Here is a 225,182-nt window from a genome sequence, read left to right as displayed (position 1 = left end):
ACCGCGCCCATGCCTCGGTCGCGCCGATCTCGTCCTTCATCGCCTGCACGATGTCGTCCGCGCGGGCCGACAGGTTCTCGGCGGCGGCCAACAGCTTTTTGCGGCGCTCACCCGGCGAGGTGACGGACCATGTGGCAAACGCCCCCGCCGCCGCATCGACCGCCTTGGCCACGTCGGACAGCGACGCGGCCGCGGCCTCTGTCACCACGTCGCCGGTGACCGGGTTGGCGCGGGTGAAACTGCGGCCCCCTTCGGCAGAGACATAGGCCCCGTTGATATAGAGGTTGAGCTTTTCCATGTGGGTCTCCTGTTCCCTTGCCTGCGTGGGTTAGCCGCCTAGAAAGGCGCGGATCACGGCAGGGTCGGATTTGATCTGGGCGGCGGGGCCAGAGCCGGACATCCGGCCGACCTCCATGAGATAGGCAAAATCCGCGAGTTCCAGCGTGGCGCGGGCGTTCTGTTCGACAATCAGGATCGTGAGCCCGGTCGCGCGGATGTGGGACAGGGCGGCAAACACCTCTTTGACGACAATCGGGGCAAGCCCGAGCGAGGGTTCGTCCAGCAGCAACAGGTCCGGGTTCGACATCAGGGCCCGACCCAGCGCGACCATCTGCTGTTCGCCCCCCGACATCGTTCCTGCAATCTGGGTGCGGCGCTGGGCGAGCTTGGGGAACAGGTCGAACACCTCTGTCATCCGGGCCTGCGCGCCGTCGCTGGCGCGGTCGGGGATCGCGCCAAGCCGGAGGTTTTCTTGCACCGTCATCGCGGGAAAGATGCCTTTGCCTTCGGGGACGACGGCGATGCCTGCCTCCACCAGCCGGTGCGCTGGTCGGTCCAGCAGCGATTGACCACGAAACAGGATGTCGCCGGATGCCGGTTTCACCCGCCCGCTGATCGCCCCAAGCAAAGAGGATTTGCCAGCCCCGTTCGCACCAAGGATCGCGACCATCCGGCCCTTTTCGACCGTCAGAGAGGCACGGTCCAGCGCGACGTGTTTGCCGTAGGTGACGGTGACATCCTTGACTTCAAGCATCGACCTCGCCCCCCAGATAGGCAGAGATCACCTTGGGATCGGACAGCGCGCTGTCGGTCGCTTCGTCGGCGATCAATTGGCCAGAGTTCATCACCACGACGCGCGGGCAAAGCGCGCGAACCGCGTCGATGATGTGTTCGACCATGAGGATCGTCAGCCCGCTTTCGTGCAGTTTGCGGATCAATGCGACACCTTCGGCCAGTTCGGTCGGGTTCAGGCCGGACAGCCATTCGTCCAGCAGGAGGATCTCTGGTTCCGCCGCAAGGGCACGGGCCAGTTCCAGCCGCTTTTGGTCGATATAGGTCAGGTCGCCCGCGATTGCGTTTGCGCGGTCGGACAGGCCGACAAGGGCCAGCGCCTCGCTGGCGACCCTTTCCGCCTCCGGTCCCCAATGGGCGTTGCGGCCAAAGACGGCGGTGATCATCACGTTTTCGGTCAGGCTGAGAGAGGGCAGGGTGCGGACCAGTTGAAAGGTGCGGGCCACCCCGGCCCGCGCGATGCGGTCGACCCGCATCCCAGTCAGGGTCTGACCGTTCAGCCGGATACATCCGGATGTCGCCGGCAAGGCCCCGGAGATGAGGTTGATCAGGGTGGTCTTGCCCGATCCATTCGGGCCGAGCAGGCCAACGATCTCTTTGCGTTGCAGGCTGAAAGAGACGCCGTTGACTGCCCGCAGGCCGCCGAACTGCTTTACGGCCTTGTCGATCTCAAGAAAGCTCATGCCTTGGCCTCGTTCCGGTCGGATTTCCGTGCCGGGCCCAGCTTTTCCGCAGCAGAGATCAGACCGTTCGGCACAAGGAACACGACCCCGATAAAGAGCAGGCCAAGAAAGATCGGGTAGGTGTCGGGAAAGTTGGCGGACAGAAACTCAAAGACAAGGAACAGCGGCACCGCCCCAAGGGCCGGACCCCACAGCCGGTTCGCCCCTCCAAGCAGGGCCATGATCACGGTCAGAAAGCTGACCGTCGGGTTAAAGACGATCGAGGGTTCGACATAGACATACCGCGGCGAGGTGATCGCCCCGGCCAGCGTCAGGATCACCGCCGACAGGACAAAGGCAAGCAGTTTGACACGGGCCAGATTGATGCCGGAATGTGCCGCGACCATCTCGTCATCGCCGATGACACGCAGCGCCATGCCCAGACGGCTCCGGTTGACCCATGCGGTCAATGCGATGGTCACCGCGCCAAGCGCGAGCATCTGCCAGTAGATCTGCCGTGTCGTGATATCGAGAAAGATATAGCGGCCCAGCGTGCCGGTCACATTGACCTCATACCAGGTGATCAGCTGGCGGACGAGTTCCGCAAGACCAAAGCTGAAGATCACGAAATAGACGCCGCGCAACCGCAGGGTGGACAGCCCGACGGCAAGGGACATGCCCGCGCCGATCAGCGCCGCCACGGCAAGGACGGCGGGGTAGGGCAGCACCTCGTTCAGCACCGCGACGGTGTAGGCCCCCGTGCCGTAAAACGCGACCGTGGCGAGCGAGATGTAATGCGTCTGGCCGGAAAACAGCGCCCATGCCGACGCCAGCGTCACATAGGTCGCCGCCCCGATCAGCAGGCCAAGACCGTAGTCAGAGACCAGCATCGGCACATAGGCCAGCAGGGCAAGGCCGATCAACGGCAGAACGATCCGGATCATGACCGTGCTCCGAACAGGCCCTGCGGGCGCCACAGCAGGACAAGCAGGAAGATCGCAAAGGTCGCGGCAAGGGTCAGGCCGGGGTCGATTGCCGTCGCCACAAAGGTCTCCAGCAGCCCCAGCGCAAAGCCAGCCGCCAGCGCGCCGGGCACGTTGCCGACGCCGCCCATGATCACGATGACCAGCGCCTTCATGGTAAAGACGACACCGCCCGTTGCGGAAAAGGTCTGATACATCGAGATAGAGGCCCCCGCCGTGGCCGCGAGCGCGGACCCAAGCGCGAACCCCTGCCGCGCGACCCGGTTCACGTCGATCCCCACCAGCGGGGCAGAGCCCGGCGTCAGGGCGACGGCACGCATCTTGAGACCCCATTTCGTTGTCCGCAGGGCAAACACCAGCGCCGCGCCTGCCAGCACACAGATACCAAAGGCGATCAGACGGTTGAGCGCGACGGATACGCCGAACACGTTCACGCCTTGGTCAAGGTAAGAGATCGAGGTGAAGTTAGCGCCAAAGGTCACAAGCAGCCCCCCCTGTATCAGGAAAAGCAGACCGAAGGTGACAAGGATGCTGTCGACCTCCAGCCGCCCGCTGCTGCCCGACCGCGCCACCAGCGGGCGCATCATCACCTGATACAACAGCCAGCCAAAGCCGTAGCCCGCAACGGCAATCACCGGAAGCGACAGCAGCGGAGAGAGACCGATCCCCTGAAACAGGGCGACGACGAAGAACGCCGACATCAGCGTGAACTCGCCATAGGCAAGGTTCATGATCCGGGCGATCCCGTATTGCAGCGTCAGACCCAGCGCGAGGAGCGCATAGGTGCCGCCCAGCACAAGGCCGAGGATAAGGGTGGTGGTGAGCATTGGGATACCTAAGTCGTGCTGACCCGCGCGGCCTGCGCCTCGCGGGTCGTTGGGGCAGATTACCAGTCCGGCTTGGGGATCACGGGCGCGGAGGCCCCGAGTTTGTCCGCCGGGTTGACCGCGCGAAATGATCCGCCCTGCCACTGGCCGACCCACCACAGGTCGCGCAGCTGGTTGTCCTCCAGCTTTACCTCGCCGATCACGGTGTCGAAGGTGCCGTCGGACAGTTCCTTGGCAAGGGCGGCGTGATCCAGCCCGACCCGTTCGACCGCCTGCGCCAGCATCTCCAGCGACACGTAGGTGATGGCCGAGGCCCAGCTGTCCGGGGCCTTGCCTACGAACTCTGTGTGGCGGGCGAAATAGTCCTGCACGGCGGGGCTGTCGGCATCCACACCGCCGATGGCCATGACGCCCTCGGCCTTGCCGTCCGCGACGCCCGGATAGATCGGGAATGCGCCGCCGACAGAGATGTAGAACACCTTGGGGTTATAGCCCATGGACTGCGCCGTCTTGGTCATCCCGAACGATCCCGGCGGATAGGAGAAGGCGACAAAGCTGTCCGCGCCAGACCCCTGCGCCTCGCTCATGATGGCGGCAAAGTCAGAGGTGCCAAGCGGATAGGACTTGTCGTAGACCAATTCGAACCCGGCCTCTTCAAAGGCGGGACGGGCCCCTTTGATCAGGTCGATGCCGAAACCGTCGGCGACGGACACGACGGCGACCTTGTTGTTGATCGTCCCTGCGTCGCGGGCTTTGGACAGCACATCGACCAGTCCGGTGGCATAATCATGCCCGCCGCCAAGCATCCAAAAGCTGCGGTCCCACCGGGCGGCGAAATCGGGCGCTTTGTCGGTGACGGCGGTCACCGCCAGTTGCGGATAACCGAACTTGGCCATCAGCGGGGCAATGGCGAGGTTTCCGCCGGTGCCCCAGGGCGGCAGGATCAGATCGACCTTGTCCTGCGAGGCAAGGCGTTCAATCGCCCGGACGAGGTCTTCGTTGGCGGACCGGTTGTCGTATTCGACCACCTCGATCATCTTTTGCGTTCCATCGGGCATCTTCAGCCCGCCAGCCTTGTTCACCGTGTCGACCCAAAGCTCGTAGTTCGGGATTGTGGTGATGCCTGCGCCGGTGGCGTTTGGACCGGTCCGGGCCACGGCATAGCCGATCTTGACTGTGTCACCCTGGGCCAGGGCGACCCCCGCGTTGAGTGCCAGTGATGAGGTCACGGCAACGGAAAGCGCGCGCAGAGCTGCGCGCCGCGAAATACCAATCATGAGTTCCTCCCTTTCGGCCGATCGGATGCCGACCTCTTTTCGCTTTGACCAACGCGACTGCACCGGCGGCAAAGCTGAAACGCAGGGTAAACGCTGAAGGCACCCGTCATAAATGCACTCTTGGGGCCATTATTTGTACTCTTGATTGATTTCCGGTCCATTTGACGAAACGATTGACCGACCATGCCGAACACCCACCGCCCCTCTCGACCAAGCCGCCCGACGCCGGGCCTGTACCTGATCAAAAGCCCGCTCTCACGGGTGGCCTACACGCTGCCAGCGGGCGCGGCGCATCTGTTGTGGCTAGAATACGGGGCGGTCCATCTGCGCAGGAACGTCGCCGAGGCGACGTCGGAACACGCTGGCCCGCGCATCGTCTGGTGCGCGGACGGAGGCGGCCGTGAACTGGTCGCCGAAGTCGGAACGCGGGGCACGCTGTTGTCCATTCCCGCAAGCGCGCTTTTTCAGGCCATGCCGACGACGCCGATCGGCGAACAGATGCAACGGACGCTGTCGCAAGATCTTGACCTTGCGGCGGACCTGTCCGGGGCAATGGCGCGCCCGCTGCAAGGGTTTACACGTGAACGCCAGATCGGGGAGCCGGGCGCGGACATCGCGACCTCGACTTACCTGACGCTGCTGCTGTTGCACCTTTGGCGGCTGGCCAGAAAGGATATCGTCAACCTTGGCGGCGCGCCGCAGGGCCTGTCAGAGCGTTTTATCGTGCTCGCCGCCCAGCGGGCACGGGATCATCGCCCGGTTGAGGATTACGCGCGGGATCTGAATGTCAGCCGCGACAGGCTGGGGTCGGCAGTCAAACGGGCGACCGGTCTGTCGCCACGGGGTTACCTGCATCGCCTGCTGTTGCGCGACGCGATAGAGTTGCTGACAAATACCGGGATGCCGATCTCGCAGATTGCCTTTCGTCTGGGCTTTGCCGATCCGGCCTACTTCACGCGGTTTTTCAAACGCGAAGTCGGCCAGAACCCCGGAGCGTTTCGCAAATCCTACGACCGCAAGGAAACCAGCAAACCGTCGTCCTTTGCCGCATGGCCGTAACAGCGGTTCAACAGAGGTGGTCGCCGCTAGCGGATTTCCGGCCGGTCACCCACTTGCATTTTGCAGCACAAGGAAGGTCATCATTCCCATCGGCGGCAGGGGCTTTTTCTCGACAACGCTCAAGTTCGGCTGTTGCAGCACCGTGTTGATCGCGAAATCCGAATGCCAGCCCAACACGTTCTCAAAAGGCGCAAAAAAGCGTTCGACCCGCGCCAAGAACCCGGTTTCCCGGGCAAAGTGGTTGGTGATCACGATCTTGCCGCCGGGTTTGCAGACCCGCGCCATCTCGGCCATCACGCGTTCCGGTTCCGGCACAACAGAGACCAGATGCATCGCAGCGACAGTGTCGAAATGGTCATCCGGAAAATCCAGATACCGCGCATCCATCTGCCTGAGGTCCTTGACGTGATGCAACCCGAGGCGCGCGACCTTGTCCTGCGCCTCGCCCAACATTTCTTCGCTGAAATCGACGCCCGTCACGCACAGGTCCGAACGATAGTACCGAAGCGCAAGCCCGGTTCCGACACCGACCTCCAGAACGGTCGTCCCGCTCTGCCCGTTGATATATTCGACCGTCGCGCGCCGTCCCACATTGGTGACCGCCCCGAACGTGTAGTCATACACAGGCGCCCACCTTGAATATGAAGATTTGATTTCATTGGGTTCCATGGCGTTGTCCCCTGGATTTCTTGGATTTGTGTGCGGCGCGCAGTGCCCAGATCAGGCTGCCGATATATGCAAATGTCACTAGGGCAAGGGTCGCCCAAAGATAGGTGAACAAGGCCGCAGCCATCAGCCCCGCGCCCAGCAGAAAGAATTTGGCATTGCTGCGGTCTATCGAAATTTTCTTGAACGCATAGGTCGGGATACGGCTGATCATCAACAGGCCGACAAGGCAGATATAGGCTGCAATGATCGCCGGCGGGGCCAAGGGCAGATCGGAAAAGACAAACGAGACGACCATCGGCAACATCACAAGGACCGCGCCAGCGGGCGAAGGCACGCCGACGAAAAAGTCGCCCCCAAGGCCTTTGGTGTCCGACCGGCTGTCGACGTTGAACCGGGCCAGTCGCAGGACGCAGCAGATCGTATAGCTGAGAACCGCGATCCACCCCGCGCTTGTGAAATCCTGAAGCGCCCAACTGTACATGATCAGCACCGGGGCCACGCCGAAATTCAGAAAATCCGCAAGAGAATCGAGTTCCGCCCCAATCGGAGACGCGCTTTTCATCAAACGTGCCAGCCGCCCGTCCAGTCCGTCCAAAACACAGGCCGCCAGAACCAGACGCACGGCCAGTTCGAAATTTCCCTCGTACCCAAAACGAATGGCCGAGAGACCCGCACAAATGGCCGAGATGGTCAGAAGGTTGGGCAGCAACTGGAAAACATTGATCTTTTTTCGTTTTTCCGGCAGCGGTTCAGACATCGTTCAATCTGTCCGTCCTGAACGCGCGGCCTCATCAGAGGTCAGATCGGCCACGACCGTCTCACCTGCGACCATGGTTTGTCCCAGACTGACCAACGGCTGCACACCCTCCGGCAAATAGACGTCCAGCCGCGACCCGAACCGTATCAGGCCAAACCGCTCACCGGTTTTCAGATCGTCACCCACTGCGGCAAAACAGACGATCCGCCGCGCAACCAATCCGGCAATCTGGACAACGGCAATCTGACGTCCGTCTGCCATATCGATGCACAGGCTGTTGCGTTCGTTGTCGGCGCTTGCCTTGTCCAGCGAAGCATTGAAAAACTTGCCCGGTCGGTAGGCAATCGCGGAAATCTTGCCCCCGGCAGGCGCGCGGTTCACATGGCAATTGAAGACGCTCATGAAAACGCTGACGCGAGTCAACGCCTGATCCGTCATGCCGAGCTCTGGCGGCGGGACGGCTTTTTCGATCAGTGACACGATCCCGTCGGCGGGGCTGACGATCAGGCCATCGCGGATTGGCGTCACCCGTTTGGGATCGCGGAAGAAGTAGTAACACCATACGGTTAGTCCGACCCCTACCCATCCAAGGATCGAAGAGACAAGAAACAAGGCCGCCGCAATGACAGCGAAGATGGCGACAAACCTGCGCCCCTCTGGGTGCATCGGCTTGATGAATGTATCGCGCATTTTCATTGGAGGTGTCGCTATTCTTTGATGAATGGTCGCTTCGTAGCCCAAACTTGGCAGGGTCTACAACACGATATGGCTGACAGATGCGCCGGACCCGCAGAAATGAGGACCGCCGATTTGGTCCCGTCGCGACCGAGTAAGAGGTGCGCCGGGGGCGAAGTCACTTGCCGGAAAGAGACGCCAAGCGGACAGTGACGGACGCTCCGGGATGATCCAGCCGACGTGGCGGCGTCACAAATGCGGCACGTCCTACTTGCAGCCCTTGGCTGCGAAATCCTTCAGGTTGCTTCGAAAGGCCCCGCCAAGGGGATGAATCTGGCCCGACCCGATGACCACGTCCTTATACCGCATGCCTTGATCGCAAAGATCCTGCTTCGTCCAATTGTGGCAGGTGCCGCAGACCTCATTTTGCCACAGCTCTGTGGGCAACCCCTCGATGGGGGCATACAAGGGAGATTGAAGCAAAAGCTCATCAAGGCTCATTCCAAAGTAGATTGAATCCTTTTTCTGATCGGTCCGGACGCTGGTGGACTGGTTGCTTCCGGCGGTCAAAGTGTCGGTCTTTCGGACGGTCGGCTTTGCCGCGGGTTCGATTGTGGACAGGGCCGTGATGTCCGCACCGGGGGTTGCATCGTCCTGTACCAACAACTCTGACAGCAGCACCCCGGCGGCGGTTATATGCGCGCTGGTCGGGTGTTTGCGGATAAAGGCCACCACCTCCTGCGGGTCTTTGGACTGCTGAACCCTAAGCCACAGTGCGTCGTCCGTCAGGTCAGCGGAGGCCGGGGCCACCGGTGCGTTGAACAGGAACGCGCTGGACAGACCATTGGAAAACCAAGGCGTTTGTTGACCCTCGGACAACTCCACGACCTCTGCGCGGATCGCCTCGAACAACTGGTCCAGCGGAACGGTCGGGTTCGCAAACTGTCCGTTCAGGCTGGACGAGAACAGGCTGTCCCCGCGTCCGCCCCTGAGCGCCAGACGCCCGGGTTCGGCGGCATAGGACAGGAAAACCCCGGACGGTGGCTGAATTTCCGTTAGACCATCGTCCGCCGCTGCCCCCGACAGAAAGGCAAAGGGATGGGCGCGGCTTGCATCCAGAATGACAATATTGGCCGTGTTGCCGACCGCCGCAATCCGGTTCAGCACCGTGTCGACCGATAGGGACGCCGCACGGATGTCGTCAAGGTCCCGAAGGTCCACATCTGCGGGCATCAGGTAATTTGTGCCGGAATGCTGCACGCCGTAGCCGGCGTAGTAGAACAGCCCGGTGGCGTCGCGACCCGCCTGACCCAGTCGTTGCACAAAGGCGTCGGCTGCACGGGTGACGGCATCGGTGTCGGCGTCGGTCAGCAGGTGCACCTCAAAGCCGACGTTCCGCAGGTGCTCGGCCAGTTCCCCGGCATCGCGCGCGGCGCTGGGCAGGGTCAGCAGGTTCGCGTACCGGCTGTTGCCGATCACAAGCGCAATGCGCTCTTCCGCATGCAGCGGTCCCGAGGACAGGACAGCCAGCAGGAATGCCAAGAAGGCTCTGCCCCACAGTGCCGGTCGGTTCCAGCGCATAGCTTACCTTTCAACCACCGCAAATTCGATCCGGCGGTTCTTGGCCTTGTTGCGCGTCGTATCGTTGGGTGCGACGGGGGACGCTTCGCCATATCCGACGCTCCGGATACGGCGGGCATCAACGCCAGCCGAAATGAGGTGTTCGGTGACGGACCGGGCGCGCGCCTCGGACAGCGTCAGGTTGGCGGCGGCGCCGCCGTCGGCATCCGTGTGGCCACCGACCTCGATTGTCATGCCGGGGCAGCGCGCCACGATATCGACCACTTGGCTCAACAAAGGCAGGCTGTCTGATTCCAGGCTTGCGCTGCCTGAGCCGAAGTAGATGTTGCCGGTACGCGACAGGATTTCGAACCGACCCTTGCAGGCGTCGTAGTCCAGATTGCCCTCCAGTTCGACCGCACTGTTGCGCAGCGACACTTGCTGGCGGATCACGGCGGCATCGGGCAGCCCGGCAGTCCCGTCCCGCGAAAACACGAAGTCAAAAGAGACAAACGCAGAGGGCAGGATCTCGAACCCAGAGGCTTCGGTCAGCTTTTCCATGCCATCGGTCAGTCCGAAATCCTCGACGGCGACAGAAATCGGAACGCTTGTCGAAACCGCGACCGAGTTTTCGCTCAGCAGGGTCACGATGGCCTGCGTTTCAAGCTGTCGGCGCACCCCGTGCAGGTCCAGAACAACCGGAATATCCATCAGCTTGCGCCGCACCTTCGGCAGATCCGCCAGCATCGCCTGATCCAGTTTTGCGGTCACTGTTGCCGTTGGGTACTTGAAGCTTTCGAAGAACATGAAGCGCATCCGCACGTTGCGCAGATCGACCTTTGTGTCGACGGACTCGAGCGGGATTTCGATCGTCACGTCACCGGTAGAGGTGATCTTGCCACGCAGCGAGGCGAAACTGCCGGTTTCGACGATCACGCGGTTCTTGACGGATTGGAAATTCAGGACGGACTGGCCGGGCTGCATGGTCCATCCCGGATCGAACATATTGGCCTGAGCGCGCGCCGGTCCCGAAAGCAACAGGGCACCAAAGACCGTTGAGATTATAAATGAAATCAACGAGGTTCTGGAAAGCCTAGCGGTTCTTCGCATTCTTTTCACAACCCGTTTTCCGATGACGCCAGAGGTTATAACACCCGTGCGCAAGCTTTAGTGGTTATTGTTGATGTGTAAACAGCATTCGGTTTTCCGCGACGGTGGCTGGTCTGTCCGCCCCTGCGGGTCGCGTTGGCAAAACGGAACGCCGCCGACCACCCGTCGCGACTATGACTGGCCTGTGCCATCAGGGTCGGCAAGGCCGTGCATACGCGATTGCCGCTATGGAAGGCGCAAGCCTGCCGATAGAACCGGGACCACAGCGGATCAGGCAACGGTCGAACCGGGGCGGTTGGGGGGAACGCATGGGGCGCTCAGGTCTTGCGCTTTGACAGCACGTCTTTGATTGCCGTCAACAGGTCCTTGCGGCTGACAGGTTTCATCAATCGCATGTCGTCCGGTCGCTGGCCTTGGCCCTGCAGCGCCGAGGCGTTTGCGTACCCCGTCATGAAAATCGCCCCAAGATCGGGATCGATCTCGCGCAGACGGGCTGCCAGTTCGGGCCCCTGCAATTGGCCGGGCATCACGATATCGGTGAGCAAGAGATCCACATCCCGGGACGACAGGAATGTCTGCAGCGCGTCGTCCCCCGAACAGGCCGTGACAACCTGATAGCCCGCGTGTTCCAGCAAGGACTTGAAGATCCGTTTGACCTCTGGTTCGTCCTCAACCAGCAAGACACGTGCATGTCCCGACGCAGCAACGGCTTTTTCGGGTGTCACCGGCTTTGCCGTTTCTTTTTGATTTTGGGCAGAAGGAAAGTAGAGCTTGAAGGTGCTGCCTTTGTCCGGCTCGGAATACACGCGCACCGCCCCGCCGGACTGGCTGATAAAGCCCTGCACCATGGACAAGCCAAGGCCCGATCCCTGTGACGGCCCCTTGGTTGTGTAGAAGGGCGCGAAAATCTCTTTGGTGACTTCTGGCGACATGCCGACCCCGGTGTCTTTGACAGTCAGAACCACATAAGAGCCGGGTTTCAGATCCTGGTCGGGAAGCGGGTGCTGGCAGGTGTCGATCACCACATTTGAGGTCTCAAGGGACAGAACCCCGCCGTTTTCCATCGCATCGCGGGCGTTGATGATCAGGTTCAGCAAGGCGTTTTGCGTTGCACTGGCGTCTGCTTCGACCGGCCAGAGATCGGGGGCCAGAGACATCTCTACGGAAATCGTCTCGGGCACGACGCGGGTGCTCCATTTCTTGGTGTCCCGGACGATCTCGTTCAAATCGATGCGCGCGGGTGTCAAAGGCGCTTTGCGCGCAAAACTCAGCAGGCTGCGGGTCAGGTCCGCACCGCGCTGCGTCGCCTTCAGCGCGGTTTCAACATAGTCCATCGTTGTCTGGGTCAGCGGTTCTTCCTGAGCCAGTTCAAGGTTGCCCATGATGACCGCAAGCAGATTGTTGAAGTCGTGGGCAACGCCGCCGGTCAGGTTGCCCACGGCCTCTATCTTGGCGCTCTGGCGCAGCTGTTCTTCGATCCTTTTCTGATTGGTCACATCGGCGAAAATAAAAACTGATCGCATGACTTTGCCGTCATCGTCCGCGATGTTGTCCAGCGCGCCGACAGCCTGCATTTCGGTTCCGTCGGCGCGACGCAGCGTGGTCTCTCCCTGCCAACTCTTGCCCTCGGCAAGCCGCTGCACCCATTCCGGCGGCTGCCCGTCCGGCGACAGCAGGAACCGAAAATCGCGACCGGACACCGGCTCTGTCCAGCCTGTGATGGTGTGAAATGCCGGATTGACCATGGCGATCTGTCCGGCGCTGTCGAGCACGGCGATGGCCTCGGATGTGACCTCCAAGACCGTGGTCGCGATCTGTTTCTCGCGATCCGCGTGAATGGCCCGGGCACACCGCTTCAGGGTGGTTTGCAGTGCCGCAAGGTTCAGTGGCTTGACGACGTAATGATCCACGCCGATCTCTATCGCGCGCAACAGGCGTTCCGCTTCGCTGTGGGCCGTCGTCACCACAATCGGCGTGTCAGGGTTCCACTGCTTTATTTTCTCGGCCATCGACAGCCCGTCCATGACCGGCATGAGGATGTCCGTGATCACCAGATCCGGTTTGTACCGTTCGAACACTTCCAGTCCCAGCGCGCCATTTTCGACCGCGTGGACCTTGCCGACACGACGACGGAGGAACTGGGAAAACTGGTCGCGCACGACCGGATCATCCTCTGCAAACAGCACAACCAGATCCTGAAGGTCTTCGGCCGACCCTGCGAGGCTCTTGCCTGTCCAACTTGCGTCACGCGACGTATCGATCATGGCCCGCGCCTCCTCTGGTTAAGTGGCAAGGGGAGTGTCGACTGTGAATTCCGCGCCGTCTTTGACATTCCGCACCTCGATCCGTCCATCCATGTTCCGTTCGATGATTGTCTTCGACAAGTAGAGACCAATCCCGGTCCCGCTTTCGCGCGTGGTGAAATACGGGTCAAAAACCTTGTTCAGAATATGGGCGGGGACGCCCCCACCAGTGTCGGTGACAGTCAGCCGCGCCGCGTCACCCGCACGGCCCAGCACAATGCGCAGACTACCGGTCGTCTGCTGTGCGGCGCTTTTGTCCGTGGCCATCTCGCGATGAGACCTGATCGCATCGCGGGCATTGACGAGCAGGTTCAGCACCACTTGCGCGTATTCGTTGGGAAACCCCAAGACCTCGACATCCTCGTGGACCGTAAAGGCGACGTCGATCTTGTCGTTGTTAAAGGCCGCTTCGACCAGCTTCAGGGCGTTCCTGACCGCGTCGCTGGGGCAAAAGCGCTGCTTCTCCCGCTCGGGCCGGAAAAAGTTGCGGAAATCCTCGATCGTGGTCGACATGCCGCTGGCAATAGCCTGACCCTGTTCGACCTGATCGTGGAGGTATGTCTCATCCAGTTCGCCGTGCTCCTGCGCGTCCTTGAGATTGCCAAGGATCAGCGACAGCGCGTTCAACGGCTGTCGCCACTGGTGGGCGATGTTCCCGATCATCTCTCCCAGCGCCGCCAGCCGCGATTGCTGAAGAACCACGGCGTCTTTCTCGCGGTTTTTCCGCAGCGCCTCATCGACACGCAGTTCCAATGTCCGCGTGTAGTCCTCGATTTTCTGGTCCTTGGCCTTCAGACTATCGGCCATCTCGCTGAACCCTTGCGCCAGTTGGGCGAACTCATCGTTGCCGCGGATCGGGATGCTGACGTCAAGGTTGCCATCCCGGATCGCGCGGGTCGCCGACAGCAAAGTGCCCATCGGGCGGGCGATCCAGTTAGACAGAAACAGCGCCAGTACGGCGGCTGCAACGGTCGCCGCCACGCCGCCCGCCAGCGTCGTCCAGCCGAATATGATGGACGGGCGAAAGGCCTCTTCCCGGTCCAGTTTGGCAAGGATGCATAGCCGCAGGTCGGGCAGCCACTGGTAGGCGGTGATCGTGTAGATGTTTCTGTAGTCCGGCGCGATGTTCCAGCCGCTCTTGCCGACAAGACACTGGTCGACGGCGGTTGTGAATGCGCCCCGAACCAGAACGGCAGGGTCTGGCAGTTGCCTTGGCTGCGACACAAACAGACGGGCGGTGTTGACCAGATAGGAATCGAACGTGTCGCTCAGGCCGCTGCGGCGCTGCATGATCCAGTCGATTTCACTCATGTTGAGACGCCCGACCAATACGCCGGCCAACGCGCCGTCCGGTTTTCGGATGGGGGCGGCGGCGGCAAACAGCGCGCTTCCTGTGGTGATCGAATGAAACGGCCCGACAACGACAGGTTCGGTCTGGGCACGACGAAAGTATTCGCGGTTTTCCTTGAAGGTCAGTACCTCCCCGGCAAAGGTGCTGTACAGGACGCGCCCTTCCTCTGGCTCAATCACAAGCAAGGACTGGAACGGCTTTTCCGGCCCGACCCAACTTTCCAGTTCCCTTGCCAAATGCACCCTGAGGGCATCGGCGGCGGCTGAGTCCGCCTGTTCTGCGGTCAGACTGATCAGGTCGCCGGACACGTTTGGCGAATGGGAAATCGCGACAAGGGTTACGCGGGCCTGCCGCAGCCACGACGCGACAGCCTGCTCTTTCTCGCTTGCGGCTGAAACCAGATCAGAGGCCGTCGCCGTGATCAACGCCGTCCGGCCCGATTGGTAGGCAAAGATCCCCAGACCGCTGATAACGATGACGCTGAAGCCAATCATAGCGACGGCCAGTTTCCAACGCAGGGATTGATGCCCAAGCGTCAGCATGGGGGCGTCAACCGCGCGCGCGCAGCTTTGAGGATGGCGCAGGCCCCAAGGTCAGGCGCGTTTCTACAGGCGCGGGCACCAAAGGCGAGGCGTGGACCGGAGACTATGGCGCCACTCCTTCCGCTCCAAAGACCGCTTCGATGAATTGCCCGTCATAAATCTCGCGCCCGGTGACAGGTGTCTCAAGCAGCCCCTGACGCTTGAGTTCCGATGCCATCGCGCCCCAGACGTCTGCGTCCGTCCAACCGATATCGCCTGTACCCGTATCGACCAGCGGCAACATGATCGAAATCGCCTTTGCCTGATCGCCGATGTTGACCTCAGGGCCATAGTTGTTCACCAGCGCGGCGGCCGCTTCGGGATTCCGAAAGGCGCGTGGCCAGCCTTTTTGCAGGCTGGCGCGCAAGAACCCCAGAATGACCTCCGGTTCGTCATTGATAAACTGATCCGTCGAGAACACGCAGGAGTAGTAGAAATGCGCTCCGAAATTGTCGGGATGCATGATGTTCAGGTCCAGACCATGATCCACCAGCCGTTCCAGCGACACAGCACTGTATCCGCTCCAGATGTCGATCTCGCCATTCAGCATCCGGTCGATATCGTTGGTGAAGACCACAGTCATAGAGTCGAAATCAATATCGTAGTCCGAGATCATGGCCTTCAGGACGATAGTGTTTTGCCGGGACGCCCGGACAGTCTTGCCCGCGAATTTGCCGGGGTGATCAATGCCGGAACTCTTCAGGGTGATATAAACCAGCGGGCTGAGGCGATAGATACAGGCAACGGCTTTGACGGGTTGGCCGCTGCCACGGGCGCGCAGCAAATCCGCCCCATTGGCAAGCCCCATCTGCGCCTCCCCCGACACGACAAGCCCGATGGGATCGACATGCGGGCCACCGATCAGGAACTCGACCTGCAATCCTTCACCGGCAAAATCGCCGTTGTTGTCGGCGGAGTAAAACCCGGCATAGCTGGCGGAATGGGTCCAAGGCAGCTGGAACTTCACGTCCTTCACGGGGGGCTTGCTTGCAGGGACAAGCATCCATGCCGCGACCGCCGCAGCGGCAAGGACGGCAGCGGCCCCCGCTGCTATGGATATCTTGCTGACAGTCATCGTGAACACATTCCTTTCCGTCCGGTGCGGTGGCGGTCACAACCGGCATCGCCAGCGTGGACTGTCTCTAGAGGGCAGGCTGGCCTGATTTGGTCTGGCGATCAAGACTGGCAGGTATCAGACAGTGTGCGGCATTCAGGTGCAGGCCCGGCCTTGGGTGGTCGCAACGGTGCAGCCAGAGGTGGCTCAATCAGGCCGCCACCGCGTTTGGCATCGGCTGGGCAAAGGCGGCCCGATCGGCCGTTCTGCCCCCGGACGGCGACCACCACAGAGGCGCCCGATCTCGTCCGCATCGCCGCGACCCTGAAAACGTCAGACCCTCTGATCCCGCGTGCCGCTTCCGGTGCCCTGGGCCCGGTACGCCGCAGGCGTGATGCCCATGCGCCGCTTGAACTGGGTGTAGAAGTTGGATTTCGATCCAAATCCGGCGGCGTACATGATGTCCAGCAAGGGGCGCTCCGGGTCCTCGTCCATGAGGCGGACGGTCAGCGCGATCCGGCGATCGTTGAGCAGATCGGAAAAGCTTCGCCCGGTCACCCGGTTCACGGCAACGCTGACCGCGCGCGCCGGCAGCCTCAGCCGTTTGCTCACACGGCTGAGGGTCAGGGCATAGTCTGCAAGGATGTCCGGGTCGCCAAGGTACGTGTCCAGCCGCTGGACAAGCGCATGATCGGCGGGTCCGGGGGCGGGCCTTGCGGCTGCGTCATCCGGGTGCGCGGCCCGGTCGACAACCAAGTCGTACATATGCTCGAACAGCGAAGGACGGCCCATTGCCCCAAGCAGGGCATAGGACACAAGGCCAAGGAACAGCGCCGTGGACAGCAACAGCGGCATGGACGTCTCGATTGCGCCGCCCCGAACCAGTTCGGTGAAAATTGCCACTTCCAGCGTCAGGCTGGCGCAGAACACGCCGATCACGATGCGCAACCAGATAAGCGTTGTCGCCACGTCGGGACCGAGACCGCGAAAGTGGCGCGCCCCGGCACGGTGCAGGTGCCACAAGGCCCAGAGGTATCCGCCATAGGTCACCAGCAATATCGGGTCGATGGCCCAGAACGCGCCCGCCAGAAGGGATGCCGCAACTGCCAGCGTCGGGACGATGTGCCAGCCGTCTTTGCCGACCGGGCGACGACCGGGGTCAGACCCATAGGCGAAATGCAGGTAGATCGCGGACAATGCCGCCGCCCCCAGAACAGCCCGCCAAGGCCGCATGGCGGTGCCCGGCCACAACAGCGTGGCAACAAGCAAACCGGCAGAGACGGTGGTGAGACCGAAAAAAACACCCAGCGCCGCCGAAGAGGCACCATAGCGCCCCACCACGGCGATGCGGGCCATGAACAGGGTCATCACGGCACTCAGGGTCATCGTGGCTGCGAGGATGGCGATGTGCAGCACTGGTGACTTCCTTTCGATCTGGCCTGTCTCGATCTGGCCCATCTCGGTCTGGCCCATCTCGGTCTGGCCTGTCCCGCGGGGTTCCGGATCGCGAATCCGAACCCCGGATCGCGGTTCTGGATCGCGCTTCAGGACGCCGGGCGGTCGGTGCCTCCGATAGATCAAAGGGGTCACAAATGAAAGGATTCCTGTCATGAACCCCCTGTTTTCCATGGCCGTTCTGGCCCTTGGTCTGGTCTGTGCCGCCGCTCAGGCGCAACAGTCCAGTCCCGTCGCAGCCACAGCGTACAAAGCGGGACTGAGCACGCTCACCGTTCTGGACGACCGAAACGACCGTCCGCTTGACGGGCTGATCTGGTATCCGACCAAGGCCACCGGGCCGACGCGCATCGACTTTGAGAGCGCGGTTTGGGACGGCTCCGACGTCATCCGGGATGCGGATGCGGCCCCCGGGCCTTTCCCGTTCATCGTTGTGTCCCACGGCATGTTCGGAAACGCCCGAAATCAGGCATGGTTCGGGGCCGCGATGGCCCGCAGGGGGTTCGTCGTGGCCGCCGTCGATCATCCGGGCACATCGACATGGTTGCGCGACCCGGACCAGCGGCGCGCGCTGTGGGAACGCCCGCGCGACATTGCCCGTGTCATCGATTTCGCGGTCTCGCCGGACACATTGCCGGTGCGGATTGACCCCGATCAGATCTTCATGGCGGGGCATTCGCTGGGCGGCTTTACGGCGATGGCCTTGGCGGGCGCACGCTATGATGCCGACCGTATCGGGCGGTTCTGCGATGCAACCCCCTTAGAGTTGGTGTGCGGGATCTTTGCGGACTGGGACATCGCGCAGACGCCCGAAGACCGGGACCGGATGCAGGACGATCTGGCCGACAAAAGAATCCGCGCCTTTGCTGTCTTCGATCTGGGCGGAACCCAGAGCTTTTCGGACGAAAGCCTGAACAGGATTGACCGGCCTCTGCTGGTCTTCGGAGCTCCGATCATGAATTCAGGCTTGACGCTCGACATCGAAGCCCGTGCACTTGTCGCCGCGCTGCCGCCCAAAACCGTGCGATATATCGAGCCTGCCACCCTGACCCATTTCGACTTCTTCAATCTCTGCACGCCCGAAGGCTACGGAATTCTGGCCAAAGAACTCCCGGGTGATGAGGTCGTTTGCCAAGATGGCGGTGCCCACCGCGCCGCCATGCATGACTTGATCCTCAATGAAGTGACCGCATTCTTTACGCAGCACCTGCTTTGAGATCCTTGCACGCCGACAGAAACCTCCCGGGCAAGCTGCTGGTGCGGCTCGCTCGGGACTTTCGATGCGCGCACTTTGACCCGGTCGGCGGCACAGAAATCAGCGGTCATGTGCCTCATCAAACCTTTCGCTACCGCGTGACCACAGGTCCGCGCTTATCCAATTTGACCGGGTTCTTGCGACGCGGCGAACGGCTTTCCTAATGGCAAAGGAAAGAGCGCTGATGTCTGCGTTGCTTCTGACAACGGGTTGTTGGGGGCGGCTCAACAGGCCGTGTCGGCAGGCCCCGCAAAGGTTCTTTGGTGCGTGGTCCTTGGAGGCTGTCATGCGAAACCCTCGTGTGGGTCGCGTTACCCCTCTCGTCCCGGTTCCGCCGGATTACTTGAAAACAGCGCGATCTTGTTGCCTTGGGGGTCGCGCAGGTAACCAACATAAAAATGAGGTCCATACGACGCGCGAAAACCCGGCTGGCCCTCGTCAAATCCGCCCGCGGCAAGCGCGGCGGCGTGCAGGTCACGGACCTGCTTTTGAGTGCGCGCCTCGAATGCGATCATTACACCGTTCCCGGCCAAGGCCGGTTGCCCGTCGAAGGGCGGTTTCACATAGAAATCCGGCAAAACGGGGGACTGGCCCGGATCTACGGGCAGCGCATAGCTCAGACCCTCGGGGCCTTCTTTCAGCCCGTAGCCAAGGGCCGGCAGGAACGCCGCGTAAAACCGCTTCGCACGCGCGATGTCATCGGCGCCGACGGTGACATAGGCAATCATGCTGCGTGTTCCTTTCCGCAAGTTGAGTCAGTGCAGTGCGTTCGCTGCATCATGGCAGAGCAAAACAATTCGGCTCAAGGACCCTTACACGAAACGCCGGATGAACGGGATTTGAGGCACAGTGCGGGCTGGCACTTGAACCCGTCGTCTGTGCGCAGCACTGGTCACACCCAAAACGGCCCATTTTTGCAGGCTCCGGAACCGACAGTGCGTACATAACCCTCCCCGCCAAAGGCCCCGAACGCGCGGTGTCCGATCAGCTTTGACATCGGGGGGGCGTCGTGGCCCCGGCAGCCAGGCTAAAATGCGAAAAACGGGCCACTCACAAGGCCCGTTTTCCTAAGCGTTCGTTAAAACGCCTCTGTAACCCATTGAAATTACGTAGCCCCCGGGCTGTCCACATGTGGACAGCCCGGGGGAGGGCACCTTACTCAGCGGCCCAGCCGGACACTGATTTGACCTCGACAAAGTCATGGATGCCCCAGCTGCCACCCTCGCGGCCATTGCCAGACATCTTCATGCCCCCAAAGGGCGCGCCCGCACCGCGGCTCTCACCGTTCAACTCGACCATGCCAGACCGAAGCTGCCGCGCCAGCCGCTTGGTCCGCGCAGGGTCTGAACTCTGAACGTAATTGGTCAGCCCATAGGGGGTATCGTTGGCGATCTGGACCGCCTCTTCTTCGTTCTCGAACTTCAGGATCGACAGGACCGGGCCAAAGATTTCCTCCTGCGCGATGGTCATGTCATTGGTCACGTCCGCAAAGATCGTGGGCCGCACATAGAACCCCTTGTTAAAGCCCTCGGGCCGGCCCGGACCGCCCGCCACCAGACGCGCCCCTTCGGCGATGCCCTTTTCGATCAGTGCCTGAATCTTTTCCCACTGGCTGCCATTCACCACGGGGCCGATGTGGCGGCCTGCCTCGGACGCGGGGCCGACGGTGACCTTGCCCGCAACCGCTGCGGCCTCTTCGACGGCGGCCTCATAGCGCGACGCCTCGACCACCATACGGCTGGGCGCGTTACAGCTTTGCCCGGTGTTGTTCATCATGTGCAGGACGCCGCGCTTGACCGCCTTTTCGTCCGCGTCCGCAAACACAAGGTTCGCGCCCTTGCCGCCCAGCTCCAGATGCACGCGCTTGAGCGTGTCTGCGGCGGCAATCGAGATCAGACGCCCGGCGCGGGTCGAGCCGGTGAAGCTGACCATATCGACGTCCGGATGCGACGACATCTGGCTGCCCACGCCCGCACCGTCCCCGTTCACAAGGTTGAAGACACCCGGCGGCAGGTCGGCGGCGTGCATGATCTCTGCAAAGATCATCGCGTCCAGCGGGCTTTCCTCGGACGGTTTCAGAACCATCGTATTGCCCGCCACCAGCGCCGCGCCGACCTTGAGCGTGATCTGGTTCATCGGCCAGTTCCACGGCGTGATCAGCGCGCAGACGCCCACCGCCTCATGGATGATCCGGTCGTTTGGGGCATGATCGCCCAGCGGTGCCTCCCACGGAAAGGCCTTGGCGGCGGTGATGAAGTTCTTGAGGTGCCACAGACCGGCACCCACCTGCTGGGAATTCGCCATGTCGATGGGGGCGCCCATCTCCATGCTGATCGCCGGGCCGAGGTCCTCGGCGCGCGCCTTGTAGGCGGCATAGACCCGTTCCAGCGCGGCGATGCGGTCCTCGACCGGGGTGGCCATCCAGCCGGGCAGGGCGGCCTTGGCGGCGGCCACGGCGGCGTTGGTGTCGGCCTCGCCGCCCAGTGAAATCACCGCGCAAGCCTCTTCGGTCGACGGGTCGATGACTTCATGCGCCGTGCCGGCCAGCGGCTCTACCCAGGCGCCATTGATATAGAATTGGCGTTTCTCGATCATCGCTATACTCCTGCGTTGATAACCTATCGACACGCTGCCCCAGGGAACTTACCTACAGGGCGGCGGCCGATTTTGCGGCACTCTGTCACCCCGCTGGTTGGGGTGCAAGGCGGGGCTTTACATCGCAAAATTAGAATGTATTTAAGTCCCGTAAGCCAAACCCGAGTTTTTCGGACAGGAAAGGATATCTGACCATGGCACTGCGTATCAACGACGTGATCCCCAACCTCACCGTGACCACCGATCTGGGCGAGATTGTACTGCACGACTGGATCGGCGACAGCTGGGCGATCCTGTTTTCGCACCCCAAGGATTTCACCCCGGTCTGCACCACCGAATTCGGCGCTGTCGCGCAGCTTGCCACTGAATGGGACAAGCGCGGCACCAAGGTGATGGGCATTTCCGTCGACGGTGTCGAAGAGCACAAACAGTGGAAAAGCGACATCGAAAAGACTTCTGGCAGCCCGGCTGGATTCCCGATCATCGCGGATGAGGACATGGCCGTGTCCAAGGCGCTGGATATGCTGCCCGCCGACGCCTACTTGCCCGATGGCCGCACCGCTGCGGACAGTGCCTCGGTGCGCTCGGTCTTTATCATCGCGCCGAACAAGAAGGTGCAGCTGATGATGACCTATCCGATGTCCGTGGGCCGCAACTTTGCCGAGGTGCTGCGTGCACTTGACGCCTTGCAGGCCACCTATGAAACGCCGATCGCAACCCCGGCGAACTGGGAATACGGTCAGGACGTGATCGTGGCCATGTCGCTGAACGACGAGCAGGCCAAGGAAAAGTTCGGCGATGTCAAAGCCGTACTGCCTTATCTGCGCACCACCAAAATGCCGGGCTGATCCTGCCCAGATGATCCAGAGGGCGCCCATGGGGGCGCCCTTTTTCATGTGAGGCGGCTTTTGTCTGTCCCGGTGCTTGCCTAAGGCGCGCGCCGCGCCTAATCCCGAACGGCAGGAGGTACGGTCATGAGAGAACCCTTCATCCTTGGCGACGAGGCCATCGCGGCGGGCAGTCGGCGCACGGTCGATCTGCCGGTTTCCGTGCTGTCGGATCACTCGCCGGTTACGCTGTCGGCGCATGTGATACACGCCAAGCGGCCCGGCACGGTGATGTTCGTTTCCGCCGGTGTCCACGGCGATGAGGTCATCGGGGCCGAGATCGTGCGTCGCCTGCTGCGCGCCGCGCCGTTGGCGCGGATGTCGGGTACGCTGGTGGCGGTGCCGATCGTCAACTCCTTCGGGTTCATCAACAGATCGCGGTATCTGCCCGACCGGCGCGACCTGAACCGCTGTTTTCCGGGCTCGCCCGCAGGCTCTCTGGCGGCGCGTCTGGCACATCTTTTCCTGACAGAGATCGTTACGCGCTGCGACGTTGGCATTGACCTGCATTCGGCAGCGGTGGGCCGCACGAACCTGCCGCAGATCCGCCTGACCCCCGGCAATCCGCGCCTGCGCGAACTGGGCGAGGTTTTTGCCGCGCCGGTAACGATGACCTCCAAGACGCGTGAGGGTTCGCTGCGACTGGCCGCGTCTGAGGCGGGGGTGGACCTGCTGCTGTTCGAAGCTGGCGAAGGACTGCGCTTTGACGAACACGCGGCGCGGACAGGGGTTGCGGGCATCCTGCGGGTCATGGCGAAACTGGGGATGATCACCGGACGTGGTGTGCCCCGGGCGCGCGGTGCTTCGGTCTATTGCGAACGGTCGTCGTGGATGCGCGCGCCGTCGGGCGGTCTGCTCCGCACGTTGAAGCGGCGTGGCGATTTTGTTGAAAAAGGTCAGGTGCTTGGCGTCGTGTCCGACCCGTTTGGCGAGCGCGAGGCCGAAGTTGTGGCAGAGGTCACGGGCATTGTGATCGGCCGGTCCGACCTGCCCGTGGTCAATGAGGGCGATGCGCTGTTTCACATCGCCGAACCCCGCGAGATGGCCCGGGCAGAGGCTGCGGCGGAGCGGTTCGAAGACGACCTTGAAGCGCCGCCGCTATACGATGAGGACGAGATCATCTAGGGACGGTTTTTCGCCGAAAAATCGCCTCAGCCAAACCCGGTTGCGCGTGGGGGTTGGGCTTGGCAGTCTCGCGCCAAATAATCCGGAGATCCCATATGCCCTTCACTCTTGCCACCTGGAATATCAACTCTGTCCGTTTGCGGGCGGGCCTGGTCGAGAAGCTGTTGACCGAAGAGGCACCCGACGTCTTGTGCCTGCAGGAGTGCAAATCGCCGGTGGCGAAGATCCCGCATGAGGTCTTTGCGGCGCTGGGGTACACCCACATGGTCGCGCGGGGCGAGAAGGGCTATAACGGTGTGGCGATCCTGTCCAAGCTTCCACTGGAGGATGTGGGGGACAAGGATTTCGCCAACCTCGGCCACGCGCGTCACGTCGCGGCGCGTCTGGATAACGGTCTGACAATCCATAACTTTTACGTCCCGGCGGGCGGCGATGTGCCGGACCGCGACAAGAACGTGAAGTTTGGGCAAAAGCTGGATTACGTGGCCGAGATGCGTGACTGGTTCGCGGCGGAGCGCCCCGAAAAGGCGATCCTTGTGGGGGATCTGAACATCGCACCGCTGGAGGACGATGTCTGGGATCACAAGAAAATGCTCAAGGTAATCTCACACACCCCGGTCGAGGTGGACGCGCTGGCGCAGGCGCAAGAAGCCGGGGCTTGGGTGGATGTCACCCGCAAGGACCTGCCCGTGGGCAAGCTGTACAGCTGGTGGTCCTATCGCGCGCGGGACTGGGACGAGGCGGACAAGGGGCGGCGGCTGGACCATGTCTGGGCCACGCCCGACATCGTGAACGCCGCCCATTCCAGCCGTGTTTTGCGTGACGCGCGGGGCTGGGAAAAGCCATCCGACCACGCGCCGGTTTTTGCCACGTTCGACCTGTAAAACCCCCATGCACATTCCATGCACAGGGCATGCACACCCCGTGCGCACGCTGCGCACCGGGTCTGTTAACCGTTTGGGGACAGGTTAGGGCAAATCGAAACCCGCGAGAGGGCACGGATATGCGCCAAGCTGCCACCGACATGACCAAGCGAGAACGGCTGAACTGGATGTATGGCATCGACGCCATGGAGATGGTGGAGCGCGACCTGCTGGACTTCATGTGGGACCGCAAGGGGTGTCCGCGCGACTGGCACGAAATCTGGGAAGACAAGGACCGGCGGGACACCAAGCGCACGCGCTGCACCGTGGCGTTCGACGCGGACGTGGTAAAGTTCTTCAAGGCGATGGGACCGGGGTATCAGCACCGGATGAACCGGGTGCTGCGCGGCTTCATGCATATGCGGCTGGCCAAGATCATCAACGGGCCGGACACCACCGATTATGTCCTGCGGCCAGAGGTGGTCGACGAAGAAGCCCTGCGGCGGCGCACCGAGTGGGGCGACACCGAAGACTTCTTTGACCGCAAGGGACCGGAGTGGCAGGGGCGCGACAGATGAGGGGGGTGGGGCTGCCGGGCGCGCCCGCCGGTGGCGTTACTTCCCCTTGCCTTTGCCCTTGCCTTTTACGGAATCCTCGACGTCATCAACAACCTTGGCTCCGGACTTGGCCGCCGCTCCGACGACGGCTCCGCCCGCCGCAGACCCGCCGCCCGTGGCCCATGCCCCAAGCGCGCCCGCCCCTGCACCAACGACGGCGCCCTTGGCGTCCTCCCACGCGGTGTCGAGCACATAGTCGGCTGCCGAAGACAAGGCGTCTCCGATTGATCCGAAGATGCCCTTGGCCTGCACGTCGGGAACATCTTCGGGGTCCGTGGGTGTCTTGGCCGGACCGACGCGGTCCAACATGCCGAGAGTCCGGTAATAGGGGTGACGCGGGTCGTAGATCGTGCTCGCGCCATCCTCAAGCATCGCAAGGGCCACATCGACGCCGGTGACGCTGTCCGGTTTTCCGCGCAGCTTGCGGCGCAGCACACGCAGGCTGTCCGCGATATCCGACAGGTTTGTTACCTCTGACCGTTGGGCATCGAATTCTTCAAGATAGGCGGCGATCTCTTCTTCGAGGCGCGGCAGGTCGTCACGCAACGAAACAAGTCCGCCGATAACCTCGGCCATATCGGACCGGACCGAACGTGGCAGAACAGGATCGGCCAGCGCAAGGCGCAGGGCGGTTTCACCGCGCTGCCAGACCGAGGTCTTGGCAGCGACCATAGCCTTGTCCGCTAGTGGCTGCGGTTGCGGCCGGCATAGAAAATCGCACAGAGGGTTCGGGTGGGGCCAACGCATCAGGATGGGCAGGCTTTGCGTCATGACGGCATCGACAATGCGGGTATGGCGCGCCGCGGCACGGCTGTGTTCGGCGAAATCTGTCACCTTAAATCTCCTTTGAAGCCAAAATGGACTGAAAAAAACCAACCGCGCAAAGCGGCATACTCAAAAACTGGAATGACCTGAGGCTACACGCGAAATCGAAAAAAATCAATTTTAAGTTGCATTCTAGGTTCGGAGCGCCCCTGCCGCTTCCGGTGGACTGCTGCCCACCTCCCCTTGCATCCTTGCCCCCCCTGCGCCATTTACGGCGTGACGCGGACACTGAACCTCATGGGGGGCGAGATGCTGGAACTGGGTGGCGGCCAACAGGCTGCGGACAATTTGGTCAAGGATGTCTCGGAAGCGGAGTTCATGGCCGAGGTCGTGGACGGCTCGATGGAGACGCCGGTCATCGTCGATTTCTGGGCCCCGTGGTGTGGCCCCTGCAAGACGCTGGGCCCGATGCTGGAGGACGCCGTAAAGGCGGCCAAAGGTGCCGTGCGCATGGTCAAGGTGGACGTCGATCAGGCGCAGAACATCGCCGGTCAGTTGCAGATCCAGTCGATCCCGACGGTCTATGCCTTTTACAAAGGCCAGCCGGTTGACGGGTTCCAAGGCGCGCAGCCGCAGTCCGAGATCAAGGCCTTTGTCGAGCGTGTCGTGCAGGCCTCTGGCGGCGATGCCTCTGGCGGATTGGACGACGCTGTGGCAGCGGCCGAGGACATGCTGGAGCAGGGCGCGGCGGTGGACGCGGCGCAGACCTTTGCGGCAATTCTGGGCGAAGAACCGGCCCATGCCGGTGCTTACGGTGGTCTGGTGCGCGCGCACATTGCAATGGACGATCTGGATCAGGCCGAGGCGATCCTGAACGGCGCTCCGGCAGAGATTTCCACCGCACCGGAACTGGAAGCGGCCCATGCCCAGCTACAGCTTGCGCGGCAGGCGGCGGATGCCGGTCCGCTGGCGGAACTGACCGCCAAGGTCGAGGTTGACCCGGAAGACATGCAGGCGCGGTTCGATCTGGCGCAGGCCCTGTATGCGGCAGGTGACGCCGAGGGCGCTGTGGGTCAGTTGCTGGACATGTTCCGGCGCGATCGCGAGTGGAACGACGGGGCCGCCAAGGCGCAGTTGTTCACCATCTTCGAGGCGCTCAAGCCCAACGATCCGGTGGTCCTGAACGGACGGCGGAAACTGAGCTCTATGATATTTGCCTGACAGGCGGGGCAGTCTACCTTGTCCGGTATGAAACGGCTCAAAGATCTGCCGGGCACGGTCCCGGTCTTCCCCCTGCCTGGCGCGCTGTTGTTGCCGCGGGCGCACCTTCCTTTGCACATCTTCGAGCCGCGTTACCTCGCGATGCTGGATGATTGCCTGAAGACAGAGGCGCGCCTGATCGGGATGGTGCAGCCGCACGTTGTTCCGGGGCGCGAACAAAACGGCCTGCACCGGATCGGATGCGCGGGCCGGGTGACGCAGTTCTCAGAGACCGAAGACGGCCGCTATATGGTGACGTTGACCGGGGTGTCACGGTTTCGGATCTTGAACGAGGTCGACGGCTTTACGCCTTATCGCCGCTGCGAGGTCAGCTGGGATGGGTTCGAGCGTGACCAGCAAGGGGCAGAGAGCGACGTTAGCTTTGACCGAGAGCGGTTCATGGACTTGTTGAACCGCTATTTTACCTCCAAGGAATTGTCCGCCGATTGGGATACCTTGCAAGAGGCGGATGACGAGCTGTTGCTGAACTCTTTGTCGATGCTGCTGGAGTTCAACCCCGAGGACAAGCAAGCGCTGCTGGAAGCACCCTCGCTCAGCACCCGTCGTGAGACGCTGGTGACATTGATCGAATACACCCTGCGGGGCGGAGAAGAGGATCTGATCCAATGACACCCGAGTTCGACCGCCGGATGCTGGAGGCGCTGATTTGCCCGGTGACGCAAACCGGCCTGCGCTATGACGCGGAACGTCAGGAACTGATCAGCAAGGCGGCGGGGCTGGCCTATCCGATCCGCGATGGCATCCCGGTCATGTTGCAGGATGAGGCGCGGGTGCTGGACTAGGCCGGGTTGGTCAATTGTCGCCGTTGAGGATCGTGAGACCCTGCGGCAGTTCCACAAATTTGCTGCTGTCGCCGAAGACCGTGTACCAGTCGCCCATGACATGTCTGCCGATCTTTACGCGATGAAACACGGTGGACACCGGCGGCTCGTAGGAGATCGGCTTGTTGCGGACCGGACGGCTGCCGATCTGGACGACGGTGCCTGCCGGGTAGACCTTGACCGTGGCGGTCCGGGTTTTGGATGGCGGCTCGCTTGTCGCGGAAACAAGGATTTTCAGCCCCGACCTGACCCGCACGTATTCGCGCGCCCGGTCCTGTACCTTGTACCAGTTCTCAAAGACATGTTCCCCAAGAACAATCGAGCCGGAGATTCTGGTCACGACGCGTGCCTTGGTAGAGGGGGTGGCGTAGACAGAGTGGCGGGACACCTTGAGCACGGAGCCCGGCGCGTAGACTCTGGCAGCGTTTGTCGTCTGTTCGACCATCGATGTTGGCGCGGTGGACGTCTTGGCCGTGACGGTTTTGGTGGTGGTCAGCGCTTGGCCTGTCGAGGAGACGAGGATCTTCAGCCCCGACCTGACTTGCACGTATTCGCGCGGGCGGTCCTGAACCTTGTACCAGTTCTCAAAGACATGTTCCCCAAGAACAATCGAGCCGGAGATTCTGGTCACGACGCGTGCCTTGGTCGATGGCGTTTCATAAACCGGATGGCGGGAAATCTTGAGCACTGAGCCCTGCGCATAGACCCTGGATGCGATCGTTGTTGTTTCGATGGTCGGCGCGGTGGTGGTTTTTGACGGCGGCGGCAGGGAGCCGGATGCCTTGGCCGTCAAGGCAGGCGTTGGCGCGGTCTTGGGGATAGGCTTGGCATCCTCGGGCACCAGAACAAACCGCCCCGACGACCCCGCGACCTTGTACCAGCCATCGCCGACAAAGGCGCCCAAGGTGACTTGACCAAAAACAGTGGAGATTTTGGTGGCAGAGGCTCTGGGGCCGTTTCGGATGGCAAGCGATGAGATTTCCAGAACCGTTCCCTCGGGAAAGCGGGCGGTGTGGCTGGTTGTGGCAACGGGCTTGGGCTGAGCCACGGGCTGGGTCTGGACGACGGGCGCCGCCGTTTGGGGCCGTTGCAGCGCCGCCAGCGTGGCGCGGGCGGCGGCGGCGGCGGGGGTGTCGCCATAGGTGCGCAACATTTCCTCCAGCGCACGGCGCTGGGCGTTGGTGTCGGTCAGGATCAGCGCCGCCAACAGCGCCTCATTGGCCTTGGCCAGTTGCGCGCGGTCGCTTGCCGCCCGTTGGCTGCGTTGCAGCCCGTCCAGACGGGCTTGCGCGCTGCGCGCCGCCGGGGTGCCGGGGAACTCGGCGATCAGCTTGCCCAGTCCGGCCTTCAACGCGGTGTCGTCCTGCAATCCGAACAGCCGCGCCAGCGCGCGGTCGGCCTGCGTGTCACGGTCCGGTTTGGCGGTGGCGGTGGCGACGATGGGGGTGGCGGATTTCAACACGGTGCTGTTGCGCAGGATGGCGGTCATCGGCACGGCGTAGTTGATGCTGTTGCGGGCGGACCCGGCGTGGTGCAGCGCGATCACTTGCTGGGTGCCCGCGTCGATGACCGGAGAGCCGGAGTTGCCCGGCAGCGTGTCGCAGGTGTGCAGCACGCGGTCCTTGGACAGGGCAGGGGCGTTGGCGCGGCATTTCTCACGGCTGATGCGCTGGGCCTCGCCCATCGGGTGGCCGATGATCCAGAACGGTGCATTGTCGTCGGGGTCTATCCCTGCCAGCGCCAAAGTGCCGTATTGCTTGCCGGGCTTGGACCCCAGAATGCGCAACAGGGTGTAATCGAGCGTCTTGCTGGTCTCGACCGGGACCGGGTTGACCAGAAACCGCTCGCTGCCTTCCTCGATGCCTTCTTGCAGGTAGCCCGCGACGAACTGCACGCCGACGATGGCGGTGGCCCCGGCGCGTTCGTGGTCAAGGATACCCGGCACGCAGTGGTGGTTGGTCATCAACAGGTCGTCGTCGACAAGGAACGCGGTGCAGGGAAAGACCCCTGCGTCTGTTGCCACGTCCAGCCGCCCCACGGCGCGGCCCATCTTGGCAAAGACCGATTTCGGGGAATAGGTCGCGATGAACTCATTGTTGTAGGCGCCGAAGGCGGCCTCAAGCATGACATCGCCCCCTGCCGCCTGTTTGTTCGACAGGATGGTCTTGCCAAAGGACGACAGGTCAAAGCCGATCAGATCCTGTGACAGGGCGGGCGAAGCGATCAGCAAGGCCGCGATAAGGGATTTTTTGAATGACATGAGGCTAACGCGACCTTTGAAAGACTGTCCCGCAGCCTAGCACAAAAAACCGGACTGCGGGTTTGGGAATATGTGACAGGTCATTGCGGGAGCAGACGGCGCATCGCGTCCTGTGTCAGCTTGCCGATGCGGCCATCGGTTGCGCCGGAATAGACGCCTTCGGCGGCCAGCGCCTGTTGCAGGGCACGGGCGGTGTCGGGCACCCAGTCTGTGCTCTCGCGGTTGAGGGACCAGTCGCTGCCCGCCTTCAAAGAGGCGATGTACAGGCGCGCGGCCTCTGCCGGGTCAGCCGCAACGCCACGGCCCTGTTCGGTGAGCCAGCCAAGGGCGAACATCGCACCGGCGTTGTTGTTGTCCATTGCGGTCTTGTACCAGCGGGCGGCTTCGGTTTCGGATTGGGTCACGCCACGCCCCCACAGGTACATATTGCCCAAGGCCAACTGGGCGTCTGAAAAATCCTGCTCGGCGGCGTCGCGGTACAGCCGGACGGCGCGGGCATCGGATTTCTCGACGCCGTTGCCCAACATGTAAAGCTGGCCAAGGTTGAATTGCGCACTCGCGTTGCCCTGTGCGGCGGATTTCTCGAACCACTCGGCGGCTGTCTTGTCGGACTGCGGGACGATGTCGCCCGCAAGGTAGAGATCACCCAACTGGTCCTGCGCACCGTGATAGCCTGCGTCGGCCCCCTGCTGATAGAATTTCAGCGCGCGGTCCGGGTCGGCGGTGACACCCTGTCCGTATTGGTAGATCACCCCGAGGGCGGTCTTGGCGATGGGGTGGCCTTGGGCGGCGGACTTTTCCAGCCAATCGCGGGCCTGCGCCGGGTCGGGGTCGGTGCCCAGCCCCCAGAGATAGGAAATACCCAACCCGGCCTGACCAATCGCGTCCCCGGCGAGGGCGGCGGTGCGGTAGGCGGCAAAGGAGTCGTCCAGACGCTCTGCCGCGCTAAGGGCCTCACCCAGAAAGGCGGCCATGCGCGGGTGGTCGGGAAAGGTCTCCAGCGCGCTGAGGCAGGCGGCGATGGCGGGTTCGGGGTCGATGGCTTCGAACACGATGCCCTTGGCCAGCATCAGGCCGCTGTCGCGGTCGGGGTGAAAGCGGTCGCCCGCAAGGCGGTCACACGCCTGCACGTCGGCGTCGGCGGCCATCCGGTCGGCCAGGCTGGGCGCGGGCGGCGGTGGCGGTTGCATCGCGGCAATCAGGCGGCTGGCGGTGCGGGCGGCGGCGGTGTCCGGGGACTCGGTCACGAGGCTTTCAAGCGCGGCGCGGCGGGCGTCGTCGTCGGCAAGGTCCAGCGCGTCGGACAGGCGGGAAAAGGCGCGGCTCTCGGGGCTTTCGGGCGCTGGCGCGGGGCCAGCGGCGGCGGTCAGCACGGTGCTGTTGGCAAGGATCTGCGCCATCGGGATGGCGTAGTTGATGCTGTTGCGCGCCGACCCTGCGTGGTGCAACCCGATGACCTGACGGGTGGTTGCATCAATCACCGGAGAGCCGGAGTTGCCCGGAAGGGTGTCGCAGGTGTGCAAAAGCTGTCCGTCCGACAGGGCGGGCGCGTTGGCGCGGCATTTCTCACGGCTGATGCGCTGCGCCTCACCCATCGGGTGTCCGATGATCCAGTAGGGGTCATTGTCGACGGGCGTTGCCGAGGCCAGTTGCAGGGTGCCGAACTCTCGGCCCGGGCTGTCGCCCAGAATGCGCAACACGGTGTAGTCCAGCGGTTTCGAGGTTTCGACCGGGGCGGGATCGACAAGGAAAGAGGTGGTCCCCTCGGTCACGCCTTCCTGCGTGTAGCCCATGACAAACCGCACCCCGACGATCGTGCTTGCCTTGGCCCGGTCGTCGTCAAGGATGCCCGGAACGCAATGGTTGTTGGTCATGATCAGGTCGTCGGCGACAAGAAAGGCGGTGCAGGGAAAGACGCCGTTGTCGGTGGCCACGTCCAGCCGCCCGACCGATCGGCCGATGCTGGCAAAGATGGATTTCGCCGAATAGGTCGAGATGAATTCGTTGTTGTAGGCTCCGGCGGCGACTTCGGGGATCATGTCGCCGCCGAACTGCTTGCGCGACAGGACGGTGCGCCCGAACGAGTCGAGGTCAAAGCCGACCAAATCCTGCGCCGTGGCGGGTACAGCGCAAAACAGGGCGACAGCGGTGAGCGTGGCGAGGCGTTCCATGTGGGTTTCCCATAACGGCATGTGGCGCCAGTGTAGCAGCTTTGCCGTGTCTTGGGGGCGGAGGTATACCGGACCCGTTCAGGCCGACAGCGCGCGGACCAGCATGGCCGGATCAAGGTTGCCGCCAGAGATCGTGCAGACCACCGCGTCACCGGCGATTTCCGCGCCGTGGAACAGCGCGGCGGCAAGGGCGGCGGCGCCGCCCGGTTCGGCGATCACCTTGAGGTGGCGCGCGGCGAGGGCCATGGCCTTTAGCACCTCTTCATCCGTGACCACGATGCCCGGCCCGCAGAGCCGCGCGTTGATGGGAAAGGTGATCTCTCCGGGGCTGGGCGTCAGGATCGCATCGCACAACCCGCCGGCCTCTGCGGCATTGGTCTCTCGCTGGCCAGAGCGCAGGGACCGCGCGGTGTCGTCAAAGCCTGCCGGTTCGGCGGGACGCGGGCGCAGGCCGGGGGCGCGCGCCTCCAGCGCGAGGGCGATGCCGGCGGTTAATCCGCCCCCACCGCAGCAGATCAGAACATCGGCCTCTGTCACGCCTTCGTCGGCGGCCTGTTCAGCGATCTCCAGCCCGCAGGTGCCTTGCCCTGCGATGACCTGCGGGTCGTCGTAGGGCCTGACCAGCGTCAGATCGCGGTCGGCGGCGATTTTCGCGCCGATCTCTTCGCGGCTCTGGCTGCCCCTCTCATAGAGCACGACCTCTGCGCCGTAAGACCGGGTGCCGTCGATCTTGGCGGAGGGAGCGTCCGAGGGCATCAGAATGACGGCAGGCACGCCAAGCTTTTGTGCAGCCAGTGCCACCCCCTGCGCATGGTTGCCCGAGGAAAACGCGATCACGCCTTTGGCGCGCTGCGCCTCTGGCAGGGCGGTCAGCGCCGACCACGCGCCTCGAAACTTGAAGCTGCCGGTGTGTTGCAGGCATTCGGGTTTCACCAGAACGCGCCGTCCGGCGATGGCGTCCAGCGCCTGCGCGGACAGCAGCGGCGTGCGGCGGGTGACGCCCTGCGCGCGGGTGGCGGCGGCCTCGATCATCTGGATGTTCATGAAATGCTCCGTCTGGATGCGGGCAGGGGGCCGCAGGGGGCGCGGATTGTCAATCGCCCTTGTACGTCCCGCCCGGGCGGGGCAGCTTGGCGGCATGATTGAACGGCATGCAGAACAGGACGGTGAGTGCAGTACCGCGTGGTATTCGCCTTGCGAAACCTATCGTTACGGGCTGCGTCGGGTCTGGGACGCGGCGGCGGGCGAAGTGTTGTTCGTGATGTTGAACCCCTCGACCGCGAGCGAGCTGCAAAACGATCCGACCATCGAGCGCTGTCAGCGGCGGACGCGGGCGCTGGGCTATGGGGCGATGCGGATCGCCAACCTGTTTGCCTTTCGCGCCACCCGGCCCGAAGACCTGCGGCGGGCGGCCGATCCCGAAGGGCCGGAGAACGCAGCCCTGCTGGCGGACTGGTCGGGGGCGGCGGACCTGACGCTGGCGGCCTGGGGCGTGCATGGCGCGTTGCAGGGGGTCGGGGCGCGCACCGCTCCGTTGCTGACCGGCGATGTCCGCCACCTTGGCCTGACCAAGGCGGGACATCCGCGCCATCCGCTTTATGTCTCTTACGCGGTCTCGCCCGAACCCTGGCCCAAGGAGATGCGCTATGTCGCCTGAACCCAACGACGACGATCTGCGCCAAGAGGTCGCCCGGCTGGCCGATGAGGTCGCGCGGCTGAACGGCCATCGCTATGTGCGGATTCACAACAATGTGGCGCGGCTGATGATGTTTCAGTTCCTGCGCGGCCTGATGCTGGGCCTTGGCACGGCGGTCGGGGCCACGGCGCTGGTGTCCGTGGCGGTGCTGGTGCTCAGTCAGATCGAATTCATCCCGATCCTCGGGGATCTGGCCACCGCCTTGATCAAAGAGATCAAGGTCGAGGTCACCGAGTAAGCACTGTTTAACCGAGTGATGCGACACTCCGCGGCGACCTACTGGGCGGCACGGACCTTCTGTGCCTGGCCATCGGTGGGCGGGAAACGGGGCTGCACCGATGTATTTACTGGCCGGGTTCATGGGGCTCATGGCGCTGGGGTCTATTGCTATTGTCAGCATGGGCGACGATGCGGACGATACGCCCCCGGACGATGCCGAAGACTTTGACGCTGTCTCAGGTTTTCCGGATGAGGACCCTGACCCGCAGGGCGTTTGGCAGGCGCGAGAGGACGGTGTTCTGGCGTGCGGGCAGTCGCTGTTCGATCGCATGGGGTTGATCAACATGCTGGAGCCAGCGCCTTCGGAGGCCGCCGAGGCCCTGCCGCCGCAGGCAGATGATGCGCAGACAACAGTCGAGGTGCTCAAGCTGCATGGGTTCCTTGTGTCCGGGCCGGACGACAGTCCGACGCCTGTTTTGCCCGGCGATGGCGATGCCGATGCCGATCCTGATTCCGATCCTGATTCCGGGCCAGAACCGGTCGAGCAGTTGACCTATGACGCCGCACAGGACCAGTTGTTGATTGTATTCGATGACAGTACGCCGGGGCCGGAGCCGGAGCTGGAACTGCGGGTCAGCGACGATAACCCGGAGACAACCGAGATTCGGCTGGGCGACACCGTTCTGGCAAGCCTGCCCACCGATGAGGCGCCGCCGCTGTCCGCCATCGTTCTGGTCGGAGAAAGCGACGCCGCCGCCCTTGGTCTGGCGGGCTGAGGCGCTGCGGCCTTGCCAAGGGGCGGGGAATCACGTACCTGCGCGCATCCGCATCTGCGGACCTCTCCACGGGCCCTGCTGGACGACATCCCGGCTTGTGCCATAACCCTTTGATCCGAAAAGGAGACCCCGATGTCGATTACGGCTGAAGAAAAGACCCGCCTGATGAAGGAATACGCCACCAAGGAAGGCGACACCGGTTCGCCCGAAGTGCAGGTGGCCATCCTGACCTCGCGTATCACCACGCTGACCGAACACTTCAAGACCCACAAGAAGGACAACCACTCGCGTCGTGGCCTTCTGATGATGGTCGCACAGCGCCGCAAGCTGCTGGATTACCTCAAGGCCAAGGACGAAGCGCGCTACAAGACGCTGATCGCCAGCCTGGGCATCCGCCGCTAAGCGCGATTTTCCTCGACCGAGGGACAGGCGCCCGTCTCCGCAAGGAGGCGGGCGTTTCTCGTTTTCGGGGAGGGGGAGAGCGAGGGGCGAATTTTCGACGAAAATTCGTTTCACCGTCCGGTTGTAGACCAGCTTTCGCACAGGGCCTTGGCAGCAGATCACGATGAACTTCCCCCCCCGCCTTCGAGCAGGTGGAAGCCGCGCAGGCGGACCGCTGCGATAAATCGCTGGCGCGCGATCTCGTGGTTCACCCACACTACAGAGCGGCGGATCACGCCGCCTTTTGCCAGCGCCTGCGCGGAAAACACCCGATCCAGCCTGCGGTCGGGATGTTTTGGCAGCACTTCGGTCATGGCCGGAGTCTGCGGCACCGTGGTTAATGGTGGATTAAACCAGATCAGGCTCGCGTCCGACCCGGTTGGCCAGCCGCCCGACCGTCAGTCCCTGCACAATGATCGAGAAGACGACGATCACATAAGTCACGGTCAGGATCAGCGGTTTCCACTCTCCTTCCGGCAGCGACAGGGCCAGCGCGACCGAAATGCCGCCTTTCAGTCCGCCCCATGTCATGATCGGCATCACACCCGGCGCGAAACTGCGAAAGGGTGTCAACATCAGGATCGGCACCACCACAGCCACCAGCCGTCCGACCAGCGCCAGCGCAATACACAGCACGCCGGTGACCAGCATGTCGGCCTCAAGCTCGACGGCGAATATCTCGACCCCGATCAGCATAAAGAGGACCGCGTTCAGGATCTCGTCGATCAGCACCCAGAACTTTTCGACGTATTCGCGGGTTTCTTCGGACATGCCGTGTTTTGCGCCGATGTCGCCGATCAGCAACCCGGCGCAGACGGCCGCGATGGGGGCCGAGACATGCAGAAAGATCGCCAGTTCATAACCGCCGAAGGCCAGCGCGAGGGTCAGCAACACCTCCAGCGCGTAGTCGTTGATGTGGCGCATGACGCGGAATGTCAGCCAGCCCAGCACGATCCCGAGGACCGCTCCGCCAAGCGCCTCTTGGGCAAACAGCTTGGCCGCGTCCATCGCTGGGCTGCCATGCCCGTCGCCATGCGACAGCGCCGGAAAGGCAAGTCCCACAAGGACGAGAAACACGACATAGCCCACGCCGTCATTGAACAGGCTTTCGCCCGCGACTTGCGTTTCCAGTGACTTGCGCAGGTTGGCCTGTTTCAGAACGCCCATGACCGCCACCGGATCGGTGGGAGAGATCAGCGCGCCGAAGACCAGTGCAATCAGGATTGGTGCGCCGGTGAGCCAGTGAAAGCCCATGCCGATGACGATGGTCGACAGCGCGACGCCGATTGTCGCCATCAGCAGCACCGTAGGCCAGACCGCCCGCAGGTCCGACAGTTTGACGTGCAAGGCCCCGGCAAACAGCAACAGGCCCAGCATTCCTTCCAGCAGTGCATCGGAGAAGTCGATGCCCGTCACCACGCCGCGCAGGGTCTCGGCGATCCCCAGCGTGGGCATCGCCAGATCCAGCCCCAGCGCCGCCATCGAGGCCAGCAGCGCCACCACAAGGATGCCGATGGCCGAGGGCAGGCGGAAGAAGAAGTAGTTGATGGTGCCGAAAACCCCGGCAAGGACAATGAGAAGCGAGGCGATCTGGAGCAGGGTCATGGATACAACTTTGGCTAAAACAACTGGGCGGCGTTTAGCACGCTGCGGGATGTCGGCAAACGAAGAACGGCGGCGCAGGTCGGCAAAAGCGCCATGCGGCAAAAGCTGTTGACGTCAAAGGGCGAATGCCGGGCGATGGAGGCATGGGTTTATTGAACGGCTTCACAAAGGCCGCCGTCTGTTGTATGGGCCACGCATCTGAGACGTGACGCTTTGACCCTGGCGCATGGGATGATGAAGGGGTCGGCGGCAATGGGGCCGCCAGTCAATCGGAGGACCCAGGCCAAGGGGCCCGGGAGTGCCTCCCAGAGGATTTTTGATGTTCAAAGAAGTGAAGAAGACGCTGCAGTGGGGCGAAGAAACGCTCACACTGGAAACGGGCAAGGTTGCCCGTCAGGCTGATGGCACGGTGATCGCCACGCTGGGTGAGACATCCGTCATGGCCAACGTGACGTTTGCCAAGCACCAGAAAGAAGGGCAGGACTTCTTTCCCCTGACCGTTCACTATCAGGAAAAATACTACGCGGCGGGCAAGGTGCCGGGTGGTTTCTTTAAGCGTGAGGCACGGCCCACCGAAAAGGAAACGCTGACCGCGCGCCTGATCGACCGTCCGATCCGCCCGCTGTTTGTGCCCGGCTTCAAAAACGAAGTGCTGGTCATGTGCACCGTGCTGAGCCACGACCTTGTCAACGATCCCGACATCGTCGCGATGATCGCCGCCTCCGCCGCGCTGACCATTTCCGGCGCGCCGTTCCGTGGCCCGATCGCCTGCGCCCGCGTTGGCTTTGAAGAGGGTGAATACGTCCTGAACCCGACCGTCGACGACATGGACCGCCTGCGCAACAACCCCGAGCAGCGCCTCGATCTGGTTGTCGCAGGCACCAAAGACGCGGTCATGATGGTCGAATCCGAGGCCTATGAGCTGACCGAGGATGAGATGCTGGGCGCGGTTCTGTTCGCGCACGAAAGCATCCAGCCGGTGATCGACCTGATCATCGAACTGGCCGAAGAAACCGCCAAGGAACCCTTCGATTTCCAGGCACCTGACTATTCGGCGCTGTACGAAGTCGTGAAGGCCGCTGGCGAAGAGAAGATGCGCGCCGCCTATGCCATCTCTGACAAGCAAGAGCGCGTGGCTGCGGTTTCCGCTCTGAAAGAAGAGATCAAGTCGGGCCTGAACGAAGAGCAGCTTGCCGATCCGAACCTTGGCTCGGCGATGAAAAAGCTGGAGTCGGTGGTTCTGCGCGGCGACGTGGTCAAGAACGGTCGCCGCATCGACGGCCGTGCGCTGGACGAAATCCGCCCGATCGTGTCGGAAACCGGCCTGCTGCCGCGGACCCACGGGTCGTCGCTGTTCACCCGTGGTGAAACACAGGCGCTGGTCGTGACCACGCTGGGCACCGGCGACGATGAGCAGATCATCGACGCACTGCACGGCAACTACCGGTCCAACTTCCTGCTGCACTACAACTTTCCGCCCTATTCGGTTGGCGAAGTTGGCCGTGTGAGCGGCCCGGGCCGTCGTGAAATCGGTCACGGCAAGCTGGCATGGCGTGCGCTTCAGGCGGTGCTGCCGGCGGCGACGGATTTCCCCTACACGATCCGCGTTGTCTCCGAGATCACCGAGTCCAACGGCTCCAGCTCGATGGCGTCGGTCTGCGGCGGTTCGCTGTCGATGATGGACGCGGGCGTTCCGCTCAAGGCGCCGGTGGCCGGTGTGGCCATGGGTCTGGTGCTGGAAGAGGATGGCTCTTACGGCATCCTGTCCGACATCCTTGGTGACGAAGATCACCTTGGCGACATGGACTTCAAGGTGGCCGGGACCGAAAACGGCATCACCTCGTTGCAGATGGACATCAAGGTTGCGGGCATCACGCCCGAGATCATGAAAGCCGCGCTGGCTCAGGCCAAGGCGGGCCGTCTGCACATCCTCGAAGAGATGTCCAAGGCGATCACCACGGCGGGTGAGTTCAGCGTTCACGCGCCGCGCATCGAGACCATGCAGATCCCGACCGACAAGATCCGTGAAGTGATCGGTTCGGGCGGCAAGGTGATCCGCGAGATCGTCGAAATGTCGGGCGCAAAGGTCGACATCAACGACGAAGGCATCATCAAAATCGCATCGCCAGACGGCGAGTCCATCAAGAAGGCCTATGACATGATCTATTCGATCGTGGCAGAGCCGGAAGAGGGCAAGGTTTACAAAGGCACGGTCGTCAAGATCGTCGACTTTGGTGCCTTTGTGAACTTCTTTGGCAAGCGCGATGGTCTGGTGCACGTCAGCCAGATCGAGAACCGCCGCCTGAACCATCCTTCGGACGTGTTGAAGGAAGGCCAAGAGGTTTACGTCAAGCTGCTGGGCTTTGACGACCGTGGCAAGGTGCGTCTGGCGATGAAGATGGTCGACCAAGAGACCGGCGAAGAAGTCGCCAAAGAAGCGAAAGAAGACGCAGAGGGCTGATCGCGCCCCACGTCCTTTGATCCAAGACAGAAAGCCCCGGACCAGTGGTCCGGGGCTTTTTTCGTCTAATCTGGGGCTGGTTACATTTCGTCGCTTGTGCCGCGCACAACCGAGCGGGTGCCCTTGACCGCCAGTTTTGTCGCCCCGGCCGTGGCTTTGACGGCCGTTTTGCCGACGAAGAGCGAGGCATCGACGGTGTTGTCAAAAGCGCGTTCGGCGGAGCAGCCACCCATCAAGGTCAGGGCGAGCGCGGCGGCGGTTGCGGTCAGACCGCGGGTTATCATCTGTGTCATGGTGGCTCCTTTTCGCGGGCGGCTACAGCAAGTTGGTCGGGCCTCTTGTCGGGGGGGATGATCCCGTCAAGGCAGTCTGGCCCGACCTCCTCCCTGTGAGATTTGAAATACGCCCTTTCGAGACACAAGGAAAACGAATAAGAATTAGGTTTAAAACGAGAATTCCTTAAGGATAAGAAATGGACATCGCTCTGATCCGCACCTTTCTTGAGGTGGCCGCCAATGGGTCTTTTGCCGGGGCGTCGGATCGCTTGTTCGTTACGCAATCGGCGGTCAGTCTGCGCATCGCGCGGCTGGAGGCGTCCTTGGGGCGGCCATTGTTCACGCGCTCCAAGGCGGGGGCGGAATTGACCGACGCGGGGCGGCATTTTGAGAGTTACGCACTGTCGCTGCTGCGCACCTGGGAGGAAGCGCGCCAGCAGATTGCCGTGCCCGAGGGCTTTACCACCAGCCTTTCGGTGGGAGCGCAGTATTCGCTCTGGGCGCGGCTGGGGTTTGGCTGGCTCGACCGGTTTCGCGCGATGCGGCCGGATGTGAACCTGCGCGCGGAATTGGGGATGGCCGACCGGCTGACGCGATTTCTGGTCGAAGGAGTGATCCAGATGGGGCTGCTGTACACGCCACATCTACGCCCGGGGCTGGCGGTCGAAAAGCTGATGGATGAGCAATTGGTGCTGGTCGCGTCATGGCCGGACCCGGATATGGACTTGGCCGGGCGCTATGCCTTTGTCGATTGGGGGCCAGAGTTTGTGCAGGCGCATGCGCTGCACCTGCCGGACCTGACCAACCCGGGCCTGACCCTGTCATTGGGTGCGATGAGCGCCGAATACATCCGCCAGCGTGGCTTGGCGGGGTATCTGCCGGCCCGCTATGTCGCGCGGCATCTGGACAGGGGAGAGCTGTTTCTGGTGCCCGACGCGCCAAGCTTTCCCTATCCGGTCTGGACGGTCTGGCGCGAGGATCTGCCCGAAGACCTGCGATCTGCCGCCGAGACCGCCCTGCGTAAAGTCGCGGCGGGGCTGGCTGTGGAGCAGGATCAGGTCATGAGCCGGCTGGAGTCGATCAGCGAAGAGACCCCGACCGCCTTGGGCAGCGACTGGTCCGGGGGCAGCCACGCCGATGAGCAGGAATAGGAGCGCGATCTTGCGTTCGGTGTCGTACGGACCTAGGGCGAAACTATGTTGATATTGGACGGGATCATCAGCGACCGAGGATCGCGCTATGCGGTGTCAGGCGGACCTTGCCGCTCATCGGATGAGGCTGCGACGTTTCTCAAAGAGTTGAAGCGGCGCAAGAAGTTCGCAAAGGCCACGCATAACACTTGGGCCTGCCTGACGGCGGACGGTCCGCTGAAACATGACGATGGCGAGAGTGGCGCAGGTATGGTGATCCTGCGGATGCTGGAGCGCGAGGATTTGCGTGACACGATTGTCGTGGTCACACGCTGGTACGGCGGCAAACATCTGGGAGGAGATCGGTTTCGCCACGTGCAGGACGCGGTGCGCCAGTTTATCGAGGCGCGGGAGGCCTGAGCCCCCCGCGGCCTGAAAAATCAGAGAAGTTCGGTTTCGACCGAGATATTGCCCTGCGTCGCGTTCGAGTAGGGGCAGATGAAATGCCCGCGCTCGACAATTTTTTCTGCCACGTCGCGGTCCACACCCGGCAGCGAAACCGACAGTTTGACCTTGAGGCCAAAGCCACCGTCGTCGCGCGGTCCAATGCCGACATGCGCGGTGACTTTTGCGTCCTCGGGGACATCGCCCAGTTTCTCGCTCTGCGCGGCAAAGCGCATCGCGCCAAGATAACAGGCAGCATAGCCGGTGGCGAACAGCTCTTCGGGGTTGTGACCCTTGCCCGATCCGCCCAGCTCTGTCGGGCTGGTCATGGTCGCGGTCAGCATCCCCGAGGCCAGACCTGCGGTGCCGTTGCGGCCGCCACCGGTGGCCCATGCTTCAGTCCAGTATTTGGTGTCCACGCTCATGAGGGAGTCCTTTCGTGTTCGATTATTTCCAGCACGAGATAAGTTGTCGTGGCGGGTGTTGTCAACGCTTGCGATTATTTCGTGCGCGACTTATTCAGGGCGTATGACAAAGACACTTTCACCTTCCGAAATGCTTTGCTTTGCGCTGTATTCCGCAGGGCACGCCATGCAGCAGGCATATAAGCCGCTGCTTGACCCGCTGGGATTGACCTATCCGCAATACCTTGTGCTGTCGGCGCTCTGGTCTGAGGATGACAGGACGCTGGGATCACTTGCGATTCAGATGCAATTGGCATCGAACACTTTGACGCCACTGGTCAAACGGTTGGAGGCGAAGGGCATGTTGACCCGCCGCCGCGATCCGACTGACGAGCGTCAGGTTCGCATTCGGCTGACGGATGAAGGGCGCGCTTTGCAGGCGCAAAGCGCTGACGTGTCGCGCTGCTTTCTGGACCAGACGGGACTGAGCGTGGACGAGGCGGTGCGCCTGCGCGACGACGTGATGATCCTGCGCGACAACCTGCGCGAAGAGGCCGATCTGGACACCGCATCGGGCGGGACCCCGGTCTAAGGCCGTCGGCCTGAAAAACGGGAATAGGGGGAGTTTGCACGACCGGCAAACGGGGAACGTTGACCGATCATTTACCCTTATACCGCAGGGTGAGTTCGGGGATAGACAGATCTGCCGGAACGCGGCCCTTCGACACTCACGGAACGTTCCGGGGCCCTGGCGGGGATGCCAGGGCCCACTCTAATTTTGGGGTATTCTCGGGCAATTCTTCGGATGCTGGATAGGTGTCCCCAAACGGACAAAAAAAGGCCGGGCGCAAAGCCCGGCCAGGTCCAACAGGGAGGTGCATGCGATAACCCGCACATGCCACGGGAACTGTTCATGTCGGTCTATAAGATGACCGGGCAATGCTACTTTGATCTGGGTCAATGCAGCGTGCGACCAACCGTACCGCAGCAAAAATGCGCTGCCCAGTCCGACCTAAGGATGAGACCGATTCAGCTGACCAATCTGTAGCCACCGGATTCGGTGACCAGAAGGCGGGCGTTTGACGGGTCAGGCTCTATCTTTTGGCGCAGGCGGTAGATGTGGGTTTCCAGCGTATGGGTGGTCACACCGGCGTTGTAGCCCCAGACCTCATGCAACAGCGTGTCGCGCGGCACCACGCCCTCTGTCGAGCGATAAAGGAACTTGAGGATATTGGTTTCCTTCTCGGTCAGGCGGATCTTGCGGTCCTCTTCGGTCACCAGCATCTTCATCGCAGGCTTGAAGGTGTAGGGACCGACGGTGAAAACCGCATCCTCGGACTGTTCGTGTTGCCGCAACTGGGCGCGGATACGTGCCAGAAGGACCGGAAACTTGAACGGCTTGGTGACGTAGTCGTTGGCACCTGCATCAAGACCAAGGATCGTGTCGGCGTCGCTGTCATGCCCGGTCAACATGAGGATCGGCGATTTGACGCCCTGTTTGCGCATCAGGCGGCACAGTTCGCGCCCGTCCGTATCGGGCAGGCCGACATCCAGAATGATCAGATCGTAGATCTGTTCCTTGACCCGGGACATGGCTGTTGTGCCGCTGTCTGCCTCGAAAACCTCGAAGTCCTCGGTCATGATCAACTGCTCGGCCAGCGCCTCGCGCAGGTCTTCTTCGTCATCGACCAGCAGGATGTTTCGCAGTTGCGCCATGGGTTCGGGCCTCCGTGTTGCGTTTTCAGGCATTTGTGATCAGAGTGCGCCTCCGGCAACCTTTGCTGCAAGCGTCTCACGTCCTCGTGTGCGTGGGGGCGAAATGTTACAGAAAGCCGGGGAGTTGGCCAGCCGAAGGAGGCACAGGTGGGACTGAGGCCGGACCTGAATGAAACACTTGCGCGGGCGCGCGCGGACCTGCGGATGGGGGTGCCTGTCGGGTTGACGGGCGGTGGCCAGACGGTGCTGGTGGCCTCTGCGGAAACGCTGTCCGAGGCGCGGTTGTGCGCGCTGCGGGGGCTGGGACCGCTGGACCTTGCCCTGACCGACCGGCGCGCGGCGACGCTGAAGGCGCGCGCCTATGACGAGGGTGTGGCGCGGGTTGTCGTCCCCGAGGAGGCGCGACTGTCGTGGGTGCAGGATCTGGCTGACCCGGCGGATGATCTGGCGAACCCGATGAAAGGGCCGTTGCAGACGCGGCGCGGCGGTTCGGCGGCGCTGCACCGGCTGGCGCTGCAATTGTGCAAAGGCGCGCGCCTGTTGCCCGCCGCGCTGGTGGTCGCGGTGTCGGCAGAGACGGCGACGGCAGAGGGCCTGTTGCTGATCGACGCGGCAGAGGCCGCACCGTTGTTGGATGCCTTGCCTGAACTGGATCACGTTGTCTCGGCCCGTGTGCCTCTGCGCGCGGCAGAGAATGCGCGGCTGCACATCTACCGGCCCAAGGACGGGTCCGAGGAACATTATGCCATCGAGATCGGCCGCCCCGACAGAGCCAAGCCGGTTCTGGCGCGGCTGCATTCGGCCTGTTTCACTGGCGATCTGCTGGGCTCGCTCAAATGCGATTGTGGACCTCAGTTGAACGCGGCGCTGATGCAGATGGGGCAAGAGGGGGCAGGCGTGCTGCTGTACCTGCAGCAGGAGGGCCGCGGTATTGGCCTCGCCAACAAGATGCGCGCCTATGCCTTGCAGGATCAGGGGTTCGACACGGTCGAGGCCAATCACCGGCTGGGGTTCGAAGATGACGAACGGGATTTCCGGCTGGGCGCACAGATCCTTGGCAAGCTGGGGTTTTCCGCTGTCCGCTTGATGACCAACAATCCGGCCAAGATGCGGATGATGGAAAGCTGCGGTATCGCCGTGTCAGAGCGGGTGCCTCTGAAAGTGGGCGAGACGCCGTTCAACAGCCGCTACCTTGCGGTAAAGGCCGCGAAGTCCGGGCACCTGCTATGACGGGCGCGGGGTCTTGTTCGCGCGGCGTCCGTGCATAGCTTTGCGGTCAAAGGAGCCTTTTCCATGCATTATTCTCTGCTTGACCTGTCGCCCGTTCCCGAAGGGGCCGCCATCGCAGACGCGCTGCGCAACACCGGCGATCTTGCCCGCCATGCCGAAAGCTGGGGCTATCACCGGTACTGGATGGCGGAACATCACAACATGCCGGGCATTGCCTCGGCGGCGACGGCGGTGCTGATCGGCCATGTGGCGGGGCTGACCTCGCGGATGCGGGTGGGGGCGGGCGGCATCATGCTGCCAAACCACGCGCCGCTGGCGGTGGCAGAGGCCTTTGGCACGCTGGCGACGCTTTACCCGGATCGGATCGATCTGGGGCTGGGCCGCGCGCCGGGCGGCGATCATGCGGTGATGCGCGCGCTTGGGGTGCAGCCCGGACGGGCCGAACGGTTTCACGAAGAGGTGGCCGAACTGCGCGCATTGCTGGGCCCGCGTGAGGAGGGCCGCCCGGTAAGGGCACTGCCGGGGGAAGGGACGCAGGTGCCTTTGTGGATTCTCGGGTCGTCGCTGCACGGGGCGCAAGTGGCAGCGTTGCTGGGTTTGCCGTATGCTTTTGCCTCCCATTTTGCGCCCACCATGCTGGCGCAGGCGCTGGAGGTTTACCGGAGGTACTTCAAACCCTCCGAGACGCTGGACCAGCCTCATGCGATGATGGCGGTGAACGTTTTTGCAGCGGACAATGCGCCCGAGGCGCGGCGGTTGCGCACCACCATGCAGCAGGCGTTTTACCGATTGCGGACGGGACAGCCGGGCAAGCTGCCCGCGCCGGTTGACGATCTGTCGACGGTGGTTCCTGCCAGCGCGATGCCAGCCCTGGACGAGGCGCTGCGGATCAGCGCGGTGGGTGATCCGTCGCAGGTCGAGGCGCAGATGCGCGACCTGATCGCGCAATACCAGCCGGATGAGGTGATCCTGACGGGCCAGATCCATGACCACACCGCGCGGCTGCGGTCCTTCGAGATCGCCGCCGACGTGATGGGCCGCATCTCACAAGCCGAAGCGGCCTGAGTGCGGGTCCCTTCTGTCAATGATATGGTGCTGACGCCTGTGGGATTGCGGTTCGCGGGCCGCAAGTGGCCTTGCGTGATCGGCAAAGGGGCTGTGACCACAGACAAACGCGAAGGCGACGGGGCGACTCCTGTCGGTATTCACCGGATTGTCGGTGTGCTTTATCGTCCCGACCGGATCGCGCGGCCCACCGATTGGGCGGTGCCTATCGGGCCGTCGGATCTATGGTCGGACGATCCGGCCCATGAGGACTATAACCTCATGGTGCGCGCGCCCTATGGCTGGAGCCATGAGCGGTTGCGGCGCGGCGACCGGCTGTATGATCTGGTGATCCTGACCGACTGGAACTGGCCGAGGGCCGAACGGGGGCGGGGCTCGGCGATTTTCCTGCATCGCTGGCGGCGTCCGGGATTCCCGACCGAGGGCTGTGTCGCGTTCCGGCCAGACCATCTGCAACGGATCGCAGCGCGGATCACCTGTGGCACCCGGCTGATCGTGCCCGAGGCGCTGGCAAACTCGGAAAACGACCCGCCGCCAGTCTTCCCGAATCGGTGCAAATCAGTGTCCACGCGACCCGTATGGCGCTGATTTTCTGACCGGAACGACCGGATTTGCGCATCGGATACGCAGAATCCAGCGATTTACTTGCAACCCATCCCGTCACACGCTTTAGTCTGGCGTTAAGACAGCGGAAAAAATCCGCGACATAACAGACAGGGAGTCTGACGTGGCCGATGGAGCAAGTGGCGACGCATTCGTTGCCTTTGAGCGCGTGCAGAAAAGCTATGACGGCGAAACGCTGGTCGTAAAAGATCTTAATCTCAGTATGCCCAAGGGTGAGTTCCTGACCATGCTTGGACCGTCCGGGTCGGGCAAGACGACCTGCCTGATGATGCTGGCGGGGTTTGAGACCGCAACCTATGGCGAAATCAAGCTGGACGGCGTGTCGATCAACAACATTCCCCCGCACAAGCGTGGCATCGGGATGGTGTTTCAGAACTACGCTCTGTTTCCGCACATGACCGTGGCCGAGAACCTGTCGTTCCCGCTGGAAGTCCGCAAGCTGGGCAAGTCGGAGCGGGAGAAAAAGGTCAAGCACGCGCTGGACATGGTGCAGATGGGGGCCTTTGGCGGTCGCCGTCCGGCGCAGTTGTCCGGCGGTCAGCAGCAGCGGATCGCATTGGCCCGCGCGCTGGTCTTTGAGCCTGAACTGGTTCTGATGGATGAGCCGCTGGGCGCGCTGGACAAGCAGTTGCGCGAGCATATGCAATTCGAGATCACCAATCTGGCGCACCAGCTGGGCATCACCGTGGTTTACGTGACCCACGACCAGACCGAAGCGCTGACCATGTCGGACCGCGTTGCCGTCTTCAACGATGGCCGGATCCAGCAACTGGCCCCGCCGGATGAACTGTATGAAAAGCCGCAGAACAGTTTTGTCGCGCAGTTCATCGGTGAGAACAACACGCTCGAAGGTGTGGTCAAGGAAATCAGCGGCAACACCTGCGTTGTGCAGCTGGACGACGGCGAGGTGCTTGACGCGACGCCGGTGAACGTCAGCAAAGTGGGTGAACGGACGCGGGTGTCGATCCGCCCCGAGCGGGTCGAGTTCAACAAGGACCGCCTGAAGGAAGGCGTTCACACGTTGAAGGCCGAAGTGCTGGAATTCATCTACATGGGCGATATCTTTCGCACCAGGCTGCGCGTTGCGGGCAATGATGACTTTGTCATCAAGACCCGCAATGCACCGGACCAGGTGCGGTTGCAGCCCGGCAGCCAGATCGAGATCGGCTGGCTGCCCGAAGATTGCCGGGCGCTGGACGCCAGGTAACTTGAACATCGCATCCCGCGCCGAAATGACCGCGCGGGGCGTGATCTTGGGGCGGTGTACAAGCCCGTAACCCGCCCTCCAGACAAAACGGGTAACCAAAGGGAGTATAACATGAAACTCACCAAGACTCTGCTGGCGACCTCGGCCCTGACCGTTGCTGCGACCGGTGTCTTCGCCGAAAGCCATGGCAACATGGCAATGGACATGACACTGGTCAGCTGGGGTGGTGCCTATCAGGCATCGCAGCAGAAAGCCTATGTCGAGCCCTATCTGGCGATGAACGCCGGTGTATCCGCAACTTGGGACGAAAGCTCGTCCGAGGCGGTGGCCAAGCTGCGCGCCATGAACGAAGCCGGCAACATCACATGGGACCTTGTCGACGTGGAGGCCGCCGATGCCATCCGCCTGTGCGACGAAGGTCTGGCAATGGAACTCGACCATGACGAAGTGCTGGCGTCCGCGCCTGACGGCACCTCGGCCTCGGATGATTTTGGCGACATGATCGTCTCGGACTGCTTTATTCCGCAGATCGTGTTCTCGACCACTTTTGGCTATCGCACCGACATGGTGCCCGAAGGTGCCGAAGCGCCGACCGGTGCCTGTGACGTGTTCGACCTGGAGACCTATCCGGGCAAGCGCGCGCTGAACAAGCAGCCGATCGCCAACATGGAATGGGCGCTGCTCTGTGACGGCGTGGACTACGCGGACGTCTACGACCTGCTTGAGACCGAAGAAGGTCAAGAGCGCGCTCTGGCCAAGCTGGGCACCATCAAGGACCAGACCATCTGGTGGTCTTCTTCCGCAGAGCCGATCCAGCTGCTGGCCGATGGCGAAGTCTTCATGGCGTCGGCCTACAACGGTCGCCTGTTCTCGGCCATCGTCGAGCAGGACCAGCCGATCGGCATGGCTTGGGAATGGCAGATGTTCGACCTCGACGGCTGGGTGATCCCCGAGGATCTGCCCGAGGACCGTCTGGCCCGGGTGCTGGACTTTGTGAAGTACGCCACCGACACCCAGCGTCTTGCTGATCAGGCCAAGTACATCTCTTACGGTCCGGCCCGCGAAAGCTCGGCTCCGCTGGTGTCGACCCATGCTGAACTGGGCATCGAGATGGCGCCGCATATGCCGACCGATCCCAACAATGCGCAGAATACCTTTGTGAACAACTACAACTGGTGGGCTGACTACCGCGACGATCTGGACGCCAAGTTCCAGGCGTGGCTGGCGCAATAAGGCATTGGGTGTGGCGGGGGGATCCCCGCCACACCGCCTGAAACCGTTCGTGGCGGGCGTGACTCCCGCCACGAACCAACAAGCCGAACAGGGGACAGGGGCGCGACATGCCAAAAGGCTATATCATCGGCCACATCACCGTGAACGATCCCGAGGCGTACAAAGAGTACGTCGCGAAAGACACCCCGATCCTGTTGGGCTTTGGCGGGCGTTTTCTGGTTCGCGGCGGGCAGGCCGAGGTTGTTGAAGGTGCCGCAGAGGACCGCCATGTCGTCTTTGAATTCGACAGTTACGAGGCGGCAAAGGCCGCTTATCACGACCCCGAGTATCAGGAGGTCGCCAAGATCCGCCATGCCTCTGCCAGCAGCACCATAATGGTCGCCGAAGGCAACGATGAGGATCTGCCGGACCCCGCAGGCGATGCACCGCTGGGCTATCTGATTGCCCATGTCACGGTACACGATCCGGAGGCCTATCGCCCCTATGTGACTGGCAATACGCCGATCATGCGCGGCTACGGCGCGCGTTATATCGTGCGTGGTGGCGAGGCGGAGGTGCTAGAGGGCGATCTGGGCGGGCGCCATGTGGTGATCGCCTATCCAAGTTTCGAGGCCGCCCGCGCGGCCTATCATGATCCGGCCTATCAGGACGTTGCCGCAATCCGGCGCGACTATTCCGAAGGCACAATTATTCTTGTGGAGGGCGCCGCGTGACCGACACCACCCAGACCACTTCGGGCCCGATGCTGGCCGCCGATGGCACACCGCTCAAGCGCAGCCTTGCACGGGCGCTGCGGGCGCAAAAGCTGCGGGCACTGGCGCTGATCGCGCCGCTGCTGCTGTTTGTGCTGATCACCTTTATCGCGCCGATTGCCGACATGCTGTTCCGGTCGGTCGATGACAGCCAGCAAGGCACGGTCCACGGGACCATGCCGCTGACCGCTGAAGCGATCAAGGACTGGGATGCCTCCACGGGCGACCTGCCCGGTGACGCCGTTTTCGATGCCGCCTACACCGATCTTTTCATTGCCGCCGAGAACAAGCTGCATTCGCGGGTCGGCTCGCGTCTGAACTATGAAAAGACCGGCAGTTCGTCGCTGTTCCGCAAAACCGGCCGTGGCCTGGACGACATTGGCGAGGTCTATCAGGACCAATTCAAGGACCTTGACCGCGATTGGGACGAGGCAGAGCCATGGGCCGAACTGATGGGCTCGCCCGACTGGCTGAAGGCGATGGAAGGCTGGGAAAAGGGCGATCCGCTGCCCGCCTTCGAAATGCGCGACGGGGTGGCCGACCTGCTGCCGCGCACCGCCGAGATTTACCGCGCCTTTGCCGATTTCACGATTGACGAGGACGAGAAGAGCCTGCTCAAGGAAGAACCGTGGAGCATCGTGCACACCCGTCTGTACGAAGACCTGCGTGACGGCGATTCCTCTGGCTATTCCGGGCCGCGCGCCGAGATGCTCAAAGCCGCCGATGCGCTTGTCGATAGCCCCGATTTTGAGACCATCGCGCTCAAGGACGGGTTCGAGCAGATCGACGAGGACTGGCTGGACATCGACCTCTGGCAAACGATCAAGGCCTATAGCCCCGCCTATACCTCGGGCTATTTCCTGAACGCGGTCGACATGCAAAAGACGCCCGACGGCGTGGCCCTGCGCGACGAAAAAGAGCGCATCTACGGCCTGCTGTTCAAGCGCACGATGTTCATGTCGCTGATGATCACCTTCAGCTGTATCATGCTGGCCTATCCGGTGGCCTACCTGCTGTCCAACCTGCCGATGCGCACGGCCAACCTGTTGATGATCCTTGTGCTGCTGCCGTTCTGGACCTCGCTTCTGGTGCGCACAAGCGCGTGGAAAGTCATGTTGCAACAGCAGGGCGTGATCAACGATGTGCTGGTCTGGATCGGGCTGGTGGGCGACGACGCGCGGTTGGTGATGATCAATAACCAGTTGGGCACGATCATCGCGATGACCCATATCCTGCTGCCCTTCATGATCCTGCCGATGTATTCGGTGATGTCGACGATCCCGCCCTATTACGTCCGCGCGGCCAAGAGCCTCGGCGCCACCAACTGGACGGCCTTCTGGCGGGTCTATTTCCCGCAATCGGTGCCGGGCATCGGTGCGGGGTCGATCCTCGTCTTCATCCTTGCCATCGGCTATTACATCACCCCCGAAATTGTCGGCGGCACCACCGGCACGTTCATCTCGAACCGGATCGCCTATCACATTTCGTCCAGTCTCAACTGGGGGCTCGCGGCGGCACTGGGGACAATCCTGCTGGCGGCGGTTCTGATCCTCTACTGGGCGTATGACCGGATCGTGGGCATCGACAACGTCAAGCTGGGGGGCTGAGGATGCTGTTTGCAACGATGTTTCCTTTTCGAACCAACGACCGGGTGTGCGCACTGCGCATGGCCAGCAACACGGCGCGCACGTTCGTCGCGCACCAGATGCAGGGGAGCTGAACCATGGCTGTCGAGACACAAGCCGTAAAACGGCCGATCCAGTTCGCGGCCCCGGTGGCCGGAGCCTCCGGTGCCTTTGCAGGGGTCTTTGTCGGCGCGGCCAACGGATCGGTTCTGCTTGGACTGCTCATCGGCTTCGTGCTCCTTGCCGCGATTGCCTTTGTTCTGCTCGAGGTGTTGGACCCCGGACTTGAGAAAATCGCCAAATGGTCGCTGATCGCGGCGATGGCGGTGGCCGGATTCCTGCTGGGTGGATTGCCGGGGCTGGTGGTCGGTGGGCTGTTCGGCTGGTTTTTCGGCTGGTTTATCTATTGGGTGGGCATGGGGCGTTACCGCGTGCCGCTACCGCCCTATCTGACGTCCGGGCAGGTGCTGTGGCACTACGGGTTCCGGGTGATCTGCGGGGCGATCTTTGTGTTCCTGATCACGCCAATCCTTGTCGTGATGCCGCTCTCCTTCAATGCGCAGGACTTCTTTACCTTCACGCCAGAGATGCTGCGGTTCGACCCGGCGGGCTATAGCCTCAAGCATTACCGCGATTTCTTTACCTCGACGGAATGGCAGCAGGCTCTGCGCAACTCGCTGATCATTGCGCCGCTGGCGACCATCCTTTCGGTCAGTTTCGGGACGCTGGCGGCCATTGGCCTGTCTGGAGAGCACGTCCCCTTCCGCCGCGCGATCATGGCGATCCTGATCTCGCCGATGATCGTGCCGCTGATCATCTCGGCGGCGGGGATGTACTTCTTTTATTCGCGCATCGGTCTGCAAGGGACGCTGCTGGGGGTCGTCCTGGCCCACGCCGCCCTTGGTATCCCGTTTGTCATCATCACCGTGACGGCGACGCTGGTCGGCTTTGACCGGTCGCTGACGCGGGCAGCGGCGAACATGGGCGCTGACCCGGTCACCACCTTCTTTCGGGTGCAGATGCCGTTGATCCTGCCGGGGGTGATTTCCGGAGGGCTTTTCGCCTTTATCACCTCGTTCGATGAGGTCGTTGTGGTGATCTTTGTCGGCTCGGCCCGGCAACAAACGCTGCCTTGGCAGATGTTCACAGGCCTGCGCGAGCAGATCAGCCCGACGATTCTAGCGGTGGCGACGATTCTGGTGATCATCTCTATCGCGCTCTTGACCACGGTCGAACTGTTGCGGCGGCGTTCCGAAAAGATGCGCGGGCTGAGCCCGGGATAATCTTAGGATTATTTGGAGATTCAGGCGCGGCACCCCGGTGTCGCGCCTTTTGCGTTTAGATTTCGCAAAGGGAATTAGGTCTAGTATCGCCCCCAAACAGGAGGCGCTGCATGTCTGAACTCGATCCCGCATTCCCGTCCGGGGTGTCTAATTCTGAGGCCAAGTTCCAACTTGCAGAGGCGTTTTATTCGCGCACTGACAAGCGCGGCGTGATCCAGTCCGGGAATAGCGTATTCCAACGGGTGGCCGGACACGATTGGGAGCAGCTCATCGGTGCGCCGCACAAACTGATCCGCCACCCCGACATGCCACGCGGCATGTTTCATCTGCTTTGGGAACGGTTGAAGGCAGGACAGCCGACCGCCGCCTATGTCAAGAACCGCCGCTCTTGCGGTAGGTTCTATTGGGTCTTCGCTCTGTTCGCACCAACCGAGGATGGCTATATTTCGACCCGGATCAAACCGACCTCGCCGCTGCGCGCAGAGGTCGAAGGAATTTATACCGAAATGTCAAAGCGCGAAGCGGGAGGGGCCAGTCCCGCCGAGACCGCCGAGGATTTGCGCGCCTGGATCGACGCCAAGGGGTTTGCCGGTTACGACGCCTTCCAGAGCCACGCCCTTGCGACCGAGTTCGAAGCGCGTGCGCGCCAGATGGGTCGCACGCTTGAACCCAAGCTGAAACGTTTCGTCGACATGGCCCGCGCTATTTCTGACGTCTGGGAAGAGGCAGGCAGAATGACCGAAGCGTTCAAGGCGATCCGCACTGTCCCCATGAACATGCGTATCATTGCCTCGCGACTGGAGAATGCGGGTGGGCCGATCAGCGCGATTTCGGTCAACTACAGCCAGATGCTTGAGGAGATGTCGACCTGGGTCAAAACCTTTGTCGAAGGGGACGACTGTGTCTTTGCCCATATTCGACGAGCAGTTCTGATGGGGCAATTTCTGGCCTTCGCCTCTGCCACCGAACGCGAGATGATCTCGACTTTTGAGGTTCCCGACGATGCCTATCCCGATGACGTGGACGTCGGGAATGAAATTGCGCAACTGACCGAACATGAACAGCGCTTTGCGCAGCAAACGGTCGATAACCTGTCGGCCGTTGAACGTGAGGCACGACGATTTGCGCATAGCGTGCTGGATATGAAACGCTTTGTCACCGGGCTCAGCTCGACCCGGATGATGTGCAAGATCGAAAGCGCAAGCCTGTCGGAATCCGGAACCGCCCTGACCGGCATTGTCGAGCAACTGGACAGTTGTCAGGAAGAAATTGAGGAACGTCTGGCGCGGGTGATGGATCTGAACGCTGTGATCCAGAACAACACGTCGATGTTGAGGTCGATGTCATGAGCAACGCGGCGCAACAGCTGACAGACCTGTTTTCAAAGGGTTTCATCCAGACCGATCAGGCTGTCCCGCCCTGTGGCGGAATTTGCGTATGACGGAGCACATGCCTGCTTTCACGGCTGACTCGGCCTATGCCACCTCCGAGGCGCAGTTTCAGCTTTCGGAATTGTTCTATTCGCGCACCGATACACGTGGCGTGATCAAGGCTGCGAACAGCGTTTTCCAGCGCGTGGCCGATTATGGCTGGGACGAGTTGATCGGCGCTCCGCACAAGGTCGTCCGGCATCCGGACATGCCTCGGGGCCTCTTTGAACTGCTCTGGGATCGGATCAAGGTGGGAAAGCCGACCGGCGCTTATGTCAAAAATCGCTGCAAGTCCGGGCGCTATTACTGGGTTTTTGCGCTCGTTTCGCCAGCGGACGGGGGATACATTTCAACCCGGCTGAAACCGACGTCCAGCGTCTTTGACCAAATGACACGTGTCTACGCCGATGTTCTGGGTCGCGAAAAGAAGGACGGGCTAAGCCCGATTGCAAGTGCCCGGCTCATCGAGGAAGCAGTGCAGGCTCTTGGCTACGCCAGTTATGATGCCTTTCAAAGCCACGCTCTGGCAACTGAGTTTGAGGCGCGGGCGCAGGGCATTGGTCATGTGATAGACCCTTTGCAACGTCGGTTTCTGGACATGTCCCGCGCTATTACCCAAGTTGCCGTCGAAACAGCCGAAATGACGGAATCCTTCACCGCGATCCGCACGGTGCCGATGAACATGCGCATCATTGCCTCAAGGTTGGAAAATGCCGGCGGACCGATCAGCGCGATCTCGGTCAACTACAGCCAGATGCTGGAGGACATGTCGTCTTGGGTACGCACTTTCGCCGATGGCGATACCTGTGTTCTTGCCCGGATACGGGACGCCATCCTGCGTGGCCAGTTCTTGAGTTTCGCAACCGTAGTCGAAAAGGAGATGATAGAGGGATTTGGACGAAACAGCGCCGACTACCTCGACCAGATCGACGTCGCGGCCGAAATCGCCGAAGTGGAAAGACACCGCAAAAAGTTTCTGAACGAAACGACGACAGCGCTCGAAAAGGTCGAGGCAGAGGCCAAGCGTTTTGCTCGCAGCGTGTTGGACATGAAACGCTATGTGACAGGGCTCAGCTCGACCCGCATGATGTGTAAAATCGAGAACGCCAGCTTGTCTAGGTCTGGTACCGCGTTGACGGGAATCGTCGAACATCTCGACGAGTGCCAAAAGGAAATCGAACAACGCCTTGCCCGCATGATCGACTTGAATTCCGTGATCCAGACAAACACGGCCATGTTGCGGTCGATGCTGTAGAGACTTTGATCAAAGCGCCTGGAAAAACCGGTTGCGGCGGTCGCGACGTGCAATTTGACTATGAGGAATTGAACAAGACCGGGCGGCCGGTTCCGGTTCATCAGGTTACGGAAACACCTTTCCGGACGCGGCAGCCAGCTGCCCAAACGGCATTGACGAAAGGCGGCAAGGCACAAGACCCTGCCGCCTGAGCGCAAGACTTCGGTCAGCTGCGAACCAGCTTTTCGTAGTCTTCAGAGATTGTACGCGTCAAGGCTCCGACCTCAAAGTTGAAGTCGCCAATCTGGCCCACCGGTGTGACTTCGGCGGCGGTGCCGGTCAGCCAGCACTGTTCAAAACCTTCCATCTCTTCGGGCATGATGTGGCGCTCATGCACCTTGATCTGCTTGTCTTCCAGCATTCCAATCACCGTCTGACGGGTCAGCCCGTTGAGGAAGCAGTCCGGCTTGGGCGTGTGCACCTCACCGTCCTTGACGAAAAAGATGTTGGCGCCGGTCGCTTCGGCCACGTAGCCGCGATAGTCCATGAACAGCGCGTCGGAACAGCCCTTGGCCTCGGCCGCATGTTTCGACGTGGTGCAGATCATGTACAGACCGGCGGCCTTGGCATGCACCGGGATCGTCTCGGGCGACGGGCGCTTCCACTTGGAGATGTCGAGCTTGGCCCCCTTCATCTTGGCATCGCCGTAGTAGTTGCCCCATGACCATGCCGCGATGGCCACACGCACCGGGTTGCGCGCCGAGGCGACACCCATGTCCGGCCCCGCGCCGCGCCACGCCACGGCGCGGACATAAGCATCCGTCAGCCCGTTGGCGGCAAGAACGGCTACCTTGGCGGCCTCGATCTCATCGACGGTATAAGGGATTTCAAAGTCCAACTGGCGGGCCGAGAAATGCAGCCGCTCCGAGTGCTTGCGGGACAGGAAAATCTTGCCGTTGTAGCAGCGCTCACCTTCGAAAACGGAACTGGCGTAGTGCAGACCATGGGTCAGTACGTGCACATTCGCCGCCCGCCAATCTACCATCTGACCATCCAGCCAGATCTTGCCGTCGCGATCGTCATATGCTCCATCTGCCATCTTGTCTCTCCTACCGTGCAGCGGGTCAAAATTTTCGATTATTGCGTATCTTGGGTCCGTTACGGACATAAAGTTGCGCCAAATCTGCGACTCGCTACCAGTTCACTCTTGGAATGTCAACAAGGCTGACTTAAACTGCCTCCGGGCGAGACGAAGGTGAATGCTACATGTCAGAGGGACGTACCGCGCAGGGCGAAACCCTGCTTTACCTCACGGATGAACAATTGCGGCAGGGGGCTGAGGCGATGTTCTTTGCCTACCGGGGGTTTACTGCCGATCCTGACCGCATTCTGGACGGGCTGTGTTATGGTCGGGCGCATCACCGCGCGCTGCATTTCATCCACACCGCGCCGGGCACCACCGTGAACAACCTGCTGAATATCCTTGGGGTCACAAAGCAGTCGCTCAACCGCGTTTTGCGGACCATGATCGAGGATGGCTTGGTTGAAAGCCGCGTGGGCCGCGTCGACAAGCGTGAGCGGCACCTGTACCTGACCGATGCGGGCGATACGCTGGAGCGGCAGCTGTCGGATGCGCAACGGATGCGGATGCGGGCCGCCTATCGCGATGCGGGACCAGAGGCCGTGGCGGGCTTTCGCCGCGTTCTGGAAGCGATGATGGACCCGGAGATGCGCAAGCAGTACCACAGGCTGAGGGAGGGCCGGGGATGAGCGAAAACGACGCCCATCTGTTGATCGTTGATGACGATGAGCGGATCCGTGGGCTGCTGCAAAAGTTTCTGATCCGGAACGGATTCCTTGTCAGCGCGGCGCGGGATGCCGCCCACGCGCGTCGGCTGTTGTCGGGCCTGGATTTCGACATGATCGTTCTGGACGTGATGATGCCGGGAGAGGACGGGATCAGCCTGACCAAGGGTATCCGCGAAACCTCGCAGACGCCGGTGCTCTTGCTGACCGCCCGGTCCGAAACCGAAGACCGCATCAAGGGGCTGGAGGCGGGGGCGGATGACTACCTTGCCAAACCCTTTGAGCCCAAAGAGTTGTTGCTGCGGATCAACGCCATCCTGCGTCGGATGCCAGAAGTCACGGCAGAGTCCGGTGTGCCCAAGCTGCTGACATTGGGTGAGATCCGCTATGACATCGAACGCGGAGAGATGTGGCGCGGCGAAGATCTGGTACGGCTGACCGCGACCGAAAGCCAACTGATGCGGATCTTTTCCGCGCGACCCGGAGAGCCGCTGAGCCGGTCGAACCTGGTCGAGGAACTGGGCCGCGACAAGGGGCAGGCACAGGAGCGCGCGGTGGACGTGCAGATCACCCGGCTGCGGCGCAAGATGGAGGCTGACCCGAAACAGCCCCGCTACCTGCAAACGGTGCGCGGCGCGGGATACATGCTGGCGCCCGACTGACGCCCGGATAGACAGGTTGCGGCGGCGCGCGTTTCGCGTTTTGGTCGGGCCGAGGCGCTATAGGACCGGGCGCTGTTCGGGTATTTTTACAGAGAAGAAACTGGGGGCACGATGGCAACGGCACTCTTTACCCATGCGGATGCGCTGGAACATGTAACGCCCGAGGGGCACCCGGAACGGGTGGCACGGATCGAACATCTGTTGCACGCTCTGGCCGGGCTAGACCTTGTACGGGAAGCCGCGCCAGAGGCGACAGAAGCGCACCTGCGGCTATGTCACCCGCAGCGCTATATTGATCGGATCAGATCGGCCATTCCGGACAGCGGCCAGTTTCAGCTGGATGCGGATACATGGCTGTCGTCCGGTTCCTTTCGTGCCGGTTTGCGCGGGGCAGGGGCCGCCGTCGCGGCGGTGGATGCAGTGATGGAAGGGCGAGTGGCCAACGCCTTTTGCGCCATGCGCCCGCCGGGCCACCACGCGGAGACGGAAACGCCGATGGGGTTTTGCCTGTTCGGCAACGTCGCCATTGCCGCGAAACATGCGCTGGAGGCGCATGGTCTGAGCCGTGTGGCGGTGGTCGATTTCGACGTGCATCACGGCAATGGCACGCAGGACCTGCTGTGGGACGAGGCGCGCACGCTGTTCATCGGTTCGCACCAGATGCCGCTTTGGCCCGGCACCGGGGGTGCGGAGGATCGTGGCGCGCATGACAATGTGCTCAACCTGCCGCTGCCGCCCGGATCGGGCACCGCCGAGATGCGCAGCGTCTGGACGCCCGCGCTGTCGCGCATCCGCGCCTTTCAGCCTGAACTGCTGATCATCTCTGCCGGGTTCGACGCGCATCAGGATGATCCACTGGCGCAACTGGCATGGAGTGTTGACGATTTCCGCTGGATCACACGCGCCTTGTGCGATGTGGCGGCAGAGACTTGCGGCGGGCGCGTGGTGTCCTGCCTCGAAGGAGGGTATGACCTTGGCGCGCTTAGCGAGAGCGGCAAGGCGCATGTGGAAATCCTGATGGAGGCGGGCCAATGAGCGAGACCCCGGTCGAAGAGATGAGTTTTGAGCAGGCCATGACCGAACTGGAAAAGGTCGTGGGCATGCTGGAACGCGGCGATGTGGCCCTCGAAGAGTCGATTGGCCTGTATGAGCGCGGCGCGCAGTTGAAAAAGCGGTGTGAGCAAAAGCTGAAAGAGGCTGAGGAAAAGGTTGCCGCGATCACGCTGGACGGCGACGGCAACCCAGTTGGGACGAAGCCGGTCGAGGGACTCTGATGGCTTTCGACAACGGGCTGGTGGCGGCGGCCTCTGCGATTTCCGCGCATCTGGAAACGGTGCTGGCCGACTATCCTGATCTGCCGGTGACGCAGGCGATGGGCTATGCGGTTGCCGGTGGCAAACGCCTGCGTGGCTATCTGGTGTTGGAAGGCGCGCGCCTGCATGGAGTGGAGCCTGACCGCGCGATCTGGCCGGCCTGCGCCATCGAGGCGATCCACGCCTACAGCCTTGTGCACGACGACCTGCCTTGCATGGATGATGACGACCTGCGCCGGGGCCTGCCCACGGTGCATCGCAAGTGGGACGAGGCGACCGCCGTACTGGCCGGGGATGCACTGCAAACCCTTGGGTTTGAACTGGTGGCGCGGGCCGAGTGCCATGACGATCCGGCAGTGCGGGCGGATCTGGTGCTCAGCCTTGCGCGGGCCTCTGGCGCGCGGGGCATGGTGCTGGGGCAGGCGCTGGACATGGCGGCAGAACAGGCCGACGCACCGCTGACGCTGGACCAGATCACCGCCCTTCAGGCAGGTAAAACCGGTGCGCTGATCTGCTGGTCGGCAGAGGCGGGCGCACGGATGGCGCAGGCCGATCTGACACCGCTCACGGGTTACGCGCAGCGTCTTGGCCTTGCCTTTCAGATCGCCGATGACATTCTGGACGTCGAAGGCGACGCCGCGCAGATGGGCAAGGCGGTGGGCAAGGACGCGGGGCGCGGCAAGGCGACCTTTGTCAGCCTGCTGGGGCTGGACGGGGCGAAACGCCGCGCCGAAACCCTTGTGACCGAGGCGTGTGATTGCCTATCTGTGTATGGCGCAGAGGCGACAGGCTTGCAGCAAGCGGCGCGCTTCGTTATTGCGCGGCGGACCTGATCAGACGGAGGGTGCCCTATGACCGATCGGCCCCAGACCCCCTTGCTCGACCGGGTGACATCCCCGGCGGACCTCAAACAGTTCTCCGATACCGAGCTGGAGCAGCTTGCCGAAGAACTGCGGGCAGAGACAATTTCTGCCGTATCCGAAACCGGCGGCCACCTTGGCGCGGGCCTCGGGGTGATCGAACTGACGGTGGCGCTGCACGCGATCTTTGACAGCCCGCGCGACAAGATCATCTGGGACGTTTCGCATCAGTGCTATCCGCACAAGATCCTGACCGGGCGGCGCGACCGCATCCGCACCTTGCGGCAAAAGGACGGGTTGTCGGGGTTCACCAAACGCTCGGAATCGCCATACGATCCCTTTGGGGCGGCACATTCCAGCACCTCGATCAGCGCCGCCCTTGGCTTTGCCGTGGCGCGCGATCTGGGGGGGCTGTGCGACACCGGGCACGGCGACGCCATCGCAGTCATTGGCGACGGCGCGATGAGCGCGGGCATGGCCTTTGAGGCGATGAACAACGCGGGCCATCTGGGCAAGCGGTTGATCGTGATCCTGAACGACAATGAGATGAGCATCGCGCCCCCGACCGGCGCGCTGTCCTCCTACCTCAGCCGTCTGTACGCCGAAGCCCCGTTTCAGGATCTCAAGGCCGCTGCCAAGGGCGCGGTGTCGTTCCTGCCAGAGCCGTTCCGCGAAGGCGCGCGGCGCGCCAAGGAAATGCTGAAAGGCATGACCGTGGGCGGGACCCTGTTCGAGGAACTGGGATTTTCTTATCTGGGGCCGCTGGACGGGCACGATCTGGACCAGCTGTTGCCAGTCCTGCGCACCGTGCGCCAGCGCGCCACCGGGCCGATCCTGATCCATGTCCTGACCAAAAAGGGTAAGGGCTATAGCCACGCCGAACATGCGCCGGACAAGGGCCACGCGCGCGCGAAATTCGACGTCGTGACCGGCAAGCAGAAAAAGGCACCCTCCAACGCGCCCAGCTATACCAAGGTCTTTGCGCAGGCGCTGTTGCAGCACGCCGCCGATGATCCGCGCATCTGCGCGGTGACGGCGGCAATGCCGGACGGCACCGGGCTGGACCTGTTCGCCGAACGCTATCCCAGCCGCTGTTTTGACGTGGGGATTGCTGAACAGCATGGCGTGACCTTTGCCGCTGGTCTGGCGGCGGGCGGGATGCGGCCCTTTTGTGCGATGTACTCGACGTTTCTACAGCGCGGCTATGATCAGGTGGTGCATGACGTGGCGATCCAGCGCCTGCCGGTGCGCTTTGCCATCGACCGCGCGGGGTTGGTCGGGGCCGATGGCGCGACCCATGCGGGCAGCTTTGACGTCGCCTATCTGTCAAACCTGCCGGGCTTTGTCGTCATGGCGGCGGCGGACGAGGCCGAACTGAAACACATGGTCGCCACCGCTGCGGCGCATGACGAGGGGCCGATTGCCTTTCGCTATCCGCGCGGTGAGGGTGTCGGCGTTGAGATGCCCGAACGCGGTGAGGTGCTGGAGATCGGCAAGGGCCGCATGGTGCGTGAGGGCAAAGGCATTGCCATCCTGTCCTTTGGCACACGGCTCTCCGAGGTGCTGAAAGCCTGCGAGGCGCTAGAGGCGCGCGGCGTGTCGCCGACGGTGGCGGATGCGCGCTTTGCCAAGCCGCTGGACCGCGATCTGATCCTGCAACTGGCGCGTGACCATGAGGCGCTGATCACCATCGAAGAAGGTGCGATAGGCGGCTTTGGCAGCCATGTTGCGCAATTGCTGGCCGACGAAGGTGTCTTTGACAGCGGTCTGAAATACCGCTCGATGGTGCTGCCTGACACCTTTATCGACCATGCCAGCCCAAGCGATATGTATGCTGCGGCCAAGATGAACGCAGCAGATATCGAGGCAAAGGTGCTGGAGGTTCTGGGCGCGACGGTGCTGGATAAGCGGGCCTGATAAGCCCGCTCAGACCAGCCCGACCCAGATCGAGACCAAGGCCAGCGTGATCAGACCCGCCTGAATGTATCCGGCCAGCAGATAGATGCCGTCGCGCGTCATCACGCCGAACATCATCATCGCCACCGCCCCGGCAAAGAACGAGGTCACGAAAGGCAGGATCTCAAGGAACGGCCACGACAGCGCGATTACCGTGACCGCCGCAAAGGCAAGCGGCCTCACCGGACGAGAGGTCAGCAGCTTGAGCCGCCCGCTGCTGTGCCGGTCCATCCAGCCTGCGGGTTTGCGCAGCCAGTTGATTGCCTTGGTCATCTTTTTCGCACTGATGCTGCGGCGGCGCAGAAACCCGGGCAGCCAGAGGTGCCGCCGTCCCAACAGGGCCTGAATCGACACCAGCATGGTGATCAGCGCGCCGATAGTCGGACTGCCGGGAATGCCGGAAATCGGTGACACCAGCACAATTGCGGGCACAAGGATCACGGCGGCAAAGGACTGGTCGCCCACGCGGTTCAGCACGTCGCCGACAGAGACCCGCGTGTCGTCCTCGCAAGGGCGCATGGCCTCCAGCAACTCCCCAAGAGACTGTGGGCTGCGTTTGGGCGTGGGCCCTGTCGTTTCGGGGTCGGCGGTCATCATTCGGATGCCTGTTCAGCGGCGAGGATTGCCGCCAGCGCGCTTTGATAATCGGGATAGCGCAGGGTCACGCCCAGTTCCTTTTTGATACGCTCGTTAGAGACACGTTTGCTTTCACCATAGAAACTGCGCGCCATCGGGGACATGTCCGCCTCGTCAAAGGGCACCTCGGGCGGGACGGGCATACCCAGCATCTCGGCGGCGCAGGCGATCACGTCCTGCGGCGGGGCGGGCGCGTCATCACACAGGTTGTAGACAGCGCCCGGACTGGGCTGCGTGATAGAGGCGCGCAGAACCTGCGCGATGTCCTCGACATGGATGCGCGAAAACACCTGATTGGGCTTGATGATCCGCCGCGCGGTGCCTTTGCGCAGCTTGGCAAAGGGTCCGCGTCCGGGGCCGTAGATGCCCGCCAGACGGAAGATATGCAGCGGCAGATCGGGGATGTCGGCCCACGCCTGTTCGGCGGCGACCCGCATCTGGCCGCGTCGGCTGGACGGGGTCAGGGGGGTCTGTTCATCGACCCAGCCGCCTGCGTGGTCGCCGTAAACCCCGGTGGTCGAGAGATAGCCAGCCCACTCCAACGCGGGCGCGCGACGCGCGATGTCAGGGCCGATCATGCGCAGAGCCGGGTCCCCTTCGGCATCCGGAGCGGCGGAGATCAGTAGATGGGTCGCGCTTTGCAGCGCCTCTGCCACGGCCTCCGCCTGCCACAGGATCGGGGTGATCCCGGTGGCGGCAAGCTGTGCCAGCTTGTCAGCGCTGCGCGTGGTTCCGATCACCTGCCAGCCCTCGGGCAGCAGCGCTTTGGCAAGGGCGCGTGCGGAAAATCCGTGGCCAAGAGAGAGCAGGGTCTTTGTCATCCGACCTAGGTGGCGCTGCAGGCGTCAAGATGCAAGCCTTGACGCAATGTCGCAGGAGGCGTCGAGGTGCGGTCCTGCGCCGGTCACATGCCCTCTCTGGCGACCTTTCGCCGACGCGACCGCCGCGGACTCGCGTGGTTGAAAAACGCGGGCTAGGACGAGTGCAGTTTGTCCGGAGATTCCGTCATGTTGGCCCGTCGCGCCTTTCTGATCACTGCCCTCGCCGCCGTTGCGGGCTGTTCCACCGCCCCGCGTGAAACCCTTGCCGGGGACAAGCCGGTGCCGATGGCGCTGCCATTGCACCCCAATGAAACGCCGGAACTACGCGCCAAGATCAACAAATGGGCCGACCATTACGGTTTGCCGCGTGGGCTGGTGCATCGTCTGGCGATCCGCGAAAGCACGCACAACCCCAAGGCGCGCAGCGGACCCTATTGGGGGCTGTTGCAGATCCTGCCGCAAACCGCGCGGACCATGGGCTTTCAGGGCCAAAACAAGGACCTGCTGGATGCGGATACCAACCTGAAATACGGGCTGAAGTATTTCAAAGGCGCCTACGTCGTCGCGGACGGAAACTGGGACAATTCCATCAAGTGGTACGCGCGCGGGTATTACTACGAGGCCAAGCGTAAGGGGTTGCTGGTCGAGACGGGATTGCGCCCGGGCTGAGTAAGAGCCGATTTTTCGACGAAAAATCGTTTCACCCGTGGCGGTGTTTCCGTCTAGTCTGCACAACCATGCAGGATGATCCCGATCTGGAAACCGCCTATGGGCTGGAAACCCCCGACGACAACCGCAGGCTCTACGCCCAGTGGGCCGCGACCTATGATGTCGAATTTGCCGTGGACATGGATTACATGCTGCCGCTGCACGTGGCCGAGGCCTATGCCGCGGCAGGCGGGCAGGGGCCAGTGATCGACCTTGGCGCAGGCACTGGCCTGCTGGGGGCCGCGCTGAACAGCTGCCGGGTCGGCCCGGTAGAGGCGACGGACCTATCGCAAGAGATGCTGGATGTGGCCGCAAAGAAGGGCCTGTATGGCCGGCTGTTCACCGGCGACCTGCTGGACCGCTTGCCGGTTGACGATGGCGCCTACGCCGGGGCGGTAAGTTCCGGCACCTTCACCCACGGTCACGTCGGCCCCGAGGCGCTGGACGAAGTGCTACGCGTGGTGCGCCCCGGTGGCATTGTGGCGCTGTCGATCAACGCCGAACACTGGGCGGCCAAGGGCTTTGCCGCGCGGTTCGACGCACTGGGGCCCCGAGTTTCTGATCTGTCCCTGCGCGAGGTGCGTATTTACGGGCCGGAATCAACCGGCCCGCATGCTAAGGATCTCAGTCAGGTGGTCACCTTCACCCGCGTCTGACCTTCAGGTCGCGTAGTCCGACCCCTCTTCGTCGAGGATTTTCTTGAGTTCGTTCAGGTGGTGCTCGTCGCCGCCCGGATACTCCTCGATCTCACGCGCGGTCTTTTCGGCCACGTCGTCGGACAGGATGTCCAGCGGCAGCCCGGTTTGCAGCGCGGTGATATAGACCTGTGCCGCGCGCTCAAACAGGTAGAGCCGGTTAAAGGTCTCGGCCACCGTGTCGCCGATCACCATCACGCCGTGGTTGCCCATCACCAGCGTCTTGACCTTGGGATCGGCCATCAGTTGCGCGCAGCGGATGCCCTCTTCCTCGAACGCCAACCCGCCATAGCTGTCGTCCACGGCCTGCCGGTTAAAGAACATCGCCGCGTTCTGGTCCAGCGGCGGCAGGCGCTTGTCTTTGAGACAGGCCAGCACGGTGGCATGGATCGAATGCACATGCATCGCGCAACGCGCATGAGCACAGTGGCGGTGCAAACCGCCGTGCAGGCCCCATGCGGTCGGGTCGGGCGCGCCGGGCCGGTTCAGCGTCTCGGGGTCGTTGGCATCGACCACCAGCATGTCCGAGGCTTTGATCCGCGAGAAATGTACCCGGTCCGGGTTCATCAGGAACTTGGTCCCGTCCTCATTGATCGACAGGCTGAAATGGTTGGCCACCGCCTCGTGCATGTCCAGACGCACGGTCCAGCGGAATGCAGCGGCAAGATCGACCCGCTCTTGCCAATAATCGATGTTGGCGATGTTCTGTGGTGCGTTCATGGGGGCCTCCGGGGTTTGGCGTGTTTGCGCAAACCCTATCAGCGGCCACAGCTCTCGCGCAATGTGTCGTAGGCCTGCTGGGCCTCCTCGGTGTCCCACTGGCCGCGCAGGGTGCGCTGGCGGTCGTCGGCAAGAACAAAGACCTCATAGCCGATCTGGTCACTGGTCAGCAGCGTTTCAAGCAATCGTTCGGGCGAGTCGCGCAGTGTCCACGCCCACTCGCCACGTGACCGGAACAGGATCTCGCGCAAGCCAAGGGTGATCAGGTGGTCCGCAGTGTCGTCGAACAAATCGCCGCCTTCGAAATCAACGAACAGCGCGACACTGCCCTCCATATCGACGGTCAGCAACAGGCGGTCGCGCCCCGGCAGGCGCGCATTGGTGGCCATCCAGCAATAGCCGTCATCCTCGAACAGCGCCCAGTTGGTCAGCCGGTCGTTGCGGCGGATTTCCGTCTGTGCCGACATGGGCAGGGCCGTGCAGAGCGTTGTGACAAAGGCAATGAAAGCTGGGGTGAAGCGCAGGGCCATAAGAGGTGTCCAAATGGTTTTCAAGGAAAGGTCACGTCCAGTCTAGCGCTCTTGTCGTGCCGGGAAAACAGTCACAGCACCCGTGACGGCACCCAGGCATACCCGTCGGGGCAGATCAGATAGCATTCGCGCAGCCCGTGCGGCTTGTCCGTGGGAGGCTGAAGGATGTGCATGCCCTGCGCCTCGGCCAAGGCCGCCGCAGCGTCCGGGTCGCTGTCATACAGCCGCAACTCTGCACCTGCGCCGCGCGGACCGGCCTCTGTCAGGTAAGACAGATAGGGATTCGCGGAATAGGTGCCGTCTGCGTGTAGCTGGAACACCGCCGTGCCGTAGCGGACAATCGCGAAATCCGCGCTGACGCGATGTGCTGTCATGCCAAAGACGCTTTGCAGCATGGTACAGGAGGCGCGAACGTCCCGCACCAACAAGTTCAGGCCCAGCCCACGCAACGACGCGCCGAAATCGCCCGGCGATACTGTCTCGTAATCCATGTCAGCACCTATGACCTTATCGCCAGCTTGAACCCGCGTCCCGGACCTGTCAACCTCCGCGCAAATTCAGGGGGCAGGCATGCAGGACACGGCAGAAAATCTTGAGATCGTCACACCGGAGGTCCCCGGCGAAGAGAGTTTTGACGACGCAGGCGCGGCGGTGGCCCGCCTGATCGAGCTATACGACACGGCGGCAACCTTCCTGCGGGACGCGTTTCTGAGCGCGATGTCCAAAGGCCATCCCGGCGTGCGCCTGCGGGCCTTCTACCCTGAGATTCGCCTGACCACGACGCGGTTCGACAAGATCGACAGCCGCCTCAGCTTTGGCCATGTGACCCAGCCCGGCACCTATGCCACCACGGTCACGCGCCCGCATCTGTTCCGCAACTACCTGACGCAGCAGATCGACCTTCTTTTGGGCAACCACGGGGTCAAGGTGCGCATCGGCCTGTCGGACACACCGATGCCAGTGCATTTTGCGGTGGCGAATTTCCCGAACGTGACTGTCCCGCAGGAAGGCGCGGCCGACTTTGCCCTGCGCGACGTCTTTGACGTGCCGGACCTGTCGACCACAAACGACGACATCGTCAATGGTGAGGCACAGCCCGCGCCCGATGGCACCCTGCCGCTGGCACCGTTTACCGCGCAGCGGGTGGATTACTCTCTGGCGCGTCTGTCGCACTATACGGCCACCGACCCGGAGCATTTCCAGAACCACGTCCTGTTCACCAACTACCAGTTCTACGTCGATGAGTTCGAAGCCTATGCCCGCGCCATGCTGGCCGATCCGGACAGCGGCTACACCAGCTTTGTCAGCACCGGCAACGCCGAGATCACCGACCCCTCGGCGGTGTTGAAGACGCCGGAACGGATGCCGCAGATGCCCACCTATCACCTCAAGCGCCCCAAACAGGCGGGGATCACGCTGGTCAACATCGGCGTGGGGCCATCGAACGCCAAGACGGCGACAGACCATATCGCCGTCATGCGGTCACATGCGTGGTTGATGGTCGGGCACTGTGCGGGCCTGCGCAATTCGCAGAGCCTTGGCGACTATGTGCTGGCCCATGCCTACCTGCGCGAGGACAAGGTGCTGGACGACGATCTGCCGGTCTGGGTGCCGATCCCGGCGCTGGCCGAAATCCAGATCGCGCTGGAAAAATCGGTTGCCGAAGAGACGCAACTGGATGGATTCGACCTCAAGCGTGTGATGCGCACGGGGACGGTGGCCTCGTTGGACAACCGCAACTGGGAACTGCGAGAGCAGAGCGGCCCGGTCAAGCGGCTCAGCCAGTCGCGCGCCATTGCTCTGGACATGGAAAGCGCCACGATCGCCGCCAATGGTTTTCGGTTCCGGGTGCCCTACGGGACGCTGTTGTGCGTGTCCGACAGGCCGCTGCATGGTGAGTTGAAATTGCCCGGCATGGCCTCTGATTTCTACCGATCACAGGTCAGTCGCCATTTGCGCATCGGGATTCGCGCCATGGAAACGTTGCGTGGAATGCCGTTGGAGCGCATTCACAGCCGGAAACTCCGCAGTTTCGAGGAAACCGCGTTCCTTTGACGCGGCGGAAACCAGCACAAAACGCACAAATGGCATGTGTGATGAGCCCCTAATCGTTGTGTTTTGCCCCCATATCCGGTTTTATTGCGAGCCAGAGGCCCTAAGTGTGACGGGCAGTGAAGGAGACCATGAAATGGCGAAACCCATGACCAAGACCCAGCTGGTGGCGGCACTGGCGGAAAAGATGGATGCGGACAAAAAAGTGGCCGGTGCGGCGCTTGATGCGATCACCGACATCATCACCTCCGAAGTGGCCGCCGGTGGCGCAGTGACCCTACCCGGCGTCGGCAAAGTCTACTGCCGCGAGCGGCCTGAGCGTATGGTGCGTAACCCCGCGACCGGCGCTCAGTTCAAGAAAGAAGCCGACAAGCAGGTCAAGGTGACCATTGCCAAGGCGCTCAAGGACAGCGTGAACGCCTGATCTCTGCCATCGGTGGAGACACGTGAACGAAGGGTCGCTTTGGCGGCCCTTTTTCTTTGGCGATTGCCAGCAGGCAAAAGCGTCAATAGCCGCCAGAAGAGACCTGCGCGCGGGATTTCCATTCGAACTTGTTGCCCTGCCCATCGTCGGTCGGGATATCCAGCATGGCGGCGCGTTCGTAGACCACCTGCGTGGGGACGTTCAGCGTGTCGGCCACAAGATTGGCGCGGCCCTCGTACCAGAGGCTGCAAAACTCTTCGCGTGGCATCAGCAGGATCCGGGCAAAGCGCACGGCCTCTGCCTGCGCAGCGCGGTCGGTCGGTCTGAGCAGCGCCTGAATCCCGCACCCGGGAAAGGCCTCACGGGTCACCGGCACATGCAAAATCCAGTGTCCGACCCCCATCGCCGCCATAAAGCGATCCTGCCGCGGCTTTCCCTTTTTGGGCAGCCAGATACAGGCTTTGCGCTCTACAGGCACGTCCAGCAAAATTTCGTGCGGCGGGCTTGAGTACTCAAGATCGACGTTCATGGCGCGACAGATCGGGTCCATCGGATCGCCGTGCGGCAACTTCATTCCGGGGGATTGCGCCACCAGATCGTCGATGATTTCCTCGATCTCGGCGTCGCTGGCACCTGTCGCCTGTGGTTCCACATAGGCATAACTTGGGTATTTGGGCGGCATGGGACTCTCCGCTTAGGCAAATGGCGCATGGTGTTGACCAGCCCGGTTGCCAATTTTTGTCACGGAAAGGGTTTCCAAACCCTGAACAGAGCGCAGAACTGCTAAGATTGCAGGCGTTTTGCCCCGCGTCAGCCTTTTGCGGCACCGATCAGCGTGCCAAGTGACTGCCTCTGGCGGGTGTTCTTGTCAAAGTTCGCTTCGGCCAGCCACGTCTCATAGGCGCCGCGCAGCGCGGGCCATTCACTGTCCAGAATCGAATACCACGCGGTATCGCGATTGCGCCCCTTATAGACCAGCGCCTGACGAAACACGCCCTCAAAGGTGAATCCCAACCGCAGCGCCGCGCGGCGTGAGGGCGCGTTCAGCGCGTCACATTTCCATTCGTAGCGGCGATAGTCGAGGTCTTCAAAGACATGGCGCATCAGCAGATACTGCACCTCGGTCGCCGCGCGGGTGCCCTGCAACGCGGGCGAGAAGTGGATAAAGCCCACCTCGATGGACGCGGCCTGCGGGTTGATCCGCAACAGCGAAAGGAACCCGACAGCACGGCCATCGACCAGCACGGCAAAGAACAGCGGATCACGGCTTGCGGCCTTGGCCGCCACCCAGTCATGCGCCTGCTGGCGGTCCTCAAAGGGGGTTTCCTCGCCCAGATAGGTCCAGCCAGCGGGATCAGTGAAGGCGTCAAAGATGCCATCGGCATGGTCCACCGACAGCGGTTCCAGCACCGCGTACCGGCCCTGCAACGCCTGATGCGGCGGCAGCGGACGGGGCAGGGGCAGGTCGACGGGCAACCCGATGGGTTGCCCGTATTCGTTCAAACGGTGGTCCATACCTCAGCCAAACACGCGGCCAAGCGCCCCGTCGACAGCTGTCAGGATTTCGTCGATATCGTCCTTGGTGGCGATCAGCGCGGGCGAGAAACACAGCGTGTTGTTGCGACCGGGGACAGAGCGGTTGGTGGCACCGATGATGACACCCTGCGCCATGCAGTCGCCCACCACCGCCTGCACCTTTGCCTCTGCCACCGGGTCCTTGGTGGCGCGGTCCGAAACCAGTTCCGCCCCCAGAAACAGACCCTTGCCGCGCACATCGCCGATCACGACGTGGCGGTCGGCCAGCGCGTTCAACTGGTCCAGCATGTAGTCGCCCATCGCTACGGTGTTGCCTAGCAGGTCCTCATCCTCGATGATCGCCATGTTCTCGATCGCCGCCGCCGGACCGGCGGTGCAGCCGCCAAAGGTAGAGATGTCGCGGAAGTAGTTCATCGGATCGCTGGCATCGTCCTTGAACAGCTCAAACACCCGTTCCGAGGTCACGCAGCAGGCAATCGCGGCATAGCCCGACGCCACACCCTTGGCCATGGTCACGAAATCCGGCTCGATCCCGTAGTGCTGATAGCCAAACCAGGTGCCGGTGCGCCCCACGCCGCAGACCACCTCATCGATGTGCAGCAGGATGTCGTACTTGCGGCAAATCTCCTGCACCTTCTGCCAATAGCCATCGGGCGCGGGGATCACGCCGCCGCCTGCCGTCACCGGCTCTAGGCAGAGCGCGCCCACGGTGTCCGGCCCTTCGGCAAGGATCACCTGTTCGATCTGCTCCGCCGCCCAGAGGCCATAGTTGTCTTCCGGTGCGCCGTCCTGCTCGTGGCGGCGATATTCCAGACAATGCGGCACCCGCACGAAACCGGGGGCAAAGGGGCCGTACTGCGCGTTACGCTCATCCTGACCGCCCGCCGACAGGCAGGCGATGGTGGTGCCGTGATAGTCGCGGTCGCGGTAGAGGATTTTATGCTTCTTGCCGCCGTACCGTTTGTGCGCGATCTGGCGCACCATCTTGAACGCCTTCTCATTCGCCTCGGAGCCCGAGTTGCAATAGTAGACCCGCGTCAGGCCCGGCATCTTGTCGATCAGCTTTTCGGAAAACAGCGCGCCCGGCACCGATCCAGCGGACCCCGCGAAATAGTTGATGCGCATCAGCTGGTCATAGACCGCCTTGGCGATCCGCTCACGCCCGTAGCCGACGTTGACCGTCCAGACGCCGCCGGACACCGCATCCAGATGCTCCTTGCCCGCCTGATTCCAGACGCGCATGCCCTTGCCCTCGATGATGATGTTCGGGTCCTTGCTCTCAAACCCTTTGTGCTGGATCAGGTGATGCCAGACGTGGGCCTTGTCGGCCTCGACAACATGGCTGAGGTCGTTCTGCGAATAGGTGCCGTCCATTCTGTTGCTCTCCTTGGGCCGTCGCGCGGTTTGCGTGGGGATGATATCACATGGGCCAGTTTTGTGGGCAGTCGTTAGGTCCAGATTTTCCGCGCGTATAGGTCCAAAGTTGCAGGGTTAGACCGATTCTGCGAGATCTGCGCCGCGCGTTTTCAAACATTTTCAGCACGATAGATAGATTTGGCTTTCTGGAAAAGAACAACTGTTGCGATGAAATCCGGCGCATCATCGGGAAAAACCGTTGATCCATTGCCCGTTTTCCGGTCCGAATTGGGCAGAGCGCCCGGCACGAGGCGCCGCCAAGCGCGCTACCCCGTGCGTAAGGACCGATCCGCCGGTGGGGCGGACAGATAACAGGGAGAACGACAATGACGATCAAGACCACCCTCACAGGGGCCGCCTCGGCCCTTGCCATGCTGGCCGGAACGCAGGCTGCCTTTGCCGCTGGCCACAGCGAAATCACCGTGGGCTATTTCCTCGAATGGCCAATGCCGTTCCAGTATGCCAAGGCGACGGGCATGTATGACGAAGAGATGGGCGTTACCATCAACTGGGTCAGCTTTGACACCGGCACCGCCATGTCGGCGGCGATGGCCTCTGGCGATGTGCAGCTCAGCGTGTCGCAGGGTGTTCCGCCTTTCGTGGTGGCGACCAGCGCCGGGCAGGACTTGCAGATCCTCGACGTGGCCGTCAGCTATTCGGACAACGACAACTGCGTCGTGCTGGAAGCGCTGGAAATCGACAAGGACTCGGCCAAGGAACTCGAAGGCAAGAAGGTCGCCGTGCCGCTCGGCACCGCCGCGCACTATGGCTTTCTCAAGCAGATGGGTCACTTTGGCGTCGACATCGGCACGATGGAAGTTGTCGATATGGCCCCGCCCGATGGTGCCGCCGCCCTTGCACAGGGTTCGGTGGACATGGCCTGCGGTTGGGGCGGCTCGTTGCGCCGCATGAAAGAGCACGGCAACATTCTGCTGACCGGGGCCGAAAAGGAAGAACTGGGCATTCTGGTCTTTGACGTCACCTCCGGCCCGGCGGGCTGGGTGGCCGAGAATTCGGACGTGGTGTCGGCGTTCCTCAAGGTGACAGCCGAGGCCAACGCCATGTGGGCGGATGAGGCGAACCACGCCAAGATGCTTCCGGTGATCGCCGAAGATGCGGGTATGGACGTGGACGCCACGATGGCCACCATCTCGACCTTCATCTTCCCGACCGTCGAAGAACAGCTGACCGCCAAATGGCTGGGCGGCGGCGCGCAGGAGTTCATGAAGGGCGTCGCTGATGTCTTTGTTGCGGCAGGCTCCATTGATGCCGCGCTCGACAGCTACGCCGACAATGTGAACGTCGGTCCGCTGAGCGACGCGAACGGCATGTAAGGCACAGCCCGGGCACCCACAGGGGTGACCCGGGCCAACAGGGTCCGTCGCGATCCTGACGAAAGGCGTCTCAGGACGCCTTTCCCCCTCCTGCAACATCCAGCGAAAGACCGGAGGCCATGAGCGGATTAACCATCGAAAAGATCTCCATGCGGTTCGACCTGCCCAACGGGTCTTCCGTTCAGGCGCTCAAGGACGTGTCTTTGCACCTCGCCGAAGGCGAATTGCTGAGCGTGCTGGGCCCCTCGGGCTGCGGTAAGACCACGCTTTTGAATATCGTCGCGGGCTTTCTGGCGCCCACCGACGGCACGATCACCCTCAACGGTCACCGCGTGAAAGGGCCCGATGCCGAACGCGGCATGGTGTTTCAGCAAGGCGCGCTGTTCGAATGGATGAGCGTGCGCGAAAACGTCAGCTTTGGCCCCCGTATGGCGGGCAAGCGTGAGCGCGACTGGGGCAGCCATGTCGATCACCTGCTGGACGTGGTCGGCCTGCGCGACTTCAAGGAAAAGGCGGTCTATGAATTGTCGGGCGGGATGCAACAGCGTGTGGCGCTGGCCCGCTGTCTGGCCAATGACCCCGACGTGATCCTGATGGACGAACCGCTGGGCGCGCTGGACGCCCTGACCCGTGAAAAAATGCAAGGTCTGGTGCTGAAGCTGTGGAAAGAGACCGGCAAGACCATCATCCTGATCACCCACTCTGTCGAAGAGGCGCTGCTGCTGGGCGAACGCCTGCTGGTCATGGCCCCGCGTCCGGGGCGCATTCACCGCGAATATCGTCTGCCGTTTGCCGACATGGGCGTGAACGCCGACCTGCGCGAGGTCAAGAAACACCCTGACTTCGGGGAGAAACGCGAAGAAATCCTTGGCATGATCTGGGACATGGAAGAAGAAATCATGGGTCGCGCGGAGGAAAGCGCATGATCGTCTTTGCCCTTTATATCGCCATCTTCATCGTCTCTTTCGTGGTGGTGAAATTTGTCGTCCACAAAACGGTAACCGACTACACCTCGCTCAAGACCGTGACCTTTGGCGACGAATCGGCGGTGACGCCGAACCGGATCGCCAGCGTGATCTCCGTCCTGTCGATCTTCCTGCTCTGGGGGGCCTTTACCGGGTCGTCCTATGTGCCGCGCTTCCTGCACGCGCCGGGGCCCTTTATCGGCGACGCGACATTCACCTACACCGCCGAAGCTGAGGGGCAATCGCCCGACGATGCCACGGTAACGGTCCGCGTCTTCGAGGTGGGGACAGAGGTCGAGGATCCGGTCGTCGACCCCGGCGACGGCTGGGCCAAAAATGACATCGACACGGTGGGTGCGTGGCGCTCTGGCCTGATCCGGGTGGACAACAACGACGAGTTTGGCCGCGACGAAGGGCACACCGTCGTCGCCATCAACGGCGAACCCATCGCGCCCGGACAATCGGTGCAGACCAAATTCGGCCGCGTGGGCATGTCGCCCAAAGGCACGCTGAACTTCGAGCCCGCAAAAGGCTGGCAGATGGAACCGATCTGGCTGCCCGCGCCAGAGGCCGTGCTGGCCCGACTTGGTGAGATCGCAAAGGAGGGCTATCGCGGCTCTACCCTGTGGGAGCATTTGGGATACTCGCTGTTCCGGGTGGTCGTGGGCTTTTTCTTTGGCGCGCTGGTGGGCATCCCGCTGGGCTACGCCATGGGCCTGTCGAACTGGTTCCGGGGATGGTTCGATCCGATCGTCGAATTCATGCGCCCGGTGCCGCCGCTGGCGCTGATCCCGCTGGTGATCATCTGGGCGGGCATCGGCGAAGTGGGCAAGATTATCCTGCTGTTCTTGGCCGCGCTCTGGATCATGGCCATCGCGGCCCGCGCGGGGGTGTCGGGCGTGTCGATCTCCAAGGTCCACGCGGCCTATTCGCTGGGCGCGTCAAAGTTTCAGATCATGCGCCACGTGATCATGCCGAACTCGCTGCCGGAAATCTTCACCGGGGCGCGGGTGGCAATGGGCGTTTGCTGGGGCACTGTTGTGGCCGCTGAACTGGTGGCGGCGGAAAAGGGCGCGGGCATGATGATCATGGTGGCGTCGAAATTCCAGCTGACCGACATCGTGATCATGGGGATCATCCTGATCGGGGTCATCGGCTTTGGCATCGATATCCTGATGCGGATCGCCGAAAAGGCGCTGGTGCCCTGGAAGGGGCGCACCTGAGGGCCAACGGGCGTCGAAATTGCGGGGGCGGGACGTCGTAGGGCGCTCGTCCCGGCCTTTGGCCGTGACATCGCCCCGCCCACCGTCCCGCGACGCGCGCCGGTGGCGCGTGGGTCAGTCGGCGGCGACGGGGGCTGCCGGATCAGGCGGGCCAGCCTCCGAGCTCATCTGGTCAAGCTGTGTCAACAGCGCCTTGACCTGCGCGTCCAGCCAGATACGGCCCTTGTCCACCGTGGCGACATAGGCGTCGAGGACGGGGGCCGCTTGCGGCACCTGTTGCGACAGTTTCGGCGCGCCGACGTAGAGGCCCACGCCGATCACCGCCAACAACACCATCAGCATAAAGCCACGCGCAAAGGGGTTGCCGGTCTGGCGCGGTTTGCCGCCAGAGCGTGTTCCGGCGTCACGGTCGATCACCCGCGGCTCGGATGAGGCGCGCAGGGTCTGATTGATTTCCTCTACGTCCGGCAGCAACTCGCGACGTGACGCGGCAGCCGCTGCCACGGCCGCAGCCTGCAATTCGGCATCCTCGGGCGAGGGCGGCGGGACGGGGCGACCAGACCCTTGGGCGATCTCCTCACCTTTGAGCCGCGCCATGCGTTCGCGGCTTTCGCGGGCGCGGCGGGTCTTTTCATCCTCACCCGGCGGTTCAAGCCCCAGATCAGGCTGCGTTTCCAGCCCTTCGGCGGCGCGCTGGCGTGCCTCGAATTCACGTTCCTCCCGAAACAACTCGGCCATCTCCGGGTCGATCTTTTTCTTGGGGGTGGGCAGGTCCGGATCTGGCAGGTCGGGTGCGGCGATAGGCTCAGGTGCCGCATTTGGTCCCGCATCGGGCGCAGGCGCGGATGCGGGCGCAGATTGGACCGCCGGGTCCTGTGACACCCGCTTTTGAAACCACGTATGGCCGCAGTTCGAACATTGCACGTCGCGGCCCGCCTCGGGGATCACTTCGAGGGGCACGTCATATTGCGCGCCGCAATTTGGGCAAATCAGCCGCATTCCGTCCCGAACCCCTGTTTCTTCCCGCGTGTGTCGTCTTGTGCGATGCCCCTTCGGGCCTGCGCGTGAACCTTAAGCTGCCCGTTTCGGCGGGAAAAGTCCAATTCTGCCGCCCGCGCGTTGCAACGGCCCGATACCTCGGGCAAAACTGCGGCCAGAACAACAATGCAGAGGCAGTGCCCCCGTGATCGAGCTGGACAATGTGGCCTATTCCTACAGCGGAGCGGCGCTGTTTTCCGGCCTGTCCCTGCAACTGGCGCCGGGGTCGTTCCATTTCCTGACCGGCCCGTCGGGATCGGGCAAGACGACGTTCCTGAAGCTCTGCTACGGCGCATTGAGGGCGACAGAAGGGCGTGTGTCGGTCTTTGACTCCGATGTCGCGGACATGGACCGCGACGCGGTGGCCTACGCGCGCCGCCGCATCGGCGTGGTGCATCAGGACTGCCAGTTCCTTGACCACCTGCCATTGGCGGAAAACGTGGCGCTGCCACTGACCGTCACCGGGCAGGCCACCGTCGATCAGGTCGACAACCTGCGCGAGCTGCTGACCTGGGTCGGGCTGACTGCCAAGGCCGAGGCGCTGCCGCCAGAACTGTCGGGCGGCGAACGCCAGCGCGCCGCGCTGGCCCGCGCGCTGATCCTCAGCCCGGATGTGATCCTTGCGGATGAGCCCACCGGCAACGTCGACTGGGAGATGTCGCAGCGCCTGCTGCGCCTGCTGGTCGAGTTGAACAAGATGGGCAAGACGGTGATGATCGCCACCCACGACCTGATGCTGATCCGCGCCGCCAAAAGCCTTGTGCCCGCGCGCATCCTGCGCATCGCGGGCGGCACACTGCAATCGGCGGGGGCGGACCTGTGATCGCGATGCTGGACCGGTTCAAAGGGCTGATCGCCCGTGACGCAGGCGCCGACCGCGTGGTGCCGCCCGCCGGGTTTACCGTGCGTCTGACGCTGTTCACTGCTGCTGCGATGGCCTTTCTGACGGTGTTTGCCCTTGCCCTCAGCCTTGCCGCCGGGCGGCTTGCGACCACATGGGGCGACGAACTGGCCCGCGCCTCGACCATCCGCATTTCCGCTCCCGAGGGGCAACTGGCGGCGCAAACCGCCACCGTCCTGCGGGTGCTGGACCAGACACCGGGGGTCGACTCGGCCCGCGCCCTGACGGCGGATGAACAACGCGCCTTGTTAGAGCCGTGGTTCGGCCCCGACCTGCCGCTGGAAAGCCTGCCGATGCCGCAGCTGATCGAGGTGCAGGAGGCATCGGGCGGCTACGATGCCGACGGGTTGCGCCTGCGCCTTCAGGCAGAGGCACCGGGGGCGGTGCTGGACGAGCACAACCGTTGGCGCAGGCCGCTGGTCACGGCGGCGGGGCGCTTGCGGCTGCTGGGATGGGCGGCGATCGTACTGATCGGCGCGGCCACCGGGGCCATGGTCACACTGGCTGCCCATGCCGCACTGGCCGCCAACGCGCAGGTCATCGCGGTGCTGCGGCTGGTGGGCGCGACGGATGGTTATATCGCGGGGGCGTTTGTGCGCCGCTTTACCCTGCGCACGCTGACAGGGGCGGCGGTGGGGACGCTTGTTGGCCTCATTGCGCTGCTGCTGATGCCGTCTGCCGGGGACACCGGCGGCATCCTGACCGGCCTGCGGTTTAGCGGGGTGCAATGGCTCTGGCCGCTGCTGGTGCCACTTCTGGCCGCCGCCGTGGCCTTTCTGGCAACTGAACTGGCCGCGCGCCGTGTTCTGGGGGAGCTGGCCTGATGCGCTGGGTGATGTCCTTTCTCTTTGTCGTGCAGATGTATGCCATGATGGCGATCATGGGCATCGTCTTTCTGCCTTGGGCGCTGTTGTCACATCACGGTGCTCGCGCCGCCTGCAAGACGTACTGCCGCTGGGTGCGCTTCACCGCCCGCTGGATGGTCGGCCTGCGCACAGAGGTGCGCGGCCCGATCCCGCAGGATGAGGTCCTGATCGCTGCCAAACACCAAAGCTTTCTCGACATCATCCTGATCTTTGGCGCGATCCCGGCGGGCAAGTTCATCATGAAACGTGAACTGATGTGGGCCCCGGTCATCGGCCAATACGCCCTGCGCATCGGCTGCGTCCCGGTGGCGCGCGGCAAACGCGGGCAGGCCATCGCCAAGATGCTGAAAGATGTGCATGACGGCGCGGCCCTTCCCGGCCAGCTGATCATCTACCCCCAAGGCACCCGCATCGCGCCGGGGGTCAAGGCCCCGTACAAGGTCGGTACCGCGCTGCTTTATGAACAGACCGGGCAGGCCTGCGTTCCGGCGGCAACCAACGTGGGGCTGTTCTGGCCGCGCAAGGGGATCTATCGCAAACCGGGTCTGGCTGTGGTGGAATTCCTGCCCCGAATAGAGCCGGGACTGGACCGGGATAGTTTTCTCCAGCAGTTGCAGGAAGAGGTGGAAACCGCCTCCAACGCCCTTATGAAAGAGGCCGGTTTCGATGCGCAGGCTTGACACACTCGACGATCTGCACGCGCTCTACGGCGCACCCGCCCCGGCCGCACTGGGCAAGGTCGCCACCCGCCTGACCCCGCTCTACCGCCAATGGATCGAGGGCGCACGCTTTGGCGTGCTGTCCACCGTGGGGCCGGAGGGCGTCCACGGCTCACCCCGTGGCGATGATGGCCCTGTTGTGCGGGTGGTGGATGAGAATACGCTGATGATGCCCGACTGGTGGGGCAACAACCGGCTCGATTGCCTGCGCGACATCGTGCAGGACGGGCGCGTGGCGCTGTTGTTTCTGGTGCCGGGCACCAACACCACCGTGCGCGTCAATGGCCACGCCTTTCTGACCGACGATGCGGACCTGCGCCACAGCTTCGCCAAAGGCGACAAGCAGCCCGCCACCGTCATCGTGATCGAACTGGCAGAGGTCTACACCCAATGCGCCAAGGCCCTGATGCGCTCCGCCCTCTGGACCTGCGGCAACATCTCCGGGGGCCTGCCGAAAAGCGGTGAGATCATGGCCGACATGACCAACGGCGCATATGGCGGCAAGGACTATGACCGAACCTACGCGGAATACGCCAAGCCCAAGATGTGGTAGCCGCTCAGCCCGGCGGGTCGGAATAGAAAAGCGTCAAAGAACTGCCCGCGCCGTCTTCCATCTCGGGATATGCGAAAAACACCACGCCTCGCCGCTCGGGTGTCATTGCCTCACCACGCATCCAGCCGCGTGAAGTCGTGCCTTCGCCTAGGGTCACAGCGGGATCAAACGCCAGATCAGGAAAACTGTCCAATACGATCGGCTCGATCCGCGCCGCCAGCGTTTCCGCGTCAGCAAGGCTCAGTGCGTTGGGAACATGGGTTGAGATTTCGCACCTTGCGTCGGACATCTCCAGAAAACTTGCTGCAACCGGGTCCACCCACATTCGCGTTCCCTCAAGGAATCGAACGGAAACCAGTTTCCGGTACGGTGGTTCGGGCAGGTCCTCGCCAATCGCCTGCCGCACGCAGACCTCTTCGAACAGCGTTGCGATCCGCTGATCTCTGGGTGGCGGTGCCCATATCAGGCCCCCGGCCATGTAGCCGACACATCCGCCAACAATGACGATGGCACTCATGATGGCCTTGTTCACAAAGCTTCCCGCCCATCAACCGATCAACCCAGAAAGCGGGCGGCAGTCCCGAACGTGACCGCCGCCCCCAACTTCTTCTTGGTAAAAATACCTCCACGGGGGTGCGGGGGTGTGAAACCCCCGCTCGGCTCTTGCCGCCCACGCAGGCTTACATGTGGATCGCGCCGTCACCACAGGCCAGTGCCGCCTCACGCACCGCCTCCGAGAACGTCGGGTGCGCGTGGCAGGTCAGGGCGATATCCTCGGCAGAGGCACCGAACTCCATGCCGACGCAGATCTCATGGATCAGATCGCCTGCCGCCGGACCGATGATGTGACAGCCAAGGATGCGGTCGGTTTCCTTATCCGCCAGCAGCTTGACGAAGCCGTCACCCTGAAACACCGCCTTGGCGCGGCCATTGCCCATGAAAGAGAACTTGCCAACCTTGTAGGAAACGCCCTCTTCCTTCAGCTGCGCTTCGGTCTTGCCGACAGAGGCAACCTCGGGCGTGGTGTAAATCACGCCGGGGATCACGCCATAGTTGACGTGGCCATGTTTGCCCGCGATCACCTCGGCGGCGGCCATGCCCTCATCCTCGGCCTTATGCGCCAGCATCGGGCCGTCGATGGCGTCGCCGATGGCATAGACGCCCGGCACATTGGTGCGCCACTTGGCGTCGGTCTTGATCTGCCCGCGCGGACTCAACTCGACCCCCAGCGCGTCCAGTCCCAGTCCGTCGGTGTAGGGTTTGCGGCCCGTTGCCACCAACACAACATCCGCGTCCACGGTGTGTTCGCTGTCATCCTTGCGCAGCTTGTAGGTCACCTTGGCCTTGGTCTTCAGCGTCTCGACCTTGGACACCGCCGCGCCAAGGGTGAATTCCAGCCCCTGCTTCTTGAGAATCTTCAGCAGACCCTTCTGCACGTCGCTGTCCATTCCCGGCGTGATCTGGTCAAGGTATTCGATCACATGCACCTCGGTCCCCAGACGCCTGTAAACCGATCCCAGCTCCAGCCCGATCACACCGGCCCCGATCACCACCATCTTTTTCGGCACCTTCGGCAGGTCCAGCGCCCCGGTCGAGGTCACGACGATCTTTTCGTCGATCGTCACCTCGGCCCCCGGCACCGACGACGGCTCCGACCCGGAGGCGACGATGATGTTCTTGGCCTCATGGACCTCATCGCCGACCTTGACCTTGCCCGCCTCAGGGATCGAGGCCCAGCCCTTGATCCAGTCGACCTTGTTCTTCTTGAACAGGAATTCGATACCCTTGGTGTTCTGATTCACAACATCCTGCTTGTAGCTCTTCATCTGCTCCCAATCGACCGAAGGCGATTTGCCCTTCAGGCCCATGGCGGCAAAGTTGTGCTCTGCCTCGTGCAGCGAATGGGTCGCGTGCAGCATCGCCTTGGACGGGATGCAGCCGATGTTCAGACAGGTGCCGCCAAGGGTCTCGCGCCCTTCGACGCAGGCGGTTTTCAGACCCAGCTGTGCCGCGCGGATTGCAGCCACGTAGCCGCCGGGGCCTGCGCCGATGACGATGAGGTCATATTGTGCCATGAAGTTTTCCTTTCAGTGTCAGCGGGGCAGGGGCGCATGGCCCCATGACTGCCTGCGGCAGCCGTCCCCCGGAATGGATACAGCCCAAAGAGGGCCGGGGTTGGTGCGGGCCGGAGAATTCATAGCAAAGCCACCAGCAGCATAAGTGCGGTGGCGCCGAAACCCACCATCCAGATGACCGACCGCCACGGCGTCCAGCCGAAGTAATAGGCCGGCACATACAGCGCGCGGGCGATCAGATAGACGAGTGACAGTCCCGCGGTCAGCCCGTTGCCCTGATCTGAAAAGGTAATCACGAAGACCGCGATAGAGAACAGGATCAGCCCTTCGAAATGGTTGTTCAACGCCCGCAGCAGTCGCGCGGTCTTGGGCGATAGCTGATCCTCCAGCGATCCGCCCAGCCGCGCGCGGTCGCGCGGGCCGAGCGTCTTGCCAGTACCAAGCTCAAGGTTGGCGGGCACCGACATCAGCACAAATTGCACAACCTGCAACAGCGCGGCGAGCGTGAGGGCAGTCAGTTCCGGGGTCATCGCGGCCCCCCGTCCCGGGTCTGACCCGGGACCTCAGGGCTGGCATTGTGCGGCGTCGGGGCGGTCATACAGATACCTTTCCACGGGTCCACGCCGCGCGATTTTGCGGCGTCAGCAGGCGCGCGCGGCTGTCGTTGAACCAGTCCTGACAGGCTTTCTCGGCCGTGGCGATAGCCGGGTCTGCGCGCCATTCGGCCAAGGTTTCGCGCAGCGCAGGCACGCGATCTGCCAGCCAAGGCTCCTCGACCTCGTTGCGATTGGCCTTGCGGTGCCAGGGGCTGTTGAGATGGTACTTCGTGTCGCCCTGACGGCCCTGACCGTCGCCACGGTCGTTCTTCATCAGAAAGCAATCCTCAGAGCGTATCGCATAGTGAAACAGGTGCGCGGTCTTGGGACGGGCGGCAATGTAATGCGGGCGAAAGCGGGCGCTTTTGGGGTTATACAGCGTGCGATTGTCCAAAAGCTCGCCATCGGGCGACATCACCACCGGATCATCGACCTGCGGGTCCAGCGGGTTGTGATCGGTGGCGCGGGCAAAACTGGCCACCCGGAACAGGCATTTGGTCTTGGTCTCACGCGGCACCGGGGCGGGTTCGGCGCGGGTATTGCGCTCTGTCACCAGATCGCCGGGGGTCCAGTGTGTCACGCCTGAAGCGCCAAACGCCCGCCACGGAAAGGCGACCACATCTGCCTGCTCGGTGCGTGCCATCAGGTCTGCCAAAGAGCCGTCCAGCAACGCCAGAAATTCATCGCTGTCGATGTGCAGGACATGGGTGATGCCAGCGTTGCGGGCATGGCGCAGAACAAGGTCCATGCCGCTGTCCTGCGGCGCGGCCCCTGCGGGCACCTCTTGCGCGATATGGGTGACAAGCCCCTTGGCCGCCAGCGCCTCCAGCAGCGCGTCTGACCCGTCGGTGATGTCGTTCGTCACCACGATCACCTCATCAAAGCCAAGCGCCCGGTGATGCGCCAGCCATTCCAGCAGGAATATGCCTTCGTTGCGCATGCAGGCGGCAAGGGCGATGCGCAACGAATGGGACGTTTTGTCTTGGGCATCGCTCATGAGGGACGGGCGCAATTCGGTGAGGTGGGCAAGGTGCGCAATGAATGCGCACCTGTTCAATGGGTAGGTGTAGGCCGGGCTTCAGCCCGGCCTTTGAGGCGAATTACAGATCCATCAGCAACCGGCGCGGATCTTCCAGCGCTTCCTTGACGCGGACAAGGAAAGTCACAGCACCTTTGCCATCGACGATGCGGTGATCGTAGGACAGGGCAAGGTACATCATCGGGCGGATCTTGATCTCACCGTTGATGACCATCGGGCGGTCCTGAATCTTGTGCATGCCAAGGATGCCGGACTGCGGCGGGTTCAGGATCGGCGAGGACATGAGCGAGCCATAGACGCCGCCGTTGGAGATGGTGAAGGTGCCGCCCTGCATTTCCGCCATCGACAGCTTGCCGTCACGGGCGCGCTTGCCCTTTTCCGCGATGGCCTTCTCGATCTCGGCAAAGGACATCTTGTCGGCGTCGCGGATGACCGGAACCACCAGACCCTGCGGCGTGCCCGCCGCGATGCCCATGTGGACAAAGTTTTTGTAGACGATGTCGGTGCCGTCGATTTCGGCGTTCACTTCCGGCACTTCTTTTAAAGCGTGGCAGCAGGCCTTGGTGAAGAAGGACATAAAGCCAAGGCGCGCGCCGTGCTTCTTCTCGAACAGATCCTTGTATTCCTTCCGCAGGGCCATCGTCTCGGTCATGTCCACCTCGTTGTAGGTGGTCAGGATCGCGGCGGCGTTCTGGGCGTCTTTCAGGCGGCGCGCGATGGTCTGGCGCAGGCGGGTCATCTTGACCCGTTCCTCACGCGCAGCATCGTCTGCCGGGACGGGGGCGCGCGGCGCGGCGGCGGCAGGGGCCGCAGCCTTGGGGGCGGCGCTGGCCGCAGCCACGGCAGCGGCGACATCGGGTTTGGTCACGCGGCCATCGCGGCCTGTGCCCTCAACCTGTTCCCGCTTGACGCCGGCCTCTGCCATCGCCTTTTCGGCGGCGGGGCCGTCCTTGATGTCCTTGCCGGGTCCACCGTCCCCGGCGGGCGGGGTGGTGTACTGCTCGCCGCCCGCAGCTTCAGCCTTGGCCGCCGGGGCTGCGGCACCCGCGCCCGAGGACAGAACCGCCAGCTTGGCGTCGGCCTGCACGGTGTCGCCTTCCTTGGCGACGATTTCGGTCAACGTGCCAGCGGCGGGGGCGGGCACCTCGACGGACACCTTGTCGGTTTCCAATTCGCACAGCATCTCATCCTGCGCGACCTGATCGCCGACCTTCTTGAACCATGTCGAGACGGTCGCCTCTGTCACCGACTCGCCCAGCGTGGGCACCATGACGTCAACACTGGCCGAGGCCTCACTGCCCGAGGCAGCGGGCGCATCGTCTGCGGCCGCCTTGGGCGCCGCGTCAGAGCCGCTGGCCCCTTCGGAGATATTGGCCAAGAGGGCGTCGACGCCCACGGTCTCTCCTTCACCGGCCACGATGTCGCTGAGGGTGCCAGCGACGGGCGAGGGCACCTCGACCGTGACCTTGTCGGTTTCAAGCTCGCAGAGCATCTCGTCCACCGCCACGGCATCGCCGGGCTTCTTGAACCAGGTTGCGACCGTTGCTTCGGTCACAGATTCCCCAAGCGTGGGAACACGCACTTCGGTCATGATCTCAGTTTCCTTCCATCGTCAGCGCTTCGTTCACGAGCGCCTCTTGCTGTGCTTTGTGCTGGCTGGCCAGACCCGTCGCAGGGCTGGCCGATGTGGCGCGACCCACGTAACGCGGGCGCGGGTGGTCGGCCTTGATACGGCCAAGGACCCATTCGATATTGGGCTCGATAAAGGTCCAGGCCCCCTGGTTCTTGGGCTCTTCCTGACACCAGAGCATCTCGGCCTGCTTGAAGCGTTCCAATTCCTTGACCAGACTGATCGCCGGGAACGGATAGAACTGTTCGACCCGCAGCAGATAGATGTCATCGATGCCGCGCGCGTCGCGTTCCTCCAGCAGGTCGTAGTAGACCTTGCCCGAACACATCACCACGCGCTTGATCTTGTCGTCGGCCACCAGCTTGGTGTCGCTCTCACCGGATTCCGCGCTGTCCCACAACACGCGGTGGAATGACGACCCGCCGGTGAAATCCTTGGCGGTCGACACGCACAGCTTGTGCCGCAACAGCGACTTGGGCGTCATCAGGATCAGCGGCTTGCGGAAGGTCCGGTGCAGCTGGCGGCGCATGATGTGGAAATAGTTGGCGGGTGTCGAACAGTTTGCCACGATCCAGTTGTCCTGACCGCAGGCCTGCAAAAACCGTTCCAGTCGTGCCGATGAGTGTTCCGGCCCTTGACCCTCAAACCCGTGCGGCAGCAGGCAGACAAGGCCCGACATCCGCAGCCATTTCGATTCACCGGAACTGATGAACTGGTCGAACATGATCTGCGCGCCATTGGCAAAGTCACCGAACTGCGCCTCCCACAGGGTCAGCGCGTTGGGTTCTGCCAGCGAATAGCCGTATTCGAACCCCAGCACCGCGTATTCCGACAGCGCACTGTCGATCACCTCATAGCGGGCCTGTCCCTCGCGGATGTTGTTGAGAGGATAGTAGCGCTCTTCGGTCTCTTGGTTGATAAAGGCCGAATGCCGCTGCGAGAACGTCCCCCGCGTGCTGTCCTGACCGGACAGACGCACCGGATACCCTTCGAGTTGCAGCGACCCAAAGGCCAGCGACTCTGCCGTGGCCCAGTCAAACCCTTCGCCGCTCTCGAACATCTTGGCCCGTGTTTCGATCAGGCGGCCCACCGTGCGGTGGATCGGGAACCCGTCGGGCACCCGCGTCAGCGCAGTGCCGATGTCCTTCATCGCCTCTTTGGACAGTGATGTCTTGCCGCGCTGGTATTTGCCCTCTTTCTGCTTGTCGAGGTGCGACCACCGGCCATCCAGCCAGTCCGCCTTGTTTGGGCGGTACACTTTGCCCGCCTCGAATTCCTCGTTCAGCTTTGCCTGAAAGGCGGCCTTCATGTCCTCGATCTCGCCTTCGGGGATCAGCCCGTCCTTGACCAGACGTTCGGTGTACAGGGTCAGCGTGGTCTTCTGCTTCTTGATCTTGTTGTACATGATCGGGTTGGTGAACATGGGCTCATCGCCCTCGTTGTGACCAAACCGGCGATAGCAGAAAATGTCGATCACCACGTCCTTGCCAAACTTTTGGCGGAACTCCGTGGCGACCTTGGCGGCATGCACCACGGCCTCTGGGTCATCGCCGTTGACGTGGAAAATCGGCGCCTCGACCACCAGCGCGTTGTCGGTGGGATAGGGCGAAGAGCGGGAAAAGTGCGGCGCGGTGGTAAAGCCGATCTGGTTGTTCACCACCACGTGCATGGTGCCGCCGGTGCGATGCCCGCGCAGGCCGGACAGGGCGAAACATTCCGCCACAACACCCTGACCGGCAAAGGCCGCGTCGCCGTGCAGCAGGATCGGCATGACCTGCGTGCGGTTCGCGTCGTTTAGCTGGTCCTGCTTGGCGCGGACCTTGCCCAGAACCACCGGGTTCACCGCCTCCAGGTGGCTGGGGTTGGCGGTCAGCGACAGGTGTACGCTGTTGCCGTCAAACTCACGGTCCGACGAGGCCCCAAGGTGGTACTTCACGTCGCCTGACCCATCGACATCCTCGGGCTTAAAGCTGCCGCCCTGAAATTCGTTGAAGATCGCCTTGTATGGCTTGTTCATGACGTTCGCCAGAACAGACAGGCGGCCCCGGTGGGGCATCCCGATGATGATTTCCTTGATCCCAAGGTTGCCGCCGCGCTTTATGATCTGTTCCATCGCGGGGATCAGGCTTTCGCCGCCATCAAGGCCGAACCGCTTGGTCCCCATGTATTTCACATGCAGGAACTTCTCAAAGCCTTCGGCCTCGACCATCTTGTTCAGGATCGCCTTGCGGCCTTCGCGGGTGAACTTGACCTCTTTGCCAAAGCCCTCGATCCGCTCTTTCAGCCAGCTTGCCTGCTCGGGGTCCGAAATGTGCATGTACTGCAGCGCAAAGGTGCCGCAATAGGTGCGGCGGATGATCGACAGGATCTCGCGCAGCGAGGCAATCTGCAGGCCCAGCACGTTGTCGATAAAGATCGGCCGGTCCATGTCCCCTTCGGTAAAGCCATAGCTTTTCGGGTCCAGTTCCGGGTGGTTCGAGGTGTCGCGCAGGCCCAGCGGATCCAGATCGGCGGCCAGATGGCCCCGGATGCGGAAGGCGCGGATGATCATCAACGCGCGGATGCTGTCCAGAACCGCGCGCTGGATCGCCTCGTCGCTGACGGTGACGCCCTTGGCCTCGGCCTTGTCCTTGATCTTTTTGGCGGCGCCTTTGGCCTCTGCCGGAACGGTGGGCATCGGCCACTCGCCGGTCAGCGCGCCAGTCAGATCATCGTCAGGCTGCGGCGGCCAGTCCTTGCGCGCCCAACTGGGGCCCTGCGCCTCTTTCTGCACGTCCATGTCGGCATCGCCAAGCTGGCTGAAAAACGCCGCCCATGCGTCATCGACCGCGTTCGGATCGGCGGCGTAACGGGCGTACATCTGTTCGAGGTACTCAGCGTTGTGCCCCTGCATAAAGCTGGAAGCGTGAAACAGGTCGTTGGGGCTTTGGTCGTTCATGAGGCTGGCCTTTCGAAGAAGGGCATGGGGGGATGGATTCGGATCAACGTATCAGCGGGCATCGGCACTGGGACGGCGGAGACAATCGAACGGAGGCGCAGGTCATAGCGACAACTCCCCGCGAAAGCCGCTGCGCGACAGTGTGCGGTACTTTGGCTCTGCCCCAAGCATGTCCGTCAGCTGCTGCCATTCCGCAGATGTTCCGCCATCTTTGCGGATCAGGGACAGGGTTGCGACCCACAGGCCGGGACGCGGTTGGCGCCCTTCGGTCGACACCGATGAGGCCCACGCATGTACATGTGTGACATAGGGAAAGGCATCTATCATCTTGTAGTACCAGTCACTCTGGCCTTCGTCGGCGATGAACAGGGCGCAGAACGCGGTCTTGGGCAGACCGTCGGCATCGCTGTTGTAAACGGCAAGCATCGCGCCATCGTCAAAACCGTAGGCCATGACACCGTCTTTTGCCAGATCCTCGCGCATGTCTGCGATCTGGGTGTCATAGACAGCGCGTTCCTGTTCGGCGTCGAACGGACCGCCCAAGGCCATGCGCGACGCAACGTGAAAGGTGCCGGTGGCGTCCAGCAGAGCGTCCTGTCCGGTAGCCTCCAATGGGGTCCAGCCGATCTGGCGGATCAACGGATCGGCCTCTGCCAATGGCTTGGCCGTGTTGCAGAGCGCCATGAAGGCGCCCTGCGGTGTATCAGGCGAGTCGGATCCCGATTGCGTCAGCCACCACGCCGCCGCCCCCGCGCCTGACAGCGCGAGGAAAGCAGCGGCAAGGAGGGGCACTAGGCGCGCCATTGCGTCAGCCGATCGCCTTCAGCACGGCCTCACCCAGCGTCGCGGGGCTGTCAGCGACCACGATACCAGCCTCTTTCATGGCCTCGATCTTGCTCTCTGCATCGCCTTTGCCGCCGGCGACAATCGCGCCCGCGTGGCCCATACGACGTCCCGGAGGGGCGGTGCGACCCGCGATGAAACCAGCGGTCGGCTTCCAACGGCCCTTCTTGCGCTCATCGGCAAGGAACTGTGCCGCCTCTTCTTCGGCAGAGCCACCGATCTCACCGATCATGATGATCGACTGGGTCTCATCGTCGGCCAGGAACATTTCCAGCACGTCGATATGCTCGGTCCCTTTGATCGGGTCGCCACCGATGCCCACGGCCGTCGATTGGCCAAGACCGATGTCCGCCGTCTGCTTGACCGCCTCATAGGTGAGCGTGCCCGAGCGCGACACCACACCAACGCTGCCACGCTTGTGGATGTGACCGGGCATGATGCCGATCTTGCAGGCGTCGGGAGTGATGACACCGGGGCAGTTCGGGCCGATCAGACGGCTTTTGCTGCCTTCCAGCGCGCGCTTGACCTTCATCATGTCCAGCACCGGGATGCCTTCGGTGATGCAGATGATCAGCTCCATCTCGGCGTCGATCGCCTCAAGGATCGAGTCGCCCGCGAAGGGCGGCGGCACATAGATCACAGAGGCGTTCGCCTCGGTCACGGCCTTGGCCTCATGCACCGAGTTGAAGACCGGCAGGTCCAGATGGGTGGTCCCGCCTTTGCCGGGGGTCACGCCGCCGACCATCTTGGTGCCATAGGCGATGGCCTGTTCAGAGTGGAAGGTTCCCTGCGAGCCGGTGAGGCCCTGACAGATAACCTTGGTATTTTCGTCTACGAGGATTGCCATTTTGGCGTTCTCCTGAGTAGGGCGGGGTTCACCCCGCCGCGTCTTTCGGGGAAGGCGGGGTAAACCCCGCCCTACTTCAGCCTTTAACCGCTTTAACGATCTTCTCGGCACCGTCTGACAGATTGTCAGCGGCAATGACGTTCAGGCCAGAGGTCGAGATGATCTCTTTGCCTTTTTCGACATTGGTGCCTTCCAGACGTACAACCAGCGGAACCTGCAGGCCGACCTCTTTGACCGCGGCGATCACGCCCTCGGCGATGACGTCGCAGCGCATGATGCCGCCGAAGATGTTCACGAGGATGCCTTTGACCTGCGGGTCAGAGGTGATGATCTTGAAAGCCTCTGTGACCTTTTCCTTGGTGGCACCACCGCCCACGTCGAGGAAGTTGGCAGGCTCTGCGCCGTACAGCTTGATGATGTCCATCGTCGCCATCGCCAGACCCGCGCCGTTCACCATACAGCCGATCTCGCCGTCGAGCGCGATGTAGTTCAGGTCGTACTTGGAGGCCTCCAGTTCCTTGGAGTCTTCCTCGGAGGTGTCGCGCAATTCGGCGATATCGGCGTGGCGGTAGATCGCGTTGCCGTCAAAGCTCATCTTGGCGTCGAGGCATTTCAGATCGCCCCCGTCAGTCACGATCAGCGGGTTGATCTCCAGCATCTCCATGTCTTTTTCGACAAAGAGCTTGTACAGGGTGCCCATCAGCGCGACGCACTGTTTGACCTGCTTGCCTTCCAGCCCAAGGTTAAAGGCGATGCGGCGGCCGTGGAAGGCCTGATAGCCGGTGGCCGGGTCGACGCTGAACGACAGGATCTTTTCCGGGGTCGACTCGGCGACTTCCTCAATGTCCATGCCGCCCTCGGTCGAGGCGACGAAGGACACGCGGCTGGTCTGGCGGTCGACCAGCAGGGCAAGGTAGAGTTCGGTCTCGATGCCAGAGCCGTCTTCGATGTAGATGCGGTTGACCTGCTTGCCGACGTCGCCGGTCTGCTTGGTCACAAGGGTGCGGCCCAGCATGCGCTTGGCCTCCATCTCGGCCTCTTCAACCGATTTTGCGAGGCGCACACCGCCCTTTTCGCCTGCATCGGCCTCTTTGAAAGAGCCCTTGCCGCGGCCACCGGCGTGGATCTGCGCCTTGACCACCCAAAGCGGGCCGTCAAGCGCGCCAGCTGCGGTTTTTGCCTCTTCGGCTTTCAGAACGACGCGGCCGTCCGAGACAGGCGCCCCGTAGCTGCGAAGTAGGGCCTTGGCCTGGTATTCGTGGATGTTCATGGGTCGACTGTCCCCGTTTTGCTGCGGATTTGCCCTACCTAGGCAGGGTAGGGCGCAGGTTTGAACCGCTATTTTGCCGCATGGGCGGTTTCAGGGGGTGGTTTCCGACATTTGTGATCACACCTCTAAAAGCTGTGATCACAAATTCAGAAACTCTTATGGACAAAGTGATTCGGGGTGAGCGCTATCAGTTTAGCCAGACCATGAAGAGCAACGCATCGCCTCGGAACATTTCCTGAAACAGGCGCAGGTTTCCGTCGTCCACCAATGGCCCGTTTTCCATGTAGTCGATCAGCCCGTGCCCCTGCACCCAAGTCACGATGTCGACCGGCACGGGGTCTTGCAGAAGTTTCGCCAGGTTCACCCCGCCTTTGCCGCCCATACGCCAATGGCCGATCAATTGCTTGCCCAACAAGATATCCTCGGCATCAGTCAGAACCGCCAGCCATCGTTCCTTGGTATTTGCGGGCATCTCGATCCCCAGCGCCGATATCTGACCGGCACCGGGAATCCATTCGCGATCATTGTCAGGTTCTGCCGCGACCAGATCCCAGAACCGACGGTTCTGGGCAACCATCGCCAGCAGATTATCCCGCATCGCATGAATGTGGGTCACGTCCGGGGGCCGGTTCATGGCACCGTAGAGCACGGCAATATTGTCGACCGCGTCCTCTTCGCTGAGAAACAGATAGACTTGGTTGATGGCATCGGGGCCACGCAGTTCCGCCATCCTGTCAATCGTATCGTTCACCTCTGCGATCACGTCGGTCGGATCGAAGGCCAGCACCAGATGCCCGAAGGCCTCCAGAAGATGGGTATAGGCGGTGAGCCATGCTGCATCCGCGCTGTCGAAGCGGATGGTGAGGCTGTTCAGCTGTTCGGCGGGAAGGGCGCGACCCAGTGCGGCCCCGGCGGCGCTCATCAGAGTCTCACCCGCATCCGCGCGCCCGTTCTCGTTGATGTCGAACCAGACGCGTGTCAGATCCAATGTGACGCCAAAGTCGCCGGTGGCCCCGGTCAGCGCGGTTTGCGCCGCATCCATGTCGGCAACCACCCCTGTCATCAGGTCCGTTACCAGAGCGGGATAAAACGGCGCGGCATTGGGGTTGTCGGGCAGGGGGAGCCGCAAAACCGGAAGCTCCAGATCGCCGAAATTGGCATTGTGCCGATAGCGCAGCTGCAAGGTCTTTTCGATCCCGTGCAAGAAACGCACGCCGCCAAGGGCGAAGTCGCGTCCGGGGGTGGGCGGGTCCTGTTCCAGCGCCAGAATGGTGTCAGACAATCCGACGCTTGAAACCAGCGGCGTCAGGTCAATGTCCTGTGCGGCAGCAACGCTTGCAGTCCAGAACACGGCAAATAAGCTTGTGCGAAACATAAGAAAAAAGAAAGCACGCCCGAAGGCGTGCATTCAAGTCTTGCAAAAGTGGCCCGGTATCAGACCAGCGAGCTGTCGATGGCCTTGCAGGCTTCGACAAGGCCCTGAACGGCCTTGATCGAGGTGTCGAACATCTCTTGCTCTTCTTTGTTGAGCTTGATGTTGACGATCTTCTCGATGCCGCCAGCGCCGATCACGGTCGGCACGCCGACATACATGCCGTCCAGACCGAACTCGCCGTCACAGTAGGCGGCGCAGGGCAGAACGCGCTTTTGGTCCTTGAGATAGGCTTCGGCCATTTCGATGGCCGAGGTAGCGGGCGCGTAAAAGGCCGAGCCAGTCTTCAGCAGGCCAACGATTTCCGCGCCGCCGTCACGGGTGCGCTGAACGATTGCGTCCATCTTGTCCTGCGTGGTCCAGCCCATGTCGATCAGGTCGGGCAGCGGGATGCCTGCAACGGTCGAATAGCGCACTGACGGCACCATCGTGTCGCCGTGGCCACCCAGCACGAATGCGGTGACGTCTTTCATCGACACGTTGAACTCATCGGCGAGGAAGTGGCGGAAGCGGGCCGAATCCAGCACGCCGGCCATGCCGCAGACCTTGTTTGCGGGCAGGCCCGAGAACTGCTGCAGCGCCCAGACCATCGCGTCCAGCGGGTTGGTGATGCAGATCACAAAGGCGTCGGGTGCGTTGTCGCGGATGCCTTCGCCGACCGATTTCATGACCTTGAGGTTGATCCCCAGCAGGTCATCGCGGCTCATGCCCGGCTTGCGCGGAACACCGGCGGTGACGATGCAGACGTCCGCGCCAGCGATGTCGGCGTAGTCCTGCGTGCCCTTGAGGCTGGCGTCAAAGCCTTCGGACGGACCGGACTCTGCAATGTCGAGCGCCTTGCCCTCGGGGGTGCCCTGGGCGATGTCGAACAGGACGACGTCGCCCAGTTCTTTCATTGCCGCGAGGTGGGCAAGCGTGCCACCGATCTGTCCCGCGCCGATGAGCGCGATCTTGGGTCTGGCCATGGATTCAATCTCCGCCTTGCGTGAATTTGGCGCTTTGCGTACGCCCAGACGGGCTGACGCGCAAGGGTGCTGCGCTGCGGCGCTTGGTCCGCGCACCTTGTAGATAGCGCTAAATGCAGGATAAAGACCTGTCACGGGCAAGATTTTCTCAGAGGCATCCATGGAATTATTTACCGCATCCGTTTTCGCGGTGTGCATCCCGGCGGTGATCTTTGCAGGCATTTCCAAGGGTGGCTTCGGCTCTGGCGTGGCCTTTGCCAGTGCATCGATTCTGGCGATAGTGCTGGAACCGGGCGTGGCGCTGGGTCTGATGCTGCCGCTTTTGATGCTGATCGACGTGGCAAGTCTGCCGGCCTATTGGCGCAAATGGGACTGGGCCGCCGCAAAGGTGCTGCTGATTGGATCGGTGCCGGGCACGCTGCTGGGCGCACTGTTCTATGCATGGACGAACCCGGACACGGTGCGACTGCTGATCGGACTAGTGGCGCTGCTGTTCGTTGCTTGGCAGATGGCGCAAGCGACCGGGCTGATCCGTCTTGGCGGCAAGAAATTCGGTCCCGCTACGGGTCTGACCGCCGGAGTGGTCCTTGGCTTTACCAGTTTCGTCAGCCATGCGGGCGGGCCGGCGGCAGCAGTTTATCTGCTTGGCCAAGGGTTGGGAAAGACGACTTTCCAGGCGACCACCGTGCTGATTTTCTGGGCGGTCAATTTTTCCAAGGCGGGCATCTATGCCGGGATGGGCATCTTTACGCGGGAAACGTTGCTGCTTGATCTTGCACTGGTCCCTTTTGCGTTGCTGGGCACGTGGCTAGGGATCAAGGCGCACCACATGGTGCCGGAACGGCTGTTTTTCGGGATCGCCTATGTCGCGCTGACACTCACCGGGACCAAGCTGATCTGGGACGCACTGACCTGACACCCGCGTGCTTAGGCGAGAGAATTAAGGAACCGATCCTTTTGCGAAAACCGGTTCCTTGTGGGTCAAGCATCATCCCCCTTGGGAGGCAGGGCTTCGGCCAGTTCCTCGAACGCCTGACCGCTGGCGACAAGGCAGGTGAGGCCGTTGGCCATCGTCACGGTGATCGTCCACGAGCCCGAGTCGGGTGAGGCAAACACCTCCATCACGGCGTTGTTCGCGCCCAGGCCCATGCTTTGCCGGGTCTCGCCGTACTTGGCGGCCAGCCGGTCGACCACCTCATTGCGAGGGGCGCAATGGCGCAGGTTCTGCGCCTCAGCGATAGAGGCCGCGCCTAGCAGCAGGCCAGCCGAGAGCATCGCAAGCTTGATATTCTTCTCCGTCATAGTGTCACCTTTCGGCTGCGCGCCGGGCTGTTCTGGCGGCTTTTCCGCGCGCCCGGCACAGGGTGGGTCCCCTCTTTTCCGGGGTGCCATCCCTGTGGCCTGTTCCCCGTTGCCGCTTTGAACGACATGCCAACATGGTCCGCCTTCGGGCGCTTAAATCGGGTTAATGCATCGTGCGTTGCGTCAAATCCGCGAGATTATGCGGGCCATTGTACACAAAAAAATACTGATTTGCTGCGGCGCGGCGAAATTGGCCTTGAACAATCCGGCAAAAAATGCGCAATTCTGCGCAACAAAATTTCGCCCCGACTCGGGGGAAGCCTAACTGGAGACTCCGATGGACCTGCGCGCGCGCCCCTACCGATCCGTTCTCTACATTCCCGGCTCCAAGGAGCGGGCACTGGAAAAGGCGCGTATGCTGACCATCGACGCCATCATTTTCGATCTGGAAGACGCCGTCTCTCCCGATGAAAAAACCACTGCCCGCGACACGCTGGCCGAGGCGCTGTCGCGTTCCTATGGCAACCGCACCCGGATTGTGCGGATCAACGGCTTTGACACCGAATGGGGTGAGGCGGACGCCAAGGCTGCGGCCGTGATGGATTGCGATGCGATCCTGCTGCCCAAGGTCGAAGCCACGGCCCAGCTGGATGCGCTGGCCGCGCTGACGGACAAGCCTCTTTGGGCGATGATGGAAACGCCCGCCGGGATGTTGGCAGCAAACCAGATTGCGGCGCATCCGCGTCTGCAGGGCATGGTCATGGGCACCAACGACCTTGCGAAAGAGCTCAACTCGCGCTTCCGCGCGGACCGTTTGCCGATGCTGACCGGCCTCGGCCTGTGTGTTTTGGCCGCCAAGGCGCATGGCAAGACCATCGTCGATGGCGTGTACAACGCGTTCAAAGATGACGAAGGATTGCAGACCGAATGTGTGCAGGGCCGCGACATGGGGATGGACGGCAAGACGCTTATCCACCCCGCTCAGGTCGAGATCGCGAATAGAGCCTTTGCCCCCGGCTCGGACGAGATCGACCTTGCCCGCCGCCAGATCGACGCCTTTGAGGAGGCGGCCAAAGCAGGGCAGGGGGTGGCCGTGGTCGATGGCAAAATCGTTGAGAACCTGCACATCGAAACCGCCCGCAAGACGCTTGCAAAAGCCGAAGCCATTGCGGCGCTGGCCGAATAAACGCACCTTCGCGCCGAAACCATGGAGGCTCACATGCTGCTATTGATTCTTGGCGTCGCGCTCTGGTGGGGCGCACATTTGTTCAAGCGGATCGCTCCCGGCATCCGCGGACCCATGGGCGACAAGGGCAAAGGCGTCGTTGCGCTGGCGCTTGTCGTCAGCATCCTGCTCATGATTTTTGGCTATCGCATGGCCGATGGTGCGTTTTTCTGGGGCCGCCATCCGGCGACCGTGGGCATCAACAACCTGATCATGGTCTTCGCGCTTTACCTGACCTCGCCCGGACCATCGAAAGGCGCGCTCTTTTACAAGGTGCGGCACCCGATGCTGACCGGCTTCGCACTATGGACGCTGGCGCACCTTTTGGTGAACGGCGACGTGCCCAGCTTTGTCCTGTTTGGCGGTTTGGGTGTCTGGGCGCTGGTCGAGATGATGGTGATCAACCGGGCAGAGCCGAACTGGACCCCACCCGCCAAAGGCGCGATCAAAAAGGACATCATCTTTCTGGCCGCATCTGTCGTCCTGTTGGTCGTGATTGGCTATATTCACGGCCTTCTCGGCTATCCGGCTTTTGGATAAGCCCATGAAACTGTACCGTTTCCTGTCGAGTGACGACACCTCTGCCTTTTGCCACAAAGTCACCGCCGCCCTGAATGCGGGATGGGATCTACATGGCGGGCCGACCTATGCGTTTGACGCCGCCAACGGCGTTATGCGCTGTGGGCAGGCCGTGGTGAAAGAGGCCCCCGGCACCTATTCCCCTGACATCAAGCTTGGAGAGCAGTGACAAATGGCTAAGACCAATCCGGGCCGGTTCTTCGAAGATTACACCGTGGGCGAGGTCATCGACCATGCCGTGCCGCGCACCGTTTCTGGCGGAGAGCGGGCGCTGTATCACGCGCTCTATCCGATGCGGCACGCGCTTTATTCCTCCGATGAATTTGCGCGTGACTGCGGGTTGCCTGCGGCCCCGATCGACGACCTTGCCGCGTTTCACATCGTCTTTGGCAAGACCGTTCCGGATGTGTCGCTGAATGCGGTGGCGAACCTTGGCTATGCCGAGGGGCGCTGGCTAAAGCCGGTCTGGCCGGGGGATACCATCCGCTCACAATCTGAGGTGATCGGGGTCAAGCAGAACTCCAACGGGCGCACCGGGGTGGTTTATGTGCGCTCTCGTGGGCTGAACCAGAACGATGAAATCGTTATGGAATACGCGCGATGGGTCATGTTGCGCAAACGCGAGATGGATGCGCCCGCGCCTGACCCGGTCATCCCCGAGTTGAAGAGCAGCCTTGATCCAGCGGATCTGGTGATCCCCGAAGGGCTGGATTTCTCCAACTACGAATTCACGCTTGCGGGTGAAAAGCACCGTCTGTCGGATTATGAGGTCGGCGAGACCATCGACCATGTCGACGGCGTCACCATCGAAGAAGCCGAACACATGATGGCCACGCGTCTGTGGCAGAACACTTCCAAGGTTCATTTTGACGTCACCGCACGCCCGGATCAGCGGTTGATCTATGGCGGTCACGTGATTTCGATGGCGCGCGCCTTGTCATTTAATGGGTTGGCGAACGCGCAGATCATTGTCGGTTTGAACGGTGGCGCCCATGCAAATCCTTGCCTTGCGGGCAACACAGTCAAGGCCTGGTCCGAGGTGCTGGATAAGGCTGAGACCTCTGCCCCCGGCGTCGGCGCGATCCGTCTGCGTCTTGTGGCGACCAAAGGTGGTGCACCGTTTGAGCTGAAAGGGCCGGACGGCAAATACCTGCCAGATGTGCTGCTGGATCTGGATTACTGGGCGTTGATGCCACTCTGATCTGGGCGGCGTCTGTCTGGGTGCCGCATTGGAGTGAACTAGCGGCTCTGTCACCCTGACGTGACTTGCGTACCGGCAAAGGTCGCGCTCTGATTGACAAATGCGCTGTGCCCTTGCCCTTGCATTCTACTTGTTTCCTACGCAGCTGATGGCCTGTGAGGTCGCATTGGTGCTGGCGGTCGATGTTTCTGGATCGGTGGATGCTCAGGAATACGACATTCAGATGCAGGGTTTGGCCGCTGCCCTGCGCGACAGCGCCGTGGCCGAGGCGCTGATCCGCGGCCGCGCGCAGGTGGCGCTGGTGCAGTGGACCGGCAGTTCGCGCCAGCAGGTTACACTGCCTTGGCGTGAGGTTCGCAGTTTTGCAGAAACCCGGGCGCTGGCCGATGAGATCGCAAATGCGCCGCGCGCATGGCGGCATTTTTCAACGGCCATCGGGGAGGCGTTGAGAGTGTCCACGCTTCTGTTCGACACTGTCCCGAATTGTCGTCGCCGGGTGATCGACCTCTCCGGGGATGGCTTGTCGAATGAGGGGCTGCCCCCGGACAAGCTGCGTTCCCTGCTTGGCGCACGAGGAATCATCGTAAACGCATTGGCCATCGAGGGGGCTGCAGAGCACGATCTTACCGCCTATTTCTTTGAAAATGTCATCTTCGGACCCGGTGCCTTTGTCGCGACGGCCAGTAGTTATGCGGAATATCCCGACAGAATCCGTCAAAAACTCTTGCGTGAACTGACCAAGCAGACAGCGGCGGAGACGGGGGCGCGTTAGCGCAAAACTGTGATCACACATTCCAAAGGCGTGATCACAAATCGCCAAAAACCGCGCCATTGCGCCAAAAAACCGCAGGATTGTATCGGCCTCCCCCGTGACACGCCGCGCGAAAGAAGTAGAACAAGAAGCAACGGACCCGAAAGGACATCATCCATGGCCGACGTGAACCGGGGCAATCGCCCGCTCTCTCCGCACCTGCAGGTTTACCGCCCGCAGCTTACCTCAATTACTTCCATCCTGACGCGCATCACCGGCAACGCGCTGCTGTTGGCCGCGCTTATGATCGTCTGGTGGTTCCTTGCCGCAGCGACCTCGCCCGAGTATTTCGCCACCGCCGATGCGGTGCTGCGCTCGTGGTTTGGCGATCTGGTGATGCTCGGCTCTGTCTGGGCGATCTGGTATCACCTGCTTGCAGGTGTGCGTCACATGATCTGGGACGAGGCCAAGATGCTTGAGATCGATACCGCCGAAATGCTCGGCTGGGGTGTGATCATCGGCTCCGTCGTCCTGACCCTCTTTACCATCATCGTTGTCTGAGGAGGCTCGACCATGGCATTTCTGACCGATCGCAAGCGCGCAGTGGGCTGGGGCGCAGCCAAATCCGGCACCGAGCATCACTGGGCGGTGAAGAAAAGCTCTGTCGCGCTGCTCTTTCTTGTTCCCTTCTTCATTTTCACCTTCGGCGGCGCGCTGGGCGGCACCTATGAAGAGGTGCTGGCCTACTACAGCCGACCGTTCCCGGCGATTGTTGCAGCGCTGACCATCCTTGTGGGGTTTCACCACTTCAACATGGGTGTTCAGGTGCTGATCGAGGACTACGTGCATGGCGTGATGGAAAAGATCCTGATCCTTGCCATGACGTGCCTCAGCTACGGCGCCGCCGCCGTCGGCCTTTTCGCCATCGCCCGCATCGCCCTCTGAGGCGCTGCGCAAGACCCATCCGCCAGTGACGATTTTTCGCCGAAAAATCGCCTCCCGCTACAGATCGACAGGTATACACCAATGGCAGCATACGAATACGAGACGCATGATTATGATGTCGTGGTCGTCGGGGCCGGGGGCGCAGGGCTGCGCGCCACGCTCGGCATGGCCGAACAGGGCCTGCGCACCGCCTGCGTGACCAAGGTTTTCCCGACCCGCTCGCACACGGTTGCCGCACAGGGCGGTATTGCCGCGTCGCTGTCGAACATGGGGCCTGACCACTGGCAGTGGCACATGTACGACACGGTCAAAGGGTCTGACTGGCTGGGTGACACCGATGCCATGGAATACCTCGCGCGCGAGGCGCCCAAGGCGGTTTACGAACTCGAACACTACGGCGTACCGTTCAGCCGCACCGAAGAGGGCAAGATCTATCAGCGGCCCTTCGGCGGCCACACCACCGAATTTGGCGAAGGCCCCCCGGTGCAGCGCACCTGCGCCGCCGCCGACCGTACCGGCCACGCCATCCTGCACACGCTTTATGGCCAGTCGCTGAAGAACAACGCCGAGTTTTACATCGAATATTTCGCCATCGACCTGCTGATGGAAAATGGTGAGTGCAAGGGCGTTCTTTGCTGGAAGCTGGACGACGGCACGTTCCACGTCTTCAACGCCAAGATGGTCGTGTTGGCGACCGGCGGCTATGGCCGCGCCTATTTCTCTGCCACCTCGGCCCACACTTGTACCGGTGATGGCGGTGGCATGGTGGCTCGCGCAGGCCTTCCTCTGCAAGACATGGAGTTCGTTCAGTTCCACCCCACCGGGATTTACGGCTCGGGTTGCCTGATCACCGAGGGCGCGCGGGGTGAGGGCGGCTACCTGACCAACTCCGAAGGGGAGCGGTTCATGGAACGCTACGCCCCTACGTATAAAGATCTTGCGCCGCGCGACTATGTTTCGCGGTCCATGACCATGGAAATCCGTGAGGGCCGCGGCGTGGGCGCCGAAGGCGATCACATCCACCTGAACCTGTCGCACCTGCCCGCAGAGGCGCTGGCCGAACGCCTGCCGGGCATTTCGGAATCGGCCAAGATCTTTGCCGGCGTCGATGTTACCAAGGAACCGATCCCGGTCTTGCCCACCGTGCACTACAACATGGGCGGCATCCCGACGAACTACTGGGGTGAGGTGCTGAACCCGACCGAAGGCGATCCCAACGCTGTCGTGCCCGGCCTGATGGCGGTGGGCGAGGCGGGCTGTGCATCGGTTCATGGGGCCAACCGCCTTGGCTCTAACTCGTTGATCGACCTTGTGGTCTTTGGCCGCGCCGCCGCGATCCGCGCCGGTAAGGTTGTCGACCCGGAAACTGCCGTTCCCGCGGCACCCAAGGACCAGATCGAAAAGGCCTTTGACCGCTTCGACAGTATCCGCAATGCGAGCGGCGGGACGCCCACCGCCGAATTGCGGCTGGAAATGCAAAAGACCATGCAGCGCGACGCCGCCGTCTTCCGCACCGCCAAGACCATGGCGGAAGGGGTTGAGGCGATGACCGCCATCGCGGGCAAGATGGATGACCTGAAAGTAACGGATCGCAGCCTCGTCTGGAACTCGGACCTGATGGAGACGCTGGAGCTGACCAACCTCATGCCCAACGCACTGGCCACCATCGTTGGCGCAGAGGCGCGCAAGGAAAGCCGTGGCGCACACGCACATGAGGATTTCTCCACCCGTGACGATGAAAACTGGCGTGTGCACACGATTGCTCGGGTCGATGGCAACAGCGTTGCCCTCAGCCACCGTCCCGTTGTGGTCGATCCGCTCTCGACCGAGGAACAGGGCGGTATTTCCCTTCAGAGGATCGCGCCCAAGGCGCGGACTTTCTAAGGACGGCGGAGGCGGCGATATGGCGCGCAGGCTCAACATCGGACAAGTCGGACGCTCAGCGTCCGAAACCGTTTCGGGGCGGGGCGGTGTGTCGGGACTGGCCTGTTGGCCGGCAGATGCGCGCCTGACCGCAAGGCTGCGAGCCTCGTGCCGATCATGGTTGAGGCGAACCGGCAGTGAGCCGTGATGTGCTTGTGCAAGGGGGAAAGAGATGTGTGATACCGCCAAAGAACATGGTCCGCGAACGGCTTCAATCCGGGGCCGACGCCTAAGTCTGCGATTGGCCTGTATCGTGGCCGTATTAGGTATTTCGTCGGTCTCCGCTGTTGCGGATGGCTATGGACAGACGGCCCGCAACTGTGAGGCGTGGGCGCACGACTACGCCTACACCGGCTCGAAATGGGGCTATGCAGACCGCTATCAGCAGGCCCTTCACGATTGTCGTAACCGACAGGCCGCACCTGCGCCCCAAACACGTTACCGCAAACCTGTTGTCGTGGTTCCCGCGGCCCCGGTCGGCTGTTATCCCGGCGCCCCGCGCTTGTATCGAGGCACGCTCTATTGTTTCGATTGATCCGTCATAGTGCCATCGCTGCTATCCTTGCGGCCCTTGCCGCCTGCTCGCCGCAGGCGCAGGATCAGATCGCCCGCAACGCGGCCCGCAGCGCGCTGACCCCGGTCGTGTCCGAACAGTTTCCCGGCGTGCCGCTGCAACCGACGCTGGATTGCCTGATCGACAACGCCAATGCGCAGCAGATTCGCGCGCTGGCCGCAGACGCGGTGCTAGGGCCCACCGAAAGCACGCTTCAGATTGCCAAGGACATCGCGTCCAAACCCGAAACCCTCCGCTGCCTGGCCGTGAACGGCCTTCCAGCCTTGCTTCGCTAAGGAGAGAGAAATGGTACAATTCACGCTCCCCAAGAATTCAAAGATCAAGACCGGCAAGACCTGGCCCAAGCCGAAGGACGCCAAGAATATCCGCAAGTTCAGCATCTATCGCTGGAACCCGGACGACGGAAAGAACCCGCAGGTCGACACCTACTTCCTTGATATGGATGCGTGCGGCCCGATGGTTCTGGACGCGCTGATCAAGATCAAGAACGAGATCGACCCGACGCTGACCTTCCGCCGGTCATGCCGCGAAGGCATCTGTGGATCGTGTGCGATGAACATCGACGGCATCAACACTCTGGCTTGTATCTATGGTCTCGATGAGATCGAGGGCGATGTGAAGATCTACCCGTTGCCGCACATGCCTGTGGTTAAGGACCTGATCCCCGACCTGACGCATTTCTACGCCCAGCATGCTTCCATTATGCCGTGGCTGGAAACCAAAACAAACCGCCCGGCAAAAGAGTGGAAGCAGTCCATCGAGGACCGCAAGAAACTGGACGGCCTTTATGAATGCGTGATGTGCGCCTCCTGCTCGACCGCATGCCCGTCCTATTGGTGGAACGGCGACCGCTACCTTGGACCAGCCGCGCTGCTGCACGCCTACCGGTGGATCATCGACAGCCGCGATGAGGCGACCGGCGAACGCCTCGACGAACTCGAAGACCCGTTCAAGCTGTACCGTTGCCATACCATCATGAACTGCGCCAAGACCTGCCCCAAGGGGTTGAATCCGGCGTTGGCGATTGCTGAGATCAAGAAAATGATGGTCGATCGCGCAGTTTGATCTTTTTATCATTCGGACATTCGCCCCGGCTGCCTTTGCGCAGTCGGGGCGCATTCGTTTGGGTGACGCAACTTCCCTTGCACAACCTGCAACCCGCGTTTGCGGCTTTGGTGGGTGTCACCACGGCACAGGAGGATTAGTTTGCCGGTCAGGGAGGGGGTCGCTGTAGTCAGAAAGGCAACCCCATGAACGAGCAGCAGAAAACCAAAGCGCAAGCCGCCCTTGAGGCCCTCAATCAGGCTTGGGCCTGCTATACCCCCGAAAAGCGCCCCGAAAGCACCGCGCCGGTCTACGAGGACTTGCCGCTGGCGGCATGATGGCTGTCAGTTGGTGCCCGGTCTTTCGGGCCGGGCACTTTGGCAAGGTGTGCGCCGCGCAGGGTTACCTCCGCCACTGTCCATCTGGCCAAGCACACAGCGGTGGCTGATGATTGCACCACAGGCCGGAGGTATCGCAGGGTAAACTGTCCGTCAGGCTGCTTTTCCTGCACCGTCGCGCCAGTTACATGGGACTCATGTTTGTTGTCGTAGGGCTCATCATCGCCTTTGTCCTGATCGCGATCTTTTCCAACCGTTCGACCCGGCTGTGCCGCTGGCGGGAACGGCGGAAAGACGACCAAAGTACCTGGACCTGCATTCAGTGCGGCGCACAGGTGGCTGGCGCGATTGGACAGCCGCCACGTGAATGCCATCGGCCTGATGCGCGGTAACGCCCTTGATTGCGAGGCGGGCTGATCGGTTCATGCCCTCTTGCGTTCGCCATCCTCCGAGGGTTCACTCGGCGCAAAAGGAGACGCGCCATGACGCTACCGCCCCCTGACGCCGAGGATCGCCGCGCCGTTGCTCCCGTGATCTGTTACCCTAATGAAACACTGCCGAAGCCTGATCTGCCGCTTTACCGTGCGGCTCTGGCGACGGCAAAACGCACTGTTGAGGTGCTGGCACCGCCGCGCGACGCCTGTTCCTTTACCGTGCCAGCGGGGCATTTCTTTCGCATATCCTCGGTCGAGGGTCCGCAAGTCGGGGACCTGAACCTGTGGAACGCGCACGACCTGTCCGAACGGTTCTATTCCGGCAAGACCCGTGCTCTGCACGGCACTCATGTCACCACCGGAGAACGCCTCTGGTCCAGCTTTCCGACGTTGCGGCCTATGGCGACCATCGTCGAAGACAGCCTGAACTGGTACGGCATGGATGTGTTCGGCGGGTCGGTCCATGACGTGATCGGCACACGCTGCGACCCCTATACCGGCAACCTGCTGGCGGGCACACAGTACCACCATTGTTGCCACTCTAACCTGGTCCGGGCATTGGCTGAGGCGCGTGAGATGTCCTTGGAGGCGGCCGAACCCCATGTTCATGACGTGCTGAACGTTTTCATGTGCACCGGGTTCACCCGCGACACGGGCCAATACTTCATGAAGGCAAGCCCCGTCCGGCCCGGCGACCAGATCACCTTTTTCGCCGAGATTGACCTGCTGGGGGCGCTCAGCGCCTGTCCGGGGGGCGATTGTTCGGCACAACACAGTTCTGACACCGCATCCTGCCATCCGCTGAAGGTTGAGGTGCTTGCACCGACCGAGCGGGCGTTGGACGGCTGGCACAGCCCGCCCGTCAACGGTTATGACCGGACGCATGGACTGTAGGGCGGGGTTCCCCCCGCCGCCACGTGTCGCCTAGGTGAACGCCGCTTCCAGAGCGATCTCGACCATCTCGCCGAACGACCGCTCGCGATCTTCTGCCGGAAGCGCCGCATGGGTTTTCAGGTGATCCGATACGGTCAGTACGGCCAGCGCACGTGCGCCGAAACGCGCGGCAACAGTATACAGTTCTGCCGCCTCCATCTCGACCGCAAGAACACCGTGCCGCATCATCTGTTCATTCAAATCCTGTCGTTCGTCATAGAAAACGTCCGACGAATAGATCCCGCCAACGTGCGTTGTGACGCCATGGCCGCGAGCGGCGGCAACAGCGGCTTCCAACAAGGCGAAATCCGCGCAGGGGGCAAAATTCAATTCTTTGAACAGCCCTTTTGACGGCGTGGAAAGGGTCGTGGCAGTCATCGCAATCACGATGTCGCGCAGACCCACATGATCCTGCATCGCCCCGCATGAGCCGATGCGGATCAAGGTCTTTGCCCCATAGTCGCGCAGCAATTCGTTGGCATAGATCGAAAGGCTTGGCATTCCCATGCCAGAGCCCTGAATCGTTACCCGCTGCCCCTTCCATGTGCCGGTATATCCCAGCATTCCACGCGTTTCGTTCACGCAAACGGCATCGTCCAGAAACTGGTCCGCTGCCCATTTCGCCCGCCGCGGGTCCCCGGGCATCAGAACGGTTTCGGCAATAGCTCCCGCGGCGGCCCCGATATGAATCGTCATATCAGATCGCGAGATCGTCGAGGGACTTACCCCCGTCCAGAGCCTCAATCACCCAGTTAGGCTTGCGTCCGCGTCCGGTCCAGGTCTGACTGGCGTCAGAGGGATTGGCGTATTTCGGCGCGCCCTTGCTGCCTTTGACATTGGCTGAGTACACTTCATCCAGCGAAAAGCCGAACTCTTTTACAGCCATTTCCGCAGCGCGTTTTGCCTCTGCCCGCTTACGCGTCTCAACCGTCTTGAGAGCCTTCTGCGCATCGGCGATCAATTGCACAAGCTGCTCGCGCGAGAGTTTTTCCAGATCGATATCCATGTTTCTTCTCCATTATTTTTGGACGCTGCTTTTTCAAGCCGATTTGAATTCAGTTCAACTGCTATTTTGTGTCATTTGCAAGCGGGAATAGTTTCTATCCCAATGTATAGAACTCTGAATGCGTTTCCTTTTGACCGACGGCCATGTCGTGAAATCATTATTTTGACGCTAAATAGCACCAAATTTAAAAGGCCCCGCTGGGATTGCGGGGCCTTTGTGTCGGCTAATGGGTATTTATGTAAGGTTATTCGGCTGCGACAGAGGCCGGATCGGCAAGAGTCACGATATCGCGCATGATTGTGTTCAGCTCGAAATCCTTGGGCGTATAGACCTCTGCGACGCCCATGCCCTTCAGTCGCTTGGCGTCTTCGTCCGGAATGATACCGCCGACAATCACGGGTACATGGGCCAGCCCTTCGGCGCGCATCCGCTGCATCAGGTCCTCGACCAGCGGAATGTGGCTGCCCGACAGGATCGACAGGCCAACGACATGCGCGCCTTCGCGCGCGGCCTCGACGATCTGTTCTGGCGTCAGGCGGATGCCTTCATAGTCGATTTCCATACCGCAATCGCGCGCGCGGAACGCGATTTGCTCGGCTCCATTCGAATGCCCGTCCAGTCCCGGCTTGCCGACCAGAAAGCGCAGCCGCTTGCCCAGCTTGTCGCTGACCAGATTGACGGCTTCGCGCAAGTCCTCCAGCCCCTCGGTCTTGTTCGACACGGAGCGCGACACACCTGTAGGCCCGCGATACTCGCCAAAGACGGCACGCATCTGCGCTGCCCATTCGCCGGTGGTCACACCCGCCTTGGCGCAGGCGATAGAGGCGGGCATCACGTTGCGTCCCTCGGCGGCGGCAGCGCGCAGGTCGGCCAGCGCAGCACGGACCTCGCCATCGTTGCGCTCGTCCCTCCAGTCACTCAGCCGGTCAATCTGGTCCTGCTCCATGGCCGGGTCGACGGTCATGATACCGCCGTCCTCGTCCATGAGCGGGCTGGGTTCGCCATGGGTGAACTTGTTCACGCCAACCACCACGGTCTCACCGCGCTCGATGCGGTTCAGCCGGTCGGCGTTGCTGTCCACAAGGCGACCTTTCATGTACTCGATCGCCTCGACCGCGCCCCCCATACTGTCGATATTGGCCAGCTCGGCGCGCGCGCCGTCTTTGAGCTCTTCGACTTTGGCGTCGACCGCCGGGTTGCCGTCAAACAGGTCGTCGAATTCCAGCAGATCGGTCTCATAGGCCATGATCTGCTGCATCCGCATCGACCATTGCTGATCCCAAGGACGCGGTAGGCCAAGCGCCTCATTCCAGGCGGGCAATTGAACCGCGCGCGCGCGGGCCTTTTTCGACAGGGTGACCGCCAGCATTTCAATGAGAATGCGGTAGACGTTGTTTTCCGGCTGCTGTTCGGTCAGGCCGAGGCTGTTCACCTGCACGCCATATCGGAACCGGCGGTATTTTGGGTCCTCGACGCCATAGCGGTCACGGCAGATTTCGTCCCAGAGATCGACAAAGGCGCGCATTTTGCACATCTCGGTTACAAACCGGATGCCTGCGTTCACAAAGAAAGAGATGCGCCCGACCAGTGTCGGAAAATCCTCGGCGGGGACCCGTGTTTTCAACTCATCCAGGACCGCTGTGGCGGTGGCCAGCGCAAAGGCAAGTTCCTGTTCCGGCGTCGCGCCAGCCTCTTGCAGGTGGTAGGAACACACGTTCATCGGGTTCCACTTGGGCACATTGGTATAGCAGTATTCGGCCACGTCGCCGATCAGCTTCAGGCTGGGTTTCGGCGGACATATATATGTGCCCCGGCTGAGGTACTCCTTGATCAGGTCGTTTTGCACCGTGCCTTGCAGTTTGCTGACATCCGCGCCCTGTTCTTCGGCCACGGCGATATACAAGGACAGCAGCCAAGGGGCCGTCGCGTTGATCGTCATAGACGTGTTCATCTGCTCCAGCGGAATATCCTGAAACAACGCCCTCATGTCGCCCAGATGGCAGACCGGCACGCCGACCTTGCCCACTTCTCCGCGCGCCAGAATGTGATCACTGTCGTAACCTGTCTGCGTTGGCAGATCGAAAGCGACAGACAGGCCCGTCTGTCCCTTAGCAAGGTTGCCACGATACAGTTCGTTTGACGCCTTGGCCGTGGAATGGCCCGCATAGGTGCGAATGAGCCAAGGTTTGTCGGCTTGACGAGCGGCCTTATTGGATTGCCGGTCACGGTCAGGGGTCTGGGTTTCGGTCATCGGGGCCTCCGTCGGCATGAATCGGGCTCGGCAATCTTGTTGCGTCCGAAACGGGATACGCGAAAGATTATGTCTCTGTCAATTCGCCGCGTCGCAGCGCGAGCAGATGCAGCATGGGCGCACTTCGGGATAAGCGCAATCTGCTGCGGCGCGGCGCATTTGCGAACTGCGGCGCGGTGCCGTCGGATTTGCACCAAACGCGTTTTTCGAGGTCAAAACGCACGCTGTGTACAAAACGCAGATCGAAGACGGCTGCCCCTTGCCGGGGGCGCGAGCCCCTGCAAGAGTCGGCGCGATGACGTCGCAAGTGTCCCTGCCGCTCTGGCTCTTTGCCCTGATCCTCGCCTTTGCGGTGGTCAGTTTCGCGACGCATTTCCTTTTCCCCTCGGTGCGCTGGGTGCTGCGCCGCCGTCTGGAGCGCGCTGTTGCGCAGTTGAACGAACGGTTGGAGCGCCCGATCGAACCCTTCCGTCTGTTGCGCCGTTATGACCTGATGCAGCGGTTGCTGTATCACCCCGACGTCACTCAAGCGATTGTCGACCACGCCGCCGAACATGGTTTGCGAGAGGACGTCGCCTTTGAACGGGCGCGCCGTTATGCGCGGGAGATTGTGCCCTCCTTTTCGGCCTTCGCGTATTTTGGTCTTGGCCTGCGGGGCGCGCGCTGGCTGTCGAATACGCTGTATCGGGTGCGGTTGGGACGCCATGAGGGCGAAGGGCTATCCGCCATCGAACCGGAGGCGACGGTTGTTTTTGTCATGAACCACCGGTCCAACATGGACTATGTGCTGGTGACGCATCTGGCGGCCAACCGCTCTGCGCTATCCTACGCGGTGGGAGAGTGGGCGCGGGTCTGGCCCTTATCGCGCTTGATCCGGTCGATGGGTGCCTATTTCATCCGCCGGACCGCGCGTGATGCGCTCTACCGCAAGATATTGCGGCGCTATGTTCAGATGGCAACCAGCGGCGGCGTCACTCAGGCGATCTTCCCCGAAGGCGGGCTAAGCCTTGATGGTTCGCTTGCGCCGCCGAAGCTGGGTCTGCTGGCCTATCTCCTCGACGATCTCGACCTGTCTGCCCGCGATGTCGTCTTTGTTCCGGTGGGGCTGAATTACGACCGTGTTCTTGAGGACAAGGTGCTGATTGCTGCTGACCGTCAGGGGCCGCGCCGGTTCGATGCTTCTGTTACCCGTGTCATAAGATCCGTTTTCCGACAGGTCTGGTTGCGCGTGACCGGACGATTCCATCGCTTTGGCTATGCGGCGGTGAGCTTTGGTGAGCCCGTGTCCCTGCGCAAACATCCCGCGCTTGCCAAGGATGCTGAGGAACTGGCAGAGGCGCTTATGTCTCGGATCGCCGCTATCATCCCGGTCCTGCCTGTGCCGCTGGTGGCACATCTTCTCATGCGCGGTCCGCAGAGCCGCGCCGAACTGGAACGCGCCTTTTCCGCAGCGGTCGCGGCTTTGCCAAAGGCTCATGTTCACCTTGCTCGGAACAATCGGGACTACAGTGTCGAATTTGGTCTGCGCGCGTTGATCGAACGCGGCATCGTGGAAGAGCGGGAGGGCGCCTTTGCGCTGACCCCCGATGGCACGCCGCTGGCAGCCTACTACGCGCGCTCTATCGATCACCTGTTCTGAAACGACGCGTTTTCGCACACACAGAGGGTTTTGGGGGGCAGTGCGCATGCTGCGTTCGCAGCGCAATGCTGCGCTTGCGTGAGAAATTCTGCGCCCGCTCGGTCATAAAATTACAAAAACGGGTCAAATGATGTTGCAATATTGCGCGCCCCCGAATATTCCGTTGATCAGACGCCGCGATTCTGCACCGCAGAACCGGCCTAACCGTTAACTCTGGCCTACAGGAGACCGACATGGCTCTGGATACGCATACGAACATCGCTCAATACGATGCGCCGGAAAAAGATCTCTATGAAGTCGGCGAAATGCCCCCGATGGGCTATGTTCCCAAAAAGATGTACGCGTGGGCGATCCGCCGCGACCGCCACGGCGAACCCAACCAGAGCTTTCAGCAGGAAGTGGTCGATGTCTGGGACATCGACAGCCATGAGGTGCTGGTTCTGGTGATGGCCGCAGGCGTCAACTACAATGGTGTCTGGGCGGGCCTTGGCCAGCCGATTTCCCCCTTTGACGTACACGGTCAGGACTATCACATCGCGGGGTCTGACGCCTCGGGGATCGTCTGGAAGGTGGGCGACAAGGTCAAGACCTGGAAGGTCGGCGACGAGGTGGTTATCCACTGCAATCAGGACGATGGCGACGATGAGGAATGCAACGGCGGCGATCCGATGTTTTCCCCCACCCAGCGGATCTGGGGATATGAGACCGGCGATGGGTCGTTCTCACAGTTTACCAAGGTGCAAGCACAGCAGCTTATGCCGCGTCCCAAACATCTGACGTGGGAAGAGAGCGCGTGCTACACGCTGACACTGGCGACCGCCTACCGGATGCTGTTCGGCCATCACCCGCATGAGCTCAAGCCCGGCCAGAACGTGCTGGTCTGGGGGGCGTCGGGCGGGCTGGGGTCTTATGCGATCCAACTCGCCAATACGGCTGGCGCAAATGCGATTGGCGTGATCTCGGACGAAAGCAAGCGTGAGTTCGTCATGGCGCAGGGCGCCAAGGGTGTTATCAACCGCAAGGACTTCAACTGCTGGGGGCAGCTGCCCATCGTGAACAGCCCCGAATACAATGCGTGGCTGAAAGAGGCGCGCAAGTTCGGCAAGGCGATCTGGGACATCACCGGCAAAGGTGTGAGCGTCGACATGGTGTTCGAACACCCCGGCGAGGCGACCTTCCCGGTTTCAACGCTGGTGGTCAAAAAGGGCGGTATCGTTGTGATCTGCGCCGGCACCTCGGGGTTCAATTGTACCTTCGACGTCCGTTACATGTGGATGCACCAAAAGCGCCTGCAAGGATCGCACTTTGCCAACCTCAAGCAGGCCGCCTCTGCCAACCGTCTGATGATTGAGCGCCGACTTGATCCCTGCATGTCCGAGGTGTTTCCCTGGGCCGAGATTCCGGACGCGCATATGAAGATGCTCCGGAACGAGCACAAGCCCGGCAACATGTCGGTTCTGGTGCAAGCCCCAAAGACCGGATTGCGGACGCTGGAGGATGCACTGGCCGCCCGCCAGTAACTTTACCGCGTTTTCATCGATCCACAGACGCCCGCGAATCGCCCTTGGCATCGCGGGCGTCTTGCGTTTCGGAACCGGTTTGTGCGCTTTCAGATACTTGGCGAAACACCCCCTCGCTATTTCTGGGGAGGAAGATTACGTGAATTTCGGCAAGTTTGGCTGCGTGCTATGGTTGTTTTAATGAAGCGTTAACCATCTATACACGAGGCTGATCATGGGACATGACTGGATTTTGGACGTTCTCACTGACCTGAAATCATTCGCTCGGGCCAATGGCATGCAGTCTTTGGCCGCGCAGTTGGATGATGCATCCTTCGTCGCGCAGGCAGAGATTGCGTCCCAGGCCGAGGGTAATGGCATTGGGCTTTTTGTCGGGAAACGCACTGCGACTGGACGGACTGATAGAGCGGCTCGAATCCGCTGAGGGACTCGAAGATCTGCAAATTCTGATCGAGGAATTGCGGGACAGCTACGGGGTCGACCACATTGTCTATCACTGGGTCAACAGCAATGGCGAACAATATGGATGCGGCACCTATGACCTGGAATGGGTCAACCGTTATCTGGAAAAGGGCTATTTGCGCGTCGATCCGGTGGTGGTGGGGTGTTACCAGCGATTCCACCCCGTCGACTGGAAGCGGCTGGACTGGTCCAGCAAGGCGGCAAGGGCGCTCATGCAGGATGCCATCGCATATGGCATCGGCAATCAGGGTTTTTCAATTCCACTGCGTGGACCCAACGGCCAGTTCGCCCTGTTCTCGCTTACGCACAACTGCAACGACACGGAATGGGAGGATTTCACAGTCACCAACCGGCGCGACCTGATCTTGATCGCGCACTACTTTAACCAGAAGGCACTGGAATTCGAACCCGGTCGCACGCCAGAGGCCTCACAGTCCTTGTCCCCGCGTGAGATCGAGGCCATGACGCTTCTTGCGGTCGGTTATAGCCGGGCGCAAGCAGCTGATACCCTTTCGATTTCCGAGCATACCTTGCGCGTCTACGTCGAAAGCGCCCGGCATAAACTGGGCGCACTGAACACCACACATGCGGTTGCCCGGGCGCTCAGCCGGGGCGTGATCGTGGTCTGAAAACGCTCTTTGGTAAAGCGTGCGTTCTATGTGCGCGCGCTGGAGTTGAATCTCGTTAACCAGTCCAGCGGCAATCTTTCCCCATCGAATACACATTCCGAGGGGAAACAACATGATCCGCTACATCTACGGCACCGACCTGCACAAATTCCCGAAGCTGGCCGACGCCATGTTCCGCGACCGGGCCGACCAGTTTAAGACACGGCTTGGCTGGGAAGTCTCCGTTGACGAGAACGGCTATGAGCGCGACGAATATGACGACGAAAACCCGCTTTATGTCATCTGGGAAAATGCCGATGGCACCCATGGCGGATCCATGCGCTTGCTGCCCACCGTGGGCCGCACCATGGTCAACGATCATTTTGTCCACCTGACCGACGGTGTCCGTATCCAGTCACCGGTGATCTGGGAATGCACCCGGTTCTGTCTGGCCCGTGGTGCCACACCCGGTGTAGCGGCGGCACTTATGCTGGCCGGGGGCGAGGTCATGCAGGAATTTGGCGTAGAGCACTATGTCGGCGTCTTCGATGCGCGGATGGTGCGGATTTATCGCCGCATCGGCTCTTCGCCAGAGGTGCTGGGGCAGCAGGGCGAGGGCCGCGAACAGATCAGCGTGGGTTTGTGGGAATTCACTCCGGCCGCGCAGGCACAGGTGTCAAAATCTGCAGGGATAACTCCGGAGATGTCCAAGCGGTGGTTTGCCCTGTCGTTCGGCGACATCGTGGTGCCCAAGGAAATGGAAGCGGCCTGAGGGTTAACTGGCACAGACATTTCAGATCGGTGCTGCAAGACGCGCGCGGGTTGATGCCCGCGCGCGTTTTCTGTCTGCCCGTTGGGGCGGTGGTCGAAGCACTCGCAGAATTGCGTATTTGGACAAAGAAGAAGCCGCAAAGGGTTCTGGTGGCCCTCCGCCGCGCGGGGTAATGTGCCGCCATGACCGTACCCTCCCTCGTTTTTTCCGATGATCAGGCCGCTGCTTATGACAGCGTGACAGAACTGTTGCGTGAGGCCGGTGTGGACCTTGACGACGGTCTGTGCCTTCCGGCGCAGGAAGGTCGCGCGCGTGTCATGGCCCTGATGGGCAAGGCAGGCAGCGGCAAGACGCTGTTGCTGGCTGAACTGGTCAAGGCGCTGGAGGCGGTTGGGGTTGAGACGGTCTCTGGCGACTATGAAAGTAGGCGGGCGCGTGAAAAGCGCACTTTGGCCGTGCTGGCGCCGACCAACAAGGCGGCCAGCGTTCTGCGGATGCGCGGCGTGCCGGCCACCACAATTCACCGGATCATCTACACGCCGGTCTACGATCCCGAATATGAAAAGATCGCCGAGTGGCTCATGGGGAATGAGGATGAGCGGCCAGAAATCGAGGGTTTGACCGATGTGGCGCTGGAACGCGCGCAGGCGGTCTATGCCCAACACAAGTCGGTTCCGGCGGCACTGGCGGCGGCGGGCCTGAGGGGCAGCGATTTCATCACCGGCTGGAAACGGCGCGAAGAGCCACTGGACATCGGGTTTGTCGACGAATCCTCTATGCTGGACGAACGCCAGTTCGAGGACCTGCAGGAGATATTTCCCAACCTTGTCTTGTTTGGCGATCCGGCGCAGTTGGCGCCCGTCAACCAGTCGGGAAAGATGGTGTTTGACGGCCTGAAGGACAGCCAGAAACGAGAGTTGAGCCGCGTGCACCGGCAGGCGGCCGACAACCCGATCCTTGATCTGGCCCATGCGCTGGCCGATCCTGAGCTGGGGTTCGAGGATTTTGAACGCATGGTCGAGGACGCGTCGCGGCGTGACGACCGGGTGGTTTTTGCCAATCGGGTCGAGGTTGATCTGATGGCCCGCTCACCCGTGCTGGTCTGGCGCAATGCCACGCGGATTCGGTTGATCAACGCCTTTCGCCGGGTGCATGAGGCCCCCGCCGATAGCCTGTTGCCCGGTGAGCCGCTGATTTGCGACGGGTTGGAATTGCCTTTGAAACACCGCAAGAAACGACTGGATCTTGAGGCGCGCGGGCTGATCAAGGGCGCGCAGGTGATCTACCTTGGACCCGGGAAAAAACCGGGATTTTCACGGCTGCACGTGGTCGGCGCGATGGAACCGCAGGTGTCTGCCGCCTCTATCGTCAAGATCGAGATGCCCGATGAGGAAGAGCCTTTCCTGCCTTACGCGGCGCGGATGGGGGCGACCTTTTTGCACGGGGCGGCGGTGACGATCCACAAGGCACAGGGCAGCCAGTGGGAGGCGGTGCAGGTCTTTGCGCCGGACCTTTTTGCCGCCGCGCGGGCCGGTCGGAACGAGGCCGGGCAGCCGTTGTGGAAACGGCTGGCCTATGTGGCAATCACCCGGGCGCAGTCGAGACTGTTCTGGGTGGTGCGCAACCGGCTGGCGCGCCCGTCGGGACCCCTAAGGGTGGACGATCTGAGCGGCGCACCGGCCCCCTTGGCGCTGGAGGCGGAGATTGACGGGCCGGCTGTCTAAGGGGGTTTTCTTCGGTCGCGCAATTTGTTGAACGTGGGGCAAGACGCTATGACCAAACATATTCTCAAGGTCGCGGTCGGCGGATTTGGTGCGATCGGCAAGGCGGTTGCATCGGCGTTGGATCGGGGCATCGACGGGCTGGAACTGGTCGCGGTGTCAGCGCACGATGTTGCAAGGGCCAAGGCCCATATGGCGGATCATTTTCAGAACAGCTACGACGTGCGTCCGCTGGAAGAACTCTCTCAGGCCGCCGACGTGATCGTTGAATGCTGCCCCGCCCATTTGCTGGACCGGGTTGCCCGACCGGCACTGGAGGCGGGCAAAATCGTGGTGGTGATTAGCGTCGGAGGGTTGCTCGCAAACCCGCATCTAAAGGACATCGCCGCCCGAACGGGTGGTCGGATTCTTGTGCCGTCCGGCGCGCTGCTGGGGTTGGACGCCGTGCAGGCCGCCGCGCAGGGCAAAATTGATAGCGTGACGATTGTGACCCGCAAGCCGCCTTTCAGTCTGAAAGGCGCGCCTGCGATCACGCGGATGGGGCTGGACCTTGACCAAGTGACCAAACCGGTTCGGTGTTTCGCGGGGTCGGCGCAAGAGGCGATCAAGGGTTTTCCGGCAAATACCAACGTTGCGGTGGCACTGGGCCTTGCCGGGATCGGCACCGACCGCACGCAGGTCGAGGTCTGGGCCGACCCAACCCTGGACCGCAACACACACAGTATCACCGTCGTCTCCGACAGCGCCACAATGACCATGAAAATCGAGGGCATCCCGTCAGAGGACAACCCGCGAACCGGCCGGATCACGCCGCTCAGCGTGATCTCGACTCTGAAAAGGCTGACGGCCCCGTTGGTGATCGGGGCCTGAGAGCGGCGCGATCAATCCGCGACTTTGACGATCTGCTTGCCGGTGTTGCCGCCTTTCAGCATCGCCATGAATGCACCGGGTGCGTTTTCCAATCCTTCGGCGACATCTTCCAAAAAGACCAGCTCGCCCGCCGCGACCTTGGGCGAGACTTCCTGAAGGAAAGCCGGGAAATTCGCCCAGTGATCGAAGATGATAAAGCCATTGACCGACAGCCGTTTGACAAGGATCGACCGCCAGACACCGGGCAGGCGGTCGGCGCAATCCTCGGTTCCGCCGTACCACGAAATGGCTCCGCAGATCGGGATGCGGCCATGCGTGTTCATCAGCGGCAGCACCGCTTCCAGAACCTTTCCGCCGACGTTTTCCCAATAGATATCAATGCCGTCAGGAGCCTCGGCGGCGATTGCCTTGCGCAGGGCAGAGGCGTCGTCAAAGGCGCGGTGGTCGATGGCGGCGTCAAAGCCGAAGGTCTCTATCGCAAGGCGGCATTTCTCGGCTCCGCCCGCGATGGCAACGGTCCGCAGGCCAGCCGCCTTGGCCAGTTGTCCCACCAGCGACCCCACCGGCCCGGTGGCCGCCGCGACCACAAGTGTTTCGCCCGCCTTGGGGCGACCGTATTCGCGCAGGCCTGTCCACGCGGTAAAGCCCGGCATCCCCAGCACGCCAAGGGCAGTGGAAGGGGGCAGGGCGGCGTCCAACCGCCGCACTTCGCTCACGGGCAGCACCGCGTGGCTGGCCCAACCGGTCATGCCGGTGACCATGTCGCCGGGCGTGAAGTCACCACCGCGCGCCTCGATGACCCGGCCGACTCCCTGACCGGTCATGGTGCCGTCGATCTGGACCGAAGGTGCATAGCTTTTGACGTCATCCATTCGGCCACGCATATAGGGATCAAGCGAAAGCTGGGTGACTTCGATCAAGACCTCGCCATCGGCGGGTGCGGGCATCGGATCGGCCTTGAGGGCGAAATCCTCGGAAACCGGGTGGCCCGAAGGCCGCCGGGCGAGGGCAATGCGCTGCATCTGGCTGGACATAGAACTTCCTTGCGTCACTATTTGGGAAAAACGGTTGCACGCGGGGCGCGCTCTCGCACAGTCTAGCGGGACGTTCGCTGACGGCAAGGGAGGGCTGGATGCAAGGTACGATGATGCACATGCCGCTGAGGATCATCGAGATTCTCGATTACGCGGCACAGGCGCACCCGGGGGCAGAGATCGTCTCGGTGCGCACCGAAGGCGATATTCACCGCGAAACCTATGCCCAGGCTTATGCCCGGGCCGCTCAACTGGCGCATGCGCTTGCGGGTCTGGGTGTTAAGCAGGGCGACCGGGTCGCAACTCTGGCGTGGAATGGCTACCGGCACTTTGAGCTTTATTATGCTGTCTCTGGCATGGGAGCGGTCTGTCACACGATCAACCCCCGCCTGTCTGCGGAACAGATGTTGTACATTATCGAACACGCGGGGGATGAGGTGCTGTGTGTCGACCTCACCTTTGTGCCGATTATCGAGGCGCTGGCAGAGCATCTGCCTAAGGGGTTGAAACTGGTGGCGCTTACCGATCGGGCGCACATGCCGGACAGCACGCTGGACTGGCATTGCTATGAGGATATGCTGGCAGGTCAGTCGCAGACCTTTGACTGGCCGCTGGTGTCCGAGGATGCGGCGGCGGGCCTGTGTTATACATCCGGCACCACCGGGCATCCCAAGGGTGCGCTCTATTCGCATCGCTCGACGGTGCTGCACGCGCTGTTTCTGTCGATCTCGGTGCCTCGGTCATTGCACGAGGGATCGCATATCCTGCCCGTGGTGCCGATGTTCCATGTCAACTCCTGGGGGCTGCCCTATGCGGCACCGCTGGCCGGCGCGTCATTGATCATGCCCGGCGGTAAGCTGGACGGGGCGTCGGTCTTTGACCTGATGGAGAATGAGGGCGTGACAGCCGCTTGGGGCGTGCCGACAGTCTGGCTGGGACTCAGGGCCGAGATCGAGGCGCGCAACGCCATGCCCTCGGCGCTTGATCAATTGGTGATCGGCGGATCGGCGGCACCGCGACCAATGATCGAGTTTTTCGAGAAGCGTGGCGTGGATGTCTGCCATGCATGGGGCATGACAGAGATGAGTCCGGTTGGAACGCACGGGCAATTGTCAAAATCCATGCTGGGTCTGCCTTTCGAACAGCGCATGGCCACCAAGGCCAAGCAGGGGCGTCGGGTGTTCGGGGTCGAGTTGAAGATTTCCGACGACAACGGTCGCGCGTTGCCGCAGGACGGCAAGGCGGTGGGTGAGCTTTATGTCCGCGGAAACACGGTGATTTCGGGCTATTTCAACAATGAGGACGCAACACAGGCGGCCTTTGATACCGAAGGTTGGTTCGGGACTGGCGATGTGGCCAGCATCGACCCTCAGGGGTTCCTGTACATACAGGACCGCGCAAAGGACCTGATCAAGTCGGGCGGCGAGTGGATCAGTTCGCTGGATCTGGAGAATATCGCGATTGCCCATCCCAAGGTCGCCAACTGCGCGGTGATTGCGGTGCCGCATCCGAAATGGGATGAGCGGCCTTTGCTGGTGGTTGTGCCGCGCGATGCAGGCGATCCGCCCACGCTGGAGGAGATTCACGAGATGCTGCAGGAGCACATGGCGAAATGGCAGTTGCCCGATGCGATGGAGTTTGTCGAAGACCTGCCGCTGACCGCCACCGGCAAGGTGTCCAAGCTGACGTTGCGGCAGCGGTTTGCCGGTTACGTGTTGCCCGATGCTGGCTGATGACCTGCGTGACCTTGCCCCGCGCGAAAGCGCCTGGGTGACGCTGGATGCGGCGCGGGTCAAGGCATTTGCCGATGCCACCGAAGACTGGCAGTTCATCCATCTTGATGAGGAACGGGCCTCGAAAACCGCCTTGGGCGGGACCGTGGCGCATGGCTTTCTGACGTTGTCGATGCTGTCGATGATGTCCTATCAGGTGATGGAAGGAGTCCCCGGCATCCTGTCCAGTGTGAACTATGGCTTTGACCGCATCCGCTTTGTCTCACCCGTTCGGGTCGGGCACAGGGTGCGGGGGAGGTTTACCGTGGCCAGTGTCGACGAAGGCGATGGCTGGCTGGATGTGCATTGGGACGTGGAGGTCGAGATAGAGGGCGCGGCGCGGCCGGCCCTCGTGGCGAACTGGATCACACGTATGTACTTGGGATAGGGCGCCGCCCGCGCGGTTTTCGGCGCGTCGCCCCACCCGCCCACCCGCGCGCGCCGAAAACCGCGCGGGCGGCTTGAGACCATCGAGGAGGGATCATGGATCTTGGAATGACGGAGCGGGTGAAGCCGCTGGTGGTGCAGGTGCGCCGGATGATCGAGGAAGAGATCGCGCCGCTGGATGCGGAGTTTCACGCGCTGGTGGGGACGCATCCGACCGGTGACAGGTTCAAGCATGTGCCACGACAGTTGGAGATCCTTGACGGGCTGAAAGCCACCGCCAAGGCAAGGGGGTTGTGGAACTTCTGGCTGACCGGATCGGACCGTGGCTATGGGTTGAGCACGGTGGAATATGCCTATCTCGCCGAGGAGATGGGCAAAGTTGGCATCGCGGCTGAGGTGTTCAATTGCAGCGCGCCGGATACCGGCAACATGGAGGTATTGGAACGTTACGGTGCCGACTGGATGAAAGAGCGTTGGCTGACGCGTTTGCTGGCAGGTGAGATCCGTTCTTCTTATGTGATGACCGAACCTGATGTCGCCTCTTCCGACGCCGCACAACTGGTGTTCGAGGCGAAACGGGATGGCGACGACTATGTCCTGAACGGCGAGAAATGGTGGATCAGCGGGGCCGGTGACCCGCGCTGTGGTCTGTACATCGTGATGGCCTGCACCGACCCGGATGCGGCGAAACATTCCCGACACACGATGTTCGTGATGGACCCGGACACACCGGGGATCGAGGTTTTGCGCCCGATGCAGGTCTTTGGGCAGGATGACGCGCCACATGGGCATATGCATCTGCGGTTCACCGATGTGCGCATCCCCGCGACGCATGTCGTGCTGGGTGAGGCACGCGGGTTCGAGGTGGCGCAGGGGCGGCTGGGGCCGGGCCGGATACACCACTGTATGCGCGCCATCGGACAAGCTGAAAAAGCGCTGGAGATGATGTGCATGCGCGGGCTGTCGCGTGAGGCCTTTGGCAAGCGGATCGCCGACCTTGGCGCGAACTATGACATTATCGCCAACGCGCGGATGGATATCGAGATGGCGCGCCTGCTGTGCCTCAAGGCCGCTTGGATGATGGATACGGCGGGCGTGCGTGCGGCGCAGCCTTGGATTTCCAAGATCAAGGTGGTCGCCCCCCTGATGGCTGGAAGAGTCGTCGACGAGGCGATTCAGTTGCACGGCGCAGGCGGGATCAGTCAGGACTATGACCTTGCGACCATGTGGACACATATCCGCACGTTGCGGTTCGCCGATGGTCCCGATGCGGTCCACCGGCGACAGGTGGCGCGGGCGGAACTGCGCAAATACGCCAATGAGAAGATCTGACTCTGCCATTTCAAGGGCGGCATGTTCGGAGACAAGGCACCGGAGGCGGCATGGACAGGGATGAGCTGACACGTGTGGCGGCGTGGATGGAAACCGCTGTGGACGGGTTTCAACCCCCTGTCAGCGCTGAGAAATTCGATGTCGGCCAGTCCAACCCGACCTACCGGCTAAGCAGCCCCTCGGGCAGTTACGTGCTGCGGCGCAAGCCGCCGGGCGTGTTATTGAAGTCTGCTCATGCGGTGGACAGGGAATTTCGTGTGCAACGGGCGCTGGCCGGGACGTCGGTGCCAGTGCCGCGCATGTATGCGCTGTGCGAGGACGACAGCGTTCTGGGGTCGATGTTCTACGTCATGGAGCACATCGACGGTCGCAATCTGGTTGACCCCTCTCTGCCCGGTGAGACCGTCGACGGGCGGGCGGCGATCATGGATGAGATGAACCGGGTTCTGGCGGCGATCCATGATGTTGATCTGTCGGCCGCGGGATTGGACGACTACGGCGCGCCGGGGAATTACCACACCCGCCAGTTGGGGCGTTGGACCAAGCAATACCGGGCGTCCGAGACAGAAAACCTGCGCGACATGGAAACGCTCATATCATGGCTGGCAGGGGCGTTGCCCGAAGACGACGGGCAGCGCACGCTGGTGCATGGCGACTACCGGATCGACAACATGCTGTTTGCTGTTGACCGGTCGGACTGCGTGGCGGTGCTGGATTGGGAACTGTCGACTCTGGGGCACCCCTATGCCGACCTTGCTGGCGTGTTGATGCAGTGGCAGCTGCCGCCGGGGGCTGAGGGGCGCGGGCTGGCCGGTGTGGATCGCGCGGCGCTGGGGCTGCCTTCGGATGAGGATTTTGTCGCCGCCTATTGCGCGCGGCGGGGCATCGACGGGATCGAGGGATTGGGCTTTTACGTCGCCTTTGCCTTTTTCCGGATGGCCGCGATCCTTCAGGGGGTCAAGAAACGCGCCCTTGACGGCAACGCGGCGAACCCGGAAAAGGCATTGAAACTGGGTGCTTATGTGCCCCGGTTTGCGCAATTGGGACTGGAGGCCCGGCACCGATATGGATGAGGCGTTCCGCGAAGATCCCTATGCTTTTGCCGCTCACATCGGGATGCAGATGACCGAGTGGCGTGCAGGATATGCCGCCTTTGATGTGCCGCTGGAGACCTTTTTGATGAACCGGCATGGCAATCCGCATGGCGGCGTTCACGCCTCTTTGCTTGACACGGTCATGGGCTATGCAGGGTGCTGGACCGGTGATCCCGATCGGCGGCAGATGTGCCTGACCTTGACCCTGAACGTGCAATACCTGTCGCGCCCGAAAGGCGTGGTGTTGAAGGGCGAGGGATGGAAAACCGGCGGTGGCAAAAGCAGCTTTTTCGCCGAGGCGCAGATTACCGATGAGACAGGTGAGCTGATCGCCAAGGGAACGGGTGTTTTCAAGTATCGGGGGTGAGGTCAGGTCCGCCTTGTGCGAATCATGGTTAATCACCCGAAATACAAGCATTTTTCCGAGTCACAACATATGCACAACCGATGCACAATCCATGCACAGGGATGCGCTGAACTGGCAGGTTAACGGGGCGTGCGCCGGGGGGGCCTCAGCGATGCCGCTGCACCAGTCCCGGCAGGTCCGCGAAATCCGAAAACCGGGCGGTATGGGGCAGCGCCTCGACCGGGGTCTTGCGGTAGCCTTCGGTGTAGAGCAGGAACGGAACCTTGCCCCGCCGCGCGGTTTCTGCGTCGGTTTCGCTGTCGCCGACATAGAGCGCCTGTGCCGCTCCGTCGAGCGCGGCGAACAGCATCTCGGGGTCGGGCTTGCGCGTGGGCAGGCTGTCGCCGCCGATCACGATGTCAAAGAACCCGTCCAACCCGGTGTCGCGCAGGGCCGCGCGGGTGGCCTCTATCGGTTTGTTGGTGCAGAGCGTCAGGCGAAACCCCTGCGCCTTGAGAGCGGTCAGCGCGTCGCGCGCACCGGGATAGACCGAGGCCGGATCAGAGGGCGTGCCGACATAATGCGCCATGGTGCGGCGAGACAATTCGGCGTGATGTGACTGCGGCGCGCCGATATGGTCCAGCACCTGTTCCAGCAGGATCGGCAGGCCGCGTCCGACAAAGCCTTGGGTGTCTTCTTGGCTGACGGGCGGCAGGTTCATCTCTTCCAGCGCCCGTGAGACGCCGTAGTGGATATGCCCGACGCTGTCGATCAGGGTGCCGTCGAGGTCAAAGGCGATGGTGAGGCTCATGCGGATAGCGTGGTGGCGGCCATGCGGATGGCGCGGATGTTGTCGCCGTAGGGTCCGGGGGTCTCGACCGAGCCGCCCTTGAACACGGCAGAGCCCGCGACCAGCACGTCAGCGCCTGCGTTCACCACCAAAGGTGCTGTTTCGGGGGTCACGCCGCCGTCGATCTCGATATGCACGGGGCGGTCGCCGATCATGGCGCGCAGGGTGCGGATCTTGTCGGTCATGTCGATGAATTTCTGCCCGCCGAAGCCGGGGTTCACGGTCATCACACAGACAAGATCGGCGAGGTCCAGCAGGTGTTCGACGGCCTGCGCCGGTGTGCCGGGGTTCAGCGCCACGCCCGCCTTCATCCCGGCGGCGCGGATCGCTTGCAGGGTGCGATGAGTGTGCGGTCCGGCCTCGACATGGGCGGTCAGGATGTCGGTGCCCGCATCGGCGTAGGCATCGATGTAGGGATCAACCGGCGCAATCATCAGGTGCACGTCCATGACCGTCTTTACGTGTTTGCGGAACGCTTTGACGGCGGGCGGGCCAAAGGTGAGGTTTGGCACAAAGTGCCCATCCATCACGTCGACGTGGATCCAGTCGGCGCCCTGCGCCTCGATCGCCTGAATTTCGCGCCCGAAGTCGGCGAAATCGGCGGACAGGATCGAGGGGGCGATTTTCACGGAGCGGTCAAAGGGCATGGGGCATCCTCGGGTTCGTGGTCACGCGCCCCGGACCTGATCCGGGGCCTCTGGCTTGTGGCGGCTGCGAGGTTCCGGGTCAAGCCCGGTACAGGGGAGTCAGTATCCGGCGGCCCGGTCCACCACATGCAACAGTGGCGCGCCGGTCTCATTGCGGCGGATATTGTCGGCAATGACTCGCGCCGCCGTCTCTGGCCGGGTGGTGGAGGCTATGTGCGGGGTCACGGTGACCTTTGGGTGGGTCCAGAACGCGTGATCGTCGGGCAGTGGTTCGGTGCGGAAGACATCCAGCGTGGCATGGCCGATCTGTTCGCTGTCCAGCGCCGCCAGCAGCGCGTCGTCATCGATCAGCGGGCCGCGTCCGGGGTTCAGGATCATGGCTCCGGGGGCCATCAGGGCCAGCGTTTCGGCATGGATCACATTGGTTGTGGCCGGTGTGTCGGGCAGCAGCAGAATGACAATCTGGGCATCGGTCAGCGCCGCGCGCAGCCCGTCCTCCCCGGCAAAAGTGGTGATGCCGGGCAGGGTCTTGGGTGACCTGCTCCATCCGCTGACGGGAAATCCCAATGCGATCAGGGCGCGGGCGCAGGCCTGCCCCAGCGCGCCGAGGCCAAGGATGGTGACAGGGCGGTCCGCCGACAGGGGCGGCGGGGTCGCGTCCCAAGTCCGGTCCGGGTTCACGATATGCGCATCCATCCCCAAATGATGGCGCAGCGTGTGGCCAGTGACCCATTCCACCATCCCCTGCGTCAGCCCGGCCTCATCGACCATGCGGGTCAGCGGGGCCTTCAGTGTGTCATTGCCCACGACCCCTTCGACCCCGGCCCAGAGGTTCATCACGGCCTTGAGCCGGGTGTAGGGGGTGAAATCCTGCACGTCCGAGTTGGGCGCGTAGACGATATAGTCGACCTCTTCGGACGCAAATGCGGTGCCCAGCGCATAGGACAGGCCGGTGGCGTCGAGCGCGGCGCTGAGGGGGGCCTCATAGTCTTCCCAGCTTTCAGAGCGGGCGGCAAAAAGGATGTTGGGCATGTGGCGGACTCCCTGACTGTGTTGCCGCCTGCTTAGACGAGGTTGCCGGGGAAGGGAAAGCCGTCAGGCCTGTCTTGGCCGATGGATATGTGCGCTTTGCACCATGCCAAAGGCCAGCATCAGCACCAGCATCGCGGAACCGCCATAACTGACCATCGGCAGCGGCACACCGACCACAGGCGCAAGCCCCATGACCATCGACATGTTGACCGCAAAGAACAGGAAAAAGGTCAGTCCGACGCCAAGGATCAGCAGCGAAGAAAAACGGTCCCGATTCTGGACCGCCGCGACGATGCAGAACAGCAGGATCAGCACATAGAGCGCCAGCAGCGACACCCCCCCGATAAAGCCAAATTCTTCGGCGAGGGTGTTAAAGATGAAATCCGTGTGCTTTTCCGGCAAGAAGTTCAGGCGGCTTTGTGTGCCTTGCATAAAGCCGCGCCCGGTCCAGCCGCCGGATCCCATGGCGATCTTGGCCTGCGTGATGTGATAGCCCGCGCCCAGCGGGTCTGACGAGGGATCAAGGAAGGTGTCGATGCGGCGGAACTGGTAATCCTCCAGCATCTGCCAGTCTGTGCCGCGCGACTGGAACACCGCCCAGATGCCCCCGCCCGCCGCGCCCAGAACGGTCGCGAAATAGAGCCAGTGCACGCCTGCGAGGAACATCATCAGCGCGCCCGCGGTCATTAGCAGGATCGCCGTGCCAAGGTCGGGCTGGGTCAGCACCAGACCTGTGGGCAGCAGGATGATCAGGATCGGGATCAGCACCCACAAGGGGCGCGAGGTCCGGCTGAGGGGCAGGCGATCGTAATACGCGGCCAGCAACATGACCATTGCGATCTTCATGACCTCGGAGGGTTGCAACCGCATGAATCCCAGGTCGATCCAGCGCTGCGCCCCCATGCCGACGGCCCCGAACAATTCGACCATGATCAGCAGGCCCAGCGACCCGATATAGGCCACCAGAGCCATGTTGCGCCAGAAGTAGATCGGCACCATGGCCACGATAAACATCAGCGCCAGTCCCAGACCGAACCGTTTGATCTGCGGTTCGGCCCATGGGCTGAAAGAGCCGCCAGCAACCGAATACAGCATCAGAAAACCGACACCCGCCACCGCACCCAGCAGCACCACTAGCGGCCAGTTCAGATACAGGATCTTGCGCCAGCCGGTCGGGACCGTCTTTACGTTGTATTCAAGATAGGTCACGCGCTGTCGCTCCCGCCGGTGCGGCGCAGGGCGCGCTCCCGCGCGAGCCGTTCCTGCTGCGCCTTGACGCGGCGGCGGTCGGCGGTCGGGTAGGCCTCCAGTGGCGGATCCTCACCATAGAGCGCCTGTAGCGTGATATCGCGGGCGATGGGGGCAGCGGCGGTGCTGCCGCCGCCGCCGTGTTCGACCACCACCGACACCGCGATGCGCGGATTGTCGTACGGCGCGAAGTTGACGAACAGCGCGTGGTCGCGGCGATCCCAAGGCAGATCGTCGTTCGAGGTCACGCCCCGCGCGCGCTCTGCGGCGGTGATGTTGCGGACCTGACTGGTGCCGGTCTTGCCCGCCATGCGCAGCCCTTCGGCCACGATCCGCGAACGATAGGCGGTGCCGTGGCGATGGTTCGACACGGCATACATGGCGCGGCGCACCTGCAGCAGGTGGTTGGGGTTCAGGCCAAGGTCCGGTGCGGCGCGGCGTGGGGTTTCGATTCCGTCCACGCTTTTGACAAGGCGCGGCGTGATCGCGCGCCCGGTGGCAATGCGGGCCGACATGACGGCAAGCTGCAAGGGAGAGGTCAGCACAAAACCCTGACCGATGGCGGCGTTGACGGAATCGCCGATCACCCAATCGGCCCCGCGTTCGCGCAGTTTCCACGCCTTGTCAGGGACCAGCCCGCTGGTCACCGCCGACATGGGAATGTCATGCGCTTCGCCCATGCCCAGCTTGCGCGCCATGGCGGCAATGCGTTCGATCCCGACCTTGAGCGCCAGTTCATAATAGTAGACGTCACAGCTTTCGCGCAGGCTCTGTTCAAGGGTCATGTGGCCGTGGCCGACGCGCTTCCAGCAGTGGAACTTGCGTCCGCCGACCTCTAGGTGGCCGGGGCACCAGACCGTGTCGTCTGGTGTCATCAGGCCCGCGTCCATTGCTGCAAGTGCCGTAACCATCTTGAAGGTGGAGCCGGGCGGATAGGCGTCCTGCACCGTCTTGGAGGCCAGAGGGCGGTGATCGTTGTCGCGCAACTCACCGTAATCCTTGACGGAAATGCCGCGCACAAACTTGTTGGGGTCGTAAGACGGCGACGAGGCGATGGCCAGCAGGTCGCCATGTTCCAGATCCATCACGACAACAGAGGCGCTGTCCGGTCCCAGCCGTGCCTGTACGTAGTCCTGCAAGGCGGTGTCGACGGTCAGTTGCAGATCGGCCCCGGCCACGCCTTCGCGCCGGTCAAGCTCGCGCATGACCCGGCCCACGGCGTTGACCTCGACCCGTTTCGCGCCAGCGCTGCCGCGCAGCTTTTCCTCATACTTTGCCTCGACCCCGACCTTGCCGATCTGAAAGCGCGGGATGCGCAGGACCGGCGGCGGGTCCTCGTAACGGCCCAGATCACGCTCCGAGACCGGACCGACATAGCCCGCCACGTGGGCATAGAGATCGCGGCTGGGATAAAAGCGGCTGAGGCCGACCTCTGTCGTCACGCCGGGCAGGGCGGGGGCGTTGACGGCGACGCGGCTGATGTCCTCCCACGTGACGCGGTCGGCCACGGTGACGGGAAAGAAGGGCGGCGTGCGCTCCATCTCTGCCAAGGCCCGGTTGAGGTCGTCTTCGTCCAGTTCGACCAGTTGGCCCAGACGGCGGATGACCGTGGCCACGTCGCCTGCGTCCTCGCGCGTCAGGGTGATGCGGTAGGTCTGTTCGTTTTCGGCAATGACCCGCCCTTCGCGGTCAAAGATACGGCCACGACCGGGCGGTATGAGCCGGATGTTGATGCGGTTCTCTTCGGCGAGCAGGCGGAATTCATCGGCCTGATCCACCTGCATGTGTCGCATCCGCAGCGCCAGAACACCGGCAAAAACCAGCTGACCGCCGCCAAGGATCAGCCCGCGCCGGGTGACCCGGCGGGCGCTTTCCTGGGTTTCGCGTGGCGTACGTCTCATAGCGGGCGTCCCGTGTGGTCATATTCTCCGGGCGCGCTGCGGCGCACACCCAGAGCCAGATAGCTGATCGCGGCGATCAGCGGGTAGATCGCAACTGTCATACCATATTGCATCACCCATAGAGAAAGCATTCCCGGCGTCACGATCAAGACCGCCAAAACGACGCGGTAGATCACGGTGATGACAAACAGGCCGGTGGCGGCGGTGATCCATTCCGCCGCAAAGGTGTTTTCGCGCACCTGCCGTCCGCGCACCTTGAGCCATTCGGAGGCGAGCAGCACCAGCAGCGCCCAGAGCCCGGGCGGCCTGTGGAACAGGAAATCCGCCAGCAGCATCACCCCGGCCACCGACAGCATGGGCACATAGTCGGGACGGCGCAGCGCCCAGGCAAAGGTGAGGGCGGTCAGCACATCTGGTCCGGCGATGCGCGAGGGCATGATCTGCAACGGCAGCAGGTGAAAGAAAAAGATCACAAGCGCGAGACCGAAGTAGGTCGCCCGCATGGTCCAGAGCCGTGCGGGGCTGTTGTCAGCCATCCCCCGCGCCCTCCGGGGCCGCGTCAGGGGCAGTAGTCACCGGCGGACCACCCGCATCGGGCAGGTTCTCTGGCAGGATCAGGGAAGAGGGCGACTCTACCCGGCGGGTGCCGTGATCGCGCAGAACGCGCAGGAACTCCAACCGTTCGTAATCGGCTGCCAGCCGGACGCGCAGGCGACCGCCCGGATCTTCGGCGACTTGCCCGATCAACAGGCCGGGCGGAAAGACCTCACCGTCGCCGGTGGTCACGATCCGGTCGCCGGGGCGGACCAGATCGGGGTTTTCCAGAAAGTCGATGGGCGGGGCAGAGGTGTTGTCGCCGGCGATCAGCGCGCGCTGGCCAGATGGCTGGATTTCCGCCGGAATGCGGCTGGTGGCGTCGGTCAGCAGGATCACGCGGCTGGTGTTTGCGCCCACACCGGACACGCGCCCGACAAGGCCGATGCCGTCCATCGTGGCCCAGCCGTCGACGATCCCATCGCGTGAGCCCACGTTGATCAGCACCGATTGCCGAAACGGAGAGCCGCTGTCCGCCAGAACTACAGCAGTGATAAAGGTCAGACGCGGATCCAGCCGGACGTTGTTGAGATCGCGCAGACGGGCGTTTTCCTGTTCCAGCTGCAAAGCTGCCTCTTTCCAGGCGGTCATCTTGCGCAGCTCGCGGCGCAGTTCTTCGTTTTGTTCGTAGAGGCGCTGATAGCTCTGAAAGTCGCGGACCAACCGGACAGAGGCGGTGACCGGCGCCATCGCCCAGTCCATACGCGGCACCACCGCATCCACGACCTGTGCGCGAAATCGTTCGACGCGCGGGCTGTCGATCCGCCAAAGCAGGAAAACGCCGGTCAGCGAGAGCGCCAGCACGACCAGAAGCAACCGCCTGAGCGGGCCGGTGAAATCGTCCTGTGCATTGCGGTCGCTGGCCAAGGGTCCCTCGCATCGGGTTTGGCGGATATTACAGGATGCCTTGGTTCAGATACAGCGGGTGATGGCGAGAAACGATTTTTCGCCGAAAAATCGCCTCACCTTCCGGCAGTTCTCAGCTATCGTAATCGATCGCGTGGCGCAGTTGTTTTTCGTATTCCAGTGCCTTGCCGGTGCCCAGTGCGACGCAGTTTAGCGACTCGTCGGCGATGGACACGGCCAGTCCGGTCTGTTCGCGCAGTGCCAGATCCAGATCGCCCAGCAGCGCGCCGCCGCCGGTCAGCATCACGCCACGGTCGACGATGTCGGCGGCCAGATCCGGTGGGGTCGCCTCAAGCGCGGTCATCACCGCCTCGCAGATCGCCTGCACCGGCTCGGACAGGGCCTCGGCCACCTGGGCCTGGCTGATCTCGGTTTCCTTGGGCACGCCGTTCAGCAGGTCGCGACCGCGAATCTGCATGGACGACCCGCGCCCGTCGTCGGGCATCCGCGCGGTGCCGATCGAGGTCTTGATCCGCTCGGCGGTGGATTCACCGACCAGCAGGTTTTGCTGACGACGCAGGTAGTTGATGATTGCCTCGTCCATACGGTCACCACCGACGCGGACGGAGCGCGCATAGACGATGTCGCCCAGCGACAGCACCGCAACCTCGGTTGTGCCGCCGCCGATGTCCACAACCATGTTGCCGGTCGGGTCGGTGATCGGCATGCCCGCACCGATGGCCGCGGCGATGGGTTCGGCGATCAGGCCCGCCTTGCGCGCGCCTGCGGACAGGACCGATTGGCGGATGGCGCGTTTTTCAACCGGGGTGGCACCATGCGGCACGCAGACGATGATCTTGGGCTTTGAGAACGTGGACCGGCGGTGCACCTTGCGGATGAATTCCTTGATCATCGCCTCGGCGGTGTCGAAATCCGCGATCACGCCCTCGCGCATCGGGCGGATTGCCTCGATGCTGCCCGGTGTGCGTCCCAGCATCAGTTTGGCGTCTTCACCGACGGCGAGGACTTTCTTGACGCCGTCCTTGATGTGGTAGGCAACGACGGAGGGCTCGGACAGAACAATTCCTTTTCCCTTGACGTAGACCAGCGTGTTCGCAGTCCCAAGGTCGATGGCCATGTCCGAAGAGAACAGGCCAAGGAGTTTATCCATGCCAAACATTTTGTTATTGCCCCATTGCCTCATTGGCCCGCGACTCTTCCAGTCCGGGCCAGCGCTCTTATAGGCCTGAGGCGGTTGATGCGGAAGGGGGGCGGGGCGGCAAATCAGCGGGGAATTGCCACATGCCGCCCCTGCAACAGAACAAAGTCAATCGAGACCGCGATTTACCCGGATCTGCGTCGGCGTCACCGGCACCGTCTCTGTCGGAGCCAGCGCCATCTTGGCGGGAAGAGAGCGGGGCATTTCGCCTTCCGGTGCCTCTGCGAGGCTGCGAATGCCGCTCAGATCGACGGTTTGAAAGAAGCGTTCGATATGGTGGACCGGCGCGCGGGCGGTCACCATCACGTCAATTTCGCCGAGCCTTGCCTTGAAGACGCGCAGACGATGCGGCCGGAGTCCGTTGTCGGCCATCTCGATGGGGCCGCGCACCTCGACCCAGCGGACTCCCTGATAGGTTGCGTGTTCGCTGCGCTGGTCGACAAGGTTAAAGTGGCGCTCCATCGCCTTTATGAAGGGGGTCCAGTAAGGATGCACGATCCGGCGGGCCGGGTCATCGACATCCAGTCCGATCACGCCCTGATCATTGATGTAGACCATTGACGTATCGGCCAGAAACGCCTCCCAGAGCGCCTCATCGGTCTGGGTCAGTCCGACAGGGCGGGGCAGATGCCGCGTTGCCCGCAGGATTTCACGATCATAGGCAAGGGATTGTTCGCGGCTGTAAAGAAAGCCTTCGTGGTCCGCGGACCAAGATTCCGCATTCCAACCAGCCGGTGCCGGAGGCAACGCGGCCGCCACAACAGAAGACTTGCGCAGGACCAGCCCAACGATGCCGCCCTGAGCGCCGAAACGCGTCATCAGGGTCTGAACGTACTGCGGCCCGCCAAAGTCTGCGTCCGACCGGGACCATTGGGTGGCATAGTCGATGGAAAAGATACCCAAACCGGCAAGCCCGGCCAGTGCGAATACACCGATGGTCTTTGCGAAAGACATGAAAAACTCCTGTACAACCTATGCCTGCAGTCCTGACGCTGGTTAGCGGCAGGACTTTGGCGGAGAGGCGACAAATTCGAGGAACCGTCGACCTGATGAGCCATTCAAAAACGTTTGACAGGTCACCGAATACAGGCGGAAGGTAAGGTCAGTTTTTTCGACAAAAAGCGAAAGGAACCCCCATGAAACGATTTTTAACAATGATCCTTGCCAGCCTGATTGCCAGCCAGGCGGTTGCCGATTCCTGTTGGGACCACAACGGTTCGGTCATGCGTTTGCAGGCGCAGGGCAACAACCGCTGGCTCAGCTATGAGACCACGCCGCACAGCTGGCAATGGCCCGCGGGTGTGCGCCCCGGCACGTTGTTGTTCAACGGAGTCAAGAACGGCAATTGGTACTCGGGAACCGCGCGGGTTTTCTCCAGCGCCTGCCCCGGCAGCCCGAGCGAATACCATGTCGAAGGGCCGGTTGCGCCCAACCAGTTGCGTGTTCAGGTGAGCGGAAACCGTCAGGTCTTTCAGAACTGCCAGCCAACCGGCCAGTGGAAGACCGACACGCTGGTCTTTACTTATCTCTACGACTGCTGAGCGCACCAAACGGCCCCCGTTAATGGGCCCCGGATCGCCGCGCAAAGGCGGTTCGCCCCCGTTTGCCCGGTAATTTTCTTCTGCCGCCCCGTGCCTTGCCCGGGGCGGCGTCGTTTTCCCCACCTGAGATGTCGGGCGCGCGCGGCGCGGCTTTGCGCGGCGCGCTATGCAGATTTTCAAAGAACGGGAGAGTCGTGTCATGAAAACCCATGTCAAAGCTTTGGTTGTCGGCGGCGGCGCCGTCGGCACGTCGATTGCCTATCATCTGGCCAAGGCGGGCTGGGACGATGTGATGCTGCTGGAACGCGATGAGCTGACGTCTGGCAGCACATGGCACGCGGCAGGCCTGCTGCCCTATTTCAACATGTCCTTTGCCACCACCCACATTCACGACTACTCGATCCGGTTCTACAAGACGCTGGAGGAAGAGACCGGGTTGAACGCGGGCTTTTCCGTGGTTGGCAATCTGCGCATGGCGCAGACGCAAGAGCGCATGGACGAATACATGCTCTATGCCTCGACCGCAGAGACCTGCGGCGTGCCCTATGAGTGGATGACGCCCGCGCAGATCAAGGACCGCTGGCCGCTGATCAACACTGAGGATCTGAAAGGCGCGCTGTATCACCCGACCGATGGCTACATTAACCCCGCCGACGTCACGATGGCGATGGCCAAGGGCGCGCGCCAGCGCGGCGTTTTGATCGAGCGCAAGTGGCAGGTCGATGGCTATGCCTGGACCGGGTCCGAGTGGCAGGTCACCATCACCAAGATGGTCGAAAGGGGTGGCAACCTTGTCCCCAGCGACGAGCAGAAGGTGATCACCGCCGAACATGTGGTCACCGCCACCGGCAACCACGCGCAGCGCACGGCGCAGCTTTTGGGCATCAAGATCCCGGCCATTCCGGTGGAACATCAGTTCATCGTGATGGAGCAGGACCCGGCGTTGGTGGAGTTCCGCAAGAGCAACCCGGAGCACCCGGTGATCCGCGATGCTGACGCGCAATCCTATGTGCGTGAGGAACGCGGCGGCTGGATTTTGGGCGTCTATGAGAAAAACGCGCCTGCGCGCTTTGCCTATGGTGTGCCGGACAGTTTCCGCGCCGATCTGTTCCAACTCGATCTGGAGCGGATCGAAGAGCAGTATATGGCGATGATCCATCGCGTGCCGTCCTGTGAGACCTGCGGGCTCAAGGACGATTTCAACGGTCCGATCTGCTACACGCCCGACGGGAACCCGCTGCTGGGCCCCGCGCCGAGGCTGCGCAATATGTGGCTGGCCGAAGGGTTTTCTTTTGGCATCACCGCCGCCGGTGGCACCGGGCACTACCTTGCGCAACTGATGGTTCAGGGAGAGGCCGAGATCGACATGGCCAGCCTCGACCCCAAGCGGTTCGGTGGATGGATGACCACCGAATACGCCAGCCGCAAGAACGAAGAAGCCTATGAGCACGTCTACATCCTGCACCACCCGGATGAGGAACGCCCCGCCGCCCGTCCGCTGCGCACAGCGCCCGCCTATGACCGGCAAAAGGCGCTGGGCGCGCAGTTCGGCTGTGTGAACGGCTGGGAGCGGCCCAACTATTACGGCCCTCTGGATGCGCCGGAAACCTTTGATCACGATGCGCGGTCATTCCGCCGTGGCGGTTGGTGGCAACATGCGGTGGAAGAGGCAAAGGCCATCCGCGAAGGCGTGGGCCTGATCGACGCCACCGCCTTTACCAAGCATATCGTCGAAGGGCCGGGGGCGACCGCTTTTCTGGACTGGTTCACCTGCAACAAGCTGCCAAAGGTCGGCCGCATCAACCTGACCTATGCGCTGACCAGCTTTGGCACCACACGCACCGAATACACCATCGTGCGGCTGGCTGAGGACAAGTATTACCTTGTCTCCGCCGGGGCATGGACGGCCTATGACAGCGACTTCCTGCAAAAAGCGATTGAAGACAAGCGGGACGAATTCGGCTGGATTTCCTGCCATGATGTGACCACGCAATGGGGTGTCTTTGCCATCGCCGGGCCGAAATCGCGCGATGTCCTCAGGGAGATCGTCAAAGACGCTGACCCGGACACCGCGCTGAGCAACAAGCGGTTTCCGTGGCTGACGATGCGCAACATTGAACTGGGCATGGTGCCGGTCATGGCGATCCGCGTGGCCTATACCGGTGAGCTGGGCTGGGAATTGCACCACCCCATCGAGATGCAGAACAACCTGTGGGATCAGCTAATGACCGCAGGCGAAAAGCACGGGATGAAGCTGGTCGGCGCGCGGGCGCAGAACTGGCTGCGGCAGGAAAAATCCTACCGCGCCTTCGGCAACGAGTTGGGCCGCGATGCGACCCCGCTGGAGGCGGACCTGCCGCGTTTTGTCGATCTGTCGAAGGATTTCCACGGTAAGGCCAAGCTGGAGGACACCGGCATCCGCTCCACATGCGTCACCCTGCTGATTGACGGCCCGGCTGATGCTGACCCATGGGGGCGGGAGGCGCTGTATGCGCAGGATGGCACCCGTGTCGGGCGGCTGACCTCTGGCGGGTATTCTGTCCACTTCGGCAAGAGCATCGGTATGGGCTATGTCAAACCGGAACATGCCGCCGAAGGCACGGCGCTGAAGGTCAAGATGCTGGACCAGCTTTGGGACGCCACCGTGACCCATGACAGCCCCTATGACCCGAAAAACGAGGTGATCCGCAAGGATGGGTGAGCCTCGGCCACCTTGCCACAGGCGCAGGGCCGGATATGTTGACAGGAAACAGGGCGCACTCCGCGCCCTTTTTCATGGAAAGGAGCGGACATGGGACTGAACGTCTATCTTTCGGGGGAAATCCACACCGACTGGCGTGAGCAGATCATTGAAGGCGCGCAGGGGCTGGACATCACCTTTAACGCACCGGTGACGGACCACGCCGCAAGCGACGATTGCGGCGTTGCGATCCTTGGCGAGGAACCCGACAAGTACTGGCATGACCACAAGGGCGCGATGGTCAACGCGATCCGCACCCGTAAGGGGATTGCCGATGCCGATGTCGTGGTTGTGCGCTTTGGCGACAAGTACAAGCAGTGGAACGCTGCCTTTGACGCGGGCTGTGCCAGTGCGTTGGGCAAGTCGCTGATCATCTTGCAACCGCCGGAACATGACCACGCTCTGAAAGAGGTGGACGCCGCCGCCTTGGCCGTTGCCCGCACGCCGGAGCAAGTGGTGCAGGTGTTGCGCTACGTGCTGACAGGAACGCTGCCGGGATGACGGATACCCGCGCCGCCCCCTTATGTCCGAGGCAAAAGGGGGCGGTCGGTCTTTGTCCCGGTCTGGATCAGCCCTCGCGCGGAGGCGTGTTCAAACCCTTCTGCACCGCCGGGCGCGCAAGGAACCGATCCAGATAAGCGACCGCATTGGGATGGTCCGCCCAGCCAACCACGTCACGCGTGCCGTAAAACTCCAGTGCGCGCAGCCAAGGGGCGATGGCGATATCGGCGATGGAATAGTCACCGGCAATCCAGTCGCGCCCGTCAAGTTGCGTTTCGACGACGTTCAACAGGCGCTTGGCCTCGTTGATGTAGCGGTCCCGTGGGCGCGGATCCTCGATTTCTGACCCGGCGAACTTGGAGAAATAGCCATGTTGGCCAAGCATCGGACCCAGACCGCCCATCTGGAACATCAGCCACTGGGTGATCGTGTGGCGGTCTGTTGCCGTCTCGCCGAACAGTTTCCCGGATTTCTCGGCCAGATACAGCAGGATCGCACCGCTTTCGAACAGGGCCAGCGGCGCGCCGTCTGGCCCGTTGGGGTCGATGATCGCGGGGATCTTGTTGTTGGGATTGAGGCTGAGGAACTCCGGGCTTTTCACATCCTTGTCCGACAGGGTGACGAGATGAGCCTCGTAAGGCAGGCCGGTCTCTTCCAGCATGATCGAAACCTTCACGCCGTTTGGCGTGGGAAAAGAGTACAGCTGGAGTCGGTCTGGGTGCTCTGCGGGCCAACGGGCTGTGACGGGATGGGTGGCGAGATCGAACATGGGAGGGGCCTTTTCTGCGTTTCGGGGGAAACCTAGGCATCTTTTTCCCTGTTTCACAGGTCGCTGGATGTGCGATTGCGCAGGCCTGCTACACAAGGGGAGCGCACGTCCGGTGAAAAACCGACGGCGCCGGAACAAGGGAACAACGGAATGCTTCAGGAATTCAGGGACTTTATCGCCAAAGGCAATGTCATGGACATGGCCGTCGGTATCATCATCGGCGCGGCCTTTACCGCGATCGTCGCCTCGCTGGTGGGCGATATCATCAACCCGATCATCGCGCTGTTCACCGGCGGCATCGACTTCTCGGGCTGGTTCTATGCGCTGGACGGCAAGGAATACGCCTCGATTGCAGCGGCAGAAGAGGCCGGCGCGTCGATCTTTGCCATCGGCCGCTTTGTCATGGCGATCATCAACTTCCTGATCATCGCCTTTGTGGTCTTCATGCTGGTCAAGACGGTCAACCGGATCAAGGATGCCGCTTCGAAACCCGAAGAGGCGGTCGAAGAAGCGCCCAAAGGGCCGAGCGAGGTCGACCTGCTGATCGAAATCCGCGATTCTCTGAAGGCGCGCGGCTGAGGCTGCCCAATCGCGGGTGGCGATCCCGTCGCCGCTATTTTTTGAAGTCAGGACTTGCCCCGGCGGACGTTGTGTCGCCGGGGCTTTTTCGTCGGTATCAGTCTTTGATCAGCAGCTCGGGTGACGTGACGTCCAGACCCTGTGCTTCGCCGACTGCGGCATAGGTCAGTTTGCCTGCGTGTACGTTCAGCCCGTTCAACAGGTGCGGGTCATCGGCGCAGGCCTGTTTCCAGCCTTTGTCCGCCAGCGCCAGCATGAACGGCATTGTCGCGTTGCCCAGGGCGATGGTCGAGGTCCGCGCGACAGCACCCGGCATGTTGGCCACGCAATAGTGCATGATCCCGTCCACATCGTAGATCGGATCGGCGTGTGTGGTGGCCTTTGAGGTCTCGAAACAGCCGCCCTGATCAATGGCCACGTCGACCAGAACGGCACCCGGCTTCATGGTGGGGAAATCCGCACGTTTGACCAGTTTCGGCGCAGCGGCTCCGGGGACCAGCACCGCACCGATGATCATGTCCGCCAGTGTCAGATGCTCGGCCAGCAGGCCAGCGCTGGAATAGCCGGTGCGGAAGAGGCCGCCAAAGACATCGTCGAGGTACCGCAGCCGGGGCAGGGAGCGGTCAAGCACGGTCACATCCGCGCCCATGCCAGCGGCGATGCGCGCGGCATGGGTGCCGACGACGCCGCCACCGATCACCACGACCCGCGCCGGGCCCACACCGGGAACGCCGCCCATCAGCACGCCGCGCCCGCCATTGGCCTTTTGCAGGGTCCAGGCACCGACTTGCGGCGCCAAACGGCCCGCAACCTCAGACATGGGCGCCAGCAGGGGCAGACCGCCACGGGCGTCGGTCACTGTCTCGTAGGCGATGCAGGTCGCACCGGAGGCTAGCAGGTCCTGTGTCTGCTCCGGATCGGGGGCGAGGTGCAGGTAGGTGAACAGCAGTTGCCCCTCGCGCAACATGGCGCGCTCGACGGCCTGCGGTTCCTTGACCTTTACGATCATGTCCGCTGCGGCAAAGATTTCCTCTGCCGTATCCGCCATGCGCGCACCGGCCTCGGTGTAATCGGCATCGGTGAAACCGGCTCCCATGCCGGCACCCGTCTGCACGATCACCTCGTGGCCGTGATCCACGGCTTCGCGGGCGGCATTGGGTGTCAGGCCGACACGGAACTCTTGGGGTTTGATCTCTGTTGGGCAACCGATTTTCATGGCGAATCCTCCTCGCGTTATGCGCGCGAGTATGTCAGCCGAGGCTTGCAAACGGCTCTCTACCTTGCTTTCACTAAAGGCAGGAGGCGCACGATTTTGCGGCGAACGATCAATTCTGACGGAGGTTCTTGCGCGTATGGCACTCGATGAGACAGACCGGCGCATTCTGCGGGTGATCCAGCGCAAGGGGCGGATTTCAAACGCCGACCTGTCCGAGGCGGTGCATCTGTCGCCCTCTGCCTGTCACAGACGGGTGCAGCGGCTGGAAACCGAAGGGTATGTGCGTGACTACGTGGCGTTGCTGGACGCCCGGAGGATGGGCTTTCCGGCGACGGTTTTTGTCGAGATCAAGCTGACGGCGCAGGCGGACGAAGTGCTGGAGGCGTTTGAAAGGGCCGTAGCACGGGTGCCTGCGGTGCTGGAGTGTCACCTGATGGCCGGGACGGCGGATTACATCCTAAAGGTCGTGGCCGAAGACACAGAGGATTTCGCCCGCATCCACCGCCAGTATCTGACCCGCCTGCCCGGCGTGGCACAGATGCAAAGCTCTTTTGCGTTGCGGACGGTATTTCGTACGACGGCCTTGCCAGTGTGAGGTCGGGCAGGGCGCGACATACCCAAGGCGTGTATTCAGCATGGCCGGCCGTGTCCCTTTGGTCGTCTGCCCGGAGGTATTTTGACCAGAGAAAAAGCCGAGTAGTCAGTCCTGTTTCGGGTGGTCGTCGTATTCGCCCGACAGGATTCGCTGCGCGTCGCCCTCGGGATCATCATACTGGTTCGACCGCAGGGTAAATACGAAAAAGGCCAGTCCTACGCCGCCAAGAACCAGCGAAATCGGGATCAGGTAGGTCAGCACATTCATTCTGGCTCTCCTTTGTCACCGAAGCCGAAGGGCGTTGAGCGAAACGGTAATCGAACTGGCCGACATGGCCAATGCGGCAATCAGCGGCGAGCAGAGCCCGGCCACCGCCAGTGGGACGGCAATCACGTTGTACCATGTGGCCATTGTGAAGTTTTCGCGGATGCGGCGGGTTGCCTTGCGGGCGGTCTGCACCGCCTCGGGGATCGGTGCAAGCGTCCCGCCCAGCAGCACGATGTCCGAGGCCACGCGGGCGGCATCCAGCGCCGAGGCCGGGGAGATAGAGGCATGGGCCGCGGCCAGCGCCGCCGTGTCGTTCAGCCCGTCCCCCACCATCAGGACATGGGCACCTTCGTCCGTCATCGCAGCGATCCGCTGCACCTTGTCCTGCGGCAGCGCCTCGGCCATCCACTGGGTGATGCCCAGACGTCCGGCCAGCGCCTCGACCGCAGGCGAGGTGTCGCCCGAAATCAGCACGACCTTCAGCCCGGCGGTCTTGAGCGCATGGACTGCCTCTTCAGCGCCATCGCGCAGCCGGTCGGTGAACAGGAACGCCTGCGCGGGGCTATCGCCGATGCGTAGCCACGCGGCGGTTTGCGGGCTTTGCCCGCCCCCCACCCAAGCCGCGCGGCCCAGCCGCACCTCTTGTCCGCGCCAGAGCCCCGGTGTGCCGTGGCCGGGGACCTCTGCCACATTTGAAATCGCGGCCGGTTTGACCCCGGCGTCCCGCGCGGCAGCGGTCAGGGATAGCGAGAGCGGGTGGCTGGAGCCTTCGGCCAAGGCCAGTGCAATTTCCAGATCGCGGCGGGGGAAGTCGCCAAGGTTTGTCAGGTCCGGCGCCCCGGCGGTCAGCGTGCCGGTTTTGTCAAAGACAACGGTGTCCACCTGCGCCAGACGTTCAAGCGCGGTGGCATCCTTGATCAGAAGCCCACGTTTGAACAGACGACCAGAGGCGGCAGTGGTCACGGCGGGGACAGCCAGTCCCAGCGCGCAGGGGCAGGTGATGATCAGCACGGCGGCGGCGATGTTCAGGGCCACGCGCAAGTCGCCAGTGAACGCCAGCCAGCCAAGAAAGGCCAGCGCCGAGAGGATGTGTACGCCCGGCGCGTAAAGCTTGGCGGCGCGGTCGGCCAGCGAAGTGTAGCGCGAGCGGCCGGACTCGGCGACAGCCACCAGATCGGCCATGCGATGCAATGACGTGTCGCGGCCCACGGCGCTGGCGCGCACCACCAGCGGGCCGGTCAGGTTGACCTCACCGGCACTCACAGTGCGGCCCGGTTCAGCAAAGACCGGCAGAGTTTCTCCGGTCAGCAGTGAACGATCCAGTTCCGAGCAGCCTTGGGTGATCTCACCGTCCACCGGCATTCGCCCTCCGGGGCGCACGCGGATCAGATCGCCGACAGCCAGAGCGCTGGCGGATACCTGTTCTTCGCCATCCTCGGTCACGCGCCATGCGCGCGGCACCTCCAGCGCGGCGAGTTCTTCGGCGGCGGAGCGGGCGACCGACCTAGTGCGGTGATCCAGATACCGCCCTGTCAGCAGGAAAAAGGTCAGCGCAATCGCGGCGTCGAAGTAGGCATGTTCACCCGACAGAGAGGTCTCCCAGAGGGATGTTCCGACCGCTAGCAAGATGGCGAGCGAAATCGGCACGTCCATGTTCAGGCTACGCGCCGACAATGCGTTCCATGCGTTGCGAAAGAAGGGCATCCCCGAAAACGCCACTGCTGGCAGCACGATGGCGGCGGATATCCAGTGGAACAGATCACGGGTCTGCCCCTCGGCCCCGGACCAGACTGCGACGGACAAGAGCATCACGTTCATAGCCGCGAAACCGGCCACGGCGAGCCGCATCAGCAAGTCGCGCCCTGCCTTGTCCGTGGTTGTCGCTGACAGGGCGGAACTGTCCAGTTCATGCGCCTCATAGCCCGCGCCTTCGACCAGCGGGATCACATCTGCGGCGGTGACATCCGCATCGGCCTCGATGCTTACCCGCTTGAGCGTCAGGTTCACCCGTGCCGAATGCACATCCGGGCTCGCGTTTAGCGCACGTTCTACCTTCGACATGCAGGCGGCGCAGTGGATCGTGGGCAGCGAGAGGACGATATGGGCCTCTGTCGGGGCGTTTAGGGCGGCCATCGCTTCTGCCGCCGGGGCGGCGGCGCAGGCAGGGCAGGCAGAGGTCGGCGGGCGTAGCGTGGCGGTCATCTCAGTTGGTCACAGTCATCTCAAGCCGTTGCTGGAATTCGATTCCGTTGAGCGCAGTGGCCGTCAGCCAGACATCCCAGTTGCCCGGGCGCAGGTCTTCATAAGCGACATAAGCGTGGCCGTTGAAAGAGAACTCCGGCTCGCGGTCGTCGCTGACATTGGTCGGGCGACCGACCTTGGCGGTTAACCTGGCGGCCTGAACAGGACGGCCGTCCGCGTCGGTGATGGAAAGGATCAGCATATCCTCTTCCAGCCGCGCCTCGACATCCCAGCCCAGCGATTCCTGCGCGGCGCGGCGTTTGTCAAAGGTCTGGCTGGCGACATAGGAATTGGCGACTTCCAGCCCCGGAAAGGTTTTGACGGCATTTACGGCCAGCGTGATGTTCACCCCGATGATTACCGCGAATGCACCGACAAAAATACCAAGCACATGCCAGCCCTTTAGGGTGAATTCCTTGTCAGCCATCAGTTCGCCTTTCCGTTGAAGACGGTGTCGTTATGGGCGCGGTCGCCGTTGGTCAGGTCCTCGACCCAGAGCCGGAATTCCGTGCGCTCGGCCTGCGCAGGATCGGAAGCCGCGGGCGCAATCACATATACCTTTTGCAGGTAGGTCGCATTCGCCGGGACGTCCACCGTTTCGTAAGGCGTGCCTTCAAGCTGGACGCGCAGGGTTGGGTCTCCGGTCAGCGTGATGCGGAAGGGCCGGTCCTCGCCGTGCTTGTTGAGCAGGCGCACGTCGTAAGTGTTGCGGATCGACCCATCGGACAAGGTGACAAAAGTCGGGTTGCGGACCGGTGCGACGGTCATCTCGATCTCGGGACGGATGAACAGCGCAAACACAAGTCCGATGCCCACAAGGCTCCACAGAGCGGTATACATCATGGTCCGCACGCGGAATACGTGCTGCCAGATCGGGCGCGGTGCTGCGCCTGCACGCTCTTGCGATTCGTCCGACAGGGCAAGGTAGTCAATCAACCCGCGTGGTTTGCCGATCCTTGCCATCACGTCGTCGCAGGCGTCGATACACAGCGCGCAGGTGATGCATTCCATCTGCTGACCGTCGCGGATGTCGATGCCCATCGGGCAGACGTTGACGCAGGCCATGCAGTCGATGCAGTCCCCAAGGGTCTCTGCGCCTTCGGCCTTGCGATGTTTGCCTCGGGGTTCGCCGCGCCATTCCCGATAGCCAACGGTCAGGGTTTCCTCGTCCATCATCGCGGCCTGAATACGGGGCCAGGGGCAGGCGTAGATGCAGATTTGTTCACGTGCGAAACCGCCAAAGAAGAAGGTGGTCAGCGTCAGGATCAGCATGGTCGTATAGGCGGCCGGGTGGGCCTGCCCGGTCACCAGATCCATCAACAGCGTAGGCGCATCGGCAAAATAGAACACCCAAGCACCGCCGGTGGCCAGCCCGATCAGGAACCACGCCACCCATTTCGTCACCCGCAACCGGGCCTTGCGGAAATCCATCTTTTTCTGGCGGTGCAGGCGCAGGCGCGCATTGCGGTCGCCCTCGATCCAGCGTTCCACGAGAATGAAAAGGTCAGTCCAGACGGTTTGCGGGCAGGCATAGCCGCACCAGACACGCCCCAGCGCCGAGGTGAACAGGAACAGGCCAAGACCCGCCATGATCAGCAGACCGGCGACAAAATAGAACTCATGCGGCCAGATCTCGATCCAGAAGAAAAAGAAGCGGCGGTTGGCCAGGTCGATCAGCACCGCCTGATCCGGCAATTGCGGCCCCCGGTCCCAACGAATCCAGGGGGTGACGTAGTAGATCCCCAGCGTCACGATCATGATGATCCATTTAAGGTTGCGGAAGATGCCGCTGACCCGCTTGGGGAAAATCGGTTCGCGAGAGGCGTAAAGAGAGGGTGGCGGGGAGTTGCTGTCGGACACGGCGGATTCGCTCCGTTGGGATCATCATTTGGGCCGGTTTTCACAGAGCGTGGCCTGCGCAGCTTTGACCTGCATCAATTTTGAGTTTGAAACTCAGCTTTTGCGCGCCTCGCGCCGCAGCCACGACAAGAACGCCTTGAGGGGCGGTCGCGGAATACCGGGCCTTGTGACAATGTGATAGCCCTTTTCCTTGTTGTCTTCGAACAGTTTTCGAAGGCGTCCAGCGCGGATGTCCGGCTCGACAAACACGCCGGCAACGACGGCGATCCCCTGCCCGGCGCGGGCGGCCTCCAGCATCATGTTCCCCGGCATGGCGGTAAAGCCGCGGCCCGCGTCGCGGTCGACGCCGTTCTGGGCGAACCAGTCGGTTGCCTCATTGGTGCCCAGCTCTTGCAGCCAGTGATAGTCGCGCAGGTCCGACGGCGAAGTTATTGGGCGGTTGCCAACCAGATCAGGTGCGGCAACGACAACGATGGGTGAACGGATCAGCGGTTCGGCCAGCAACCCGGGCCATGTGCCGTCACCATAGCGCAAGGCCACGTCGATGCCGCCCGGTTCCAGCGACTGCACCTTGGCGGTGGGGTCGATCATCAGGTTGATGTCTGGGTGCGCCTCTCGGAACGCGGTCAGGCGCGGCATCAGCCATGCGGCCGCGAAAGTGGGTGTAACGGATATCTGCAGAGGCCGCGACGCGTCGGCACCGGTCAGGGCCTCCACCGTTTGCGCAATGTCGCCAAAGGCTTCGGTCAGGCTGCGGGCCAGTGTCTCTCCCTCGGGTGTCAGGGACAGCTTGCGACCTGAGCGGTCTAGCAGGGCAACACCCAGATGCGTTTCCAGTGCCCGCATCTGCTGGCTGATGGCAGCGTGGCTAACATTCAGGGCGCCACCAGCAGAGCTGACAGATCGCGTCTGCGCATAGGCTGCAAAGGCGCGAAGAGAGGCGAGTGGCGGAAGCGCGGACCAGTTCATATGTAAGCCTGAATTACATGATTGATTTATTCCTGAGTCGCATGGAAGCCGCGCTTGGGTCAAGTTGGCTGCACAGTTGAACACGTCATGGAGGCTATGATGTTCGGAATACTTGCCAGAAGTTTTCTCACCGCGACCCGCACCGCACCGGAGGCGCGCCATCGTCCGCCAGAGGCGCTGCCCAAGCTGAGCTGGATCGACGAGGACCTGCCGTTTCGCAGGCATGCGGGCATGCGGAGCGGGAGGGATGATTGATCCGGCTGTCTATCTGCCTGACCTCTGGCGCGCATCGGATCGGGGGCAACGCACGTCGCGTCGGTTCAAATCCGCATCCGCTGCGCGCAGGGCCAGCCGTGGCTTCACGATGGGGATGTAAAGGGACGCTGGTGTCCCAGGAAACGCGCGAACAGGACAGGACACCAGCGCCATACCCCGTCCGATTAGGCCGGGGAACCGTGCGTCGGGGTGTGTTTCCCGACGTCGTTGGACTCACCATACAGGGCAGGGAATCGGGCGCCTTGACTTGGGTCAATCGGCAACCACTGAGCGCTGTTCTTTGTGGCGCATTCCGCAGGCTGTCTTACTTGCAGCAATCGCGCCGAACAGGCCCGACAAAAAGAAACCCCCGCCAAGGCGGGGGTTTGCTGTTTTCGAATGGCGGCTGATCAGTCTTCGGAGGCTTCGCCACCGCCAAGACCGTGGACATAGGTCGCCACGGCGCGGATTTCTGCCTCGCTCAAATCGGCCCCGCCCATGGGCGGCATCACACCAAAGCGCGAATTATAGACCGTCTGGTACAGCGCATCGTAGTCGCCGCCATACAGCCAGATCGCATCCGTCAGGTTGGGCGCGCCCTGAAAGCGGTCGCCGGTGCCGTCTTCCATGTGGCAGCCGGAACAGTTGATCTCAAAGAGTTCGGCACCCGCTTCGGCGGCGGCCGCATCCTTCGGGGTCTGCCCGGAAAGCTGCATCACGTAGTTGACGACCTGCACGACCTCTTCTTCGGCCAACAGTTCGTCCCGGCCAAAGGCTGGCATTTCGGACCAGCGCGCCATGTCATCCACTTCGTTACGGATGCCGTGGCTGACCGTCTCGTGGATGGCCTCGATGGAGCCACCCCAGAGCCAGTCGTCGTCCAGCAGGTTGGGATAGCCCTTGGCCCCGGCTGCGCCCGACCCGTGGCACTGGGCGCACCAGGTCAGGAAAATCGCTGAGCCTGCGTTATTCGCGTAGGTCAGCAGTTCCTGATCGTCGGCAATCGCACCCAGATCCGCCGCGGCCAGTTTGGCGTTGATGGGGCCAAGCTCTGCCTCGTGCGCCTCGATCGCCTTGGCGACATTGCCTCGGGTGGAAAAGCCCAGCAGACCCGGCGTGGCTGCCTTGATCCCCGGCCAGGCGGGGTAGGCGATGGAATAGCCGATGGCCCAGACGATGCAGGCATAGAAGGTATAGAGCCACCACTTTGGCAGCGGCTTGTTATACTCCCTGATGCCGTCCCATTCATGGCCGGTTGTCTCATAGTCGAGATCGTCGTTTTTCTTATGATCGCTCATTGTCCGGCCTCCTCAGCTTTCGGCAGGTTTGTCGCCCCGGAGGGGCACGTCGCGATGGGTGCCTCGGGGCACGTCGCGGGTGTTGCCCTGATCGGGCGCCGGTCGGTCATCGTGGCGAAACGGAATGTTGGCGGTATCTTTGTGGACCTTGTTGGATCCGGGCCGAAAGGCCCAGATCACAATCCCCACGAAGAAGGCGAACATCGCAAGCAGCGCCCAGCTGTCGGCCAGTTGGCGAAGAAAGGAATAGGTTTCCATATCGTCCCCCATCACCGGCTTGCGTCGGGTGTGAAGGTCGAGAAATCGACCAGCGTCCCCAACATTTGCAGGTAAGCGATCAGCGCATCCGCTTCGGAGATGCCGGGGGCACCGTCAAAGTTGCGGACGTTGACCTTTTCGCCATAGCGCTCCAGCAGGCCGTCATAGTCGCTGTCCGGATCAGCCTGCGCCTTGAAGTCGGCCTGAGCGGCCTCGATCATCTCATCCGAATAAGGGACTCCGACGAGGCGGTTGGTGCTCATCAGGTCGGCGATGTAGGTGCCTTCGATCAGCTTGGCTTCGAGGAAGCCGTATTTCGGCATGACGGACTCAGGCACCACCGACTGCGGATTGCGCAGGTGATCGACGTGCCATTCGTCCGAATAGCGGCCGCCGACACGCGCCAGATCGGGCCCGGTGCGCTTGGACCCCCACTGGAACGGGTGGTCGTACTTGCTTTCCGCGGCAAGGCTGTAGTGGCCGTAGCGTTCGACCTCGTCCCGCATGGGGCGGATCATCTGGCTGTGGCAGACGTAACAACCCTCTCGGATGTAGACATCACGCCCCGCCAGTTCCAGCGGCGTGTATGGGCGCATGCCTTCCACGTCCTCGATGGTGTTTTCGAGGTAAAAGAGCGGCACGATCTGCACCAGCCCCCCGATGGTCACCACGAGAAAGGCAAAGATGGCCAGCAGCGTGACATTTTTTTCGAGGATGGCGTGTTTGTTGAGAATGCTCATGTCCCGGTCTCCTTATTCGGCCGGAGTGGCATGGGCCGCAGCGGTGTCGGCCTCAACGGCCGGCGAACGCTTGGCGGTCATCCACAGGTTGTAGCACATGATCAGGCCGCCCACGACGTAGAGCAGTCCACCCAGCGCACGCACGACGTACATCGGGAACTTCGCGCCCACGGTGTCGGCGAAAGAGTTCACGAGGAAGCCGTTGGCATCCACTTCGCGCCACATCAGGCCCTCCATGATACCGGTCACCCACATGGACGCCGCGTAGAGCACGATGCCGATGGTCGCGAGCCAGAAGTGCCAGGAGACCATGCTGAGCGAGTACAGGCGTTCACGGTTCCACAGTTTGGGCACAAGATAGTACAGAGCGCCAAAAGTGATCATGCCGTTCCAGCCAAGCGCGCCGGAATGAACGTGGCCGATGGTCCAGTCGGTGTAGTGCGACAGCGAGTTGACCGCGCGGATCGACATCATCGGACCCTCGAAAGTGGACATACCGTAGAAGCCGACAGAGATCACCATCATGCGGATCACCGGGTCGGTGCGCAGCTTGTCCCATGCGCCAGACAGCGTCATCAGACCGTTGATCATGCCGCCCCAAGACGGCATCCACAGCACGACCGAGAACACCATGCCAAGGGTCGAGGCCCAGTCAGGCAGGGCGGTGTAGTGCAGGTGGTGCGGACCAGCCCAGATGTAGATGAAGATCAGCGCCCAGAAGTGGATGATCGACAGCTTGTAGCTGAACACCGGACGTTCGGCCTGCTTGGGGATGAAATAGTACATCATGCCAAGGAAGCCCGCGGTCAGGAAAAAGCCGACGGCGTTGTGGCCGTACCACCACTGCGTCATGGCGTCCTGCACGCCAGAGAAAACCTGAACCGACTTCGATCCCCAGATCGACACCGGGATCGACAGGTTGTTGACGATGTGCAGCATGGCAACGGTCAGGATGAAGGACAGGTAGAACCAGTTGGCCACGTAGATGTGGGGTTCTTTGCGCTTGACCAAAGTCCCGACAAAGACCGCCAGATATGCGACCCAGACCACCGTCAGCCAGATGTCCACGTACCATTCAGGTTCGGCGTATTCCTTGGACTGGGTTCCGCCCAACACATAGCCCGTCGCCGCAAGGACGATGAACAGCTGGTAACCCCAGAACACAAACCATGAGAGATTGCCGCCCCAAAGGCGCGCCGCCGAGGTGCGCTGCACCACATAAAACGATGTCGCGATCAGCGCGTTGCCGCCAAAGGCGAAAATCACTGCCGAGGTGTGCAGCGGACGCAGGCGGCCAAAGTTCATGTAGCCTTGTGCCCAGTCAAAGTTCAGCCCCGGAAAGGCCAACTGCGAGGCGATGAACGTCCCGGCGACGAAACCGATCACACCCCAAAAAGCGGTGGCGATCACGCCATAGCGGATCACGCCGTCCATATATTCGTTCTGCGGAGCCGGTCTAACCGGCTCATCGGTGTGGCGCAGGACCCACACGAACAGACCGGCGGAGACCGCCAGAATAATGATCGCGTGAATCATGTAAGCCACATCACGTGCATAGTTGACCGCGATCATCGAAAAGATCGCAACCAGTCCAAGCACTATGAGCTTGAGATAATTCAACATTTTTCGTCCCTTCGTCTTACCCGCACGATTCGTCACCGCATAGGCGCTTTTTGACTGCGCACCTGATAGCTATGTATAGCCAAAGGCATCCTTGATCTGCATCAATGGAACAAGTTGCATATGTTGACCCCGGTCAAAGTGCGACGAAAGGCGCAGCGATACGTTACTTCAATGGAGACGACGGAGACGCATCGGAGACGCTCATGAATTTCAAGTCCATCCTGACCGTGGTTACGGACAGTGATTTGCTGCCTTCCACGATATCGCACGCGGCCACTCTGGCAGAAGCCTATGACGCCCATCTGGCCGCCTTGTGTTTCGGTGTCGACCGGACCCAGACCGGCTATTACTACGCCGGGGCCAACGCGATGGTTTTGCAGGAAACGCTGACCCGCGCCACGGCTGAGGCCGAGGCGTTGGCCGCCGACGCGCGCGAGGCGCTGGGTCGAACCAACGCGCTGTGGAGCGTGGATCACGGGGTTGCACAACTGGCCGACATCGGGCGGCATGTGGCGTCCCGTGCCCGGTTCTCTGATCTTGTCGTGCTCCCGCAGCCTTATGGCAACGGCAAGGGCGTCGAACTGGAACCCGTGCTGGAAGGGGCGCTGTTTGACGGGCAGGTGCCGGTTATGGTTGTGCCTGACAAGGTGGAGCCGATGGCGACGCCCAAACGCGTTGTTGTCGGCTGGAACGAGGGCAACGAGGCGCTGCGCGCTCTGCGCTGCGCAATGCCCCTGCTCATCTCGGCAGAACATGTCCACGTGGTCGTGATTGATCCTCCGAAGCACGGTCCCAACCGGTCCGATCCGGGCGGAATGGTGTCCGAATTCCTTGCGCGTCACGGGGTCAAGACCGAGGTCGACGTTCTTGCCAAGACGCTGCCGCGCGTCTCGGACGTGTTGTTGCGCCATGTGTCGGATCTGGACGCCGATATGGTTGTCATGGGGGCCTACGGTCATTCGCGGTTCCGCGAAGCCATCCTTGGCGGTGCCACGCGCAACATGTTGGAGCAGGCGGCTGTGCCTGTCTTCATGGCACACTGAACCTGACAGACGGCGCTCTGCAAGACCGCCGTCTGTCATTCTGTCCGGAGAGGTGTCGGCGGTCAACCGTTCGGTGGAGTGATCCGGCCTTCGCTTACCGGCACGGCAGAGCCGCTGACATATACGGCCTGTAAGGCCGCCGTTTGCGTCACAATGCGCAGGCCGATCTCACTGGGACGGCCCATATCAGCGCCCTGAAGCAGGCTCAGCCGGGTTTCGCCATCGGCCAGCTCCCCGGCGCTGAGAAGCTGTGCGGCAAGGATGGCAGAGGCCGATCCTGTTGCCGGATCTTCGGGGATGCCGTCACCGGGGGCGAACATCCGGGCGGAAAAATCGACGCCTTCCCCTGTGGTATATAGGTAAAGCGACTGCTGGCCCGTGGTCGCGGTCAGCGCCTCCCAAGCGGCGCCGTTTGGACGCGCCGCCGACAAGGCATCGCGGTCGCGCAAAGGTGCATAGGCGAATGTCGGGCCACCTTGCCAAAGACCGGGCCGATGGCTTCCAAAACCGATTTGTTCCGGCGTCAGGCCAAGCGCGGCGGCAATTGCCTCATCCTCTGGCATGCGCCCGGTAGCTGCTGCGTGTGGCAGCACGGGGGCGCGAAACTCTGCTTTGATCCGCCCGTCTTGCCGCCAGACCCGCACGGGGACAAGACCGGCGACTTCTTCCAGCGTGATTTCGGTTTCAAAGTCGCCTGCGGGCGCGGACTTCTGCGCCAGATGAATGGCGCAGCCGATGGTCGGGTGACCGGCAAAGGGAATTTCCGCCGTCGGAAAGAAGATCCGCACGCTGGCGGTATGCGCCGGGTTCACAGGACGCCGCACAAATATCGTCTCGGACAGGTTGAACTCCCGCGCGATGGTCTGCATCGCTGCGTCGCTCAGCCTGTCGGCGTCTTCGACAATCGCCAGCGGATTGCCTGCGTAAGCCTTGTCCGTGAAGACGTCGCAGGTGGCAAAGGGCAAACTGTCAGACAAGCAGACCGCCGTCCGCGTCATCACCCGCTTCTTCCATCAGGCGCGACATGTCCGGCACGGTGACGTGCCGCTTGCCTTCAAGTTCGATCACCCCGTCCTTGCGCAATGCCGAAATCTGGCGGCTCACCGTTTCCAGCGTCAGACCCAGATAATCGGCCATGGCCTCGCGTGTCAGCGGAAGGTCGAACACCACGACGCCCGTCTCCGGACCGCGCATGTTCAGCGTGGCGTCACGACGCGCGATGATCGACAGCAACGAGGCGATCTTTTCGCGCGCCGTCTTGCGGCCCAGAACCAACATCCATTCGCGTGCGGCATCCAGTTCGTCCAGCGTCATCTCCAGCAGGCGCTGGGCGATATGCGGCGTGCGCTGCATCATGTCCTCAAAGGGCGCGCGCCGGAAACAGCACATCACCACGTCGGTTGTCGCAACCACATCGTAGGCAGCCACGTTGCGCCCCGGTCGCCCGACGAAATCGCTGGGCAGCAATAGGCCGACCATCTGCGTGCGCCCGTCTTCCATCGCCTGACTCAGCGTCGCGATACCGGACACGACGGAGCCAACGAAATCCATCCTGTCACCCGCCCAGATGATCGACTGCCCGGCTTCGAACTTTCGATAATATTTGATTTGTTCGAGCTTTTCGAGCTCATCACTTTCGCAACGCGCGCAAACTGCCCTGTGTCGGATCGGGCACTCGCTACAATCCGGTACGGCGGACAAGCTTCGTTCATTCAGCATCAGAATTGCCTTTTCTTGATCTGCGTCAAGGCCGAGCGTTTTTTCGCAGCCTAACCGTAAATTCATGGCGAAGCGAACACAACTCACGCGGCTTGGACTCTTTGACGCCAAAGTGCCGCGATACACATCATATCCCACGGCCCCGCATTTCGATGGCGATGTCGGGCCTGCGAAATACCAGGATTGGATTCACTCCATTCCTGAAGATGGTAACATATCGCTCTATTTGCATGTTCCATTTTGCCGCAGACTCTGCTGGTTCTGCGCGTGCAGGACGCAAGGCACAGCCACTCTTGGCCCGGTTGAGGCCTATGTCGGTGATCTTGAACGGGAACTTGCCCTCTTGCGCAACGTCTTGCCGCGGGGCGTTCGGCTGTCGCGGTTGCACTGGGGCGGTGGCACGCCGACTCTGTTGTCTCCAGACCTGATGAAAAGGCTGGTGGCCGCGATTCGCGAAGTCGCCGATTTTGCCGAAGGGTATGAATTCTCGGTTGAGATCGACCCGAATGAAATCGACGAGGCGCGGCTGGACGTTCTGGCCCAAAGCGGGATGAACCGGGCGTCGATCGGGGTTCAGGATTTCGATCCGCAGATCCAGACGGCAATCGGACGTGAGCAGGGCTATGACATCACTCGTGATGCCGTTGATATGATCCGGTCGCGCGGCGTCCAGAGCCTGAACGCCGATATCTTGTTCGGACTCCCGCACCAGACCAATGCGCGGATCACCGAGACGGTGCAGAAACTTCTGAGCTTTGCGCCGGACCGTGTGGCGCTGTATGGCTATGCGCATGTGCCGTGGATGGCAAAACGCCAACAGTTGCTGCCGTCGGACGCGCTGCCCACACCGCAAGAGCGGCTGGACCTGTTTGAAACAGCGCGGCGGTTGTTTGTCTGGGACGGGTACGACGAAATCGGGATCGACCACTTTGCCACCAAGGAGGACGGACTGTCCGTGGCGAAGCGCGAGGGGCGGTTGCGGCGGAACTTTCAGGGCTACACTGACGACACGTCGGACTATCTGATCGGGGTAGGGGCCTCTTCGATCTCGAAGTTCCCGCAGGGCTTCGCGCAGAATGCGTCCGCCACCTCCAAACATGTGGCCGCGATCCGCGACGGGCAATTCTCGACCGCGCGCGGGCACGTTCTGAAAGGCGAGGACCCGTTGCGCGCCCGGCTGATCGAGGCGCTGATGTGCGATTTCAGGATCAACGCAGATGAGATTTTGCGCGATTACAAAATCTCGCGTGAGGCGCTCTTCGGTATGTTTCGCACGGCCAACGCCGCCTTCGAGGATATTCTGGACATCACCGAGGACGGGCTTTTTATCCCCGAGGCGGCGCGCCCGCTGACGCGGTTGGTGGCGCGGGCCTTCGACGGCTATGAACTTAGCCGGGCGGGGCATTCCAGCGCGATCTGAGGGCGCGGCGCGGCCTAAGCGATGTTGAGCGCCGCCGCCAAAAGGGTGCGCGTGTATTCGGTCTGCGGCGCGTCAAAGATGTCGTGCGCGCTGCCGTGTTCTACGACGTCGCCCTGTTTCATCACGATGACCTTGTGGCTCATCGCGCGCACCACCTTGAGGTCGTGGGAAATGAACAGGTAGGCGAGGTTGTACTTGCGTTGCAGCGCACGCAGCAGGTTCACGATCTGCACCTGAACCGTCATGTCCAGCGCAGAGGTCGGTTCATCCAGAACCAGTAGACGCGGGCGCAGCACCATGGCGCGGGCGATGGCGATGCGCTGGCGCTGACCGCCGGAAAACTCGTGCGGGTAGCGGTGCATGGCCATCGGATCAAGGCCCACCTCGACCATGACCTCCGCCACCAGCTCGCGGTGCGGGCGCCCGTCCGGCGCGCCATGCACCTCCAGCCCCTCGGCGATGATCTGTTCGCAGGTCATGCGCGGGCTGAGCGAGCCATAAGGATCCTGAAAGACGATCTGCATTTCGGACCGCAGCTTGCGCAGCCGCTTGGTGGACCATGCGTTCACGTCCTGACCGCGGTAGGTGATCTGCCCCTCAGAGCCGATCAGCCGCATTATGGCCAGCGCGAGCGTCGTCTTGCCAGAGCCGCTTTCGCCCACAATCCCCACGGTTTCACCTGCGCGCACGGCGATGGAGGCATCATTGACCGCCTTGACGTAGCCAACTGTGCGTTTCATCAGCCCGCGCTGGATCGGAAACCAGATCTTGAGGTTGTCGGTGCTGGCGATCAGTTCCGCGCCCTCATCCACCGGGTCGGGCGTGCCGGTGCTTTCAGCCGACAACAGCATCTGGGTGTAAGGGTGTTGCGGGTTGGCAAAAATCTCGGACGTCTTGCCCTGTTCGACGATCTCGCCGTTTTTCATCACGCAGACCCGGTCGGCGATCTTGCGCACGATCCCCAGATCATGGGTGATGAACAGCAGGCTCATATCCTCGGCCTCTTTGAGACCCGCCAGCAGATCGAGGATCTGCGCCTGAATGGTCACGTCCAGCGCGGTTGTCGGCTCATCCGCGATCAGCAGTTCCGGCCCGTTGGCCAGCGCCATGGCGATCATCACGCGTTGCCGTTGGCCGCCGGACAGTTGGTGCGGGTAGGCCCCCAGCCGCGATTCCGCGTCGCGGATGCCGACCTTTGTCAGTAGTTCGATGATGCGGGTGCGGGCGGCATCGCCCCTTAACCCCTGGTGCAGTTCAAGGCTCTCGCGGATCTGCTTTTCCAGCGTATGCAGAGGGTTGAGCGAGGTCATCGGCTCTTGGAAGATAAAGCTGATGTCATTGCCGCGCACGTCGCGCAGGCGTTTTTCCCCCGCGCCGATCATCTCGGCCCCGTTGTACAGCACCGACCCCTGAACACGCGCGGAGTCGCCCAGCAAAGAAACCGTCGATAGCGCGGTGACGGACTTGCCCGACCCGGATTCGCCCACCAGCGCGACGGTTTCGCCCTTTTCGATCTCGAAACTGACGCCTTTGACGGCCGGGATGGTTACCCCGTCCTGACGAAAGCCGACCTTGAGGTCGCGGACCTGTAGCAAAGCGCTCATGAGAAGGTCTTTCTGGGGTCAAAGGCGTCGCGCACCCCTTCGAAGATGAAGACCAGCAGCGACAGCATGATCGCGAAGACCGCGAAGGAGGTGAAGGCCAGCCATGGTGCTTGCAGGTTCTGTTTCGCCTGAAGCGTCATTTCTCCCAAAGAGGGCGATGACGACGGCAGGCCAAATCCGAGGAAATCGAGCCCTGCCAGCGTACTGATCGTGCCGGTTACGATGAAGGGCAGGAAGGTTACGGTGGCGACCATCGCGTTGGGCAGCATGTGGCGGAACATGATTGTCCAGTTCGACACCCCCAGCGCCTTGGCCGCGCGGACGTATTCCAGATTGCGCGCGCGCAGGAATTCCGCCCGCACCACGCCCACCAGTGCGGTCCAGCCAAACAGGATCGTCAGGAAAACCAGCAGCCAGAAACTTCGCCCCAGAATCGCGAAGAGGATGATGATGATATACAGCGACGGCGTTGCGCCCCAGACTTCGATCACGCGCTGAAAGATCAGGTCCAGCCAGCCGCCGAAAAAGCCTTGTAGCGCGCCTGCGGTGATGCCGATCAGCGAGGCACAGACTGTCACGATCAGGGTAAAGATGATCGACAGGCGGAAGCCGTATATCACCCGCGCCACCACGTCGCGTTTGGTGTCATCCGTGCCCAGCCAGTTCTGGTCGTTGGGGGGCAGGGGCGCGGCACCGGGGCGGTCCACGGGGGTGTCATAGCTATAGGGTATCGGCGGCCAGAGCAGCCAGCCCTTTTGGAACCCGTCGTCGGTGACCGACCCGGCCTTTGCATCCGCAATCATGGCCTCGGGATCGTCGAAACAGCCCTCCAGCCCGCCGGTGGTGATCAGGCAGCGCACCTCGGGGTCGCGGTAAGCCGCCTCTGTCCGGAAATCGCCGCCAAACTCTGTCTCGGGGTAAAAGTTGAAGATCGGCGTGTAGTATTGCCCCCGGTAGTTGACGAGGATGGGTTTGTCGTTGGCGAGGAACTCGGCAAACAACGACAGACCAAAGAGAAACGCGAAGATCCACAACGACCAAAGGGCGCGGCGATTGCGCTTGAAGTTGTTCCAGCGGCGTTTGTTCAGCGGCGAAAGGACGAACAGCCCCTTCTTTGGCGGGGGCGGCACAGCGACCGTCTCTGACGAGTCTGGCAAGGTGTCAGGCTGAGGATTTGCCTCCATCAATCAACCCTCCCGCTTTTCAAAGTCGATGCGCGGATCGACGACGACATACATCAGGTCCGAGAGCAGCCCGACGACAAGGCCGATCATCGAGGTGATGAACAGCGTGCCAAAGATCACCGGGTAGTCGCGCGCCACGGCGGCCTCAAAACCCAGCCGCCCCAGCCCGTCGAGGCTGAAAATCGTCTCGATGATGATGGATCCACCAAAGAAGACGCCGATAAAGACACCCGGCAGGCCCGCGATGACGATCAGCATGGCGTTCCGAAAGATGTGTCCATACAGCACGCCCTTTTCCGACAGCCCCTTGGCGCGGGCGGTCATGACGTACTGTTTCTTGATCTCGTCCAGAAAGCTGTTCTTGGTCAGCAGGGTCAGTGTGGCAAAGGCCGAAATGGTCGAGGCAAAGATCGGCAGCGCAATGTGCCAGAAATAGTCGGCCACCTTCATGAAGATGTTCATTTCTGACCAGTTGTCCGACGTCAGGCCGCGGATCGGGAATATCTGCCAGTACGAGCCACCGGCAAAGAGCACCAGCAGCAGGATGGCAAAGAGAAAGCCGGGGATGGCATAGGCGACGATGATCACGCCACTGGTCCATGTGTCAAAGCTGGTGCCGTCCTTGACAGCCTTGCGGATGCCCAGCGGGATCGACACCAGATAGGCAATCAGCGTCGACCACAGACCCAGCGAGATCGACACCGGCATCTTTTCCAGAACAAGGTCGATCACGCCGATCGAGCGAAAGTAGCTCTCGCCGAAATCGAGCCGCATGTAGTTCCACATCATGTTCAGGAACCGTTCCAGTGGCGGCTTGTCGAAGCCGAACTGGCGTTCGAGGTCGGCGATAAATTCGGGCGGCAGGCCACGGGCGCCGGCATAGGTTTCGTTGCCGACACCCATATTGCCAGCTTCGGGCGTGTCCGATCCGCCGGCAAAGCCACCGAAGACATCGCCCTGACCTTCGATCTGGGCGATGATCTGTTCAATCGGCCCGCCGGGGACAAACTGCACCAGTACAAAGTTGATGATCATGATCCCCAGCAGGGTGGGGATGATGAGCAGGAGGCGTCGGAGGATATAGGCTCCCATGTCAGTCCAGGTGACCTTCCGCTTTGAGCGCGGCTGCCTTCTCGGGATTGACCCACCAGAAGCTCAGGTATCCCAGATCGTAGGGCGGGATCGTCTCCGGGTGTTCATACATGTCGAAATAGGCCACCCAGCTGTCCGCGATATAGCCCGTCGGGATCACAAAGAATTCGTACCGCAGCGCCCGGTCCAGTGCCATCAGCGCCACGTCTGTGTCATCCTGACTTTCCGCGACAAAGCTGGCGTCGATGATCGCATCCACCAGCGGGCTGGCCAGCCCGGCGGGGTTGAACAGGCTGAACTCGGCCTCGGCGGAGCCGTACATCTGGGTCAGACCGCCGCCCGTCGACAAAAAGCTGCCGTAGCGAGTGGAATAGAGAATGTCGTAGTCCCGTTCGCGGCGGCGCAACGTATATTGCGACGGATCGACCTTTTCGAAACTGGCATCGACGCCGATCTGGCGCAGGTTCTGCACAAAGATATCGTGCATCCCTTCGACCGAGGATTCGATGTTCGACGGGATCAGCATGTTGACCTTGAGCGTCTCACCCTTGTCGTTGCGCGCCAGCCCGTCCTGACCCACGGTCCAGCCCGCCTCCTGCAGCAGCGCCATCGCCTGCCGCCGCGTGCGCCGCGGCGGAAGACTGTCAGAGGGATCAGAGACATGCATGGTCCAGACGTCTTCGGTCAGAACCTCTTCGGGGACGACATCGCCGAGGGCTTTCAGGAACTCCAGCTCCGCGCCTGCGGGTTTGCCCTTGGCCTCGACATGGGTGCCTTCGACAAAAGAGCTGCGCGTTGTGTAAAGCCCGTGCAGCAGCGACTCGTTTGACCATTCAAAGTTGAAGGCCAGCGCAATCGCCTCGCGCACACGCTTGTCGGCGAACTGCGGCTTGGCGAGGTTGAAGACAAAGCCGGTGGGGTTCGGCGGGCTGCCGTCCGGGATCTCTTCCAGCTTGACGATGCCCTGCTTGGCCTTGGGAAAGTCATAGGCCGTCGCCCATTGCTTGGGGTCGCTTTCTACTTTGAACGTGTAAGCCCCGGCCTTGAACGCCTCGAAACTGGCGGTTTGGTCGGCGAAGTATTCGATCTGAATGGTGTCGTAATTATAGCGGCCCGTGTTGTACGGCAGGTCTTTGCCCCAGTAATCGGGGTTACGTTTGTAAACGATGCGACGGTTCACGTCGAAGCTGTCCAGCTTGTACGGACCCGAACCCATCGCCACCTCAAGTCGCGGCTCATCCAGACGGCGGTTTTCGGTATCCGCCTCGAACCAGGCCTTGGAGAAAACCGGGGTAGAGCCGACGGTTTCGATTCGGGATCGTTTCGTCAACTCGGGGTCGAAGGTGAACTTGACCGTGTAGGTGTCCAGCGCCTCGGCGCTGGTGACCATGCGCCCGACGGCCTGCGCGTAAGACGGCAGACCCTGCGTGACAAACAGCTTATGGGAATAGACCACGTCTTCTGCCGTGACCGGGCTGCCGTCCCAAAAGACCGCGTCTTCGCGCATGTGAAAGATCACCCAGTCGCGGCTTTCCGGGTATTCGATGCTTTCGCACAGGATGCAGTAGTATTGACCGACCGAATCCTCTGTCGATTCAATCAACTGGTCATACTGGACGGTTGTCAGTGCGCCGGGGCGCCCCTTGCGTGAATAGGGGTTGAGGCTGTCAAAGGTGCCGGTCGCGCCGAGCACCAGTTTGCCGCCCTTCGGCGCGTCCGGGTTGACGAAATCGAAGTGGGCGTAGTCTGACGGGTAGTCGAGATTGCCGAAGTAGGAATAGCCATGCGAAGTTGTGACCTTGTCATCGCCGTCCTGCGCAAGGGCCACAACGCCCCAAAGCGCAAGCCCGATGGCAAGTGTTCCGGTCGCCATGAGACGCATGTCCAAGGCGGGCCGTGTGCGCACGGCGCTGCGGTCTTGAGGACGTTTGGCCTGAATCGTCATCGTCTTCTCCCTGTCACCCGGCGGATCGACCCGGTACTTTGTCGGTCATCCTGTTTAGTTCTAAGCTAAGTTTTCCCAGAGACCACATTCAAGTCGAGATTACGGAAACGTCAACGGCGTGAAGGCGCTGATTGCAGGGGGTGCATCCTTTGAGGGCATGAAAAAAGGGCCGCCCGAACCGGACGGCCCCTGAAACTGGCCCATTGTGGACTGGCGCGCGACGAGATCAGCCGCCAGTGGTCTGAAGGTAGGCGATCAGGTTGACGCGGTCATCCGACTTTTTCAGACCGGAAAAGCCCATTGTCGTGCCCGGTGCATACCCTTTGGGGTTTTCAAGGAAGGCATTGAGGTTTTCCGGGCTCCAGACGTCCGCAACCTCGCTCAGCTTGCCCGAGTAGTTGAAGCCGTCGACTGTGCCCACGGCACGCGCCACGACGCCGTCGAGGTGCGGGCCGGTCGCGTTGCTGCCGTCCAGCTTGTGGCAGGCTTTGCATTTGCCAAAGACCTTTTCGCCTTTGCCCGCATCCGCTGCGGCCATGAGTGTGGCGAAATCAACTTCTTCTTCTTCAACGGGTTCTGCTTCGTCCACTTGGATCACGAAGCCAGCGGCGTGCTCTTCGTCACCGTGGCCGCCGCCCGTGTGATACAGGCCCTCAGCGGCCCATTTGCCCATCAGGAAGATCAGCAAGGCGCCGCAGACGCCGCCGACGATCTTGGTAAAGGTCATGGTATCGAACATGGGAAGCCCTGCTTATTTTATGTCGGTGTCGGGCGCGTATCTATTGCTTTCCATCCTTCTGGGCAAGCGGTAGAAGGCGCGACCAATCGCCCGTTTGTGCGGGTCTTGCGACAAGGGGCCGGAAATGTCACAGCGGATTGCCTTCCAGGGAGAGCTGGGCGCCTATTCTCATCAGGCCTGCACCGAGGCCCGACCGGGCGCCGAGGTGCTGCCCTGCCGGTCGTTTGAGGACGTGATTGCGGCGGTGCGCGGCGGGCGGGCCGATCTGGCGATGCTGCCGGTTGAAAACTCGACCTATGGCCGGGTGGCCGACATTCACCGTCTGCTGCCCGAAAGCGGCCTGCGGATCGTGGGCGAGGCGTTTGTGCGGGTTCATATCAGCCTCATGGCCCTGCCCGGCGTGCAGGTTGAGGAGCTTGCGCGGGTGCGGGCGCATCCGGTTTTGCTGCCACAGGCGCAGAGTTTCCTGACGAAATACGACATTCAGGGGGTGGCCGCGCCGGACAGTGCTGGGGCAGCGGCAGAGTTGGCCCGTGTCGAGGCGCGCGATGAGGGGGTTCTGGCCTCTGATCTGGCGGCGGAAATCTATGGCCTGCACATTCTGGCGCGCCACATCGAGGACCATGCCCACAACACCACGCGATTCCTGTTGATGTCGCCTGAGCCTGACACCTCGCGGCGCGGCAGCGCGCGGATGATCACGACCTTTGTCTTTCAGGTCCGCAACATTCCGGCGGCGCTTTATAAGGCGATGGGGGGCTTTGCCACCAATGGGGTCAACATGACCAAGCTGGAAAGCTACATGGTGGGCGGGTCTTTCACGGCGACTCAGTTCTATGCGGATATTGAGGGGCATCCCGAGGATCCGGGCGTTCAGCGCGCGCTGGAGGAGCTGGATTATTTCACCGACATGCTGGAAATTCTGGGCGTTTATCCGCGCGATCCGCGGCGGGATTGATGGCCAGGAAATGAGGGTGTCCACGTGTGGACAGACCCTCGGCTTAGCAAGATCAATGGGTTACAGAGGCGTTTTTACGTCCGCTTAACCTTTGACCTTTGTGCGGGGCGAAGCTGCGCTCTTTAGATCAACAGCCCGCCCGCGCCTTCGTGGCGGAGCAGCCAGACCTTGGTTTCAACCCCCGTGCCGCCGGAAAATCCGCCCAGCCCGTTAGCGCCCAGCACCCGGTGGCAGGGGATGAGAAGCGGGATGGGGTTGCCGCCGCAACCTCGACCAACCGCCTGTGGAGGGGCACCGAGGGCCTTGGCGATTTCGCCATAGGTGGTCGTTTCGCCAAAGGGGATGGCGGCGATCCGGGCGCAGACCTGTTGCTGAAAATCGCTGGCCTCGACCGCCAGTGGCAGGTCGAAAACCGTCAACGTGCCGTCGAAATAGGCGGCGATCTGGGCGGCGGCGCGGCGCAGGAGGGGCGTGTCGTCGCTCTCGTCGCCGGAGGTCCATGTGGCGCGGGTGATCTGGCCATTCGTCTCGGTGATCTCAAACGGACCGGTGGGGGTGGCGACGCACAACCGGGGCATCAGCCGCTCCACCAGTTTTGCGGTTTGACGCGTGCGCCGTGATCCCGGGCCAGCCAGAGCGCGAGACGGCGAAACCGCGACAGGGCCAGTCGTCGCCAAAGCCGCGCCGTCCAATGGCTATAGTCGCGGTTGAAGGGGCAGACGCGCAGGCAGATGGCGCAATCCGAGGCAAGCTTGGCCCAGAAGCCGAAACATTTTTCCGCGTCAGAGGTCCATTTGCGCACGCCTTTGATGGCGGAGCGGTTGGGGCGGTCAGTCGAGGGCGCGCCATAGGGCAGGGCGGCCACCGGGCAGGCATCGGCGCATTTGGTGCAAATGTCGCAAAAGGCGGCCACGCCCAAGGGTCGCGGGCTGTCATGGGTCAGCGGCAGGTCGGTGAAAATCTTGGAGAACCGCAGGCGCGGGCCAAGTTGGGGCGTGATGACCAACTGGTTGCGGGCGTATTCGCCCAAGCCCGCCTTGACCGCGTAGGGAATGACCAATGCGGTGTCGTTCATCGAGGCCACCGCCTGATAGCCAAGGTTGCGGATGAAGGCGGCCAGTTGCAGCGCCACGGCCGCCTCATGGCTATACGCCTTGCCGGTCGCCGCCCCGGCCAAGGCCGAGGGGTAGGTGGCGACCAGATCCGCGTCCATTTCATGGCCTAAGACGATGACGCTGGTCAGCCCCTCTGGCAGGTCATGTGGGGCCTCTGACATGTCGCGGGTGTCGACGCGCGAAGTATAGAGCCAGCGACGGTCAAAATCGGTGATGCCGCAAAGCTGCGCGCCAAAGAACCGCGCGGTGCGTTTGATCTCTGCCGCCATGCGGTCCGGATCATCGACGGGGACGCGGTCGGGTGAGACCGGGGTGTCGGCGCTGAGCGCCGCCTGAAAGCCCTCACGGCGGCCTTGGGCGGCGTGGCGGTCGGTCATGATGTCGGAGATCAGCCAAGCGGCGTTGCGCAGGGCAAAATCGCGCTGGGTAAAGCCATCGCCGCGCCGGGGGGCGGCCTCGATCCTGTAGGACGCGAAAAACGCGTCGGTGCGCGGGGAGCGGACGGTGTCATCCCACATGGCGCGGCTGAAGATATCGTCGCGTTGGGTGAACGGTTCAAAGGTTTCGTCCACCTCGATGCCGGCAGCGGCGTCGTCGTCTCGTGTTGCGCTGTTGGCGGGCCATGTCATGCGGCGAGGCTATGAGCGGGCGGCGCTGCGCACAAGGAACATGTCGCAAACGGGGTGGACCGGCGGGCCTGCGCACCGAAGGGTGGGCGCAAACAGGAGGGCGGTATGGCCACGGGATTTATCGGATTGGGCGCGGTGGGCGCCAAGCTGGCGGGCAATTTGCACCGCAACGGGGTGGCGCTGCGGGTCTATGATCTGGATGCGGCCAAGATGGTGGCGTTTGTCGAAGGCGGGGCCGAGGCGGGCACGTCGGCGGCGGATGTGATGGCCTCTTGCGATGTGGTCATCACCTCGCTGCCCAGCCCTGCCGCGTCGGAGGCGGTTTTGGCGCAGATGTTGCCGCAGATGGGGCCGGGCAAGACATGGGTCGAGATGTCGACCACCGACCCGGCTGTGATCGTGGAACAGGCGGCGCGGGTGGCGGCGACGGGGGCGATTGCGGTCGAGGCGCCGGTGTCGGGTGGCTGTCACCGGGCGGCGACGGGCAATATCTCTGTCTTTTGTGGCGCACCGCGCGCGACGTTTGAGGCGGTCTTGCCTTTGTTGACGATCCTTGGGCGGCAGGTCTTGCATACCGGCGAGGTCGGCAGCGCGTCCAAGCTGAAGGTCATGACCAACTATCTGGCGACCGCCAACCTGCTGACGTTGTGCGAGGCGCTGACCACCATGCAGGCCGCCGGGCTGGACATGGCCACAACCTATGAGGCGATCCGCATTTCCTCTGGCACCTCGTTTGTGCATGAGACCGAAAGCCAGCTGATCCTGTCGGGCAGCCGCGACGTGGATTTCGCGCTGGATCTGGTGATGAAGGATGTCGGGCTGTTTCAGGCGCTGGCAGAGGCGCATGGGGTGCCTCTGGAACTGTCGCCGCTGGTGATTTCCATGATCCGCGACGGGCAGGCGCGGTTTGGCGCGCAGGCGCAATCGGACCGGATGATCGAGCGGCTGGAAGAGGCCACGGGCCTGTCGGTGCGCGCGCCGGGGTTCCCGCAGGAGCTGGTCGACACAGAGCCGCCCGCGCGCGGGGCCGAGGTGGTTGTGCGCCGCGCAGAGGGCTAGGGCGGCGAAGAAACCCGGCGGCGGGGCTTTCCGGGGCTTTCCCCTCTGCGATGCGCCCAGTAGGAGAGGTGAGCGCAAAAGCGGGGAAGAGACATGGCACAGGACGAACTGGCACGGATCACGGCGTCTGCCTCGCGGCGGGTGATTGGCGTGGGCTCTATGATGGGGCTGGGGGCATTGATCGTTTATGTCGCCCTGAGCACACCTGAAATGGCGCTGGGCTGGAAGGGGCTGTTGATCGTGATGGGGGTCGCCGGGTTGGTTCTGGCGCAGTTGATGTGGCAGTCGACCGGCCACGCGCTGATCCTGACCGAAGAGGCGCTGACCGACAGTGACGGCACGGTTGTGGCGCGGCTGGACGAGGTCGCCAAGGTGGACCGGGGCATGTTCGCGTTGAAGCCGTCGAACGGGTTTCTGGTGATCCTCAAGGAGCCGCAGCCGCGCGCGTGGCGCCCGGGTCTGTGGTGGCGGTTGGGGCGGCGGGTGGCCGTGGGTGGCGTGACCGCCGGGTCGCAGACCCGCCCGGTGGCCGATATCATGACCCATCTGCTGCACGATCGGAACAACGGCTAGGCCCGGGATGGGCTGGTGCTCTTTGCGAGGCTTGGTCGACGAAAAAGGCTGCGGGCGATGCCGCAGCCTTTTTCGTTTGGTCGTTGGTTCGGATCAGGCGGACGGCTGGTAGACCACTTGCGGCGCATAGCGCGGGCGGGTGAAGCTGTAGGTGCGGATTTCGAATGAATCCAGTCCCACGCTCAGCACCGGGTTGTGGGCATCCCATGTCTCGACCAAAATCAGTTGGTCGCCATTGGTGCCCGAGGGCAGCTTCTCCGCGTAGAGGGCCAGATCACCGGTGCTCAGCACCGGCTGATCGCCGCGTTCATCCGACCAGACCACGCTCCAGCCGCCATGGAGCGTGCTGTACTGGACCACCGTGACCCGCAGGTCGCTGTCGCTGCCGGTGGTCTTGGTCAGGTGACGCAAGAGACCCTGCGCGTTGGTAAGGTAGTCCGGCGTGATGGCCGTCGTCTCGCGCGAGATCATGTCGCCGATCACGTAGTTGGCCTTTTGGTTGACCGCCTGCTGGCGGAAAGCGTCGAAGTAGGTCCAGCCGACGCCGAAGAGAAACAGCAGCGCAGGGAAGACGATGACCGCCTCGACGTTGACGAACCCGCGGGTGTCAGAGGCGAAACGCTTGAGGAACGAAGGAAGGCGCATGGCTGGGTCTCCTCAGCTGGGTTCGTAGACAAAGGCGGATGTCGACACGATGGCGGTGTAGCCGAGGGCGTCCTTGGGCAGGCTGGCGTTCAGCGTGGCCGCCGGGGTGGCGGGGCGGAACTTGTAGCAGGCGCGCAGGAACATCAGCTGGCCGCCGCCGCCGTGGCTGAAATTGCGCTGCGGCGTTGCCTCTTGGCTGACGTCCACGCAATCGGCGGTGGCGGGCGGATCGGCGTAGTTGCGCATGTCCAGCGGGATCATCTCCAGGTGCAGCGTGCCGGTGCAGTTCTGAAGCACGGTGGTCTTTTCGCAGATCGCCGCCTTGAGCGCGTCATGGGTGGGGGCGGTCACGCCGATCTTGACCTCGCGCACCGTCTGGTCGAGCGCGCGTTCCAGTTGCGTGTGGCGGACAGTGATGGTGCCGACCTCGACCGTCGAGACGATCATGGCGATGAACAGCGGCAGCCAAAGCGCGTAGGGAACCACCGCGTTGCCGGCCTCTTCGGCCCAGAAGCGGCGCAGGGGGGAAAGGAAAGCGCGGGTCATTGGGTCAACCTCAGTTGGGTGATGGTGTTGGCGATCGAGGCAAAGGTTTCTTCAAGGTCGGTTCCGTTGACGTCGAAGAAGTGGGCGGGTGACGAGGCGCAGTTGCGCATGGCGTCCAACCCCCGTTGCGGTGCCTCAAAGCCGATGGCGAAGACAACGACACCCTGCGCCTTGGCCGCGTCGCAGATGCTTTCGAGCCGGTTGTCCGCCGGGTCGGGGCCGACGGTGGCCTGATAGGCATAGTAGACGTCGTTGTAATCACTGTAGGACACATAGCCGTCGTAATAGGGGCGCTGGTACATCTTGCTGGCCACGGCGCGGGTGCCAAAGCGGGCAAAGAGTTCCGCATTGGTCATCTGCCGGGCCGAGGTGCCCCCGTCCGGGGTATTGCGGTAGCGATAGCTTTGCGAATAGCCGTCGTAGCGTTGCAGGTAATACAGGTCGTTGCTGGTGCCGGAATAGTCGCGGACCCGCAGCGAAAAGCGGTCGTCGGACGGGTCGGAGTTGCCACGTTCGTCGATCCAGACCTCTGACAGCCCGTATTTGTGGTGCGGTTTCAGGTCGTACTGGGTGGTATTCTCACCGTCGGTCATGACGACCACGTATTTCGAGGTTTCCGGGTCCGCATAAGACGCCGGGCGTGCCGCGAAATTGGGATCGACCAGCCCGTCATTGGACATGGCGGTGATTGCAGGCCGCGCGGCCGGGTCAAGCAGGGCTGTGCCCCATTTCATCCCAAGGTCGATGGCGGTGTTGCCGCCCGCGTTCAGCGAGTCGATGTGGGCCTTTAGCGTCGCGGGATCGGACCGGTGCGCAATGACGGCGCTGGTGTCGCCGGTGCGGCACCAGGGGCTGGAGATCTCTGTGGAATAGACGTTGGTCGAGTTCAGGTCGAAATGCGCCAGCCGGGTCAGTTCCACGCTGGGCGAGACCGCCGCCTGATCAAAGTCGGACTGGTCGAAGGTCACGCAGTTTGAATAGTTGTGCAGGGCATCCAGCGTGAAATAGCTGGCTGTCGTGGTGCCAAGGTTCACGGTGGCATTGTAGGGCACAATCGAAATCGTGGTCAGCGCCTGACCGTCTGCCGGCATCATGATGTCGACAAAGTTGCGCGCGGCGTTGCGCATGTTGACGATCTTGCTGTTCCAGCCCATCGACCCGGACACGTCGAGCACCATCGAAATCTCGATGTTCGCGGTGGCGTGTTCGGCGGTGGCCAGACCGTAGGCATTCAGCTTGTCAACGCCGATCAGCGACATGAAGTCGGACGAAATGGCGGACTGTCCATTGGCCGTCACACGTTTGGCGGTCATGCTCTGCTCGACGTCGATCGAGGTCAGCGCGTCGCCCAGCCCCATGGCGGCAAAGTATTCCTCGACCACCTGTTGTGGCGCCATTGTGTTCTCGATGTTGGCGGCGGCAAGCACCGCGCGGTCGAGTGTGTTCTGGACTTTGATACGCTTGAGTTCGGCGTGCATCATGTCGATGCCCACGCCGCCGAACACCATCATGACCAGCGATCCCACAATCGCCAGATAGGACATGGTTCCGGACGTGTCTTCGGCGAAGGATCGCACCTGCGATGCAAGCGCTTTGCGGCTTTTAATGAAGCCCGTCAGACTTGTTGTCGATTTCAACATTTTGGCACCTTTCAACCGGCTGGACTGGCACCCCCATGCCGTGACCGGTTCAGTTTGATGACAATTTTATGCCATTTTAAAATGGCCAAACTTGGGCAGTTTGATCTGGTTTCGCCATGGTTCCGCAGCGGTTCCCGGTACAGTCATGCGGGTTTCACAATCATTGTTTCAGGCTTGGGGGCGAATGCCGGTGTCGGTCGTCTGATTAAGGTGAAACCCGGCTGGACGCGTCACGGCAAAGGTCCGATTCGGGCAAAAGCGGGGTTGGGATGTGGCAGGCACCGGGCTAGGCTCCCCCTGCGGGTTCCCGCCAAGAGGAACCACGCGCACAGGGCGCGCGCCTTGTGCGAGCAATGGAAAGGAAGGAAACCCATGTCCATCGCAACATCCCAGCCCGTCGTGCCATCCAACGAGCCGACGTTTCGCCAGTCCGTCGACCTTATGTACAACCGCGCCGTGGCGCTGATGGACCTGCCGCCGGGGCTTGAGGAAAAGATACGGGTCTGCAACGCCACTTATACGGTGCGTTTCGGAGTCCGGCTGCGGGGCAAGATCCAGACCTTTACCGGATATCGCTCTGTTCATTCCGAACATATGGAGCCGGTCAAGGGCGGCATCCGCTTTGCCACCTCTGTCAATCAGGACGAGGTCGAGGCGCTGGCCGCGCTGATGACCTATAAATGTGCGCTGGTGGAGGCGCCGTTTGGGGGATCGAAGGGCGGGCTTTGTGTTGATCCGCGCCAGTATGATGAACATGAGATGGAGCAGATCACCCGGCGGTTTGCCTATGAGCTGATCAAGCGCGACCTGATCAACCCGTCGCAAAACGTCCCCGCGCCCGACATGGGCACAAGCGAACGTGAGATGGCGTGGATCGCCGACCAGTACCGGCGCATGAATACCACCGACATCAACGGCAATGCCTGCGTGACCGGCAAGCCGACCAATGCGGGCGGCATTCAGGGCCGGACAGAGGCGACGGGACGCGGCGTGCAATACGCGCTGAAAGAGTTCTTTCGCCATCCCGAGGACAAGGCGAAGGCGGGTCTGGACGGCACGCTGGATGGCAAGACGGTGATTGTTCAGGGTCTGGGCAACGTGGGCTATCACGCGGCAAAGTTCCTGCAGGAAGACGACGGCGCGCAGATCATCGGCATCATCGAACGCGACGGCGCGCTGTTCAATCCGGCGGGGTTGAACGTCGAGGCGGTGCATGAATGGATCGTCAAGCACGGCGGGGTGACAGGCTATCCGGATGCCAACCACACGGCAGAGGGGGCGGCGGTTCTCGAAGAGGAGTGTGACATTCTCATCCCGGCGGCCCTGGAAGGCGTGATCAACCTTGGCAACGCCCACCGGATCAAGGCTGCGATGATCATCGAGGCCGCCAACGGGCCGATCACGGCGGGGGCCGATGACATCCTGCGCGAACGGGGCACGGTGATTGTGCCGGACATGTATGCCAACGCGGGCGGTGTGACGGTGTCCTATTTCGAATGGGTCAAGAACCTCAGCCATATCCGGTTTGGCCGGATGCAACGGCGGCAGGAAGAAGCCCGGCATGAGCTGATCGTGCGCGAGCTGGAGCGGCTGGACCGGTATCTGGGCGATGCGTGGTCCATGTCGCCGGACTTTAAGGCCAAGTACCTGCGCGGCGCGGATGAGCTGGAGCTTGTGCGCTCGGGGCTGGATGACACCATGCGCATCGCCTACCAGTCGATGCGTGAAGTCTGGCACAGCCGGCCCGACGTGACCGATCTACGCACCGCCGCCTTTATCGTGGCGATTGGCCGTGTCGCGGCAAGCTATCGCGCCAAGGGGCTGTGACCCGTCTGTAATATGGTTGGAAAGGGCGGCCCCGGTGGCCGCCCTTTTTGTTTGGCGCGGGTCTGGCGGGCTGCAAGTTTGTAAAAAATCTTCGGTTTTCGCCGCAATTCCGCCGCAGTCCTGACCAGAGGCTTGACCGAATCTTACCCGAAAACGGGTTCTGTACCGCCACACCGACCCCAGCGGCGTCAACGGAGACCCAAGATGGCACGATTTGCATTCTCCCCCCGTCCGGCCCTGCTGCGCGCCTCCAGCGCGATTGGGCGTTTTTGCAGAGCGGACTCGGGAAACATCACGATCTACTCGGTCTATATCGTGCTTCTCACGCTCACCATCATGGGCGCGTCGGTCGATCTGATGCGGCAAGAGGCGTCGCGCGCCCGGTTGCAGACCACGTTGGACCGCGCGGTGCTGGCCGCCGCCGATCTGGATCAGTTTCAAACGCCCAGCGACGTGGTGGGCGATTACGTCGCCAAGGCCGGGCTGGACAGCTACGTCACGGGTGTCGACGTCACGCTGGGTCTGAATGAGCGGACGGTCAGCGCCGATGCCGCCTCTAGCCTGTCGACGATCTTTCTGCGGTTGTCGGGGCGCGACATGCTGCCGGCCAACGCACTGGCCACCGCCGAAGAACGGATCGCCAATGTCGAAATCAGCCTCGTGCTCGATATTTCGGGGTCGATGCGGTTCGACGGGCGGATGGACAACCTCAAACCGGCGGCCAAGGCCTTTGTCGAAAAGGTCATGTCCGATGGCACCGAAAGCGTGACCACCCTGAACCTGATCCCCTTTGCGGGGCAGGTGAACCCGGGCGACATCATGTTTGACTATTTCCTTGGCAAGCGGCCCAAGATCAAGGGCAACAACGGCTGGGGCAACGGCGATCAGGATGCTCCCGGCGGGTCGCTGTGCAATAACAACGCCGAGAACTACGACGAAGGCCTGGCCGATCCGTCCTGTTCGGATGGCACGGCCGGACCTGGACCAGGCGGCTTTTTCTCACCCTGGCCGCAGGCCATCTCGAATATCGTGGTCTACTTCGACACCGATGGCGACGACATCTATGATGTCGCCCACAAGATCGAGGATTTCCCCGAGGACGCGCCGCGCGATGCGGACGACTTCTTTAAGGGGGCTGTGGCCTATATGATGGCGCAGGACAGCGACCTGACCGACCCGGCGCAATTCCTTGGCGTCTCTATCAAGGGCGGCAATGAAAAGAACCGCTACTTTCAGGTCAAGGGCAACCTGAACGGGGCCACCTCTGATCTTGGCCCGACCAAGAACAGGGGCAAGATTCCCGGCAACACCTATTCCTACTCGCAGATCGACTATGCCATGTGGGAAGCGGCCTATGCCGGTCCCGAAGCGGATGTGGCCGGGCCAGAGGTCAACGTCAATATGCCCGGCTCTTGTATCGAGATCGACAGTTTCGAATTCGCCAATTCAAGCCTGCCGCTGTCCGATGAATATGTACCGATCTTCCACCATTGGGAAACGGAACCTTCGGTCATGGACTGGGGCTGGTGCCCGGGTGAGCAAATGGCCATCCAATACTACTCTGCCGACGCCCCAAGCCTGATGCAGTACATCGACGATATCCGTATGCATGACGGCACCGGCGCGCAGTTCGGCATGAAATACGCGCTGGCGCTGCTGGACCCGACAACCCGCGACGCGGTCAGCCACCTGATCGACGCAGGCCTGATCGAAAGCCGGTTCGAAGGACGTCCGATCGACTGGCACGACCCGGAGACCGAGAAATACATCGTGCTGATGACGGACGGGCAGGTGACAGATCAGTTCCGCCCCAACGATCCCGACGCGCCAATCAACGGTGAGGTCGAGCTGCTGACCCAAGGCGCGGACCACTACAGCGTCCGCACTGCGCGGGCAGCTAACCTCGAACATCTGTACCAGCAGTGCGAACTTGCCCGTGCGCAGGGGGTGACCGTCTTTACCATCGCCTTTGAAACAACCGAGCTTGCGGCCGAGGAAATGCGCCTGTGCGCCTCTTCGGACAGCCATTTCTTTCATGTGCATGGCTCGGAAATCTTCGATGCCTTCGACAGTGTCGCCCGTCAGATCAACAATCTGAGGTTGATCCAATGACACGCGAAAACGCCGCTTTACCCGACGTTAACTATTCTTTCGAGTATGTTAATCCATCTCAAATCTTGAATAAGTCCCGAGTCTTGCCGGATTTGGCCGCAAATACGGCTCATTTCTTAACCATACCTTACTCCCGCCAAATTGGGCTTTTTCTATGGGAGTGCGAACATGAACAGCCGCAAGATGCTCAAATCGAAGCTGGTGCGCTTCCGGACGAGGGAAGACGGCAATATCACCATCTTCTCAGTCATGATGGCCCTATTGATCCTGGTTATATCCGGGGCTGCGGTGGATATCATGCGCTTTGAAGCGACACGGGCCGTCCTGCAGACCAACATGGACCGCGCCGTTCTGGCGGCAGCGGACCTTGATCAGGTGCAGACATCGGATGCCGTGGTTGCCGACTACATGCTCAAGGCTGGGATGGATCACGTCCTGACCGGGTCCGAAATCACCTATGGGTTCAACCACAGAACGGTGAAGGCATGGGGCGAGACGACGATCCCGACCTTTTTCCTGAAGATGAGCGGCTATGACGAATTGAGCCCGCCCGCAGTCAGCGTTGCCGAGGAAAAGATCTCGAACGTTGAAATCAGCCTCGTGCTCGATATCTCGGGCTCCATGCGGTACAATGACCGGATGACAAAGCTGAAGCCGGCGGCTCAGGCGTTTGTCAGCAAGGTCATGACCGATCAGACCGAAGGCGTGACCACCCTGAACCTTGTTCCTTTTGCGGGGCAGGTGAACCCGGGCGACATTCTCTTTGATTACTTCCGTGGCGAACGCCCGAAGATCAAAGGCAACAACGGCTGGGGCAACGGCGATCAGGACGCCCCCGGCGGATCGCTGTGCAACAACAACGCGGAGAACTACGAAGCCGGGCAGGCCGATCCGTCCTGTACCGATGGCACGGCTGTGCCGGTGACAGGTGGCTTCTTCTCACCTTGGCCGCAGGCGATTTCGAATATCGTTGTCTACTTCGACACGGATGGCGACGACATCTATAATATCGCCCACAAGATCGAGGATTTCCCCGAGGGTGCGCCGCGCGATGCGGACGACTTCTTCAAGGGGGCTGTGGCCTATCTGATGGCGCAGGACAGCGATTTGACCGACCCGGCGCAATTCCTTGGCGTCTCGATCAAGGGCGGCAAGGAAAAGAACCGCTACTTCCAGGTCAAGGGCAACACGAACGGGGCCACCTCTGATCTTGGCCCGACCAAGAACAGGGGCAAGATTCCCGGCAGAACCTATTCCTACTCGCAGATCGACTATATCGCGTGGGAGGCGTCCTATGTGTCGCCCGACCCGGAAGCTCCGACCGATCCCGCCGCAGAGCCGACAGAGCCGGAGCCGATCAACGTCAACATGCCGGGCTCCTGCATCGAGATCTACGACAGTGAGTTTGACACGACCGAGATGCCGCAGTCGGATGACTATATCCCGCACTTCATGTTCTGGCCGATCGCGGCAGAGGTGATGGACTGGGGCTGGTGCCCGGGTGAAGACACCGCAATCCAGTATTTCTCCGACAATGAGGCCGCCCTGAACACGTTCATCGCTGACATGCGGATGCACGACGGCACCGGGACGCAATATGGCATGAAGTACGGCCTTGCCCTGCTGGACCCGAACAACCGGGACGAGGTCAGCCACCTTATCGCCAACGGTCTGGTGGCCCCGCGGTTCGAAGGACGTCCGATCGACTGGCATGACCCGGAGACCGAGAAATACATCGTGCTGATGACGGACGGTCAGACCACCGAACAGTTCCGTCCCAACGATCCGGACAACCCGTTCAACGGTGAGACCGAATTGCAGGTTCAGGGTGGCAGCAGCTACTACACGCTGACGCCCCAGTCGACCAACGTCACCAACCTGATGAAGCAGTGCGACCTGGCCAAGGCCAATGGGGTCACGGTCTTTACCATCGCCTTTGAGACCAGCGCCTCTGCCGCGGACGACATGCGCCGGTGTGCGTCTTCGCCCAGCCACTCGTTCCACGTCTACGGTGACGAAATCGACGACACTTTTGACACCATCGCCCGCCAGATCAACAACCTGAGGCTGATCCAATGACAAATCGCCTGAAAACTGCCCTGAACAGGTTCCGCCGTGATGAAGACGGGACGGCCACCGTCGAATTCGCCGTCTACTTTACCATCTTCTTCTTCATCCTCGCGGCTGCGGTTGAAATGGGCTACATGAACCTGCGCCACGCGCTGCTGGAACGGGGGGTGGACCTCGCGACACGCGAGATACGCCTCAACACCGGCGACATACCGACATACGAGGAAGTGCGGCAGAAGATTTGCGATGAGGCCGTCATCGTCGATGGCTGCGCCGAAAACCTCCGGCTGGAGATGCTAGAGGTCGATCCGCGCAACTTTGCCGCCATCCCGCCCGGTGCGGACTGCAAGAACGCCGAGGAAGAGCCGCGCCCGCTGCGCAGCTTTGTGGCCGGTCTGGACAACCAGTTGATGCTGGTCCGCGCCTGCCTGAAATACAAGCCCGCCATGCCGACGACCTCCTTTGGTCTGGCATTGAACAAGGACGCGCAGGGCTATGCCCAGATTGTCGTCACGTCCGCCTTTGTCCAGGAACCGAGGTAAGCGCCATGACCCTTCCCAAGATCCTATCCCACCTGCGCCGCTTTGGCCGGGACACCCAAGGCAACATTGCCATCGAAAGCCTGATCTGGCTGCCGTTCATCCTGTTCCTGCTGGCGGCCACCTTTTCACTGCACGACGCGTTTCGCTACAAGGCGCTGAACGTCAAGGCGGCCTACACGATCTCTGACGCGATCTCCCGCGAGACCGATCCGATCGACGGCACCTATCTGGACGGGATGGTCGAACTGCTGGACTTCCTTGTGCGTCCGGGCGGCGAGTCGTCGCTGCGGGTGACACTGGTCCGCTACAACGGCAATACCTCCACCTACGAGTCCGAATGGTCCAGGACGCGCGGCGGGCTGGGGGAACTCCAGAGTGCGCAACTGTCGCAGATGCACGACAAACTGCCGAACATGCTGCACAACGAACGGGTGATCGTGGTCGAGACAGAGACCAATTATGCGCCGCCCTTCGCGATCCCGGGGCTAACCGGGGCGGGGCTGTTCTATAACTACGGCTTTACCCGTCCGCGTTTCGCGCCCAAGATCGTCTGGAGCGACGGCTAAGGGCGACAGTGTCGCAATGGCATAAAAACGTCATGGCCCGTCGCTAGGGGGAATTGATCCCGGGCGGCGGGCCTGCTTTTCTGGTCCCCGGTTCACTTGGAGGGGGCGATGCGCTTTTCCGGTCTCAGGGTTCTTGCTGAAGGGCTCACAGGAAATCGCGGCTGGAAGCCGCATTGGCGCGATCCTGCGCCAAAGCCCGAGTATGACATCATCATTATCGGTGGCGGGGGCCACGGGCTGGCCACAGCCTTTTACCTTGCCAAGGAGCACGGGCTGACCAATATCGCCGTGCTTGAAAAGGGGTATCTGGGCGGCGGCAACGTAGGCCGAAACACCACCATCGTGCGTGCCAATTATGGGTTGCCCGGCAACTCTGAGTTCTATTCACATTCTCTGAAGCTATGGGAAGGGATGGAGCAGGAGCTGAACTTTAACACCATGATGAGCCAGCGTGGCGTCCTGAACCTGTTCCACTCGGACGGGCAACGCGATGCCTATGCCCGGCGCGGCAACGCGATGCGCAATCAGGGCGATGATGCAGAACTGTTGAACACCGCAGCTGTGCGCGAAATGGTGCCCTATCTGGACTATGAAAACGCGCGTTTTCCAATCTACGGCGGGTTGTTGCAGCGGCGCGGCGGAACGGCGCGGCACGATGCGGTGGCTTGGGGCTATGCGCGGGGCGCGGATCAGCGCGGCGTCGACCTGATCCAGAATTGCGAAGTGACCGGCATCGGCATCGAAGGCGGCAAAGTGACCGGGGTGCAGACCTCTCGTGGGGCCATCCGGGCCAAGAAGGTGGGCATTGTCGTCGCGGGTCGTTCGGGGCAGGTGGCGGGGCTGGCCGGGATGCGGCTGCCGATAGAAAGCCATGTGTTGCAGGCTTTTGTCACCGAAGGGCTAAAACCCTGCATCGACAACGTCGTGACCTATGGCATGGGGCATTTCTATATCAGCCAGTCCGACAAGGGCGGGTTGGTCTTTGGCGGCGATCTGGATTTCTACGCGTCCTACGCGGCGCGCGGCAACTTGCCCATGGCAGAGCATGTGATGGAGGCAGCGATGACGCTGATGCCGATGATCGGCAAGGCGCGGGTGCTGCGCAGCTGGGGCGGTATCATGGATATGTCGCCGGACGGATCACCGATCATCGACAAGACCGGGGTTGAGGGTCTCTATCTGAATTGCGGCTGGTGCTACGGCGGCTTCAAGGCGGTGCCGGGATCGGGCTTTTCCTTTGCGCATCTGATTGCGCAGGATCGCCCCCATGAACCGGCTGCGAAATTCCGGCTGGACCGGTTCAACACCGGTCGCGGACTGATGGACGAAGAAGGAACGGGCGCGCAACACAACCTGCATTGATGAAAGGAAACATCATGGCTGTTCGCATATTCGGTTTTTTGGCAGGGGCAGCAGCGCTGGTCCTGTCCACGGCGATGCCCGCCAGTGCCGTGGACATTCGCCCCGGCTGTTATCAGCGGGTCTATTCGGACGCGCATCTGCGGTCCCATCCCCGGCAGGTGGTGAAATCGGTGCGGCTGCTGGTCGGTGGCTGGATGACCGAGGTCGCCCGAGAGGGCAGGATCGAAGTGGTTCCCGCCAATCAGGGACACGTGCGCGGGCAGCCTTGGGTGGGCGCGCGTTTGCAGCAGTTCCTGATCTGCGGCACCGAAAGCGGCGCGCCCTATTGTCAGGTCGAATGCGACGGGGGCCGCATGGAGGTCACCAAGCAGGACGGGCAGGGCATGGTGTTTCGCACCCGTTACATGGTGGTCGGCAATACCACGGAATGCGGCGGTGTGATGGACATGGCCGAGGTGCCCGGCGCCTACACAAGTTATCGACTGTACCGGGTCGCGGACTCGGACTGTTACGGGATGTAAGAAAATGCGGTTGACCTGCCCGATCTGTGGCCCGCGCGACCGGCGCGAATTTTATTACCAAGGGGATGCAGTCATGCTGGATCGTCCCGGCACCGATGCTGCGCCACAGGTCTGGGCGGACTGGCTGCACCTGCGCGATAACCCGGCGGGCCGCACACGGGACCTGTGGTATCACGAGGCGGGCTGTACCGCTTGGCTGGCGGTGGAGCGCGATACTGTCACGCATGAGATCTTTGCGGTCGAATTGGTGGAGAGCGCCGATGCGGATTGACGGCAAGGGTCGGGTAGATCGGTCGCGTCCACTGAGCTTTAGCTTCGACGGCAAGCCCTACACCGGGTTTGCGGGCGATACGCTGGCCTCGGCGCTGCTGGGCGCGGACGTGCGGCTGATGGGCCGCAGTTTCAAATACCACCGTCCGCGCGGGCCTGTGACTGCCGGATCGGAGGAACCCAACGCGCTGGTGACGGTGACGCGGGCCGGGGACTCCGACCCCAACATCCGCGCCACCGTGCAGGAGGTTTACAGCGGGCTGGAGGCGGTCAGCCAAAACCGCTGGCCGTCGCTGGACGTAGACCTGCTGTCGGTCAACAATCTGGCTGCGCCGTTCTTTGGCGCGGGGTTCTATTACAAGACTTTCATGTGGCCCAAAAGCTTTTGGGAAAAGCTGTATGAGCCGATGATCCGCCGCGCGGCGGGGCTGGGCGCGCTGTCGGGTAAGGCCAACGCGGAACGGTACGAAAAGGCCTATGCCTTTTGCGACGTTCTGGTGATTGGCGGCGGGCCTGCCGGATTGATGGCCGCCCATGCTGCCAGCCGGACCGGGGCAGAGGTGATCCTGTGCGACGAGGGGTTCGATTGCGGCGGGCGGCTGGCCTCCGAAGAGGAAGAGGTGGACTATCAGCCGGGCCATGCATGGGCGCACGCCATGGCGGCGGAATTGGCGACGCTGCCAAATGTGCGGTTGATGCCGCGCACCACGGTTACGGGGGCTTATGACGGCGGCACCTATGGCGCGCTGGAACGGGTGACGCATCATCTGGCCAATTCGGGCGATGCGCCGGTGGAATGTTTCTGGCGGATCGCGGCGAAACGCACGGTGCTCTGCGCCGGTGCGATGGAGCGGCACATCGCCTTTCGCGACAACGACCGTCCCGGCGTGATGATGGCGGGCGCGTTGCGCAGCTATCTCAACCGGTGGGGCGTGGTGCCGGGGCAGCGGGTGGCGGTCTTTGGCAACAACGACGACGCGCACCGGACCGCGCGCGACATGCTGGCGGCAGGGGTCCGGGTCGAGGCGCTGGTGGACAGCCGCCATGACGCGCAGAACCTTGCCGGCGACGTGCCGTTCTTTGCCGGGTGGCAGGTGTCCCGCGCGCTGGGCGGCAAGGGGCTGGAAGCTATCGACCTGACGGGGCCGCAAGGCGCGCTGAAACGCCTGCAAGTGGACGCGCTGGGCGTGTCCGGCGGGTGGAACCCGTCAGTGCATCTGACCTGCCATCTGAACGGGCGGCCGGTCTGGGAGGATCTGATTGCTGCCTTTGTCCCGCGTGACGGGGCCGTGCCGGGGATGAGTGTCGCGGGTTCTGCGCGCGGTACGTTTTCCACCCATGCCTGCCTGGGCGAGGGTGCGGAGGCCGGGTATGAGGCGGCCACAGCGTTGGGCTTTAGCGGAGAGATGCCGGTGATCCCGGAGGCCGAAAATGCGGCTTACCGCGTGCGGCGGCTGTGGGCGGTGGCGGGCAAGGGGCGCGCTTGGCTGGATTTCCAGAACGACGTGACCGTGAAGGACATCAAGCAAGCCGCGACCGAGAATTACAAAAGCGTCGAGCATATGAAACGCTACACGACGCAGGGCATGGCCACGGATCAGGGCAAAAGCTCGAACGTATCGGCCTTGGCGATCCTTGCCGATGCCACGGGCCGCGATATCCCCGAAACCGGCACAACCACCTTTCGCCCGCCCTATGTGCCGGTGCCGATTGCGGCGATGGGGGCGGGCGCGCAGGGCGCAGGCTTTGCCCCGCAGCGGTTCACCACCTCGCATGACGCCAGCGTCGCGCGCGGCGCGCCGATGATCGAGGCGGGGCTGTGGTATCGCCCCTCGTATTTCCCGAAACCGGGCGAGACCACATGGCGCGAAAGCTGTGACCGTGAGGTCAAAATGGTGCGGGAGGCGGTGGGTGTTTGCGATGTCTCGACCCTTGGCAAGATCGACCTGCAAGGGCGCGATGTGGGCGCGTTCCTTGATTTCGTCTACTCCAACACCTTTTCGACACTCAAACCGGGGCGCGTGCGCTATGGGCTGATGCTGCGCGAGGGCGGGCATGTGATGGACGATGGCACCACGGCGCGGCTGTCGGACACGCAATGGGTCATGACGACGACCACCGCAGCGGCGGGTCCGGTGATGAAGCATCTCGACTGGGTGCGGCAAGCCTATTGTACCCATATGGATGTGCGGTTTGTGTCCGTCACCGAGCAATGGGCGCAGTTTGCCGTGGCCGGTCCGAAATCACGCGAGTTGCTGAACGCGCTTCTGGACCAGCCCATCCACGACGCCAGCTTTCCCTTTATGCAAAACGGGCCGGTCAGCATCGGCGGGGTCGCGGCGCGGCTGTTCCGCATCTCTTTCTCCGGCGAACATGCCTATGAGATCGCAGTGCCTGCCCGCTACGGTGCCAGCCTGTTCGAGGTTCTGCTGGGCCGGGCAGAGGCGCTGGGTGGCGGCCCCTACGGGATGGAGGCGCTGAACGTCCTGCGGATCGAAAAGGGACACATCACCCACGCCGAGATCCACGGGCGCACCAGTGCCTTTGACATCGGATTCGCGCGCATGGTGTCGGCCAAGAAAGACTGTATCGGCAAGGCGCTTGCGGCGCGGCCCGGCATGGTCGAGGACGATCGCGAACAACTGGTTGGCCTGCGGCCCGTGACCGTCGGAAAGACACTGACCGCCGGGGCGCATCTGTTCGACAAGGGGGCAGAGGCGGTGCGGGTCAATGACCAGGGCTACATCACCTCGGTCGGCTTCTCGCCCACATTGGGGACGTTTCTGGCGCTTGGGTTCTTGCGGAACGGACGTGCGCGGCATGGGGAAGAGGTGCGGATGGTGGACCATCTGCGCGGGGTTGAGGAGACGTGCCTTGTGACCGACCCGGTGGCCTTTGATGCGGATGGAGGACGGGTGCGTGGTTGACCTGACATCTTTGACGCCCTGCAACGGGATTTTGCCGCTGAGCAACGACGGCGTGACCCTGAGCGAGATTGACCCGGGGCGGATCACCGCCCTGATGCCGTTCCGGGGGCAGCGGGAGGCGTTGACGGAGGCGTTGCAAGCGGCACATGGTCTGCGCTTTCCAGAACCGGGGCACATGACCGCGACCGACACGGCGTCCTGTGTCTGGACGGCGCGGGATCAAGCGTTTTTGATGGGACCGGCCCCGGACGACAGTCTTGCGCGCTTTGCCTCTGTCACCGATCAGTCAGACGCTTGGGCGGTGGTCCTGTTGGCCGGGGTGGACGCCGAAGAGGTTCTGGCGCGGCTGGTGCCCATTGATCTGCGACCTTCCGCCTTTCCAGAAGGTGCGGCGGCGCGGACGTTGCTACAGCATATGACCGTCACGATCTGCAGGCGGCCCGAGGGCCTGCAAATCATGGGTTTCCGGTCGATGGCGCGGACTCTTGCCCATGATATCGGCGACGCTATGGCCGCAGTTGCCGGACGTCGGGCAGCGGGCTAAATGACCCTCATGCAGCCAGAGGGGAAAAATGCCATGCGTATATTGGCCATGATCGCTGTTTTGGGAATGACCGCGTCCGGCGCGCTGGCGCAGGACGTCGATAAGTGTGCTTTGACCGAAACGTGGTTCAACGCCGCCATTCAGGCGCGGCTGGACGGTGACAAGATCAACAAGGTGCGCCGCACCCTGCGCAAGGAAATGGACCGCACCGCCGCCGAGCAACTGGCGGAGTTCGTCTTTGCCCTGCCCGAAGCGGCGTTGACGCCAGAGGTGGCCAAGGCCGCCCGCACCCAATGTGAGGCGCTCTGATCCACGCCATGACGCGCGCGCCCCTGTTGCTGACTTGACGGGCTGACCTGTCGGGTCGGCAGATCCTTCGTGGGGTGACCTGAGTGCGCTCTTGGCATTGCTGCTGCAAAGCCCGATATTAGGCCCCATGAGTCTCCCCCCCGGTTTTCTGGATGAACTGCGCAATCGCACAAGCCTCGCCCAGGTGGTGGGGCGCAAGGTGCTGTGGGACAATCGGAAATCCAATCAGGGCAAGGGCGACCTGTGGGCACCTTGTCCATTTCACCACGAAAAGACCGCGTCCTTTCATGTCGATGATCGTAAAGGGTTCTATCACTGCTTTGGCTGTCAGGAGAGTGGTGACGCCATCAAGTTTATCCGCGAAACAGAGAACGTAAGCTTCATCGAGGCGATTGAGATCCTCGCAGAAGAAGCGGGCATGGAAGTGCCCAAGCAGGACCCGCGCGCGCAGCAAAAGGCGGACCGCCGAACCCAGCTGGTCGAGGTCATGGAGCAGGCGGTGGGCTTTTTCCGTTTGCAGTTGAAGACCGGGGCAGGGGCCGAGGCGCGCGCCTATCTGGCGCGGCGCGGTCTGGACGCTGCGGCGCTGGAACGCTGGGAGATCGGTTTTGCACCGCAGGGGTGGGAAAACCTGCGTGATGCGCTGGCGGGACGGGGCGTGTCGCCCGACCTGATGCTGGCCGCCGGGCTGGTCAAGGCCTCTGACAAGGGGCGCGCGCCTTATGACGTGTTCCGCAACCGCATCATGTTCCCGATCCGCGATGCGCGCGGGCGCGCCATCGCCTTTGGCGGGCGCGCGATGGACCCGAATGACAACGCCAAATACCTGAACTCGCCGGAAACCGAACTGTTCGACAAGTCGCGCAACCTGTTCAACTTCAAACCCGCGCGCGAGGCGTCGGGACGGGGCCAGACGCTGATCGTCGGTGAGGGGTACATGGACGTGATCGCCCTGTCCGAGGCCGGGTTCACCGCCTCTGTCGCGCCGCTGGGCACCGCCGTGACAGAGCCGCAGTTGCAACTGATGTGGCGCGTGTCGGATGAGCCGGTGATCGCGCTGGACGGTGACAAGGCCGGGTTGAACGCGGCTTACCGGGTGATCGATGTGGCCTTGCCGCTGCTGGAGGCGGGCAAGGGGCTGCGCTTTGCGATCATGCCAGAGGGCAAAGACCCGGACGACCTGTTGCGCGCCGAGGGACCTGAGGCGGTCAAGAAGGTGCTCGATGGGGCAATGCCCATGGTGCAACTGCTGTGGCGGCAAGAAACAGAGGGGCTGGTGCTGGACAGCCCCGAGCGCAGGGCGTCGCTGGACAAGGCCCTGCGCGCGCGGATCGGCAAGATTCAGGACCCCAGCCTGCGCCACCACTACGGCGAAGCCATCAAGGAACTGCGGTTTCAGGCCTTTCGTGCGCAACGCCCGCCGCAGGCCCAACGCAAACAGCAGACGTATCGCGGCAAGGGGTTCAAACCCTACCAACCCCCGGCGGTGCCGACGGCGGGGGCCAAGGCCTCTTTTCTGGCCTCGTCTGGCGAAGATGGAGAGCGCCGTATGCGGCTGGAGGTGATCCTTGCCGCCATATTGTCGGCCCCCGGCATCGCCGAAGAGTTCGAATCGCAACTGGAGACCATGCCCTGCACCGACGAGGAACTGGCCGCCCTGCGCGATGCCATTCTCGACAGCATTGCCGACCCCGACGCGATGACACTGCGCGCTGAGGCGGTGATTGGTGCGGAAGCCCTTGAAAATCTTCTGGCGGGACGCCATGTGGCGGTGGTGCCGTGTATCCGGACGCCCGGAAACGCCGAACTTGCGCGGCTGACCGTGGCAGAAGAATTGGCAAAACTAGCCGCCGCCGACGGGTGGCAAGTGGAACTGAAAGAAGCCGTGGAAGACTTGGCCGACCATGCCGACGAGGCGTTGACATGGCGTCTGGCAGAGGCCGCACGGGTCCGCGCACAAGCCGGACGCCGCCGGGATGAAGATGATGCCGAATACGATGTTGGGCCGAACGGTGCCCCGATTGACCGTGAGGAACGCAGCGCGTTTGATTCGCTCCTGTCGCAGATTCGATTCGACAAGGGGCGCAAATGAGCGTCGTATTGGTGACGAAGTGGTAAAGAAATAAGGTTAAACGGGTGTGCGAATCACTTAATCGCGCTATTGAGTCGTTTCTACGAATCGCCCCGTTCCCGAGCCCCCCATCAGGAGAGCCGCATGGCAGCCAAGGACAATGAAGACGTCAAGTCCGAAGACCAGGAAGAGGATGCAGGCCTCGACATGAGCCAGGCGGCGGTCAAGAAGATGATCGCCGAGGCGCGTGAACGTGGCTACATCACCTACGATCAGCTCAACCAGGTGCTTCCCCCCGATCAGGTTTCGTCCGACCAGATCGAGGACGTGATGTCCATGTTGTCCGAAATGGGCATCCAGGTCACCGAAGAGGAAGAGCAGGAAGACGACGACAACAAGGGCTCGACCGATCTTGTCGAGACCAAGAAGCCCGGTGAGGTCACGCTTGCCGGGTCTGGCAATGAAAAGCTGGACCGCACCGATGACCCGGTGCGCATGTACCTGCGCGAGATGGGCAGCGTCGAACTGCTGAGCCGCGAGGGCGAGATCGCCATCGCCAAGCGGATCGAGGCCGGTCGCAACACCATGATCCTCGGGCTGTGCGAAAGCCCGCTGACCTTTCAGGCGATCACGATCTGGCGCGAGGAATTGCTGTCCGAGGACATCCTGCTGCGCGATGTGATCGACCTAGAGACCACGTTCTCGGGCCAGATGGGCGAGGACGGTGAACTGGGTGAGCCGGTGGTGGACGCCACCGCCAATGTCGATGCCACCGCCAAGCAGAAAAGCGATGAGCCGGAATACGACGCCGACGGCAATCCCATTGCCAAGGACGACGACGACGACGAGGACGACGAACAGGCGAACATGTCGCTGGCCGCGATGGAAACCGCGCTTAAACCGCGCGTGTTGGAAACGCTGGACCGGATCGCGCAGGACTATGAGCAACTGGCCGAAATGCAGGACAGCCGGATCTCGGCGACCCTGAACGAGGACGGGTCTTTCTCTGCGGGCGACGAGGCGCTGTATCAAAAGCTGCGCTCTGAGATCGTTGAGTTGGTGAATGAGCTTCACCTGCACAACAATCGGATCGAGGCGTTGATCGACCAGCTTTACGGCATCAACAAGCGGATCATGTCCATCGACAGCGCCATGGTGAAGCTGGCCGATCAGGCCCGCATCAACCGCCGCGAGTTCATCGAGGAATACCGCAACCACGAGCTGGACCCCAACTGGCTGGAACGGATGGGCGAAAAGTCCGGTCGTGGCTGGCAGATGTTTGTCGAACGCTCGACCGACAAGGTCGAGGAACTGCGCGCCGATATGGCACAGGTCGGCCAGTACGTCGGTCTGGATATCTCTGAATTCCGCCGCATCGTGAACCAGGTCCAGAAGGGTGAGAAAGAAGCCCGTCAGGCGAAAAAGGAAATGGTCGAGGCGAACCTGCGTCTGGTGATCTCGATCGCCAAGAAATACACCAACCGTGGCCTGCAATTCCTTGACCTCATTCAGGAAGGCAACATCGGCCTGATGAAGGCGGTGGACAAGTTCGAATACCGCCGCGGTTACAAGTTCTCGACCTATGCGACGTGGTGGATCCGTCAGGCGATCACTCGGTCCATCGCGGATCAGGCGCGCACGATCCGTATCCCGGTCCATATGATCGAGACGATCAACAAGCTGGTCCGCACCGGTCGCCAGATGCTGCACGAAATTGGCCGCGAACCGACACCAGAGGAATTGGCCGAAAAGCTGCAAATGCCTTTGGAAAAGGTCCGCAAGGTGATGAAGATCGCCAAGGAGCCGATCTCTCTCGAAACGCCCATCGGCGACGAGGAAGACAGCCAGCTTGGCGATTTCATCGAGGACAAGAACGCGATCCTGCCGCTGGATTCCGCCATTCAGGAAAACCTGAAGGAAACCACGACCCGCGTGCTGTCCTCGCTGACGCCGCGTGAGGAGCGGGTTCTGCGGATGCGGTTTGGCATCGGCATGAATACCGACCACACGCTGGAAGAAGTGGGCCAGCAGTTCAGCGTCACCCGCGAACGGATCCGCCAGATCGAGGCCAAGGCGCTGCGCAAGCTCAAGCATCCCAGCCGCTCGCGCAAGCTGCGCAGTTTCCTGGATCAATAAGCGATGTCGTTGTTGAAACGTCTTTTCGGGGGTGGCGGCGCTGACAAGGCGCCCGCCGCCTCTGCCGCTACCATCGACTACGAAGGTTTTCGGATCACCCCGCAGCCTTCGCAGGAGGGCGGACAATACCGCATCGGCGCGCTGATCGAGGGTGAGGTGAACGGCGAGACCAAGAGCCATCACCTGATCCGGGCGGACGTGATCCGCGATGCGCATGAGGCGGCAGATGCCTCGATCCGCAAGGCCAAGCAGATGATCGACCAGATGGGCGCGCGGCTGTTCAACTGACCGTTGCGGTGTTGGATCTGCTTCCAGCAGAGATGACCGCTCGAATGGCTTTCGCCGCTCTGGTGATCTTGATCAATCTCCTGACGTTCGCCCTGTTCGGATTGGACAAACGACGGTCGCGCCGAGGGCTTTGGCGCGTGCCAGAGCGCACTTTGTTGATCCTTGCTCTGCTGGGCGGCTCCATCGGGGCCAAGCTGGGCCAGCGTGTCTTTCGTCACAAGACCAGCAAGCAGCCGTTTGCCGGTTTTTTGAACGCGGTTCTCCTTTTGCAGGCCGTGGTTGCTGTGGCCATGGCGCTCCCTGCCAGCCGCCAGTGGATCTTGAACGGGCTGCCGGGGATGTCGGGCTGACCCGGCACGGCGTGCGGGGCGCAGGCAACCTGCGCCCCGACCATGTCAGCTCAGGTGTTCGTTGAAAAACGCGATGGTCCGGTCCCAGGCCAGCTCGGCCGCCGCTTCGTCGTAGCGCGGGGTGCTGTCGTTGTGAAAGCCGTGGTTCACGCCCGGATAGATATGCGCGGTGTAGGTCTTGCCATGTTCCTTGAGCGCGGCCTCATATGCGGGCCAGCCATCGTTGATGCGCTCATCCAGTTCGGCGTATTGCAGCAGCAGGGGCGCCTGAATTTTCGGCACGTCCTCGACGCTGGCCTGCCGACCGTAAAAGGGGACAGAGGCCCCAAGTTCCGGATAGGCCACGGCCAGCGCATTGCAGACGCCGCCGCCATAACAAAAGCCGACGCAGCCAACCTTGCCGGTGGTGTCGTCATGGGCTGCAAGGAATTCATAGGCGGCAAAGAAATCGTTCATTAGTTTTACGCCGTCCACGGTGCGTTGCAGGTCGCGCCCGTCGGCATCGTTGCCGGGATAGCCGCCGACGCTGGTCAACCCGTCCGGCGCCAGCGCGATGAAACCGGCCTTGGCGACGCGGCGGGCGACGTCCTCGATATACGGGTTCAGGCCGCGGTTTTCGTGCACGACCACCACGGCGGGCAGGGGGCCGGTGGCGTTTGCAGGCTTCACCAGATAGCCGCGCACCTCTCCGTGCCCATTGGGCGAGGGGTAGGTGATGTAGGACGGCACGATATCCGGATCGGTGAACTTGACCTGTTCGGCCAGCGCATAGTTCGGCGACAGCATGTCCAAAAGCGCAAGCGCCGTAATACCGCCGACGGCAAACTTACCGGCCCGGTCCAGAAACTCGCGTTTGGTGATGCGCCCGTGCGCGTAAAAATCGTAGAGATCCAGAAGATCCTGATCAAAATCGGCTGCCGTCATGCGGCGCTGCGGGGTCTGGTCGTTCATCTGAGGGCTCCCTGAAGTCCGCCCCGGTCCGTTGCGGCCCCGGAGTTCGGATGTCAAAAGGATAGCTGCGAAATGACGTAAGGGAAGAGGGTGCCAAATAACGTTTTCACGATCCGCACAGATGGGCCGGGCCTGTATGAGGTCACGGATGAGGTTGCCCGCTGGGTGGCGCAAACCGGGCTGGCTGACGGGCTATGCACGCTGTTCCTGCGCCATACCTCGGCCAGTCTGGTGATACAGGAAAACGCCGATCCCGACGTGCGGCGCGATCTGGACGCGTTTTTCGCCCGCTTGGTGCCGGACGCGAACGCGCCAGAGATGGCTTATCTGACTCACCGCTATGAAGGCCCCGACGACATGCCCGCCCATATCAAGGCGGCGCTGCTGCCGGTCAGCCTGTCGATCCCGATGATCGGCACGCGGCTGGGTCTGGGCACATGGCAGGGGATCTATCTGTTTGAGCACCGCAGCGCGCCGCATCGCCGAGACATCCTGTGCCACATCACCGGGTGAGGTATTCCGCCATTGTTCCGCTGCGCCGGACTGGTAGAGTTTGCGCCATAACCGCCAATAATTTCAAACCGTTTTCGGGATTAATCACATGTCACGCAAGACCAAAGGTCGGGCGCTTTTCGCCGTTGGTCTCCTGCTCGCCGCTGGCGGGGCAGGGGCGGTGATCGGTGTGCCTGAATATCTGGCCCGCCAGAGCGGTGTGGCGTCCACCTGCCTTGGGGTGGAGGACAACAAGCGCTTTTGCCGCTTCATCGGCGGCCCCCTCCAGATGGCGGGTGAGCCTGTGTTCATCAAGAATTTTCACCACGCCTTTCTGCCGACAAAGGCCAAGATCGATTTTATCGACGCCACGGGCGACCGATGGACCGCGCCGCCCAACACGCTGACCGATGGGGCGACGATCCCGGTGATCTTTGCGCCGCTGATCGGCGACCGGCAAAGCCGCGAATACCTGATCGCGGCGGCTCTGCACGATGCCTACTGCGGCGTCGGCAACGAAGAGCTTGCCACGTTCCGCACCCGGTCGTGGCGCGAGGTGCACCGCATGTTCTTTGAGGCGCTTCTGGTGAATGGCACGCCACCGAAAAAGGCCAAGATCATGTATGCCGCCGTTTATCTGGGTGGCCCGCGCTGGGACGAACCGGACCGGGATCTGAGCCAATTGCCAGAGGCCGTGCTGCGTCAGGAAATGGAATGGTGCGCGCGTTGGATCGAACTGACCGATCCCACGCCGCAAGAGATTGATCAATGGATGGAAGAGCGTGAAAAGGTACTGCTGTCGGGCGAACCGCAGACCATCCCCGACTATCTGCGCGATGCAAAGGACCCGAGAAACCTGTGACCAACGCCACTGACGCCGCCGACGCCTGGATCGCGGACCATGCCGGGGATCTCTCGGCATGGTGCGCGCAGATTTTCGACTTGGCCGAGCCTGCGTGGCGCGAATATCGATCAGCGGAATGGTACGTTGACCGACTGCGCGCCGAGGGGTTCGAGGTTGAGGCAGGCTCTGGCGGAATGCCTACCGCCTTTTGCGCGCGCTGGTCACAGGGTGAGGGTCCGGTGGTCGGCATGTATGCCGAATACGATGCGGTCCCGGCCAATTGTCAGGCGGCACTGCCTTTTGAGGCCCCGCGCGACGGCCTGGGCTATTTGGCAGCCGGGCACACCGATCCTCATTCCGCGCTGGGCATGGGCGCGCTGGCCGGGGCGCTGGCCACCAAGGCGGCGATGCAGGCGCAGGGCATCCCCGGCGGATTGCAGATCACCGGAGAGCCTGCTGAAAAGGTGCGGGGGTCAAAACCGATCCACGCTGCCGCCGGGTATTATGACGGGCTGGCGGCGATGCTTTCGTGGCATCCGTTCTACATGTTGCCGCTGTGCAATACCGTGCGCTGGGACACCCATTGCGGCGCGGCCTATGCCTTTGTTTACCGGTTCCGCTGTGAGGCCCCGCAGGACTGGATGCAGGGCGGGACAGGCGCTGCGCCGATCCCGCAAAGCCACTCAGACGTCCGCGCGCCGGGGGCCAATGATGCGTTGATCACCATGTACCAGCTTGGCCGTTCCCTGCGGGAATCGATGCTGCCGCATCGCGGCGGGTGGTCGGTGTCAGAGGCGATCCTGTCCACCGGTCAGGCCAGCGCCGACAATCTGCCCGCGCGGCAGGCCGATCTGCAATACATGATGCGGGTGCCTGATCTGGATATGGCAGAACAGATCACCGCTCAGCTTGACCAACTGGCGAAGCACGTGGCCCAGATGACCGGCTGCACGGTCGAAAAGATCTGGGTCAGCAAATCCCGTCCCGGCCTGCCCAATCATGCCCTGTCCACGCTGGCGTGGGAGGCGCTGGGGCAGGTGGGTGCGCCGGTCTATGGCGCGTATGCGCTGGACCTTGCCCGTCAGGTGCAGGTGGCCTGCGGACAAGACCCCACAGACGATCCGCTGATCCCCGAATGCACCCGTCTGATCGCACCGCAAGAGGCCGAGGCGATCCTGCGCCGCGACCTGCCACCCGGCCAGCGCAACAGCACCTCGGACGATTACACCGACATGTGCTGGCACGCGCCCACGGCGCGGATCTATATCGCGCGCCCCGCGCTGCGCGGCGGGCCGTATCCGCCTTGGGCGATGAACGCGCTGGGCGGGATGCGCGCGCTGATCGACCCAACGGTGGTGACGGCTGGTCGGGTGCTGGCCCGCACCGCGTTGCGCCTGCTCACCGATGCGGAGGCGCGCAAGGCGACGGCAGAGGAGTTCACCCGCCGACGCGCCGAAAATCCGATCCCGCCGCTGGCCGATTATCCGCCCCCTGTCGATCTGCCCTGGCCGGAATACGTCACCACGGCGCGGGGACGGCACTGGCATATTCCGGGCTGAGCGCGCCTTATCTAGCGGCGTCAATTCCCCTCTACCCAAATTCTGGCGGCTCCCCTATAGTGACTGTGGATAAATGGGGACCAACCCCATGACCAGAGGCAGGATCATCAAGAAAAACGAGGGGATGGGCCTATGCGCTGCCCGTTTTGCGGAAATATCGACACTCAGGTAAAGGACTCTCGCCCGGCAGAGGACCATGTATCGATCCGGCGACGCCGGTTCTGTCCGGCCTGTGGCGGCAGGTTCACCACCTACGAACGTGTGCAGTTGCGTGACCTTGTCGTCATCAAGACCAGCGGACGGCGTGAGGATTTTGACCGGGACAAGCTGGAACGATCCATCCGGATGGCGTTACAAAAACGCCCGCTTGACCCGGAACGTATCGACCAGATGATCTCTGGCATCGTGCGGCGGCTGGAAAGCATGGGCGAGACGGACATTCCGTCCAAGATGATCGGTGAGATTGTCATGGAAACCCTGTCGCGGATCGACACGGTGGCCTATGTGCGGTTTGCCAGCGTCTACAAGAACTTTCAGGCGGCTGACGACTTTGACAAGTTTGTCAGTGAGTTGCGCCCCGAAGGCCAGACGGAAAAGTGACACCGGACGATCGACGCCACATGGCCCACGCCCTTGGGCTGGGTCGGCGCGGCATGGGACAATGCTGGCCGAACCCGGCGGTTGGCTGTGTGATTGTCCGTGACGGCCGCGTAGTCGGGCGCGGATGGACACAGCCGGGCGGCCGACCACATGCGGAAACCGTTGCGCTGGACATGGCGGGCGGGGCCGCGCGCGGCGCGACCGCCTATGTCACCCTTGAACCCTGCGCGCACCACGGCCAGACGCCGCCCTGCTGCGCGGCGCTGGTGGCGGCCGGTATCGCGCGCGTTGTCGCGCCCATCGCTGACAGCGATCCCCGGGTGGACGGGCAAGGCTTTGACCATCTGCGCAAGCATGGGGTCGAGGTCACAACAGGCATCGGGGCCGAACAGGCGCTGCTCGACCACGCCGGGTTCTTCATGCGGGTGTCGCAACAGCGGCCTTGGGTGACGCTGAAGCTTGCCATGACGCTGGACGGGCGCATTGCCACCGCGACAGGCGAAAGCAAATGGATCACCGGCCCGACCGCGCGCGGGGCGGTGCACGCTTTGCGGGCGAGCCATGACGCGGTCATGGTCGGGGCAGGGACCGCGCGGTCCGACGATCCGCAACTGACGGTGCGCGGCTTTGGCCCCCACCGCCAACCGGTGCGCGTTGTCGTCTCACGCCTGATCGACGTGCCGTTGATGAGCCAACTGGCGCAAAGCGCCAAGGACGTCCCGTTATGGCTGTGCCACGGTCCCGAGGCGCGCAGTGAGTTGCGCTCTGCATGGGAAGGCGTCGGCGCGCGGCTGATCCCCTGCCAGATCACTGGCGGGCGCATTGATCCGCGCGCCATGTTGCGCAGCCTTGGGGCCGAGGGGCTGACACGGGTGTTCTGCGAAGGCGGCGGGCAATTGGCCGGGTCCTTGCTGATGCATGACCTTGTGGATGAGCTGCATGTCTTTTCCGCAGGCATGGCCTTGGGGGCCGAAGGCTATCCGGGGATCGGTGCGCTAGGGGTCGCCCGGTTGGACGAAGCGCCGCGTTTTCAGCTTGTGGATGTATCGCCTGCGGGCAAGGACATCCACCATGTGTGGCGGCGCAGCAAGAACGGGTAATCCGGTTCGTTAACAGATGGTTAACGCGCCCTCTCAAGTTGTTACCATGCGTTAACTTGCTGTGGATAAGTCTGAAAGTAACTTTTTTATCAGGCCGATGGATCAATCACCTGTCACAAAACCTTAATCTCGCCACAGGTGGGCCCGGCTGGCCAGCGCGCCCTGTAGTTTCGCCAGTCCCCGATTGACCGGGCCGGGGGAGGGAATGTCACCGGTTTTCAGGCGGCTGATGACGGACTCTACGGAACAGGGTGAGTTTGTGACCGGGTCGAAATAGCGCGGATAGTCGATCAGCGTGGCATGGACCAGCGCGTCGAGTGTCGGGCGCGGGCCGTGCAACCTACGGGCGGGTACTGGACCCATGTCGCGGGTCAGACCCCAGCCCGCGTAAAAGGGCGCGCCAAGTGTCACCACCCGGCAACCGCGCAACAGCGCCTCGAACCCGGTAAGCGATGTCATCGTCCAGACCTCGTCGACTTCCTGCAAAAGCGCGCCGATATCGCATTTTCCCAGAACCGTATCGGCCCAGCGGTCCGGTTGATCGACGTCACCGGCCCGCAATCCGGCTTCGACGTCGGGATGGGGCTTCCACAGGATCACGGAATCCGGGTTTTCCGCCCGCACGCGGGCAAGCAGATCGGCGTTGCGGCGCAGCGTGGGGCTGCCCGTGAGGATCGAGGCGTCATCCTCCACCTGTCCGGGTACAAGGATGCGGTGGCCGGGGGGCAAGGTGGGCAGCGGGCCTGACAGATTGTATTTGGATAAGCTTTCGGTCACCAGAGCCTGGATCAGGCTGTGGGTACGTTGGGTCTGGTCTGGTCGCATCTCCGACGCGCGCCGCTGTATCCAGCCTTCCAGCGCCGAAGGACGGGTGGGATCGTAGTAAATCCCCTCGGAATCCAGCACCAAAGACAGCGGCGGCACCAATTCTGCCCCCAGGCCGCGCGATCTGAGGAAACCGTCCTCGACCCGCACCGTCTCTCCCTGCGCCTTGCTGGCCCAGCACATCCGGCGTCGGCCCTGTGCCGTGGCGATATCCACAGCCTTGCCCACATCGTCTTCAAACCGCAGGCGTTTTGCCTGCCCGAAGAATCTTTGCAGAGGGGCTCTTTTCCACAGGCGCATGCCCGAGGCGATCCACCCGGCGCGATCCTCGCGCCATGCCCGCGCGCGGGCCTCCAGCGCGCCCAGCACATCCTCGATCTGACACAGCCGGTCGCCATGTGGGTCGTACCAGCGCGGATAAAGGATCATGGCACCGGTACACAGCTGCGCGCGTGTCAGCTTGCGCGTGCGGCGCGGGATCACGTCCTCATCCTCGGTCAACCCCCAGCCCGCATAGAAGGGCAGGCCAAAGACGCGCGGGCGGTGGCCCGCTAGGATTGCCTCGAACCCCATCTGGGAGGACACGGTATAGACCGCCGTGGCACCATCCAGCAGCGTCCAGGGGGAGGCCGGCCCGTCATAAAGCGTCACCGTCTCGCCGGTGTCGGCCTCGGTATAATGGCCCGCGCGATAGCCTGCATCGGTTTCGGGATGTGTTTTCAAAACGACCCGGGCACCGGGGTTTTCTTCGCGAGCGACAAACAGCATCTCCAGAAACCGGGCCCGATCCGCGCCGCTGGCGCGCACGGAGGCGTCGCCGCGGGTCTGGTCGATCACCAGAACATAGCCCGGGTCCGGCACCTCGACATCCAGCCGGGTGGCGGAATACTTGCTCAGGTGGCCCTCGCGCATCCGGGCCGCGATGCCGCGCGCGCGGTCCAGCAGCGCGGTGTCATCCAGCGGATGCGTGTTCAGCAGGGTCTCAAGGTCGGACGGCGCGCGCCCGTCGAAATGCACGCCCGTGTGGTCGATCAGCAGGCCAAACGGCGGCTCACCGGCGCGCCCCGGATGCAGAGAGCGGAGAAACGCATCCTCGACCCGCACCAGTCCCGCGCCGGTTCTGGCGGCCATCGCCTCGCCCCGGTGGGCATAGGGGGACTGGCCCCAGACGCCGATGAGGTCCGCGGGGCCGGGCCGCCCAAGTGACACGGGATACCCTGCCAGCGACAGGATACGGCGCAGCCTGCGCTGGCGGAGGAAACCGCCGTTGTAGACAAAAAGACGCCGGGGGTGAGTGCCCCCGGCGTGTCCCGTTTCTGTGTCGCTCCCCTGCAAGGGAGGTCAGCCGCCCGACAGCGTGTCTGCGGCTGTGGTCAGCGTGCTCACCGCACCCAGCGTGCCGGTCAGGGCCGCGATGACCTTGTTCCACTGGGCAAAGGGCGCTTCGGTCACATACAGCGTGTCCTGATCGCGGATGATGAAATCGCGCGCCATGAACATGCCGTTCGGCTCTGTCAGGTCCAGCACATAGACCATCCGCTGCGCGCCGATCAGATCGTCACGTCCCAGCACCTGGTTGGCGACTTCTGCCGGTTCGTTACGCAGCACAAAGACGCCGGTCGGGTCTGCCGAGGCGGACAACAGCCCGCCGACCTGTGCAATCGCCTCAACCGCCGAGATCACTTGTGTCTCGAACGGCACGCGGGCCTGAGTGCCGGTGGCCCCCAGTGCGGTGAAGGACCGGGTGTCCTCTTCGACCAGAACCCGGTCGCCGCCGCGCAGGGCGATGTCAAACTTGGGGTTTTCGAAAAGGTCCTGGAACCAGATCTTGCCCTTGTGGTCGCCGCGCAGGACTGTCACCTGCGCGATTTCCGGCTGGATCGTGATGCCACCGGCCCGCGCCAGCATGGCCGACAAGGTGCGGGTGGGGCGCTCGATCGCAAAGACGCCCTGACTGCCCACCGCGCCGACAAGGCTCACGGTTGATCCGTCACCCGCCAGCCGCCGCACCTCGACCTGCGGGTCGGGCGTCTGGTCTTCGAGGCGTTCGGTGATGATCTGGCGGATGCGTTCGGGCGTGTTGCCCGCCGCGCGGATGCGGCCCGCGTAGGGCACAAAGACAAAGCCTGCGCCATCCACCTGCACCTCTTCGAGGATGGTGGCATTGGCGGTTTCGGCGGCCAGCAGCCCGTCGTCGACGTTTTCCCAGATCGTCAGTCCCAGCGTATCGCCGGGGCGGATGGTGTCCGACCCCAGCAGGCTGGCGTTCTTGAAGGTGTCGGAAAAGCCAAGAGAGGGCACCACGGCGGTGGCGCGCGTCACTCGGTCGTTGACGGAGACGATAAACGCGTCGCCTTCACGTTGAACCGATCCGGCAAAGATTTCACGCTTGTTGGGACCAACGCGGGGAAGGCCGCAGGATGCCACAAGCGACACCGCGACCAGGAACGCGATTCCACGCGCCCACCGGGAAATGGGTTGTTTCACTGCTCGGTCTCCTCGACCTTATTATTCTGCCTCAGGTTTTTTCTGTAACGTACCGGACTCCAGCCAAAATTGCCAGTCCGGGGTGCAGCGTGGCCTAGTCCACCAGGCGCAACTGTTGCCGTGGGGCCGCGGTGCCGTGGCTGAGTGCATCATAGGGATCGTCGGGCGACAGCATCAGATCGACAACCTGACGCAACAATTGCCGCCGTCCGCGCGCGGAATAAAAACCACCCGGAAGCTGCGAGGTTTCCAGCAGGTAGCGCCGGTAGTCTTTGTAGGCGCGGCTGTCCGGACGGGTCGGCATGTCAAAGAACTCTGGCAGCGGCTGGGTCGAGACGAATTCCGGCTTGGCATAGACCGCGTCGCCAAAGACCTTCAGCGGGATGCCCCGCCACAGCACCTGCTGGGCGGCGGTGGAATTGACGGTGACGGCGCTGCGCGCGTCGTTGAGCAGTTGCGCCAGCTTGCCGCCGCGCACGTAATGCACGCGGTCGTAAACCCCGTGTTTGCGGGCAGAGGCGGTCACCGCACGGCGCACGCGGGCGCGCCCGTCCTCCAGCGGATGCGCCTTGAACACCAGATGATGATGGCCCGGCGCGCCCTCGGCAAAGCCCCCGATCACCAGATCGACAAAATCGGGCATGGTGTCGAAGGGGGAATGTTTCTGAAAGCTGGAATCATGCTCCAGCTGCATCAGCGCCAGATGATACGGAAAGCCGCCCATTCGAATGCGCGCGGTTGCAATCACCCGGTCAAGCCAGCTGGCCGGCATCAGGAACAGCCGCCGCAGGTACAGCAGGAACTCCTGAAAGACGCTGAGCGCGCGGTGGGGCTGAAAGTTCCGGTAATCACCGTTCCGGAACATCACGAACCAATGGTAGAGCGCGCCGTAAAAGATGTGCTGTCGCATGTCGCCCCAGTGGGCCGGGGGCAGGGGGGCCTCCATGTCGGACAGTTCCAGCGCGCGGCGCATGTCGGCCACGCTCATCCGCATCAACCGGGAATGGCCGTTGCTGCCGCCGCGCTCATAGGTGACCCAGTAGGGCCGCATATAGCCTTCTTCGAAGACATGTACCGTCAACCCGCGCGCCTTGGCTTGCGCCACGGCTTGCGCGTGTATGGGGCGGACATCGCCATAAAGAACGATGTCGGTGACGTTGCGCTTTTCCAGAAGGTCGTTGAGCCAGCCGGTCCAGTCCTCAGGCGTGCCGCGATAGGGCAGGTAGCTGCGGGGATGGAACCAGAATGCGCGGTCGCCCGCGTTGAACCCGACGCGCCAGACCTCTGCCCCGGTCTTGCGCAGCATGGCGCCAAGCCGGTGAAAGAAGGGGCCGTGGGGTCCCTGCAAGAACAGAAAGACCCGTGTGTCGCCGGTTGCCTTGGTCATGGTGCCGCTTTATGTCCGGTGTCTGAACAAAATCTTTACCGCGTGAGTTCGGCGAAATTAAGGCTCTGCGGCTTGGGAAAGGGCATAACCATGTTCACCGGCATCGTCACCGACCTTGGCACCGTCCGCGCATTGGACCATCGCGGCGACCTGCGGGCCCGCATAGCCACCTCTTACGACACCGCCGGGATCGACATGGGCGCGTCGATTGCCTGCAACGGGGTCTGCCTGACGGTTGTCGGGCTCGGCGCGGATTGGTTCGACGTGGATATCTCGGCCGAAACGGTGTCCAAGACAAACGTCGGTGACTGGGCAGAGGGCAAACGCCTTAACCTTGAGCGCGCTCTGCGTGTGGGCGATGAGTTGGGCGGGCACATCGTGTCCGGCCATGTGGACGGCGTGGCCGAGGTGGTGGCCATGGCGGATGAGGGCGACAGCACCCGCGTCACCTTTCGCGCGCCAGAGGCTTTGGCGCGGTTCATCGCCCCCAAAGGGTCGGTGGCGCTGAATGGCACTTCGCTGACCGTGAATGAGGTCGAGGGGCGCGATTTCGGCATCAATTTCATTCCCCACACCAAGGCCGTGACTACATGGGGTGAGATCGCCGTGGGCGACAAGATCAACCTCGAGATCGACACCCTGGCCCGCTACGTCGCGCGATTGCAGGAATGGGGCTAAGCCTCATCTCTGGCTGACGCCTGCGGCTCCGGATTGCCAAAATCTCCCTCTGGTTGACCAAGGTCAATGCGGGATGCCCCGGGTCTGACACTCTTCTCACAGGACCGCGACGGATCTGGTGGCCCTTGCGCTGACCAGATCGTGTCTGCGGCCATCTGCCGGGTCGTGCGCGGTCCGGTTTCAACGTGGGAGGACTGTCTATGGGCTGGACGATGAGTGACACGTTTTATGTCGCCCCAGATCAAACAATGAGCATCTGGTTTTTGTGGGAACGCCCCGGAGACCGGGGCGCGCAATGGGTCATGGGGCATCCCGAACCGGGTGAGTTTGGCACCTTGTCAACCGAACGGGTGGGCAAGCAGGCGCGATGCGGGATCACAAAGGTCGCCGGGGGCCACTACTCTTGCGGCGCGCCATCGACCGCCTATTGGGAGTATTTCACCCACATTCGGAACTTTGACTCCAACGGCTGCAAGTTCAAGCTCAAGGGGGGAGGCGTCTGATATGTCACGGCAAATCAAGATTCAGGTGATTGTTGACCGGGATGGCCGGGTGCTGGGCGCGCGGTTCCCTGCCGACAGGGATGAGGCCCCGCAGGACAACGCCCCCGTGGCATGTCTACGGCCCGGAGAAGGCCAGCGCGCGCTGGAAATCGAAGTGCCGTCAGAGGTTGCCGGGTTGCCCGGGGCGGATATGCACAGGTACTTTGCAGATGTTCGGATTTCATGGCCAGCCGAGGTGACGCTGCCCGAGGTCGAGATTGACCGGGACGGCGCGATATCCGGTCAAACCGACCGATAAATGGGCCGGGACGTGCATTTTATGCGCTGGGGTCTTGTCTCATTCCGCGGGCTGGAAACCCACGATCAACTGCCGCAGCCCCAATGCCGCCCCGGCAAAGATCGCGGCGAAGGTCACAGGGGCAGAGATCGCGAGCACCGAAAACGCCGACAGACCCTGACCGATGGAACAGCCCAGTGCCACCACCGCGCCGCCGCCCATCAGGGCCGCGCCGATGATCTGGCGGCGCAATTCACGCGGGTCTTCGCAGGCTTCCCAGCGAAAGTGCCCCTTGATCAGCGACCCGATAAAGGCCCCGCCCCAGACGCCTGCCACCGATCCCACCGCGAAACTCAGCGGTCGGGCAGAGCCGGTCATCCACCACAGGATCGTGTCACCCAGAGGTGCTGCAAAGCTGTGTGATACCACCGGCAGTGCCTCGAACCCTGCGCCCGCCACCCATGAGGTGCCCGCCCACGCGCCGACCACCGCCAGCCCGACAGCGGCGGCCCAGATCACATGCGCGGGCTTTTCCCAGACCGCCTTTGAGGCGGCGGAGCCGACAAAGATCAGCGCGCCGATGGTGAGGCCGATCACGGTCACCGACATCCCGCTTAGCGCTGACAACTGGTGCGCGATGCCCGGCGCGACGTCTGTGGTGACTTCGGATTGGGGAAAGATCAGTGTCCGTAGCGGTGCCAGCGGCCCGGACAGCACCACAAAGGTGGCCACGCCCATCACCAACACAATCACGAAGCTGCGCAGGTCGCCCCCGCCCAGCCGTGCGATGGCCCCAAAGCCGCAATTGCCGGACAGGGCCATGCCGTAGCCAAACACAAGCCCCCCCAGAATGGAGGCCAGAGGCATCCAGCGGACCGACAGATAATAGGTTTCGGTGTCCACCAGCAGGCCGGACCCCATGAGGGCGAAACTGCCGATCACCGCCAGCCCGATCGCCATGCCCCACATCCGCAAACGCACGGTCGATCCACCGTAAAGCGCGTCCTCGATCGCGCCCAGCGTGCAGAAACGGCCCAGCCGCGCGGCCAGCCCCAAAGGGACGCCTGTCGCAAGCCCGATCAGGGCCACGAGGTGGTGTTCGGAAAGTAGCGAAATCATGTGTGGGCCTCCTCCTGACCCGCCGGACCCCGGCGCGTGCAGTATGCAGGGGCCACATGCCCGCTGCAAGCGTCGCGCGGTCACGCCTTCGGGGGTGTCAGCGAAGGTTCAGTCGTCGTCGCGGCAGAACAGGTCGTAGACGCATTCCAGCATCTTGCGCGGACGGTCGTCCGCAAGCCGGTAGTAGATCGCCTTGCCATCGCGACGCGGGACAACCAGCCCTTCGAGCCGCAGGCGCGACAACTGTTGGCTGACGGCGGCCTGACGCGCGGCCAGCAGTTCTTCGAGTTCGGTCACGGATTTCTCTCCGGTGACCAGATGGCACAGGATCATCAGCCGACCCTCATGGCTGATCGCCTTGAGGAAAGACGACGCGGCAGTCGCCTTTTCGACGATCGCGTCCAGCTCGTCGTCGGTCATTTCGTCGTGCAGTACCGGAAGCGCCATGAGTCCCGTTCTTCCTCAGTCGTTGCTGGTCAGGGCGAAAGCCGTATGCTCTTCGAGCAGCCGTGCGTAAAGCGGCCAGAAAAAATCCTCGCCAACGTAGCCTTCCATACGGGCGATTTCTTCGCCGCCTTTCACAAGGATGAAGGTCGGCGTGAAATTCACCCGGCGGGCATAGGTCACCCCTTCGGGCGGTCCCATGTGCAGGTCCGCGCGTTCCAGCGGCGCGAACTGTCCTTCGTCGGTGTGCGGATAGGCCGGGGCGATCTGATCATCCCAAGCCGCGCAATAGGCGCAGCCCGGCTGTTCGACCATGATCAGCCTGTAGTCGCTCGCCAGCGCCGTCGTGGCTGACAAAACGAGACTCAGCAGAAGCGCAGAAAGGTATTTCACGGATTTCATTGTGCACCAATTGACGCGGCCATGACAAACAACTTAATCTGAATATGTGAATTGATCAAGGAAAGGCGACTCCGGTGCTCGACATTTCATTCGCGGGTGCAGCATTTGCCGGTCTGTTGAGCTTTTTCACGCCCTGCATCCTGCCCATGGTGCCCTTTTACCTGTGCTACATGGCGGGCATTTCGATGTCCGAACTGCGCGATGATGCCGGGATCACACCCGGCGCGCAGCGGCGGTTGATTCTGTCGTCGGTTTTCTTTGCCGCCGGCGTTACCACCATCTTTGTCCTTCTGGGCATGGGGGCGACGGCGGTCGGGCAGGCCTTTGCCGACTATCTGGACACCCTGAAATGGGTGGCGGTGGTGGTCCTCGGGGTCTTTGGCCTGCACTTTCTTGGCGTCTTGCGCATCGGCTTTCTGTACCGTGAGGCCAAGATCGAAAGCAGCGCAGAGCCGACAACGGTCTTTGGCGCCTATGTCATGGGGCTGGCCTTTGGCTTTGGCTGGACACCCTGCGTCGGACCGGCGCTGGCCTCGATCCTGATGATCGCCAGCGGCATGGGGGACATTTCCCGGGGCGGCCTGTTGTTGTTGGTCTACGGTGTCGGCATGACCGCGCCCTTTGTGGTGGCGGCGCTGTTCTCCGGGCCGTTTCTGCGCTGGACCGCGCGCCACCGGGACAAGCTGCAGTATGTCGAAAAATTGATGGGCGTAATGCTGATCGTCTTTGCGATCCTCATTGCGACCGATACCGTGAACCTGATCGCCCAGTGGATGATCGAGACCTTTCCGTCGTGGTCCTCACTGAGCTGACGAAATCTATTTCGCGGTCACGGGGCCGTCCGGCCCCTTGCCGCGCCACATGGGAGGAAACCGGGATGAAACACTGGATCGGTGCGGCTTTGGCCGTGGTCATGGCGCTGCCTGTCGCGGCGCAGCACATGGGCGATGACGGTCTCTACAAGAACCCGTGGATGCGGGACACGTTCAAGGATCTGCGCGAGGATCTGCAAGAGGCGAATGCCGAAGGCAAACGGCTGGTGCTGTTCTTTGAACAACGCGGCTGCATCTACTGCAAGAAGATGCACGAAGAGGTGTTCACCGACCCCGAGGTGTCCGAGTTCATCGACACCAACTATTTCGTGGTTCAACTCAACCTGCACGGCGACATCGAAGTGACGGATTTTGACGGCGACGTTCTGACCGAAAAGGACATGGCGCGCAAATGGCGGGTGCTATTCACCCCCAATATCGTCTTCCTTCCCGAAGAGGTGCCAGAGGGCCAAAGCGCGCTGGATGCGGCGGTGGCGGTCATGCCGGGCGCCTTCTCCAAGGGCACCTCTCTGGATATGTTCACATGGGTCGCTGAAAAGCGTTACGAGATGCAGGAAGAGAGCGGCGAGGACTTTCAGCGCTACCACGCACGGCGGATTCAAGAGCGTAACGACGGCAACTTTGACTGACCTCCAAGGCCCCGATTCGAGAACACGTCCTGTCCGTTGCTTTGGGTGGGTGACGTGTTTGACGGACGCCTTGGTCAGGGGCGGAATCGGTCCGCACCGGCGGTTTGTTCTCTGTCAGAACGGCCGGGTCCGGGGCTTTTTCGGGAATTTCCGCCAGAGGCGATTTACCTTGGGCCACGGCGGGTCAAGCGATCGGAACGTCAGCGCCAAGTCTCTGCCGATATTGTGAAAAACACCGGGCCGACGGCCCTTTGAGCGCGGCTAATTCGAAGCGATGAGGCCCGGCAGGTGCGACCAAACGGAGCAATAATTCACATCCCTGAATTTGTTGTTGCGTGGAGGTCGTTCGGTAGCCTACGGTATACGCCAACAGGTATAAATGAGGGTCTCCTTTCGGGGACTCAAAAGCCTAGGGAGGGAACATGAGGCTTACAGCAATCACGGCGGCGGCGGTCCTGGCGACCGGAGCGGCGTTCGCGGATACGGTCGCCCCCGGCGATGTCCAGTTTGGCGAATACGGCGATGTCGCCACGTCTCTCAGCGGTATGGCTGGCGACGCGGACAGCGGGCGCGTTATCTTTTCGTCCCGGTCCAAAGGCAACTGCGCGGCCTGCCACGCGGTCGCACAACTGCCCGATGTGGCGTTTCAGGGCGAAGTCGGCCCCGAGCTGTCATGGTCAGGTGAGTCGCGCACCGCCGAGGAACTGCGCGGCATCGTGGCCAACGCCAAGATGACCTTCCCGGACACGGTTATGCCTGCGTTCTACAAGACAACCGGCTTTAACCGTCCCGGCGACGGCTACACCGGCAAAGCCGCCAAGGGTGAACTCTCGCCAATCCTGTCGGCTCAGGAAATCGAGGATGTGGTCGCCTTCCTGCTGACGCTGCAGGAAAGCTGACCCCGGATCACATTAGGAGAAACATGATGGACTTCACGAGACGTGATACTCTGGCGCTGGGTGCCGGTGCCGCTGCAATGGCTCTGCTGCCGCTGCGCGCCATGGCCCAGGCCGACCCGAACGCCGAAATGGTCGGCGCGCCTGACGACTTTCTGGCTGGCGCGACCGCTGGCACCGGCGATCTGACGCTGACCGCGCCGGAAATCGCTGAAAACGGCAACACTGTTCCGATTTCGGTCGATGCCCCCGGCGCCGTCGAAATCCGCGTTTACGCGCTGGGCAACCCGACACCGGGCGTCGCCACCTTCCGCTTTGGCCCGCTGGCCGGTGCGCAGGCCGCGTCCACCCGTGTCCGTCTTGCCGGAACGCAGGACGTACAAGCAATCGCCAAGATGGCAGACGGCAGCTACGTGACCGCGATGAAGACCGTCAAGGTCACCATCGGCGGCTGCGGCGGCTGATCAGCGGAAACCTAGAGGAGTTCTGAGAAATGGCATCTGGTGTCAAACCCCGCGTCAAGGCCCCCAAGAAGGCATCCGCCGGTGAGGTCGTGACCATCAAGACCCTGATTTCGCACAAGATGGAATCGGGTCAGCGCAAAGACGGTTCGGGCAATGTTATCCCGCGCTCGATCATCAATCGCTTTACCTGCGAGTTCAACGGTCAGAGCGTGATCGACATCGTTCTCGCGCCCGCGATCTCGACCAACCCCTACTTCGAATTCGATGCGACCATTCCGGAAGCGGGCGATCTGAAGTTTACCTGGTACGACGATGACGGCGACGTCTACGAAGATACCAAATCGGTCGCCGTCGGCTGACCTGGCACGAAAAATCCTGCTCCGCACGACGCGGGGCAGGATCGCCAATTGGGAGGGATACCTATGAAATTCAAGGCAATGACGGCTATTGCCGCACTGCTGCTCGCGCCCGCGGCCTTTGCCGGTGGCGCAGATGACGATACGCTGACCATCAACGGCGATCTGGACATGGTCACCAAGGCTGCTGCCCCGGATCATCTGTCGGACGCGCTGGACGAGGTCATCTCGGGCTGGCACTTTCGCTCGGATGAAACCCAGCAGCTCCAGACCGACGACTTCGAAAACCAGGGCATGATCTTTGTCGATCAGGCGATGGACCAGTGGAACACCGCCGAAGGCTCTGAGGGCAAATCCTGCGCGGATTGCCACGGCGATCCGGCGGACAGCATGGTGGGGGTCGCTGCGACCTATCCGAAGTGGAACGAAGACGCTGGCGAAATGCGCACCGTTCAGATGCAGGTGAACGACTGCCGCACCGACCGCATGGGTGCCGACGCGTGGAAATATGACGCCGATGCCGCCGTCTCGATGGAGGCGCTGATTGCGTCTGTTTCGCGCGGGATGCCGGTGAACGTCGCCATCGACGGCCCGGCGGCCGAGTACTGGGAAGCGGGCAAGGAAATCTATTACACCCGCTTTGGTCAGCTCGATCTGTCCTGTGCCAACTGCCATGAGCAGAACTATGGCAACTATATCCGCGCCGATCACCTCAGCCAGGGTCAGATCAACGGTTTCCCGACGTACCGTCTGAAAAACGCCAAGCTGAACGGATCGCACTCGCGCTTCAAGGGCTGCATCCGCGACACCCGCGCCGAAACCTATGGCACCGGCTCGCCCGAGTTCATCGCGCTTGAACTCTACGTGAAATCGCGCGGCAACGGCCTCTCGGTCGAAGGCCCCTCGGTCCGCAACTAAACAATCGACCCCGCGTCAGGCGACTGGCGCGGGGTTTCTTTTCTCCAACAAATTCACACATGCGCATGTGTGTCATGAGATAGAAAGTCCCTCCCCATGATCTCAAGACGCGATTTCCTGCAGGTGTCCATGGCGGCCTCGGCGATGCTCGGGGCTTCCGGCTTTGGCAATTGGGCGCGGCTCGCCGCCCAGCAAAAGCTGACACAGGACCAACTGCTGCAATTCGACACCTTCGGCAACGTGAGCCTGATCCACGTCACCGACATCCATGCGCAGCTGATGCCGATCTATTTCCGTGAGCCTTCGGTCAACATCGGCGTCGGTGGCAACAAGGGCGCGGTGCCCCACGTCACCGGCGCGGATTTCCGCAAGCTTTACGGCATCGACGACGGCTCTCCCTCGCATTACGCGCTGTCCTCGGGCGACTTCAGCGCGCTGGCGCAGGGCTATGGCCGCGTCGGCGGCATGGACCGTGTCGCAACGGTGGTGAACTCCATCCGTGCTGACCGCCCCGATGCGCTGCTGCTGGATGGCGGCGACACTTGGCACGGCTCCTACACCTGCTACCACACCGAAGGGCAGGACATGGTGAACGTCATGAACGGGCTGAAACCCGACGCCATGACCTTTCACTGGGAATTCACCCTCGGGTCTGAGCGTGTGCAGGAACTGGTTGAAAACCTGCCCTTTGCAGCACTTGGTCAGAACATCTTTGACGCCGAATGGGACGAACCGCTCCCGGATCTCTTCCCGCCGTACAAGTTCTTTGAACGGGGCGGGGTCAAAATCGCCGTTATCGGTCAGGCCTTCCCCTATATGCCCATCGCCAACCCGCGCTGGATGTTCCCGGAATTCTCCTTTGGCATCCGCGACGAGAACATGCAGGCCATGGTCGATGAGGTCCGCGCGCAGGGGGCCGAACTGGTGGTCTGCCTGTCCCACAACGGCTTTGACGTCGACAAAAAGATGGCGTCCAAAGTCACCGGCATCGACGTGATCCTGACCGGCCACACCCATGACGCGCTGCCTGAACCGGTGCTGGTGGGCGACACCATCCTGATCGCCTCGGGATCGAACGGCAAGTTTGTCAGCCGCGTCGATCTGGACGTACAGAACGGCCGCATGATGGGTTTCCGCCACAAACTGATCCCGATCTTCTCGGACGTGATTGCGCCCGATCCCACCATGACCAGCCTGATCGAAGAACAGCGCGCGCCCTACAAGGCCGACCTCGAAGAGGTCATAGGCCAGACGGATTCGCTGCTCTATCGCCGTGGCAACTTTAACGGCACATGGGACGACCTGATCTGCGACGCGCTGCTCAGCGAGCGTGAGGCTGACATCGCCATGTCGCCCGGCGTCCGTTGGGGCCCCTCGCTGATCCCCGGCGACAACATCACCCGTGAGGACATCTGGAACGTCACCTCCATGACCTACGGGGAGGCGTATCGCTCAGAAATGACTGGTGAATTCATCAAGGTCATCCTTGAGGACGTGGGCGACAACATCTTCAACCCCGACCCCTACTACCAGCAGGGCGGCGACATGGTCCGCATTGGTGGCATGGGCTACCGCTGCGATGTGTCCAAACCGCAGGGAGAGCGCATCTCGAACATGACGCTGCTCAGCACCGGAGAGGCCATCGACCCGGCCAAGACCTATATCGTCGCTGGCTGGGCCAGCGTGAATGAGGGCACCGAGGGGCCGCAGATCTGGGACGTGGTCGAAAGCCACATCCGCAAGCAGGGCACCGTCACCGTTGCGCCCCGCGACAATGTTGAGGTGGTGGGAATTTAATCCCCCCCACAGCTTTCGGCGGGCTTCGGCCCGCCGATTTTCCAGCCAATTCATTCACATAGATGAATGAAATGATCCGTAAGGAGAACGCAATGAGCAAGGAAGCAAACGGCCCCTCGCGCCGCCAGTTCCTGACCAGTGCCGCCGCACTGGGGGCAGGGGCGGTGGCCGCAACCGGCGCACGCGCCGCAGGCCCCGATCCGCTGATCACTGAAATGCAGGACTGGGCCACGAGCCTTGGCGCGGGTGTCGATGAGGTCCCCTATGGACTGCCGATCAAGTTCGAGGACGATGTCATCCGCCGCAACGTGGAATGGCTGACCGCCGATACGATCTCGTCGATCAACTTTACCCCGATCCACGCGCTGGACGGCACGATCACGCCGCAGGGCTGCGCGTTTGAACGTCACCATTCCGGTGCAATCGAACTGGCCAAATCCGACTACCGGCTGATGATCAACGGTCTGGTGGATAAGCCGCTGGTCTTCTCCTACGAGGATCTGGAGCGTTTTCCGCGTGAGCAGCACGTCTATTTCTGCGAATGCGCCGCCAACACCGGCATGGAATGGGCGGGCGCACAGTTGAACGGCGCGCAGTTCACCCACGGCATGATCCACAACATGGAATACACCGGCGTCCCGCTGCGCACCCTGCTGGCCGAGGCCGGTCTGGAGGCAGCAGGCGATTTCAAGGACAAATGGGTCTACGTCGAAGGCGCCGATGCCTCGTCCAACGGCCGCTCGATCCCGATGGAAAAGGCGATGGACGACGTTCTGGTCGCTTTCAAGGCTAACGGCGAGGCGCTGCGCAAGGAACACGGCTATCCCGCCCGCCTTGTCGTGCCCGGCTGGGAAGGCAACATGTGGGTCAAATGGCTGCGCCGGATCGAGGTCATGGATGGCCCGGTCGAGAGCCGCGAAGAGACCTCGAAATACACCGACACGCTGGAGGATGGCACCTCGCGCAAGTGGACATGGGTTATGGACGCCAAATCGGTCGTCACCTCGCCCAGCCCGCAAGCGCCGATCAAACACGGCCACGGCCCGCTGGTCATCACCGGCATGGCATGGTCCGGCCACGGCAAGATCACCCGCGTGGACGTGTCCAAAGACGGCGGTATGACATGGGAAACCGCCCGTCTGGCCGCGCCGGGAGAGGACAAGGCGCTGACCCGCTTCTATCTGGACACCACATGGAACGGCGAAGACATGCTGCTCCAGTCCCGCGCGATGGATGAGACCGGCTATGTCCAGCCGACCAAGGCCCAGCTGCGCGACGTGCGCGGGCTGAACTCGATCTATCACAACAATTGCATCCAGACATGGCACGTCAAAGCCAATGGGGAGGCCGAAAATGTCGAAGTCTCTTAAACTCTACGGTGGCGTTGCCGCTGGCATCGGCCTGATGCTGGTGGGCGCGTATAACTTCGCCGACCGCAATGTCGCGGGCTATCCCAGCAATCCGCAGGTTCTGGCAGACCTGCCCGCCCCCATCCCCGAGCCTGTGGCCCCGGTGCAGACCGCCGCCGCCCCTGACGCGGCGGACCCGGCGGCGCTGGATGGCGGCATCATCGGTGCCGCTCACGCGGACAACGGCGACAGCACCGGCCTGCGCTTCGGCCTTGGCCGTGAGGCCCTGCCAGAGGAAATCGCAGCGTGGAACGTGGACGTCAGCCCGGACGGCACCGGCCTGCCGGTTGGCACCGGCAACGCCTTTGATGGCGAGTCGCTGTTCGAGGACAACTGCGCCGCCTGCCACGGCTCTTTCGCCGAGGGTGTGGGTAACTGGCCGAAACTGGCCGGCGGCGACGGCACTTTGGCCGATGACGACCCGCTAAAGACCGTGGGCAGCTACTGGCCCTACACCTCGACGATCTGGGATTATGTCCATCGCTCGATGCCCTTTGGCGCGGCGCAGACCCTGTCGGATGACGATGTTTACGCCATCGTGGCCTATATCCTCTATTCGAACGACATCATCGACGATGAGTTTGAGGTCTCGAACGAGACGCTGCCGACGATCACACTGCCCAACGCCGACGGCTTTATCGTCGATGACCGGGCAGAGACGGAATACAGCATCTGGCGCGCCGAACCCTGCATGGAAAACTGCAAGGACACTCCGGTTGAGATCACCATGCGCGCCACGGTTCTGGACGTGACCCCGGACGAGGAGGGCGTAGAGCCCGCAATGGCCGAGGATCACACCGCCGTCGACCCGGACCCCGCTGCCGAACCGGCAGAGGTCGCCGCTGTCGATCCGGAACCCGAAGCAGAGCCCGCAGAAGCCCCTGCGGCGGCCCCTGTCGAGGATGCGCTTGACCCCGAACTGGTCGCCGATGGCAAAAAGATCTTTGGCAAGTGCAAGGCCTGCCACCAGATCGGTGACGGTGCCAAGAATCGCACCGGCCCGCACCTGACCGGCGTGGTCGGTCGCGCAATCGGCGGCATCGAGGACTTCAAATACTCCAATACGATGGCCGACATGGGCGGGACCTGGGACGAAGAAACTCTCGCGGCCTTCCTCGCCAATCCGCGTGGCACCGTGAAGGGCACCAAGATGGCCTTTGCCGGTCTCCGGAAAGAAGAGGACGTCGCGGCGATGATCGCCTACCTCAAGTCCTTCGGCCAATAAGGCCTGACCATGATGAAGCGGCTGATCATAACGGCCCTCGTCGCGCTGGTCCCCCTCGGGGGGCCAGCACACGCAGAGGAGGAGGCCCGGCTGATCGGCGATGCTGATCGCGGGGCAAACCTGTTTCGCCAATGCACCGGCTGCCACCAGATCGGCCCGGATGCCAAGAACCGCATCGGCCCGCATCTCAACGGCATCTTCGGGCGCCGCGCGGGCAGCATGGAGGGGTTCGACTATTCCAAGTCGATGGAACGCGCCTCAAGCGACGGCCTGACATGGGACTACGACCTGCTGGACGCCTATATCGAGAACCCCCGCGTGCTGATCTCTGGCACGCGCATGTCGTTCCGGGGCATCAAGGACCCGCAGGACCGCCATGACGTGTTGGCCTACCTGCGCCAGTTTTCCGCCAACCCGCAGGACATCCCCGAGGCCGCCCCCACCGCCATCGCCCGTGAGGTGGACCTGCCGCCCGACATCCTCGCCATTGTGGGGGATGTTCCCTACGGTGAATACCTCGCGTCCGAATGCCTGACCTGCCACCGGCGCGACGGTGCCGACGCAGGCATCCCCTCCATCGTCAAATGGCCCGAAGAGGATTTTGTCATCGCCATGCACGCCTACAAGCGTAAGCTGCGGGTGCACCCGGTGATGCAGATGATGGCCGGACGCCTCAGCGATGAGGAAATCGCCGCGCTGGCGGCCTATTTCGCAACCATCGAATGACGAAGGGTCAGGTATTCCGCAATTGAGCAAAATCCCCCCAGAGAAGACAGTGAACATGCAGGGCATCGCGCCCCGCCGCAGCGGTGCTTTTTTCGCCTCTGCGCTTGTGTGTTCCGCCGGGACTGCCCCGGCCAGTTTGGATGGATTTCATGCGGATGCCTTTCGCAACCCGGATACTGATGTTGGGTGCTTTGCTGGCGCTGGCAGCGTTCTTCGGCCTCTTGCCGACGTGACACCGCCGGACCAAAGCGCCCGAAAGACCTTTTCCAACACCGCCTCACCCCGCGCAGCCCCGTGCCGCGCGGGGTTTTTCGTGGCTTTGGGAATGACAACAGGACGTCCCCGTCCCGTTTTGAAAGGCGGAGGGCAGCCGCACCGATAAACCTGTCCAACAAGGAGGAGAACGGACATGACATTGAACAGACGCAGATTTCTGGGCAGCGCTGCGGCAGCAGCCTCGCTCGCGGCACCAATGGTACAGGCCGCCAGCCACGGCAAACCGCGCGCCGTTGTGATCGGCGGTGGCGCAGGCGGGGCCACCGCCGCGCGCTACATCGCCAAGGACAGCAAGGGCGAGATCGACGTAATCCTGATCGAACCCTCGCGCAGTTATTACACCTGCTTTTTCTCCAATCTCTACATCGGTGGTTTCCGCGATCTGCAAAGCATCGAACACAACTACGCCACGCTGGCCTCGGAGTATGGCGTCAACGTCGTGCACGACTGGGCTGTGGGCGTGGACCGCGACGCCAAAACCGTGGCTTTGGCGGGGGGCGGCAGTGTGCCCTACGACCGGCTGGTGATCTCGCCGGGCATCGACTTTGTCGACGGCGCGGTCCCCGGCTGGGACGTCACGGCCCAAACCGCCATGCCCCATGCCTACAAGGCCGGCACCCAGAGCGCGCTGTTAAAGGCACAGGTCGAGGCGATGCCAGAGGGCGGCACCTATGTCATGGTCGCCCCGCCCAACCCCTTCCGCTGCCCGCCCGGCCCGTATGAGCGGATTTCGATGGTCGCCCATGTGCTGAAAGAAAAGAACCCGACTGCCAAGATCATCATTGCCGACCCGAAAGAAGGGTTCTCCAAACAGGCGCTGTTCGAGGAAGGCTGGCAAAAGCACTATGGCGGTATGATCACCCGCATCGGCCCGGATTTCGGCGGCGACAACGTCTCTGTGAACGCCGACACCATGGAGGTCGACATCGACGGAGAGGTCATCAAGGCCGATGTCTGCAACGTCATCCCGGCGCAAAAGGCGGGCATGATCTGCGCCGCCGCCGATCTGACAGAGGGCAACTGGGCGCCGGTCAATGGCCACACGATGCAATCGCGGCTGGATGAGAACATCCACATCCTTGGCGATGCGACCAATCAGGGCGACATGCCGAAATCCGGCTTTTCGGCCAACAGTCAGGCCAAGGTCGCGGCGATGGCAGTGCGCGGCGCGCTCACCGGCAGCCGCGTCTTCCCGGCCAAGTTCTCGAACACCTGCTGGTCGCTGATCAACACCGACGACGGCGTCAAGGTGGGCGCATCCTACGAGGCGACGGATGAAAAGATCGCCAAGGTGGACGGGTTCATCTCTGACACCGGTGAGGACGACGCCCTGCGCAAGGCCACCTATGAGGAAAGCGTCGGCTGGTACGCAGGCATCACCTCGGACATGTTTGGCTAAGGGCGCTTTGCCATAAAAACTGTCGTCCGCCGCGCGTCCTGCGCGGCGGACTGCGGTCAGGTCACGGGGCTGCATCGGCAGGATCGCGCGACCCCCGGTCGCGGAGGGGCCAAGCCACCTTGACCCTCTTCGCCAATGGGCGCTTTCTCGGCCCATGCCACACGGACACCACCATCATCACCACCACCACGTCGATCCCGATGCCGGGGACGCCCGCATGGCCGCCGCCGTCGGGGTGAACCTGCTGTTGACCGTCGCGCAGGTGGTTGGCGGTGTGTTGTCCGGCTCGCTCGCCATGATCGCCGATGCGCTGCATAATTTCTCTGACGCGGCCAGCCTGATCATCGCCGCTTGGGCGCGCCGCATTGCCCGCCGCCCCGCCGACGCAGAGATGACCTTTGGCTATGGCCGGGCAGAGGTGGTGGCTGCGCTGATCAACCTGACCACCCTTATCGTGATCGGTCTGTACCTGATCTATGAGGCGGTGATGCGGTTCTTCCAGCCGCAAGAGGTGATCGGCTGGCTGATCATCGTCATCGCCGCCGTGGCGCTGGTCATCGACCTTGTGACCGCCGCGCTGACCTACCGGATGGCGCAGGACAGCGTGAACATCCGCGCCGCCTTTTTGCACAACCTCGCCGATGCGATGGGGTCGGTCGCGGTGATCGTGGCGGGGGCGCTGATCTGGGCCTTTGGCTGGACATGGGTTGATCCGGCCATCACGCTGCTGATCGCGGGCTACATCCTGTGGATGGCATGGGGCGAGATCGGCGGCGTCATCCGCATCCTGATGCTGGGCAGCCCGCCGCGCATGGCCCCGGAGCATGTGCTCAAGACCGCCGAGGCCGTGGACGGCGTACAAAGCCTGCACCACGCGCACCTGTGGCAGATGGACGAACACGCGACCGCCCTACAGGCGCATCTGGTGATAGAGACCGGCGCATGGGGCCGCGCCGACGCGATCAAGGAGCTGGTCAAGGCGCGACTGGCCAAGGCGCATGGGCTGACCCATGTCACGCTGGAAATGGAATGTGCCGCGCATATCTGCACGGATGTCCGACGCATCGGCCACTGACCCGCGCCGCGTCCCCGTCCGCCCGCTGACAGTCAGGCCAAGCGCAGACCCTCTATCGCGCGCAGCAACAGCGGGATCTGCGCTTTGAACTTGAAAAAACCGGCGGTGGCATGGGGCCACGCGCGGGCATCGTAGGGACGCAGCAGGCGCACAACCGGAACGCCGCTGACCCTGTCCAACACATCGGCCACGGGCCCGACCGGCGCATGGCAGGTCACGATCTGCACGGCCCCCAATCGCGTCGCCATCCGTGTCAGCGCATCGGCGCTGGCGACGCTCTCGACTGCGTCACCCAATCGGGCCCGCCACCGGTCAGCCGTCTCCTGCACCAGAGCATCGCGAAACGCCGTGACTCCGGGCGACGGATGCAGCGGTGTCAGCCCGTCACGGGGGCGCAGCAGGGCTGTCCCGACCGGGGTCAGCCCCGACTCCAGAACCCAACCGGGCGACAGGTCGTCTTCGTGCAGGACAAACAGGCTGCGCACCGCCGTGTCGAGCGTATCGCCCTCAGGGGGCGGGCGGCGCTCGGGATGCGGCGGTCCGGCCAGCGGCGCGGCCCCGGTGTCCAGTTCACCGGGGGCGGGGCAAAACCGCCCTTCGGTGTATTTGGCGATGTTTCCGGGCCGGGCGAGGTAGTGCTTGCCTTGGGTCTGCAACCCCGCCACCCACCGCCAGCTGAGCGTGTTGGACGCCGGATCGCCGTCAAGCAGGTGGCGCAGGAAGAAGTCTGCGCCCAACTCCCACGGCAATCGCAGGGTGAAGATCCAGATAGAGGCAAACCACATCCGCGCATGGTTGTGCAGGTAACCGGTCGTTGCCAACTCGCGCGCCCAAGCGTCGAAACAGGCAAGGCCGGTCTCACCGGAACAGGCCGCCTCCCAGCGGGCGCGCACCCCGGCGGCGCTCTGGACCTCATCCAAGCGCCGCAACAGACCCGCCTGATACGCCCGCCACACCTCTGGCCGCATTTCCAGCCAGCCTTTCCAATACGTCCGCCAAAAGACTTCCTGAACGAACTTCGCGGCGGCCTGCTCCGAATGACGGCCCAGAACAGCGCGCAGCACCTCCTCTTCGGTCAGAACCCGGTGCCGCAAATAAGGAGAGATTTGCGACACCCCGGTCTGCCGCCCCGGGCCTCGGTCAAAATTCCGCTGGGCGGCGTATTGGCGACCGGCCCGCGGCAGGAACCCCTGCAACGCTTCCAGCGCGGCGGCCCGGCGGGCAGGAAAAGCAGCACAATCTGTCATCGGCGATAGGCTAGGGTGACGTCTCTGCCATTCAAGGGCCGGATGCCGAACGGCGCGCGCCTGTCAGGCGTTTTCCCGTGCGCCCCTTGCAGCCCCCCAATGGCGATACTAAGACTCAGGTAACAACCAAGCGTTATACCTTTGACAGCAGCTGCAGGCAGGCCGAAATGAAAGATCCGATCGAGACATACATGAACCTCGTCCCCATGGTCGTCGAGCAGACCAGCCGCGGGGAACGCGCCTATGACATCTTCTCCCGGCTGCTGAAGGAACGCATCGTCTTCCTCAGCGGTCCGGTGCATGACGGCATGTCCTCCCTCATCGTGGCGCAGTTGCTCCACCTTGAGGCGGAAAACCCGTCCAAGGAAATCTCGATGTACATCAACAGCCCCGGTGGCGTGGTGACCTCGGGCCTGTCGATCTACGACACCATGCAATACATCAAACCCAAGGTTTCGACCCTTGTCATCGGTCAGGCGGCCTCGATGGGCTCTTTGCTGTTGACCGCCGGTGCGCCGGGCATGCGCTATTCGCTTCCCAACAGCCGCATCATGGTTCACCAGCCCTCGGGCGGCTATCAGGGTCAGGCGACGGACATCATGATCCACGCCGAAGAGACGCTGAAACTCAAAAAACGCCTCAATGAGATCTATGAGAAACATACCGGTCAGGACTACGACACGGTCGAACGCGCGCTGGAGCGGGACAATTTCATGGACGCCGAACAGGCCAAGGCCTGGGGATTGATCGACGAGATCGTGACATCGCGCGTCACCGAAGGCGACAGCGACGCCTAAAGAGGCAGCCCCGCGCCACAGGGTGGGGCGGGGCGAATTTTCGGATTGTCGCGCCCGACCACGTGGCCTAAGCTGTCCGAACACTGGCGGCAGGCCGCGTTGTGGGGGCGCAAATGCCGGTCGCTGGCGAAGCAGGAAACCGGAATTGAAACCGGGAAAGGTGCACAATGGCAACGAATTCAGGCGGCGATAGCAAGAATACCCTCTATTGCAGCTTTTGCGGCAAGAGCCAGCATGAGGTGCGTAAACTGATTGCGGGCCCCACCGTGTTCATCTGCGACGAATGCGTTGAACTTTGCATGGACATCATCCGCGAGGAAACCAAAGGCGCCGGGCTGAAGGCCGCTGATGGTGTACCCACCCCGCGTGAGATTTGCGATGTTCTGGACGATTATGTGATCGGGCAGGCCACGGCCAAACGTGTGCTCTCTGTCGCCGTTCACAACCATTACAAACGTCTCAACCACGCGCAGAAATCCTCGGATATCGAACTGGCGAAATCCAACATCCTGCTGATCGGCCCCACGGGCTGCGGTAAGACGCTGCTGGCGCAGACGCTGGCGCGTATTCTGGATGTGCCGTTCACGATGGCCGACGCCACCACGCTGACAGAGGCCGGCTACGTCGGTGAGGATGTCGAAAACATCATCCTCAAGCTGTTGCAGTCGTCGGAATACAACGTGGAACGCGCGCAGCGCGGCATCGTCTACATCGACGAGGTCGACAAGATCACGCGCAAGTCGGAAAACCCCTCGATCACCCGCGACGTGTCGGGTGAGGGTGTGCAGCAGGCCCTGCTAAAGCTGATGGAAGGCACCGTTGCCTCCGTTCCGCCGCAGGGCGGGCGCAAACATCCGCAGCAGGAATTTCTGCAGGTCGACACCACCAATATCCTGTTCATCTGCGGCGGCGCTTTTGCCGGTCTTGACCGGATCATCAAACAGCGCGGCAAAGGCTCTGCCATGGGCTTTGGCGCGGATGTGCGCGATGACAGCCTGATTGGCGTCGGTGAGACGTTCAAGGAACTGGAACCTGAGGATCTGCTGAAATTCGGCCTGATCCCGGAATTTGTCGGCCGTCTGCCGGTCATCGCCACGCTTGAGGATCTGGATGAGGACGCGCTTGTCACCATCCTGACCCAGCCCAAGAACGCTTTGGTCAAGCAGTACCAGCGCCTGTTTGAGATGGAAGACACCAAGCTCGACTTCACCGAAGACGCGCTGTCGGCCATCGCCAAAAAGGCGATTGAGCGCAAGACCGGCGCACGAGGGCTGCGCTCCATTCTTGAGGGCATCCTGCTCGACACCATGTTCGAACTGCCGGGCATGGATGAGGTGACAGAGGTTGTCGTCAATGAGGAATCGGTGGTCTCCGAGGCCAAGCCGTTGATGATCTACGCCGACGCCAAGAAAGAGGGCGCTTCGGCAGGCTGAACTCGCAACCTCAGAGTTAAGTGTAGGGCGGGGTTTTACCCCGCCTTTTCTTTTGCCGTGACGGGGGCGCTTGGCACCCTTTTTGTCCACCCGCCTCCGGCACGCCTTGCGCTTTCGCCGCGATGCGGGACATTGGGCGCGAAAGTTGCCTTTTCTTTGGAGTCGCGCAGATGACCATCACCCGTATCCCGTCTGGCAGCCCGTTTGAGGAACAGATCGGCTATTGCCGCGCAGTTGTGGCCGGGGGCTTTGTCCATGTGGCGGGCACCGTGGGGCAGGGGGACACGGTGCAGGACCAGTGCCGCGCCGCCCTGACGACCATTTCGGCAGCGTTGGAAAAGGCCGGCTCTGGCCTGTCGGACGCCGTGCGGGTGACCTATTACCTGCCGGATCGCGCCGAATTTGAACCCTGCTGGCCACTCCTGCGCGATGCGTTTGGCGCAAACCCTCCCGCCGCCACCATGGTCGAATGCGGGCTGATCGACCCCAAGTACCGGATAGAGATCGAGGTCACAGCACTCGCGCGGTGATCACTTCGTAGGGTGGGTTTCCAACCCACCGCCACGGCTGTCACGCAGGACCAAACCTGAAGACAAAGTTAAAACGTCTCTGCAACCCATTGATTTCCTTTAGGCGCGAACCTGTCCACGCGTGGACAGCCTTCACCCCGCCAGCCGCGCGCCCTCGTCCAAAAGCTCAAATTCAGGCCCCAAAAGAGCCCGAACCTCGTCTTCTCCGGGCTGCTCCCAAACCGGGCCGGGGGCCACGAATCCGGCCCCCACAAGGGTCTCCTGAACCGCCGCGAAATCCGGCTCTCCGATGGCTAATCGCTTGCGGACCTGCCCGGCAGGCATCCAAGCCCGCCGCAGAGTCTCGACCCATAAGGGCGCACGCCCCGAAAAGCTTTCCAGATGCGCCGAGATATGCTGCGTCGCCCCCGAACGCCGCCGCAAAATCATCGCCACCTGCTGATCTGGCCGCGCCGCGAAGGCCAGAAAATGCAGCGCCGATCCCTCCGCCGCCACGATCTGACTGGCCGCCTTGTAGCGGGCCACCTGCTCGGTCAGCGAATGCGCCTGCGGGTGGAAAATCTCATACCCTTCCGCCGCCAGATACGCCTCCAGCCGCGCCTCTCCCAAAAGCGCCCCTCGCCCCGTGCCCAGCCGCGAGCGGCTGATATACAGCTTTTCCGGCCCATCGGGCGTCACGTTCTGCCCAAAGCGCAGGGCAACCGTCTCGATGAACCGGTCCGTGCCGCGGCTGATCTCACCCAGACCAAATCCCTGACCCGGCACGATCAACTGATCCGGCACGCAGGGCGCGCGTGCCTCATGGATCGGCAGGTCACACCCCATCAGGTCAAGGAATTCGCGGTGAAACGAGGGCAGCGGATCGGTGTTGGTCGGGTTCTTGGGGGTGAACAGGATGCCATCGAAACGAGACATGTCGATATGTTCCAGCGCCCAGAGCCGGGTCACGCTTTCGGTCACGAAATGCGGGAAATAGCGCCACAGGACGCCACCCCAAAGCCAGCGGCCCGGTAGACGCTCGGCATGGTCGGGTTGCGCAGGCGGTGGGGTCAACAGCCGCGCATTCCGCCACGTGGCTGCGTGTGGCACCACCTGCCCCTCGGCGGTCAGCACGCCCGAAGGCTGCACATGAGAGCGATGCTGCGGCGGCACGATCACCGGGCGTTTCAGTCGCGCGATCTGGCAGGACCAGCCGCCCACCGGGCTGGGCGGTTCCATCCGCACAAGATTGCGGGTGCAGGTCCAGACGAACCGCGTCGAGACGTCGTCATTGCGGCGAAATCCCAGCGCGCGCAGCCGGTCCTTGCAGGTCTTGGCGCCCGCGGTGCCATAGACGCCGGGATGGAATTCAATCACCACGGCGCGGATCCCCTTGAGGCTGGCGTGTTCAAGGAACTCCAGCTCACCGCCTTCGATGTCCATGATCAGGACGTTGGGCCGAAACTCTTCGACCACGGCGTCGAAAGAGGCGGTAGGCACCTCGACGGGCCGTGTCTGGCGGTTGTTCACATCCACCAGAGAGGACCCAAGGAAAGAGTTGCGCAGGTAAAAGGTCCGGGTTTCGGGCCGGTCCGGGGCGCTCATCAATACCTGATTGCGCAGTTCGATCCTGTCTTGCAGGCCGTTCATGGCGTGCAGCGCGCGGATATGGGGGATCAGGTCAGGGTTGGCCTCAAACGACAGCACGGCCTCTGGCGCGGCATTGTGGGCCACCACGGCCCCCACAACACCCAGACCCGCGCCCAGTTCCAGCACCCGGTCGCCGGGGCGCACAACGGCCAGCGCGCCTGCGATCTCATCACCTTCATAGCGTTCTTCGGCCATGCGTCGGATGCGGGTTTCGGTCAGAAAGGGAGAGGCGGGCACGGCCACGCCCCGGCAGGTGACCGCCGTCGCTGTATCTTTCATCACTGCTCGCCCGTTTTTTGTTTTTTGGTCATGGTTCGCGTGCCACCCCTTTATGGTAAGAATATGTTTACCACGTTTGCTGCGCCAGAACCTTCTGCAACTGCGGTAAACGGGGAACATGCGTCATGCCTGCCACTGGACCCCGCCCCGGTAATTCGCCATACAAGGCCCGAGACACACGAGGAGTCGTCCATGGGCATTCTCAATACCCTTCTGCGCGCCGTGACATGGTGGAATGGCGCCACGCTCAACACCCTGATCTACACCAGCCGTAAAGGTGTGAAGGTCGGCGAGGATGAGCAGGGCAACACCTTCTACCAGACCCGCGACGGCAAGCGGCGCTGGGTCATCTTCAACGGTGAGGCAGAGGCAAGCCGCGTCAGCCCCGACTGGCATGGCTGGCTGCATCACACCTACAAAGAAGCGCCCACCGACCGCCCTCTGCCGCACAAGGCATGGGAAAAGCCGCATATCGAGAACCTGACCGGCACCACGCTGGCCTATGCGCCCGCCGGGTCCATCCGGCGCGAAGCTCCGGCAGACCGTCGCGACTATGAGGCATGGTCGCCCAAATGACCCATTCCGTGGCCGAAGTGGCCGTCGGCGGGGCGGTTCTGGCGGCTGCGCTCGCTTTTGGGGCCTATACCGTACAGAGCACGGGCTTTGCCCTCGGCGCGACCGGGTATGAACTGTCTGCCTCGTTCCGGTCCATTGAAGGGATCAGCGTCGGCACCGATGTGCGCCTTGCAGGCGTCAAGGTGGGCACTGTGAGCGGGATCAGCCTTAACGCCGAGACCTATCGCGCCGACACCACCGTTGTATTGAACGATGGCGTGCAGGTGCCGGATGACAGCGTGATCGCCATTGCCTCCGAAGGGTTGCTTGGCGGAAACTATGTCGAAATCTCCCCCGGTGGCTCGCTGTTCTATTATAACGCTGGCGAAGAAATTCTCGACACCCAAGGTTCTGTCAGCCTGCTCACGCTCTTGCTGCGCTATGTTGGCGGTGGAGCAGAGGACACCACAGAATGAGCCTGCGCGCCGCCGCTGTCCTGCTTGCGCTGGCGGCCGTGCCTGCCGGGGCGCAGGAAAAGGCCAGCAACGGCACAGGCGCTGTGCTGCGCGGGCTGGACAAGCTGAACGCCAAGGTCACGGACATCGTCCTGCAAAACGGTGAGACAGAGGTTCTGGGCCTGATCGAAATCGCGCTCAAGGAGTGCCGCTATCCCGAGGGCGATCCTTCGGGTGATGCCTATGCGTTCCTGACCATCCGCGAGGCCGGGGTGGCCAAGCCGGTGTTTTCGGGCTGGATGATCGCCTCGTCCCCCGCGCTGAACGCGATGGATCATGCGCGTTTTGACGTCTGGGTCTTGCGCTGCACGCTGCCGGATTGATCGGCACCGGACTGATTGGCCTTCGTCCGTTTCCCTGAACAACTTGCTGACGACCCGTCGTAAAACGGGGGGCGTATGTGCCCAAGAACCGGACCGTGGTCCGGTTCTTGGCTGTTTGCGCGTCAGGCCTTGGCCGCAGCGGTGGCCGCGGCATCCGCCTTGCGCGCTTTTGGGAAGAAGCTGAAGTAGAGCACCGGCGCGGCAATCAGGGTCAGGATAGAAGCAAAGCCAAGACCCCCCATGATCGTCACCGCCATCGAGGCAAAAAAGGCGTCGGACAGCAGCGGGATCATGCCAAGGATCGTGGTTGCGGCGGCCAGTACAACGGGCCGCAAACGCGATGTAGAGGCATCCAGAACCGCCGTGCGAAAGCCCACGCCCTCGGCCCGGACAAGGTCGATCTCCTCGACCAGAACGATGCCGTTCTTGATCAGCATCCCCGACAGGCTGAGCAGACCCAGTAGAGCGGTGAAGGAGAACGGCAGGCCGGTCCCCAGCAGTCCCAGCGCCACGCCGTTCACGCTCATCGGGACCAGCAGCCAGATCACCACCGGCTGACGGATTTGGCCGAACAGCAGGACGGAAATCAGCACCATGATGATCAACGACAGCGGCAACTGTTTGCCCAGTGCGGCCTGCGCCTCTGTCGAGCTTTCGTATTCGCCGCCCCACTCCAACGTATATCCGTCGGGCAGGTCAATCGCCTCGATCCCGGCGCGGATTTCGTTGAAGACCGCAGAGGCGTTGACACCGGCTGCCACGCCCGCCTGCACCGCGATGGTGGGCACCCGGTCGCGACGGCGCAGGAGCGTGTTCTGCGCCTCCCAGTCGTAGCCGTCGATCAGCTGCAACACCGGAATAAAGGCCTGCGCCGCGCTGGAATAGACCGGCTGGTCCGCCAGATAGGCACCGCCTTCCTGCGCGGCCACATCGGTGCGCAGGATGATCGGGATCAGGCGGTCGCCTTCGCGGTAGACACCTGCCTGCAACCCGTCAGAGCCCAGCAGCAGGGAGTTGGCCAGATCCTCGCGGGTGACACCCGCTGCCTTGGCGCGCTCATCGGCGAAGATCGGTTTGATCACCAGTTCGCGTTCGCGCCAGTCGGTGCGCAGGTCCAGCAACTGATCTGACCCCGCGTGCAGTTCGGCCATCGCCTTTTCGGCCAGTTCGCGCAGGATCACCGGGTCCGGCCCGGAGAAACGCGCCTCGATCGGAGCACCGCCGCCGGGGCCAAAGGCCAGACGTTCGGTCCGGAACTCCCCGTCCGTCAGTGTGTTGCGCCCAAAGGCCTCTAGGTCACTGCGCAGCGGCGGGATCTGTTCAAGGCTTTCGGTGCGGATGATGAGGTGACCATAGGTCGGCAGCGCCTCTTCGGGCCCGTAGGTCAGCATGAAGCGCGTGGCCCCGCCGCCCACGAAGGTCGCAACCGACACCACGTCGTCACGGTCTGCCAGCCAGTCTTCGACCAGCTTCATGTCCTCTGCCGTGCGGTGGATACTGGCCCCCTGCGGCAGCTTGTAGTGGACGTAGAACAGCGGCGTGTTGCTGTCGGGAAAGAACTGCTGCTTCACCTGACCAAAGCCGATGTAGCATACAACCGTCAGGCCGATCAGCCCGGCGATCACCAGCCACCGCAGGCGCAGCGCAAGGTTCAGCGTTGCGCGATAGGCGCGAAACAGCGGTCCGCCATATTGGTCGCCAGCCTCACCTGTACCGACCTTGAAGAAGTAGTGCGCCAAAAGCGGCGTTGCCGAGATCGCGAGGATCCAGGACAGCAGCAGCGAAATGCCGATCACCGCAAACAGCGAGAACAGAAATTCACCGGTCGCATCGGGGGACAAACCGATCCCGGCAAAGGCCATGATGCCGATGACGGTCGCGCCCAGCAGCGGGGTCTGGGTCTTGGCGGCGACGTCCTCGGCGGCATCTCGGGCGGATTTGCCCTGCGCCATGTCGCCCTGCATCCCCTCGGCGACGACGATGGCATTGTCCACCAGCATCCCCATGGCGATGATCAGAGCGCCAAGCGAAATCCGCTCCATCTCGATGCCGAATATGGCCATTACAAAGATGGTGCCGACCACGGTCAACAGCAGCGTTGCGCCCACCACAACCGCCGCTCGCCATCCCATGAAGAGCGCCAGAACGATCACCACAATCGCCACCGACATGGCAAGGTTCACCAGAAAGGCGTTAGATGCCTCGTCCACGACCACGTGCTGCTGGTAGATCGGTTGCAGTTCCACACCGGCGGGAATGTCGCGCATTATTTCGGCCAGCCGCGCATCGACCCGCTGGCCGATCTCGACGATGTTCAGGTCGGCCTTGCCCGACACCCCCAGCGTAAAGGCCTCTTGCCCTTGAAAGCGGATGATTTCGCTGGGGTCCTCAACCCGGCCTCGGGTCACGTTGGCGATGTCCAGCAGGTCGATCACTTCACCGCCGACACCGATGGTCAACCGCGCGATTTCGTCCACCGAGGCATCCCCGGCAGGGGCCTGAATGCGGATGTCCTGCCCGTTTTGCGTGATGCTGCCCGCAGGGGTGCGCGTGTCGGTATTGGCCAGTGCCGTCGCCAGCGCGGTGGGCGCGATCCCGAGGTTGCTGAAAATCGCCGGGTTGGCGTCGACATAGATCGCCTCGGACGGCAGCCCGGCCAGCGCCACATCGGCCACACCGTCAACGGCCAGCAGTTCGCGCCGCAGGTATTCCGCGATCTCATGGGTTTCTGCGTCGCTAAATCCGGGCGCGGTCACCGCGTAAAACACACCGTAGACGTCGCCGAAGTTGTCGTTGACGATTGGGGTGCCTGCCTCTGCGGGCAGGCTGCGCTGGGCGTCCTGTACGCGGTTGCGCAGCTTGGTCCAGATCGCGGGCAGTTCTGTGCCGTCAAAGGTCGACTCGATGTTGACCGAGATGCGGCTGACGCCCGGTTTGTTCGATGAGGTGATGAAATCGATCTCACCCATCTTCTGTATCTCGGACTCGATCGGCTCACTCACCTCTCGGGCGACCTGTTCGGCCGAGGCACCGGGATATTGCGTGATGATGATGGCGTTCTTGATGGTAAAGGCCGGATCTTCGAGCCGACCGATGGTGGCAAAGCCCCAGATTCCGCCCAGCAGGCAGATCAGCATCAACAGCCAGGTGATCAGCGCCTTGTCGATGGACGCACGCGCGATGGACATGAGCTTATTCTCCGACGCGAGTGAAGGGGCGGACGGATTGGCCATCCGTGACCAAAGCCGCGCCGGTCAGCATGATCTGCGTGCCGTCCTCCAGCCCGTCCTTGAGATAGGTGCGCCCGTCGGCGCGGATCTCGATCTGGACCGGGGTGCGACGCACGATGCCGTCGTCGTAGACCATAACGGCGGCTGATCCGTCCGGCGCATAAATCAGCGCGGTCTCCGGCAAGATGACGCCGGTATGGCCGTTTGTGCTGGCTGAGGCGATGACCGTCACAGAGGCACCGGGAAAGACAAAATCGCCCGGCGGGTCATCAAAGCTGAGCGTCAGGGTATAGGTCTGGCCAACCGAACTGGTTTCGGTTTCGAATTCGCGCATGGTCAGCGGATAGCTGGTCGGATCGCCGGGCAACTGGGCGCTGAACGTCACCGTGTCGGAGCCGCCGGCCTGCCGGAACAACACTTCGGGGACTTCGATGTCCACGCGCAGTTCTGAAACATCGTGCAGGCGCACGACAGGCGTGCCAGCAGATACCGTGGTGAAATTCGCCACCAGACGGCGTGCGACAAGCGCGTCGAAAGGGGCGTGCAGCGTGGCGTGTTCCAGATTGTCCTGCGCGTCCTCAAAGCCGATTTCGGCGAGATTCAACTGGGTCTGGGCATCGTTCACCGACACCTCTGATACAGCCTGTCCGCGCAGGCTTTCCAACCGGGTCACGTCGCGCTGGGCTTTTTCCAGGTTGATCTCTGCCTGCGACTTCGCGCGGCGATAGCGGTCAAGGTCAAGTTGGGCAATCGTCTGCCCCATCTTCAGATAGGTGCCTTCTTCGGCATCCAGCGTTTCGATCTGGCCCGCCACCTGAAAGGCAAGGTCGACCGTTTGCAGCGCCTGCACCTGACCGTAAAACAGGCGTTCGATCTGCGTCGGCTTGGCGCTGATTTCCATCAGCTTGACCGGCTTGGGCACCTCCTGTGCGAATCCGGCAGTGGCAAGAAGAAGGCCCGCAAGGGCAGGGGCAAGGGAACGCATCGACGGTCTCCGGATACGGCAAGGGGGCGGTTTGCAGCCGCACTTAGCGACTCCCGAGAGAATTTCAAACCGTTCAGTTCACTTTTGCTGCCGCACAGGCGCTGTGCGCGCCCGGCTCGCGCGATTTTCCAATGGTAGAGGCTTTTGGGACGCACTCCGTTAGTCGGAGGCGTTGTTCCCGGATTGGGTCGCCAAAGCGTTGCGGGCGACAACCTCGGCACCATTGGAGGCAAGCGGCGCTGACAGGATATCGGCCTCGGTCTTCAGGGCCGTCGACAGCCGCGCGCGATAGTCGTGCCGCGTAATCTCTATCCCGCCCAGAGTGGCAAGGTGCGGCGTCAGGAACTGCGTATCGAACAGCGTAAAACCGGTACGTCTTAGGAGGTCCATCAACCACGCCAGCGCGATCTTGGACGCGTCGCGGCGGCGCGAAAACATCGACTCGCCGCAAAAGGCTGCGCCCACGGATACACCATAGACACCGCCGACCAACTCCTCGTCCATCCAAACCTCTAGCGCATGCGCGCGCCCTTCGGTGTGCAGAGCGTGATAAAGGTCGCGGATTTCGGCATTGATCCATGTTTCGTCGCGGTCCGCACAGCCGTCAATCACACCGGTGAAATCGGCATTCAACGTCACGGAGTAGTCATCGCGACGCAGCCGTTTCGCAAGGCTGCGGGAAATGCGGAACCCGTCCAGAGGCAGGATGCCGCGACGCCGGGGATCGACCCAGAAAATTTCCGGGTCGTCATGACGTTCCGCCATCGGAAAAATCCCGGTGCGGTAGGCGTGTAAAAGCAGTTCGGGGGTGACGCTCATGTGGTGTGCGTAATCATTTGGCCAAAAGGTGCGCAACAATGTGGGTATTTGCCCCGAGGGGCAAGACCAGAGCGAAATCGGATTGGTGACCCGCCGCCCATGCTGGGGGACGGGTCAAAGACGATTTGGACCGGGGGCGTGCGCCAAGCCGGTCACGTGGCAGGCAGGATCACTCCAGCCCGCCTGCCTCCAGCCATTTTTCCAGCCAATGAATGTTGTATTCGCCGGTGTGGATGTCCTTTTCGCGCAATAGCGCGTGGAACAGCGGCACGGTGGTGTCGATGCCGTCCACGATCAGCTCTCCGAGCGCACGGTTCAGCCGCGCAAGGGCCGCTGGCCGGTCGGCACCATGGACAATCAGTTTGGCAATCAGGCTGTCGTAGTAGGGCGGGATTCGATAGCCGTCGTACAGCGCTGAATCCATCCGCACACCCAACCCGCCGGGCGCGTGGAAATGCGAAATGGTGCCGGGTGAAGGCCGGAATTCCGGCAGTTTCTCAGCGTTGATCCGCACCTCGATGGCGTGGCCGTTGATCTTCAGATCGTCTTGCGTAAACGACAGCGGGTGGCCTGCGGCGACCCGGATCTGTTCGCGCACAAGATCGACGCCAAAAATCGCCTCGGTCACCGGGTGTTCCACCTGCAACCGGGTGTTCATCTCGATGAAATAGAACTCGCCGTCTTCATAAAGGAACTCGATGGTGCCCGCGCCGCGATAGCCCATTTCTGAAATGGCCTTGGCGCAGATCCCGCCGATATGGGCGCGTTCCTCGGGACTGATCGAGGGGCCGGGGGCCTCTTCGAAAACCTTCTGGTGGCGGCGCTGCAAGGAACAGTCGCGTTCGCCCAGATGCACGCCGCCGCCCTGACCGTCGCCAAAGACCTGAATCTCGATGTGGCGCGGGCGTTGCAGGTATTTCTCGATATAGACTTCGTCGTTGCCAAAGGCGGCCTTGGATTCGGACCGCGCGGTCAGATAGGCGCGCTCCATCTCTCCCTCGTCGCGGGCGACCTTCATGCCGCGCCCGCCGCCGCCTGCGGTTGCCTTGACGATGACCGGATAGCCAAAGGAAGCCCCGATCTTCTTGGCCTCTTCGACAGAACCAACGCCGCCTTCGGACCCCGGGACAACCGGGATACCCAGCGCCTTGGCCGTTTCCTTGGCGGTGATCTTGTCACCCATGGTGCGGATGTGTTCCGCCGAAGGGCCGATAAACGTGATGTCGTGGTCTTCGACGATCTGCACGAAACGGGCGTTTTCCGACAGAAAGCCATAACCGGGATGGATCGCCGTCGCGCCGGTGACTTCGCAGGCTGAGATGATCGCCGGGATCGACAGGTAACTGTCGGTCGACGGCGCGGGGCCGATGCAGATGGTTTCATCGGCCATGCGCACATGCATCGCGTCGGCATCGGCGGTGGAATGCACCGCGACCGACGGAATGCCCATTTCACGACAAGCACGAATAACGCGCAGCGCAATCTCGCCACGGTTGGCAATAAGGATCTTGTCAGTCATGCGCTTACTCGAGGATCACAAGCGGAGCGCCGTATTCCACCGGCGCGCCATCCTCGACGAGGATGCGCTTGATGGTCCCTGTGCGCGGTGCCGGAATGTGGTTCATCGTCTTCATCGCCTCGACGATGAGCAGCGTATCGCCTTCCTTGACGGTGGCGCCGACGCTGATGAAGGGGTCAGAGCCCGGTTCGGCCTGCATGTAAACGGTGCCCACCATGGGTGAGGTGACGGCACCGGGATGGGCGGCGGGGTCCTCTGGCATCTCCGGCGCGGCAACGGCGGCCGCTGCAGGGGCAGGCGGAGCGAAGTGAGCAGGGGCGGCAGCGACGGGGGCGGCCGGTGCGGCAACGGGAACCGCGCGACTGATGCGCACTTGCAGGCTGTCGTCATCGCCGTATTCGCGCATGACTTCCAGTTCCGTCAGGTCGTTCTCCTGAAGGAGTTCCGCCAGCGCCTTGATGAAGGCCACATCCGCCTCGGTCTTCTTCTCGCTCATGCCATCCTCGCCATGTCCAATGGCCCGTTACCGGTCACACCGGCGGGCTCTGCGCAGCTTATAGGCTATGGCGCGGCGAAGGAAAAGCGATGGCGCAAACGTTCCGCCCGCCGTTTTTGGGTCGCGGCCGCGGTTTCCGGCGGCAGGGCTGCGCACGGTCCTGTCATACTCGGGCGGTTGGGACGACGCGTCGGCGCGCGACAGTTGCAGCGGACCTGTGCCGCGCATAGCATCCGCGACCGGGGAGGATCATACATGAACATTTCGACATGGCTTGCGCGTACGGCCCAGATTGATCCCGACAGGCCTGCGCTGTTTCTTGGCCGCGATCCGGTGGCAGACTATGGTCAGTTCCACGCGGCTGCCCTGCGACTGGCAGGGGCGCTGGTCGCGCGGGGCATCCGGCCCGGCGATCGTATTGCCCTGTTCATGAAGAATGTCCCCGATTACCTGATCGCCCAATACGGCGCATGGTACGCTGGTGCGGCGATCGTCCCGATCAACGCCAAGCTTCACCCCCGCGAAGCGGATTTCATTCTGGCGAACTCTGGCGCGTCGCTGGCCTTTGCGACGCCCGATCTTGCCCCTGATCTGGCAGAGATCGCAGCGGCAGAGGTGATAGAGACCAGCAGCGCCGCATGGCAGGCGCTCTTGGGCGCCGCCCCGCTTGGCGCGCCGGTTCATCGCGCCGCTGACGACCTTGCATGGCTTTTCTACACCTCCGGCACCACCGGTCGCCCCAAGGGCGTGATCATCACGCACCGGATGCTGATGACCATGTCGCTTTGCTATCAATGCGATTGTGACCTTGTCCGCGCCGAGGATGCTGCCCTCTACGCCGCCCCGCTCAGCCATGGCGCGGGCATCTACAACATGATGCATGTTCGTGCCGGTGCCCGTCATGTCTTTCCGCCGTCCGGTGGGTTCGATGCGGAAGAAACGCTTGGTCTTGCGGCGCATTTCGGCGGAGTCCACATGTTCATGGCGCCGACAATGGTTCAGCGCCTGACTCGCTATGCCAAGGCGGCGGGCAACCCCGGCGCTGGCCTGCGCATGGTCGTTTACGCCGGTGGCCCGATGTACAGCGCCGACATCATCGAAGCGGTCGATCATTTTGGTCCGGTCTTTGCCCAAATTTATGGTCAGGGAGAGTGCCCGATGGGCATCACCGCGCTGTCGCGCCATGACGTGACGGACCGCAGCCACCCGCGTTGGCGAGAAAGGCTTGGGTCCGTCGGGCGGGCGCAATCTGCGGTCGAGGTGCGTATTGCCGATGAGGATGGTGCGACGCTTCCGGCTGATGCGGTTGGGGAAATCCTCGTGCGGGGGGATATCGTCATGTCAGGCTACTGGCAGAACGCGGAGGCCACCGCCAAAACGCTGAAAGATGGCTGGCTCTGGACCGGCGACATGGGCGCGATGGACGTGGACGGCTATGTCACGATGAAAGACCGGTCCAAGGACCTGATCATTTCGGGCGGAACCAATATCTATCCGCGCGAAGTCGAAGAGGCGCTGCTGGAACTTCCATACGTGTCAGAGGTCGCCGTGGTGGGCCGGCCCCACCCCGAATGGGGTGAGGAGGTGGTGGCCTTCGTCGTCTGCTACGGCCCCATGAACGAGGCCGCACTGGACGCGCATTGCCTTGACCGGATCGCACGGTTCAAACGGCCAAAGGCCTATGTTTCACTGCCTGCGCTGCCCAAGAACAACTATGGCAAGGTGCTCAAGACAGAGCTGCGCGGGTCGTTCGGCTCTGCCGACTGATCGTCATTATCGGGGCGGACCGTCGAGGTGACCGGTTCCGGTTTGGGCGGCTTGTCCGCATCGGCTGTTTCCGTCCGCTCGCTGGTTTCGGCGGGCGGCTCTCGGCTGCCAAAGTCAGCGCTTTGCGCGTCCAGCATCCGGGAGATCGTGATCTGCATGATCGACGGCGGCGGCGCGTTGGTGGATGGATCCGGCTCGCCATTGGCGGCGCGCCAGAACTTGGTCGGCGCAAGACCGTCGTTGAGCCGCGCCTCGGGGTTTCGGGCGTCAGCGATCGGCTTGATCTTTGTTTGTGCATCTGGCTTGGCTTGGTCGCCGGGCAGCCCTTGCGGATGGCCGGTGACCTGCGGCGCAGTATGCGTCGGAGGTATGATAACTTGCATGCGGCTGCTCCATTCAGAGCGCCCCCACATGAATTGATATTAACACCTGCGGCATTCCTTTGCAGCAGGTTGGGTCAAATTGTGGAGAAATCCCGTCACCGCAAAGGCGTCCGGTCGCGACGGCAAGATCGTGCCGGAAAGTCTGCAACTTTTGGCGCTTTTTCAAAGCCGGCACTGAAATTGGCCTTTTCCTTGGATGCATTCCAAAATACATATGTGTTTGAAGCGCGCCCAGACTTGAAATCTTGAGGCAAACCACATGAGACAAGCAAAATTCCGATATGGCGTCGACACAGGCCCCTTTGAATTTGGCCCAAAACGCGGTGGCCAGACCGGCCCCGAAGCAACGCCTGCGGTGGCGTCTGTCGGCACGACAGAAGTAGAGGTGGCCTACAGTGACGAAGTCGTCGCTGAACTGCTTTACATGATCGAAGAGGAAAAACTTGCCGGGGACGTATACGAGACGTTTTACGACATCTACGGCCTGAAGATTTTCGCCAGTATCGGAGCGTCGGAAGACCGGCATTTCGACGCGCTGGTCAGTCAGGCTGATGCGATGGGGATCGACACGGATCAGTTTGTCTTTGCAGAAACAGGCAGTTTCGACGACCCGGAGTTGCAAGAACTCTATGACACGCTCATCGAAACCGGATCGGCCTCTCTGACGTCGGCGCTGGAGGTCGGCGCGGCCATCGAGACGAAGGACATCGTCGATATCGCGGCGGCAATGGAAGATGTCGAAGGTACGGTGCTGGCCGGGGTCTACGCAAATCTTCTGGCAGGATCTGAAAACCATCTTGTGGCGTTCGAGGGGTTGCTGGGCTGATCCCTGCAGCCGCCGTCTGAAAGTGCGACAGCCGCCGATCAGATCGGCGGCTGTCGTTTTTTTGGTGTTCTGTGCCGGGTCAGCGGTTCATTCTGTTATCGATAAGATCGTCGACGACGCTGGGGTCGGCGAGGGTGGATGTGTCGCCCAATGCGCCGTAGTCGTTTTCGGCGATCTTGCGCAGGATGCGGCGCATGATCTTGCCGGAGCGGGTTTTCGGCAGGCCCGGCGCCCATTGGATCAGGTCCGGTGAGGCGATGGGGCCGA

222 protein-coding genes (1 of these 222 running past the window's edge) are annotated in these 225,182 nt (G+C 62.3%); 122 read left to right on the top strand and 100 right to left on the bottom strand.

The window, feature by feature from the left end:
* The 6 genes in view from VOI21_RS14250 to VOI21_RS14225 are tightly spaced (at most 59 nt apart) and all read right to left on the bottom strand, a layout consistent with a single transcriptional unit that may run on beyond the window.
* Positions 1–298, bottom strand: the 5' portion of a protein-coding gene (locus tag VOI21_RS14250) for an aldehyde dehydrogenase (protein ID WP_323770598.1). The gene continues 1,151 nt to the left of window position 1, outside the view; the window shows 298 of its 1,449 coding nt (coding positions 1–298); the start codon lies at positions 296–298; the stop codon falls past the left edge of the window.
* Positions 299–328: 30 nt separating this feature from the next.
* Complete coding sequence (locus VOI21_RS14245; RefSeq protein WP_323770597.1) at positions 329–1,033, bottom strand: ABC transporter ATP-binding protein; 705 nt, start codon at positions 1,031–1,033, stop codon at positions 329–331.
* Positions 1,026–1,754, bottom strand: a complete 729-nt coding sequence (locus VOI21_RS14240; RefSeq protein ID WP_323770596.1) for an ABC transporter ATP-binding protein — start codon at positions 1,752–1,754, stop codon at positions 1,026–1,028. The genes VOI21_RS14245 and VOI21_RS14240 overlap by 8 nt, the downstream gene beginning before the upstream one ends.
* Complete coding sequence (locus VOI21_RS14235) at positions 1,751–2,677, bottom strand: branched-chain amino acid ABC transporter permease (RefSeq protein ID WP_323770595.1); 927 nt, start codon at positions 2,675–2,677, stop codon at positions 1,751–1,753. The genes VOI21_RS14240 and VOI21_RS14235 overlap by 4 nt, the downstream gene beginning before the upstream one ends.
* Positions 2,674–3,543, bottom strand: coding sequence for a branched-chain amino acid ABC transporter permease (locus tag VOI21_RS14230; protein ID WP_323770594.1), 870 nt, complete (start codon positions 3,541–3,543; stop codon positions 2,674–2,676). The genes VOI21_RS14235 and VOI21_RS14230 overlap by 4 nt, the downstream gene beginning before the upstream one ends.
* A gap of 59 nt (positions 3,544–3,602) precedes the next feature.
* Positions 3,603–4,820, bottom strand: coding sequence for an amino acid ABC transporter substrate-binding protein (locus VOI21_RS14225; RefSeq protein ID WP_323770593.1), 1,218 nt, complete (start codon positions 4,818–4,820; stop codon positions 3,603–3,605).
* A 183-nt stretch (positions 4,821–5,003) separates the two neighbouring features.
* Here VOI21_RS14225 and VOI21_RS14220 point away from each other — a divergent pair, with 183 nt between their 5' ends.
* A complete protein-coding gene (locus VOI21_RS14220) occupies positions 5,004–5,879 on the top strand; it encodes a helix-turn-helix transcriptional regulator (protein WP_323770592.1) in 876 nt (291 codons plus the stop codon).
* Between the two features lie 45 nt (positions 5,880–5,924).
* Here VOI21_RS14220 and VOI21_RS14215 read toward each other — a convergent pair whose 3' ends face one another.
* The 9 genes from VOI21_RS14215 to VOI21_RS14175 all read right to left on the bottom strand — a co-directional run bounded on the left by VOI21_RS14215 (position 5,925) and on the right by VOI21_RS14175 (position 17,412).
* Positions 5,925–6,548 (bottom strand): class I SAM-dependent methyltransferase, encoded by a 624-nt coding sequence (locus VOI21_RS14215; protein WP_323770591.1) that lies wholly within the window; start codon positions 6,546–6,548, stop codon positions 5,925–5,927.
* Positions 6,535–7,305 (bottom strand): CDP-diacylglycerol--serine O-phosphatidyltransferase, encoded by a 771-nt coding sequence (gene pssA / locus VOI21_RS14210; RefSeq protein ID WP_323770590.1) that lies wholly within the window; start codon positions 7,303–7,305, stop codon positions 6,535–6,537. The genes VOI21_RS14215 and pssA overlap by 14 nt, the downstream gene beginning before the upstream one ends.
* A 3-nt stretch (positions 7,306–7,308) precedes the next feature.
* The gene (locus VOI21_RS14205) at positions 7,309–8,001 is read right to left on the bottom strand and encodes a phosphatidylserine decarboxylase (protein WP_323770589.1); all 693 of its coding nucleotides are present in this window, start codon (positions 7,999–8,001) and stop codon (positions 7,309–7,311) included.
* Positions 8,002–8,247: 246 nt separating this feature from the next.
* Complete coding sequence (locus tag VOI21_RS14200) at positions 8,248–9,522, bottom strand: caspase family protein (RefSeq protein WP_323770588.1); 1,275 nt, start codon at positions 9,520–9,522, stop codon at positions 8,248–8,250.
* A 42-nt stretch (positions 9,523–9,564) separates the two neighbouring features.
* Positions 9,565–10,617 carry an OmpA family protein gene (locus VOI21_RS14195; protein WP_323770587.1) on the bottom strand — a complete coding sequence of 351 codons (1,053 nt, stop codon included), beginning with the start codon at positions 10,615–10,617 and terminating at the stop codon, positions 9,565–9,567.
* A 350-nt stretch (positions 10,618–10,967) separates the two neighbouring features.
* Positions 10,968–12,914 (bottom strand): response regulator, encoded by a 1,947-nt coding sequence (locus tag VOI21_RS14190; RefSeq protein WP_323770586.1) that lies wholly within the window; start codon positions 12,912–12,914, stop codon positions 10,968–10,970.
* Between the two features lie 18 nt (positions 12,915–12,932).
* A complete protein-coding gene (locus VOI21_RS14185) occupies positions 12,933–14,846 on the bottom strand; it encodes a sensor histidine kinase (protein ID WP_323770585.1) in 1,914 nt (637 codons plus the stop codon).
* A gap of 103 nt (positions 14,847–14,949) precedes the next feature.
* Entirely contained in the window at positions 14,950–15,960 is a 1,011-nt protein-coding gene (locus tag VOI21_RS14180) for an ABC transporter substrate-binding protein (RefSeq protein ID WP_323770584.1), read from the bottom strand.
* A gap of 312 nt (positions 15,961–16,272) precedes the next feature.
* The gene (locus VOI21_RS14175) at positions 16,273–17,412 is read right to left on the bottom strand and encodes a helix-turn-helix domain-containing protein (RefSeq protein WP_323770583.1); all 1,140 of its coding nucleotides are present in this window, start codon (positions 17,410–17,412) and stop codon (positions 16,273–16,275) included.
* A gap of 136 nt (positions 17,413–17,548) precedes the next feature.
* Between VOI21_RS14175 and VOI21_RS14170 the strand changes: the two genes are divergently transcribed.
* Entirely contained in the window at positions 17,549–18,610 is a 1,062-nt protein-coding gene (locus VOI21_RS14170; RefSeq protein ID WP_323770582.1) for an alpha/beta hydrolase family protein, read from the top strand.
* 350 nt (positions 18,611–18,960) lie between these two features.
* Here VOI21_RS14170 and VOI21_RS14165 read toward each other — a convergent pair whose 3' ends face one another.
* Positions 18,961–19,377 (bottom strand): VOC family protein, encoded by a 417-nt coding sequence (locus VOI21_RS14165; RefSeq protein ID WP_323770581.1) that lies wholly within the window; start codon positions 19,375–19,377, stop codon positions 18,961–18,963.
* A gap of 427 nt (positions 19,378–19,804) precedes the next feature.
* On the bottom strand, positions 19,805–21,244 hold the full coding sequence (locus VOI21_RS14160) for an aldehyde dehydrogenase family protein (protein WP_323770580.1): 1,440 nt from the start codon (positions 21,242–21,244) through the stop codon (positions 19,805–19,807).
* Positions 21,245–21,438: 194 nt separating this feature from the next.
* On the opposite strand from VOI21_RS14160, the gene VOI21_RS14155 reads away from it, so the two are divergent.
* From VOI21_RS14155 to VOI21_RS14140, 4 genes are all read left to right on the top strand, one after another.
* Positions 21,439–22,092 (top strand): peroxiredoxin, encoded by a 654-nt coding sequence (locus VOI21_RS14155; protein ID WP_323770579.1) that lies wholly within the window; start codon positions 21,439–21,441, stop codon positions 22,090–22,092.
* Positions 22,093–22,218: 126 nt separating this feature from the next.
* A complete protein-coding gene (locus VOI21_RS14150) occupies positions 22,219–23,256 on the top strand; it encodes a succinylglutamate desuccinylase/aspartoacylase family protein (RefSeq protein WP_323770578.1) in 1,038 nt (345 codons plus the stop codon).
* Between the two features lie 95 nt (positions 23,257–23,351).
* Complete coding sequence (locus tag VOI21_RS14145; RefSeq protein ID WP_323770577.1) at positions 23,352–24,140, top strand: exodeoxyribonuclease III; 789 nt, start codon at positions 23,352–23,354, stop codon at positions 24,138–24,140.
* A gap of 119 nt (positions 24,141–24,259) precedes the next feature.
* Positions 24,260–24,697: a BrnA antitoxin family protein gene (locus tag VOI21_RS14140; RefSeq protein ID WP_323770576.1), complete on the top strand. Its 438-nt coding sequence runs from the start codon at positions 24,260–24,262 to the stop codon at positions 24,695–24,697.
* A gap of 36 nt (positions 24,698–24,733) precedes the next feature.
* Here the strand turns inward: VOI21_RS14140 and VOI21_RS14135 are convergent, their stop codons facing one another.
* A complete protein-coding gene (locus VOI21_RS14135) occupies positions 24,734–25,570 on the bottom strand; it encodes a hypothetical protein (protein ID WP_323770575.1) in 837 nt (278 codons plus the stop codon).
* A gap of 240 nt (positions 25,571–25,810) precedes the next feature.
* On the opposite strand from VOI21_RS14135, the gene trxA reads away from it, so the two are divergent.
* Genes trxA through VOI21_RS14120 form a run of 3 tightly spaced genes read left to right on the top strand, consistent with a single transcriptional unit; the run spans position 25,811 to position 27,564 of the window.
* Positions 25,811–26,722, top strand: coding sequence for a thioredoxin (gene trxA, locus VOI21_RS14130; RefSeq protein WP_323770831.1), 912 nt, complete (start codon positions 25,811–25,813; stop codon positions 26,720–26,722).
* A 27-nt stretch (positions 26,723–26,749) separates the two neighbouring features.
* Positions 26,750–27,391, top strand: a complete 642-nt coding sequence (locus VOI21_RS14125; protein ID WP_323770574.1) for an LON peptidase substrate-binding domain-containing protein — start codon at positions 26,750–26,752, stop codon at positions 27,389–27,391.
* Positions 27,388–27,564 carry a Trm112 family protein gene (locus tag VOI21_RS14120; protein ID WP_323770573.1) on the top strand — a complete coding sequence of 59 codons (177 nt, stop codon included), beginning with the start codon at positions 27,388–27,390 and terminating at the stop codon, positions 27,562–27,564. The genes VOI21_RS14125 and VOI21_RS14120 overlap by 4 nt, the downstream gene beginning before the upstream one ends.
* A gap of 10 nt (positions 27,565–27,574) precedes the next feature.
* On the opposite strand, the gene VOI21_RS14115 is transcribed toward VOI21_RS14120, so the two are convergent.
* The 3 genes from VOI21_RS14115 to VOI21_RS14105 form a co-directional block, all read right to left on the bottom strand.
* Complete coding sequence (locus tag VOI21_RS14115) at positions 27,575–29,863, bottom strand: serine protease (protein WP_323770572.1); 2,289 nt, start codon at positions 29,861–29,863, stop codon at positions 27,575–27,577.
* Between the two features lie 80 nt (positions 29,864–29,943).
* Entirely contained in the window at positions 29,944–32,034 is a 2,091-nt protein-coding gene (locus VOI21_RS14110; protein WP_323770571.1) for a bifunctional trypsin-like peptidase domain-containing/SEL1-like repeat protein, read from the bottom strand.
* A 78-nt stretch (positions 32,035–32,112) separates the two neighbouring features.
* Positions 32,113–33,078, bottom strand: coding sequence for a threonine/serine dehydratase (locus tag VOI21_RS14105; RefSeq protein ID WP_323770570.1), 966 nt, complete (start codon positions 33,076–33,078; stop codon positions 32,113–32,115).
* A 94-nt stretch (positions 33,079–33,172) separates the two neighbouring features.
* On the opposite strand from VOI21_RS14105, the gene VOI21_RS14100 reads away from it, so the two are divergent.
* The 4 genes from VOI21_RS14100 to rpsO all read left to right on the top strand — a co-directional run bounded on the left by VOI21_RS14100 (position 33,173) and on the right by rpsO (position 35,127).
* A complete protein-coding gene (locus tag VOI21_RS14100) occupies positions 33,173–33,691 on the top strand; it encodes a DUF1643 domain-containing protein (protein WP_323770830.1) in 519 nt (172 codons plus the stop codon).
* Positions 33,681–33,968: a DUF5665 domain-containing protein gene (locus tag VOI21_RS14095; RefSeq protein ID WP_323770569.1), complete on the top strand. Its 288-nt coding sequence runs from the start codon at positions 33,681–33,683 to the stop codon at positions 33,966–33,968. The genes VOI21_RS14100 and VOI21_RS14095 overlap by 11 nt, the downstream gene beginning before the upstream one ends.
* A gap of 100 nt (positions 33,969–34,068) precedes the next feature.
* Entirely contained in the window at positions 34,069–34,725 is a 657-nt protein-coding gene (locus VOI21_RS14090; protein ID WP_323770568.1) for a hypothetical protein, read from the top strand.
* 132 nt (positions 34,726–34,857) lie between these two features.
* Positions 34,858–35,127, top strand: a complete 270-nt coding sequence (rpsO, locus tag VOI21_RS14085; protein WP_323770567.1) for a 30S ribosomal protein S15 — start codon at positions 34,858–34,860, stop codon at positions 35,125–35,127.
* 158 nt (positions 35,128–35,285) lie between these two features.
* On the opposite strand, the gene VOI21_RS14080 is transcribed toward rpsO, so the two are convergent.
* Positions 35,286–35,480, bottom strand: coding sequence for an N-(5'-phosphoribosyl)anthranilate isomerase (locus tag VOI21_RS14080; RefSeq protein ID WP_323770565.1), 195 nt, complete (start codon positions 35,478–35,480; stop codon positions 35,286–35,288).
* 34 nt (positions 35,481–35,514) lie between these two features.
* Positions 35,515–36,771, bottom strand: a complete 1,257-nt coding sequence (locus VOI21_RS14075) for a sodium:proton antiporter (RefSeq protein ID WP_323770563.1) — start codon at positions 36,769–36,771, stop codon at positions 35,515–35,517.
* Between the two features lie 319 nt (positions 36,772–37,090).
* On the opposite strand from VOI21_RS14075, the gene pnp reads away from it, so the two are divergent.
* Positions 37,091–39,232: a polyribonucleotide nucleotidyltransferase gene (gene pnp, locus VOI21_RS14070; protein ID WP_323770562.1), complete on the top strand. Its 2,142-nt coding sequence runs from the start codon at positions 37,091–37,093 to the stop codon at positions 39,230–39,232.
* Positions 39,233–39,312: 80 nt separating this feature from the next.
* On the opposite strand, the gene VOI21_RS14065 is transcribed toward pnp, so the two are convergent.
* Positions 39,313–39,525: a hypothetical protein gene (locus tag VOI21_RS14065; RefSeq protein WP_323770561.1), complete on the bottom strand. Its 213-nt coding sequence runs from the start codon at positions 39,523–39,525 to the stop codon at positions 39,313–39,315.
* Positions 39,526–39,704: 179 nt separating this feature from the next.
* Here VOI21_RS14065 and VOI21_RS14060 point away from each other — a divergent pair, with 179 nt between their 5' ends.
* Complete coding sequence (locus tag VOI21_RS14060; protein WP_323770560.1) at positions 39,705–40,658, top strand: LysR family transcriptional regulator; 954 nt, start codon at positions 39,705–39,707, stop codon at positions 40,656–40,658.
* 45 nt (positions 40,659–40,703) lie between these two features.
* Entirely contained in the window at positions 40,704–41,057 is a 354-nt protein-coding gene (locus VOI21_RS14055; protein WP_323770559.1) for a YigZ family protein, read from the top strand.
* Positions 41,058–41,077: 20 nt separating this feature from the next.
* Here the strand turns inward: VOI21_RS14055 and VOI21_RS14050 are convergent, their stop codons facing one another.
* Positions 41,078–41,506 (bottom strand): organic hydroperoxide resistance protein, encoded by a 429-nt coding sequence (locus VOI21_RS14050; protein ID WP_323770558.1) that lies wholly within the window; start codon positions 41,504–41,506, stop codon positions 41,078–41,080.
* A gap of 166 nt (positions 41,507–41,672) precedes the next feature.
* On the opposite strand from VOI21_RS14050, the gene VOI21_RS14045 reads away from it, so the two are divergent.
* Positions 41,673–42,077: a MarR family transcriptional regulator gene (locus tag VOI21_RS14045; RefSeq protein ID WP_323770557.1), complete on the top strand. Its 405-nt coding sequence runs from the start codon at positions 41,673–41,675 to the stop codon at positions 42,075–42,077.
* Positions 42,078–42,514: 437 nt separating this feature from the next.
* On the opposite strand, the gene VOI21_RS14040 is transcribed toward VOI21_RS14045, so the two are convergent.
* Complete coding sequence (locus tag VOI21_RS14040; RefSeq protein WP_323770556.1) at positions 42,515–43,201, bottom strand: response regulator transcription factor; 687 nt, start codon at positions 43,199–43,201, stop codon at positions 42,515–42,517.
* Positions 43,202–43,348: 147 nt separating this feature from the next.
* Between VOI21_RS14040 and ribA the strand changes: the two genes are divergently transcribed.
* From ribA to VOI21_RS13990, 10 genes are all read left to right on the top strand, one after another.
* Entirely contained in the window at positions 43,349–44,431 is a 1,083-nt protein-coding gene (ribA, locus tag VOI21_RS14035) for a GTP cyclohydrolase II (RefSeq protein WP_323770555.1), read from the top strand.
* 63 nt (positions 44,432–44,494) lie between these two features.
* A complete protein-coding gene (locus VOI21_RS14030) occupies positions 44,495–45,496 on the top strand; it encodes an LLM class flavin-dependent oxidoreductase (protein ID WP_323770554.1) in 1,002 nt (333 codons plus the stop codon).
* A 24-nt stretch (positions 45,497–45,520) separates the two neighbouring features.
* A complete protein-coding gene (locus tag VOI21_RS14025; protein WP_323770829.1) occupies positions 45,521–46,084 on the top strand; it encodes a L,D-transpeptidase family protein in 564 nt (187 codons plus the stop codon).
* Between the two features lie 139 nt (positions 46,085–46,223).
* A complete protein-coding gene (locus VOI21_RS14020; protein WP_323770552.1) occupies positions 46,224–47,327 on the top strand; it encodes an ABC transporter ATP-binding protein in 1,104 nt (367 codons plus the stop codon).
* Between the two features lie 111 nt (positions 47,328–47,438).
* Positions 47,439–48,560 (top strand): extracellular solute-binding protein, encoded by a 1,122-nt coding sequence (locus tag VOI21_RS14015; protein WP_323770551.1) that lies wholly within the window; start codon positions 47,439–47,441, stop codon positions 48,558–48,560.
* Positions 48,561–48,667: 107 nt separating this feature from the next.
* Positions 48,668–49,273 carry a DUF1330 domain-containing protein gene (locus tag VOI21_RS14010; RefSeq protein ID WP_323770550.1) on the top strand — a complete coding sequence of 202 codons (606 nt, stop codon included), beginning with the start codon at positions 48,668–48,670 and terminating at the stop codon, positions 49,271–49,273.
* A 29-nt stretch (positions 49,274–49,302) separates the two neighbouring features.
* A complete protein-coding gene (locus VOI21_RS14005) occupies positions 49,303–50,919 on the top strand; it encodes an ABC transporter permease (RefSeq protein WP_323770828.1) in 1,617 nt (538 codons plus the stop codon).
* Positions 50,920–51,035: 116 nt separating this feature from the next.
* The gene (locus VOI21_RS14000; protein ID WP_323770548.1) at positions 51,036–52,220 is read left to right on the top strand and encodes an ABC transporter permease; all 1,185 of its coding nucleotides are present in this window, start codon (positions 51,036–51,038) and stop codon (positions 52,218–52,220) included.
* A 110-nt stretch (positions 52,221–52,330) separates the two neighbouring features.
* Complete coding sequence (locus VOI21_RS13995; protein ID WP_323770547.1) at positions 52,331–53,569, top strand: PAS domain-containing protein; 1,239 nt, start codon at positions 52,331–52,333, stop codon at positions 53,567–53,569.
* Between the two features lie 100 nt (positions 53,570–53,669).
* Complete coding sequence (locus VOI21_RS13990) at positions 53,670–54,905, top strand: PAS domain-containing protein (RefSeq protein ID WP_323770546.1); 1,236 nt, start codon at positions 53,670–53,672, stop codon at positions 54,903–54,905.
* Between the two features lie 205 nt (positions 54,906–55,110).
* Here VOI21_RS13990 and VOI21_RS13985 read toward each other — a convergent pair whose 3' ends face one another.
* Positions 55,111–55,983: a branched-chain amino acid aminotransferase gene (locus VOI21_RS13985; protein WP_323770545.1), complete on the bottom strand. Its 873-nt coding sequence runs from the start codon at positions 55,981–55,983 to the stop codon at positions 55,111–55,113.
* 167 nt (positions 55,984–56,150) lie between these two features.
* Here VOI21_RS13985 and VOI21_RS13980 point away from each other — a divergent pair, with 167 nt between their 5' ends.
* The 6 genes from VOI21_RS13980 to dxs all read left to right on the top strand — a co-directional run bounded on the left by VOI21_RS13980 (position 56,151) and on the right by dxs (position 61,442).
* Complete coding sequence (locus tag VOI21_RS13980; protein ID WP_323770544.1) at positions 56,151–56,654, top strand: MarR family winged helix-turn-helix transcriptional regulator; 504 nt, start codon at positions 56,151–56,153, stop codon at positions 56,652–56,654.
* Positions 56,651–57,352 (top strand): response regulator, encoded by a 702-nt coding sequence (locus tag VOI21_RS13975; RefSeq protein ID WP_323770543.1) that lies wholly within the window; start codon positions 56,651–56,653, stop codon positions 57,350–57,352. The genes VOI21_RS13980 and VOI21_RS13975 overlap by 4 nt, the downstream gene beginning before the upstream one ends.
* A gap of 111 nt (positions 57,353–57,463) precedes the next feature.
* A complete protein-coding gene (locus VOI21_RS13970; protein ID WP_323770542.1) occupies positions 57,464–58,387 on the top strand; it encodes a histone deacetylase family protein in 924 nt (307 codons plus the stop codon).
* A complete protein-coding gene (locus tag VOI21_RS13965) occupies positions 58,384–58,626 on the top strand; it encodes an exodeoxyribonuclease VII small subunit (RefSeq protein ID WP_323770541.1) in 243 nt (80 codons plus the stop codon). The genes VOI21_RS13970 and VOI21_RS13965 overlap by 4 nt, the downstream gene beginning before the upstream one ends.
* Entirely contained in the window at positions 58,626–59,498 is an 873-nt protein-coding gene (locus tag VOI21_RS13960; RefSeq protein WP_323770540.1) for a farnesyl diphosphate synthase, read from the top strand. Before VOI21_RS13965 ends, VOI21_RS13960 begins: the two co-directional genes overlap by 1 nt.
* A gap of 18 nt (positions 59,499–59,516) precedes the next feature.
* The gene (gene dxs / locus VOI21_RS13955; protein WP_323770539.1) at positions 59,517–61,442 is read left to right on the top strand and encodes a 1-deoxy-D-xylulose-5-phosphate synthase; all 1,926 of its coding nucleotides are present in this window, start codon (positions 59,517–59,519) and stop codon (positions 61,440–61,442) included.
* Between the two features lie 9 nt (positions 61,443–61,451).
* Here the strand turns inward: dxs and VOI21_RS13950 are convergent, their stop codons facing one another.
* The gene (locus VOI21_RS13950) at positions 61,452–62,078 is read right to left on the bottom strand and encodes an exopolysaccharide biosynthesis protein (protein WP_323770538.1); all 627 of its coding nucleotides are present in this window, start codon (positions 62,076–62,078) and stop codon (positions 61,452–61,454) included.
* The gene (locus VOI21_RS13945; RefSeq protein ID WP_323770537.1) at positions 62,075–62,938 is read right to left on the bottom strand and encodes an SDR family oxidoreductase; all 864 of its coding nucleotides are present in this window, start codon (positions 62,936–62,938) and stop codon (positions 62,075–62,077) included. Before VOI21_RS13945 ends, VOI21_RS13950 begins: the two co-directional genes overlap by 4 nt.
* Positions 62,939–63,124: 186 nt before the next feature.
* Between VOI21_RS13945 and VOI21_RS13940 the strand changes: the two genes are divergently transcribed.
* Together VOI21_RS13940 and VOI21_RS13935 are read left to right on the top strand one after the other, a co-directional pair.
* Positions 63,125–63,607, top strand: a complete 483-nt coding sequence (locus VOI21_RS13940) for a lytic transglycosylase domain-containing protein (protein ID WP_323770536.1) — start codon at positions 63,125–63,127, stop codon at positions 63,605–63,607.
* Positions 63,608–63,675: 68 nt separating this feature from the next.
* Positions 63,676–64,302: a class I SAM-dependent methyltransferase gene (locus VOI21_RS13935; RefSeq protein ID WP_323770535.1), complete on the top strand. Its 627-nt coding sequence runs from the start codon at positions 63,676–63,678 to the stop codon at positions 64,300–64,302.
* A gap of 3 nt (positions 64,303–64,305) precedes the next feature.
* Here the strand turns inward: VOI21_RS13935 and VOI21_RS13930 are convergent, their stop codons facing one another.
* From VOI21_RS13930 to VOI21_RS13920, 3 genes are all read right to left on the bottom strand, one after another.
* Entirely contained in the window at positions 64,306–65,061 is a 756-nt protein-coding gene (locus VOI21_RS13930) for a class II aldolase and adducin N-terminal domain-containing protein (RefSeq protein ID WP_323770534.1), read from the bottom strand.
* Positions 65,062–65,099: 38 nt separating this feature from the next.
* Positions 65,100–65,591, bottom strand: coding sequence for a hypothetical protein (locus VOI21_RS13925; RefSeq protein WP_323770533.1), 492 nt, complete (start codon positions 65,589–65,591; stop codon positions 65,100–65,102).
* 71 nt (positions 65,592–65,662) lie between these two features.
* The gene (locus tag VOI21_RS13920; RefSeq protein WP_323770532.1) at positions 65,663–66,082 is read right to left on the bottom strand and encodes a glyoxalase; all 420 of its coding nucleotides are present in this window, start codon (positions 66,080–66,082) and stop codon (positions 65,663–65,665) included.
* 79 nt (positions 66,083–66,161) lie between these two features.
* On the opposite strand from VOI21_RS13920, the gene VOI21_RS13915 reads away from it, so the two are divergent.
* Both VOI21_RS13915 and VOI21_RS13910 read left to right on the top strand, forming a co-directional pair.
* Positions 66,162–67,646: an AMP nucleosidase gene (locus VOI21_RS13915; protein ID WP_323770531.1), complete on the top strand. Its 1,485-nt coding sequence runs from the start codon at positions 66,162–66,164 to the stop codon at positions 67,644–67,646.
* Positions 67,647–67,779: 133 nt separating this feature from the next.
* Positions 67,780–68,067, top strand: a complete 288-nt coding sequence (locus tag VOI21_RS13910; RefSeq protein WP_323770530.1) for an HU family DNA-binding protein — start codon at positions 67,780–67,782, stop codon at positions 68,065–68,067.
* A gap of 82 nt (positions 68,068–68,149) precedes the next feature.
* Here VOI21_RS13910 and VOI21_RS13905 read toward each other — a convergent pair whose 3' ends face one another.
* The 3 genes from VOI21_RS13905 to VOI21_RS13895 form a co-directional block, all read right to left on the bottom strand.
* A complete protein-coding gene (locus tag VOI21_RS13905; protein ID WP_323770529.1) occupies positions 68,150–68,749 on the bottom strand; it encodes an ImmA/IrrE family metallo-endopeptidase in 600 nt (199 codons plus the stop codon).
* 128 nt (positions 68,750–68,877) lie between these two features.
* The gene (locus tag VOI21_RS13900; protein ID WP_323770528.1) at positions 68,878–69,582 is read right to left on the bottom strand and encodes a GNAT family protein; all 705 of its coding nucleotides are present in this window, start codon (positions 69,580–69,582) and stop codon (positions 68,878–68,880) included.
* Between the two features lie 3 nt (positions 69,583–69,585).
* Positions 69,586–70,977 (bottom strand): aspartate aminotransferase family protein, encoded by a 1,392-nt coding sequence (locus tag VOI21_RS13895; protein WP_323770527.1) that lies wholly within the window; start codon positions 70,975–70,977, stop codon positions 69,586–69,588.
* 368 nt (positions 70,978–71,345) lie between these two features.
* Here VOI21_RS13895 and VOI21_RS13890 point away from each other — a divergent pair, with 368 nt between their 5' ends.
* From VOI21_RS13890 to VOI21_RS13880, 3 genes are all read left to right on the top strand, one after another.
* Positions 71,346–72,353, top strand: coding sequence for an ABC transporter substrate-binding protein (locus VOI21_RS13890; protein ID WP_323770526.1), 1,008 nt, complete (start codon positions 71,346–71,348; stop codon positions 72,351–72,353).
* Positions 72,354–72,472: 119 nt separating this feature from the next.
* The gene (locus VOI21_RS13885) at positions 72,473–73,279 is read left to right on the top strand and encodes an ABC transporter ATP-binding protein (protein ID WP_323770525.1); all 807 of its coding nucleotides are present in this window, start codon (positions 72,473–72,475) and stop codon (positions 73,277–73,279) included.
* Positions 73,276–74,541, top strand: coding sequence for an ABC transporter permease (locus tag VOI21_RS13880; protein ID WP_323770524.1), 1,266 nt, complete (start codon positions 73,276–73,278; stop codon positions 74,539–74,541). The genes VOI21_RS13885 and VOI21_RS13880 overlap by 4 nt, the downstream gene beginning before the upstream one ends.
* Positions 74,542–74,655: 114 nt before the next feature.
* Here VOI21_RS13880 and VOI21_RS13875 read toward each other — a convergent pair whose 3' ends face one another.
* Positions 74,656–75,540: a zinc-ribbon domain-containing protein gene (locus VOI21_RS13875; protein WP_323770522.1), complete on the bottom strand. Its 885-nt coding sequence runs from the start codon at positions 75,538–75,540 to the stop codon at positions 74,656–74,658.
* Positions 75,541–75,724: 184 nt separating this feature from the next.
* On the opposite strand from VOI21_RS13875, the gene VOI21_RS13870 reads away from it, so the two are divergent.
* From VOI21_RS13870 to VOI21_RS13855, 4 genes are read left to right on the top strand one after another with little or no spacing between them, the layout of a single operon-like run.
* A complete protein-coding gene (locus tag VOI21_RS13870) occupies positions 75,725–76,402 on the top strand; it encodes a cell division ATP-binding protein FtsE (RefSeq protein WP_323770521.1) in 678 nt (225 codons plus the stop codon).
* A gap of 5 nt (positions 76,403–76,407) precedes the next feature.
* Entirely contained in the window at positions 76,408–77,304 is an 897-nt protein-coding gene (locus VOI21_RS13865; protein ID WP_323770827.1) for a cell division protein FtsX, read from the top strand.
* Entirely contained in the window at positions 77,304–78,026 is a 723-nt protein-coding gene (locus VOI21_RS13860; RefSeq protein ID WP_323770520.1) for a lysophospholipid acyltransferase family protein, read from the top strand. The genes VOI21_RS13865 and VOI21_RS13860 overlap by 1 nt, the downstream gene beginning before the upstream one ends.
* Positions 78,013–78,618: a pyridoxamine 5'-phosphate oxidase family protein gene (locus VOI21_RS13855; RefSeq protein WP_323770519.1), complete on the top strand. Its 606-nt coding sequence runs from the start codon at positions 78,013–78,015 to the stop codon at positions 78,616–78,618. Before VOI21_RS13860 ends, VOI21_RS13855 begins: the two co-directional genes overlap by 14 nt.
* 4 nt (positions 78,619–78,622) lie before the next feature.
* Here VOI21_RS13855 and VOI21_RS13850 read toward each other — a convergent pair whose 3' ends face one another.
* From VOI21_RS13850 to mdh, 11 genes are all read right to left on the bottom strand, one after another.
* Positions 78,623–79,135 (bottom strand): hypothetical protein, encoded by a 513-nt coding sequence (locus tag VOI21_RS13850; RefSeq protein WP_323770518.1) that lies wholly within the window; start codon positions 79,133–79,135, stop codon positions 78,623–78,625.
* A 163-nt stretch (positions 79,136–79,298) separates the two neighbouring features.
* Positions 79,299–80,693: a dihydrolipoyl dehydrogenase gene (gene lpdA / locus VOI21_RS13845; RefSeq protein ID WP_323770517.1), complete on the bottom strand. Its 1,395-nt coding sequence runs from the start codon at positions 80,691–80,693 to the stop codon at positions 79,299–79,301.
* A gap of 119 nt (positions 80,694–80,812) precedes the next feature.
* Positions 80,813–81,223: an MAPEG family protein gene (locus VOI21_RS13840; protein WP_323770515.1), complete on the bottom strand. Its 411-nt coding sequence runs from the start codon at positions 81,221–81,223 to the stop codon at positions 80,813–80,815.
* Positions 81,224–81,287: 64 nt separating this feature from the next.
* On the bottom strand, positions 81,288–82,286 hold the full coding sequence (locus VOI21_RS13835; RefSeq protein ID WP_323770514.1) for a glycosyltransferase family 2 protein: 999 nt from the start codon (positions 82,284–82,286) through the stop codon (positions 81,288–81,290).
* Positions 82,287–82,389: 103 nt separating this feature from the next.
* Positions 82,390–83,922 (bottom strand): 2-oxoglutarate dehydrogenase complex dihydrolipoyllysine-residue succinyltransferase, encoded by a 1,533-nt coding sequence (odhB, locus tag VOI21_RS13830; protein WP_323770826.1) that lies wholly within the window; start codon positions 83,920–83,922, stop codon positions 82,390–82,392.
* Position 83,923: 1 nt separating this feature from the next.
* On the bottom strand, positions 83,924–86,896 hold the full coding sequence (locus tag VOI21_RS13825; protein ID WP_323770513.1) for a 2-oxoglutarate dehydrogenase E1 component: 2,973 nt from the start codon (positions 86,894–86,896) through the stop codon (positions 83,924–83,926).
* Between the two features lie 102 nt (positions 86,897–86,998).
* The gene (locus VOI21_RS13820; RefSeq protein WP_323770512.1) at positions 86,999–87,700 is read right to left on the bottom strand and encodes a hypothetical protein; all 702 of its coding nucleotides are present in this window, start codon (positions 87,698–87,700) and stop codon (positions 86,999–87,001) included.
* A 4-nt stretch (positions 87,701–87,704) separates the two neighbouring features.
* Positions 87,705–88,586 carry a succinate--CoA ligase subunit alpha gene (sucD, locus tag VOI21_RS13815; RefSeq protein ID WP_323770511.1) on the bottom strand — a complete coding sequence of 294 codons (882 nt, stop codon included), beginning with the start codon at positions 88,584–88,586 and terminating at the stop codon, positions 87,705–87,707.
* 76 nt (positions 88,587–88,662) lie between these two features.
* Positions 88,663–89,856 carry an ADP-forming succinate--CoA ligase subunit beta gene (sucC, locus tag VOI21_RS13810; RefSeq protein ID WP_323770509.1) on the bottom strand — a complete coding sequence of 398 codons (1,194 nt, stop codon included), beginning with the start codon at positions 89,854–89,856 and terminating at the stop codon, positions 88,663–88,665.
* A gap of 187 nt (positions 89,857–90,043) precedes the next feature.
* Positions 90,044–91,207 (bottom strand): hypothetical protein, encoded by a 1,164-nt coding sequence (locus tag VOI21_RS13805; protein WP_323770508.1) that lies wholly within the window; start codon positions 91,205–91,207, stop codon positions 90,044–90,046.
* A gap of 83 nt (positions 91,208–91,290) precedes the next feature.
* A complete protein-coding gene (mdh, locus tag VOI21_RS13800; RefSeq protein ID WP_323770507.1) occupies positions 91,291–92,253 on the bottom strand; it encodes a malate dehydrogenase in 963 nt (320 codons plus the stop codon).
* Positions 92,254–92,413: 160 nt separating this feature from the next.
* Here mdh and VOI21_RS13795 point away from each other — a divergent pair, with 160 nt between their 5' ends.
* A complete protein-coding gene (locus VOI21_RS13795; protein WP_323770506.1) occupies positions 92,414–93,169 on the top strand; it encodes a sulfite exporter TauE/SafE family protein in 756 nt (251 codons plus the stop codon).
* Positions 93,170–93,234: 65 nt separating this feature from the next.
* Here VOI21_RS13795 and VOI21_RS13790 read toward each other — a convergent pair whose 3' ends face one another.
* Entirely contained in the window at positions 93,235–93,555 is a 321-nt protein-coding gene (locus VOI21_RS13790) for a hypothetical protein (protein ID WP_323770505.1), read from the bottom strand.
* 337 nt (positions 93,556–93,892) lie between these two features.
* Between VOI21_RS13790 and VOI21_RS13785 the strand changes: the two genes are divergently transcribed.
* From VOI21_RS13785 to VOI21_RS13730, 12 genes are all read left to right on the top strand, one after another.
* Positions 93,893–94,741 carry a CoA ester lyase gene (locus tag VOI21_RS13785; protein WP_323770504.1) on the top strand — a complete coding sequence of 283 codons (849 nt, stop codon included), beginning with the start codon at positions 93,893–93,895 and terminating at the stop codon, positions 94,739–94,741.
* A 33-nt stretch (positions 94,742–94,774) separates the two neighbouring features.
* The gene (locus tag VOI21_RS13780; RefSeq protein WP_323770503.1) at positions 94,775–95,320 is read left to right on the top strand and encodes an NnrU family protein; all 546 of its coding nucleotides are present in this window, start codon (positions 94,775–94,777) and stop codon (positions 95,318–95,320) included.
* A gap of 4 nt (positions 95,321–95,324) precedes the next feature.
* Complete coding sequence (locus VOI21_RS13775; protein WP_323770502.1) at positions 95,325–95,528, top strand: DUF1737 domain-containing protein; 204 nt, start codon at positions 95,325–95,327, stop codon at positions 95,526–95,528.
* A gap of 3 nt (positions 95,529–95,531) precedes the next feature.
* Complete coding sequence (locus VOI21_RS13770) at positions 95,532–96,560, top strand: MaoC family dehydratase (RefSeq protein ID WP_323770501.1); 1,029 nt, start codon at positions 95,532–95,534, stop codon at positions 96,558–96,560.
* A gap of 100 nt (positions 96,561–96,660) precedes the next feature.
* Positions 96,661–97,332, top strand: coding sequence for a DUF1194 domain-containing protein (locus tag VOI21_RS13765; protein WP_323770500.1), 672 nt, complete (start codon positions 96,661–96,663; stop codon positions 97,330–97,332).
* Between the two features lie 156 nt (positions 97,333–97,488).
* On the top strand, positions 97,489–97,872 hold the full coding sequence (gene sdhC / locus VOI21_RS13760) for a succinate dehydrogenase, cytochrome b556 subunit (RefSeq protein ID WP_323770499.1): 384 nt from the start codon (positions 97,489–97,491) through the stop codon (positions 97,870–97,872).
* Between the two features lie 12 nt (positions 97,873–97,884).
* Positions 97,885–98,256 carry a succinate dehydrogenase, hydrophobic membrane anchor protein gene (sdhD, locus tag VOI21_RS13755; RefSeq protein ID WP_323770498.1) on the top strand — a complete coding sequence of 124 codons (372 nt, stop codon included), beginning with the start codon at positions 97,885–97,887 and terminating at the stop codon, positions 98,254–98,256.
* A gap of 81 nt (positions 98,257–98,337) precedes the next feature.
* On the top strand, positions 98,338–100,140 hold the full coding sequence (gene sdhA / locus VOI21_RS13750; protein ID WP_323770497.1) for a succinate dehydrogenase flavoprotein subunit: 1,803 nt from the start codon (positions 98,338–98,340) through the stop codon (positions 100,138–100,140).
* 561 nt (positions 100,141–100,701) lie between these two features.
* The gene (locus tag VOI21_RS13745; protein ID WP_323770496.1) at positions 100,702–101,028 is read left to right on the top strand and encodes a hypothetical protein; all 327 of its coding nucleotides are present in this window, start codon (positions 100,702–100,704) and stop codon (positions 101,026–101,028) included.
* A gap of 10 nt (positions 101,029–101,038) precedes the next feature.
* A complete protein-coding gene (locus VOI21_RS13740; protein WP_323770495.1) occupies positions 101,039–101,818 on the top strand; it encodes a succinate dehydrogenase iron-sulfur subunit in 780 nt (259 codons plus the stop codon).
* A gap of 185 nt (positions 101,819–102,003) precedes the next feature.
* Positions 102,004–102,135 carry a hypothetical protein gene (locus VOI21_RS13735; RefSeq protein ID WP_323770494.1) on the top strand — a complete coding sequence of 44 codons (132 nt, stop codon included), beginning with the start codon at positions 102,004–102,006 and terminating at the stop codon, positions 102,133–102,135.
* 482 nt (positions 102,136–102,617) lie between these two features.
* Positions 102,618–103,463 (top strand): urea carboxylase-associated family protein, encoded by an 846-nt coding sequence (locus VOI21_RS13730; protein ID WP_323770493.1) that lies wholly within the window; start codon positions 102,618–102,620, stop codon positions 103,461–103,463.
* Between the two features lie 30 nt (positions 103,464–103,493).
* On the opposite strand, the gene deoD is transcribed toward VOI21_RS13730, so the two are convergent.
* From deoD to VOI21_RS13715, 3 genes are all read right to left on the bottom strand, one after another.
* The gene (gene deoD, locus VOI21_RS13725) at positions 103,494–104,198 is read right to left on the bottom strand and encodes a purine-nucleoside phosphorylase (RefSeq protein WP_323770492.1); all 705 of its coding nucleotides are present in this window, start codon (positions 104,196–104,198) and stop codon (positions 103,494–103,496) included.
* Between the two features lies 1 nt (position 104,199).
* On the bottom strand, positions 104,200–104,508 hold the full coding sequence (locus VOI21_RS13720) for an H-NS histone family protein (RefSeq protein ID WP_323770491.1): 309 nt from the start codon (positions 104,506–104,508) through the stop codon (positions 104,200–104,202).
* 244 nt (positions 104,509–104,752) lie between these two features.
* Positions 104,753–106,759: a protein meaA gene (locus tag VOI21_RS13715; RefSeq protein WP_323770490.1), complete on the bottom strand. Its 2,007-nt coding sequence runs from the start codon at positions 106,757–106,759 to the stop codon at positions 104,753–104,755.
* 295 nt (positions 106,760–107,054) lie between these two features.
* On the opposite strand from VOI21_RS13715, the gene VOI21_RS13710 reads away from it, so the two are divergent.
* From VOI21_RS13710 to VOI21_RS13685, 6 genes are all read left to right on the top strand, one after another.
* A complete protein-coding gene (locus VOI21_RS13710; protein ID WP_323770489.1) occupies positions 107,055–108,398 on the top strand; it encodes a 1-acyl-sn-glycerol-3-phosphate acyltransferase in 1,344 nt (447 codons plus the stop codon).
* Positions 108,399–108,631: 233 nt separating this feature from the next.
* Positions 108,632–109,918, top strand: coding sequence for a crotonyl-CoA carboxylase/reductase (gene ccrA, locus VOI21_RS13705; protein ID WP_323770488.1), 1,287 nt, complete (start codon positions 108,632–108,634; stop codon positions 109,916–109,918).
* 353 nt (positions 109,919–110,271) lie between these two features.
* On the top strand, positions 110,272–111,009 hold the full coding sequence (locus VOI21_RS13700; RefSeq protein ID WP_323770486.1) for a LuxR family transcriptional regulator: 738 nt from the start codon (positions 110,272–110,274) through the stop codon (positions 111,007–111,009).
* A 112-nt stretch (positions 111,010–111,121) separates the two neighbouring features.
* Positions 111,122–111,760, top strand: a complete 639-nt coding sequence (locus VOI21_RS13695) for an acyl-homoserine-lactone synthase (protein ID WP_323770485.1) — start codon at positions 111,122–111,124, stop codon at positions 111,758–111,760.
* 182 nt (positions 111,761–111,942) lie between these two features.
* Positions 111,943–113,484: an ATP-dependent DNA helicase gene (locus VOI21_RS13690; protein ID WP_323770484.1), complete on the top strand. Its 1,542-nt coding sequence runs from the start codon at positions 111,943–111,945 to the stop codon at positions 113,482–113,484.
* A 48-nt stretch (positions 113,485–113,532) separates the two neighbouring features.
* On the top strand, positions 113,533–114,351 hold the full coding sequence (locus VOI21_RS13685) for an aspartate dehydrogenase (RefSeq protein WP_323770483.1): 819 nt from the start codon (positions 113,533–113,535) through the stop codon (positions 114,349–114,351).
* An 11-nt stretch (positions 114,352–114,362) separates the two neighbouring features.
* On the opposite strand, the gene VOI21_RS13680 is transcribed toward VOI21_RS13685, so the two are convergent.
* Positions 114,363–115,385 carry an NADP-dependent oxidoreductase gene (locus VOI21_RS13680; RefSeq protein ID WP_323770482.1) on the bottom strand — a complete coding sequence of 341 codons (1,023 nt, stop codon included), beginning with the start codon at positions 115,383–115,385 and terminating at the stop codon, positions 114,363–114,365.
* Positions 115,386–115,483: 98 nt separating this feature from the next.
* On the opposite strand from VOI21_RS13680, the gene VOI21_RS13675 reads away from it, so the two are divergent.
* The 5 genes from VOI21_RS13675 (at position 115,484) to VOI21_RS13655 (ending at position 120,337) form a co-directional block, all read left to right on the top strand.
* Positions 115,484–117,118 carry a long-chain fatty acid--CoA ligase gene (locus VOI21_RS13675; RefSeq protein WP_323770481.1) on the top strand — a complete coding sequence of 545 codons (1,635 nt, stop codon included), beginning with the start codon at positions 115,484–115,486 and terminating at the stop codon, positions 117,116–117,118.
* A complete protein-coding gene (locus tag VOI21_RS13670) occupies positions 117,108–117,545 on the top strand; it encodes a MaoC family dehydratase (RefSeq protein ID WP_323770480.1) in 438 nt (145 codons plus the stop codon). Before VOI21_RS13675 ends, VOI21_RS13670 begins: the two co-directional genes overlap by 11 nt.
* A 95-nt stretch (positions 117,546–117,640) precedes the next feature.
* Positions 117,641–118,876, top strand: a complete 1,236-nt coding sequence (locus tag VOI21_RS13665; RefSeq protein ID WP_323770479.1) for an acyl-CoA dehydrogenase family protein — start codon at positions 117,641–117,643, stop codon at positions 118,874–118,876.
* 50 nt (positions 118,877–118,926) lie between these two features.
* Complete coding sequence (locus VOI21_RS13660) at positions 118,927–119,949, top strand: phosphotransferase family protein (RefSeq protein WP_323770478.1); 1,023 nt, start codon at positions 118,927–118,929, stop codon at positions 119,947–119,949.
* Entirely contained in the window at positions 119,942–120,337 is a 396-nt protein-coding gene (locus VOI21_RS13655) for a PaaI family thioesterase (RefSeq protein ID WP_323770477.1), read from the top strand. The genes VOI21_RS13660 and VOI21_RS13655 overlap by 8 nt, the downstream gene beginning before the upstream one ends.
* Positions 120,338–120,482: 145 nt before the next feature.
* Here VOI21_RS13655 and VOI21_RS13650 read toward each other — a convergent pair whose 3' ends face one another.
* The 9 genes from VOI21_RS13650 to VOI21_RS13610 form a co-directional block, all read right to left on the bottom strand.
* Complete coding sequence (locus tag VOI21_RS13650; protein WP_323770476.1) at positions 120,483–121,127, bottom strand: HAD-IA family hydrolase; 645 nt, start codon at positions 121,125–121,127, stop codon at positions 120,483–120,485.
* The gene (gene rpe / locus VOI21_RS13645; protein ID WP_323770475.1) at positions 121,124–121,813 is read right to left on the bottom strand and encodes a ribulose-phosphate 3-epimerase; all 690 of its coding nucleotides are present in this window, start codon (positions 121,811–121,813) and stop codon (positions 121,124–121,126) included. The genes VOI21_RS13650 and rpe overlap by 4 nt, the downstream gene beginning before the upstream one ends.
* Positions 121,814–121,912: 99 nt before the next feature.
* Positions 121,913–122,845: a glyoxylate/hydroxypyruvate reductase A gene (locus VOI21_RS13640; RefSeq protein WP_323770474.1), complete on the bottom strand. Its 933-nt coding sequence runs from the start codon at positions 122,843–122,845 to the stop codon at positions 121,913–121,915.
* Between the two features lie 63 nt (positions 122,846–122,908).
* Positions 122,909–124,054, bottom strand: a complete 1,146-nt coding sequence (rodA, locus tag VOI21_RS13635; protein ID WP_323770473.1) for a rod shape-determining protein RodA — start codon at positions 124,052–124,054, stop codon at positions 122,909–122,911.
* A complete protein-coding gene (mrdA, locus tag VOI21_RS13630; RefSeq protein WP_323770472.1) occupies positions 124,051–125,994 on the bottom strand; it encodes a penicillin-binding protein 2 in 1,944 nt (647 codons plus the stop codon). The genes rodA and mrdA overlap by 4 nt, the downstream gene beginning before the upstream one ends.
* Positions 125,991–126,530 (bottom strand): rod shape-determining protein MreD, encoded by a 540-nt coding sequence (locus VOI21_RS13625; RefSeq protein WP_323770471.1) that lies wholly within the window; start codon positions 126,528–126,530, stop codon positions 125,991–125,993. Before VOI21_RS13625 ends, mrdA begins: the two co-directional genes overlap by 4 nt.
* The gene (gene mreC, locus VOI21_RS13620) at positions 126,523–127,455 is read right to left on the bottom strand and encodes a rod shape-determining protein MreC (protein WP_323770470.1); all 933 of its coding nucleotides are present in this window, start codon (positions 127,453–127,455) and stop codon (positions 126,523–126,525) included. The genes VOI21_RS13625 and mreC overlap by 8 nt, the downstream gene beginning before the upstream one ends.
* A gap of 112 nt (positions 127,456–127,567) precedes the next feature.
* Positions 127,568–128,614 (bottom strand): rod shape-determining protein, encoded by a 1,047-nt coding sequence (locus VOI21_RS13615; protein ID WP_089277421.1) that lies wholly within the window; start codon positions 128,612–128,614, stop codon positions 127,568–127,570.
* Between the two features lie 147 nt (positions 128,615–128,761).
* A complete protein-coding gene (locus tag VOI21_RS13610; protein ID WP_323770469.1) occupies positions 128,762–129,607 on the bottom strand; it encodes a hypothetical protein in 846 nt (281 codons plus the stop codon).
* Positions 129,608–129,789: 182 nt separating this feature from the next.
* Between VOI21_RS13610 and VOI21_RS13605 the strand changes: the two genes are divergently transcribed.
* From VOI21_RS13605 to VOI21_RS13595, 3 genes are all read left to right on the top strand, one after another.
* The gene (locus VOI21_RS13605; RefSeq protein WP_323770468.1) at positions 129,790–130,194 is read left to right on the top strand and encodes a hypothetical protein; all 405 of its coding nucleotides are present in this window, start codon (positions 129,790–129,792) and stop codon (positions 130,192–130,194) included.
* A 199-nt stretch (positions 130,195–130,393) separates the two neighbouring features.
* Positions 130,394–132,895 carry an FAD-dependent oxidoreductase gene (locus VOI21_RS13600; protein ID WP_323770467.1) on the top strand — a complete coding sequence of 834 codons (2,502 nt, stop codon included), beginning with the start codon at positions 130,394–130,396 and terminating at the stop codon, positions 132,893–132,895.
* Between the two features lie 90 nt (positions 132,896–132,985).
* A complete protein-coding gene (locus tag VOI21_RS13595; RefSeq protein ID WP_323770466.1) occupies positions 132,986–133,435 on the top strand; it encodes a YtoQ family protein in 450 nt (149 codons plus the stop codon).
* A 67-nt stretch (positions 133,436–133,502) separates the two neighbouring features.
* Here the strand turns inward: VOI21_RS13595 and VOI21_RS13590 are convergent, their stop codons facing one another.
* On the bottom strand, positions 133,503–134,204 hold the full coding sequence (locus VOI21_RS13590; RefSeq protein ID WP_323770465.1) for a glutathione S-transferase family protein: 702 nt from the start codon (positions 134,202–134,204) through the stop codon (positions 133,503–133,505).
* A gap of 150 nt (positions 134,205–134,354) precedes the next feature.
* Here VOI21_RS13590 and mscL point away from each other — a divergent pair, with 150 nt between their 5' ends.
* A complete protein-coding gene (mscL, locus tag VOI21_RS13585; protein WP_323770464.1) occupies positions 134,355–134,783 on the top strand; it encodes a large conductance mechanosensitive channel protein MscL in 429 nt (142 codons plus the stop codon).
* A 97-nt stretch (positions 134,784–134,880) separates the two neighbouring features.
* Here the strand turns inward: mscL and ald are convergent, their stop codons facing one another.
* Positions 134,881–135,999 (bottom strand): alanine dehydrogenase, encoded by a 1,119-nt coding sequence (gene ald, locus VOI21_RS13580; RefSeq protein WP_323770463.1) that lies wholly within the window; start codon positions 135,997–135,999, stop codon positions 134,881–134,883.
* A 136-nt stretch (positions 136,000–136,135) separates the two neighbouring features.
* On the opposite strand from ald, the gene VOI21_RS13575 reads away from it, so the two are divergent.
* Positions 136,136–136,594 (top strand): Lrp/AsnC family transcriptional regulator, encoded by a 459-nt coding sequence (locus VOI21_RS13575; RefSeq protein WP_323770462.1) that lies wholly within the window; start codon positions 136,136–136,138, stop codon positions 136,592–136,594.
* 105 nt (positions 136,595–136,699) lie between these two features.
* Here the strand turns inward: VOI21_RS13575 and ccoS are convergent, their stop codons facing one another.
* The 5 genes from ccoS to VOI21_RS13550 form a co-directional block, all read right to left on the bottom strand.
* The gene (gene ccoS, locus VOI21_RS13570; RefSeq protein WP_323770461.1) at positions 136,700–136,861 is read right to left on the bottom strand and encodes a cbb3-type cytochrome oxidase assembly protein CcoS; all 162 of its coding nucleotides are present in this window, start codon (positions 136,859–136,861) and stop codon (positions 136,700–136,702) included.
* A 15-nt stretch (positions 136,862–136,876) separates the two neighbouring features.
* Positions 136,877–139,063, bottom strand: a complete 2,187-nt coding sequence (locus VOI21_RS13565; protein ID WP_323770460.1) for a heavy metal translocating P-type ATPase — start codon at positions 139,061–139,063, stop codon at positions 136,877–136,879.
* A 1-nt stretch (position 139,064) separates the two neighbouring features.
* Positions 139,065–139,529, bottom strand: coding sequence for a FixH family protein (locus VOI21_RS13560; protein WP_323770459.1), 465 nt, complete (start codon positions 139,527–139,529; stop codon positions 139,065–139,067).
* Entirely contained in the window at positions 139,529–140,962 is a 1,434-nt protein-coding gene (ccoG, locus tag VOI21_RS13555; RefSeq protein WP_323770458.1) for a cytochrome c oxidase accessory protein CcoG, read from the bottom strand. Before ccoG ends, VOI21_RS13560 begins: the two co-directional genes overlap by 1 nt.
* Before the next feature lie 93 nt (positions 140,963–141,055).
* Positions 141,056–141,931 (bottom strand): LysR substrate-binding domain-containing protein, encoded by an 876-nt coding sequence (locus tag VOI21_RS13550; protein ID WP_323770457.1) that lies wholly within the window; start codon positions 141,929–141,931, stop codon positions 141,056–141,058.
* A 99-nt stretch (positions 141,932–142,030) separates the two neighbouring features.
* Here VOI21_RS13550 and VOI21_RS13545 point away from each other — a divergent pair, with 99 nt between their 5' ends.
* Positions 142,031–142,186 carry a hypothetical protein gene (locus tag VOI21_RS13545; protein WP_323770456.1) on the top strand — a complete coding sequence of 52 codons (156 nt, stop codon included), beginning with the start codon at positions 142,031–142,033 and terminating at the stop codon, positions 142,184–142,186.
* A 410-nt stretch (positions 142,187–142,596) separates the two neighbouring features.
* Here VOI21_RS13545 and ccoP read toward each other — a convergent pair whose 3' ends face one another.
* The 4 genes from ccoP to ccoN are packed head-to-tail and all read right to left on the bottom strand — an operon-like array spanning position 142,597 to position 146,105.
* Complete coding sequence (gene ccoP, locus VOI21_RS13540; protein ID WP_323770454.1) at positions 142,597–143,484, bottom strand: cytochrome-c oxidase, cbb3-type subunit III; 888 nt, start codon at positions 143,482–143,484, stop codon at positions 142,597–142,599.
* A 12-nt stretch (positions 143,485–143,496) separates the two neighbouring features.
* Positions 143,497–143,742 (bottom strand): cbb3-type cytochrome c oxidase subunit 3, encoded by a 246-nt coding sequence (locus tag VOI21_RS13535; protein WP_323770453.1) that lies wholly within the window; start codon positions 143,740–143,742, stop codon positions 143,497–143,499.
* Positions 143,743–143,753: 11 nt separating this feature from the next.
* A complete protein-coding gene (ccoO, locus tag VOI21_RS13530) occupies positions 143,754–144,482 on the bottom strand; it encodes a cytochrome-c oxidase, cbb3-type subunit II (RefSeq protein WP_323770452.1) in 729 nt (242 codons plus the stop codon).
* A gap of 12 nt (positions 144,483–144,494) precedes the next feature.
* The gene (gene ccoN, locus VOI21_RS13525) at positions 144,495–146,105 is read right to left on the bottom strand and encodes a cytochrome-c oxidase, cbb3-type subunit I (RefSeq protein ID WP_323770451.1); all 1,611 of its coding nucleotides are present in this window, start codon (positions 146,103–146,105) and stop codon (positions 144,495–144,497) included.
* Positions 146,106–146,308: 203 nt separating this feature from the next.
* On the opposite strand from ccoN, the gene VOI21_RS13520 reads away from it, so the two are divergent.
* Positions 146,309–147,148, top strand: a complete 840-nt coding sequence (locus VOI21_RS13520) for a universal stress protein (protein WP_323770450.1) — start codon at positions 146,309–146,311, stop codon at positions 147,146–147,148.
* A gap of 62 nt (positions 147,149–147,210) precedes the next feature.
* Here VOI21_RS13520 and VOI21_RS13515 read toward each other — a convergent pair whose 3' ends face one another.
* The gene (locus VOI21_RS13515; RefSeq protein ID WP_323770449.1) at positions 147,211–148,146 is read right to left on the bottom strand and encodes a PhzF family phenazine biosynthesis protein; all 936 of its coding nucleotides are present in this window, start codon (positions 148,144–148,146) and stop codon (positions 147,211–147,213) included.
* Complete coding sequence (fnrL, locus tag VOI21_RS13510) at positions 148,118–148,867, bottom strand: transcriptional regulator FnrL (RefSeq protein ID WP_323770448.1); 750 nt, start codon at positions 148,865–148,867, stop codon at positions 148,118–148,120. The genes VOI21_RS13515 and fnrL overlap by 29 nt, the downstream gene beginning before the upstream one ends.
* Positions 148,868–148,931: 64 nt before the next feature.
* On the opposite strand from fnrL, the gene hemN reads away from it, so the two are divergent.
* On the top strand, positions 148,932–150,287 hold the full coding sequence (gene hemN / locus VOI21_RS13505) for an oxygen-independent coproporphyrinogen III oxidase (protein ID WP_323770447.1): 1,356 nt from the start codon (positions 148,932–148,934) through the stop codon (positions 150,285–150,287).
* A gap of 14 nt (positions 150,288–150,301) precedes the next feature.
* Here hemN and VOI21_RS13500 read toward each other — a convergent pair whose 3' ends face one another.
* The 5 genes from VOI21_RS13500 to VOI21_RS13480 form a co-directional block, all read right to left on the bottom strand.
* Entirely contained in the window at positions 150,302–151,891 is a 1,590-nt protein-coding gene (locus VOI21_RS13500; protein WP_323770446.1) for an ABC transporter ATP-binding protein, read from the bottom strand.
* Complete coding sequence (locus VOI21_RS13495) at positions 151,888–153,075, bottom strand: ABC transporter permease (RefSeq protein WP_323770445.1); 1,188 nt, start codon at positions 153,073–153,075, stop codon at positions 151,888–151,890. Before VOI21_RS13495 ends, VOI21_RS13500 begins: the two co-directional genes overlap by 4 nt.
* Before the next feature lie 3 nt (positions 153,076–153,078).
* A complete protein-coding gene (locus VOI21_RS13490) occupies positions 153,079–154,167 on the bottom strand; it encodes a microcin C ABC transporter permease YejB (protein ID WP_323770444.1) in 1,089 nt (362 codons plus the stop codon).
* A 1-nt stretch (position 154,168) separates the two neighbouring features.
* A complete protein-coding gene (locus VOI21_RS13485) occupies positions 154,169–156,112 on the bottom strand; it encodes an extracellular solute-binding protein (RefSeq protein ID WP_323770443.1) in 1,944 nt (647 codons plus the stop codon).
* A gap of 226 nt (positions 156,113–156,338) precedes the next feature.
* The gene (locus VOI21_RS13480) at positions 156,339–156,851 is read right to left on the bottom strand and encodes a cytochrome c family protein (RefSeq protein WP_323770441.1); all 513 of its coding nucleotides are present in this window, start codon (positions 156,849–156,851) and stop codon (positions 156,339–156,341) included.
* Positions 156,852–156,975: 124 nt separating this feature from the next.
* On the opposite strand from VOI21_RS13480, the gene VOI21_RS13475 reads away from it, so the two are divergent.
* Entirely contained in the window at positions 156,976–157,809 is an 834-nt protein-coding gene (locus tag VOI21_RS13475) for a prephenate dehydratase (protein ID WP_323770440.1), read from the top strand.
* 122 nt (positions 157,810–157,931) lie between these two features.
* Here VOI21_RS13475 and VOI21_RS13470 read toward each other — a convergent pair whose 3' ends face one another.
* Positions 157,932–158,387, bottom strand: coding sequence for a methylated-DNA--[protein]-cysteine S-methyltransferase (locus VOI21_RS13470; protein WP_323770439.1), 456 nt, complete (start codon positions 158,385–158,387; stop codon positions 157,932–157,934).
* Entirely contained in the window at positions 158,387–159,553 is a 1,167-nt protein-coding gene (locus tag VOI21_RS13465) for a 4Fe-4S double cluster binding domain-containing protein (protein ID WP_323770438.1), read from the bottom strand. The genes VOI21_RS13470 and VOI21_RS13465 overlap by 1 nt, the downstream gene beginning before the upstream one ends.
* Positions 159,554–159,658: 105 nt before the next feature.
* On the opposite strand from VOI21_RS13465, the gene VOI21_RS13460 reads away from it, so the two are divergent.
* Positions 159,659–160,612, top strand: a complete 954-nt coding sequence (locus tag VOI21_RS13460) for an NAD(P)-dependent oxidoreductase (RefSeq protein ID WP_323770437.1) — start codon at positions 159,659–159,661, stop codon at positions 160,610–160,612.
* A gap of 93 nt (positions 160,613–160,705) precedes the next feature.
* The gene (locus VOI21_RS13455; protein WP_323770436.1) at positions 160,706–161,185 is read left to right on the top strand and encodes a hypothetical protein; all 480 of its coding nucleotides are present in this window, start codon (positions 160,706–160,708) and stop codon (positions 161,183–161,185) included.
* A 93-nt stretch (positions 161,186–161,278) separates the two neighbouring features.
* On the opposite strand, the gene VOI21_RS13450 is transcribed toward VOI21_RS13455, so the two are convergent.
* Genes VOI21_RS13450 through VOI21_RS13440 form a run of 3 tightly spaced genes read right to left on the bottom strand, consistent with a single transcriptional unit; the run spans position 161,279 to position 163,920 of the window.
* Entirely contained in the window at positions 161,279–161,830 is a 552-nt protein-coding gene (locus tag VOI21_RS13450; protein WP_323770435.1) for a hypothetical protein, read from the bottom strand.
* 12 nt (positions 161,831–161,842) lie between these two features.
* Positions 161,843–162,376: a pilus assembly protein gene (locus tag VOI21_RS13445; RefSeq protein WP_323770434.1), complete on the bottom strand. Its 534-nt coding sequence runs from the start codon at positions 162,374–162,376 to the stop codon at positions 161,843–161,845.
* Positions 162,373–163,920, bottom strand: coding sequence for a pilus assembly protein TadG-related protein (locus VOI21_RS13440; RefSeq protein ID WP_323770433.1), 1,548 nt, complete (start codon positions 163,918–163,920; stop codon positions 162,373–162,375). Before VOI21_RS13440 ends, VOI21_RS13445 begins: the two co-directional genes overlap by 4 nt.
* A 468-nt stretch (positions 163,921–164,388) precedes the next feature.
* Between VOI21_RS13440 and VOI21_RS13435 the strand changes: the two genes are divergently transcribed.
* The 15 genes from VOI21_RS13435 (at position 164,389) to VOI21_RS13365 (ending at position 181,911) form a co-directional block, all read left to right on the top strand.
* Positions 164,389–165,843 carry a Glu/Leu/Phe/Val dehydrogenase gene (locus VOI21_RS13435; protein ID WP_323770432.1) on the top strand — a complete coding sequence of 485 codons (1,455 nt, stop codon included), beginning with the start codon at positions 164,389–164,391 and terminating at the stop codon, positions 165,841–165,843.
* Positions 165,844–166,047: 204 nt separating this feature from the next.
* A complete protein-coding gene (locus VOI21_RS13430; RefSeq protein ID WP_323770431.1) occupies positions 166,048–167,955 on the top strand; it encodes a TadE/TadG family type IV pilus assembly protein in 1,908 nt (635 codons plus the stop codon).
* Positions 167,956–168,123: 168 nt separating this feature from the next.
* Positions 168,124–170,034 (top strand): Tad domain-containing protein, encoded by a 1,911-nt coding sequence (locus VOI21_RS13425; protein ID WP_323770430.1) that lies wholly within the window; start codon positions 168,124–168,126, stop codon positions 170,032–170,034.
* Positions 170,031–170,567 (top strand): TadE/TadG family type IV pilus assembly protein, encoded by a 537-nt coding sequence (locus VOI21_RS13420; RefSeq protein WP_323770429.1) that lies wholly within the window; start codon positions 170,031–170,033, stop codon positions 170,565–170,567. The genes VOI21_RS13425 and VOI21_RS13420 overlap by 4 nt, the downstream gene beginning before the upstream one ends.
* A 5-nt stretch (positions 170,568–170,572) precedes the next feature.
* Positions 170,573–171,133 carry a hypothetical protein gene (locus VOI21_RS13415; protein ID WP_323770428.1) on the top strand — a complete coding sequence of 187 codons (561 nt, stop codon included), beginning with the start codon at positions 170,573–170,575 and terminating at the stop codon, positions 171,131–171,133.
* A 108-nt stretch (positions 171,134–171,241) separates the two neighbouring features.
* Entirely contained in the window at positions 171,242–172,495 is a 1,254-nt protein-coding gene (locus VOI21_RS13410; protein ID WP_323770427.1) for a sarcosine oxidase subunit beta family protein, read from the top strand.
* Positions 172,496–172,509: 14 nt separating this feature from the next.
* Complete coding sequence (locus VOI21_RS13405; RefSeq protein WP_323770426.1) at positions 172,510–173,016, top strand: hypothetical protein; 507 nt, start codon at positions 172,510–172,512, stop codon at positions 173,014–173,016.
* 4 nt (positions 173,017–173,020) lie between these two features.
* Complete coding sequence (locus VOI21_RS13400) at positions 173,021–173,287, top strand: sarcosine oxidase subunit delta (protein WP_323770425.1); 267 nt, start codon at positions 173,021–173,023, stop codon at positions 173,285–173,287.
* Positions 173,277–176,213: a sarcosine oxidase subunit alpha family protein gene (locus tag VOI21_RS13395; protein WP_323770424.1), complete on the top strand. Its 2,937-nt coding sequence runs from the start codon at positions 173,277–173,279 to the stop codon at positions 176,211–176,213. The genes VOI21_RS13400 and VOI21_RS13395 overlap by 11 nt, the downstream gene beginning before the upstream one ends.
* Entirely contained in the window at positions 176,206–176,757 is a 552-nt protein-coding gene (locus VOI21_RS13390; protein WP_323770423.1) for a sarcosine oxidase subunit gamma, read from the top strand. The genes VOI21_RS13395 and VOI21_RS13390 overlap by 8 nt, the downstream gene beginning before the upstream one ends.
* Before the next feature lie 33 nt (positions 176,758–176,790).
* On the top strand, positions 176,791–177,066 hold the full coding sequence (locus tag VOI21_RS13385; protein ID WP_323770422.1) for a hypothetical protein: 276 nt from the start codon (positions 176,791–176,793) through the stop codon (positions 177,064–177,066).
* Between the two features lie 127 nt (positions 177,067–177,193).
* Positions 177,194–179,158, top strand: coding sequence for a DNA primase (gene dnaG / locus VOI21_RS13380; protein ID WP_323770421.1), 1,965 nt, complete (start codon positions 177,194–177,196; stop codon positions 179,156–179,158).
* A gap of 123 nt (positions 179,159–179,281) precedes the next feature.
* Entirely contained in the window at positions 179,282–181,273 is a 1,992-nt protein-coding gene (gene rpoD, locus VOI21_RS13375; RefSeq protein WP_323770420.1) for an RNA polymerase sigma factor RpoD, read from the top strand.
* Positions 181,274–181,276: 3 nt separating this feature from the next.
* Positions 181,277–181,561: an HlyU family transcriptional regulator gene (locus tag VOI21_RS13370; protein WP_323770419.1), complete on the top strand. Its 285-nt coding sequence runs from the start codon at positions 181,277–181,279 to the stop codon at positions 181,559–181,561.
* 44 nt (positions 181,562–181,605) lie between these two features.
* Positions 181,606–181,911, top strand: coding sequence for a DUF1294 domain-containing protein (locus VOI21_RS13365; RefSeq protein WP_323770418.1), 306 nt, complete (start codon positions 181,606–181,608; stop codon positions 181,909–181,911).
* Between the two features lie 45 nt (positions 181,912–181,956).
* Here the strand turns inward: VOI21_RS13365 and yghX are convergent, their stop codons facing one another.
* Positions 181,957–182,862, bottom strand: coding sequence for a YghX family hydrolase (gene yghX / locus VOI21_RS13360; RefSeq protein WP_323770417.1), 906 nt, complete (start codon positions 182,860–182,862; stop codon positions 181,957–181,959).
* 90 nt (positions 182,863–182,952) lie between these two features.
* Here yghX and VOI21_RS13355 point away from each other — a divergent pair, with 90 nt between their 5' ends.
* From VOI21_RS13355 to ribD, 5 genes are all read left to right on the top strand, one after another.
* On the top strand, positions 182,953–183,375 hold the full coding sequence (locus tag VOI21_RS13355) for a secondary thiamine-phosphate synthase enzyme YjbQ (RefSeq protein WP_323770416.1): 423 nt from the start codon (positions 182,953–182,955) through the stop codon (positions 183,373–183,375).
* A gap of 88 nt (positions 183,376–183,463) precedes the next feature.
* Positions 183,464–184,216: a DUF1353 domain-containing protein gene (locus tag VOI21_RS13350; RefSeq protein WP_323770415.1), complete on the top strand. Its 753-nt coding sequence runs from the start codon at positions 183,464–183,466 to the stop codon at positions 184,214–184,216.
* A complete protein-coding gene (locus VOI21_RS13345; protein ID WP_323770414.1) occupies positions 184,213–185,757 on the top strand; it encodes an amidohydrolase in 1,545 nt (514 codons plus the stop codon). The genes VOI21_RS13350 and VOI21_RS13345 overlap by 4 nt, the downstream gene beginning before the upstream one ends.
* A gap of 132 nt (positions 185,758–185,889) precedes the next feature.
* Positions 185,890–186,357 (top strand): transcriptional regulator NrdR, encoded by a 468-nt coding sequence (gene nrdR / locus VOI21_RS13340; RefSeq protein ID WP_323770413.1) that lies wholly within the window; start codon positions 185,890–185,892, stop codon positions 186,355–186,357.
* A complete protein-coding gene (gene ribD, locus VOI21_RS13335; protein ID WP_323770412.1) occupies positions 186,354–187,457 on the top strand; it encodes a bifunctional diaminohydroxyphosphoribosylaminopyrimidine deaminase/5-amino-6-(5-phosphoribosylamino)uracil reductase RibD in 1,104 nt (367 codons plus the stop codon). Before nrdR ends, ribD begins: the two co-directional genes overlap by 4 nt.
* Positions 187,458–187,580: 123 nt before the next feature.
* Here the strand turns inward: ribD and VOI21_RS13330 are convergent, their stop codons facing one another.
* From VOI21_RS13330 to VOI21_RS13320, 3 genes are all read right to left on the bottom strand, one after another.
* A complete protein-coding gene (locus tag VOI21_RS13330) occupies positions 187,581–189,617 on the bottom strand; it encodes a capsular polysaccharide biosynthesis protein (protein WP_416358978.1) in 2,037 nt (678 codons plus the stop codon).
* 6 nt (positions 189,618–189,623) lie between these two features.
* Positions 189,624–190,769, bottom strand: coding sequence for a polysaccharide biosynthesis/export family protein (locus VOI21_RS13325; RefSeq protein ID WP_323770411.1), 1,146 nt, complete (start codon positions 190,767–190,769; stop codon positions 189,624–189,626).
* Positions 190,770–190,863: 94 nt separating this feature from the next.
* Positions 190,864–192,156, bottom strand: a complete 1,293-nt coding sequence (locus VOI21_RS13320; protein WP_323770410.1) for a capsule biosynthesis protein CapA — start codon at positions 192,154–192,156, stop codon at positions 190,864–190,866.
* 90 nt (positions 192,157–192,246) lie between these two features.
* Between VOI21_RS13320 and VOI21_RS13315 the strand changes: the two genes are divergently transcribed.
* The 3 genes from VOI21_RS13315 (at position 192,247) to VOI21_RS13305 (ending at position 193,635) form a co-directional block, all read left to right on the top strand.
* Complete coding sequence (locus tag VOI21_RS13315) at positions 192,247–192,834, top strand: riboflavin synthase (protein WP_323770409.1); 588 nt, start codon at positions 192,247–192,249, stop codon at positions 192,832–192,834.
* Between the two features lie 248 nt (positions 192,835–193,082).
* Positions 193,083–193,337: a hypothetical protein gene (locus VOI21_RS13310; RefSeq protein ID WP_323770408.1), complete on the top strand. Its 255-nt coding sequence runs from the start codon at positions 193,083–193,085 to the stop codon at positions 193,335–193,337.
* Position 193,338: 1 nt separating this feature from the next.
* Positions 193,339–193,635 (top strand): hypothetical protein, encoded by a 297-nt coding sequence (locus tag VOI21_RS13305; RefSeq protein ID WP_323770407.1) that lies wholly within the window; start codon positions 193,339–193,341, stop codon positions 193,633–193,635.
* A 39-nt stretch (positions 193,636–193,674) separates the two neighbouring features.
* Here VOI21_RS13305 and VOI21_RS13300 read toward each other — a convergent pair whose 3' ends face one another.
* The 3 genes from VOI21_RS13300 to VOI21_RS13290 all read right to left on the bottom strand — a co-directional run bounded on the left by VOI21_RS13300 (position 193,675) and on the right by VOI21_RS13290 (position 195,534).
* On the bottom strand, positions 193,675–194,733 hold the full coding sequence (locus tag VOI21_RS13300; protein ID WP_323770406.1) for a YeeE/YedE family protein: 1,059 nt from the start codon (positions 194,731–194,733) through the stop codon (positions 193,675–193,677).
* 108 nt (positions 194,734–194,841) lie between these two features.
* Positions 194,842–195,180 (bottom strand): metalloregulator ArsR/SmtB family transcription factor, encoded by a 339-nt coding sequence (locus VOI21_RS13295; protein WP_323770405.1) that lies wholly within the window; start codon positions 195,178–195,180, stop codon positions 194,842–194,844.
* Positions 195,181–195,195: 15 nt separating this feature from the next.
* Positions 195,196–195,534, bottom strand: coding sequence for a thioredoxin family protein (locus VOI21_RS13290; protein WP_323770404.1), 339 nt, complete (start codon positions 195,532–195,534; stop codon positions 195,196–195,198).
* 119 nt (positions 195,535–195,653) lie between these two features.
* Here VOI21_RS13290 and VOI21_RS13285 point away from each other — a divergent pair, with 119 nt between their 5' ends.
* The 12 genes from VOI21_RS13285 to VOI21_RS13230 all read left to right on the top strand — a co-directional run bounded on the left by VOI21_RS13285 (position 195,654) and on the right by VOI21_RS13230 (position 207,582).
* Positions 195,654–196,391 (top strand): cytochrome c biogenesis CcdA family protein, encoded by a 738-nt coding sequence (locus VOI21_RS13285; RefSeq protein WP_323770403.1) that lies wholly within the window; start codon positions 195,654–195,656, stop codon positions 196,389–196,391.
* A 65-nt stretch (positions 196,392–196,456) separates the two neighbouring features.
* Entirely contained in the window at positions 196,457–197,041 is a 585-nt protein-coding gene (locus tag VOI21_RS13280; RefSeq protein WP_323770402.1) for a thioredoxin family protein, read from the top strand.
* Between the two features lie 422 nt (positions 197,042–197,463).
* Positions 197,464–197,940 (top strand): sulfur oxidation c-type cytochrome SoxX, encoded by a 477-nt coding sequence (gene soxX, locus VOI21_RS13275; protein ID WP_323770401.1) that lies wholly within the window; start codon positions 197,464–197,466, stop codon positions 197,938–197,940.
* A 26-nt stretch (positions 197,941–197,966) separates the two neighbouring features.
* A complete protein-coding gene (gene soxY / locus VOI21_RS13270; protein WP_323770400.1) occupies positions 197,967–198,401 on the top strand; it encodes a thiosulfate oxidation carrier protein SoxY in 435 nt (144 codons plus the stop codon).
* A gap of 29 nt (positions 198,402–198,430) precedes the next feature.
* Entirely contained in the window at positions 198,431–198,760 is a 330-nt protein-coding gene (gene soxZ, locus VOI21_RS13265; protein WP_323770399.1) for a thiosulfate oxidation carrier complex protein SoxZ, read from the top strand.
* Positions 198,761–198,823: 63 nt separating this feature from the next.
* Positions 198,824–199,675: a sulfur oxidation c-type cytochrome SoxA gene (gene soxA / locus VOI21_RS13260; protein ID WP_323770397.1), complete on the top strand. Its 852-nt coding sequence runs from the start codon at positions 198,824–198,826 to the stop codon at positions 199,673–199,675.
* A gap of 96 nt (positions 199,676–199,771) precedes the next feature.
* The gene (soxB, locus tag VOI21_RS13255; RefSeq protein WP_323770396.1) at positions 199,772–201,472 is read left to right on the top strand and encodes a thiosulfohydrolase SoxB; all 1,701 of its coding nucleotides are present in this window, start codon (positions 199,772–199,774) and stop codon (positions 201,470–201,472) included.
* 92 nt (positions 201,473–201,564) lie between these two features.
* Complete coding sequence (soxC, locus tag VOI21_RS13250) at positions 201,565–202,842, top strand: sulfite dehydrogenase (protein WP_323770395.1); 1,278 nt, start codon at positions 201,565–201,567, stop codon at positions 202,840–202,842.
* Positions 202,826–204,106, top strand: coding sequence for a c-type cytochrome (locus VOI21_RS13245; RefSeq protein WP_323770394.1), 1,281 nt, complete (start codon positions 202,826–202,828; stop codon positions 204,104–204,106). The genes soxC and VOI21_RS13245 overlap by 17 nt, the downstream gene beginning before the upstream one ends.
* Positions 204,107–204,115: 9 nt before the next feature.
* The gene (locus VOI21_RS13240) at positions 204,116–204,832 is read left to right on the top strand and encodes a c-type cytochrome (RefSeq protein ID WP_323770393.1); all 717 of its coding nucleotides are present in this window, start codon (positions 204,116–204,118) and stop codon (positions 204,830–204,832) included.
* Positions 204,833–205,241: 409 nt separating this feature from the next.
* Entirely contained in the window at positions 205,242–206,507 is a 1,266-nt protein-coding gene (locus VOI21_RS13235; protein ID WP_323770392.1) for an NAD(P)/FAD-dependent oxidoreductase, read from the top strand.
* Between the two features lie 154 nt (positions 206,508–206,661).
* A complete protein-coding gene (locus VOI21_RS13230; protein WP_323770391.1) occupies positions 206,662–207,582 on the top strand; it encodes a cation diffusion facilitator family transporter in 921 nt (306 codons plus the stop codon).
* Positions 207,583–207,614: 32 nt separating this feature from the next.
* Here the strand turns inward: VOI21_RS13230 and VOI21_RS13225 are convergent, their stop codons facing one another.
* Positions 207,615–208,829 (bottom strand): FAD-binding domain-containing protein, encoded by a 1,215-nt coding sequence (locus VOI21_RS13225; RefSeq protein WP_323770389.1) that lies wholly within the window; start codon positions 208,827–208,829, stop codon positions 207,615–207,617.
* 167 nt (positions 208,830–208,996) lie between these two features.
* On the opposite strand from VOI21_RS13225, the gene VOI21_RS13220 reads away from it, so the two are divergent.
* The 3 genes from VOI21_RS13220 (at position 208,997) to VOI21_RS13210 (ending at position 211,589) form a co-directional block, all read left to right on the top strand.
* Positions 208,997–209,626, top strand: coding sequence for an ATP-dependent Clp protease proteolytic subunit (locus VOI21_RS13220; RefSeq protein ID WP_323770388.1), 630 nt, complete (start codon positions 208,997–208,999; stop codon positions 209,624–209,626).
* Between the two features lie 167 nt (positions 209,627–209,793).
* Positions 209,794–211,059, top strand: coding sequence for an ATP-dependent Clp protease ATP-binding subunit ClpX (gene clpX / locus VOI21_RS13215; protein WP_323770387.1), 1,266 nt, complete (start codon positions 209,794–209,796; stop codon positions 211,057–211,059).
* A gap of 170 nt (positions 211,060–211,229) precedes the next feature.
* Positions 211,230–211,589, top strand: coding sequence for a RidA family protein (locus tag VOI21_RS13210; RefSeq protein ID WP_323770386.1), 360 nt, complete (start codon positions 211,230–211,232; stop codon positions 211,587–211,589).
* 132 nt (positions 211,590–211,721) lie between these two features.
* Here the strand turns inward: VOI21_RS13210 and VOI21_RS13205 are convergent, their stop codons facing one another.
* Complete coding sequence (locus VOI21_RS13205; protein WP_323770385.1) at positions 211,722–213,497, bottom strand: FkbM family methyltransferase; 1,776 nt, start codon at positions 213,495–213,497, stop codon at positions 211,722–211,724.
* Positions 213,498–213,689: 192 nt separating this feature from the next.
* Between VOI21_RS13205 and VOI21_RS13200 the strand changes: the two genes are divergently transcribed.
* From VOI21_RS13200 to VOI21_RS13190, 3 genes are read left to right on the top strand one after another with little or no spacing between them, the layout of a single operon-like run.
* Positions 213,690–214,073, top strand: a complete 384-nt coding sequence (locus VOI21_RS13200; protein WP_323770384.1) for an NADH:ubiquinone oxidoreductase subunit NDUFA12 — start codon at positions 213,690–213,692, stop codon at positions 214,071–214,073.
* On the top strand, positions 214,070–214,528 hold the full coding sequence (mlaD, locus tag VOI21_RS13195; protein ID WP_323770383.1) for an outer membrane lipid asymmetry maintenance protein MlaD: 459 nt from the start codon (positions 214,070–214,072) through the stop codon (positions 214,526–214,528). The genes VOI21_RS13200 and mlaD overlap by 4 nt, the downstream gene beginning before the upstream one ends.
* On the top strand, positions 214,525–214,890 hold the full coding sequence (locus tag VOI21_RS13190) for a DUF2155 domain-containing protein (protein ID WP_323770382.1): 366 nt from the start codon (positions 214,525–214,527) through the stop codon (positions 214,888–214,890). The genes mlaD and VOI21_RS13190 overlap by 4 nt, the downstream gene beginning before the upstream one ends.
* 122 nt (positions 214,891–215,012) lie before the next feature.
* Here VOI21_RS13190 and VOI21_RS13185 read toward each other — a convergent pair whose 3' ends face one another.
* The 5 genes from VOI21_RS13185 to accB all read right to left on the bottom strand — a co-directional run bounded on the left by VOI21_RS13185 (position 215,013) and on the right by accB (position 221,939).
* Complete coding sequence (locus VOI21_RS13185) at positions 215,013–218,078, bottom strand: efflux RND transporter permease subunit (protein WP_323770380.1); 3,066 nt, start codon at positions 218,076–218,078, stop codon at positions 215,013–215,015.
* 4 nt (positions 218,079–218,082) lie between these two features.
* Positions 218,083–219,105 carry an efflux RND transporter periplasmic adaptor subunit gene (locus tag VOI21_RS13180; protein WP_323770379.1) on the bottom strand — a complete coding sequence of 341 codons (1,023 nt, stop codon included), beginning with the start codon at positions 219,103–219,105 and terminating at the stop codon, positions 218,083–218,085.
* Positions 219,106–219,264: 159 nt separating this feature from the next.
* Positions 219,265–219,924, bottom strand: a complete 660-nt coding sequence (gene aat, locus VOI21_RS13175; protein WP_323770378.1) for a leucyl/phenylalanyl-tRNA--protein transferase — start codon at positions 219,922–219,924, stop codon at positions 219,265–219,267.
* A gap of 169 nt (positions 219,925–220,093) precedes the next feature.
* Entirely contained in the window at positions 220,094–221,443 is a 1,350-nt protein-coding gene (gene accC / locus VOI21_RS13170) for an acetyl-CoA carboxylase biotin carboxylase subunit (protein WP_323770377.1), read from the bottom strand.
* Positions 221,444–221,447: 4 nt separating this feature from the next.
* A complete protein-coding gene (gene accB, locus VOI21_RS13165) occupies positions 221,448–221,939 on the bottom strand; it encodes an acetyl-CoA carboxylase biotin carboxyl carrier protein (protein ID WP_323770376.1) in 492 nt (163 codons plus the stop codon).
* Between the two features lie 255 nt (positions 221,940–222,194).
* Between accB and VOI21_RS13160 the strand changes: the two genes are divergently transcribed.
* Entirely contained in the window at positions 222,195–223,706 is a 1,512-nt protein-coding gene (locus VOI21_RS13160; RefSeq protein ID WP_323770374.1) for an AMP-binding protein, read from the top strand.
* Here the strand turns inward: VOI21_RS13160 and VOI21_RS13155 are convergent.
* Positions 223,652–224,089 carry a hypothetical protein gene (locus VOI21_RS13155; protein ID WP_323770373.1) on the bottom strand — a complete coding sequence of 146 codons (438 nt, stop codon included), beginning with the start codon at positions 224,087–224,089 and terminating at the stop codon, positions 223,652–223,654. The genes VOI21_RS13160 and VOI21_RS13155 overlap by 55 nt on opposite strands.
* A gap of 259 nt (positions 224,090–224,348) precedes the next feature.
* Between VOI21_RS13155 and VOI21_RS13150 the strand changes: the two genes are divergently transcribed.
* On the top strand, positions 224,349–224,915 hold the full coding sequence (locus VOI21_RS13150; protein WP_323770372.1) for a DUF2202 domain-containing protein: 567 nt from the start codon (positions 224,349–224,351) through the stop codon (positions 224,913–224,915).
* 79 nt (positions 224,916–224,994) lie between these two features.
* Here VOI21_RS13150 and VOI21_RS13145 read toward each other — a convergent pair.
* On the bottom strand, positions 224,995–225,182 hold a 188-nt coding region (locus VOI21_RS13145; protein ID WP_323770371.1), incomplete at its 5' end, for a hypothetical protein.

It is taken from the genome of Antarctobacter sp. (assembly GCF_034670325.1).
In the GTDB taxonomy this organism is placed as follows: domain Bacteria; phylum Pseudomonadota; class Alphaproteobacteria; order Rhodobacterales; family Rhodobacteraceae; genus Antarctobacter.
Note: the sequence above shows the minus strand (reverse complement) of the source record. Positions and strands in the feature narration are given on the sequence as shown.

Coding starts and splice junctions, on each gene's coding strand:
- VOI21_RS14075 (WP_323770563.1), bottom strand. CDS start 36,771: ATGACCCTGCTCCAGATCGCCTCGCTTCTCATTGTCCTTGCCGGGGTT.
- VOI21_RS13515 (WP_323770449.1), bottom strand. CDS start 148,146: ATGACGCGGACGGCGGTCTGCTTGTCTGACAGTTTGCCCTTTGCCACC.
- VOI21_RS13795 (WP_323770506.1), top strand. CDS start 92,414: ATGGAATTATTTACCGCATCCGTTTTCGCGGTGTGCATCCCGGCGGTG.
- VOI21_RS13895 (WP_323770527.1), bottom strand. CDS start 70,977: ATGGACGGCACCTATTCGCAGAACGACCTCAGCCATGTTGTCGAGGCC.
- VOI21_RS13615 (WP_089277421.1), bottom strand. CDS start 128,614: ATGTTTGGCATGGATAAACTCCTTGGCCTGTTCTCTTCGGACATGGCC.
- VOI21_RS14110 (WP_323770571.1), bottom strand. CDS start 32,034: ATGGAACGCCTCGCCACGCTCACCGCTGTCGCCCTGTTTTGCGCTGTA.
- sucC (WP_323770509.1), bottom strand. CDS start 89,856: ATGAACATCCACGAATACCAGGCCAAGGCCCTACTTCGCAGCTACGGG.
- mlaD (WP_323770383.1), top strand. CDS start 214,070: ATGACCCATTCCGTGGCCGAAGTGGCCGTCGGCGGGGCGGTTCTGGCG.
- VOI21_RS13400 (WP_323770425.1), top strand. CDS start 173,021: ATGCGGTTGACCTGCCCGATCTGTGGCCCGCGCGACCGGCGCGAATTT.
- VOI21_RS13560 (WP_323770459.1), bottom strand. CDS start 139,529: ATGGCTGACAAGGAATTCACCCTAAAGGGCTGGCATGTGCTTGGTATT.
- VOI21_RS13735 (WP_323770494.1), top strand. CDS start 102,004: ATGAACGAGCAGCAGAAAACCAAAGCGCAAGCCGCCCTTGAGGCCCTC.
- VOI21_RS13545 (WP_323770456.1), top strand. CDS start 142,031: ATGTTCGGAATACTTGCCAGAAGTTTTCTCACCGCGACCCGCACCGCA.
- VOI21_RS14060 (WP_323770560.1), top strand. CDS start 39,705: ATGGACATCGCTCTGATCCGCACCTTTCTTGAGGTGGCCGCCAATGGG.
- VOI21_RS14225 (WP_323770593.1), bottom strand. CDS start 4,820: ATGATTGGTATTTCGCGGCGCGCAGCTCTGCGCGCGCTTTCCGTTGCC.
- VOI21_RS13370 (WP_323770419.1), top strand. CDS start 181,277: ATGTCGTTGTTGAAACGTCTTTTCGGGGGTGGCGGCGCTGACAAGGCG.
- VOI21_RS13495 (WP_323770445.1), bottom strand. CDS start 153,075: ATGGAGGCAAATCCTCAGCCTGACACCTTGCCAGACTCGTCAGAGACG.
- VOI21_RS13690 (WP_323770484.1), top strand. CDS start 111,943: ATGACCGTACCCTCCCTCGTTTTTTCCGATGATCAGGCCGCTGCTTAT.
- VOI21_RS14205 (WP_323770589.1), bottom strand. CDS start 8,001: ATGAAAATGCGCGATACATTCATCAAGCCGATGCACCCAGAGGGGCGC.
- VOI21_RS13180 (WP_323770379.1), bottom strand. CDS start 219,105: ATGCGTTCCCTTGCCCCTGCCCTTGCGGGCCTTCTTCTTGCCACTGCC.
- VOI21_RS13605 (WP_323770468.1), top strand. CDS start 129,790: ATGAAACGATTTTTAACAATGATCCTTGCCAGCCTGATTGCCAGCCAG.
- VOI21_RS13790 (WP_323770505.1), bottom strand. CDS start 93,555: ATGACGGAGAAGAATATCAAGCTTGCGATGCTCTCGGCTGGCCTGCTG.
- VOI21_RS14090 (WP_323770568.1), top strand. CDS start 34,069: ATGTATTTACTGGCCGGGTTCATGGGGCTCATGGCGCTGGGGTCTATT.
- VOI21_RS13365 (WP_323770418.1), top strand. CDS start 181,606: ATGGCTTTCGCCGCTCTGGTGATCTTGATCAATCTCCTGACGTTCGCC.
- rpsO (WP_323770567.1), top strand. CDS start 34,858: ATGTCGATTACGGCTGAAGAAAAGACCCGCCTGATGAAGGAATACGCC.
- soxB (WP_323770396.1), top strand. CDS start 199,772: ATGATCTCAAGACGCGATTTCCTGCAGGTGTCCATGGCGGCCTCGGCG.
- clpX (WP_323770387.1), top strand. CDS start 209,794: ATGGCAACGAATTCAGGCGGCGATAGCAAGAATACCCTCTATTGCAGC.
- sdhA (WP_323770497.1), top strand. CDS start 98,338: ATGGCAGCATACGAATACGAGACGCATGATTATGATGTCGTGGTCGTC.
- VOI21_RS13315 (WP_323770409.1), top strand. CDS start 192,247: ATGTTCACCGGCATCGTCACCGACCTTGGCACCGTCCGCGCATTGGAC.
- VOI21_RS13700 (WP_323770486.1), top strand. CDS start 110,272: ATGGCATTGGGCTTTTTGTCGGGAAACGCACTGCGACTGGACGGACTG.
- ccoS (WP_323770461.1), bottom strand. CDS start 136,861: ATGAATGTGCTGACCTACCTGATCCCGATTTCGCTGGTTCTTGGCGGC.
- VOI21_RS13385 (WP_323770422.1), top strand. CDS start 176,791: ATGCGTATATTGGCCATGATCGCTGTTTTGGGAATGACCGCGTCCGGC.
- VOI21_RS13875 (WP_323770522.1), bottom strand. CDS start 75,540: ATGCGGCTGATTTGCCCAAATTGCGGCGCGCAATATGACGTGCCCCTC.
- VOI21_RS14030 (WP_323770554.1), top strand. CDS start 44,495: ATGCATTATTCTCTGCTTGACCTGTCGCCCGTTCCCGAAGGGGCCGCC.
- VOI21_RS14115 (WP_323770572.1), bottom strand. CDS start 29,863: ATGTCATTCAAAAAATCCCTTATCGCGGCCTTGCTGATCGCTTCGCCC.
- VOI21_RS13480 (WP_323770441.1), bottom strand. CDS start 156,851: ATGTTCGATACCATGACCTTTACCAAGATCGTCGGCGGCGTCTGCGGC.
- fnrL (WP_323770448.1), bottom strand. CDS start 148,867: ATGCTGAATGAACGAAGCTTGTCCGCCGTACCGGATTGTAGCGAGTGC.
- VOI21_RS13840 (WP_323770515.1), bottom strand. CDS start 81,223: ATGACCCCGGAACTGACTGCCCTCACGCTCGCCGCGCTGTTGCAGGTT.
- VOI21_RS14155 (WP_323770579.1), top strand. CDS start 21,439: ATGGCACTGCGTATCAACGACGTGATCCCCAACCTCACCGTGACCACC.
- soxA (WP_323770397.1), top strand. CDS start 198,824: ATGAAATTCAAGGCAATGACGGCTATTGCCGCACTGCTGCTCGCGCCC.
- VOI21_RS13475 (WP_323770440.1), top strand. CDS start 156,976: ATGTCACAGCGGATTGCCTTCCAGGGAGAGCTGGGCGCCTATTCTCAT.
- VOI21_RS13970 (WP_323770542.1), top strand. CDS start 57,464: ATGGCAACGGCACTCTTTACCCATGCGGATGCGCTGGAACATGTAACG.
- VOI21_RS13910 (WP_323770530.1), top strand. CDS start 67,780: ATGGCGAAACCCATGACCAAGACCCAGCTGGTGGCGGCACTGGCGGAA.
- VOI21_RS13975 (WP_323770543.1), top strand. CDS start 56,651: ATGAGCGAAAACGACGCCCATCTGTTGATCGTTGATGACGATGAGCGG.
- rpoD (WP_323770420.1), top strand. CDS start 179,282: ATGGCAGCCAAGGACAATGAAGACGTCAAGTCCGAAGACCAGGAAGAG.
- VOI21_RS13485 (WP_323770443.1), bottom strand. CDS start 156,112: ATGACGATTCAGGCCAAACGTCCTCAAGACCGCAGCGCCGTGCGCACA.
- VOI21_RS13695 (WP_323770485.1), top strand. CDS start 111,122: ATGATCCGCTACATCTACGGCACCGACCTGCACAAATTCCCGAAGCTG.
- VOI21_RS13720 (WP_323770491.1), bottom strand. CDS start 104,508: ATGGATATCGATCTGGAAAAACTCTCGCGCGAGCAGCTTGTGCAATTG.
- VOI21_RS14150 (WP_323770578.1), top strand. CDS start 22,219: ATGAGAGAACCCTTCATCCTTGGCGACGAGGCCATCGCGGCGGGCAGT.
- VOI21_RS14015 (WP_323770551.1), top strand. CDS start 47,439: ATGAAACTCACCAAGACTCTGCTGGCGACCTCGGCCCTGACCGTTGCT.
- VOI21_RS13855 (WP_323770519.1), top strand. CDS start 78,013: ATGCGCAGGCTTGACACACTCGACGATCTGCACGCGCTCTACGGCGCA.
- VOI21_RS14215 (WP_323770591.1), bottom strand. CDS start 6,548: ATGGAACCCAATGAAATCAAATCTTCATATTCAAGGTGGGCGCCTGTG.
- VOI21_RS13210 (WP_323770386.1), top strand. CDS start 211,230: ATGACCATCACCCGTATCCCGTCTGGCAGCCCGTTTGAGGAACAGATC.
- VOI21_RS13660 (WP_323770478.1), top strand. CDS start 118,927: ATGGACAGGGATGAGCTGACACGTGTGGCGGCGTGGATGGAAACCGCT.
- VOI21_RS13320 (WP_323770410.1), bottom strand. CDS start 192,156: ATGACCAAGGCAACCGGCGACACACGGGTCTTTCTGTTCTTGCAGGGA.
- VOI21_RS14175 (WP_323770583.1), bottom strand. CDS start 17,412: ATGGGCCAGACCGAGATGGGCCAGATCGAGACAGGCCAGATCGAAAGG.
- VOI21_RS14180 (WP_323770584.1), bottom strand. CDS start 15,960: ATGACTGTCAGCAAGATATCCATAGCAGCGGGGGCCGCTGCCGTCCTT.
- VOI21_RS13565 (WP_323770460.1), bottom strand. CDS start 139,063: ATGACCGCCACGCTACGCCCGCCGACCTCTGCCTGCCCTGCCTGCGCC.
- VOI21_RS14235 (WP_323770595.1), bottom strand. CDS start 2,677: ATGATCCGGATCGTTCTGCCGTTGATCGGCCTTGCCCTGCTGGCCTAT.
- deoD (WP_323770492.1), bottom strand. CDS start 104,198: ATGACGATTCATATCGGGGCCGCCGCGGGAGCTATTGCCGAAACCGTT.
- VOI21_RS13310 (WP_323770408.1), top strand. CDS start 193,083: ATGAGCATCTGGTTTTTGTGGGAACGCCCCGGAGACCGGGGCGCGCAA.
- sdhC (WP_323770499.1), top strand. CDS start 97,489: ATGGCCGACGTGAACCGGGGCAATCGCCCGCTCTCTCCGCACCTGCAG.
- VOI21_RS14065 (WP_323770561.1), bottom strand. CDS start 39,525: ATGACACAGATGATAACCCGCGGTCTGACCGCAACCGCCGCCGCGCTC.
- trxA (WP_323770831.1), top strand. CDS start 25,811: ATGCTGGAACTGGGTGGCGGCCAACAGGCTGCGGACAATTTGGTCAAG.
- VOI21_RS13770 (WP_323770501.1), top strand. CDS start 95,532: ATGGCTAAGACCAATCCGGGCCGGTTCTTCGAAGATTACACCGTGGGC.
- VOI21_RS13650 (WP_323770476.1), bottom strand. CDS start 121,127: ATGAGCCTCACCATCGCCTTTGACCTCGACGGCACCCTGATCGACAGC.
- VOI21_RS14125 (WP_323770574.1), top strand. CDS start 26,750: ATGAAACGGCTCAAAGATCTGCCGGGCACGGTCCCGGTCTTCCCCCTG.
- VOI21_RS13450 (WP_323770435.1), bottom strand. CDS start 161,830: ATGCGCCTTCCTTCGTTCCTCAAGCGTTTCGCCTCTGACACCCGCGGG.
- VOI21_RS13295 (WP_323770405.1), bottom strand. CDS start 195,180: ATGGCGCTTCCGGTACTGCACGACGAAATGACCGACGACGAGCTGGAC.
- sdhD (WP_323770498.1), top strand. CDS start 97,885: ATGGCATTTCTGACCGATCGCAAGCGCGCAGTGGGCTGGGGCGCAGCC.
- VOI21_RS13990 (WP_323770546.1), top strand. CDS start 53,670: ATGCCTGCTTTCACGGCTGACTCGGCCTATGCCACCTCCGAGGCGCAG.
- sucD (WP_323770511.1), bottom strand. CDS start 88,586: ATGGCAATCCTCGTAGACGAAAATACCAAGGTTATCTGTCAGGGCCTC.
- VOI21_RS14045 (WP_323770557.1), top strand. CDS start 41,673: ATGCAGCAGGCATATAAGCCGCTGCTTGACCCGCTGGGATTGACCTAT.
- VOI21_RS13410 (WP_323770427.1), top strand. CDS start 171,242: ATGCGCTTTTCCGGTCTCAGGGTTCTTGCTGAAGGGCTCACAGGAAAT.
- mrdA (WP_323770472.1), bottom strand. CDS start 125,994: ATGAGACGTACGCCACGCGAAACCCAGGAAAGCGCCCGCCGGGTCACC.
- VOI21_RS13640 (WP_323770474.1), bottom strand. CDS start 122,845: ATGCCCAACATCCTTTTTGCCGCCCGCTCTGAAAGCTGGGAAGACTAT.
- VOI21_RS13995 (WP_323770547.1), top strand. CDS start 52,331: ATGTCTGAACTCGATCCCGCATTCCCGTCCGGGGTGTCTAATTCTGAG.
- VOI21_RS13150 (WP_323770372.1), top strand. CDS start 224,349: ATGAGACAAGCAAAATTCCGATATGGCGTCGACACAGGCCCCTTTGAA.
- VOI21_RS13535 (WP_323770453.1), bottom strand. CDS start 143,742: ATGGAAACCTATTCCTTTCTTCGCCAACTGGCCGACAGCTGGGCGCTG.
- VOI21_RS13415 (WP_323770428.1), top strand. CDS start 170,573: ATGACCCTTCCCAAGATCCTATCCCACCTGCGCCGCTTTGGCCGGGAC.
- dnaG (WP_323770421.1), top strand. CDS start 177,194: ATGAGTCTCCCCCCCGGTTTTCTGGATGAACTGCGCAATCGCACAAGC.
- VOI21_RS14095 (WP_323770569.1), top strand. CDS start 33,681: ATGTCGCCTGAACCCAACGACGACGATCTGCGCCAAGAGGTCGCCCGG.
- VOI21_RS13465 (WP_323770438.1), bottom strand. CDS start 159,553: ATGACATGGCCCGCCAACAGCGCAACACGAGACGACGACGCCGCTGCC.
- VOI21_RS14025 (WP_323770829.1), top strand. CDS start 45,521: ATGGTGCTGACGCCTGTGGGATTGCGGTTCGCGGGCCGCAAGTGGCCT.
- VOI21_RS13200 (WP_323770384.1), top strand. CDS start 213,690: ATGGGCATTCTCAATACCCTTCTGCGCGCCGTGACATGGTGGAATGGC.
- VOI21_RS13395 (WP_323770424.1), top strand. CDS start 173,277: ATGCGGATTGACGGCAAGGGTCGGGTAGATCGGTCGCGTCCACTGAGC.
- yghX (WP_323770417.1), bottom strand. CDS start 182,862: ATGAACGACCAGACCCCGCAGCGCCGCATGACGGCAGCCGATTTTGAT.
- VOI21_RS14100 (WP_323770830.1), top strand. CDS start 33,173: ATGATTGAACGGCATGCAGAACAGGACGGTGAGTGCAGTACCGCGTGG.
- VOI21_RS13850 (WP_323770518.1), bottom strand. CDS start 79,135: ATGAGTGCCATCGTCATTGTTGGCGGATGTGTCGGCTACATGGCCGGG.
- soxC (WP_323770395.1), top strand. CDS start 201,565: ATGAGCAAGGAAGCAAACGGCCCCTCGCGCCGCCAGTTCCTGACCAGT.
- VOI21_RS13205 (WP_323770385.1), bottom strand. CDS start 213,497: ATGAAAGATACAGCGACGGCGGTCACCTGCCGGGGCGTGGCCGTGCCC.
- VOI21_RS13680 (WP_323770482.1), bottom strand. CDS start 115,385: ATGTCCAGCCAGATGCAGCGCATTGCCCTCGCCCGGCGGCCTTCGGGC.
- VOI21_RS13780 (WP_323770503.1), top strand. CDS start 94,775: ATGCTGCTATTGATTCTTGGCGTCGCGCTCTGGTGGGGCGCACATTTG.
- VOI21_RS13235 (WP_323770392.1), top strand. CDS start 205,242: ATGACATTGAACAGACGCAGATTTCTGGGCAGCGCTGCGGCAGCAGCC.
- VOI21_RS13305 (WP_323770407.1), top strand. CDS start 193,339: ATGTCACGGCAAATCAAGATTCAGGTGATTGTTGACCGGGATGGCCGG.
- VOI21_RS14120 (WP_323770573.1), top strand. CDS start 27,388: ATGACACCCGAGTTCGACCGCCGGATGCTGGAGGCGCTGATTTGCCCG.
- VOI21_RS14240 (WP_323770596.1), bottom strand. CDS start 1,754: ATGAGCTTTCTTGAGATCGACAAGGCCGTAAAGCAGTTCGGCGGCCTG.
- VOI21_RS14170 (WP_323770582.1), top strand. CDS start 17,549: ATGAACCCCCTGTTTTCCATGGCCGTTCTGGCCCTTGGTCTGGTCTGT.
- VOI21_RS13715 (WP_323770490.1), bottom strand. CDS start 106,759: ATGACCGAAACCCAGACCCCTGACCGTGACCGGCAATCCAATAAGGCC.
- VOI21_RS13280 (WP_323770402.1), top strand. CDS start 196,457: ATGAAACACTGGATCGGTGCGGCTTTGGCCGTGGTCATGGCGCTGCCT.
- VOI21_RS13835 (WP_323770514.1), bottom strand. CDS start 82,286: ATGAGCGATGCCCAAGACAAAACGTCCCATTCGTTGCGCATCGCCCTT.
- ccoP (WP_323770454.1), bottom strand. CDS start 143,484: ATGAGCGATCATAAGAAAAACGACGATCTCGACTATGAGACAACCGGC.
- VOI21_RS14245 (WP_323770597.1), bottom strand. CDS start 1,033: ATGCTTGAAGTCAAGGATGTCACCGTCACCTACGGCAAACACGTCGCG.
- VOI21_RS13230 (WP_323770391.1), top strand. CDS start 206,662: ATGCCACACGGACACCACCATCATCACCACCACCACGTCGATCCCGAT.
- VOI21_RS13405 (WP_323770426.1), top strand. CDS start 172,510: ATGGCTGTTCGCATATTCGGTTTTTTGGCAGGGGCAGCAGCGCTGGTC.
- VOI21_RS14145 (WP_323770577.1), top strand. CDS start 23,352: ATGCCCTTCACTCTTGCCACCTGGAATATCAACTCTGTCCGTTTGCGG.
- VOI21_RS13710 (WP_323770489.1), top strand. CDS start 107,055: ATGACGTCGCAAGTGTCCCTGCCGCTCTGGCTCTTTGCCCTGATCCTC.
- VOI21_RS13890 (WP_323770526.1), top strand. CDS start 71,346: ATGACGATCAAGACCACCCTCACAGGGGCCGCCTCGGCCCTTGCCATG.
- VOI21_RS14140 (WP_323770576.1), top strand. CDS start 24,260: ATGCGCCAAGCTGCCACCGACATGACCAAGCGAGAACGGCTGAACTGG.
- rpe (WP_323770475.1), bottom strand. CDS start 121,813: ATGCCCTTTGACCGCTCCGTGAAAATCGCCCCCTCGATCCTGTCCGCC.
- VOI21_RS13785 (WP_323770504.1), top strand. CDS start 93,893: ATGGACCTGCGCGCGCGCCCCTACCGATCCGTTCTCTACATTCCCGGC.
- VOI21_RS13245 (WP_323770394.1), top strand. CDS start 202,826: ATGTCGAAGTCTCTTAAACTCTACGGTGGCGTTGCCGCTGGCATCGGC.
- VOI21_RS13455 (WP_323770436.1), top strand. CDS start 160,706: ATGGCACAGGACGAACTGGCACGGATCACGGCGTCTGCCTCGCGGCGG.
- VOI21_RS13470 (WP_323770439.1), bottom strand. CDS start 158,387: ATGCCCCGGTTGTGCGTCGCCACCCCCACCGGTCCGTTTGAGATCACC.
- VOI21_RS13670 (WP_323770480.1), top strand. CDS start 117,108: ATGCTGGCTGATGACCTGCGTGACCTTGCCCCGCGCGAAAGCGCCTGG.
- VOI21_RS13945 (WP_323770537.1), bottom strand. CDS start 62,938: ATGACAAAGACCCTGCTCTCTCTTGGCCACGGATTTTCCGCACGCGCC.
- VOI21_RS13600 (WP_323770467.1), top strand. CDS start 130,394: ATGAAAACCCATGTCAAAGCTTTGGTTGTCGGCGGCGGCGCCGTCGGC.
- VOI21_RS14055 (WP_323770559.1), top strand. CDS start 40,704: ATGTTGATATTGGACGGGATCATCAGCGACCGAGGATCGCGCTATGCG.
- VOI21_RS13595 (WP_323770466.1), top strand. CDS start 132,986: ATGGGACTGAACGTCTATCTTTCGGGGGAAATCCACACCGACTGGCGT.
- VOI21_RS13420 (WP_323770429.1), top strand. CDS start 170,031: ATGACAAATCGCCTGAAAACTGCCCTGAACAGGTTCCGCCGTGATGAA.
- VOI21_RS13300 (WP_323770406.1), bottom strand. CDS start 194,733: ATGATTTCGCTACTTTCCGAACACCACCTCGTGGCCCTGATCGGGCTT.
- VOI21_RS13775 (WP_323770502.1), top strand. CDS start 95,325: ATGAAACTGTACCGTTTCCTGTCGAGTGACGACACCTCTGCCTTTTGC.
- VOI21_RS14080 (WP_323770565.1), bottom strand. CDS start 35,480: ATGACCGAAGTGCTGCCAAAACATCCCGACCGCAGGCTGGATCGGGTG.
- VOI21_RS13980 (WP_323770544.1), top strand. CDS start 56,151: ATGTCAGAGGGACGTACCGCGCAGGGCGAAACCCTGCTTTACCTCACG.
- VOI21_RS13825 (WP_323770513.1), bottom strand. CDS start 86,896: ATGAACGACCAAAGCCCCAACGACCTGTTTCACGCTTCCAGCTTTATG.
- VOI21_RS13920 (WP_323770532.1), bottom strand. CDS start 66,082: ATGGATTACGAGACAGTATCGCCGGGCGATTTCGGCGCGTCGTTGCGT.
- VOI21_RS13440 (WP_323770433.1), bottom strand. CDS start 163,920: ATGTCCTATCTGGCGATTGTGGGATCGCTGGTCATGATGGTGTTCGGC.
- VOI21_RS14185 (WP_323770585.1), bottom strand. CDS start 14,846: ATGCTGACGCTTGGGCATCAATCCCTGCGTTGGAAACTGGCCGTCGCT.
- VOI21_RS13240 (WP_323770393.1), top strand. CDS start 204,116: ATGATGAAGCGGCTGATCATAACGGCCCTCGTCGCGCTGGTCCCCCTC.
- VOI21_RS13900 (WP_323770528.1), bottom strand. CDS start 69,582: ATGGACCACCGTTTGAACGAATACGGGCAACCCATCGGGTTGCCCGTC.
- VOI21_RS14190 (WP_323770586.1), bottom strand. CDS start 12,914: ATGATCGATACGTCGCGTGACGCAAGTTGGACAGGCAAGAGCCTCGCA.
- VOI21_RS13880 (WP_323770524.1), top strand. CDS start 73,276: ATGATCGTCTTTGCCCTTTATATCGCCATCTTCATCGTCTCTTTCGTG.
- soxY (WP_323770400.1), top strand. CDS start 197,967: ATGGACTTCACGAGACGTGATACTCTGGCGCTGGGTGCCGGTGCCGCT.
- VOI21_RS13220 (WP_323770388.1), top strand. CDS start 208,997: ATGAAAGATCCGATCGAGACATACATGAACCTCGTCCCCATGGTCGTC.
- VOI21_RS14105 (WP_323770570.1), bottom strand. CDS start 33,078: ATGAACATCCAGATGATCGAGGCCGCCGCCACCCGCGCGCAGGGCGTC.
- VOI21_RS14010 (WP_323770550.1), top strand. CDS start 48,668: ATGCCAAAAGGCTATATCATCGGCCACATCACCGTGAACGATCCCGAG.
- VOI21_RS13820 (WP_323770512.1), bottom strand. CDS start 87,700: ATGGCGCGCCTAGTGCCCCTCCTTGCCGCTGCTTTCCTCGCGCTGTCA.
- VOI21_RS13665 (WP_323770479.1), top strand. CDS start 117,641: ATGGATCTTGGAATGACGGAGCGGGTGAAGCCGCTGGTGGTGCAGGTG.
- VOI21_RS13225 (WP_323770389.1), bottom strand. CDS start 208,829: ATGACAGATTGTGCTGCTTTTCCTGCCCGCCGGGCCGCCGCGCTGGAA.
- aat (WP_323770378.1), bottom strand. CDS start 219,924: ATGAGCGTCACCCCCGAACTGCTTTTACACGCCTACCGCACCGGGATT.
- accB (WP_323770376.1), bottom strand. CDS start 221,939: ATGAGCGAGAAGAAGACCGAGGCGGATGTGGCCTTCATCAAGGCGCTG.
- VOI21_RS13740 (WP_323770495.1), top strand. CDS start 101,039: ATGGTACAATTCACGCTCCCCAAGAATTCAAAGATCAAGACCGGCAAG.
- VOI21_RS13765 (WP_323770500.1), top strand. CDS start 96,661: ATGCGCTGTGCCCTTGCCCTTGCATTCTACTTGTTTCCTACGCAGCTG.
- VOI21_RS13885 (WP_323770525.1), top strand. CDS start 72,473: ATGAGCGGATTAACCATCGAAAAGATCTCCATGCGGTTCGACCTGCCC.
- VOI21_RS14050 (WP_323770558.1), bottom strand. CDS start 41,506: ATGAGCGTGGACACCAAATACTGGACTGAAGCATGGGCCACCGGTGGC.
- VOI21_RS14165 (WP_323770581.1), bottom strand. CDS start 19,377: ATGATTGCCTATGTCACCGTCGGCGCCGATGACATCGCGCGTGCGAAG.
- VOI21_RS13960 (WP_323770540.1), top strand. CDS start 58,626: ATGGCTTTCGACAACGGGCTGGTGGCGGCGGCCTCTGCGATTTCCGCG.
- hemN (WP_323770447.1), top strand. CDS start 148,932: ATGGCGAAGCGAACACAACTCACGCGGCTTGGACTCTTTGACGCCAAA.
- VOI21_RS13625 (WP_323770471.1), bottom strand. CDS start 126,530: ATGGCTGACAACAGCCCCGCACGGCTCTGGACCATGCGGGCGACCTAC.
- VOI21_RS13490 (WP_323770444.1), bottom strand. CDS start 154,167: ATGGGAGCCTATATCCTCCGACGCCTCCTGCTCATCATCCCCACCCTG.
- VOI21_RS13905 (WP_323770529.1), bottom strand. CDS start 68,749: ATGCCGCCCAAATACCCAAGTTATGCCTATGTGGAACCACAGGCGACA.
- soxX (WP_323770401.1), top strand. CDS start 197,464: ATGAGGCTTACAGCAATCACGGCGGCGGCGGTCCTGGCGACCGGAGCG.
- nrdR (WP_323770413.1), top strand. CDS start 185,890: ATGCGCTGCCCGTTTTGCGGAAATATCGACACTCAGGTAAAGGACTCT.
- VOI21_RS13350 (WP_323770415.1), top strand. CDS start 183,464: ATGTCACGCAAGACCAAAGGTCGGGCGCTTTTCGCCGTTGGTCTCCTG.
- ccoO (WP_323770452.1), bottom strand. CDS start 144,482: ATGAGCATTCTCAACAAACACGCCATCCTCGAAAAAAATGTCACGCTG.
- VOI21_RS13500 (WP_323770446.1), bottom strand. CDS start 151,891: ATGAGCGCTTTGCTACAGGTCCGCGACCTCAAGGTCGGCTTTCGTCAG.
- VOI21_RS13730 (WP_323770493.1), top strand. CDS start 102,618: ATGACGCTACCGCCCCCTGACGCCGAGGATCGCCGCGCCGTTGCTCCC.
- VOI21_RS14220 (WP_323770592.1), top strand. CDS start 5,004: ATGCCGAACACCCACCGCCCCTCTCGACCAAGCCGCCCGACGCCGGGC.
- VOI21_RS13950 (WP_323770538.1), bottom strand. CDS start 62,078: ATGATGACCGCCGACCCCGAAACGACAGGGCCCACGCCCAAACGCAGC.
- pssA (WP_323770590.1), bottom strand. CDS start 7,305: ATGTCTGAACCGCTGCCGGAAAAACGAAAAAAGATCAATGTTTTCCAG.
- VOI21_RS13575 (WP_323770462.1), top strand. CDS start 136,136: ATGGCACTCGATGAGACAGACCGGCGCATTCTGCGGGTGATCCAGCGC.
- mscL (WP_323770464.1), top strand. CDS start 134,355: ATGCTTCAGGAATTCAGGGACTTTATCGCCAAAGGCAATGTCATGGAC.
- VOI21_RS13935 (WP_323770535.1), top strand. CDS start 63,676: ATGCAGGATGATCCCGATCTGGAAACCGCCTATGGGCTGGAAACCCCC.
- VOI21_RS14160 (WP_323770580.1), bottom strand. CDS start 21,244: ATGATCGAGAAACGCCAATTCTATATCAATGGCGCCTGGGTAGAGCCG.
- soxZ (WP_323770399.1), top strand. CDS start 198,431: ATGGCATCTGGTGTCAAACCCCGCGTCAAGGCCCCCAAGAAGGCATCC.
- VOI21_RS13425 (WP_323770430.1), top strand. CDS start 168,124: ATGAACAGCCGCAAGATGCTCAAATCGAAGCTGGTGCGCTTCCGGACG.
- ccrA (WP_323770488.1), top strand. CDS start 108,632: ATGGCTCTGGATACGCATACGAACATCGCTCAATACGATGCGCCGGAA.
- VOI21_RS14005 (WP_323770828.1), top strand. CDS start 49,303: ATGCTGGCCGCCGATGGCACACCGCTCAAGCGCAGCCTTGCACGGGCG.
- VOI21_RS13520 (WP_323770450.1), top strand. CDS start 146,309: ATGAATTTCAAGTCCATCCTGACCGTGGTTACGGACAGTGATTTGCTG.
- VOI21_RS13190 (WP_323770382.1), top strand. CDS start 214,525: ATGAGCCTGCGCGCCGCCGCTGTCCTGCTTGCGCTGGCGGCCGTGCCT.
- VOI21_RS13160 (WP_323770374.1), top strand. CDS start 222,195: ATGAACATTTCGACATGGCTTGCGCGTACGGCCCAGATTGATCCCGAC.
- VOI21_RS13925 (WP_323770533.1), bottom strand. CDS start 65,591: ATGGCCCTGCGCTTCACCCCAGCTTTCATTGCCTTTGTCACAACGCTC.
- mdh (WP_323770507.1), bottom strand. CDS start 92,253: ATGGCCAGACCCAAGATCGCGCTCATCGGCGCGGGACAGATCGGTGGC.
- VOI21_RS13865 (WP_323770827.1), top strand. CDS start 76,408: ATGCTGGACCGGTTCAAAGGGCTGATCGCCCGTGACGCAGGCGCCGAC.
- ald (WP_323770463.1), bottom strand. CDS start 135,999: ATGAAAATCGGTTGCCCAACAGAGATCAAACCCCAAGAGTTCCGTGTC.
- VOI21_RS13155 (WP_323770373.1), bottom strand. CDS start 224,089: ATGCAAGTTATCATACCTCCGACGCATACTGCGCCGCAGGTCACCGGC.
- pnp (WP_323770562.1), top strand. CDS start 37,091: ATGTTCAAAGAAGTGAAGAAGACGCTGCAGTGGGGCGAAGAAACGCTC.
- VOI21_RS14230 (WP_323770594.1), bottom strand. CDS start 3,543: ATGCTCACCACCACCCTTATCCTCGGCCTTGTGCTGGGCGGCACCTAT.
- VOI21_RS13445 (WP_323770434.1), bottom strand. CDS start 162,376: ATGACCCGCGCTTTCCTTTCCCCCCTGCGCCGCTTCTGGGCCGAAGAG.
- VOI21_RS13915 (WP_323770531.1), top strand. CDS start 66,162: ATGCAGGACACGGCAGAAAATCTTGAGATCGTCACACCGGAGGTCCCC.
- VOI21_RS13930 (WP_323770534.1), bottom strand. CDS start 65,061: ATGAACGCACCACAGAACATCGCCAACATCGATTATTGGCAAGAGCGG.
- dxs (WP_323770539.1), top strand. CDS start 59,517: ATGACCGATCGGCCCCAGACCCCCTTGCTCGACCGGGTGACATCCCCG.
- VOI21_RS13655 (WP_323770477.1), top strand. CDS start 119,942: ATGGATGAGGCGTTCCGCGAAGATCCCTATGCTTTTGCCGCTCACATC.
- VOI21_RS13185 (WP_323770380.1), bottom strand. CDS start 218,078: ATGTCCATCGCGCGTGCGTCCATCGACAAGGCGCTGATCACCTGGCTG.
- accC (WP_323770377.1), bottom strand. CDS start 221,443: ATGACTGACAAGATCCTTATTGCCAACCGTGGCGAGATTGCGCTGCGC.
- VOI21_RS14040 (WP_323770556.1), bottom strand. CDS start 43,201: ATGGCGCAACTGCGAAACATCCTGCTGGTCGATGACGAAGAAGACCTG.
- VOI21_RS13940 (WP_323770536.1), top strand. CDS start 63,125: ATGTTGGCCCGTCGCGCCTTTCTGATCACTGCCCTCGCCGCCGTTGCG.
- VOI21_RS13460 (WP_323770437.1), top strand. CDS start 159,659: ATGGCCACGGGATTTATCGGATTGGGCGCGGTGGGCGCCAAGCTGGCG.
- VOI21_RS13675 (WP_323770481.1), top strand. CDS start 115,484: ATGCAAGGTACGATGATGCACATGCCGCTGAGGATCATCGAGATTCTC.
- VOI21_RS13860 (WP_323770520.1), top strand. CDS start 77,304: ATGCGCTGGGTGATGTCCTTTCTCTTTGTCGTGCAGATGTATGCCATG.
- VOI21_RS13985 (WP_323770545.1), bottom strand. CDS start 55,983: ATGGCAGATGGAGCATATGACGATCGCGACGGCAAGATCTGGCTGGAT.
- VOI21_RS13590 (WP_323770465.1), bottom strand. CDS start 134,204: ATGTTCGATCTCGCCACCCATCCCGTCACAGCCCGTTGGCCCGCAGAG.
- VOI21_RS13430 (WP_323770431.1), top strand. CDS start 166,048: ATGGCACGATTTGCATTCTCCCCCCGTCCGGCCCTGCTGCGCGCCTCC.
- VOI21_RS13435 (WP_323770432.1), top strand. CDS start 164,389: ATGTCCATCGCAACATCCCAGCCCGTCGTGCCATCCAACGAGCCGACG.
- VOI21_RS13550 (WP_323770457.1), bottom strand. CDS start 141,931: ATGAACTGGTCCGCGCTTCCGCCACTCGCCTCTCTTCGCGCCTTTGCA.
- ccoN (WP_323770451.1), bottom strand. CDS start 146,105: ATGTTGAATTATCTCAAGCTCATAGTGCTTGGACTGGTTGCGATCTTT.
- VOI21_RS13685 (WP_323770483.1), top strand. CDS start 113,533: ATGACCAAACATATTCTCAAGGTCGCGGTCGGCGGATTTGGTGCGATC.
- lpdA (WP_323770517.1), bottom strand. CDS start 80,693: ATGGCACAATATGACCTCATCGTCATCGGCGCAGGCCCCGGCGGCTAC.
- VOI21_RS13610 (WP_323770469.1), bottom strand. CDS start 129,607: ATGTCTTTCGCAAAGACCATCGGTGTATTCGCACTGGCCGGGCTTGCC.
- VOI21_RS14000 (WP_323770548.1), top strand. CDS start 51,036: ATGGCTGTCGAGACACAAGCCGTAAAACGGCCGATCCAGTTCGCGGCC.
- VOI21_RS13965 (WP_323770541.1), top strand. CDS start 58,384: ATGAGCGAGACCCCGGTCGAAGAGATGAGTTTTGAGCAGGCCATGACC.